Origin of the sequence: Pantoea eucalypti, from assembly GCF_009646115.1 — a bacterium.
Classification (GTDB): Bacteria; Pseudomonadota; Gammaproteobacteria; order Enterobacterales; family Enterobacteriaceae; genus Pantoea; species Pantoea eucalypti.
This window is the reverse complement of the sequence record NZ_CP045720.1, coordinates 2,646,054-2,876,739: the sequence shown is the minus strand read 5'-3', so window position 1 is coordinate 2,876,739 and position 230,686 is coordinate 2,646,054. Positions and strand designations below refer to the sequence as shown.

206 protein-coding genes, 6 tRNA genes and 5 pseudogenes (1 of these 217 running past the window's edge) are annotated in these 230,686 nt (G+C 54.7%); 137 read left to right on the top strand and 80 right to left on the bottom strand.

Annotated features, from left to right (window positions below):
• The first annotated feature begins 84 nt into the window (after positions 1 to 84).
• The 3 genes from bglX (at position 85) to dsdC (ending at position 4,698) form a co-directional block, all read left to right on the top strand.
• A complete protein-coding gene (bglX, locus tag EE896_RS13430) occupies positions 85 to 2,382 on the top strand; it encodes a beta-glucosidase BglX (protein WP_008925070.1) in 2,298 nt (765 codons plus the stop codon).
• 96 nt (positions 2,383 to 2,478) lie between these two features.
• On the top strand, positions 2,479 to 3,354 hold the full coding sequence (locus EE896_RS13425; protein ID WP_140033587.1) for an oxygenase MpaB family protein: 876 nt from the start codon (positions 2,479 to 2,481) through the stop codon (positions 3,352 to 3,354).
• Positions 3,355 to 3,765: 411 nt separating this feature from the next.
• Positions 3,766 to 4,698 carry a DNA-binding transcriptional regulator DsdC gene (gene dsdC, locus EE896_RS13420; protein WP_140033586.1) on the top strand — a complete coding sequence of 311 codons (933 nt, stop codon included), beginning with the start codon at positions 3,766 to 3,768 and terminating at the stop codon, positions 4,696 to 4,698.
• 307 nt (positions 4,699 to 5,005) lie between these two features.
• Here dsdC and EE896_RS13415 read toward each other — a convergent pair whose 3' ends face one another.
• Entirely contained in the window at positions 5,006 to 5,920 is a 915-nt protein-coding gene (locus EE896_RS13415) for a DMT family transporter (protein ID WP_078804207.1), read from the bottom strand.
• A gap of 882 nt (positions 5,921 to 6,802) precedes the next feature.
• Between EE896_RS13415 and EE896_RS13410 the strand changes: the two genes are divergently transcribed.
• From EE896_RS13410 to idi, 3 genes are all read left to right on the top strand, one after another.
• Positions 6,803 to 7,912 carry a suppressor of fused domain protein gene (locus EE896_RS13410; RefSeq protein ID WP_140915826.1) on the top strand — a complete coding sequence of 370 codons (1,110 nt, stop codon included), beginning with the start codon at positions 6,803 to 6,805 and terminating at the stop codon, positions 7,910 to 7,912.
• A 190-nt stretch (positions 7,913 to 8,102) separates the two neighbouring features.
• A complete protein-coding gene (locus EE896_RS13405; RefSeq protein ID WP_140915894.1) occupies positions 8,103 to 9,998 on the top strand; it encodes a methyl-accepting chemotaxis protein in 1,896 nt (631 codons plus the stop codon).
• Between the two features lie 146 nt (positions 9,999 to 10,144).
• Entirely contained in the window at positions 10,145 to 10,687 is a 543-nt protein-coding gene (gene idi, locus EE896_RS13400; protein ID WP_008925075.1) for an isopentenyl-diphosphate Delta-isomerase, read from the top strand.
• Between the two features lie 157 nt (positions 10,688 to 10,844).
• Here the strand turns inward: idi and EE896_RS13395 are convergent, their stop codons facing one another.
• Complete coding sequence (locus EE896_RS13395; RefSeq protein ID WP_003851786.1) at positions 10,845 to 12,320, bottom strand: MFS transporter; 1,476 nt, start codon at positions 12,318 to 12,320, stop codon at positions 10,845 to 10,847.
• Between the two features lie 310 nt (positions 12,321 to 12,630).
• On the opposite strand from EE896_RS13395, the gene osmF reads away from it, so the two are divergent.
• Genes osmF through EE896_RS13375 form a run of 4 tightly spaced genes read left to right on the top strand, consistent with a single transcriptional unit; the run spans position 12,631 to position 16,380 of the window.
• Entirely contained in the window at positions 12,631 to 13,542 is a 912-nt protein-coding gene (osmF, locus tag EE896_RS13390) for a glycine betaine ABC transporter substrate-binding protein OsmF (protein ID WP_003851785.1), read from the top strand.
• Between the two features lie 3 nt (positions 13,543 to 13,545).
• Positions 13,546 to 14,721 (top strand): ABC transporter permease, encoded by a 1,176-nt coding sequence (locus EE896_RS13385; protein ID WP_140915827.1) that lies wholly within the window; start codon positions 13,546 to 13,548, stop codon positions 14,719 to 14,721.
• Positions 14,714 to 15,661 carry an ABC transporter ATP-binding protein gene (locus EE896_RS13380; RefSeq protein WP_140915828.1) on the top strand — a complete coding sequence of 316 codons (948 nt, stop codon included), beginning with the start codon at positions 14,714 to 14,716 and terminating at the stop codon, positions 15,659 to 15,661. Before EE896_RS13385 ends, EE896_RS13380 begins: the two co-directional genes overlap by 8 nt.
• Positions 15,649 to 16,380, top strand: a complete 732-nt coding sequence (locus tag EE896_RS13375; protein WP_003851780.1) for an ABC transporter permease — start codon at positions 15,649 to 15,651, stop codon at positions 16,378 to 16,380. Before EE896_RS13380 ends, EE896_RS13375 begins: the two co-directional genes overlap by 13 nt.
• A gap of 176 nt (positions 16,381 to 16,556) precedes the next feature.
• On the opposite strand, the gene EE896_RS13370 is transcribed toward EE896_RS13375, so the two are convergent.
• Positions 16,557 to 17,291, bottom strand: coding sequence for a MerR family transcriptional regulator (locus tag EE896_RS13370; RefSeq protein ID WP_003851779.1), 735 nt, complete (start codon positions 17,289 to 17,291; stop codon positions 16,557 to 16,559).
• Positions 17,292 to 17,439: 148 nt separating this feature from the next.
• Here EE896_RS13370 and EE896_RS13365 point away from each other — a divergent pair, with 148 nt between their 5' ends.
• The 4 genes from EE896_RS13365 to ybiB all read left to right on the top strand — a co-directional run bounded on the left by EE896_RS13365 (position 17,440) and on the right by ybiB (position 21,805).
• The gene (locus EE896_RS13365) at positions 17,440 to 18,003 is read left to right on the top strand and encodes an XRE family transcriptional regulator (protein WP_003851776.1); all 564 of its coding nucleotides are present in this window, start codon (positions 17,440 to 17,442) and stop codon (positions 18,001 to 18,003) included.
• Complete coding sequence (locus tag EE896_RS13360; protein ID WP_003851775.1) at positions 18,000 to 18,518, top strand: GNAT family N-acetyltransferase; 519 nt, start codon at positions 18,000 to 18,002, stop codon at positions 18,516 to 18,518. Before EE896_RS13365 ends, EE896_RS13360 begins: the two co-directional genes overlap by 4 nt.
• A gap of 123 nt (positions 18,519 to 18,641) precedes the next feature.
• Positions 18,642 to 20,810 carry an ATP-dependent DNA helicase DinG gene (gene dinG, locus EE896_RS13355; RefSeq protein WP_140915829.1) on the top strand — a complete coding sequence of 723 codons (2,169 nt, stop codon included), beginning with the start codon at positions 18,642 to 18,644 and terminating at the stop codon, positions 20,808 to 20,810.
• Positions 20,811 to 20,836: 26 nt separating this feature from the next.
• A complete protein-coding gene (ybiB, locus tag EE896_RS13350) occupies positions 20,837 to 21,805 on the top strand; it encodes a DNA-binding protein YbiB (RefSeq protein ID WP_003851770.1) in 969 nt (322 codons plus the stop codon).
• Position 21,806: 1 nt separating this feature from the next.
• On the opposite strand, the gene EE896_RS13345 is transcribed toward ybiB, so the two are convergent.
• The 3 genes from EE896_RS13345 to hutH form a co-directional block, all read right to left on the bottom strand.
• A complete protein-coding gene (locus EE896_RS13345) occupies positions 21,807 to 22,964 on the bottom strand; it encodes a M20 aminoacylase family protein (protein ID WP_140915830.1) in 1,158 nt (385 codons plus the stop codon).
• Positions 22,965 to 23,172: 208 nt separating this feature from the next.
• Positions 23,173 to 24,858, bottom strand: a complete 1,686-nt coding sequence (gene hutU, locus EE896_RS13340; RefSeq protein WP_003851765.1) for a urocanate hydratase — start codon at positions 24,856 to 24,858, stop codon at positions 23,173 to 23,175.
• 15 nt (positions 24,859 to 24,873) lie between these two features.
• A complete protein-coding gene (gene hutH / locus EE896_RS13335; protein WP_039659252.1) occupies positions 24,874 to 26,424 on the bottom strand; it encodes a histidine ammonia-lyase in 1,551 nt (516 codons plus the stop codon).
• A 326-nt stretch (positions 26,425 to 26,750) separates the two neighbouring features.
• On the opposite strand from hutH, the gene hutC reads away from it, so the two are divergent.
• Positions 26,751 to 27,506 carry a histidine utilization repressor gene (gene hutC, locus EE896_RS13330; RefSeq protein WP_003851761.1) on the top strand — a complete coding sequence of 252 codons (756 nt, stop codon included), beginning with the start codon at positions 26,751 to 26,753 and terminating at the stop codon, positions 27,504 to 27,506.
• On the opposite strand, the gene EE896_RS13325 is transcribed toward hutC, so the two are convergent.
• Together EE896_RS13325 and EE896_RS13320 are read right to left on the bottom strand one after the other, a co-directional pair.
• Positions 27,490 to 28,032 (bottom strand): HutD/Ves family protein, encoded by a 543-nt coding sequence (locus tag EE896_RS13325; RefSeq protein ID WP_140915831.1) that lies wholly within the window; start codon positions 28,030 to 28,032, stop codon positions 27,490 to 27,492. The two genes, hutC and EE896_RS13325, sit on opposite strands and share 17 nt — an antisense overlap.
• Positions 28,029 to 29,385: pseudogene (locus EE896_RS13320) on the bottom strand (formimidoylglutamate deiminase). The gene EE896_RS13325 and the pseudogene EE896_RS13320 overlap by 4 nt, the downstream one beginning before the upstream one ends.
• Positions 29,386 to 29,465: 80 nt before the next feature.
• Between EE896_RS13320 and hutI the strand changes: the two are divergent.
• The 7 genes from hutI (at position 29,466) to EE896_RS13285 (ending at position 36,409) form a co-directional block, all read left to right on the top strand.
• The gene (gene hutI / locus EE896_RS13315) at positions 29,466 to 30,683 is read left to right on the top strand and encodes an imidazolonepropionase (RefSeq protein WP_033762558.1); all 1,218 of its coding nucleotides are present in this window, start codon (positions 29,466 to 29,468) and stop codon (positions 30,681 to 30,683) included.
• Positions 30,680 to 31,471 carry an N-formylglutamate deformylase gene (gene hutG / locus EE896_RS13310; RefSeq protein WP_140915832.1) on the top strand — a complete coding sequence of 264 codons (792 nt, stop codon included), beginning with the start codon at positions 30,680 to 30,682 and terminating at the stop codon, positions 31,469 to 31,471. Before hutI ends, hutG begins: the two co-directional genes overlap by 4 nt.
• 307 nt (positions 31,472 to 31,778) lie before the next feature.
• A complete protein-coding gene (locus EE896_RS13305; protein WP_033782427.1) occupies positions 31,779 to 32,627 on the top strand; it encodes a transporter substrate-binding domain-containing protein in 849 nt (282 codons plus the stop codon).
• A 12-nt stretch (positions 32,628 to 32,639) separates the two neighbouring features.
• Positions 32,640 to 33,359, top strand: a complete 720-nt coding sequence (locus EE896_RS13300) for an ABC transporter permease (protein ID WP_003851749.1) — start codon at positions 32,640 to 32,642, stop codon at positions 33,357 to 33,359.
• 8 nt (positions 33,360 to 33,367) lie between these two features.
• Positions 33,368 to 34,108: an ABC transporter permease gene (locus EE896_RS13295; protein WP_003851748.1), complete on the top strand. Its 741-nt coding sequence runs from the start codon at positions 33,368 to 33,370 to the stop codon at positions 34,106 to 34,108.
• Positions 34,101 to 34,895, top strand: a complete 795-nt coding sequence (locus EE896_RS13290) for an ABC transporter ATP-binding protein (protein WP_003851746.1) — start codon at positions 34,101 to 34,103, stop codon at positions 34,893 to 34,895. Before EE896_RS13295 ends, EE896_RS13290 begins: the two co-directional genes overlap by 8 nt.
• 8 nt (positions 34,896 to 34,903) lie before the next feature.
• The gene (locus EE896_RS13285) at positions 34,904 to 36,409 is read left to right on the top strand and encodes an HAL/PAL/TAL family ammonia-lyase (RefSeq protein ID WP_140915895.1); all 1,506 of its coding nucleotides are present in this window, start codon (positions 34,904 to 34,906) and stop codon (positions 36,407 to 36,409) included.
• A gap of 3 nt (positions 36,410 to 36,412) precedes the next feature.
• Here EE896_RS13285 and EE896_RS13280 read toward each other — a convergent pair whose 3' ends face one another.
• On the bottom strand, positions 36,413 to 37,045 hold the full coding sequence (locus EE896_RS13280) for a flavin reductase family protein (RefSeq protein WP_003851743.1): 633 nt from the start codon (positions 37,043 to 37,045) through the stop codon (positions 36,413 to 36,415).
• Positions 37,046 to 37,186: 141 nt separating this feature from the next.
• On the opposite strand from EE896_RS13280, the gene rlmF reads away from it, so the two are divergent.
• Positions 37,187 to 38,119: a 23S rRNA (adenine(1618)-N(6))-methyltransferase RlmF gene (rlmF, locus tag EE896_RS13275; RefSeq protein WP_140915833.1), complete on the top strand. Its 933-nt coding sequence runs from the start codon at positions 37,187 to 37,189 to the stop codon at positions 38,117 to 38,119.
• A 75-nt stretch (positions 38,120 to 38,194) separates the two neighbouring features.
• Here the strand turns inward: rlmF and glnQ are convergent, their stop codons facing one another.
• From glnQ to rhtA, 5 genes are all read right to left on the bottom strand, one after another.
• A complete protein-coding gene (gene glnQ, locus EE896_RS13270) occupies positions 38,195 to 38,917 on the bottom strand; it encodes a glutamine ABC transporter ATP-binding protein GlnQ (RefSeq protein ID WP_003851741.1) in 723 nt (240 codons plus the stop codon).
• Positions 38,914 to 39,573 (bottom strand): glutamine ABC transporter permease GlnP, encoded by a 660-nt coding sequence (gene glnP, locus EE896_RS13265; RefSeq protein WP_003851740.1) that lies wholly within the window; start codon positions 39,571 to 39,573, stop codon positions 38,914 to 38,916. Before glnP ends, glnQ begins: the two co-directional genes overlap by 4 nt.
• Before the next feature lie 78 nt (positions 39,574 to 39,651).
• Positions 39,652 to 40,398 (bottom strand): glutamine ABC transporter substrate-binding protein GlnH, encoded by a 747-nt coding sequence (gene glnH / locus EE896_RS13260; RefSeq protein ID WP_003851738.1) that lies wholly within the window; start codon positions 40,396 to 40,398, stop codon positions 39,652 to 39,654.
• 319 nt (positions 40,399 to 40,717) lie between these two features.
• Positions 40,718 to 41,221 carry a DNA starvation/stationary phase protection protein Dps gene (gene dps, locus EE896_RS13255; protein ID WP_003851735.1) on the bottom strand — a complete coding sequence of 168 codons (504 nt, stop codon included), beginning with the start codon at positions 41,219 to 41,221 and terminating at the stop codon, positions 40,718 to 40,720.
• 325 nt (positions 41,222 to 41,546) lie between these two features.
• The gene (rhtA, locus tag EE896_RS13250; protein ID WP_003851733.1) at positions 41,547 to 42,461 is read right to left on the bottom strand and encodes a threonine/homoserine exporter RhtA; all 915 of its coding nucleotides are present in this window, start codon (positions 42,459 to 42,461) and stop codon (positions 41,547 to 41,549) included.
• A 368-nt stretch (positions 42,462 to 42,829) separates the two neighbouring features.
• Between rhtA and ompX the strand changes: the two genes are divergently transcribed.
• Complete coding sequence (ompX, locus tag EE896_RS13245; RefSeq protein WP_008925816.1) at positions 42,830 to 43,342, top strand: outer membrane protein OmpX; 513 nt, start codon at positions 42,830 to 42,832, stop codon at positions 43,340 to 43,342.
• Positions 43,343 to 43,578: 236 nt separating this feature from the next.
• Here ompX and EE896_RS22655 read toward each other — a convergent pair whose 3' ends face one another.
• The gene (locus EE896_RS22655; RefSeq protein ID WP_003850513.1) at positions 43,579 to 43,770 is read right to left on the bottom strand and encodes a hypothetical protein; all 192 of its coding nucleotides are present in this window, start codon (positions 43,768 to 43,770) and stop codon (positions 43,579 to 43,581) included.
• Between the two features lie 252 nt (positions 43,771 to 44,022).
• On the opposite strand from EE896_RS22655, the gene mntR reads away from it, so the two are divergent.
• From mntR to EE896_RS13205, 7 genes are all read left to right on the top strand, one after another.
• On the top strand, positions 44,023 to 44,481 hold the full coding sequence (mntR, locus tag EE896_RS13235; protein ID WP_003850512.1) for a manganese-binding transcriptional regulator MntR: 459 nt from the start codon (positions 44,023 to 44,025) through the stop codon (positions 44,479 to 44,481).
• Between the two features lie 20 nt (positions 44,482 to 44,501).
• A complete protein-coding gene (locus EE896_RS13230) occupies positions 44,502 to 45,611 on the top strand; it encodes an SLC13 family permease (protein ID WP_003850511.1) in 1,110 nt (369 codons plus the stop codon).
• Positions 45,612 to 45,760: 149 nt separating this feature from the next.
• Complete coding sequence (locus EE896_RS13225) at positions 45,761 to 46,906, top strand: HlyD family secretion protein (protein ID WP_003850510.1); 1,146 nt, start codon at positions 45,761 to 45,763, stop codon at positions 46,904 to 46,906.
• Positions 46,903 to 48,471, top strand: coding sequence for a DHA2 family efflux MFS transporter permease subunit (locus EE896_RS13220; protein ID WP_003850509.1), 1,569 nt, complete (start codon positions 46,903 to 46,905; stop codon positions 48,469 to 48,471). Before EE896_RS13225 ends, EE896_RS13220 begins: the two co-directional genes overlap by 4 nt.
• A 1-nt stretch (position 48,472) precedes the next feature.
• Positions 48,473 to 50,002, top strand: coding sequence for an efflux transporter outer membrane subunit (locus tag EE896_RS13215; RefSeq protein ID WP_140915834.1), 1,530 nt, complete (start codon positions 48,473 to 48,475; stop codon positions 50,000 to 50,002).
• Between the two features lie 856 nt (positions 50,003 to 50,858).
• Positions 50,859 to 51,260 carry an H-NS family histone-like protein gene (locus tag EE896_RS13210; RefSeq protein WP_003850507.1) on the top strand — a complete coding sequence of 134 codons (402 nt, stop codon included), beginning with the start codon at positions 50,859 to 50,861 and terminating at the stop codon, positions 51,258 to 51,260.
• A gap of 178 nt (positions 51,261 to 51,438) precedes the next feature.
• Positions 51,439 to 53,031: an ABC-F family ATPase gene (locus EE896_RS13205; RefSeq protein ID WP_008925818.1), complete on the top strand. Its 1,593-nt coding sequence runs from the start codon at positions 51,439 to 51,441 to the stop codon at positions 53,029 to 53,031.
• A 526-nt stretch (positions 53,032 to 53,557) separates the two neighbouring features.
• Here the strand turns inward: EE896_RS13205 and moeB are convergent.
• Positions 53,558 to 54,316 carry a molybdopterin-synthase adenylyltransferase MoeB gene (gene moeB / locus EE896_RS13200; protein WP_140915835.1) on the bottom strand — a complete coding sequence of 253 codons (759 nt, stop codon included), beginning with the start codon at positions 54,314 to 54,316 and terminating at the stop codon, positions 53,558 to 53,560.
• The gene (moeA, locus tag EE896_RS13195) at positions 54,317 to 55,552 is read right to left on the bottom strand and encodes a molybdopterin molybdotransferase MoeA (RefSeq protein WP_140915836.1); all 1,236 of its coding nucleotides are present in this window, start codon (positions 55,550 to 55,552) and stop codon (positions 54,317 to 54,319) included.
• Between the two features lie 256 nt (positions 55,553 to 55,808).
• Here moeA and EE896_RS13190 point away from each other — a divergent pair, with 256 nt between their 5' ends.
• The 8 genes from EE896_RS13190 (at position 55,809) to EE896_RS13155 (ending at position 64,834) form a co-directional block, all read left to right on the top strand.
• Entirely contained in the window at positions 55,809 to 56,768 is a 960-nt protein-coding gene (locus EE896_RS13190) for an isoaspartyl peptidase/L-asparaginase family protein (RefSeq protein WP_140915837.1), read from the top strand.
• 9 nt (positions 56,769 to 56,777) lie between these two features.
• Complete coding sequence (locus EE896_RS13185; protein ID WP_105099360.1) at positions 56,778 to 58,634, top strand: dipeptide ABC transporter ATP-binding protein; 1,857 nt, start codon at positions 56,778 to 56,780, stop codon at positions 58,632 to 58,634.
• A 54-nt stretch (positions 58,635 to 58,688) separates the two neighbouring features.
• Complete coding sequence (gsiB, locus tag EE896_RS13180) at positions 58,689 to 60,224, top strand: glutathione ABC transporter substrate-binding protein GsiB (RefSeq protein ID WP_140033576.1); 1,536 nt, start codon at positions 58,689 to 58,691, stop codon at positions 60,222 to 60,224.
• A 46-nt stretch (positions 60,225 to 60,270) separates the two neighbouring features.
• Complete coding sequence (gene gsiC / locus EE896_RS13175) at positions 60,271 to 61,200, top strand: glutathione ABC transporter permease GsiC (protein ID WP_003852314.1); 930 nt, start codon at positions 60,271 to 60,273, stop codon at positions 61,198 to 61,200.
• Positions 61,197 to 62,102, top strand: coding sequence for a glutathione ABC transporter permease GsiD (gene gsiD, locus EE896_RS13170; RefSeq protein WP_003852316.1), 906 nt, complete (start codon positions 61,197 to 61,199; stop codon positions 62,100 to 62,102). Before gsiC ends, gsiD begins: the two co-directional genes overlap by 4 nt.
• Positions 62,099 to 62,548: a DUF4385 domain-containing protein gene (locus tag EE896_RS13165; protein ID WP_003852318.1), complete on the top strand. Its 450-nt coding sequence runs from the start codon at positions 62,099 to 62,101 to the stop codon at positions 62,546 to 62,548. Before gsiD ends, EE896_RS13165 begins: the two co-directional genes overlap by 4 nt.
• Positions 62,549 to 62,943: 395 nt before the next feature.
• Positions 62,944 to 63,579, top strand: coding sequence for a carbonic anhydrase (locus EE896_RS13160; protein ID WP_003852320.1), 636 nt, complete (start codon positions 62,944 to 62,946; stop codon positions 63,577 to 63,579).
• Between the two features lie 118 nt (positions 63,580 to 63,697).
• A complete protein-coding gene (locus EE896_RS13155) occupies positions 63,698 to 64,834 on the top strand; it encodes a PQQ-dependent sugar dehydrogenase (RefSeq protein ID WP_105099358.1) in 1,137 nt (378 codons plus the stop codon).
• A gap of 138 nt (positions 64,835 to 64,972) precedes the next feature.
• Here EE896_RS13155 and EE896_RS13150 read toward each other — a convergent pair whose 3' ends face one another.
• Positions 64,973 to 65,629 carry an HAD family hydrolase gene (locus EE896_RS13150; RefSeq protein ID WP_003852323.1) on the bottom strand — a complete coding sequence of 219 codons (657 nt, stop codon included), beginning with the start codon at positions 65,627 to 65,629 and terminating at the stop codon, positions 64,973 to 64,975.
• A gap of 272 nt (positions 65,630 to 65,901) precedes the next feature.
• Here EE896_RS13150 and EE896_RS13145 point away from each other — a divergent pair, with 272 nt between their 5' ends.
• Positions 65,902 to 67,104, top strand: a complete 1,203-nt coding sequence (locus EE896_RS13145) for a serine hydrolase (protein WP_140915838.1) — start codon at positions 65,902 to 65,904, stop codon at positions 67,102 to 67,104.
• A gap of 729 nt (positions 67,105 to 67,833) precedes the next feature.
• On the opposite strand, the gene ybjG is transcribed toward EE896_RS13145, so the two are convergent.
• Positions 67,834 to 68,439, bottom strand: a complete 606-nt coding sequence (ybjG, locus tag EE896_RS13140) for an undecaprenyl-diphosphate phosphatase (protein ID WP_039661079.1) — start codon at positions 68,437 to 68,439, stop codon at positions 67,834 to 67,836.
• A gap of 303 nt (positions 68,440 to 68,742) precedes the next feature.
• Positions 68,743 to 70,431 (bottom strand): aspartate:alanine antiporter, encoded by a 1,689-nt coding sequence (locus EE896_RS13135; protein WP_003849258.1) that lies wholly within the window; start codon positions 70,429 to 70,431, stop codon positions 68,743 to 68,745.
• 258 nt (positions 70,432 to 70,689) lie between these two features.
• Between EE896_RS13135 and ybjM the strand changes: the two genes are divergently transcribed.
• Positions 70,690 to 71,055: an inner membrane protein YbjM gene (gene ybjM, locus EE896_RS13130; RefSeq protein ID WP_003849260.1), complete on the top strand. Its 366-nt coding sequence runs from the start codon at positions 70,690 to 70,692 to the stop codon at positions 71,053 to 71,055.
• Positions 71,056 to 71,142: 87 nt separating this feature from the next.
• Here the strand turns inward: ybjM and EE896_RS13125 are convergent, their stop codons facing one another.
• Positions 71,143 to 71,406: a GrxA family glutaredoxin gene (locus EE896_RS13125; protein WP_003849263.1), complete on the bottom strand. Its 264-nt coding sequence runs from the start codon at positions 71,404 to 71,406 to the stop codon at positions 71,143 to 71,145.
• Positions 71,407 to 71,661: 255 nt separating this feature from the next.
• Here EE896_RS13125 and EE896_RS13120 point away from each other — a divergent pair, with 255 nt between their 5' ends.
• From EE896_RS13120 to rlmC, 10 genes are all read left to right on the top strand, one after another.
• Positions 71,662 to 71,913, top strand: coding sequence for a DUF1418 family protein (locus tag EE896_RS13120; RefSeq protein WP_003849267.1), 252 nt, complete (start codon positions 71,662 to 71,664; stop codon positions 71,911 to 71,913).
• A gap of 16 nt (positions 71,914 to 71,929) precedes the next feature.
• Positions 71,930 to 72,652, top strand: coding sequence for an oxygen-insensitive NADPH nitroreductase (gene nfsA / locus EE896_RS13115; RefSeq protein WP_003849269.1), 723 nt, complete (start codon positions 71,930 to 71,932; stop codon positions 72,650 to 72,652).
• 20 nt (positions 72,653 to 72,672) lie between these two features.
• Entirely contained in the window at positions 72,673 to 73,575 is a 903-nt protein-coding gene (rimK, locus tag EE896_RS13110; RefSeq protein WP_140915840.1) for a 30S ribosomal protein S6--L-glutamate ligase, read from the top strand.
• An 87-nt stretch (positions 73,576 to 73,662) separates the two neighbouring features.
• Positions 73,663 to 74,142 carry a YbjN domain-containing protein gene (locus tag EE896_RS13105; protein WP_003849273.1) on the top strand — a complete coding sequence of 160 codons (480 nt, stop codon included), beginning with the start codon at positions 73,663 to 73,665 and terminating at the stop codon, positions 74,140 to 74,142.
• A gap of 384 nt (positions 74,143 to 74,526) precedes the next feature.
• Positions 74,527 to 75,636, top strand: a complete 1,110-nt coding sequence (potF, locus tag EE896_RS13100; RefSeq protein WP_008925826.1) for a spermidine/putrescine ABC transporter substrate-binding protein PotF — start codon at positions 74,527 to 74,529, stop codon at positions 75,634 to 75,636.
• A gap of 123 nt (positions 75,637 to 75,759) precedes the next feature.
• Positions 75,760 to 76,893: a putrescine ABC transporter ATP-binding subunit PotG gene (gene potG, locus EE896_RS13095; RefSeq protein WP_003849280.1), complete on the top strand. Its 1,134-nt coding sequence runs from the start codon at positions 75,760 to 75,762 to the stop codon at positions 76,891 to 76,893.
• Positions 76,894 to 76,902: 9 nt separating this feature from the next.
• On the top strand, positions 76,903 to 77,865 hold the full coding sequence (gene potH / locus EE896_RS13090) for a putrescine ABC transporter permease PotH (RefSeq protein ID WP_003849283.1): 963 nt from the start codon (positions 76,903 to 76,905) through the stop codon (positions 77,863 to 77,865).
• On the top strand, positions 77,862 to 78,707 hold the full coding sequence (gene potI / locus EE896_RS13085) for a putrescine ABC transporter permease PotI (protein WP_078804216.1): 846 nt from the start codon (positions 77,862 to 77,864) through the stop codon (positions 78,705 to 78,707). The genes potH and potI overlap by 4 nt, the downstream gene beginning before the upstream one ends.
• 75 nt (positions 78,708 to 78,782) lie before the next feature.
• Complete coding sequence (locus EE896_RS13080) at positions 78,783 to 79,250, top strand: YbjO family protein (protein ID WP_039660870.1); 468 nt, start codon at positions 78,783 to 78,785, stop codon at positions 79,248 to 79,250.
• A gap of 41 nt (positions 79,251 to 79,291) precedes the next feature.
• The gene (rlmC, locus tag EE896_RS13075) at positions 79,292 to 80,422 is read left to right on the top strand and encodes a 23S rRNA (uracil(747)-C(5))-methyltransferase RlmC (protein WP_140915841.1); all 1,131 of its coding nucleotides are present in this window, start codon (positions 79,292 to 79,294) and stop codon (positions 80,420 to 80,422) included.
• A 20-nt stretch (positions 80,423 to 80,442) separates the two neighbouring features.
• Here rlmC and artJ (EE896_RS13070) read toward each other — a convergent pair whose 3' ends face one another.
• The 6 genes from artJ (EE896_RS13070) to EE896_RS13045 form a co-directional block, all read right to left on the bottom strand.
• Positions 80,443 to 81,174: an arginine ABC transporter substrate-binding protein gene (gene artJ / locus EE896_RS13070; protein WP_105099355.1), complete on the bottom strand. Its 732-nt coding sequence runs from the start codon at positions 81,172 to 81,174 to the stop codon at positions 80,443 to 80,445.
• A gap of 115 nt (positions 81,175 to 81,289) precedes the next feature.
• Positions 81,290 to 81,958, bottom strand: coding sequence for an arginine ABC transporter permease ArtM (gene artM, locus EE896_RS13065; protein WP_003849291.1), 669 nt, complete (start codon positions 81,956 to 81,958; stop codon positions 81,290 to 81,292).
• Positions 81,958 to 82,674 carry an arginine ABC transporter permease ArtQ gene (gene artQ, locus EE896_RS13060; RefSeq protein ID WP_140915842.1) on the bottom strand — a complete coding sequence of 239 codons (717 nt, stop codon included), beginning with the start codon at positions 82,672 to 82,674 and terminating at the stop codon, positions 81,958 to 81,960. Before artQ ends, artM begins: the two co-directional genes overlap by 1 nt.
• Positions 82,675 to 82,680: 6 nt before the next feature.
• A complete protein-coding gene (gene artJ / locus EE896_RS13055; RefSeq protein ID WP_003849295.1) occupies positions 82,681 to 83,412 on the bottom strand; it encodes an arginine ABC transporter substrate-binding protein in 732 nt (243 codons plus the stop codon).
• A gap of 15 nt (positions 83,413 to 83,427) precedes the next feature.
• Positions 83,428 to 84,156 (bottom strand): arginine ABC transporter ATP-binding protein ArtP, encoded by a 729-nt coding sequence (gene artP, locus EE896_RS13050; RefSeq protein WP_008925830.1) that lies wholly within the window; start codon positions 84,154 to 84,156, stop codon positions 83,428 to 83,430.
• Positions 84,157 to 84,379: 223 nt separating this feature from the next.
• A complete protein-coding gene (locus tag EE896_RS13045; RefSeq protein ID WP_003849298.1) occupies positions 84,380 to 84,919 on the bottom strand; it encodes a lipoprotein in 540 nt (179 codons plus the stop codon).
• Positions 84,920 to 85,024: 105 nt separating this feature from the next.
• Here EE896_RS13045 and EE896_RS13040 point away from each other — a divergent pair, with 105 nt between their 5' ends.
• Both EE896_RS13040 and EE896_RS13035 read left to right on the top strand, forming a co-directional pair.
• Positions 85,025 to 85,345: a heavy metal-binding domain-containing protein gene (locus EE896_RS13040; RefSeq protein WP_003849304.1), complete on the top strand. Its 321-nt coding sequence runs from the start codon at positions 85,025 to 85,027 to the stop codon at positions 85,343 to 85,345.
• The gene (locus tag EE896_RS13035) at positions 85,342 to 86,166 is read left to right on the top strand and encodes an N-acetylmuramoyl-L-alanine amidase (RefSeq protein ID WP_039660920.1); all 825 of its coding nucleotides are present in this window, start codon (positions 85,342 to 85,344) and stop codon (positions 86,164 to 86,166) included. The genes EE896_RS13040 and EE896_RS13035 overlap by 4 nt, the downstream gene beginning before the upstream one ends.
• A gap of 4 nt (positions 86,167 to 86,170) precedes the next feature.
• Here EE896_RS13035 and ltaE read toward each other — a convergent pair whose 3' ends face one another.
• The 3 genes from ltaE to EE896_RS13020 form a co-directional block, all read right to left on the bottom strand.
• On the bottom strand, positions 86,171 to 87,172 hold the full coding sequence (ltaE, locus tag EE896_RS13030; RefSeq protein ID WP_003849308.1) for a low-specificity L-threonine aldolase: 1,002 nt from the start codon (positions 87,170 to 87,172) through the stop codon (positions 86,171 to 86,173).
• Positions 87,173 to 87,243: 71 nt separating this feature from the next.
• Positions 87,244 to 88,965 carry a ubiquinone-dependent pyruvate dehydrogenase gene (gene poxB / locus EE896_RS13025; protein WP_003849309.1) on the bottom strand — a complete coding sequence of 574 codons (1,722 nt, stop codon included), beginning with the start codon at positions 88,963 to 88,965 and terminating at the stop codon, positions 87,244 to 87,246.
• 130 nt (positions 88,966 to 89,095) lie between these two features.
• Positions 89,096 to 89,995: a LysO family transporter gene (locus EE896_RS13020; RefSeq protein ID WP_003849311.1), complete on the bottom strand. Its 900-nt coding sequence runs from the start codon at positions 89,993 to 89,995 to the stop codon at positions 89,096 to 89,098.
• Positions 89,996 to 90,123: 128 nt separating this feature from the next.
• Between EE896_RS13020 and EE896_RS13015 the strand changes: the two genes are divergently transcribed.
• Positions 90,124 to 91,761: an ATP-dependent nuclease gene (locus EE896_RS13015; RefSeq protein ID WP_078804219.1), complete on the top strand. Its 1,638-nt coding sequence runs from the start codon at positions 90,124 to 90,126 to the stop codon at positions 91,759 to 91,761.
• 87 nt (positions 91,762 to 91,848) lie between these two features.
• On the opposite strand, the gene cspD is transcribed toward EE896_RS13015, so the two are convergent.
• Positions 91,849 to 92,073, bottom strand: coding sequence for a cold shock-like protein CspD (gene cspD / locus EE896_RS13010; RefSeq protein ID WP_003849316.1), 225 nt, complete (start codon positions 92,071 to 92,073; stop codon positions 91,849 to 91,851).
• A gap of 316 nt (positions 92,074 to 92,389) precedes the next feature.
• On the opposite strand from cspD, the gene clpS reads away from it, so the two are divergent.
• Both clpS and clpA read left to right on the top strand, forming a co-directional pair.
• On the top strand, positions 92,390 to 92,710 hold the full coding sequence (clpS, locus tag EE896_RS13005) for an ATP-dependent Clp protease adapter ClpS (protein ID WP_003849318.1): 321 nt from the start codon (positions 92,390 to 92,392) through the stop codon (positions 92,708 to 92,710).
• A gap of 52 nt (positions 92,711 to 92,762) precedes the next feature.
• Positions 92,763 to 95,039: an ATP-dependent Clp protease ATP-binding subunit ClpA gene (gene clpA, locus EE896_RS13000; protein WP_003849320.1), complete on the top strand. Its 2,277-nt coding sequence runs from the start codon at positions 92,763 to 92,765 to the stop codon at positions 95,037 to 95,039.
• Positions 95,040 to 95,127: 88 nt separating this feature from the next.
• Here clpA and infA read toward each other — a convergent pair whose 3' ends face one another.
• From infA to trxB, 5 genes are all read right to left on the bottom strand, one after another.
• The gene (infA, locus tag EE896_RS12995) at positions 95,128 to 95,346 is read right to left on the bottom strand and encodes a translation initiation factor IF-1 (protein ID WP_002211347.1); all 219 of its coding nucleotides are present in this window, start codon (positions 95,344 to 95,346) and stop codon (positions 95,128 to 95,130) included.
• A 345-nt stretch (positions 95,347 to 95,691) separates the two neighbouring features.
• Positions 95,692 to 96,384: a leucyl/phenylalanyl-tRNA--protein transferase gene (gene aat, locus EE896_RS12990; RefSeq protein ID WP_003849322.1), complete on the bottom strand. Its 693-nt coding sequence runs from the start codon at positions 96,382 to 96,384 to the stop codon at positions 95,692 to 95,694.
• Positions 96,385 to 96,417: 33 nt separating this feature from the next.
• Positions 96,418 to 98,148 carry a heme ABC transporter ATP-binding protein/permease CydC gene (cydC, locus tag EE896_RS12985; protein ID WP_110411579.1) on the bottom strand — a complete coding sequence of 577 codons (1,731 nt, stop codon included), beginning with the start codon at positions 98,146 to 98,148 and terminating at the stop codon, positions 96,418 to 96,420.
• A complete protein-coding gene (gene cydD / locus EE896_RS12980; RefSeq protein ID WP_140915843.1) occupies positions 98,148 to 99,917 on the bottom strand; it encodes a heme ABC transporter permease/ATP-binding protein CydD in 1,770 nt (589 codons plus the stop codon). Before cydD ends, cydC begins: the two co-directional genes overlap by 1 nt.
• A 143-nt stretch (positions 99,918 to 100,060) precedes the next feature.
• On the bottom strand, positions 100,061 to 101,029 hold the full coding sequence (gene trxB, locus EE896_RS12975; protein ID WP_003849329.1) for a thioredoxin-disulfide reductase: 969 nt from the start codon (positions 101,027 to 101,029) through the stop codon (positions 100,061 to 100,063).
• A gap of 520 nt (positions 101,030 to 101,549) precedes the next feature.
• On the opposite strand from trxB, the gene lrp reads away from it, so the two are divergent.
• The 6 genes from lrp (at position 101,550) to EE896_RS12945 (ending at position 110,737) form a co-directional block, all read left to right on the top strand.
• Positions 101,550 to 102,044: a leucine-responsive transcriptional regulator Lrp gene (gene lrp / locus EE896_RS12970; RefSeq protein WP_006118610.1), complete on the top strand. Its 495-nt coding sequence runs from the start codon at positions 101,550 to 101,552 to the stop codon at positions 102,042 to 102,044.
• Between the two features lie 118 nt (positions 102,045 to 102,162).
• Complete coding sequence (locus EE896_RS12965) at positions 102,163 to 105,741, top strand: DNA translocase FtsK 4TM domain-containing protein (protein WP_140915844.1); 3,579 nt, start codon at positions 102,163 to 102,165, stop codon at positions 105,739 to 105,741.
• A gap of 178 nt (positions 105,742 to 105,919) precedes the next feature.
• The gene (gene lolA, locus EE896_RS12960; RefSeq protein ID WP_003849334.1) at positions 105,920 to 106,531 is read left to right on the top strand and encodes an outer membrane lipoprotein periplasmic chaperone LolA; all 612 of its coding nucleotides are present in this window, start codon (positions 105,920 to 105,922) and stop codon (positions 106,529 to 106,531) included.
• 7 nt (positions 106,532 to 106,538) lie between these two features.
• The gene (locus EE896_RS12955; protein ID WP_003849336.1) at positions 106,539 to 107,882 is read left to right on the top strand and encodes a replication-associated recombination protein A; all 1,344 of its coding nucleotides are present in this window, start codon (positions 106,539 to 106,541) and stop codon (positions 107,880 to 107,882) included.
• Between the two features lie 92 nt (positions 107,883 to 107,974).
• Complete coding sequence (gene serS / locus EE896_RS12950; RefSeq protein ID WP_008925841.1) at positions 107,975 to 109,267, top strand: serine--tRNA ligase; 1,293 nt, start codon at positions 107,975 to 107,977, stop codon at positions 109,265 to 109,267.
• Between the two features lie 318 nt (positions 109,268 to 109,585).
• Positions 109,586 to 110,737 (top strand): MFS transporter, encoded by a 1,152-nt coding sequence (locus EE896_RS12945; protein ID WP_003849339.1) that lies wholly within the window; start codon positions 109,586 to 109,588, stop codon positions 110,735 to 110,737.
• Positions 110,738 to 110,788: 51 nt separating this feature from the next.
• Here EE896_RS12945 and pflA read toward each other — a convergent pair whose 3' ends face one another.
• The 4 genes from pflA to ycaO form a co-directional block, all read right to left on the bottom strand.
• Complete coding sequence (gene pflA, locus EE896_RS12940; RefSeq protein ID WP_008925842.1) at positions 110,789 to 111,529, bottom strand: pyruvate formate lyase 1-activating protein; 741 nt, start codon at positions 111,527 to 111,529, stop codon at positions 110,789 to 110,791.
• 165 nt (positions 111,530 to 111,694) lie between these two features.
• Positions 111,695 to 113,977: a formate C-acetyltransferase gene (gene pflB, locus EE896_RS12935; protein ID WP_033761664.1), complete on the bottom strand. Its 2,283-nt coding sequence runs from the start codon at positions 113,975 to 113,977 to the stop codon at positions 111,695 to 111,697.
• Between the two features lie 70 nt (positions 113,978 to 114,047).
• Positions 114,048 to 114,908, bottom strand: coding sequence for a formate transporter FocA (focA, locus tag EE896_RS12930; protein WP_003849342.1), 861 nt, complete (start codon positions 114,906 to 114,908; stop codon positions 114,048 to 114,050).
• A 370-nt stretch (positions 114,909 to 115,278) separates the two neighbouring features.
• Positions 115,279 to 117,042 carry a 30S ribosomal protein S12 methylthiotransferase accessory factor YcaO gene (gene ycaO / locus EE896_RS12925; RefSeq protein WP_140915845.1) on the bottom strand — a complete coding sequence of 588 codons (1,764 nt, stop codon included), beginning with the start codon at positions 117,040 to 117,042 and terminating at the stop codon, positions 115,279 to 115,281.
• 313 nt (positions 117,043 to 117,355) lie between these two features.
• Here ycaO and serC point away from each other — a divergent pair, with 313 nt between their 5' ends.
• The 12 genes from serC to EE896_RS12865 all read left to right on the top strand — a co-directional run bounded on the left by serC (position 117,356) and on the right by EE896_RS12865 (position 131,364).
• Entirely contained in the window at positions 117,356 to 118,441 is a 1,086-nt protein-coding gene (serC, locus tag EE896_RS12920) for a 3-phosphoserine/phosphohydroxythreonine transaminase (RefSeq protein WP_140915846.1), read from the top strand.
• 81 nt (positions 118,442 to 118,522) lie between these two features.
• A complete protein-coding gene (aroA, locus tag EE896_RS12915; RefSeq protein ID WP_039660933.1) occupies positions 118,523 to 119,809 on the top strand; it encodes a 3-phosphoshikimate 1-carboxyvinyltransferase in 1,287 nt (428 codons plus the stop codon).
• 200 nt (positions 119,810 to 120,009) lie between these two features.
• Positions 120,010 to 120,696 (top strand): (d)CMP kinase, encoded by a 687-nt coding sequence (gene cmk / locus EE896_RS12910; RefSeq protein WP_008925844.1) that lies wholly within the window; start codon positions 120,010 to 120,012, stop codon positions 120,694 to 120,696.
• A gap of 108 nt (positions 120,697 to 120,804) precedes the next feature.
• Positions 120,805 to 122,478 carry a 30S ribosomal protein S1 gene (gene rpsA, locus EE896_RS12905; RefSeq protein ID WP_003849352.1) on the top strand — a complete coding sequence of 558 codons (1,674 nt, stop codon included), beginning with the start codon at positions 120,805 to 120,807 and terminating at the stop codon, positions 122,476 to 122,478.
• A gap of 82 nt (positions 122,479 to 122,560) precedes the next feature.
• Complete coding sequence (gene ihfB, locus EE896_RS12900; RefSeq protein ID WP_003849360.1) at positions 122,561 to 122,845, top strand: integration host factor subunit beta; 285 nt, start codon at positions 122,561 to 122,563, stop codon at positions 122,843 to 122,845.
• Between the two features lie 204 nt (positions 122,846 to 123,049).
• On the top strand, positions 123,050 to 125,305 hold the full coding sequence (locus EE896_RS12895; RefSeq protein WP_140915847.1) for a DNA internalization-related competence protein ComEC/Rec2: 2,256 nt from the start codon (positions 123,050 to 123,052) through the stop codon (positions 125,303 to 125,305).
• A gap of 34 nt (positions 125,306 to 125,339) precedes the next feature.
• Entirely contained in the window at positions 125,340 to 127,088 is a 1,749-nt protein-coding gene (gene msbA / locus EE896_RS12890; RefSeq protein ID WP_003849365.1) for a lipid A ABC transporter ATP-binding protein/permease MsbA, read from the top strand.
• Entirely contained in the window at positions 127,085 to 128,071 is a 987-nt protein-coding gene (gene lpxK / locus EE896_RS12885; RefSeq protein WP_008925846.1) for a tetraacyldisaccharide 4'-kinase, read from the top strand. The genes msbA and lpxK overlap by 4 nt, the downstream gene beginning before the upstream one ends.
• Positions 128,072 to 128,110: 39 nt before the next feature.
• Complete coding sequence (locus EE896_RS12880) at positions 128,111 to 129,325, top strand: winged helix-turn-helix domain-containing protein (RefSeq protein WP_003849371.1); 1,215 nt, start codon at positions 128,111 to 128,113, stop codon at positions 129,323 to 129,325.
• 105 nt (positions 129,326 to 129,430) lie between these two features.
• A complete protein-coding gene (locus EE896_RS12875; protein WP_003849374.1) occupies positions 129,431 to 129,613 on the top strand; it encodes a Trm112 family protein in 183 nt (60 codons plus the stop codon).
• Positions 129,610 to 130,359, top strand: a complete 750-nt coding sequence (gene kdsB, locus EE896_RS12870) for a 3-deoxy-manno-octulosonate cytidylyltransferase (RefSeq protein WP_003849376.1) — start codon at positions 129,610 to 129,612, stop codon at positions 130,357 to 130,359. The genes EE896_RS12875 and kdsB overlap by 4 nt, the downstream gene beginning before the upstream one ends.
• A gap of 111 nt (positions 130,360 to 130,470) precedes the next feature.
• Positions 130,471 to 131,364 (top strand): phosphotransferase, encoded by an 894-nt coding sequence (locus EE896_RS12865; RefSeq protein WP_008925849.1) that lies wholly within the window; start codon positions 130,471 to 130,473, stop codon positions 131,362 to 131,364.
• Here EE896_RS12865 and elyC read toward each other — a convergent pair.
• Positions 131,344 to 132,126: an envelope biogenesis factor ElyC gene (gene elyC, locus EE896_RS12860; protein ID WP_003849380.1), complete on the bottom strand. Its 783-nt coding sequence runs from the start codon at positions 132,124 to 132,126 to the stop codon at positions 131,344 to 131,346. The genes EE896_RS12865 and elyC overlap by 21 nt on opposite strands.
• Before the next feature lie 125 nt (positions 132,127 to 132,251).
• On the opposite strand from elyC, the gene cmoM reads away from it, so the two are divergent.
• From cmoM to EE896_RS12825, 7 genes are all read left to right on the top strand, one after another.
• Positions 132,252 to 133,037 (top strand): tRNA uridine 5-oxyacetic acid(34) methyltransferase CmoM, encoded by a 786-nt coding sequence (cmoM, locus tag EE896_RS12855; protein ID WP_008925851.1) that lies wholly within the window; start codon positions 132,252 to 132,254, stop codon positions 133,035 to 133,037.
• Entirely contained in the window at positions 133,034 to 134,356 is a 1,323-nt protein-coding gene (gene mukF, locus EE896_RS12850) for a chromosome partition protein MukF (RefSeq protein ID WP_003849384.1), read from the top strand. The genes cmoM and mukF overlap by 4 nt, the downstream gene beginning before the upstream one ends.
• On the top strand, positions 134,337 to 135,062 hold the full coding sequence (gene mukE / locus EE896_RS12845; protein ID WP_140915848.1) for a chromosome partition protein MukE: 726 nt from the start codon (positions 134,337 to 134,339) through the stop codon (positions 135,060 to 135,062). The genes mukF and mukE overlap by 20 nt, the downstream gene beginning before the upstream one ends.
• Positions 135,059 to 139,546: a chromosome partition protein MukB gene (mukB, locus tag EE896_RS12840; protein ID WP_140915849.1), complete on the top strand. Its 4,488-nt coding sequence runs from the start codon at positions 135,059 to 135,061 to the stop codon at positions 139,544 to 139,546. The genes mukE and mukB overlap by 4 nt, the downstream gene beginning before the upstream one ends.
• Before the next feature lie 147 nt (positions 139,547 to 139,693).
• Complete coding sequence (gene ldtD / locus EE896_RS12835) at positions 139,694 to 141,505, top strand: L,D-transpeptidase (RefSeq protein WP_140033560.1); 1,812 nt, start codon at positions 139,694 to 139,696, stop codon at positions 141,503 to 141,505.
• Positions 141,506 to 141,690: 185 nt separating this feature from the next.
• Complete coding sequence (gene mepK, locus EE896_RS12830) at positions 141,691 to 142,239, top strand: peptidoglycan L,D-endopeptidase MepK (RefSeq protein WP_003849393.1); 549 nt, start codon at positions 141,691 to 141,693, stop codon at positions 142,237 to 142,239.
• Between the two features lie 39 nt (positions 142,240 to 142,278).
• Positions 142,279 to 142,908, top strand: a complete 630-nt coding sequence (locus EE896_RS12825; RefSeq protein WP_003849395.1) for an MBL fold metallo-hydrolase — start codon at positions 142,279 to 142,281, stop codon at positions 142,906 to 142,908.
• A 65-nt stretch (positions 142,909 to 142,973) separates the two neighbouring features.
• Here the strand turns inward: EE896_RS12825 and EE896_RS12820 are convergent, their stop codons facing one another.
• The 4 genes from EE896_RS12820 to pncB form a co-directional block, all read right to left on the bottom strand.
• Positions 142,974 to 144,164: an amino acid aminotransferase gene (locus EE896_RS12820; RefSeq protein ID WP_140915850.1), complete on the bottom strand. Its 1,191-nt coding sequence runs from the start codon at positions 144,162 to 144,164 to the stop codon at positions 142,974 to 142,976.
• Between the two features lie 233 nt (positions 144,165 to 144,397).
• Positions 144,398 to 145,522, bottom strand: a complete 1,125-nt coding sequence (gene ompF / locus EE896_RS12815; protein WP_105099343.1) for a porin OmpF — start codon at positions 145,520 to 145,522, stop codon at positions 144,398 to 144,400.
• A gap of 299 nt (positions 145,523 to 145,821) precedes the next feature.
• Positions 145,822 to 147,222 (bottom strand): asparagine--tRNA ligase, encoded by a 1,401-nt coding sequence (asnS, locus tag EE896_RS12810; protein ID WP_008925857.1) that lies wholly within the window; start codon positions 147,220 to 147,222, stop codon positions 145,822 to 145,824.
• 156 nt (positions 147,223 to 147,378) lie between these two features.
• Positions 147,379 to 148,584: a nicotinate phosphoribosyltransferase gene (gene pncB / locus EE896_RS12805; RefSeq protein ID WP_008925858.1), complete on the bottom strand. Its 1,206-nt coding sequence runs from the start codon at positions 148,582 to 148,584 to the stop codon at positions 147,379 to 147,381.
• Positions 148,585 to 148,827: 243 nt separating this feature from the next.
• Here pncB and pepN point away from each other — a divergent pair, with 243 nt between their 5' ends.
• The gene (gene pepN / locus EE896_RS12800) at positions 148,828 to 151,443 is read left to right on the top strand and encodes an aminopeptidase N (protein WP_008925859.1); all 2,616 of its coding nucleotides are present in this window, start codon (positions 148,828 to 148,830) and stop codon (positions 151,441 to 151,443) included.
• A 73-nt stretch (positions 151,444 to 151,516) separates the two neighbouring features.
• Here the strand turns inward: pepN and ssuB are convergent, their stop codons facing one another.
• From ssuB to ssuE, 5 genes are read right to left on the bottom strand one after another with little or no spacing between them, the layout of a single operon-like run.
• Complete coding sequence (gene ssuB / locus EE896_RS12795; RefSeq protein ID WP_140915851.1) at positions 151,517 to 152,305, bottom strand: aliphatic sulfonates ABC transporter ATP-binding protein; 789 nt, start codon at positions 152,303 to 152,305, stop codon at positions 151,517 to 151,519.
• Positions 152,302 to 153,093: an aliphatic sulfonate ABC transporter permease SsuC gene (gene ssuC / locus EE896_RS12790; protein WP_140915897.1), complete on the bottom strand. Its 792-nt coding sequence runs from the start codon at positions 153,091 to 153,093 to the stop codon at positions 152,302 to 152,304. The genes ssuB and ssuC overlap by 4 nt, the downstream gene beginning before the upstream one ends.
• 10 nt (positions 153,094 to 153,103) lie before the next feature.
• Positions 153,104 to 154,252 carry an FMNH2-dependent alkanesulfonate monooxygenase gene (ssuD, locus tag EE896_RS12785; RefSeq protein WP_039660947.1) on the bottom strand — a complete coding sequence of 383 codons (1,149 nt, stop codon included), beginning with the start codon at positions 154,250 to 154,252 and terminating at the stop codon, positions 153,104 to 153,106.
• 12 nt (positions 154,253 to 154,264) lie between these two features.
• Complete coding sequence (locus tag EE896_RS12780; protein WP_140915852.1) at positions 154,265 to 155,218, bottom strand: sulfonate ABC transporter substrate-binding protein; 954 nt, start codon at positions 155,216 to 155,218, stop codon at positions 154,265 to 154,267.
• Between the two features lie 11 nt (positions 155,219 to 155,229).
• Positions 155,230 to 155,781 carry an NADPH-dependent FMN reductase gene (gene ssuE / locus EE896_RS12775; RefSeq protein ID WP_008925864.1) on the bottom strand — a complete coding sequence of 184 codons (552 nt, stop codon included), beginning with the start codon at positions 155,779 to 155,781 and terminating at the stop codon, positions 155,230 to 155,232.
• A gap of 749 nt (positions 155,782 to 156,530) precedes the next feature.
• Here ssuE and EE896_RS12770 point away from each other — a divergent pair.
• The 4 genes from EE896_RS12770 (at position 156,531) to EE896_RS12755 (ending at position 160,754) form a co-directional block, all read left to right on the top strand.
• A complete protein-coding gene (locus EE896_RS12770) occupies positions 156,531 to 157,511 on the top strand; it encodes a glycosyltransferase family 2 protein (protein WP_008925865.1) in 981 nt (326 codons plus the stop codon).
• Positions 157,512 to 157,612: 101 nt separating this feature from the next.
• Positions 157,613 to 158,914: a flippase gene (locus EE896_RS12765; RefSeq protein ID WP_039660951.1), complete on the top strand. Its 1,302-nt coding sequence runs from the start codon at positions 157,613 to 157,615 to the stop codon at positions 158,912 to 158,914.
• Positions 158,915 to 159,048: 134 nt separating this feature from the next.
• Positions 159,049 to 160,059 (top strand): quinone-dependent dihydroorotate dehydrogenase, encoded by a 1,011-nt coding sequence (pyrD, locus tag EE896_RS12760; protein WP_008925867.1) that lies wholly within the window; start codon positions 159,049 to 159,051, stop codon positions 160,057 to 160,059.
• Between the two features lie 152 nt (positions 160,060 to 160,211).
• Complete coding sequence (locus EE896_RS12755) at positions 160,212 to 160,754, top strand: cell division protein ZapC (protein WP_008925868.1); 543 nt, start codon at positions 160,212 to 160,214, stop codon at positions 160,752 to 160,754.
• Here the strand turns inward: EE896_RS12755 and EE896_RS12750 are convergent, their stop codons facing one another.
• Positions 160,755 to 161,864, bottom strand: coding sequence for a YcbX family protein (locus EE896_RS12750; protein WP_140915853.1), 1,110 nt, complete (start codon positions 161,862 to 161,864; stop codon positions 160,755 to 160,757).
• Positions 161,865 to 161,974: 110 nt separating this feature from the next.
• On the opposite strand from EE896_RS12750, the gene rlmKL reads away from it, so the two are divergent.
• From rlmKL to rmf, 6 genes are all read left to right on the top strand, one after another.
• Positions 161,975 to 164,089 carry a bifunctional 23S rRNA (guanine(2069)-N(7))-methyltransferase RlmK/23S rRNA (guanine(2445)-N(2))-methyltransferase RlmL gene (gene rlmKL, locus EE896_RS12745; protein ID WP_008925870.1) on the top strand — a complete coding sequence of 705 codons (2,115 nt, stop codon included), beginning with the start codon at positions 161,975 to 161,977 and terminating at the stop codon, positions 164,087 to 164,089.
• Positions 164,090 to 164,095: 6 nt separating this feature from the next.
• Positions 164,096 to 166,012 carry an ABC transporter ATP-binding protein gene (locus EE896_RS12740; RefSeq protein ID WP_140915854.1) on the top strand — a complete coding sequence of 639 codons (1,917 nt, stop codon included), beginning with the start codon at positions 164,096 to 164,098 and terminating at the stop codon, positions 166,010 to 166,012.
• A gap of 14 nt (positions 166,013 to 166,026) precedes the next feature.
• Positions 166,027 to 167,295: a membrane integrity-associated transporter subunit PqiA gene (gene pqiA, locus EE896_RS12735; RefSeq protein ID WP_008925872.1), complete on the top strand. Its 1,269-nt coding sequence runs from the start codon at positions 166,027 to 166,029 to the stop codon at positions 167,293 to 167,295.
• Complete coding sequence (gene pqiB / locus EE896_RS12730) at positions 167,282 to 168,925, top strand: intermembrane transport protein PqiB (RefSeq protein WP_008925873.1); 1,644 nt, start codon at positions 167,282 to 167,284, stop codon at positions 168,923 to 168,925. The genes pqiA and pqiB overlap by 14 nt, the downstream gene beginning before the upstream one ends.
• Positions 168,922 to 169,491, top strand: a complete 570-nt coding sequence (pqiC, locus tag EE896_RS12725; RefSeq protein ID WP_008925874.1) for a membrane integrity-associated transporter subunit PqiC — start codon at positions 168,922 to 168,924, stop codon at positions 169,489 to 169,491. The genes pqiB and pqiC overlap by 4 nt, the downstream gene beginning before the upstream one ends.
• Positions 169,492 to 169,770: 279 nt before the next feature.
• The gene (rmf, locus tag EE896_RS12720; protein ID WP_008925875.1) at positions 169,771 to 169,938 is read left to right on the top strand and encodes a ribosome modulation factor; all 168 of its coding nucleotides are present in this window, start codon (positions 169,771 to 169,773) and stop codon (positions 169,936 to 169,938) included.
• A gap of 68 nt (positions 169,939 to 170,006) precedes the next feature.
• Here the strand turns inward: rmf and fabA are convergent, their stop codons facing one another.
• Together fabA and EE896_RS12710 are read right to left on the bottom strand one after the other, a co-directional pair.
• Positions 170,007 to 170,525: a bifunctional 3-hydroxydecanoyl-ACP dehydratase/trans-2-decenoyl-ACP isomerase gene (fabA, locus tag EE896_RS12715; RefSeq protein WP_008925876.1), complete on the bottom strand. Its 519-nt coding sequence runs from the start codon at positions 170,523 to 170,525 to the stop codon at positions 170,007 to 170,009.
• A gap of 68 nt (positions 170,526 to 170,593) precedes the next feature.
• Complete coding sequence (locus tag EE896_RS12710) at positions 170,594 to 172,465, bottom strand: AAA family ATPase (protein WP_050540844.1); 1,872 nt, start codon at positions 172,463 to 172,465, stop codon at positions 170,594 to 170,596.
• A 53-nt stretch (positions 172,466 to 172,518) separates the two neighbouring features.
• Between EE896_RS12710 and matP the strand changes: the two genes are divergently transcribed.
• On the top strand, positions 172,519 to 172,986 hold the full coding sequence (gene matP / locus EE896_RS12705) for a macrodomain Ter protein MatP (RefSeq protein WP_008925878.1): 468 nt from the start codon (positions 172,519 to 172,521) through the stop codon (positions 172,984 to 172,986).
• 97 nt (positions 172,987 to 173,083) lie between these two features.
• Here matP and ompA read toward each other — a convergent pair whose 3' ends face one another.
• Together ompA and sulA are read right to left on the bottom strand one after the other, a co-directional pair.
• The gene (gene ompA / locus EE896_RS12700; protein ID WP_140033554.1) at positions 173,084 to 174,154 is read right to left on the bottom strand and encodes a porin OmpA; all 1,071 of its coding nucleotides are present in this window, start codon (positions 174,152 to 174,154) and stop codon (positions 173,084 to 173,086) included.
• 350 nt (positions 174,155 to 174,504) lie between these two features.
• A complete protein-coding gene (gene sulA, locus EE896_RS12695; protein WP_003850038.1) occupies positions 174,505 to 174,996 on the bottom strand; it encodes an SOS-induced cell division inhibitor SulA in 492 nt (163 codons plus the stop codon).
• Positions 174,997 to 175,206: 210 nt separating this feature from the next.
• Here sulA and EE896_RS12690 point away from each other — a divergent pair, with 210 nt between their 5' ends.
• The gene (locus EE896_RS12690) at positions 175,207 to 175,836 is read left to right on the top strand and encodes a TfoX/Sxy family DNA transformation protein (RefSeq protein ID WP_003850036.1); all 630 of its coding nucleotides are present in this window, start codon (positions 175,207 to 175,209) and stop codon (positions 175,834 to 175,836) included.
• Here EE896_RS12690 and yccS read toward each other — a convergent pair.
• Both yccS and EE896_RS12680 read right to left on the bottom strand, forming a co-directional pair.
• A complete protein-coding gene (gene yccS, locus EE896_RS12685; RefSeq protein WP_008925881.1) occupies positions 175,833 to 177,992 on the bottom strand; it encodes a YccS family putative transporter in 2,160 nt (719 codons plus the stop codon). The two genes, EE896_RS12690 and yccS, sit on opposite strands and share 4 nt — an antisense overlap.
• Positions 177,976 to 178,416 carry a YccF domain-containing protein gene (locus EE896_RS12680; protein ID WP_003850033.1) on the bottom strand — a complete coding sequence of 147 codons (441 nt, stop codon included), beginning with the start codon at positions 178,414 to 178,416 and terminating at the stop codon, positions 177,976 to 177,978. The genes yccS and EE896_RS12680 overlap by 17 nt, the downstream gene beginning before the upstream one ends.
• Positions 178,417 to 178,539: 123 nt before the next feature.
• Here EE896_RS12680 and helD point away from each other — a divergent pair, with 123 nt between their 5' ends.
• Positions 178,540 to 180,594 (top strand): DNA helicase IV, encoded by a 2,055-nt coding sequence (helD, locus tag EE896_RS12675; protein ID WP_140915855.1) that lies wholly within the window; start codon positions 178,540 to 178,542, stop codon positions 180,592 to 180,594.
• A 1-nt stretch (position 180,595) separates the two neighbouring features.
• Here helD and mgsA read toward each other — a convergent pair whose 3' ends face one another.
• Positions 180,596 to 181,054, bottom strand: a complete 459-nt coding sequence (gene mgsA, locus EE896_RS12670) for a methylglyoxal synthase (RefSeq protein ID WP_003850029.1) — start codon at positions 181,052 to 181,054, stop codon at positions 180,596 to 180,598.
• A gap of 69 nt (positions 181,055 to 181,123) precedes the next feature.
• Positions 181,124 to 181,765 carry a YccT family protein gene (locus EE896_RS12665; protein ID WP_008925883.1) on the bottom strand — a complete coding sequence of 214 codons (642 nt, stop codon included), beginning with the start codon at positions 181,763 to 181,765 and terminating at the stop codon, positions 181,124 to 181,126.
• 176 nt (positions 181,766 to 181,941) lie between these two features.
• Here EE896_RS12665 and EE896_RS12660 point away from each other — a divergent pair, with 176 nt between their 5' ends.
• The gene (locus EE896_RS12660; RefSeq protein ID WP_140915856.1) at positions 181,942 to 182,355 is read left to right on the top strand and encodes a CoA-binding protein; all 414 of its coding nucleotides are present in this window, start codon (positions 181,942 to 181,944) and stop codon (positions 182,353 to 182,355) included.
• Positions 182,356 to 182,388: 33 nt separating this feature from the next.
• Here EE896_RS12660 and hspQ read toward each other — a convergent pair whose 3' ends face one another.
• Positions 182,389 to 182,706 (bottom strand): heat shock protein HspQ, encoded by a 318-nt coding sequence (gene hspQ, locus EE896_RS12655; RefSeq protein ID WP_010246651.1) that lies wholly within the window; start codon positions 182,704 to 182,706, stop codon positions 182,389 to 182,391.
• Between the two features lie 73 nt (positions 182,707 to 182,779).
• The gene (gene rlmI / locus EE896_RS12650) at positions 182,780 to 183,970 is read right to left on the bottom strand and encodes a 23S rRNA (cytosine(1962)-C(5))-methyltransferase RlmI (protein ID WP_140915857.1); all 1,191 of its coding nucleotides are present in this window, start codon (positions 183,968 to 183,970) and stop codon (positions 182,780 to 182,782) included.
• Positions 183,971 to 184,055: 85 nt separating this feature from the next.
• On the opposite strand from rlmI, the gene yccX reads away from it, so the two are divergent.
• Entirely contained in the window at positions 184,056 to 184,334 is a 279-nt protein-coding gene (gene yccX, locus EE896_RS12645; RefSeq protein ID WP_003850019.1) for an acylphosphatase, read from the top strand.
• On the opposite strand, the gene tusE is transcribed toward yccX, so the two are convergent.
• Both tusE and yccA read right to left on the bottom strand, forming a co-directional pair.
• Complete coding sequence (gene tusE / locus EE896_RS12640; RefSeq protein ID WP_003850016.1) at positions 184,335 to 184,661, bottom strand: sulfurtransferase TusE; 327 nt, start codon at positions 184,659 to 184,661, stop codon at positions 184,335 to 184,337.
• 105 nt (positions 184,662 to 184,766) lie between these two features.
• Complete coding sequence (yccA, locus tag EE896_RS12635; RefSeq protein ID WP_140915858.1) at positions 184,767 to 185,420, bottom strand: FtsH protease modulator YccA; 654 nt, start codon at positions 185,418 to 185,420, stop codon at positions 184,767 to 184,769.
• A 235-nt stretch (positions 185,421 to 185,655) separates the two neighbouring features.
• Between yccA and EE896_RS12630 the strand changes: the two genes are divergently transcribed.
• The 3 genes from EE896_RS12630 (at position 185,656) to agp (ending at position 187,780) form a co-directional block, all read left to right on the top strand.
• Positions 185,656 to 185,743, top strand: a tRNA-Ser gene (locus EE896_RS12630).
• Positions 185,744 to 185,811: 68 nt separating this feature from the next.
• Positions 185,812 to 185,899: transfer RNA gene (locus EE896_RS12625), tRNA-Ser, on the top strand.
• Between the two features lie 270 nt (positions 185,900 to 186,169).
• A complete protein-coding gene (gene agp, locus EE896_RS12620; protein ID WP_140915859.1) occupies positions 186,170 to 187,780 on the top strand; it encodes a bifunctional glucose-1-phosphatase/inositol phosphatase in 1,611 nt (536 codons plus the stop codon).
• A 66-nt stretch (positions 187,781 to 187,846) separates the two neighbouring features.
• Here the strand turns inward: agp and EE896_RS12615 are convergent, their stop codons facing one another.
• The 3 genes from EE896_RS12615 to wrbA are packed head-to-tail and all read right to left on the bottom strand — an operon-like array spanning position 187,847 to position 190,124.
• Complete coding sequence (locus EE896_RS12615; protein WP_140033548.1) at positions 187,847 to 189,220, bottom strand: NAD-dependent succinate-semialdehyde dehydrogenase; 1,374 nt, start codon at positions 189,218 to 189,220, stop codon at positions 187,847 to 187,849.
• A gap of 54 nt (positions 189,221 to 189,274) precedes the next feature.
• Entirely contained in the window at positions 189,275 to 189,505 is a 231-nt protein-coding gene (locus EE896_RS12610; protein ID WP_003850006.1) for a YccJ family protein, read from the bottom strand.
• A 19-nt stretch (positions 189,506 to 189,524) separates the two neighbouring features.
• Entirely contained in the window at positions 189,525 to 190,124 is a 600-nt protein-coding gene (gene wrbA, locus EE896_RS12605) for an NAD(P)H:quinone oxidoreductase (protein WP_003850004.1), read from the bottom strand.
• A gap of 293 nt (positions 190,125 to 190,417) precedes the next feature.
• On the opposite strand from wrbA, the gene EE896_RS12600 reads away from it, so the two are divergent.
• Both EE896_RS12600 and EE896_RS12595 read left to right on the top strand, forming a co-directional pair.
• Positions 190,418 to 190,591, top strand: coding sequence for a con-10 family general stress protein (locus EE896_RS12600; RefSeq protein WP_003850002.1), 174 nt, complete (start codon positions 190,418 to 190,420; stop codon positions 190,589 to 190,591).
• 97 nt (positions 190,592 to 190,688) lie between these two features.
• Positions 190,689 to 191,603: a DMT family transporter gene (locus EE896_RS12595; RefSeq protein WP_140915860.1), complete on the top strand. Its 915-nt coding sequence runs from the start codon at positions 190,689 to 190,691 to the stop codon at positions 191,601 to 191,603.
• On the opposite strand, the gene rutG is transcribed toward EE896_RS12595, so the two are convergent.
• The 6 genes from rutG to rutA are packed head-to-tail and all read right to left on the bottom strand — an operon-like array spanning position 191,604 to position 196,543.
• Complete coding sequence (rutG, locus tag EE896_RS12590; protein WP_008925887.1) at positions 191,604 to 192,932, bottom strand: pyrimidine utilization transport protein G; 1,329 nt, start codon at positions 192,930 to 192,932, stop codon at positions 191,604 to 191,606. It lies immediately after the preceding gene.
• A 46-nt stretch (positions 192,933 to 192,978) separates the two neighbouring features.
• Complete coding sequence (gene rutF / locus EE896_RS12585; protein WP_003849996.1) at positions 192,979 to 193,494, bottom strand: NADH-dependent FMN reductase RutF; 516 nt, start codon at positions 193,492 to 193,494, stop codon at positions 192,979 to 192,981.
• Positions 193,495 to 193,513: 19 nt separating this feature from the next.
• Entirely contained in the window at positions 193,514 to 194,323 is an 810-nt protein-coding gene (gene rutD, locus EE896_RS12580) for a pyrimidine utilization protein D (protein WP_140915861.1), read from the bottom strand.
• Positions 194,323 to 194,718: a pyrimidine utilization protein C gene (rutC, locus tag EE896_RS12575; protein WP_003849994.1), complete on the bottom strand. Its 396-nt coding sequence runs from the start codon at positions 194,716 to 194,718 to the stop codon at positions 194,323 to 194,325. The genes rutD and rutC overlap by 1 nt, the downstream gene beginning before the upstream one ends.
• A gap of 20 nt (positions 194,719 to 194,738) precedes the next feature.
• Positions 194,739 to 195,452 (bottom strand): pyrimidine utilization protein B, encoded by a 714-nt coding sequence (rutB, locus tag EE896_RS12570; protein ID WP_033761869.1) that lies wholly within the window; start codon positions 195,450 to 195,452, stop codon positions 194,739 to 194,741.
• Complete coding sequence (gene rutA / locus EE896_RS12565; protein ID WP_003849992.1) at positions 195,452 to 196,543, bottom strand: pyrimidine utilization protein A; 1,092 nt, start codon at positions 196,541 to 196,543, stop codon at positions 195,452 to 195,454. Before rutA ends, rutB begins: the two co-directional genes overlap by 1 nt.
• Before the next feature lie 306 nt (positions 196,544 to 196,849).
• Here rutA and rutR point away from each other — a divergent pair, with 306 nt between their 5' ends.
• Positions 196,850 to 197,485, top strand: coding sequence for an HTH-type transcriptional regulator RutR (rutR, locus tag EE896_RS12560; RefSeq protein WP_003849991.1), 636 nt, complete (start codon positions 196,850 to 196,852; stop codon positions 197,483 to 197,485).
• Positions 197,486 to 197,523: 38 nt separating this feature from the next.
• Entirely contained in the window at positions 197,524 to 198,498 is a 975-nt protein-coding gene (locus tag EE896_RS12555; RefSeq protein ID WP_140915862.1) for a metal-dependent hydrolase, read from the top strand.
• A 44-nt stretch (positions 198,499 to 198,542) separates the two neighbouring features.
• Here the strand turns inward: EE896_RS12555 and cycA are convergent, their stop codons facing one another.
• Entirely contained in the window at positions 198,543 to 199,937 is a 1,395-nt protein-coding gene (gene cycA / locus EE896_RS12550; protein ID WP_003849989.1) for a D-serine/D-alanine/glycine transporter, read from the bottom strand.
• 285 nt (positions 199,938 to 200,222) lie between these two features.
• Here cycA and EE896_RS12545 point away from each other — a divergent pair, with 285 nt between their 5' ends.
• Positions 200,223 to 200,918, top strand: a complete 696-nt coding sequence (locus EE896_RS12545) for an extensin-like domain-containing protein (RefSeq protein ID WP_105099332.1) — start codon at positions 200,223 to 200,225, stop codon at positions 200,916 to 200,918.
• Positions 200,919 to 201,282: 364 nt separating this feature from the next.
• Here the strand turns inward: EE896_RS12545 and EE896_RS12540 are convergent, their stop codons facing one another.
• Positions 201,283 to 201,609 carry a hypothetical protein gene (locus tag EE896_RS12540; protein WP_140915863.1) on the bottom strand — a complete coding sequence of 109 codons (327 nt, stop codon included), beginning with the start codon at positions 201,607 to 201,609 and terminating at the stop codon, positions 201,283 to 201,285.
• 454 nt (positions 201,610 to 202,063) lie between these two features.
• Here EE896_RS12540 and sdiA point away from each other — a divergent pair, with 454 nt between their 5' ends.
• Positions 202,064 to 202,786, top strand: coding sequence for an autoinducer binding domain-containing protein (sdiA, locus tag EE896_RS12535; protein ID WP_003849987.1), 723 nt, complete (start codon positions 202,064 to 202,066; stop codon positions 202,784 to 202,786).
• A 122-nt stretch (positions 202,787 to 202,908) separates the two neighbouring features.
• A complete protein-coding gene (locus tag EE896_RS12530; protein WP_003849985.1) occupies positions 202,909 to 203,520 on the top strand; it encodes an acyl-homoserine-lactone synthase in 612 nt (203 codons plus the stop codon).
• Between the two features lie 32 nt (positions 203,521 to 203,552).
• Here EE896_RS12530 and EE896_RS12525 read toward each other — a convergent pair whose 3' ends face one another.
• Positions 203,553 to 203,777, bottom strand: a complete 225-nt coding sequence (locus EE896_RS12525; RefSeq protein ID WP_003849983.1) for a DUF2594 family protein — start codon at positions 203,775 to 203,777, stop codon at positions 203,553 to 203,555.
• 431 nt (positions 203,778 to 204,208) lie between these two features.
• Here EE896_RS12525 and uvrY point away from each other — a divergent pair, with 431 nt between their 5' ends.
• The 13 genes and pseudogenes from uvrY (at position 204,209) to EE896_RS12465 (ending at position 213,902) form a co-directional block, all read left to right on the top strand.
• On the top strand, positions 204,209 to 204,868 hold the full coding sequence (gene uvrY, locus EE896_RS12520) for a UvrY/SirA/GacA family response regulator transcription factor (RefSeq protein ID WP_039660975.1): 660 nt from the start codon (positions 204,209 to 204,211) through the stop codon (positions 204,866 to 204,868).
• Positions 204,861 to 206,693: an excinuclease ABC subunit UvrC gene (uvrC, locus tag EE896_RS12515; protein WP_039660976.1), complete on the top strand. Its 1,833-nt coding sequence runs from the start codon at positions 204,861 to 204,863 to the stop codon at positions 206,691 to 206,693. Before uvrY ends, uvrC begins: the two co-directional genes overlap by 8 nt.
• Before the next feature lie 69 nt (positions 206,694 to 206,762).
• Positions 206,763 to 207,311: a CDP-diacylglycerol--glycerol-3-phosphate 3-phosphatidyltransferase gene (pgsA, locus tag EE896_RS12510; protein WP_008925896.1), complete on the top strand. Its 549-nt coding sequence runs from the start codon at positions 206,763 to 206,765 to the stop codon at positions 207,309 to 207,311.
• Between the two features lie 152 nt (positions 207,312 to 207,463).
• Positions 207,464 to 207,539 (top strand) — tRNA-Gly (locus EE896_RS12505).
• Between the two features lie 40 nt (positions 207,540 to 207,579).
• Positions 207,580 to 207,653: transfer RNA gene (locus tag EE896_RS12500), tRNA-Cys, on the top strand.
• Positions 207,654 to 207,663: 10 nt separating this feature from the next.
• Positions 207,664 to 207,750 (top strand) — tRNA-Leu (locus tag EE896_RS12495).
• Positions 207,751 to 208,051: 301 nt separating this feature from the next.
• Positions 208,052 to 208,897, top strand: a complete 846-nt coding sequence (locus EE896_RS12490) for a substrate-binding domain-containing protein (RefSeq protein WP_140915864.1) — start codon at positions 208,052 to 208,054, stop codon at positions 208,895 to 208,897.
• A 145-nt stretch (positions 208,898 to 209,042) separates the two neighbouring features.
• A pseudogene (locus EE896_RS22650) lies at positions 209,043 to 209,510 on the top strand (transposase family protein); the annotation flags it as partial.
• A gap of 545 nt (positions 209,511 to 210,055) precedes the next feature.
• On the top strand, positions 210,056 to 210,934 hold the full coding sequence (locus tag EE896_RS12485; RefSeq protein WP_039660980.1) for a BRCT domain-containing protein: 879 nt from the start codon (positions 210,056 to 210,058) through the stop codon (positions 210,932 to 210,934).
• Between the two features lie 92 nt (positions 210,935 to 211,026).
• Positions 211,027 to 212,068, top strand: a pseudogene (locus EE896_RS12480) (phage integrase).
• Entirely contained in the window at positions 212,065 to 212,877 is an 813-nt protein-coding gene (locus EE896_RS12475; protein ID WP_140915865.1) for a hypothetical protein, read from the top strand. The pseudogene EE896_RS12480 and the gene EE896_RS12475 overlap by 4 nt, the downstream one beginning before the upstream one ends.
• An 85-nt stretch (positions 212,878 to 212,962) precedes the next feature.
• A tRNA-OTHER gene (locus EE896_RS12470) sits at positions 212,963 to 213,054 on the top strand.
• A 425-nt stretch (positions 213,055 to 213,479) separates the two neighbouring features.
• A complete protein-coding gene (locus EE896_RS12465) occupies positions 213,480 to 213,902 on the top strand; it encodes an Ivy family c-type lysozyme inhibitor (RefSeq protein ID WP_039660985.1) in 423 nt (140 codons plus the stop codon).
• A gap of 352 nt (positions 213,903 to 214,254) precedes the next feature.
• On the opposite strand, the gene EE896_RS12460 is transcribed toward EE896_RS12465, so the two are convergent.
• Positions 214,255 to 214,449, bottom strand: a complete 195-nt coding sequence (locus tag EE896_RS12460; protein WP_003849973.1) for a hypothetical protein — start codon at positions 214,447 to 214,449, stop codon at positions 214,255 to 214,257.
• 193 nt (positions 214,450 to 214,642) lie between these two features.
• Here EE896_RS12460 and EE896_RS12455 point away from each other — a divergent pair, with 193 nt between their 5' ends.
• Positions 214,643 to 214,843 (top strand): DUF6404 family protein, encoded by a 201-nt coding sequence (locus EE896_RS12455; RefSeq protein ID WP_003849972.1) that lies wholly within the window; start codon positions 214,643 to 214,645, stop codon positions 214,841 to 214,843.
• A 35-nt stretch (positions 214,844 to 214,878) separates the two neighbouring features.
• Here the strand turns inward: EE896_RS12455 and EE896_RS12450 are convergent, their stop codons facing one another.
• The 4 genes and pseudogenes from EE896_RS12450 to EE896_RS12440 form a co-directional block, all read right to left on the bottom strand.
• Positions 214,879 to 216,384 carry a SulP family inorganic anion transporter gene (locus EE896_RS12450; protein WP_078804259.1) on the bottom strand — a complete coding sequence of 502 codons (1,506 nt, stop codon included), beginning with the start codon at positions 216,382 to 216,384 and terminating at the stop codon, positions 214,879 to 214,881.
• 137 nt (positions 216,385 to 216,521) lie between these two features.
• The gene (locus EE896_RS12445) at positions 216,522 to 216,782 is read right to left on the bottom strand and encodes a biofilm/acid-resistance regulator YmgB/AriR (protein ID WP_003849968.1); all 261 of its coding nucleotides are present in this window, start codon (positions 216,780 to 216,782) and stop codon (positions 216,522 to 216,524) included.
• 392 nt (positions 216,783 to 217,174) lie between these two features.
• Positions 217,175 to 217,258, bottom strand: a pseudogene (locus EE896_RS22845) (DUF2000 domain-containing protein); the annotation flags it as partial.
• Positions 217,247 to 217,929, bottom strand: a pseudogene (locus tag EE896_RS12440) (AraC family ligand binding domain-containing protein); the annotation flags it as partial. The pseudogenes EE896_RS22845 and EE896_RS12440, both read right to left, overlap by 12 nt.
• Positions 217,930 to 218,074: 145 nt before the next feature.
• On the opposite strand from EE896_RS12440, the gene EE896_RS12435 reads away from it, so the two are divergent.
• The 16 genes from EE896_RS12435 to EE896_RS12360 all read left to right on the top strand — a co-directional run.
• On the top strand, positions 218,075 to 218,506 hold the full coding sequence (locus EE896_RS12435) for a MarR family winged helix-turn-helix transcriptional regulator (protein WP_003849964.1): 432 nt from the start codon (positions 218,075 to 218,077) through the stop codon (positions 218,504 to 218,506).
• A 2-nt stretch (positions 218,507 to 218,508) separates the two neighbouring features.
• On the top strand, positions 218,509 to 220,194 hold the full coding sequence (locus EE896_RS12430; RefSeq protein ID WP_008925900.1) for an MFS transporter: 1,686 nt from the start codon (positions 218,509 to 218,511) through the stop codon (positions 220,192 to 220,194).
• Positions 220,191 to 221,285: an HlyD family secretion protein gene (locus EE896_RS12425; RefSeq protein ID WP_003849960.1), complete on the top strand. Its 1,095-nt coding sequence runs from the start codon at positions 220,191 to 220,193 to the stop codon at positions 221,283 to 221,285. The genes EE896_RS12430 and EE896_RS12425 overlap by 4 nt, the downstream gene beginning before the upstream one ends.
• Positions 221,285 to 222,667 (top strand): efflux transporter outer membrane subunit, encoded by a 1,383-nt coding sequence (locus EE896_RS12420; RefSeq protein WP_140915898.1) that lies wholly within the window; start codon positions 221,285 to 221,287, stop codon positions 222,665 to 222,667. Before EE896_RS12425 ends, EE896_RS12420 begins: the two co-directional genes overlap by 1 nt.
• 350 nt (positions 222,668 to 223,017) lie before the next feature.
• Complete coding sequence (locus EE896_RS12415) at positions 223,018 to 223,323, top strand: hypothetical protein (RefSeq protein WP_225613728.1); 306 nt, start codon at positions 223,018 to 223,020, stop codon at positions 223,321 to 223,323.
• Positions 223,324 to 223,551: 228 nt separating this feature from the next.
• On the top strand, positions 223,552 to 224,283 hold the full coding sequence (locus tag EE896_RS12410) for a beta-ketoacyl synthase chain length factor (RefSeq protein ID WP_003849956.1): 732 nt from the start codon (positions 223,552 to 223,554) through the stop codon (positions 224,281 to 224,283).
• Positions 224,276 to 225,076, top strand: coding sequence for a lysophospholipid acyltransferase family protein (locus EE896_RS12405; RefSeq protein WP_003849954.1), 801 nt, complete (start codon positions 224,276 to 224,278; stop codon positions 225,074 to 225,076). Before EE896_RS12410 ends, EE896_RS12405 begins: the two co-directional genes overlap by 8 nt.
• Positions 225,077 to 225,089: 13 nt before the next feature.
• Complete coding sequence (locus EE896_RS12400; protein ID WP_140915867.1) at positions 225,090 to 225,347, top strand: phosphopantetheine-binding protein; 258 nt, start codon at positions 225,090 to 225,092, stop codon at positions 225,345 to 225,347.
• A gap of 16 nt (positions 225,348 to 225,363) precedes the next feature.
• The gene (locus EE896_RS12395) at positions 225,364 to 225,618 is read left to right on the top strand and encodes an acyl carrier protein (RefSeq protein WP_003849951.1); all 255 of its coding nucleotides are present in this window, start codon (positions 225,364 to 225,366) and stop codon (positions 225,616 to 225,618) included.
• Between the two features lie 6 nt (positions 225,619 to 225,624).
• Positions 225,625 to 226,188: a COG4648 family protein gene (locus tag EE896_RS12390; RefSeq protein ID WP_003849950.1), complete on the top strand. Its 564-nt coding sequence runs from the start codon at positions 225,625 to 225,627 to the stop codon at positions 226,186 to 226,188.
• Positions 226,185 to 227,504: an AMP-binding protein gene (locus EE896_RS12385; RefSeq protein WP_105099326.1), complete on the top strand. Its 1,320-nt coding sequence runs from the start codon at positions 226,185 to 226,187 to the stop codon at positions 227,502 to 227,504. The genes EE896_RS12390 and EE896_RS12385 overlap by 4 nt, the downstream gene beginning before the upstream one ends.
• Positions 227,491 to 227,838 carry an ApeI family dehydratase gene (locus EE896_RS12380; protein WP_140915868.1) on the top strand — a complete coding sequence of 116 codons (348 nt, stop codon included), beginning with the start codon at positions 227,491 to 227,493 and terminating at the stop codon, positions 227,836 to 227,838. Before EE896_RS12385 ends, EE896_RS12380 begins: the two co-directional genes overlap by 14 nt.
• Before the next feature lie 53 nt (positions 227,839 to 227,891).
• Positions 227,892 to 229,541 (top strand): glycosyltransferase family 2 protein, encoded by a 1,650-nt coding sequence (locus EE896_RS12375; RefSeq protein ID WP_420372166.1) that lies wholly within the window; start codon positions 227,892 to 227,894, stop codon positions 229,539 to 229,541.
• Entirely contained in the window at positions 229,534 to 229,947 is a 414-nt protein-coding gene (locus tag EE896_RS12370) for an acyl-CoA thioesterase (RefSeq protein WP_003849946.1), read from the top strand. Before EE896_RS12375 ends, EE896_RS12370 begins: the two co-directional genes overlap by 8 nt.
• Positions 229,941 to 230,549 (top strand): LolA family protein, encoded by a 609-nt coding sequence (locus EE896_RS12365; protein WP_140915870.1) that lies wholly within the window; start codon positions 229,941 to 229,943, stop codon positions 230,547 to 230,549. The genes EE896_RS12370 and EE896_RS12365 overlap by 7 nt, the downstream gene beginning before the upstream one ends.
• Positions 230,536 to 230,686, top strand: the beginning of a protein-coding gene (locus EE896_RS12360; protein WP_181405306.1) for an MMPL family transporter. The gene runs 2,156 nt beyond the window's last position; only the first 151 of its 2,307 coding nucleotides appear in the window; it begins with the start codon at positions 230,536 to 230,538; its stop codon lies off the right edge, out of view. The genes EE896_RS12365 and EE896_RS12360 overlap by 14 nt, the downstream gene beginning before the upstream one ends.

Here is a 230,686-nt window from a genome sequence, read left to right as displayed (position 1 = left end):
GACCGCTACCTGCTATTCTCATCTTGTGGCACACTGCCGCCTGTTAATTCGATATTGCGCAGTTACTTAAGAGAACCCAACCTGATGAAATGGATTTGCTCTGTTAGTCTCGCTGTCTCCCTCGCGATGCAACCCGCTTTAGCTGAGACAGTGCAAGGTAACCACCCGATGACCGAACAGGCGCGGGATGCCTTCGTTAACCAACTGCTTAAAAAAATGACGCTGGACGAGAAAATCGGCCAGCTGCGTTTAATCAGCGTCGGACCTGATAATCCGAAAGAAGTGATTCGCGACATGATTCAGAAGAGTCAGGTTGGCGCGATCTTTAATACTGTGACCCGTCAGGATATCCGCGCGATGCAGGATCAGGCGATGCAGCTCAGCCGCCTGAAAATCCCGCTGTTTTTCGCCTACGACGTTATTCATGGCCAGCGCACCATTTTCCCGATTCCTTTAGCCCTGGCGTCGAGCTGGGATCTGGATGCGGTGAAAGAGGTGGGGCGCGTCTCCGCCTATGAAGCGGCCGACGATGGGCTGAATATGACATGGGCACCGATGGTCGATGTCAGCCGTGAACCGCGCTGGGGCCGCGGCTCAGAAGGATTCGGTGAGGATACCTACCTTACCAGCGAAATGGGTCGCAGCATGGTGCAGTCGATGCAGGGCAAAAGCGCGGCCGATCGCTACAGCGTCATGACCAGCGTGAAGCATTTCGCACTCTATGGCGCAGTGGAAGGGGGACGCGACTACAACACCGTGGACATGAGTCCGCAGCGTATGTTTCAGGACTATCTGCCGCCCTACAAAGCCTCACTGGATGCGGGCAGCGGCGGCGTGATGGTGGCGCTCAACTCCATCAATGGCGTACCGGCCACGGCAGACAGCTGGCTGCTGAAAGATCTGCTGCGTGATAAGTGGAAATTCAAAGGCATCACCATCAGCGATCACGGTGCGATTAAAGAGCTGATCAAACATGGCGTCGCCAGCGATCCGCAGGAAGCGGTGCGCATCGCTCTGAAGTCGGGCGTCGATATGAGCATGAGCGACGAATATTACAGCAAGTATCTGCCTGCGCTGGTGAAGAGCGGCGACGTTACCATGGCTGAAATTGATGATGCGGCACGGCATGTGCTTAACGTCAAATATGACATGGGACTGTTTAACGATCCCTACAGCCATTTAGGTCCGAAAGAGAGTGACCCGCAGGATACCAATGCGGAAAGCCGTCTGCATCGGGCTGAAGCGCGCGACGTCGCGCGTAAAAGCATCGTGTTGCTGAAAAACCGTCTGGAAACGCTGCCGCTGAAAAAATCGGGCACCATTGCCCTGATTGGTCCGCTGGCAGACAGTCAGCGCGACATTATGGGCAGCTGGTCTGCGGCGGGCGTGGCGAAGCAATCCGTTTCGCTGCTGCAGGGCATGCGCAATGCCACCGAAGGCAAAGCGACGCTGCTGTATGAGAAGGGCGCGAACGTCACCGACAACAAAGGGATTCAGGACTTCCTGAACCTCTATGAGCAGGCTGTTTCTGTTGATACGCGTTCACCGCAACAGATGATTGATGATGCAGTCGCCAAAGCGAAGCAGGCCGATGTGGTGGTCGCCGCCGTGGGTGAAGCGCAGGGTATGGCGCACGAAGCCTCCAGCCGCAGCGATCTGGTGATCCCGCCGAGCCAGCAGAAGCTGTTAGCCGCGCTCAAAGCTACCGGTAAGCCGCTGGTGATTGTGCTGATGAACGGCCGCCCGCTGTCGATAGTGAACGAAGATCGCATGGCTGATGCCGTGCTGGAAACCTGGTTCAGTGGCACCGAAGGTGGCAACGCCATCGCCGATGTGCTGTTCGGTGACTATAACCCATCGGGCAAACTGCCGGTCTCCTTCCCGCGTTCAGTGGGTCAGATTCCGATCTACTACAACCATCTGCCAACTGGCCGGCCTTACAACTTTGCGAAGCCGAACAAGTACACCTCGCACTACTATGATGCGGTTAACGGCCCGCTCTATCCGTTTGGTTACGGCCTGAGCTATACCACGTTCACCGTGTCGCCGGTAAAAATGTCTTCACCGACCATGCCGCGTAATGGCAGCATTAAGGCCAGCGTAACGGTAACTAACAGCGGTAAGCGTGATGGTGCGACGGTGGTCCAGATGTATCTGAACGATCCGGTCGCCTCTATCAGCCGTCCGGTGCAGGAGCTGCGTGGTTTCAAACGCATCATGCTGAAAGCAGGCGAGTCGCAAACCGTGACCTTTAAGATCGACGTCGATGCGCTGAAATTCTGGAACCAGCAGATGCAGCATGTTGCCGAGCCAGGCAAATTCAACGTGATGATTGGACTCGACTCCGTGCGTACTCAGGATGCGCAGTTCAACTACCAATAACCGTCAGCCTTTCCCCTGAATGCAGGGGAAGGTGATGCGGCGCGTCGTGAGCGTCCTGCTATCGCGCGTCGCATCATATCCACTATCAGAGCCGCTATGATTAATCTGCGTGACCGCATTCAGCAGCAGGTCTTCCGCCTTAATGGTCTGTCGATGAATGAATTTGACCTCTCTCAACCGCCAGGCGATCCCGGCCTGTATGGCCCGGACAGCGTGATCTGGCGCGTCCACGGTGATTTCACCTCCATGATGTGCGGCGGGATCAGCGCGCTGCTGTTGCAGATGCTGCATCCAGCGGCGCTGGCGGGCGTCTGGGATCACTCCAATTTCCGCGAAGATATGATGGGCCGCCTGCGGCGCACCAGTCAGTTTATCGCCGTGACCACCTACGGGAATTCGCAGGATGCCCGGACGCTGATTGAGCGGGTGAAACGCATCCATCTGAAAGTCAGCGGCGTCGACAGCGAAGGCAAACCTTATGCCGCCAGCGATCCACATCTGCTGACCTGGGTGCATGTGGCGGAGACCAGCCGTTTTCTGGCGGCCCATCTGCGCTATAAAAATCCGCAGCTCAGCCGCGCCGAACAGGATCAGTACTATCAGGAAGCGGCGCAGATTGCCGAGGCGCTGGGCGCGGAGAAGGTGCCGAAAAGCGTTGTTGATGTGGCGGATTACCTGCAACAGATGCGAGCAGAGCTGCGCTTTGATGAGCGTACCGCCGAAGTGACGCGATTGCTGATGAACGCCCCTGCACCGAGCTGGCAGGCGAAACCAGTGATGAAGATCATGCTGAAATCAGGCTTCGGGCTAATGCCAGCCTGGGCGCAGGCGATGTCCGGTAGAGAAATCGGCCGCTTTGAGCAGGCGATCATTGACCAGAAGATTAATGTCATCGCGTTGGGGTTGAGATGGTCGATTCAGCGCGGAGCGTGGTATCGGGCGATGGTAAGGATGGGGAGAGATCCGCACTGAGGTGACTGGTATCTTTTTTACTCGTTTTTTAAGTAAGTCAGATGGTTAAGTTTTATCAGCATAACGACGCGGGTTCAGTGCTTTAAAAGTAACCCTACAGGCGCTTTTATGGCTTCCCGCAGAACCGAAAATGTCACGCGAGAGCAAGCAGCGTTTCCTGAAGCTATGACCACGAAAAAGCAGGTTATGCTCTGACGTTTATAGTCTGTTCAGGCTTCTGCATGTCTTACACTGATAATCTTTTGTACAGCAGTTTCAACAATTGATCGTTCCGGGCCAGCCATAAAGCTTACAGGCTGAGACAGATTATGGCTGTTTCTCCAGGCCTGGTTTCCAGCAAAGGATAAGTTGGGCATATCCGTGAGCGTTTATAATAAGTATTTTCTTTTGACTAACGACTCTGGGGGAAAAGTGTTTTCTGACAGCAAGAACATTCCGATACTTAATTCTCTGACCGGCTATCAGCTCTCCCGCTTGCATACTTTTGAGTGTGTTGCACGGCGATTATCATTTGCGCTTGCTGCCGAGGAGTTATTCGTTAGCCCAAGCGCGGTGAGCCATCGTATCAGCCAGCTTGAAAAAGAACTGGGTTTCAGCTTGTTTTACAGGCTCCATCGTAAAATAGCTCTCACGCCTGAAGGAGAACGGATGCAATGGGCACTAAAAAATTCTTTTAATCTTTTAAATCAAGAGGTTAATTACATAAGGAATAGCGGGCTTACAGGTGATCTGACTGTTTATTCACATCCGTCTATCGTTCAGTGCCTTCTTCTTCCTCATCTTAATAAGTTTATAGAACAGAATCCTGCCGTTCAGCTGAAGATTCTGACCGGACTTGAAGCTATTAATCTGGCTAATCGGGGAGTAGACCTGGCAATATACTTCGGAAAACCTTCGTTTTCTGAAAGCTATACCGAAGAGATCTTCATGAAAGAAGCCATAACGCCGGTCTGTACTCCGCGGTATGCCAGAAATCATGGTCTTTATAACAATCCCGAAAAACTGTCAGATTGTATCTTTCTGCACGATCGTTTTAACTCAGGTGAAAATGAATGGGCAAATTGGACAAGTTTTTTTCAGCTGGATATTGATACTGATCTAAAAGGAATATCCTTTGACCGTTCTGATTTGGCTCTGATTGCAGCTTCCCGGCATCTTGGTATTGCGATGGGAAGAATTAATCTTGTCCAGGAATGGACGGAAAGAGGAGAATTAATTTTTCCTTTCCCGGGCATGCTGATGCCCGTAGAGCACTGTTACTTCAACTGCATAATATCCGACAGGCAGTGGCCAAAAATCATGGCTTTTAAGCGATTCCTGAGTTGTCTGCCTGATGTATATTAATATTTTTTTTTAGCCCAGGTGTCGGGGCTATACCAGGAAATAAGATTGAACCTGAAGATTTTTCCATGTTTAAAATAATCGATATGTGACCTGGTTTCGTTCCATGCTATTGCTGTATCGTCGCCAAATCGAAGTATCTCAATACGTTGATTTTTTGCAAGACTAAACCATTTTCTATTTCTCATGATTTCAAAGCTGGCCTTGTCACTCAATGTGATGAGAGGCGCACCGTGAGAGTAATTTGTTACCTGAATCATAATGTTATTACCTCCAGTGCAGTTTATATTATAACTTAAAATATCGTAATTCATTCTACTGACTTATTTTTTGAATGCTGTTGATGCGTTTTTACTGTAATAAAAAGCAGGCCAATAATAAGCAGCACTGTGCCAGCAATAAAGTTGGCCTGAACTTTTTCATGCAATATTATTATGCCCGAAAGTATTCCGAAAAAAGGTGTCATAAATGTCAACATTGAAAGTGAGGCTACCTGATAATTTCGCAGCAGGCTGAACCACACAAGATAACTGATTACTGAAACAATTAATGTCTGGAATATCAGGCTTCCATATGCCACTGTACCTGGCTTGAAATGATAACCATCATTAAAGAGCGATATGGTCATTAGAATGATAAATGCACCTGAAAGCTGATACAGCAGGGTCTGTTTTGCTGAGCACACAGAAAGTGGCGTTGTACGTATAACTACGGTAGTGCATCCCCAGGCCAGGCCAGCAAGTAGTCCGCACAAATCGCCATAATTAATGCTGTCAAAGCCAGCATGAGCGACTGTATTGATCATGCTTACCACCAGCCCAAAAAATGCAATCATCACACCAAACCACTGTCGGGCAGTAAGTTTTTCTTCGGCAGAAAAAATATGCAAGCCTACAGCAGAATAGAGTGGAGCAGTATAAAGAAGTACCGCCATATGCGATGCGCTGGAGTAGCGTAGTCCTTCAGAAAGAAAAAAAAATTCCAGCGCAAAGAGGACTCCTGCACAAACGCCTGCGAAGAGTGTCATTTTCTCCATTGAAAATTTTTCTCCTTTAATCTTTGCATAAACGTATATTACTAATGCCGCGAGACCGGATCGCATAGCAATCTGCAGAGTGAGTGAAACCTCTTTTTCGGCAGCCTTGATTGCAACCTGCTGTAGTCCCCATACAAAGCAGATGAGCGTCATGATCATGATCGCTTTGCTGTTTAAAGGTAAACGCATAATATTTTCTTTAACTCCAGGCTATAGACGATATCAGGCGTGTCCGGATATCATAATTCGTTTGTATGAACGAAAAATTGTGAGTTTTTTATTTTTAGCGCTGATTCAGGATGGTGCATTATATTTTTAACATCTTTCCGGTATGGATATTCGCGTTTCTTTGTCCGCTTTCGGGTTATTTAATTTTTCCTGCAGTGTTACGGGGGAATAGGGTAATTTTTAATGGTATTATTATTGAAAATATTAGCGTTCAGGATGCGCAGAATGACATTCTGCAATACAGGTCGGGGATTGCAAAACTACTATAATCAGATGTGCCGGATTCAACCTTCCGATTTGGTTACATGGATTTAGTTCGATAGGGATATTTAACGTTTTTTTGCCTTAAGCTTCAAATGATATATATCATGCTTTACATGATATGAATTCATCTCAAGGGTAATATCATTTCTTTGAGGATTTCCGAGCTATTTGAAAAAAAGATGCAGTTAGCCACAGCTGATTTTTTATGATTGATATTTGCTCAGTTTCTGCATAGGAACATCAGGCAGTCGGATTTACGCATAGGGCCGGTCATTATCGATGCAAACAGACGCTATTCTTTTAGAAAGCCCTGTATGGTTTTATGATTAGCATGAGGCGATGATCGTCTCATCCTGTGTTAAAACCTTAGTCTTTTTTTAATCGCATCGCTCTGGAATTTCACACTGTTTATCCGGGTCGTGTAAAAGTGTTTTTGGTACAAGAATCCTTCATCAGCTCCTCGCTCTACATCATCCTGAGATGCACTTTGAGACTATTACCCTTGTCTCATATCGCCGTAGCCAGGATCCTGCTCTATTCTCGGGGAAAATGGATTCCTCCAGGCTTTGTCGAGGCACTATGACGTACAAATCCCTGATTGCTGAAGTCCACAATCAGCAGCGCACACTGACCGCAATTGTCGAACAGGATGAGCGCACCGCCTATTTTTACATCTGGCCCACCGACCTGTTCCGCAGTCAGTATGCTGTGCGCGGCTGCTGGCTGCGAAACCTGCTGCCTGCGCCGGCGCAGGAAGACCGCGAGGCGATGGAGCAAGGCATAGCGCCGCTGCTCAGCGCAGAGTATTGCCGTAATCTGGAAGCGGAACCCGCACTGGACCCGGCCGGTCTGCAGATCCTGTGGGAGCCTTCTGATGATGGTGCAGCACTGTGGTATTACGGCCAGCTGCTGGCTGTCATCCCTGGCTGGAGCCTCTATCAGGAGAAACAGGTGAGTTTCTCCGCAGGCTGCATCAAAAAGAACCGGCTGACGGCCCCACTGGGGTCAGCATCAACCAATGACTACTATGCCCGTGCAGAGCATCAGCGTCAGTTCTGGCGAGAATGGCACGACGGCAGCGAGTGGGATAAGGTCCAGCAGGATCTCATGGCCTGCTATCAGGCTCGTTTCGGTGAGTCGGTGAAATATTACGCGATTGATCAGGGTAGCTGGCCGCCAATGGCAATCTCGCAGCACTGGCATCAGGGCGTCTGGTATTTCCTGACGCTTGGCATGAGTATCCGGCCCATGCCGCAGGTCGATTATCTGTTTGATGAGCTGGCACCGCAGTATCGACGTATCGAACTGGGTATGGCGGTTGACGGTGAAATCATGACGGAAGGCAATGCGGTGCAGATGGCCAGCACATTGGCGGAATTTGTACATCTGCCCTGGGCGCGTCTCACCTGGCTGGGCGAGGGCCATACGCTGGCGTCAGAAGTGGCACCGGTCGGCTTTGAAAGCTTCCTGCTGGCGAATGAACTGGCAACCGAAAAAGGGCAGTTCACGCTGCCCAAGCGTGATGGCGATCGCCCGACGCTGCTCTGGACAACGCCGATTACTGAAGCGGAGCGGCAGTTCGCGCAGGCCGATGAACACGGCGGCCAGAAGTTACGGGAGTTGTTAACAGCAGACGGTAACGATCACGTTTTCCGTCCACGCCAGCAGGTGGTCGATTCGCCAGAGTAGCTCAGCAATGACGCGCCTGTAGACACTTTCCCCGGCGGCTGTCGGGGAGGTGATAGTCCCGGAGTGAAATTAAATTTCACATAAATCATACATTTCTTAAATATGTGATCCCGCCCATCTCAAGTTCCCCTTAAGCGAGCCGTTAACCCGAATAAGGCAATCGCGCCGTACCAGGGGCAGGGGCATGAAGATGTTCAAAACAACACAATCCCGCTTTACCGCAACAATGATCGCATTCTTTGTTGCGCTTTTACTCGTTACAGTCTGGGTGATTAATCAGTTCGTCGCACCACAGCTCGTCGACAGCGAAAGCCGTCTGGTTCGCTATCAGGTTGATTCACTGGCCTCTGGTATCGTTGAACAGATGAACCGCGTGCAGGCTCAGCAGCGTGCGATTACCGAAGCGGCCTCCGTTATGGAAAGCGCGACTATCGACACCCTGTTACCGACGCTGGTAAACCAGTATCAGGACAGCAATGTGTTTGGGGGCGGTATCTGGCCACTGCCAAACCGTCGTGATCCGGCCAAAGAGAAAGACAGCAGCTTCTTTGCCCGTAATGCCAGCAATGAACTGCAGGTCAATACCTACTGGAACTCCGACGCCGCCGACAAATACTGGGAGCAACCCTGGTATAAAGATGGCATGGCTGCTGCAAAAGGGCAGTGTGCCTGGGCTAAAGCCTATCAGGATGCCGCCAGTCCGCAGCCGCGTACTAACTGTGCTATGGCCATCTACAAAAATGGCACGGCCTGGGGTGTTGCCACTATCGACGTCACGCTGGGGTTCTTTAATCAGCTGGCGAAGCAGATGGGTGAAACCATTCATGGCAACGTGCTGATTGTTGAAGCCGACGGCAAAGTCGTGGGCAATGGCGCGCTGGTGAATGCTGCACCGAAGCTGGAGAACCTGGCTGACGTGCAGATGCCGATGGCAGCACCGCTTAAAGCGCTGCTGAACGGTGTTGGCAGCCAGCCGCTGGAAACCACCTATGACAGCAGCGAAGGCGAGCAGACCCTGTTCGTTCAGGCGATTCCCGGCAGCCCGTGGTATCTCGCCAGTAGTCTGCCGACCAGCCTGCTGAAAGCGCAGTCGCATAACATGCTGACCCGACTGGGCCTGGTGCAGATTCCTCTGGCGGTAATCCTGCTGCTGGTGTCGCTGGGCTTTGTCCGCGCCATGATGAAGCGTCTTAACGTGCTGAACAGCAACATCGAAGCGCTGTCGAAAGGGGGCGCCGATCTGACGCAGCGTCTGCCAGCCAGCAACAGCCCTGAGTTCAATGCCGTCGCGCAGAGCTTTAACCAGTTCATCAGCTATCTGCAGGGGCTGCTCCAGCAGGTGGGCGATAGTGCGCTGGCGATCACCGCCGCATCGCGGGAAATTGCCAGTGGTAACGCCAATCTCTCCTCCCGTACTGAAGATCAGGCCAGCTCAATTGTAGAAACCGCCGCGTCAATGGAACAGCTGACCGGCACCGTCCGTCAGAACGCCGACAACGCGACGCATGCTAACCAGCTGGCGGCCGATGCCTCCCAGGTGGCTGCGCGTGGCACCGAAGTGGTCCGTCAGGTGGTCACCACCATGGGTGAGATTCATCACTCGTCCCGTAAAGTGGTCGATATCATCAGCGTAATCGACAGCATCGCATTCCAGACCAATATCCTGGCGCTGAACGCCGCAGTCGAAGCTGCACGTGCCGGTGAACAGGGTCGCGGTTTTGCGGTGGTGGCATCGGAAGTGCGTAACCTGGCACAGCGTTCAGCTAATTCGGCACGAGAGATTAAAAAGTTAATCGAAGAGTCAGTGGCGAACATTGATACCGGCAGCGCGCTGGTGGAACAGGCGGGTCAGACCATGGATGAGCTCATGCAGGGCGTGAGCAGTGTGACCACCCTGATGAGCGAAATCATGTCAGCCAGCCGTGAGCAGAGCATGGGTATCGAACAGGTCAACGTGGCAATTACCCAGCTGGATGGCACCACACAGCAGAACGCCGTGCTGGTGGAGCAGGTTTCCGCTGCCGCGCAGGCGATGGAATCACAGAGTACCCAGCTTGAGCGGGTTGTTCAGAGCTTCCGACTGTAATTCTCTTCCAGGCCAGCCTTGCTGGCCTGATTTCCCCTCTGCTTCATCCGCTTATCTCTGACGGACCTGGGTAAAAAATCCGCGATGATCCGCCCAAACTGCGCATTCTGTGCCAGAATAGTTGGGAATAATCTCAAGGAAACGCCATGTCTGCTATTGAAGTTATCCTCGTTGACCACCTCGATCGTCCCACCGGCAAAATGGAAAAGCTGGAAGTGCATGAAAAAGGATTGCTGCACCGCGCGGTGACGGTCTACATCTTCAATTCCCGGCAGGAGCTGTTATTGCAGCGGCGCGCCAGCGATAAGTATCATTGTGGTGGTTTATGGAGTAACACCTGTTGTGGCCATCCTTATCCCCATGAATCGACCCGCGACGCCGCCGAGCGCCGTCTGCGTGAAGAGATGGGTATGACAGTGGCACTGACGCCGGTGTTTGAACTGAGCTATAACCTGAAGCTGAGCAATGGCCTGACAGAGCATGAATATGGTCATGTCTTTTTTGCGATCTGTGACAGCCTGCCGCAGCTTAATCCTCAGGAAGCGGATGCCTTTGATTATCGTCCGATGGCGATGATCGAGCAGCAGATGCAGCAGCAGCCACAGCAGTTCACGCCGTGGTTTTTGCATACCTTCCCGCGTATCCCGGATTATCTGGAGCAGTTTCCATTTCCGGCTGTCACGGCATAAAAAAACCGCACTAAGGTGCGGTCAGACGGTTTGAAATTCAAAGCGATGGGCGCAAACGTCCATCGCTAAACATCGCGGCCAGGGATGGCGTCTTTTGCATCTTTGCAGAGGACGTTTGTTCCCTGAGCCTGCGTGCGCGCCACGCCCGGAATGTTGTTTAACGCGGCAGCTCAAAATCCTCCGCATCCACATCATAGCCCGACGGCTCCCAGCGGATGGCCAGCAGCGCCAGAAGACCGGCCAGCGGCGCCAGGAAGATCACCCAGAACACGCCCGTGCCCAGCGCCGCGACCAGCACCGGAAACAGAAACAGCGAAACGGTTGAACTGCCGCGCATCAGTGTCTGGTTGAAGCCCACGCCCACGCCGCGCAGTGAAGTGGGATAGCTGAGTGAGGCAAACGTCATGGTGTGCGAGCCAGGCCCGAATCCCTGACCAAACAGGAACAACGCCAGCATGGCGATAGCCATTGCTGCCTCCTGACCGCCTTCCGGGCGACCAATCAGCGCCAGCCCAAGCAGCGCCACACACTGACAACCATATCCCGCCACTGACATCTTCCACGCACCCAGACGCGGCACCAGTCGCACCGCCAGAATCCCGCCGACAAAGGCAAACAGCAGATTCAGTGCCAGCGACACCAGAATGGTGGTGAGCATCGACTGAGCAAAGAAGCTGGAGATAATCACCGGCAGTCCAAACGCCACAGCGTTATAGGCAAACGACGAGGCGATAGAGGTAATGGTCGCCAGCAGCGTACGGCGGCGATAGACGCCCTGCAGCAGCGCACCATAGTTACGCCAGCTTGCCTTACGCACCGGCGTGGCAGCGGTCAGTGCGGCGTCGGACGCGACCTGAGCGTTGATATTCCACGCACTGCGTAAAATCGCCGCGGCCCCTTTCAGGTCGCCCTGATTAGCTGCCCACACCGGGGATTCGCTCATGTAACGGCTGCGGATAGCGATGATGACAATCGCCGGAACGGCGCCAAAACCGAGGATCAGCCGCCAGAGCCAGTCGGTGTGACTTTCGGGCAACACCGCATAGAGCAGCAGCACCAGCAGATAAGAGATGCTGATCGCCGCGTACCAGGTCGGACACCACATCGCCACGCTGGCCGCTTTATTCCCCTTACCGCGCAGCTTTGAAAACTCCGCCAGAAAGGCCATCGCCACCGGCAGATCGATCCCGACGCCCAGCCCCATTACGAAGCGCGCGCCAGCCAGCACATATTCATTGGGCGCAAATGCACAGGCGATAGCCGCCACCACGAAAAAGAACATATCGGCCATGAAGACCCGATAACGGCCAATTTTGTCGGTGAGATAGCCGCCAATCAGCGCGCCGATAATCGCCCCGAAGGTAATGGCCGAGGCGACCATGCCGGTGCCGGCTGGGGTGAGATTAAACTCGCGTGTGATGTCTTTGATGCCAAAGGCCAGCGCACCCAGGTCGTAGGCGTCGAGAAAAACGCCTCCCAGCGCAATCGCCACCACAATGCGGGCATTATTACGGGCGCTGTCGCCGCTGTTGACTAATCGGGAGACGTCAGCTGCGCTACGAATCCACTGTGTTTCGCCACCGGGCGAACTCCCTGCTGTTGCCACATGGGCGGAAGAAGTCAGATCGGACATGATGTTATGTATCTTTTATTTTAAACAGATTACCGAGAATAGCCGTTTAGACGCCCAGACGTAAATTCATTTCAGTTATATAAAATAACCTTATAATCCCAAATTGTTATTAATTTTCGATAAAGTCAGCTGCATCCCCGCTATGCCAGGCTACGCTTTTAAAGCAGATAATTTATCGCTGCACGCCTTGCCAGCAACACTCTCAGCGGCAGGAGAGCAGCCTGCACCCTCAGGCGCATGACGCCTTGTAAGTCATCACGCACTCACGAAACACAAAAACAACACGCGAAAATGCGATAAGGAAAAGGCCATGGTCAGAGTTCGGGGTTGGATGGGCGTCAGCGCGTTGCTGCTTAGCATGGGGATGGCACACGCGGCCGATCCTGTGCGGGTCGGCTCAAAAATTGATACCGAAGGATCGCTGCTGGGCAATGTGATTCTTCAGGTGCTGGAAAAGCATGGGGTAAAAACTGTCAATAAAATCCAGCTCGGCACGACCCAGGTCGTCCGTGGCGCCATTACGGCGGGCGAACTCGACATCTACCCGGAATACACCGGCAACGGCGCATTCTTCTTTAACGATGAAAAAGACAGTGCCTGGAAAAATGCCGGCGCAGGCTACGAAAAGGTGAAGAAACTGGATGCGGAGAAAAACCATCTGGTGTGGCTGACACCGGCTCCGGCCAACAACACCTGGACCATCGCCGTGCGTAAGGACCTGGCGGAGAAGAACCAGCTTACCTCGCTGGCCGATCTCAGCGCTTTCCTGAAAAAAGGAGGCACCTTCAAACTGGCGGCCTCAGCCGAATTTATCGAACGCAGCGATGCCTTACCGGCCTTTGAAAAAGCTTATGGCTTCGACCTTAAGCAGGATCAGCTGTTGTCTCTGGCGGGTGGCGATACCGCTGTCACCATCAGCGCGGCAGCACAGCAGACGTCGGGCGTGAACGCGGCGATGGCCTATGGCACCGACGGTCCGGTGGCGGCACTGGGCCTGCAGACGCTCAGCGATCCTAAAGGCGTACAGCCGATCTATGCGCCGACGCCGGTGATCCGCGAATCGGTGCTGAAAGCCTACCCACAGATTGCCGACTGGCTGAAGCCGGTCTTCAGCGCGCTTGATGAGAAGACGCTGCAACAGCTCAATGCGAAAATCGCGGTCGACGGTCAGGATGCGAGCAGTGTAGCGACTGAGTGGCTGCAGCAGAAAAAGCTGCTGTAACCGATGCTGATAGCGCGGGACGCGATACGCCGCCCGGCTCAGCAGCCGGTAGCATTGTTGCTGCTGACGCTGTTGAGTCTGGCGCTGGTGACCTTGCCGTTTCTTAACTTCGCTCCTAACCGGCTGGTGGCGGGTGAACCGCTGATGAGCTGGCAGGTCAGCAGCGCCGGGCTGTTACTGCTGCCGCTGATGATGCTGTGGTTGCTGCTGTGGCGTCAGCCTGGGCGTACTACGCTGATACTGGCCCTGCTGGCGGCAGAGCTGCTGCTGGCCGCCATGCTCTGGCTCAGCGGTCATCAGGCGACACTACTCAGTCAGCAGGGCAGCCGTCTGGCACGAACCAGCTTTGCCAGTGGCTTATGGTGCAGCGGTGCAATCATTCTGCTGCTGATTACCGATCAGGTGCGTCAACTCACTTCCCATCGGCTGGCTCAGCTGCTGCTCAATCTGCAGGTCTGGCTGTTGCCACTGTTGCTGCTGTTCAGCGGCCAGCTCAGCGATCTCTCCCTGCTGAAAGAGTATGCCAACCGTCACGCGGTGTTTGATGCGGCACTGAGCCGTCATCTCACTCTGCTGGTGGGTACAGTACTGCCAGCCTTAATGTTTGCACTGCCGCTGGGCGTCACGCTTTTCCGGCGGCCTGACTGGCAAGGCAGTGTGTTTGGCGTCCTTAATGTTATTCAGACAGTGCCGTCAGTGGCGCTGTTTGGTCTGCTGATTGCGCCACTGGCCGGGCTGGCGCAGCATTTTCCGTGGCTCAGTGACTGGGGCATTAGCGGCATCGGCATGGCTCCAGCCTTGATCGCGCTGGTGCTCTACGCCCTGTTGCCGCTGGTGCGCAGCGTGGTGGTGGGCTTGCAACAGGTGCCGCAGGAGGTGCGCGAAAGCGCGCGCGGCACGGGCATGAGTGGCTGGCAGCAGTTTGTCGCGGTGGATGTACCGCTGGCGCTACCGGTCTGGCTGGCGGGCCTGCGGGTCGTCGTGGTACAGACGCTGGGCATGGCGGTGGTGGCGGCATTAATTGGCGCGGGCGGCTTTGGCGCGATTATTTTCCAGGGGCTGTTAAGCAGCGCGCTTGATTTGGTATTGCTCGGGGTGATCCCGGTGATTGCGCTGGCGGTCGTCATCGATGCGCTGTTTCGCCTGCTGATCTCACTGCTGGAGAGAGAAGATGATTGAGTTTGATAGCGTTTCCCGCGCGTTTAACGGCAAGGCGGCGGTGAAAGATCTGTCGCTGCAGGTGGCAAAAGGGGAGTTCTGTGTACTGCTCGGCACTTCCGGCTCCGGCAAATCGACCACCCTGAAGATGATTAACCGGCTGGTGGAGTATGACAGTGGTGAAATCCGCTTTGCCGGTGAGTCGATTCGCCAGCTCGATGCCCGCTCGCTCAGGCAACGCATGGGCTATGCCATTCAGTCGATAGGGCTGTTTCCACACTGGACGGTGCGAAAGAATATTGCCACGGTGCCGGTGCTGCTGGGCTGGTCCAGAGCAAAGATCAACGAACGCATCACGACGCTGCTGGCGCTGCTCAATCTCGACGAGCACCTGCTGAATCGTTATCCGCATCAGCTCTCAGGCGGTCAGCAGCAACGTGTCGGCGTGGCGCGTGCGCTGGCGGCTGATCCGGAGGTCCTGCTGATGGATGAGCCGTTTGGTGCGCTCGATCCGGTGACGCGCGGCGTGCTGCAACAGGAGGTGCTGCGTATTCATCGCCTGTCGGGGCGAACCATCGTGCTGGTGACGCATGATATCGACGAAGCACTGACGCTGGCGGACCGCATCGTGCTAATGGATAACGGTGAGATTGTTCAGCAGGGCAGGCCGGTTGAGTTGCTGACCCAGCCGAAAAATGATTTTGTGCGCGACTTCTTTGGCCGCAGCGAAATGGGCGTACGGCTCTTGTCGCTGGAGCAGGTGGGTAATGCCGTGCGACGCGGCGAGTGGCTGGCGGGTGAACCGATTGCTGCAGGGCTGACGCTGCGCGACGCCCTGTCGCAGTTTATTGCCCGGGGCACAGACAGACTCCCGGTCATTGACGATCAGGAGCAGCCGCTGGGCGTGCTTTACTTTGGCGACCTTCTGCGACAGCGCGAGGCATTAACATGCGCAGGCTAAGGGATCCGCTGTTGTGGCTGGTACTGCTCTATGGCGCGCTGCTGACGCTCATGCCTTTGAGTGGGCCGCTGTTCCATCTCTGGTTTCCGGAGCTGGCCCGGCCACTCTATCAACAGGAGAGTTTCTGGCAGTTGACGCTGGCGCATCTGTTTCTGGTGATCACCGCCAGCCTGCTGGCGATCGTCATCGGCATTGGCAGTGGCGTGCTGGTAACCCGGCGGGCAGGGCGTGCGTTCCGGCCGCTGATAGAAACTATCGTGGCAGCGGGCCAGACTATTCCGCCGGTAGCCGTGCTGGCCATTGCGGTGCCGGTGATGGGCTTTGGTGCCTGGCCTGCCGTGGTGGCACTGCTGCTCTACGGTTTACTGCCGATTTTACAGGGAACCCTGGCGGGCATTGATAGCGTACCGTCCAGCAGCCGGGAGATCGCTATTGGCGTAGGCATGAGCAACTGGCAGCGGCTGTGGCAGATTGAGCTGGCGCTGGCTGCGCCGGTGATCATTGCCGGGATACGCACCTCGGTGATCATCAACATCGGTACCGCGGCCATCGCCTCAACGGTCGGGGCAAAGAGTCTCGGGTCGCCAGTGATTATCGGCCTAAGCGGCTTTAATACCGCCTACGTGATTCAGGGAGCGCTACTGGTGGCGCTGCTGGCGATAGTGAGCGACCGCCTCTTTGAGCGCCTGCAACGTCGGCTTAGCGTGAGTGAACGATGAGAGAGTATCCCACCAGCATGAGACCGCTGGTGCCGCCAACCGCCATAATAAAAAACAGCGTGGCGAAAAAGGCTTTTTTGACATTCATGACGGAAACCTGAACTTGTTAACAGTGAGGCGGGGATAATAGCGCGCGCAAGGCAGCAGGCAAAGCGCCCGGCGTGCGTTTTTTGTTATCAGCCGGGTTCATGTAACCGCACGGCATAGCCCTGTTCCTGCCAGTGTGACAGCTGTTCCTGCTGGCGACGGGTTAATTTTTTACCGGTAAATACAAACATATTCATGCCAGGAAAAAGTTCAGGACGCGGGACATCAAGCGGTTCAGCCAGCACATCAATCCGCCAGCCATGCTGTGAAAGACGCCAGCCTTCCAGCCAGATACGGGTACGATCGTCGGTACCCCAGCCAATGATCAGCGCATCTTTTCCCGATTTTTTGCGGCTGCCGGTCAGACAGAAAGCGACATAGTCGATCAGCAAACCATCCAGCAGGCTGCACATGGTTCGGGCAGTATTCTGGTCCAGACTCAGTTTCTGGCGTACAGGCATGAAAACGTGATCAATTAGCGCATCAATCGGATGTTCGCGACCAATCGCAGCAATTTTGTTACGCAGTTTAGCGGGTCTGACATGACGTAATACGCTGATTAGCTCATCCTGCAGTGTGGTCCAGCCATCGTGTGCATCAACATCGCCACCTTCCAGCAATGCCTTTACTTTACCGACCGGCACGCCGCTTTCAATCCAGCGCATGATCTCTTCAATACGCTGCACATCCTCTTCATCAAACTGACGATGTCCGCCTTCGGTACGTTGCGGCTTCAGTAAGCCATAACGACGCTGCCAGGCGCGCAGGGTAACTGGGTTTATGCCACAGCGCTCGGCGACGTCACCGATACTGTATAAGGTCATAAATTCCTCTTTCGATTGGTCTGAGTGTAATTACCATAACGAAGCAAACTAAGTTGTACAATACATTTCTCAATGTACAACTTGACTGATACGGCCCTTTTCAGCTATATCTCATTTGAGAGAATATTTCCCATGAGTGAGAAAAGTAATGTCTGAGCTGAATACTGAGCAACGACTGGCTGTGAGGCTGTCAGAGTTACGCCTGCAACGCGGCTGGTCGCTGGATGAACTTGCAGTGGCCACGGGCATCAGTCGTGCGACATTATCGCGCATTGAGCGAGGCGAGACCAGCCCTACTGCTGCACTGCTTAACCGTCTGTGTGTCGCCTACGGATTAACGATGTCACGCCTGCTGAGTGAGGTGGAGGAGGAGTCCAGTTTGCTGGTCACCAGCCAGCATCAGCCGGTGTGGCAGGATGAGGCCAGCGGATTTATTCGCCGCAATATATCCCCTCCTGCACTTCATTTCAGATGCGAACTGGTTGAGGGCAGGTTACGGCCTGGGGCGCGTATCGATTACGATTCACCACCCATCCAGGGACTGGAGCAGCATATCTGGCTGCGTGAGGGCGGTCTCACCGTCACGATGGGATCTCAGGCGTGGACGTTGCAGCCAGGTGACTGTTTACGTTTTCATCTGACAGGAAAATCGGCTTTTGAGGCGCACCTGACCGACGGCGCGCGCTATCTACTGGTGGTGGCGAAACCATGATTGAGTACGTAACCCTCAGCGCCACCCAGGCGCAACAGAATCTGGCCGAACTGACCCATGTTTTACAGGGCTGTGTGGCAGATGGGGCCAGCGTCGGGTTTATTGATGCTGAAGACAGTGAGGTGATGACGCGATTCTGGCAGCAGCGAATCATCAGCATCACAGGCGGCGACAGCGAGTTAATCGTGGCGCGTCAACAGGGTCGCATTGTGGCGACGGTGATGATCAATAGCAGCGGCATGCCAAACGGCCGCCACCGGGCGGAGATCAGCAAACTGCTGGTGCATCCGCAGGCACGCCGACAGGGCATCGCCCGTGAACTGATGCAGCGCGCCGAGCAGCGGGCGCGCGAGCGCGTCAAAACCCTGCTGGTGCTGGATACGCGCAGCGGCGATGTCGCCAGCGATCTCTATCGCTCGCTGGGCTGGCAGGTAGCGGGATCGATCCCGTTTTATGCGGAATCCACCGCAGGCGTGCTGGACGCCACCACCGTAATGTACAAAGTGCTGGCGTAAATCACCGCCGCCGGGCACGCACTGAAATTTACGACAGCGCACGAAAAATTCGGCGTGAAAGCTGACGCCGCCGGGATACTGTGTAAAAATACAGGCCATATTTTCAGTGTGGTAACGCAAATCATGGCCCTGACAGCCGCAGTAAAAAGCCAGATAGCGCAATGGTATAAAGCGCTTCAGGAGCAGGTGCCTGATTTCATCCCGCGAGCGCCGCAGCGCCAGATGATTGCCGAAGTGGCAAAATGCCTGGCCGGTGACGATTCGCGCCATCTGGCGGTTGAAGCGCCGACCGGCGTGGGTAAAACTCTTTCTTATCTGATCCCAGGCATTGCGGCCAGCCGCGCCCAGGAAAAGCAACTGGTCATCAGCACCGCCAATGTGGCGTTGCAGGATCAGATCTTCACCAAAGATCTGCCGCTGTTGAAGAAAATCATCCCCGACCTCACCTTTACCGCTGCTTTTGGCCGCGGGCGCTATGTCTGTCCGCGCAATCTGGCGGCGATGGCAGCCGACGCCGATCAGCAGGGCGATCTGCTGCTCTATCTGGACGATGATGCGGTCAGCAGCACCAAAGAGGAACAGACGCAGTGTGGCCGCTTACAAAAATCTCTGGACCGCTATCAGTGGGATGGCCTGCGCGATCACAGCGAAGAGAACGTCAGCGACAGCCTGTGGCAGCGCCTTTCTACCGATAAAGCAAGCTGCCTGGGCGCGCACTGCCACTGGTATCGTGAATGCCCGTTCTTTGTGGCGCGACGCGAAATCGAGCAGGTGGATGTGGTGGTGGCGAATCATGCGCTGGTGATGGCGGCGATGGAGAATGAGTCGGTGCTGCCACCGGCTAAAAACCTGATGCTGGTGTTAGATGAAGGTCACCATTTGCCCGACGTAGCCCGCGATGCGCTGGAGATGAGCGCCGACATTACGCCGGGCTGGAGCAGCCTGCAACTTGACCTGTTTATCAAGCTGGTTGACAGCATCATGACGCAGATGCGGCCAAAATCGCCGCCGCCGCTGGCTAACCCTGAGCGGCTGAAAGCACACTGTGATGAGCTGCGCGAACTGCTGACCGTGACCGCGCAGGCGCTGAATCCGCTGCTGCCACCGCATAACCAGCCGGGCGAATTTCGCTTTGTGCTGGGTGCGCTTCCGCAGGAGCTGCTGGATCTCTGTGCCCGGCTGTTCAAACTCAGCGACGCGCTGCGCGGTTTGAGCGAAGGCCTGATCAATGCACTCAGTGAGCAGACTGGCAAGGTGGACGTGGTGCGATTGCATCGCAATCTGCTGCAGCTCAATCGTCAGTTTGGCTGGTTCGAGTCGGTGAGCAAATTGTGGCGGCTGGCGGCGATGGAAAAAGCGTCTGGCGCACCGGTATCGAAATGGATCACCCGCGAGCTGCGCGAAGGTCAGGCGCATCTGCTGTTTCACTGCGCCGGTATTCGCGTCAGCGATCAGCTGGAAAAGCTGCTGTGGCGCAAAATCCCACATGTGGTGGTCACCTCTGCCACACTGCGATCGCTCAACAGTTTCAACCGCCTGCAGGAGATGTCGGGACTCAGCGAAAAAGCAGGCGATCGTTTTGTGGCGCTGGACTCGCCGTTTAACCATGTAGAGCAGGGCAGGCTGGTGATCCCGCAGATGCGCTTCGAGCCGCTGATGACGCACGAAGCGGAGCACATTGCGGAGATGGCCGGTTTCTTCCGTCAGCAGATGGCGGAGAAAAAGCACAAAGGCGTGCTGGTGCTGTTTGCCAGCAACCGGGCCATGCAGCAGTTTGTCGCCTGTCTGCCTGACCTGCGGCTCTCGATGCTGGTGCAGGGCGAACAGCCGCGCAGCCGGCTGGTCGATTTGCATCGCCAGCGCGTCACCAAAGGGGAAACCAGTATTCTGATTGGCCTGCAGTCCTTTGCCGAAGGGCTTGATCTGAAGGGCGATCTGCTGAGTCAGGTGCATATTCACAAAATCGCTTTTCCCCCGGTGGACAGTCCGGTAATTTTGACCGAAGGCGAGTGGCTTAAAAGCCTGAAGCGTTATCCGTTTGAGGTGCAGAGCTTACCCAGCGCCTCATTCACCCTGATTCAACAGGTCGGGCGCCTGATTCGCAGCCATCAATGTTATGGCGAAATCGTTATTTACGACCGTCGTCTGCTGAGCAAATCCTACGGCAGTCGGTTATTAGCCGCGTTGCCGATCTTCCCGATTGCGCAGCCGGAAACGCCAGAGCCGGAAGCGATACCGGCCACCGTGGTGCCAAAAAACACGGTGCGAAAACGACGTCCCACGCGGCGCTAAGCCGCGCACTTAACCGGAAGCGAGTGATGGAACTGAATAAAATCATTAAAGAGATTGGTCGCGGTAAAAATCATGCCCGCGACATCGATTTTGATACCGCGGTGGCGCTGTATGGCGCAATGCTGGCGGGCGAGGTGCCGGACCTGGAACTGGGCGGCATCCTGATTGCGCTGCGTATCAAGGGCGAAGGCGAAGACGAGATGCGCGGCTTTTATCAGGCGATGCAGGCACAGATGATGCAGCTGCGAGCGCCAGAAAACCGGCCGATGCCGATCGTCATCCCCAGCTACAACGGCGCGCGCCGCCAGGGCAATCTGACGCCGTTGCTGGCGTTGCTGCTGGTGAAACTCGGCTTCCCGGTGGTGGTACATGGCGTCAGCGACGACGCGACGCGTATCACCAGTGAGGCGGTGTTTGCCGCACTGGGTGTAACACCTGTCACCACCGCAGAGTTGGCGCAGGCGAAACTCGACCAGGGCGAACTCGTTTTTATCACTATCGATCACCTCTGCCCGCCAATGGCGAAACAGCTCTCACTGCGCTGGCGGATGGGCGTCCGTAACAGCGCACATACGCTGGCAAAACTGGCAACCCCGTTTGCAGAGCGTGCGGCGCTGCGGCTGTCGAGCGTGTCGCATCCGGAGTATGTGCCGCGCGTGGCGAAATTCTTCAGTGACATTGATGCGCCAGCGATACTGCTCAATGGCACCGAAGGGGAAGTCTATGCGAATCCGCAGCGCTGCCCGGCGATCAGTATGATTCAGGGCGCAGGCGTGGAAGCGGAAGTGTGGGTCGAGCGTCAGCCTGAAGTGGCGGTTGAACTGCCGGCGGACAAGACGGCAGAGGTGACGGCGCGCTGGATTGATGAGGTGCTGAATCAGCAGCGCCCGGTGCCTGCGTCACTGCGATTGCAGCTCGCCTGCTGCCTGCGCGCCAGCGGCCAGTGCGACTCGCTGGCGGCGGCCGGGCAGCAGATTGCCGCTGCCGGATACTGAGTCAGGCGGCTGGCAGCGCCTGTTCAACCAGGTTCTGCCAGAAACGGATGCCAATCGGCAGCAGCGCGTCGTTGAAATCATAGCGAGCGTTATGTAGCGGCGCGGAGGGCGTCTCGCCATCCGCGCCCAGCCAGAAGTAAGCGCCGGGACAGGCTTCCATCATGCAGGCAAAATCTTCTGACGCCATCGACGGATTGACCTGCCAGTGAACCTGTTCTGCACCCAGCGTTGCCCGCGCCACGTCGCGCACCTGCTCTGCCGGGGCCGCATGGTTAGCCGTGACCGGATAGCCCGGCAGCCAGTTAATCTCGCCGCTGACGCCAAACGGACGTGGCAGAGTCGTCACAAACTCATCAATCAGTCCGCGTACTTTTTCGCGCACGCTGGTCTGCAGGCAGCGCACTGTGCCGCGCAGCATAATCTGTTCCGGAATCACGTTGATCGCTTCACCCCCGTGGATCTGCGTTACACTGACCACCGCAGAGGCAAGGGGCGAGAGCCGACGCGAGGGAATCGTCTGCAGCGCCAGAATCAGCTCGGCCGCTACCACCATCGGATCGGCGCCGCTTTCCGGCATCGCCGCATGGCAGCTTTTACCGTGCAGGGTAATTTCGAATGAATCCAGCGACGCCATCATTGCGCCAGGATTAACAGCCAGTGACCCCAGCGGCAGCCCCGGCCAGTTGTGCATCGCGTAGATCGCATCCATCGGAAAGCGCTGGAACAATCCCTCTTCCACCATTTTGCGCGCCCCGCCCAGATTCTCTTCGGCAGGCTGAAAGATGAAATGCACCGTGCCGCTAAACTGACGCGTGGCAGCCAGCTGTCGGGCGGCGGCCAGCAGGATAGCGCTGTGACCATCGTGGCCGCAGGCGTGCATGACGCCAGGCGTCGAAGATCGCCACTCAGCGTCGCCTTTCTCTGTAATCGGCAAAGCATCCATATCCGCACGCAGCCCGATAACCGGACCGGGACCGTTTTCCAGCGTACCGATGACTCCTGTTCCCGCCAGCCCACGAAACACCTGCAGCCCCGCCCGCGCTAATTCTTCAGCAATAAACTGGCTGGTTTGCTGTTCCTGGTAACCTAATTCGGGGTGGCGATGAAACTCACGGCGCCAGTGCAGGGCGTCTTCAAGCAGGGAAGGAGAAAGGGTCATGCAGCGTCGCGCTCCATACAGAATGAGAAGATTTCACTTTAGTGATTGGGTGGCGCGGCGTCTATCGCTGTCGGGACTAAATATGGCTATAGGCTAAATCAAAATGGAATAAGTAATAAGGAAGTGATTTCAGAGAGGGGTTTCACAATGGAAAAGTCAGAAAAACGGGGCAGGCCACAGCGCGCCCCGTTTAGTGAACGATATCAGACTATTTTTGCATTGGCAGGTTCAGGCCGTGCTCTGCAGCACAGCTCTGCGCCAGCTCATAACCTGCATCGGCGTGACGCATGACACCGGTGGCCGGGTCATTCCATAACACACGACCCAGACGCGCATCGGCCTCTTTGCTGCCATCGGCAACAATCACTACGCCAGAGTGCTGCGAGAAGCCCATGCCGACACCGCCGCCATGATGCAGGCTGACCCAGGTCGCGCCGCCCGCGGTATTCAGCAGCGCGTTAAGCAGCGGCCAGTCAGAGACCGCATCCGAGCCATCTTTCATCGCTTCGGTCTCGCGGTTTGGTGAGGCAACTGAACCGCAGTCGAGATGGTCGCGGCCAATGACCACCGGCGCTTTCAGCTCGCCGTTGCGCACCATTTCATTGAACGCCAGACCGGCAAGGTGTCGCTCGCCCAGTCCCAGCCAGCAGATACGTGCCGGCAGGCCCTGAAAAGCGATGCGCTCCTGCGCCATATCAAGCCAGCGATGCAGCGTTTTGTGGTGCGGGAACAGCTCCTTGAGTTTGGCATCGGTCTTGTAGATATCCTCCGGGTCGCCTGACAACGCCACCCAGCGGAACGGGCCTTTGCCTTCACAGAACAGCGGACGGATATAGGCCGGGACAAAGCCAGGGAAGTCGAAGGCGTTGCTGACACCCTCATCCAGCGCTACCTGACGGATGTTGTTGCCGTAATCCACGGTCGGAATACCCATATGACAGAAGTCGAGCATCGCCTGGACGTGAACCGCCATAGAGGCACGCGCGGCTTTCTCAACCGCTTTCGGCTGTGAAACGCGCGCCTGTTGCCAGCGCGCCAGATCCCAGCCAATCGGCAGATAACCATTTATTGGGTCATGTGCCGACGTCTGGTCGGTCACGATGTCCGGCTTCGGCCCGCCCGCCCGGGCGCGTTTCACCAGCTCTGGCAGGATTTCAGCGGCATTGCCCAGCAGCCCGACTGAAATCGCTTTTTTCGCAGCAGTGGCTTCGCTGATGATGGCCAGCGCTTCGTCCAGCGTGGTGGCTTTGTAGTCTACGTAGCGGGTACGCAGACGGAAATCGATGCGTGACTCCTGGCACTCAATCGCCAGTACGCAGGCACCGGCCAGCACACCCGCCAGCGGTTGCGCGCCGCCCATGCCGCCCAGCCCGGCGGTGAGAATCCAGCGTCCGCTGAGGTCGTTGTTATAGTGCTGACGTCCCGCTTCCACAAAGGTTTCATAGGTGCCCTGCACGATGCCCTGTGCACCGATATAGATCCAGGAACCGGCGGTCATCTGGCCGTACATCATCAGGCCCGCTTTATCCAGCTCGTGGAAGTGATCCCAGGTCGCCCAGTGTGGCACCAGATTAGAGTTCGCCAGCAGGACGCGCGGCGCATCCGCGTGGGTGCGGAAGATGCCGACCGGTTTGCCGCTCTGGATCAGCAGCGTCTCATCCGGTTGCAGCGCCCGCAGCGAACGCAGGATCTGCTCGAAGCATGCCCAGTTTCGCGCCGCTTTACCGATGCCGCCGTAAACCACCAGATCTTCCGGCCGCTCGGCCACATCGGGATCGAGGTTGTTCTGAATCATGCGGTAAGCCGCTTCAATCAGCCAGTTAGCGCAGTGCAGTGTGGTGCCATGTGGCGCACGAATTTCACGTGCCACAGCCTGAGAAAGAGTTTCGCTCATAAGAGATTCCTTAATTCAAGAAGTTGGGCGCATGCTCGGCAGCAGCGCGGTCAATGCCTGAGGCCAGTCAGCGCGACTTGCCCACTGACGCATGGCCTCGATATCGGGTGCCAGCAGGCGATCTTCCTCAAGGAAAGCGACCTGCTCGCGAATGGTGTCGATGGCCTGCTCAATCAGCACAGAGCTTTTCAGCGGCCGGTTAAATTCAATACCCTGCGCGGCGGCCATCGCTTCAATACCGACCACCGCGGCGCTGTTAAAGCACATGCTGCCGAGACGGCGGGCGGCATAGGTCGCCATTGAGACGTGATCCTCCTGGTTAGCGGAGGTCGGCAGACTGTCTACGCTGCCCGGATGGGCCAGCGATTTGTTCTCAGAGGCGAGCGCGGCGGCGGTGACCTGGGCGATCATAAAGCCAGAGTTCACGCCACCGTCACGCACCAGGAAAGGCGGCAGGCCAGATAAGCCGCTGTCCAGCAGCAGCGCCAGGCGCCGCTCGGAGATGGCGCCGACTTCAGCAATGGCCAGCGCCAGGATATCTGCGGCAAAGGCCACGGGTTCGGCGTGGAAGTTGCCGCCGGAGATCACATCGCCGCTGTCGCTGAACACCAGCGGGTTGTCCGAGGCTGCGTTTGCTTCGATTTCCAGAATCCGCGCCGCGTGGCTGAAATTGTCCAGGCAGGCACCCATCACCTGCGGCACGCAGCGGATGGAGTAGGGGTCCTGCACGCGGCCGCAATGGGTATGCGACTGCAGAATTTCACTGCCCTCTATCAGAGCGCTGACGGCGGCGGCGACCGCAATCTGGCCCTGCTGACCACGCGCTTTATGAATACGGGCGTCGAACGGTTTCAGCGAGCCTTTGATCGCCTCCAGCGAAAGCGCACCCGCCATCAGACCGGCAGCAAACAGATTTTCACCTTCAAACAGGCCACGCAGCGCCAGCGCAGTCGAAACCTGGGTGCCATTGAGCAGCGCCAGTCCTTCTTTTGGACCGAGCACAAACGGCGACAGGCCGACGCTTGCCAGTCCTTCTGTGGCCGGGATCAGCTTACCAGCGAGCCGTACCTGACCTTCACCCAGCAGCATCAGCGACATGTGCGCCAGCGGCGCCAAATCGCCAGAAGCCCCGACAGAGCCTTTTTCCGGGATGCAGGGCATCACACCCGCGTTAAACAGGGCAAGCAGCGCCTCAACGAGTTCGATTCGCACGCCAGAGTGACCGCGCGCCAGACTGATGATTTTGGTTGCGACCACCAGCCGGGTGACATTGTCGGGCAGCAGATCGCCCAGTCCGACGCTGTGTGACAACACCAGATTACGCTGCAGATCCGCCAGCCGGCTGGCCGGAATTTGGGTCTGCGCCAGTTTGCCGAAGCCGGTATTAATGCCATACACCACGTTACCGGAGGCGACAATGGCATCTACGGTTTGCTGCGCCGCTGCAATCGCCTGACGCGCACGCTCATCGAGACTTAATGTGACATTACCCTGATAGATAGCGCGTAATGTGGCGAGGTCCACCTCGCCTGGCACCAGGCGCAATGCCTGAAACGAACCTGACATAGCCTACTCCTGTCGATACAAGTGTGCTGGTGTGGCGAAGCTGCTTCCCTTGCCCTGAACCAGCGGGATAATTCGAGTGAAACATAAGCATTAAATCTTGTCTATGCTTGTCTATACAATCAAGCAAAGGAAGCAAAGGACGTGCCAGGCCGATCACAAAAATCGAATCTCCATGTGCTGCGGGTCGGGTGTTTAGCATTTGGGAGAAGCTGCACCATCAGGATGCGGAGGCTGCACCATCGGAGCATCGCGTGCTCTGCTGGATGTATATACATTCACGCAGTGAGACAGTAAACTCAGGGGACTTTCAGCATAAGGAACAGCAAATGGTTGAGCATACGGCACTGGCACAACTGGCGGCGGCAATGAGCGATGAACCTGCACCGATCTATCAGCGGGTGAAACAGGCCATTGTCAGCCAGATTCGTGAAGGGTTGTGGAAAGCGAATCAGCGTGTGCCATCAGAAAGTGAACTGGTCAATGAACTGGGCGTCAGTCGCATGACCATTAACCGGGCGCTGCGTGAGCTCACCAGTGAGGGATTTCTGGTGCGGATGCAGGGTGTCGGGACCTTTGTGGCGGAGATGAAAGGCTACACCGCCATGCTGGAGGTGCATAACATCGCCGATGAGATTGCCCAGCGCGGTCATCAGCACAGCGCAAAAATCCTTACCCTCGGTCAGAACAAAGCCGATCCCGAGCAGGCGGCCGTACTGGGTCTCACTACCGGGCAGACGCTCTTCCATTCGCTGATTGTGCACTACGAAAACGATCTGCCGGTGCAGCTGGAGGATCGTCTGGTCAATCCCCTGGTCGCGCCCGACTACCTGACGCAGGATTATGAGAAGATGACGCCGTACACCTATCTCATGCGGGTCGCGCCGCTGACGGCGGGTGAGCACATCGTTGAAGCGGTGCTGCCCGATGCGCGTCAGCGTAAGCATTTGTCGCTGGATGAGCACGAACCCTGCCTGCTGATTCGCCGTCAGACCTGGAGCGACACGAAAATCGTGACCTATGCGCGATTGCTCTATCCTGGCTCACGTTACAAACTGCTGGGCCGCTTCAGAGGACACGGTTAAGTCGGGTAAACAGCAGCCGGGCATCCGTGTCACACGGGCTGAGTTGTGTCTCATCATCGACCCACCACGTCCCCTGTTGCGCGCTCAGCTTTTCCCCGTCAGCCGTCTGCCATGCGCCAGCCAGCACCCAGGCGACGCCATGCAGCGCGCTGACCTCTGTGGTAACCACCTCCACCGTTGCCTGCCATTCACCACGTCGCGTCATGATATTAAAATCTTCGCTGACGCTGCCCTGCAGTTGTGCCGTTAAGGCGAGTTCGCCGGCAAACGCCCACGGCTTTTGCGGCGTCAACAGATGCTGCACGCCGGGCGCGGTTAACAACACCGGATCGCCGTGCAGCAGGGTGATAACCCGATCAATCTCCGGAAAGGGAGAGAAGGGGCCATTCTGCGCCAGGGTCGCAATACTGGCGCGCCAGCCAAAGCGATCTGCGCCGGGCGGGAAACTGATAATCTCACGGGTCTCACCGCCACCGTTGCGCCAGCGGCTGACTGCCAGATCGGCATATGCGAACCGGGCGATCATCGCAGCGCCGCCATTGCCTGAGCAAAGCGTGCGGCACACGCTGCCTGGTGCGGATGCACGCCATCTTTCACCACGGCTTTACCTGCAACATAGACGTCGCGAATCTGATCGCGCTGTCCGGCAAACAGCCAGCGGTTCATTACGGCGTGTGATTCCACGCTGCCGAGCCATGCCTCATCACGCAGCACCAGCCAGTCAGCACGTTGTCCCACCGCCAGCGTACCCTGCTGAATGCCGCACGCCTGCGCACCCCCTGCTGCAGCCTGTTGCCAAAGCAGATCGCCTACCGAGGGCTGGTCAGGCAGGGTGATTCGGTTGCGGCGCTGGTCGCGCAGGCGCTGCGCATACTCCAGCCAGCGCAGCTCTTCCTGGGGGCTCAGCGAGACGTGACTGTCGGAGCCAATGCCCCAGCGTCCGCCCTGCGCGATATACTCCACCGCCGGAAAAATGCCGTCACCGAGGTTGGCTTCGGTGGTCGGGCAGAGACCCGCCACCGCACCGCTGCGGGCAAGGCGTGACAGTTCGCTCTCATCCAGATGCGTGGCGTGGATCAGACACCAGCGCGTATCTACCTTAAAGCGGTTGAGCAGCCAGGCAACCGGCCGTTCGCCGCTCCACGCCAGCGAATCATTGACCTCTTTCTGCTGTTCAGCCACATGGATATGGACCGGCAGCCCAGGATCGCTGGCCGCCAGCACGTCGTGCATCTGACTTTCACTTACTGCCCGCAGTGAATGGAAACAGAGGCCACGATTCAGCAGTGGCCGCTGCTGCTGCCACTCCTCCAGCCGCGCCTGCTGTTGCAGATACTGGTCGGTCTGCTGGATAAAACGTTTCTGACCCGCCGTTGCAGGCTGACTGCCAAAGCCGCTGTAGCTGTAGAGCACCGGCAGCAGGGTCTCGACCGATACCGGCGATCTCCGCCGCCTCGATCAGCTGTTGCAGCATCGCATCATCACCATAGGGTGCGCCGCTGGGGTCGTGATGCAGATAGTGAAACTCCGCCACCTGGGTGTAGCCGCCCTTCAGCATTTCGATGTAGAGCAGGGCGGCAATATCGCCCACCTGCCGGGGTGTCAGGCGCTGCACCATGCGGTACATCAAATCCCGCCAGGTCCAGAAGCTGTCCTGAGGATCGCCCGCGACTTCTGCCAGCCCCGCCATGGCACGCTGAAAGGCGTGCGAGTGCAGGTTGGCGATCGCCGGAATTACCTCGCCGTTGAGCTGGACAGCATTCTCCGCATGGCTATCCGGAGCAATGGCATCGATAAAACCCGCCTGATTAACTGTGATACGAACCTGCTGCTGCCAGCCCTCTGCCAGCAGTGCACGCGGGGCAAAAAAAGTTACCATGGTTGATCCTCTCCGGATGTGGTTGTATATACATATACATACTTTGAGGCACAGTGTAAACGGTGGAGGCTTAGGCAGCGATGGCAGAAGAGATGCGTGTAGATACGGTATGGACCGGGGCCGACCTGGTTACCATGCGTGACGGAAAGTACCATCTGATTCCGCAAGGCGCGCTGGTGGTGCGGGCAGGTAAACTGGTATGGGTGGGCCCGCAGGCGGAGATGCCCGCGTTCGTCGCCGATCAGCATCATCAACTGCCAGGCGGCATCGTGACGCCTGGGCTGGTGGATTGTCATACCCATCTGGTGTTTGGCGGCGACCGCAGCCAGGAGTTTGAACAGCGCCTGAATGGCGTCAGCTACGCAGAGATCGCCGCGCAGGGCGGCGGCATTCTCTCCACCGTGCGCGCCACCCGCGCGGCCACGGAAGAGGAGCTGGTGGCGTCGGCTCGCTGGCGGCTCGATCGGCTGCTGGCCGAAGGCGTCACCACCGTGGAGATTAAGTCCGGCTATGGTCTGGATGAAGAGAGCGAACTGCGGATGCTGCGGGCGATTCGCCAGCTGGGAGAGAGCGTGTCCGCCGATGTGCGTTCCACCTGTCTGGCAGCACATGCCTTTCCGCCGGAGTTTAAGCACGACCCGGATAGCTGGGTCGATATCATCTGCGATCGACTCCTGCCGCAGGTGAAGGCGTTGGGGCTGGCGGATGCGGTGGATGCGTTCTGTGAGCATCTCGCCTTTTCCCCTGCGCAGGTAGCGCGGGTGTTTGACCGGGCGGTGGCGCTGGGTATGCCGGTGAAACTGCATGCCGAACAGCTTTCGGCACTGGGGGGCGCAGCACTGGCGGCGCGCTACGGCGCACTCTCTGCGGACCATCTTGAATACGCCACGGAAGAGGATGCCAGGGTGATGGCAGAGCATGGCACCGTCGCGGTGCTGCTGCCTGGTGCGTTTTACCTGCTGCGTGAGACCCAGCGCCCGCCGGTGGAAAGCTTCCGGCGACATGGGGTGCCGATGGCACTGGCCAGCGATGCGAATCCTGGCACCTCGCCTGCGCTGTCGCTGCGTCTGATGCTGAATATGGGTTGCACGCTGTTTGGCATGACACCGGAAGAGGCGCTGGCGGGCGTCACCCTGTGGGGAGCAAAAGCGCTGGGGCTGGCTGACAGTCACGGCTCGCTGGAGGCGGGAAAAGTAGCAAACTTCGTGCACTGGCCGCTGGCTCGTCCCGCGGAACTGGTTTACTGGCTGGGTGGTGAGCTGCCCTGTACCGTTATTTATCGTGGAGAACCACAATGAACCCTTTCTATTTCACCCAGGGCAGCCTGCCGCTGCTGGTCAGCATTCCTCACGCCGGGACCGACCTGACACCCGACGTGGAGGCTGGATTAAGTGAGGCCGCGCGCGGCCTGCCTGACACCGACTGGCATATCCCGCTGCTGTATGATTTTGTGCGTGGCCTCGGGGCCAGCGTGTTAATTGGCCGCTACTCCCGTTTTGTGGTTGATCTTAACCGTCCGCCGGATAACCAGCCGCTCTACACGACGGCCACCACTGGCCTGTTCCCGGAAACGCTGTTCGACGGCACGCCGACCTTTGCGCCAGGTAAAACGCCTGATGCCACGGCGCGTCAGGGCTACATCGATCAGATCTGGCAGCCTTATCATCAGCAGATTCAGCAGGAGCTGGCGCGGCTTAAAGCGCTGCATGGTTATGCGCTGCTGTTTGATGCTCACTCCATCGCCAGCGAAATTCCCCGCCTGTTTGAGGGCCGTCTGCCCGATATCAATGTTGGCACCAACGACGGTGCAAGCTGTACACCTGCCATGAGCGCGGCGATTGAAGCAGTATGCGCGGCACAGAACGACTACAGCTGGGTGATTAACGGACGCTTTAAAGGCGGCTACATCACCCGCGCTTATGGACAGCCGCAGCAGCAGATTGAGGCAGTTCAGCTGGAGCTGGCGCAGCTGAACTACATGGATGAAACCCCGCCTTATGCCTGGCAGCAGGCGCGTGCCGCAGGGTTACAAAAAGTGTTAAAGGCGATGATCCACGCCATGCTGGCACAGGCCAGACCGCAATAAATCTGCGATGCGCCGCCCTGGTGCAGCGCTGCGCTAATCGGGTGCAGGTGAGAGCAGCCTGTCTGGCTGCTCCCTTGCTTCCGCCTCCATTCGTCGCTTTTGCAGAGCTGGCATAACCTTTGCTTGGTTGTATGTACAAGTGCTGCAGTGCGTGCTCAATCTGAATAAATCCCGTCTGGCTCACAAAATGATAAAGCCGGCAATGAACTGCACTGCGTTAACTTGTATATACATGACATATCATCCTGTGAAATTTATGTTAAATCTCGCAGGGCGATCACCAGGCCGCTACTTTCAGGAGAACCGTATGATGCACCCTCTGACCCTTCGTCGTTTATGTCTCACTACGCTGGTTTCCAGTCTGCTGCTCTGTGGCGTCAGCGCCCAGGCTAAAGAGTGGAAGTCCATCACCATTGCCACTGAAGGCAGTTATGAACCCTGGAACCTCACCCTGCCGGGCGGCAAGCTGGGCGGTTTCGAACCAGAGCTGATGGCGGATCTCTGCCAGCGCATGGCGATTCAGTGCAAGCTGGTGGTACAGAACTGGGATGGCATGATCGCCGGACTGAATGCCGGAAAATATGACGTGATCATGGATGCGATTGTGATTACGCCCGACCGCAAAAAAGTGGTGAATTTCACCGTCCCTTACGCCTCCACGCCCGCCACCTTTATCACGGTAAAAGGGTCACTGCTGCCCGCCGACAGTAAGATCATCAAACTTACCGACGATGAAAAAACCATAGCGCCTGCCATTGCACCCCTGAAAGCCGCGCTGAAGGGCAAAACGATCGGTATCGCCTCCGGCACGGTCTACACGCCGTTTATCGACAAATACTTCAAAGATGTGGCGGATGTGCGCGAATACACCAGTTCAGCCGATGCGATCCTCGATTTGCAGGCCGGACGCATTGATGCGGTGTTTGACGATGTGACCTTTGCGCAGTCGATGCTGGCACGACCGGATAACCGTAACCTCAGCTTCAGCGGTCCGCAGCTGGGCGGCCCGATCTGGGGTGAGGGCGAGGCGTTGGGCGTGCGCATGGCAGACAACGATCTGAAAGCCCGACTGGATCAGGCGATCAAAGCCGCGCTGGCCGATGGCACAGTGAAAAAGCTGAGCGAGAAGTGGTTCAAAACTGACGTCACACCCTGAGAGAGGTAACGGATGATAAGCCTGCTGAGTTTTGGCCCGGACGGCTGGGGACGGTTGATTCTGAGTGCCACGCTGACCACGTTGCTGCTGTCGTTTTGCGCGCTGCTGGTCGGCGCGGTGGTGGGATCGGGCGTGGCCGCCGCAAAGTTATCCCCGCACCGGGCGGTACGCTGGCTGGGTGAAAGCTACTCGGTGATCTTTCGGGGTATCCCTGAATTGCTGGTGATCTACCTGTTCTACTTCGGTGGATCGGGACTGATCACGCAGATCGGACAACTGTTTGGCGCAGACGGTTTTATCGAAGCGCCGCCGTTTCTGATCGGGGCATTGGCGATCGGGCTTATCTCCGGCTCTTACCAGGCGGAAGTCTATCGTGCCGCGCGGCTGGCTCTGGCGAAAGGGGAGATCGAAGCCGCCGTCGCTATTGGCATGCCGCGCTGGCGCATCCGGCAACGTATCCTGTTGCCGCAGGTGGCGCGCTATGCGCTGCCCGGCCTGTCTAACGTCTGGCAGATGAGCCTGAAAGATTCCGCGCTGGTATCGGTGACCGGCATTGTCGAGCTCATGCGGGCCAGCCAGATAGCAGCCGGTTCTACCCGGGACTACTTCTCCTTTTACCTGGTGGGCGGTGCCTGTTATCTGCTGCTGACGCTGCTGTCGAATCGCGCCTTTCTGCGCGCCGAATCCCGTCTGGGTCGCGCCTGGCAAAGCCGCACCGCTGCACAGCATTAAGGAGAGTTATGATTGATTTTGCGTTCCTTACTGACACCTTCCTGAAACTCAGCGCGGCGCTGCCGGTCACGCTCGGCCTGTTTATCAGCGCCTTTCTCTGCGGGGGCGTGCTGGCGGTCGGTATTCTGGCGCTGCGCATGAGCCGCTGGCGGCTGCTGAGTGCATTCGCCCGCGGCTACATTCTGGTGTTTCGCGGCTCGCCGCTGATGATTCAGTTGTTCCTGATCTACTACGGGCTGGGACAGTTTGGGGTGATCCGCCACAGCGTCTTCTGGCCGTTTCTGCGTGAGCCTTTTACCTGCGCGGTGCTGGCCCTGTCCCTCTGTACCGCCGCCTACACGGCGGAGATCCTGCGCGGCGCGCTGCTGGCGGTCCCGCCCGGTCAGGTGGAAGCGGGGATGGCATGCGGCATGTCGCGCGGCCTGCTGCTGCGGCGCATTATCGCACCGGTGATGCTGCGCTATGCGCTGCCTGCGTACTCCACCGAAGCGATTCTGCTGGTGAAATCAACCGCGCTGGCGAGTCTGGTGACGGTGTGGGATGTCACCGGGGTCGCGCAGCAGATTATCCAGCGTACTTACCGCACCATGGAGGTGTTTCTCTGTGCAGCGGCGATCTATCTAATCCTCAACTTCATCATTGTTCAACTGTATGCCCTGCTGGAGCGGCGTCTGACACCGGTTCATCAACCGGAAAAAAAGCCGTTACCGGCCGCTAAGCCGATCCCCGGAGGAGAAAAAAATGTCTGAACTGCCACCCGTCACGCTGTCGGCCAGCGATATCCATAAATCCTTTGGCGCGATGGAGGTGCTGAAGGGCATCTCGCTGCAGGCGCATCAGGGCGATGTCATCTCTATTCTCGGTGCCAGCGGCTCCGGTAAAAGTACGCTGCTGCGCTGTATCAACCTGCTGGAGACGCCTGATTCTGGCGTCGTCAGCGTGGGCGGTGAAACCATTGAGATGAAGCGTCATGCACGCGGGCACCAGCTGGCGGCTAACCCGCGTCAGATTGAACGGCTGCGTTCCCGGCTGGGGATGGTGTTTCAGAGCTTTAATCTCTGGTCGCATCTCACCGTACTGCAAAACGTTATTGAAGGGCCGCACTACGTGCTGAAGCGCGATAAAAAAGCCTGCATCGCTCAGGCAGAACAGCTGCTGGATCGGGTTGGCCTGCTGAATCGCAAAGACTTCTATCCCGCTCAGCTTTCGGGCGGCCAGCAGCAGCGGGTGGCGATCGCCCGCGCGCTGGCGATGGACCCGGAGGTGATGCTGTTTGATGAACCGACATCGGCACTGGATCCGGAACTGGTGGGTGAGGTGCTGAAGGTGATGCGCAGCCTGGCCGAAGAGGGGCGCACCATGCTGGTGGTCACGCACGAGATGGGCTTTGCCCGCAACGTCTCAAACCGGGTCGTGTTTATGCATCAGGGCACGATTGATTGTCAGGGCACGCCAGAGGCGATGTTCGGCGAGGCGGGATCGGCGCGCTTTAAGCAGTTTATTTCCAGCCATCATCAGGTGGAGCCGGTGGTATGAGCGACGTCATGAGTCAGACGCGGGTCTGGGGCGATGGTCCGCTTAAATGGCAGGAGCTGGTGAAGGTCGCCCGGCATGGCGCGACTCTGACGCTGAGCGACAGCGCCTGGCAGCGAATTGCCCGGAGCCGTGAAATCGTCGGCAACATCGTCGCGGCGGGGCAGGTAGCCTACGGCATTAATACCGGATTAGGGGCGTTGTGCAACATTACTCTTTCCGAAGATGAACTGAGCCAGCTGTCGCGCAATACCTTACTGAGCCATGCCTGTGGTGTCGGGCCGGTGCTTAAAAAAGCGGAGGTCCGCGCCATTCTGTGTGCCGCGATTGCCAACTACAGTCATGGCAAATCGGGTGTGTCAGTGGCGCTGGTGCAGCAGCTGCTGGCGCTACTGAATCTGCAGATTACCCCTCAGGTGCCGTCCCAGGGATCGGTAGGCTATCTGACCCACATGGCGCATATCGGTCTGGCCCTGATCGGCATCGGCGAGGTGGAGTGGCACGGCGAAATCATGCCCGCGCAGCAGGCGCTGGCCCAGGCGGGCTTAGCGCCTTACCGGCCAGGTGCCAAAGAGGGACTGAGCCTGGTCAATGGCACGCCTTGCATGACCGGCTTAGCCTGCCTGGCGCTGGACGATGCCGGGCGTCTGCTGGACTGGGCGGATGTGACAGGCGCAATGAGTTTTGAAGCGCTGCGCGGTCAGCTGGTGGCGTTTGATCCAGAGGTGCTGGCACTCAAGGCCAGCCCGGGAATACAGCGCAGTGGTGAACGTCTGCGCCAGTTGCTGAGAGACAGCCCGCTGCTGAACGCGAGTGTCGGCATCCGCACTCAGGATGCGATGAGTCTGCGGTCGATGCCGCAGGTGCACGGCGCCTGCCGCGATCAGTTTGATCACGCCGCACGTCAGGTGGAGACTGAACTCAACGCCTGTACCGACAATCCGCTGATTCTGGGCACGCCGCAGGAGTGGCGCGTGGTGTCACAGTCACATCCGCACGGTGAATCGGTGGCGATGGCCTGTGACCTGCTGGCGATTGCGCTGGCGGAGCTCGGGAGTATTGCCGAACGACGGCTGGATCGGCTGGTAAACCCGCTGGTCAGTGGCCTGCCGCCGTTTCTGGTGGCCGAGCCTGGCGTCAATTCTGGCATGATGATTGCGCAGTACGTCGCGGCCTCACTCTGCGCGGAAAACCGTCAGCTGGCCCAGCCTGCGGTACTCGACAACTATGTCACCTCAGGATTACAGGAGGATCACATCAGTCTTGGCACCGGGTCGGCGCTGAAGCTGCTGAAGCTGGTCAGCAACGTCGATCACATCATTGCGATTGAGTATCTGCTGGCGGCGCAGGCGCTGGAGTTTCACGGTGAATCACAGCTGGCAGCCGGCACGCGGCGCGCCTGGCAGCATCTGCGGCAGGTGGTTGAGCGCTGGCAGCAGGATCGCTGGCTGGCACCCGACATCGACCGTGCGGTGGCGCAGATAAGGGCGCACCGGACCGATGCGCTTGTGGAGTGAGGATTATTTGCGGCGTGCGTCCGGACGGACTAAATCAAAGCGCTGCGCTTCACTGATGCCGTAATAGGCGCTGGGACCACCTGCACGAAGTATCGGTTCGGCTTTTGCGGTCTGATAAATGCCCGCTTCCAGCAGCGATTCATCGATGTGGATCGCGACCGCTTCACCCAGCACCAGCCAGCTGTCGACCAGATTGCCACTGGCATCCTGCAACTGAATCAGCTGGGTCAGACGACACTCAAAGTTGACCGGGCTTTCCGCCACCAGACTGGCACCTACCTGTGATGCCGCCAGTGGTGTTAACCCTGCAAAGGCAAACTCATCCTGATCGGCAGGCAGTGAAGCGGAACTTTCGTTCATCGCTTCGGCCAGCGGGCGGGTAGCCAGGTTCCAGACAAACTCTTTGGTGTCCGCAATGTTCTGCACGCTGTCTTTCCAGCCGCTGCTGGCGAAACCGATAATTGGCGGATGATAGTTGAAGCAGTTAAAGAAGCTGTAAGGGGCCAGATTGCGCTGGCCGCTGGCGCTGACAGAGCTAATCCAGCCGATTGGTCGTGGTCCGATAATGGCGTTGAGCGGATCGTGGGGCAGACCGTGACCAGCACGGGGTTCATAGGAATAGCGTTTCCGGGTCATAACGTCTCCAGCAGGTGATTTTATTTATCTTAGCCCGACAGCATCACCCGACGGAATCGGAAAGCGGTAAGCGGATGGTGCGGGTTTATTTTCCGCCGCCTACAGCGTATTGTACGCGCGCCTGAATAATTGAGAGAACGTATGAAAAAGTCAGCCAGCACGTCGCCCTTCCACGCCCGCAATCGCCATCAGGGCGAATACGATTTTGCCGCGTTAACCGCTGCTCATCCGCCGCTGAAGGCTAAAGTCCGGCCTAATGGTTATGGCGTGAAGTCTGTGGATTTTGCGGACCCGGAGGCGGTGATGCTGCTGAACCAGGCGCTGATCAAACTCTTTTACGACATCGACTGGCAGCTTTCTCCCGGCTCACTCTGCCCGCCAGTACCGGGACGCGCCGATTATCTGCACTACCTGGCCGATCTGCTGGCGCTGGATAACAACGGCGTTATCCCGATGGCGGACATTCTCGATGTTGGCTGCGGCGCAAACTGCATCTATCCACTGATTGGTGCGGCAGAATATGGCTGGCGCTTTACCGGCACCGAAATTGATGAAGCCGCCATCAAAGCCGCTAACCGCATCGTTGCGGCCAACCCACGCCTGACGCGCCAGATCCGTCTGCGTCGTCAGAAAAACAACGATGCGGTGCTGGCGGGTGTGGTCAGCAAAACGGAATTCTTCAGCGCGGTGATGTGTAATCCGCCGTTCCACGCGTCGCCGGATGAGGCAGTGGCCGGTTCACAGCGCAAGGTCCGCAATCTCGGACTGGACAAGAGTGCGCCACTTAACTTTGGCGGGCAGCACAATGAGCTGTGGTATCCCGGTGGCGAAAAGGCGTTTATCGGCAAGATGATCGCCGAGAGCGTGGCGCTGGGTCGTCAGATCGGCTGGTTTACCTCGCTGGTGTCGCGCAAAGAGAACTTGCCGGCACTGGAAAAACAGCTGCAGGCGCTCGACGTTGCTGAAGTGCGGGTGGTGAACATGGCCCAGGGTCAGAAACAGAGCCGCTTTCTGGCGTGGAGTTTTATGCCTGCCGCACAGCGCAGCAAACTGCTGAGTCGTCTGGGAAGTTAGGGTTTTCCCGGTGCAGGCACGGTATTAGTGCGGGCAGGGGCATAAAAAAAAGGGCCGCTTAGCGGCCCGTTTTTATCAGGAGACGTGCTGCAGGAATTCGCGCAGACGGTCACTGGGTGGATTACTGATCAGGCTGTCAGGATCGCCATCTTCTGCAATCCGGCCTTTATCAATAAAGATCAGGCGTGAGGCGACCTTCTGTGCAAAGCCCACTTCATGCGTCACAATCACCATCGTCATGCCTTCTTCCGCCAGATCCTGCATCACTTTAAGGACTTCATGACGCAGTTCCGGGTCCAGTGCTGAGGTTGGCTCATCGAACAGCATCATCTTTGGCTTAACCGCCAGCGCACGGGCAATCGCCACGCGCTGCTGCTGGCCGCCGGACAGCTCAGACGGAAAATGATGTGCACGCTCTGCCAGGCCCACTTTGCCCAGCAACTCACGCGCCAGCTGGCGTGCCGCTTCTTTACTGGCGCCACGCACCCGGATAGGACCAAAGGCAACGTTGTCCAGCGCACTCATCTGTGGGAACAGATGAAACTGCTGAAATACCATGCCCGCTTCCTGACGAATCAGGCGGTCATCAACTTTCGGGTCATTCACGCGCAGGCCATCAACAATCAGCTCGCCGCTGGTGATCTCTTCCAGCTTGTTAATGCAGCGTAAAAGGGTGGATTTACCGGAACCGGATGGGCCGATAATCACCACCACTTCGCCCTGGTTAATCTTCAGATCAATATTGTGCAGCACCTGGGTCTGGCCAAAATGCTTGGAGACATCTTTAAATTCAATCACAGGATTTTCACCCTTTTCTCAATGCGGCGCAGCACAAAGCTCAGCACCAGCGTAATCACCAGATAGATGATCGCGACGGCGCTCCAGATTTCCAGAGCGCGGAAGTTACCGGCAATAATCTCCTGACCCTGACGCGTCAGTTCAGCCACACCAATAACGATAAACAGCGAGGTATCTTTGATGCTGACAATCCACTGGTTGCCCAGCGGTGGCAGCATACGGCGCAGCGCCAGCGGCATAATCACGTAGCGCAGCGTCTCACGGCTCGACAGGCCAAGCGCCAGTCCGGCTTCGCGGAAGCCCTTATTAATCGACAGCACGGCACCACGCGTAATCTCCGCGATATAAGCGCCAGAGTTAATCATGATGGTCACTACCGCTGCGCTGAAGGGATCAATGCGCAGGTCGGGGAACGCCATCGGCAGAGCAAAGTAGATGAACATCACCTGCACCACGATAGGGGTGCCGCGGATAATTTCGATAAACACCAGTGCGATGTTATTGGTGATCCAGCCGCCGTAAGCGCGGGCAAAACCGGCAATCAGCCCGATAAACAGGCCGCCAACCAGTCCAATAACAGAGATTATTAAAGTCAGTTTAGCGCCTTCAAGCAGCGCTGGCATGGCGGGCCAGATGACGCTCCAGTCAAACTCCATGGTGTCACTCCAGATATGTTGCGATGGAAAAAAGCAGGGAAAAAGTTTCCCTGCTGAAATCAGATAACGGGCAAATTATTATTTAGGTTCGGTGCCGAACCATTTTTTATAGAGCGTGTTATAGGTGCCGTTCTCTTTCAGGGTTTTCAGTGCGCCGTTTACTTTTTCACGTAAATCGTCGCTGCCTTTCGGGAAGGCGATACCATACTGCTGCGCTTCAATCGAATCGCCTACCGCTTTAAAACGGCCTTTACCGGCGGTGTGGATGAAGTAAAGAATGTTTGGCGTGTCATGCAGCACGGCGTCCGCACGGTTGGTGCCCAGCTCCATATAGGCGCTGTCGATGTTCGGGAACTGACGCAGGTCTTTAGATTTGATGTGGGCTTTTGCGTATTCCACAGAGCCGGTGCCGCTTTTCACTGCGACGACTTTACCGTTCAGATCGCTGATGCCTTTGATGTCGTTTTCATTGTTACGCACCATTACCTGCAAACCGCTTTTGTAATAGCCATCAGAAAACTCGATCGCTTTTTTACGTTCTTCGGTAATGGTGATGCCCGCAAGGGCCAGATCGACATTGCGCGTTTGCAGTGCAGGGATGATGCCGCTGAAGTCCATTGGCTTCAGGGTATAATCCAGCTTCAGCTCTTTCGCAATGGCATCCCACAGATCCACATCAAAGCCGACATATTTGTCACCCTGTTTGAATTCGAACGGAACAAAGGCGGTATCGGTAGCGACAACCAGCTTCTTATCTGCTGCAGTGGAAGAGAGGGAGAAGGCCAGCGCCAGCGCGGCCACAGAAACTTTTAACAGTGACTTCATCATTTTTCCTTTTTTTACTACCAGGCGGCAGGGCCTGCGTTTGCGGCTTGTCATATGAAATAATTATGCCAACTTTGCAAGTTTCGCGAAATCAGAGAGTTAAATAACATAGCTGACACGATTTTGCAGTTAATTCTGCCTTTGCACCATTTAGGTGCTCAGTTTTGGTGCATATGGCTGTTTTGGTGCAAGCGGTAGTGTGCCTCAGATGTTAAGGCTGTGAAGCGAAGGAAGGAAGAACTGTTAACAGGGTCATAAAAATGCGGTAACGCAGACGTAAAAAAGGCGGGTTTCCCCGCCTGATTGACTGCATTGAGTTTTATTCAATGTTGGCTTCGATGAACCACAGGAATTTGTCCAGGTCACGTGATGCCGCAGTAAAGATATCAGCGGTATCTTCATCTTTCACTTCAGTAATGGCTTTACGGGTATCATTAGCCACGACGCTGTAACGGTCTGCGAGCGCTTTCAGATGATCCTGAACGCTGTGAATATTCAGCGGATAGCTTTTCAGCGGCGTCGTATCGTTAACAACCTGCGTGGTGCCCAGTGCAACGCCGCCCAGCTGTACCACACGCTCAGCAATGGTGTCCTGATGCTCGGTGATTGCAGTACGGAAGCCGTCCAGCATTTCATGTACACCGATGAAGTTAGCACCGCGCATGTTCCAGTGCGCCTGCTTAGTAATCAATGACAGGTCAATAAACTCGACTACCAGACGGTTCAACACCGCGATGGTGGCTTTCTTCTCATCTTCGGCCACGTCATTACGGGTATAAATCAGGTCAGCAGATTTAGTTTTAACCAGTTTAGCGGTACTCATCGTTTCAGTCCTCTCTTTGATGGTTGTCCTAATCAAGTACCGGATAAGTATAGCAGCGCTTTTCAGCTTTGCAGAAACGACTTTATCGATAGATGAAATAGTACAGGTCTTTATTAAAAGCGGGAAGGCACAGACGAGGTTAACGCAATGTTAAAATAAAAGCGCTTGTATTTAATCAATTAAATCAATACTTTAATTTTGTATGTAAATAACAGGTAAGCGTCTGTTTCAAAATAGTCAGAGCATGGACAGGGGATGGTTAAGAATAATTCTCATGATGAGCATGATTGTTATTTAGCCCACCACAAAGGCAGGCTAAAGGCGTTTATTTCTGACCAGAATCTGATAATTCCACGCTGCTTAACTGGCTCTTTTTCGGTCGCATGGTCAGCGTTGACCCTGCCGAAGCGATGATGATTGCCAGTAGCGCCAGCCACTGTAGCCCGGTCAGCGTTTCACCCAAAAACAGCATGCCAGAAAAAGCGGCCATGGCGGGTTCCAGACTCATCAGCGTGCCGAAGATGCGCGCCGGTAAACGGGTAAGGGCGATCATCTCCAGTGAGTAGGGTATCGCGCTGGAGAGCAGGGCAACCAGCAATGCGATCGGCATTACGGCCCATGTCCAGATGCCACTTTCTGCAAACGTCAGCCCCAGCGGTACAAAAATCACCGAAGCAATCAGCGAACCAATAGCCACTGTCGCAGGACCATGTTCTGCGCCTGCCCGCTGCCCCGCCAGGATATAGATTGCCCAGCAGGCACCCGCACTCACGGCCAGTGCTGCGCCCAATGGATCAATCGCGGTCATCCCTGTCCCAAACGGCAGCAGGAACCACAAACCAATCACCGCCAGCAGCACCCAGACAAAATCCAGTGGTCTGCGCGATCCAAACAGCGCCAGCGCCAGTGGACCGGTAAACTCCAGTCCCACCGCCACGCCCAGCGGCACAGTGCGAATCGCCAGATAGAATGTGAAGTTCATGGTGCCCAACGCCAGACCATACATCAGCAAAGGCAGACGTTGTTCCCGGCTAAAGCGTAAACGCCAGGGTTTAAAAATGACACAGAGTATCAGGGTGCCAAAGCCCAGACGCAGCGCGGTGATTCCCGTCGCACCAACAGAAGGAAACAGGCTTTTTGCCAGAGAAGCACCGCCCTGCAGCGACAGCATCGCAATCAGCAGTACGGCAATTGGCAACACGATTGGCGCAAGATTTTTAGAAGCGGGAGAGGCAGACATCCTGTGTACTTTTCCTGGTCATCAACGTAACGAGTGGGCCAGTGTAAAGGAAATGTCAGGCAAAAAATCATGAGTCAGCGTTTTTAATTTGCCTTAACTGCGCAAATTTTGGCCAAAATCAGTGCCATTTAGGTAAAGAAATGTCAGGTTTTTTTAGGAATTAACTTAAAGGGCAAATTGAGCACAAAAAGATTATTGCAGGAAGATGACGGATTTTATAAGAAAAATGAATGACATAGTATGTCGCATTAACGTCCTGTTACACCAAACTTTCTGTTAGACAACAAAATCCGGGCAGAGTTTCTCGCTATTTTTTGTTATATTTTCAGCGTTGTCAGGAGAGAAGTATTTTCACATTTGAGGTGGTTATGAAAAAAATTGCATGTCTTTCAGCATTAGCCTGTGTACTGGCAGTATCTGCAGGTTCAGCAATGGCACAGAGCACCGTAACTGGTGGCTATGCTCAGAGCGATTATCAGGGCGTAGCGAACAAAGCTAACGGCTTCAACCTGAAATACCGCTACGAAGACGGTTCTAACCCACTGGGTTGGATCGGTTCATTCACCTACACTGAAAAAGATCGTACCGAAGATGGCGTTTACAACAAAGGCCAGTACTACGGTGTGACCGGTGGTCCAGCTTTCCGTCTGAACGACTGGGCTAGCATCTATGGTGTTGTCGGTATCGGCTATGGTAAATACCAGGGCAACGAAACTGCATCACGTGATAAAACTGACACCAGCGACGTAGGTTTCTCTTACGGCGCAGGCATGCAGTTTAACCCAATGCAGGACATCGCACTTGACGTTGGTTACGAGCAGAGCCGTATCCGTAGCGTTGACGTCGGTACCTGGATTGCTGGCGTAGGTTACAGCTTCTAAGTTTAGCTTAGCTGACCTGCAAAAAAACGGCCCCTTGTGGGCCGTTTTTTATTGTGCTGATTTTACCCGCCACCCCGACTTACCTGTCGGTCTCCCGTCTCATTCTCTGACAGACGCTGATCTGCAGGCATTCCCCTTCAAGCCTCAGGGCAGTTTCTTATGAGGGGAAAAAACAAAGAGAACAAACAGTGGGGCGTGAGCCTTTCAACCGCAGGCAAAAAGGCTCTGAATCAGGATTAGCCGCGCCAGATAAGATTCGGACAGCGAGGTTCGGCAGGCTTATGGCCCAGCAGTTTTTCAATCAGCATCAGACGCAGTGTGAAAGGGGAACGCGTCAGCAGGCACAGCCAGGATTTAAACTCCGTGGTTGTTTTCTTCTCTGTCTGGAAGCATTTGCTGCAATCTAAGCAACATTTCAGAGTGCTCATAGAATTACCTCCCAATCCTGATCGACGCGGTAATCAGCAGCGTGAGGTGAGAGCGTCATCATCACCAGAGCAACAGAAGATCACTAGGGATCATGCGTTGGCTGCTTACATTATCAACAAATATAGCACTGGCTATATCGTTTAGCCAAGGCTAATGACGAAAAATTTGAGCTTCTTTGTGGCTGGTTTACAATGAGCGCAGCTAAATCCGTACAGCAGCGTCAGTACGGGAAATAATAATGAGGAAGCTGAATGAGTCGTCGTGCTAAAAGCGTGGTTTCTGCGCCGAAAGGACCACTGAAAGATATTGAAGAGCATGTCGAAGGTTTTCGGCAGGTGCGTGAAGCGCATCGTCGGGAGTTAATTGATGACTACGTTGAGTTAATCTCTGATTTAATTGGTGAATTTGGCGAAGCACGTCAGGTCGATATGGCAGCCCGTCTGGGCGTTTCGCAACCGACAGTGGCTAAAATGCTGAAACGACTTGGCAGTGCCGGGCTGGTTGAGCAGGTCCCTTACCGCGGTGTCTTCCTGACCAGCGAAGGGGAGAAGCTGGCAGAGGAGAGTCGCGCCCGTCATCATATTGTTGAAAGTTTTCTGCTGGCGTTAGGCATCAGTCCCGAAACGGCCCGACGCGATTCAGAAGGAATTGAACATCACGTCAGTGATGAAACTCTGGCTGTATTTAAGAAGTTCTCCGAAACCCGTTAACGCTAAGGCGTACCCTCACCATGCCACAACTGCTTCGATCTTTTTTGCATGACTCAATTTTGCATTTATTAATCGTGATTGGTGTAGTTCTGGCATTCCTGGCGGATTTTCGCTGGGCCGATCTGCCCGGAGCCGTAGACTGGCACACCATTATCACACTCACCGGGTTATTGATTCTGACCAAAGGGCTGGAAACCAGCGGCTACTTTGACGTGCTGGGAGGACGCCTGATTGCGCGTTTCCGGCACGAACGTGCGCTGGCGCTATTTATGGTGCTGGCTGCCGCGTTGCTCTCCACGTTTTTAACCAACGATGTTGCGCTGTTTATTCTGGTGCCGCTGACATTAACGCTGCGGAAGTTCTCTCATTTACCTATCTCGCGACTGATCATTTTCGAGGCGCTGGCAGTGAATGCCGGGTCGCTGCTGACGCCGGTCGGCAATCCGCAAAACATTCTGCTGTGGAGTCACGGCAAGCTCAGCGTTATTGCATTCATTGTGCAGATGCTGCCGCTGGCCGCCTGGCTGCTGCTGAGCCTGGTCGTGCTGACCTGGTTTAGCTTTTCAAAGCGGACGATTGATAAACATGACAACCCGGAGCAGCCGGAGTGGCAGAAGCCGCTGTTTATTGTCAGCGTGGTGTTATACCTGCTGTTTATCGCCGGTCTGGAGCTGGAAATCACCGGCTGGATACTGCTGGTTATCCTCGCCACCTTTATGGTAATGGCACGTCCGGTGCTGCAACGTATCGACTGGAGCCTGCTGGCGGTGTTTATCGCCATGTTTATTGACGTCTTCCTGCTGACACGTCTGCCGGTGATGCAGGCTCACTTTGATGCGGTGGCGCATTTCGGCCAGGGGCAGCTCTATCTGCTGGCGATTGGTCTGTCACAGGTGATCAGCAATGTCCCGGCGACGATTCTGCTGCTGCAAAAAGTCCCGCCAACCGATGTGCTCGCCTGGGCGGTCAACATCGGTGGATTCGGTCTGCTGCCAGGTTCACTGGCTAACCTGATTGCTCTGCGTATGGCGAAAGATCGTGCCGTATGGTGGCAATTTCATCTCTTTTCCCTTCCTTTGCTGGCCTGGTCAATGGCCAGCGGCTGGCTACTGCTGCGGTTGCTCAATTAGGCCCGATACATCCTGCTATCGCTGTCAGGTGGCAGGATGTGCGGCATTCCTCAAGTTTCGTAAAGTTGCACTGGATTTTGTCAATTTCCGATATAAGGTTAACAGGACCTTTATGCCCGGAATCAGGGCCTTAGCCAGTGATGGGAACTATGAGCGAGAACAATCAACGCGATCCACATCAGCAGGACGCAGAAAACACGACGGATCAAAACCGTCAGTCAGAGGAAAATCAGGACAACGACCAGCAGCCTGAGCGTAAACGCCCCGGTAAAAAGCCGCTGATTATTCTGGCGGTGGTGGTGGTGATTATGCTGATTGTCGGTCTCTGGTTCTGGTTATCTACCCGCAATATTGAAACCACCGACGACGCCTTTACCGAAGGCGATGCCGTTACTATTGCGCCTAAAGCATCCGGCTATGTCGTGAAGTTGCTGGTGAAAGATAACCAGCGGGTGAAGAAGGGCGATCTGCTGGTGGAGATTGATCCCAGCGATAACCGTGCCCAGCGTGAACAGGCTAACGCGCAGCTCGGTTTAGCCGTTGCACAACTGCATCAGGCGCAGGCCCAGCTGGCGCTGTCAAAAGTACAGTATCCGGCTCAGCGCGATCAGGCTCTGGCCGATCAGGCGAAAGCAGAAGCCAATATGCTGAATGCGCAGGCGGATTATCGTCGCCAGCGTGGCGTCGATCCACGTGCGACCAGCCAGCGTAATATCGACAGCGCGTCTGCGCAGCTACGTTCGGCGCAGGCACAGTTACAGAGTGCGAAAGCCCAGGTTGAAGTCGCTTCACAGGTTGCCCTGCAGATTCGTCAGCAGGAGACCAATGTTGAAGCGCGTCAGCAACAGGTTGAGCAGGCGAAAGCACAGTTAAGCACGGCCGATCTTAACCTCTCCTATACCCAGGTTCGCGCGCCCTATGACGGGTTTATCACCAAGCGTAACGTTCAGCTGGGCACGCTGGTGCAGGCGGGTTCCTCTCTGTTCTCGCTGGTTTCGCCTGACATCTGGGTTACTGCAAATTTCAAAGAGTCTCAGCTGGAACGCATGAATCCTGGCGATAAAGTGAAAATCAGCGTTGATGCCTGGCCGGACATGAAGCTGGAAGGACACGTCGACAGCATTCAGATGGGTTCCGGCTCACGCTTCTCGACCTTCCCGTCAGAAAACGCCACCGGTAACTACGTGAAAATTGTTCAGCGTGTGCCAGTGAAAATCGTTATCGACAAGGGCCTGGATCCGAACCATCCGCTGCCGCTGGGTCTCTCCGTTGAACCCGAGGTAACAGTGGAATGAGTACGGCGCAGAGCTGGAAACCGGCCAGTAATCCGTGGTTAGTGGCAATCACGGTGACGCTGGCGGTGTTTATGGAGATCCTCGACACCACCATCGTTAACGTGGCGCTGCCGCACATCGCCGGTTCGCTCTCCTCCAGTTATGATGAGTCAACCTGGGTGCTGACCTCCTATCTGGTGGCGAACGGCATTGTGCTGCCTATCTCTGCGTTCTTCAGCCGGCTGTTTGGCCGTAAACAGTTTTTCCTGATTTGCATTGTGATGTTCACCATTTGCTCGTTCCTGTGCGGCATCGCCACTGAACTCTGGCAAATCATTCTGTTCCGCGTGCTGCAGGGCTTTTTTGGTGGCGGATTGCAGCCCGTTCAGCAGTCCGTGCTGCTGGACTACTTCAAGGCAGAAGATCGCGGCAAGGCATTTGGTCTCTCCTCCATCGCTATTATCGTCGCGCCGGTGATTGGCCCGACATTGGGTGGCTGGATCACTGACAACTACAGCTGGCGCTGGGTATTCTTTATTAACATCCCGGTGGGCGTGCTGACTGTGCTGGCAATCTATCAGCTGCTGGAAGATCCACCGTGGGAGCGTAAGTGGGCCAAAGGTAAGCTGAAGATCGATTACATCGGGATCAGCCTCATTACCTTAGGCCTGGGGTGTCTGCAGGTGATGCTGGATCGCGGAGAAGATGAGGACTGGTTCGCTTCGCACTTTATCGTACTGTTCGCTGTTCTGGCGCTGGTTGGCATCGTTGGCGCCATTTACTGGCTGATGTATGCGCGTAAGCCGGTGGTCGATATTCTGGTAATGAAAGACCGCAACTTCTGGGTGGCCGGGCTGTTGATGGCGGGAATGGCAATGATTCTGTATGGCAGTTCTGTGGTGTTGCCACAGCTGGCGCAGCAGGATCTGGGTTATACCGCCACCTGGTCAGGGCTGGTGTTGTCGCCCGGCGCGGTGCTTATTGTGCTGACCATTCCACTGGTGCTGAAACTGATGCCGATTGTGCAGACGCGATACATCATCGCCTTTGGTTTCAGCTGTCTGGCCATGGCGTTTTTCTATTCAGCTACCCTGACGCCGAATGTCGATTTCAAAACGCTGGTGATGATGCGTAGCGCACAGTCGATCGGGCTGGGTTTCCTGTTTGTTCCGCTGACTACGATTGCTTTTGTCACCATTCCTCAGCGACTTAACGCGGACGCCTCCGCGCTCTTTACCATGTTCCGTAACGTGGCCGGATCCATTGGGATCTCGCTTTCGACCGCGGCCATTACCGAGCGCGCACAGGCGCGGTCTGCGCATATGGTGCACAACATGACGCCGCTTAACGAGCCGTTCAACATTACGCTTGAGCACTGGGCGCAGGCGATACGCGACTTCACGTCGGCGGTGGGCGATCCCATTACGCTGGCAACCGGTCAGCTCTATCAGGAGATGATTGCGCAGTCGCGTATTCTCGCATACATCGATGTCTTCTCAGGCCTGAGTATTGTCGCCCTGATTTTGATTCCATTTTGTTGGCTGCTGTCGCCGATCAAGAGCGAAGGCAGTGCAGGAGCACACTAACATGAAGGTTTTTTATACTCATCGCCTGAAACCCCTGAGCTTACTGCTGGCCCTGGGGCTGGCGGGCTGCGCTGTCGGACCTGACTATCAGGCACCGAAACCTGCCGTGCCAGGTAGCTACAACACGCTGGATTCGCAGGAGGCGTCAAAGCCACAAAACGCCGCGATTAATTCCCGCTGGTGGCGGAGCTTTAACGATCCGCAGCTCGACAGCCTGATTGAGCGGGCGATAGCGGGGAACCTGAGCCTGCAGCAGACAGTGCTGCGGATTGCGGGTGCGCGTGAACAGCTGACGCAGGCCCAGGGCAGCCTGTTCCCCAGTCTGAGCGGTTCGGCCAAAGTCACCCGTCAGCAGCTCGGCCTGAAAGGCTTGCTTGAGTCCAATGGCGTCACCGATCAACTCGACAGCAGCGTGGCCAGCCAGCTCAATGGCCTGACCCAGCCGGTTAACCTCTATCAGGGCAGCTTCGATGCCAGCTGGGAGCTTGACCTGTGGGGCAAAGTTCGCCGTCAGGTTGAGGCCGCCAATGCCCAGCAGCAGGCAGCGATAGAGCAGCGTAACGATGCGCTGGTCTCACTTGAGGCTGAAGTTGCGCGAGCCTGGCTGCAGCTGCGAGGCGCGCAGAGCACCGTTCAGACTCTGCAGGAGCAGATTAATGTGGCGCAGCAGACGACCGAGCTGACGCAAAGTCAGCAGCGTAATGGTCTGGCTCCGTTAACTGATGTAGAAAATGCCCGTGCCCAGCTCAGCACGCTTCAGGCCCAGCTGCCGCAGTATCAATCGCAGGCACGGCAGGCGATGAACGGATTAGCGGTGCTGCTCGGCAAAACACCGGGTGCACTGGATGCTGAACTCAGCACACCTAAAGCCTTACCGCCGTTGCCGCAGTTTGTACCGGTTGGTATTCCCTCCACGCTGGCACGTCGTCGTCCTGATATTCGCCAGGCTGAAGCGACGCTGCATGCACAAACCGCGGAGATTGGCGTGTCTGTTGCGCAGCTCTTCCCAAGCCTGTCGCTGACCGGACAGCTGGGCGTCCGCAACACTGACGCCAGTTATCTGGATAACTGGAGCAGCCATTTCTACAGTTATGGCCCCTCGCTTTCGATCCCGATTTTCCAGGGTGGACAACTGGTATCGAGCGTCAAGTTAGCGCGGGCGCAGCAGGCCAGCGCCGCGCTGGATTACCGTCAAACTGTGCTGACGGCGTTACAGGATGTCGAGAATGCGCTGGTCAGCTACCGCGCCGACCAGCAGCGCGTGACTGCGCTGGATGAGACGACCGGCGCCCTGCAGCGGGCCTTTAACCTCGCCAGCGACAGTTACCGCCAGGGGCTTTCGACCTTCCTTGACGTGCTGGATGCGCAGCGCCAGCTGGCACAGGCTCAGGAGCAGGCGACTCAGGCGAGAATGCAGAGCGCTCTGGATTTAGTGGCGCTTTATAAAGCGCTGGGCGGCGGATGGGAAACGTATCAGAACGTTGAGATGCCGCAATATCCGGTATTTGGTCCGGCCACACAGGCGAATTAATCCTTTCGCGGTCGCTGCCTGTGCGCAGTGACCGCTTTATCTCTCCCTTTTAACCGCGTTAAGTTAAGGGTTCTCACCCACTCAATGTAAATCTCAATGGTCTAAGCCATTGAATTAGCATACATCGCAGCCCCAACGCGTCCGGTCCGGACTGCAGAAAATAAACAGCCAGTCTTAGCCGGAATATTATCAGCGCTTTTGACCGGCAATTATTTTTACGTTACCGGCCATCCTGGATTCTGAGCCGTGTCACCTTTCTGAATTTATTTCTTTGACGATTCTTTAATGCAACTTACGACTGTTAAGGTGAGAGCACGTGATCATTCACCAGGCGGAGCCAGACCCTACAGTTATTGCACAGCCGGTCGGGCTGCGAATAATCTGACGCTGCTGGAAATCTCACCGTTAAAAAAGGGCTGGCTGCACGCTGAGGGATAATTAAAAAAACACGCGAGCGGTAATAATTTTGCACTATTTAAGGTGGGGGAGGCGGTTTTTCAGGCATGATCTGTAAGCTGGTGTGACAGAGATCTCAATCAGGGCACGCGTTTAATCAGCTATCAACGAACCTTTAATTGCAATTAATGACGCGCTGTAGTGCGCGTTTAGCCAAAATCGTTAACGCCTGTTGCCGGTATAACAAGGCTGAAATCGTTTTCATCGGTTGAGTAAAAGGGCGATTTGTTGTTAATTCAGCGTTAATAAATTACCAGCCACTGCCGATTTAATAGTAAGATTTTAACTGAAATTAAAACTTAGGAATTATCTGTAGCGTAAAAATAATTTATTTTTTTATTTGAATTAGGTAGTCTTGGCGCTACAGTTTTATTAACCCCCCTTAATCAAGGACATTGTGATGAGTGACGCATTTAAGGTACTGAACAATATTCGCACATTACGTGCCCAGGCTCGTGAACTGCCACTGACCGATCTTGAAGAGATCCTGGAAAAATTAACGGTAGTCGTTACTGAGCGCCGCGAAGAAGCAGAAGCGGAAGAGACACAGAATCGCGAAAAAGAAGAAAAGCTGTCTAAATATCGCGAAATGCTCCTGGCTGACGGCATCGATCCTAATGAATTATTAGGTGCGCTGGAGAGCGGAAAAAAACGCACCAAGCGTGCGCCGCGTCCGGCTAAATATTCTTACACCGACGAAAATGGTGAGCAGAAATCCTGGACTGGCCAGGGCCGTACCCCGGCAGCGATTAAAAAAGCGCTGGATTCCGGTAAAAGCCTGGACAGTTTCCTGATCGATTGATCAACACAATCCTTGTAAGTGGGAGCCGGGGGGCCAATATGGCCCTCCGGCTTTTTTATTTCTGCCGGGATATCAATCACCCCGCCAGGAATCCACGCCTGACGCTGGCGTGCGCTGCGTCACATCTGGCATAATAGCCGCCGTTTTTTCATCCATTCTCTTCACAAAGGTCAATGCCGTGTTAGTTAGCAGCAATATCACCATGCAGTTTGGCAGCAAGCCACTGTTCGAAAATATCTCCGTTAAATTTGGCGGCGGTAATCGTTACGGTTTAATCGGTGCGAACGGCAGCGGAAAATCCACCTTCATGAAGATTTTGGGTGGCGATCTGGTGCCTTCAGGCGGCAACGTCTCTTACGATCCTAATGAGCGTATCGGTAAGCTGCGTCAGGATCAGTTTGCCTTTGAAGAATTCAGCGTACTGGACACCGTAATCATGGGTCACCATGAATTATGGGAAGTGAAGCAGGAGCGCGACCGTATTTATTCTTTGCCCGAGATGAGCGAAGAAGAGGGGTATAAAGTCGGCGATCTTGAAGCGCTCTACGGTGAGATGGACGGCTATAGCGCCGAGTCCCGTGCCGGTGAGTTATTGCTCGGCGTGGGTATTCCGGTTGAGCAACATTACGGCCCGATGAGCGAAATTGCGCCGGGCTTTAAATTGCGTGTGTTGCTGGCACAGGCGCTGTTTTCAAATCCCGATATTTTGTTACTCGACGAACCGACGAACAACCTGGACATCGACACTATTCGCTGGCTGGAGCAGGTGCTGAACGAGCGTGACAGCACCATGATTATCATTTCGCATGACCGTCATTTCCTTAATATGGTCTGCACTCACATGGCCGATCTGGATTATGGCGAGCTGCGGGTTTATTCCGGTAATTATGACGAATATATGACCGCTGCAACGCAGGCACGTGAACGTCTGTTATCAGATAACGCGAAGAAGAAAGCGCAGATTGCTGACTTACAATCGTTCGTCAGTCGTTTTAGTGCTAACGCCTCTAAATCGCGTCAGGCGACATCACGCGCCAAGCAGATGGATAAAATTAAACTGGATGAAGTGAAAGCTTCCAGTCGTCAGAACCCATTTATCCGCTTTGAGCAGGACAAGAAGTTGTTCCGTAATGCGCTGGAAGTGGAAGGTTTAACGAAAGGCTTTGATAACGGTCCGCTGTTTAAGAATTTAAATCTGCTGCTGGAAGTCGGTGAGAAACTGGCGGTCATCGGTGCCAACGGTATTGGTAAGTCGACGCTGTTGAAATCGCTGGTGGGTCAGCTTACGCCAGATAATGGCACTGTTAAATGGTCAGAGAACGCACGCATTGGTTATTACGCTCAGGATCATGCCGATGATTTTGCCAATGACCTGACAGTATTTGACTGGATGAGTCAGTGGAAACAGCCTGGCGATGATGAGCAGACCATTCGCGGTATTCTGGGTCGTCTGCTGTTTTCGCAGGATGATATTAAGAAGCCGGCGAAAGTGCTTTCGGGTGGTGAGAAGGGTCGTATGCTGTTCGGTAAGCTGATGATGGAAAAACCGAACATTCTGATTATGGATGAGCCGACCAACCACCTGGATATGGAGTCGATTGAATCACTCAATATGGCGCTGGAGATGTATGAAGGCACGCTGGTGTTTGTTTCACATGACCGCGAATTTGTCAGCTCGCTGGCAACCCGCGTGATTGAGCTGAAAGCAGACAAGGTGGTGGACTTCACCGGTAATTATGAAGATTACCTGCGCAGTCAGGGTATCGTCTGATAAAAACGGGGTGGCGCAGGCCACCCCGTTTTTTTGGTGCTGATGAGAGAGCTGAATGCTTATTGATTGTCAGAGGGTGTGGGTTGGGCTGAATGCCACGCTCATAGGTTATCTGACAGCAACGCAAATGCTCAAGGCGCAGGGAACACGGTCAGAGGAGGAAAGCGTCCCGCGCCAGGGACGGCGTGGGCCGAGCATCCATGGATGGTTTAAGCGACTTTCCGATCTGCCCGTGTTTCTGAAGCAGATCTCAATCTGATCGCTAAGCATTCACACTCTTATCAGCTGAGCGGGCTTCAGGGAGCATACGTGTTTCGCAAAGACATAAAAGACCCCATCCCTGGCATGCTCAGCGCAGGCGATTACGCACTTCATCCCTGAGGTGCGCTCGTAACCCGGCCAACGCATTGCGTTGTTCAAAAAACGCTCCCGGCGTTTTTATCCGGGCGGCGCGATGCTTTGCTACAGGCGTATGCTCCCTTCGCTTTAAGTTTTGAGCTGTCTGCGAACGGATATCTGCAGAAGGTTAATCTCCACCGCCACACACTTCACAGTGCGCGTCCTGAGCGACTTTCATGCTGCGGAACTCCGCGCTCATCGCATCGTACATCAGCAACCGGCTGGTGGCGGGTGTGCCAAAGGCGGTCAGTACTTTAATCGCTTCCATCGCCTGCATTGCACCAATGACGCCAACCAGCGGGGCCATGACGCCCGCTTCCACGCAACTCAGGGTCTGTTCGCCAAACAGGCGGCTGATGCAGCGATAGCAGGGCGTGCCGGGCTGCCAGTTAAATACGCTGATCTGACCTTCCATCCGAATTGCGGCGCCCGAGACCAGTGGCACCCGCTGCTGCCGACAGAGCCGGTTAAGCTGCTCACGCACCGCAACATTGTCGGTGCAGTCCAGCACCACCTGCTGCCGGGCAATCAACGCCAGCAGCGCTGCGTCGTCCAGCTGTCCATTAACCGGATGCAGCTGGCAGTGCGGATTGATAGCGGCCAGGCTTTGCGCGGCAGAGTCCACTTTGGCGCGGCCAATATCCACGTCATGGTGCAGAATCTGCCGTTGCAGATTAGAGTGCGACACGGTATCGAAGTCGAGCAGTGTCAGGTTGCCGACGCCCGCAGACGCCAGATAGGGCGCGGCGGCGCAGCCGAGTCCGCCCAGCCCGACAACCAGCGCATGACTCGCTTTAAGCCGCTCCTGACCGTCGAAATCAAAGCCGCGCAGGACAATCTGCCGGTTGTAGCGCAGTATCTCCTCATCGCTTAATTCAGGCAGCATTTATGCCTCCAGCAAGGCGTTGAACGGTTCTACCTCGACCCATTCGCCCGGCTCAACGTTTCCGCGTTCACGTTCCAGCACGATGAAACAGTTCGCCTGGGCAAAAGAGCTGAAGACGTGTGAACCCTGCATTCCGGTCGTCTCCACCTCCAGATCACCCTGTGCGTTCTGGCGCAGGATGCCGCGCTGGAAGTCGAGGCGGCCCGGCGACTTTTTCAGTCGCGAGGCGCTGCGCACTTTCTGACGGGGCGGCAAGGCGGATTTTTGCTGGCCGGTAAGGGTGGCAAGCAGCGGCTGTACCAGCTGATAGAAGGTCACGGCGGCGGAGACCGGATTGCCGGGCAGACCGCAGAACCAGCTGCTGTTAAGACGACCAAAGGCAAATGGCTTGCCAGGCTTAATCGCCAGTTTCCAGAAACTAATCGCGCCCAGCTCTTCCAGCATATTTTTAGTGAAGTCCGCTTCGCCGACCGAGACGCCGCCGGTGCTGATCACCACATCCGCCTGCCGATCGGCTTCCTCAAATGCGGCGCGAAGGGCAGCAGGATCATCTTTGATGATGCCAAGGTCGATGACTTCACAGTTGAGCTTATGCAGCATCAGCGAGACCGCAAAACGGTTAGTGTCGTAAATCTGGCCCTCTGCCAGCGGCTCACCGACCGGCTGAAGCTCATCACCGGTGGAGAAGATAGCGACCCGCAGTTTACGTAGCACGTTCACCTGCGCGATACCCAGCGAAGCCAGCAGCGGCAGCTCGGCGGCACCCAGACGTGTTCCCGCTTCCAGCACCACATGACCTGGCTGAATGTCGTCGCCGGTCAGGCGGATGTTTTGTCCTGGACGCACGGGCGCGGTAATCACAATCGCATCGCCCTGAGATTCGGTCTGTTCCTGCATCACCACCGCTTCACAGCCTGCGGGCACTGGGGCACCGGTCATGATGCGAATCACGCTGCCTTGCGGCCACTCACCGCTGAACGGCGCGCCCGCAAAGGCTTTGCCCGCGACGGGTAACGGCTGGCCGCTGCTGACATCGGCCAGCCTGACGGCGTAGCCATCCATCGCAGAGTTATCAAAGGGCGGCACGGCGATCGGGGAGGTGACGGCTTTTGCCGTGATGCGGCCGACCGCGTCGGCCAGCGACACGCTCAGTGAGTCGGTAACGGGCGTCACCTGTGACAGCATTTTTTGTTGCGCCTCCTCAAGGGAGATCAAACCTGCAGTAAAACTTTCCATAAACAGTCCAGCCTGGTTAACTCAGATGCTGCCTATTATGAGTCGGATTAGCCGCTGAGTCACATCGGTGTCGGTCAGACGCGCCGGTTGTTATGGCAAAAATGAATCAGGGTGGTAAGAAAAGGTTATAACCACAGGAACAGTTTCCGCTTTACAACACTTAGCAGGCTTTCTATAGTCAAAAATCACCCAAAATGGGTGAAAACCATTTTAAATCAGTGTTTTTCGTCCTGATGCAACCACAGGGTAAAGCGTTATGGTCAATGCAGTGATCGCCATTCACGGCGGCGCGGGTGCAATTTCGCGCGCAGCAATGAGCGCTGAAAAAGAACAACACTATCGTCAGGCGCTACACGATATTGTTACTCAGGGTCAGCAGATACTGGCTCAGGGTGGCAGCGCACTGGATGCGGTGACGGAGACCGTGCGACTGCTGGAGGAGTGTCCACTGTTCAACGCCGGTAAAGGCGCGGTGTTCACCCATCAGGGCACTCATGAACTTGATGCCTGCATCATGGATGGGCGTACGCTGGATGTGGGCGCGGTCGCGGGCGTGACGCGGGTGCGTAATCCGGTGCTGGCGGCACGTGCCGTGCTGGAAAAAAGCGAGCATGTGCTGTTTATCGGCGAGGGTGCAGAGCAGTTTGCCGTAGCGAACGGGCTGGAAATGGTTGCACAAGATTACTTCTCAACGCCGGAACGCTGGGAGCAGTTGCAGCGCGCGCTGAACAGCGATACCGCGGTGCTGGACCACGATGGTGCCGCGCACAGCGACGACCCGCTCGATCCGGACCGCAAGTTCGGTACGGTAGGCGCCGTCGCGCTGGATCTGGCAGGCAACCTGGCTGCAGCTACCTCAACGGGCGGTATGACCAATAAACAGGCCGGGCGGGTCGGCGACTCACCGCTACCGGGTGCGGGCTGCTACGCCAGCAACGACAGCGTGGCCGTCTCCTGTACCGGCACCGGTGAAGTCTTTATGCGCACGCTGGCGGCCTACGATGTGGCTGCGCAGATGCGCTACGCCGGACGTTCGCTGCAGCAGGCTACGGTTAATGTCATTCATGACAGCGTGCTGGAACTGGGCGGCAGCGGCGGGCTGATTGCGGTGGATCGTGCAGGTAACGTGGCGCTGCCGTTTAACAGCGAAGGCATGTATCGGGGTGTAGGGCGCGTCGGCGAAGCGGCGGACGTCGCGATATATCGCGAAAGTTAAGGAGCAGTGATGAGCGACAGGCAAACGTTACCGCCGCTGGCCCCTGAACAGGTACTCGCGGTGCGCGATCTCAATGTGCGTTTTCAGCACGAAGACACCGTCACGGATGCGGTGCGTCATTTGTCACTCGATCTGTTTCGGGGCGAAACGCTGGCGCTGGTGGGGGAGTCAGGTTCGGGGAAATCGGTCACCTCGCTGGCGCTGATGAGACTGATTGAGCAGGCGGGCGGAATCGTCAGCGGAGAAGTGCAATTGCGCCGTCGCAACGGCGACGTGCTGGATCTGATGCGCGCCTCAAAAGGTCAGATGCGCCGGGTGCGCGGCGCGGATATGGCGATGATCTTTCAGGAGCCGATGACCTCACTGAATCCGGTCTTCTCCGTGGGCGAGCAGATTGCCGAATCCATTCGTCTGCACCAGGGTCTGAGCCACGCCGGGGCGCTGGCAGAGGCGCGCCGGATGCTGGATCTGGTGCGCATTCCCGATGCGCAGAATGTCTTATCCCGCTTTCCGCATCAGTTGTCGGGTGGGATGCGCCAGCGCGTGATGATTGCGATGGCGCTCTGCTGCAAGCCGGCGTTACTGATTGCCGATGAACCGACCACCGCGCTCGACGTCACCATTCAGGCGCAGATTCTGCAGCTCATCCGCGTGCTGCAAAAAGAGATGCAGATGGGAGTGATTTTTATCACTCACGATATGGGCGTGGTCGCCGAAATGGCCGACCGGGTGCAGGTGATGTATCGCGGCGAAGTAGTGGAAAATGCTCCGGTCGCCGAGCTGTTCAGCGCACCACAGCAGCCCTATACACAGGCGCTGCTGGCGGCGGTGCCAAAACTCGGCTCGATGCAGGGGCAGCCTTTGCCCGCCAAATTCCCCTTGCTGCACAGTGATGCCGTTGATGACGTGCCGCAGGATACGGTACGCCGCCTGCAGCCGCCGATTTTGCAGGTGCGCGATCTGGTCACCCGCTTTGATATTCGCGGTGGTCTGCTGAATCGGGTTAAAAGCCGGGTTCATGCCGTCGAAAAAGTCAGTTTTGATCTCTATGCCGGTGAGACGCTTGCACTGGTGGGGGAGTCTGGCTGTGGTAAATCGACCACCGGCCGCTCGCTGCTGAAGCTGGTGGCCAGTCAGGGCGGCACGCTGACGTTTGACGGCCAGCGAATAGATCATCTCTCCGGTGCCGCGCTGGCCCATCTGCGGCGTGATATTCAGTTTATCTTCCAGGATCCCTACGCCTCGCTGGATCCCCGGCTGACGGTCGGCTTCTCCATTATGGAGCCGCTGCTGGTCCACAAGGCGATGCCGCGTCGCGAGGCGGAGCAGCGCGTTGCCTGGTTGCTGGATAAAGTGGGACTGCTGCCGGAACATGCTCAGCGTTATCCGCATGAATTTTCTGGCGGGCAGCGTCAGCGCATCTGTATAGCCCGCGCGCTGGCGCTGAACCCCAAAGTGGTGATTGCCGACGAGTCCGTCTCGGCGCTGGATGTGTCGATTCAGGCGCAGATTATTAATCTGATGCTCGACCTGCAGCGCGAGTTTGGCATCGCCTTCCTGTTTATTTCCCACGATATGGCGGTGGTGGAGCGTATCAGCCACCGCGTGGCGGTGATGTATCTCGGTCAGATTGTCGAGATGGGGCCGCGTCAGGCGGTGTTTGAACAGCCTCAGCATCCATACACCCGAAAACTCATGGCAGCGGTGCCGGTCGCCGATCCGGCTCACCGGCGTCGTGAACGCGCCTTACTGGTCGATGAGATCCCCAGCCCGATCCATGCGTTAGGGGATGAACCTGAAGTGGCGCCGCTGATGGAGGTGGCTCCGGGCCATTTCGTCGCCCGCCACATTATCAGCGCGACCTGAACAGTGACAATGTCGCCCCGGCGACCAACCCGACAGGGATTACAGGAGAACAAGATGCAGATGACGATGCGTAAAGGGTTACTGGCAGCTGGCGTGTTAAGCAGCGCAATGACATTGCCCGCCTGGGCAGCACAGGATGCGGTGATTGCCGTCGCGTCCAACTTCACCACGCTCGATCCCTATGACGCCAATGACACACTGTCGCAGGCGGTCGCGAAATCCTTCTATCAGGGTCTGTTTGGCTTCGATAAGGATATGAAACTGACTAACGTGCTGGCAGAGAGCTATCAGGCTAGCGCCGACGGCCTGACGTATACCATCAAGCTGCGTCCTGGCGTGAAGTTCCAGGATGGCACGGATTTCAATGCGGAAGCGGTAAAGGTCAACCTCGATCGTGCCAGCAACCCGGATAACCATCTCAAGCGCTACAACCTGTTTAAACGCATCGCCAGTACGGAAGTCGTGGATCCGACGACGGTAAAAGTGACGCTGAAAGAGCCGTTCTCTGCCTTTATCAACAACCTGGCCCATCCGGCGGCGGCGATGATTTCGCCAGCCGCGCTGAAAAAATATGGCAAAGAGATCGGTTTCCATCCGGTAGGAACCGGACCGTTTGTGTTTGAAACCTGGAACCAGACCGATTTTGTGAAAGTGAAGAAGTGGGACGGTTACTGGAAGCCGGGCTATCCGAAGCTGGACAGCATCACCTGGCGTCCGGTGGTGGACAACAACACCCGTGCGGCGATGCTGCAGACCGGCGAAGCAAACTTTGCTTTCCCGGTGCCTTATGAGCAGGTGAAACTGCTGGAAAAGAACAGCAAGCTGGATGTGGTGACCTCACCTTCCATTATGCAGCGTTATATCAGCCTCAACGTCACTCAGAAGCCGTTCGACAACCCGAAGGTACGTGAGGCGCTGGAATATGCCATCAACCGTCAGGCGCTGGCGAAAGTGGCTTTCTCCGGTTACGCCACACCCGCGACCGGCATCGTGCCGTCCGCTGTCGACTTTGCACAGACCTATCCGGCCATCAGCTACGATCCAGCCAAAGCCCGTGCGTTGCTGAAAGAGGCGGGTTATCCGAACGGGTTTGAAACTACGCTTTGGTCATCACATAACCACAGCACCGCGCAGAAAGTGTTGCAGTTCACTCAGCAGCAGCTGGCGCAGGTTGGCGTGAAGGTGAAAGTCACGGCGATGGATGCGGGCCAGCGTGCCGCAGAAGTGGAGGGCAAGGGCCAGAAAGAGAGCGGCGTGCGGATGTTCTACACCGGCTGGTCTGCTTCAACGGGCGAAGCAGACTGGGCGCTGACGCCACTGTTTGCTACCGCAGCCTGGCCACCGGCGATCTTTAACACGGCGTTTTACAGTAATCCTAAGGTGGATAAAGATCTGGCCGATGCGCTGAAAACCACTGACCGTGCAGAGAAAGCGCGCTTGTATAAAGATGCGCAGGACACCATCTGGCAGGACCATCCGTGGATCCCGCTGGTGGTGGAGCAGCTGGTTTCTGCCAACAGCAAAAACCTCAGCGGTTTTTATGTGATGCCCGATACCTCATTCAATTTTGATGAGGCCACTCTGAAGTAACGGAGCCGGCCAGCCTGCGTGGCTGGCCGCAGCTGCAGGATGTTGCATGTTTAACTATTTTCTTAAACGACTGTTGGGGCTGATTCCAACGCTGCTGATAGTGGCAGTGCTGGTGTTCCTGTTTGTTCATATGCTGCCGGGCGATCCGGCACGCCTGATTGCCGGGCCGGAAGCTGATGCCTCCGTGGTGGCGCTGGTGCGTCAGGAACTGGGGTTGGATCAGCCGCTGCCGCAACAGTTCTGGCACTTTATGCTGAATGCGCTGCAGGGTGATTTCGGCCAGTCGATGGTCTCAAAGCGGCCGGTTGCGGATGAGATCGCCTCGCGCTTTATGCCGACCCTGTGGCTGACGCTGGCCAGCATGATCTGGGCGGTGATTTTTGGCATGACCATCGGCATTGTTTCGGCTGTCTGGCGCAACCGCTGGCCTGACAGGCTGGGGATGACGCTGGCGGTATCGGGCATCTCGTTTCCCGCCTTTGCGCTGGGCATGCTGCTGATGCAGGTCTTCTCAGTGGAGCTGGGCTGGCTGCCAACCGTCGGTGCTGACAGCTGGAAACATTACATTCTGCCCTCGATCACCTTAGGTGCGGCGGTGGCGGCGGTAATGGCACGCTTTACCCGCGCGTCGTTCGTGGAGGTGATGCAGGAAGATTACATGCGCACCGCCAGGGCTAAAGGGGTACGCGAGTCGCTGGTGGTGGTGAAACACGGCCTTCGCAACGCGATGATCCCGGTGGTGACAATGATGGGGCTGCAGTTTGGTTTTCTGCTGGGGGGATCGATCGTCGTCGAAGTGGTGTTTAACTGGCCGGGACTGGGCCGTCTGCTGGTCGACTCGGTGGCGATGCGCGACTATCCGGTTATTCAGGCAGAGGTGCTGCTGTTTTCACTGGAGTTTATTCTGATCAATCTGTTTGTCGACATGCTCTATGCGGTGATCAATCCCGCTATTCGCTTTAAGGAGTCGCGATGAAAAACTGGCGACGTGAAGCGGCCCTGAAAACAATGCCGCTGATTGCGGAGAACCGGGTTCGTACGCCATGGCGAGAGTTCTGGCGGCGCTTCCGGCAGCAGCCGGTGGCGCTGCTGGCCGGCGCGTTTGTACTGCTGCTGATTGTGCTGGCGGTTATCGCTCCGTGGATTGCGCCGTTCGACGCAGAGAACTACTTCGATTATGACCGGCTCAATGAGGGCCCGTCCCTGATTCACCTGTTTGGTGTCGATTCGCTGGGTCGTGATATTTTCAGCCGGGTGCTGGTCGGGACGCGTATTTCCCTGATTGCCGGTTTCTTTTCGGTGGTGATCGGCGCATTGATTGGCACGCTGTTTGGGCTGCTTGCCGGGTATTACGAAGGCTGGTGGGACCGCATTACCATGCGCATCTGTGACGTGCTGTTCGCGTTTCCCGGCATCCTGCTGGCAATTGCGGTGGTGGCGATCATGGGCAGCGGCATGAGCAACGTGATTGTGGCGGTGGCTATCTTCAGTATTCCCGCCTTTGCCCGCCTGGTGCGCGGCAATACGCTGGTGCTGAAGCATCAGACCTATATTGAGTCAGCACGCAGTATTGGCGCGTCTGACTGGACCATTCTGATGCGGCATATCCTGCCCGGTACGGTATCGCCGATTGTGGTCTATTTCACCATGCGGGTCGGCACTTCGATCATCACCGCTGCCAGCCTGTCGTTTCTGGGGCTGGGTGCACAACCGCCCACACCGGAGTGGGGCGCGATGCTGAATGAGGCGCGTGCCGACATGGTGATTGCGCCTCATGTAGCGATTTTCCCCAGTCTGGCCATTTTCTTCACGGTTCTGGCATTTAATTTACTGGGAGACGGGCTGCGTGACGCACTTGATCCTAAACTAAAGAGATGAAACCTTTCGATTATGATCAGGACTTCAGCACGATTGATTTCCGCCAGCATCCCGAGCGTTATCAGGTCGGGCGAGGCGAGCAGGGTGTGCTGATGGTCGAGCCTTATAAGAGCGAAATTCTGCCGCACTGGCGTTTTCGCACTGTCCCCATTGCTGAAGAGTCGGCTGAGAAAATCATGGCGCTGTTTGAGGATTACCGGCGTCAGGATGATTTTGTCGGTATGGATATGGCGCGCAAATTTATCCAGATGGGGTATACCCGAGCGCGTCGCTACAGCAATCATAAAGGCGGACGCAAGTATGACGCAGACGGCAAAGAGCTGCCGCGCGGCGTCAACGAAGAGAAAGCCGCAGCGGCGGCCATTTTCAAAGCGTACTGGGATAAACTTCGGGAAGATGAGGACTATCTGAAACGTAAAAAAGCGCATCAGCAACAGTATGGCTGAGTGCTGATTCCCCCCGGCGGCCTGTCGCGCAGCATTGCGGTTCAGGCGGCCCTCCAGCGTGTGCCACATCCGCTGACGTAAAAGTGAAAGTACGTCCACCTGCTATGTCGTGCGTAAAGTAGTGAAAAAACGCGTAAAAGCGGAGCGCGATCTCAGGTAAAAAAAGCAGACGGATCAAACGTTACCTTTTCCAGTAACTTCCCGTGCTATAAAAAGAAATCAACCAGGATGCTTCTGGCTGACCGATAAGCGAAACGCTGACAGTGGCGATGGTCCAGGGCTGACTGCAAAACTCGGGTTGATATTCACTTGTTTTCATTAATAATAAACCAGCAAACCCCACTGAGGAGGCTATGCTCCTCAGGTAATGAAATGGATAATGTGAGAGCTAAATAATGAAAGAGATCATCAACGGATTTCTGAATTTCCAGCAGAATGTGTTTCCTGAAAGGAAGGATCTTTTCAAAAGCCTGGCGTCAAATCAAAATCCGAAAGCGCTGTTCATCTCCTGTTCAGACAGCCGTCTGGTGCCTGAACTGGTAACACAGCAGGAGCCAGGAGAGCTGTTCGTTATCCGCAATGCGGGCAACATCGTTCCCTCATTCGGCCCGGAGCCAGGCGGTGTCTCTGCCACTATCGAATATGCGGTTGTCGCACTGGGTGTCTCCGACATCATCATCTGTGGTCACTCTAACTGTGGTGCCATGAATGCCATCGCCTCCTGCGCCTGCATGGATACCATGCCAGCGGTTGAGCACTGGCTGCGTTATGCCGATGCGGCAAAAGCGGTGGTTGAGCAGCGTCAGTATGACTCGCCAGAGAAGAAGCTGAACGAAATGGTCAAAGAGAACGTTATCGCCCAGCTCAACAACATGAAAACCCATCCGTCGGTCTCCGTTGCCCTGCGTAATGGCAAGCTGCGTCTGCACGGCTGGGTCTACGATATCGAAAGCGGCACCATTATGGCGCTGACCCAGGGTGGCAAGCAGTTCATCACCCTGTCGGATAATCCGGATACCTGTTTCGAGTAATGCCTTTCACCCGCTGCGTCCTGCAGCGGGTTTCCTGTTTAATCTTTTGTAAATCCTCAGGTTCACCCCGCGACGGATGACTACGCTTAAGGTCAAGCCATCCTGTCAGGAGATCCCTATGTCCCGTTTTTCGACCGCTCTGCTGCTGAGTAGCGCGCTATTCTGCGCTTCGCCGCTGTTTGCCGCTGACGTGAAAGTTGAGGTATTACAGGATAAGTTACAACATCCATGGTCCGTTGCCTTTCTGCCCGACAACAAAACCCTGCTGATTACCGAACGTAGCGGACAGTTGCGCAGCTGGAGCCCGGAGAGCGGTCTGTCGCAGCCAATCAAAGGGGTGCCGACAGTCTGGGCACAACGGCAGAGTGGTTTGCTGGACGTGGTGCTGGCACCCGATTTTGCGACCAGCCGTCGCGTCTGGCTGAGCTACACCGAGGCGAACAGCAGCGGCAAAGCGGGCGCGGTAGTGGGCGTCGGGACGCTGAGCCAGGATAACCGGCAGCTCAGCGATTTTCGTGAGGTGATTCGGCAGACGCCGATGCTCTCCAGCGGCAACAATATCGGCACCCGGCTGGCCTTTGATACCCAGGGTTATCTCTGGATTGCATTCGGCGATAATTTTGTCAGCAGTGCGGCGCAGGATCTCGATAAGCTTCAGGGCAAGCTGCTGCGGCTGAATGCTGATGGCAGCGTGCCTGACGATAACCCGTTTGTGAAAAAGGCCGGCGCACGGCCAGAAATCTGGGCCTATGGTCTGCGTAATCCGCAGGGACTGGCGCTTAACCCCTGGACCGGCATGATATGGGAAAACGAGCATGGCCCGCGAGGCGGCGATGAAGTGAATATCATGGCCCGGGGCAAGAATTACGGCTGGCCGCTGGCGACGTACGGCATTGACTACAATGGCGACAACGTGCCGGAGTCAAAAGGCACTCATGTCGCGGGCACCGAACAGCCGCTGTATCACTGGAAAGTTTCTCCGGCTATCAGCGGCATGGCGTTTTATAACAGCGCCCGTTTTCCCCAGTGGAAAAACTCGCTATTCATCGGTGCACTGAAAGAGAAAAACCTGATTCGTCTGAGTATTAACGGCGAAAAAGTGGTGGAGGAGCAGCGGCTGCTGGGGGATCAGAATGTGCGGATTCGTGATGTGCGACAGGGGCCGGATGGCTATCTCTATGTGCTGACCGATGAGGCCAATGGCAAGCTGTTGAGAGTGGGATTAGCGCAGGACGCTGGCGCATCCCGCGGCTAAAAACCTTGTCCATCAGGTGAGTTAATTTTTCAGTCTGCACCTGGCTCTGCTTGCAACCCTCGCGTACTCCATGTGCGTTCCGATTGTTCAGCGCCCGGGCTGTCTGCAAAAATTACGCCCGATGGACACGACGCTGAATCAGCGAGCCCAGTGATAAACCTGCCATCCACGGTTTAACGCTTCCTGGTGTAGCTGCGCATCCGGGTTGATGACATGGGCATGATCGGCCTGCTCCAGGAGCGGCAGGTCGTTCATTGAATCACTGTAGGCCCAGGTGCGCTCAAAGTGCTCCTGCTGCTGCAGCGCTTTCCAGTCACCCAGTCGGGTCACTTTGCCCTCTTTATAGGTCATGGTGCCGTAGGTGTTGCCGCTGTAACGCTCGTCCACGATTTCAACACCAATCGCCAGCGCGCCGCAGGCTCCGAGTTTCTCAGCAATCGGCACCACCAGATGCTCGCCGCTGGCAGAGATGATCATCACCCGGTCGCCGCGCGCCCGATGCCATTCGATCCGCTCGCGGGCGGCCGGATAGACACGAGGCAGGATGTCGCGCTGAATGAAGCGACGCACCCAGCCTTCAACGGTCAGCGTCGCCATGCCCGCCAGCGGTGAGAGCGTCTTATTCATATACTCTTCAATCGAAAGCGTACCGGCATAATACTGATTCATTAATGCCTGTTCCTGATCAATCAGTTCGCTGGGAGCAAATCCCTGTGATACCAGCCAGCGCAGCCACAGGCTGGTGCTGTCTTCACAAATGAGTGTTTCATCAAGATCAAAAAGGGCTAAGTCCATGGTCGGTCTCCTCGGCTGACTGGCGTTCAGGTTAGCTGATATTTGTGACGGGCTTAACTCTTCTGCGAAAAATCGGAATTTCACGCAGTTTTGGTGGCGACAGAATCGGAAAAAAGGGGCACGCGCGCGGCGTTTATGCCAGGGTTACTCTACTAAACTCTAAAAAACTTTACGATTCGACGGTTTTTTTCAATGCCGTCAGGGGGTAGCGTTTGAGTGAGAATTTTCTGCCCCTGGAATTTCGATTTAACAAGGACAATCCGGCCAAGCTCATGACAAACACTCGCTTCTCATCTCGCCTGCGGCACTTTGCTGCCACCTCATTACTGATTCTTGCCCCCATCAGCGTTTTTGCTGAGCAGGCTCCCGCCGCGCCCGGCATTGATGCTAAAGCGTGGATTCTGATCGACTACGCCAGCGGTAAAGTGCTGACTGAATCCAGTGCCGATCAGCGTCTCGATCCCGCCAGTCTGACTAAGATGATGACGAGCTACGTAGTGGGTCAGGCAATTAAAGCAGGCAAAATCAAACCGGATGATCTGGTCACCGTCGGACAGGATGCCTGGGCGACTGGCAATCCTAAGCTGCGCGGCTCTTCGCTGATGTTCCTCAAGCCTGGCGACCGCATTCCGGTGCATGAGCTGAATAAAGGAATTGTGATTCAGTCCGGTAATGATGCCTGTATCGCGCTGGCGGATTATGTGGCAGGCAGTCAGGATTCGTTCATTGGCCTGATGAATAACTATGTGAAGGCGCTGGGACTGCAGAACACCCACTTTATGACGGTGCATGGTCTCGATGCAGAAGGGCAGTACAGCACTGCGCGGGATATGGCGCTGATTGCTCAGGCGCTGATCCGCGATGTGCCTGAAGAGTACGCCCTGAATAAAGAGAAAGAGTTCACCTTTAACAATATTCGTCAGATCAACCGCAACCGTCTGTTGTGGAGCACCAACCTCAAAGTGGATGGCGTTAAAACCGGCCATACCTCAGGCGCAGGCAATAACCTGGTGGCCTCCGCGACGGAAGGCGATATGCGTCTGATCTCGGTGGTACTCGGCACCGCCAGCGATGCGATTCGTTTCCGCGAAAGTGAAAAGCTGCTGACGTGGGGCTTCCGATTCTATGAAACAGTGACGCCAATTAAAGCGGATGCACCATTTGCGCAGCAGCGGGTCTGGTTCGGTGACAAGAGTCAGGTGAATCTGGGCGTGGCGAAAGATGCCGCGCTGACCATCCCGAAAGGGCAGATGAAGAATCTGAAGGCGAGTTTCAAACTCAATGCGCCGCAGCTTGAAGCGCCGCTGAAGAAGAATCAGGTGGTCGGCACCATCGACTTCCAGCTGGATGGCAAAACGATTGAGCAGCGTCCGCTGGTGGTGCTGCAGGACGTGCCGGAAGGCGGCTTCTTCAGCCGGATGATTGATTTCGTGATGATGAAGTTCAACGGCTGGTTCGGGAAGTGGTTTTCATAAGTCTGAGGGACGCTGAGGCGTCCCTGCTGACTGCTGGCAAACCCAAATCAGGATGCATCTGGCAGCAATGAATTAGCTTACCGTGCAGGGAACACGGTCAAAGGAGGCAAGCGTCCCGCGCCATGGACAAAAACGCCGGGAGCGTTTTTGAACAACGCAACGCATTGGCCCGTTTACGGGCGCCCCTCAGGGATGAGGGGCGTACTAAAAACGCCGGGAGCGTTTTTGAACAACGCAACGCGTTGGCCCCTTTACGGGCGCCCCTCAGGGATGAGGTGCGTACTAAAAACGCCGGGAGCGTTTTTGAACAACGCAACGCGTTGGCCTGTTTACGGGCGCCCCTCAGGGATGAGGGGCGTACTAAAAACGGCGGGAGCGTTTTTGAACAACGCAACGCGTTGGCCCCTTTACGGGCGCCCCTCAGGGATGAGGTGCGTACTAAAAACGCCGGGAGCGTTTTTGAACAACGCAACGCGTTGGCCCCTTTACGGGCGCCCCTCAGGGATGAGGGGCGTACTAAAAACGGCGGGAGCGTTTTTGAACAACGCAACGCGTTGGCCCCTTTACGGGCGCCCCTCAGGGATGAGGGGCGTAATCGCGCGGGCCGAGCGAGCCATGGATGGCAGTTTTGCGTCTTTCCGATCCGAGCGTGTTTCCTGTGCAGGCTCAGTCTTACAGCAACCAGTCCAGACTTTGTCAGCAATCTCAGTAACGCTAACATGTCCCTTTTTAATCCTGCGTCCAGCCTTTACGAATCGGTACGGCAAACAGCGCCCGATAGAGCGGGTTGATCACTGCCAGCATCCGCTCGCCATAGAACTGCCACGCCAGATGAGACGCCAGACAACTCAGCAGACCCACCAGGAACCCACCCAGCATATCCATTGGCCAGTGAACGCCCAGGTAGACCCGCGACCAGGCGATAGCGCAACCCGCTATCATCAGCACTACGCCCGACCAGAGGCGATGCCAGAAGATAAAGGCCAGCGCAAAGGTGAAAATCGTGGTGCCGTGATCGCTGGGATAGGAGTCATCGGCGGCGTGGTGCAGGAACTGATAGCCGTAACCAATGGCAAAAGGGCGGGGATGCGGCAGCAGATGGCCGACACACCACGAGATTGCCAGCGCATAAATCAGCGCCATACCGGTTTTCAGAACCAGCGCCCGTTGTGAAGAAACCTGATCGCGCGGTCCCCAGAGCCACATCGCCACAATTAACAGCGGCACAATGGCAATCAGGTCTTTGGCAATAAAGGTCGCGAGGTGTATTAACCAGGCGGGTGACGCCGGCGTGGCATTGATGGCAGTAAACAGTGAGTGGTTCAGCTCTTCCATTTCGGGATACATTCCTCAGCACAAATAGCTAACTTAACAGCGCACCATCCTGCTTTTTAAGACGCAATTCGTCTACGGAAAGGCTCCGAATCTGATAATGAGTTGCACAACTGTTTAAGTTTTATGACCGTTTCGGGTCAGTTTGTGGTGCTAGTGAGTGGCGCAGGGAGGAAAAAAGGGCATAAAAAAACCCGCCAGGAAAAAGACCAGCGGGCTCCACAATTTGGGGATTTCAAAGAAAAGCAGTGGCACTTATTATGACTATCGCTTAACTATAAAGTTCTGGACGCAGGCAAAAAAATTTTATAAAGGCAAAATTGGCCAGATGATCACAATCAGTGTCCCCGCCAGCGTGAGCAATACGTTGGCAATGGCATAGGTTCCGGCATACCCCAGCGCCGGAATATTGCTGCGTGCGGTATCACTGATAATCTCCATGGCCGGTGCACAGGTTCGCGCACCCATGATGGCACCAAACAGCAGGGCGCGGTTCATCCGCAACACATAGGCACCAAACAGATAGCAGATGATCACCGGAATCAGGCTCACCAGCAGGCCGCAAAGTAGCATCAGGGCACCGTCACTGCTCAGGCCGTGATTAATGCCGCTGCCAGCGCTTAATCCTACTCCCGCCATAAACACCATCAGCCCGAACTCTTTCACCATCGTCAGCGCGCCCTGCGGAATATAACCAAAGGTCGGATGGTTGGCACGGAGGAAGCCGAGCATGATACCGGCGAACAGCAGACCCGCTGCGTTACCAATACCAAAACTGAAATTGCTGAACTGGAAAGTAATCAGGCCAATCATCAGACCCACGATAAAGAAGGCGCAGAAAGCTAAAAGATCGGTCATCTGACTGTGAATCGCGATGAAACCAATGCGATCGGCCACACTTTTGACCCGTCGTGCCTCACCGCTGACCTGCAGCACATCACCTTTGTTCAGTATGATGCTGTCATCGATCGGCATCTCAATCTGACTGCGTATCACACGGTTCAGGAAGCAGCCGTGATCGGTGAGGTTTAACTTGCTCAGGCGCTTGTTTACCGCATTATGGTTCTTCACCACGATCTCTTCGGTAACGATGCGCATATCCAGCAGATCGCGGTCAAACACCTCTTTACCATTACGAAAGCTGGGGTCGAGCCGGGCATGGGCATCAGGATAGCCCACCAGTGAGATATCATCACCCAGCTGCAGTACCGCATCCCCATCGGGACTGGCGAGAATACCGTTGCGGCGAATACGCTCAATGTAGCAACCGGTCTGACGATAGATGCCCAGTTCACGCAGGTTTTTGCCCCCGCTCCACGCCACCAGTTCCGCGCCCACGCGATAGGCGCGAATGACGGGAAGAAAGACTTTGCGCTGGCTGTCCGCATCCAGACCGCGTTCCCGGGCAATTTGCTGGGCACAGGTGGGCAGATCCTGATGTTGCAGACGGGGCAGGTAGCGTGCGCCAAAAATCAGACTCACCAGGCCAATCAGATAGGTTACGGCATAGCCGAGGCTCAGCTGATCCTGCATGAGTGCGAGCTGCTTTGGATCGGTGATGCTTTGCCGCAGGGTATCACCCGCGCCGACCAGTACCGGCGTTGAGGTCATCGAACCGGCCAGCATGCCAGCGGTGAGGCCAATATCCCAGCCAAAGAGTTTGCCCAGTCCCAGCGCCAGCAGCAGTGCGCTGACCACCATGACGATGGCGAGCATGAAATAATTTTTGCCGTCGCGGAAGAAAATGGAAAAAAAGTTGGGACCGGCTTCAACGCCGACACAAAAAATAAACAGCATAAAGCCCAGGCTCAATGCATCGGTATTGATCGTGAAGTGTTGCTGGCCTAATAAGAGCGAAACGACTAATACGCCAATCGAATTTCCCAGCTGAACGGAGCCAAGACGCAACTTACCCAGACAAAGGCCAAGCGCTAAAACGACAAATAATAACAAAATGTCATTTCCGCTTAACAATCCTGCGACGTTAATATTCACTGTTTAACTTCTTGTTTACATGTAAGCTATTGAAGAGTAGCCTGTTTTTCGTTATCGTGAGCAGGCCGTTGAGGTTCTGTTGTATCAATGCTGTAAATAGAACCTTTACCGCGGCGCTATTCTAATCACAATTATCTTTCTCAGCCATTGGCTGTTTTCATTCGTTGCCACAACGAACTGTTTCTTTTTATTTCCATCTGAACGCATCAGGGATATCAGCAGGTTATTGTCGGGGTTATTTTTAATCAGTGGGGTAGTATGCCGCAGCGCTCTTATCTCTGGACAACCCGCCTGTGCGGCGTGGTGTTGTATAGTCTGGTGTTTGTTTTTACCTGTCGTTTCTGGCAAGTCGGTCCCGGCCCGCTTCGTGGTCAGCCCGAATTACTGCTCTTTATGTTGCCCGGTATTGTGATGGCGTTGATGCAGGTGGAAAGCCCGCTAAAAAGCACGCTGCTGATGGGACTCTGGGGAACGTTACTGGCAGCACTGCTGTTAAACAACAGCCTGTTTATTCACAGTAGCGGATTCTTTTTAGTGGCCTGGAGCCTGAGCGCCCTGTTCTGGGCAGGTTGCGGGGCATTGCTGGTGCGATTGATGCAGATTGTCATGGCGTCACTCAACTGAAGGGTGCCGTTTGATTTCCCACAGCCAGAGAGCAAAAAAGCGAGACAGAATTTTCTGCCTCGCCTTTTTTATTCCGGCCCTTTGCGCTTACGCGACAAATCCCAGATTCTCTTTAGTCCATGCAGCGAACTCGGTGTAGCCACCGATATGTTTTTCGTCCACGAAAATCTGTGGGACGGTGCTGACCGGTTTACCGGCGCTGGCTTCCAGATCGGCTTTTGTAATGCCTTCTGCGTTAATATCAACGTACTGGTAGCTAAAATCATCGCGCTCAGCGGTCAGTTTATCGGCCAGTTCGTGGGCACGCACACAGTAAGGACAGCCCGGACGACCAAAAATAACAGCAATCATAAAGAACTCCTTGCAGCGACTATTGTGTGATGACTATCACATAACGAAACAGAGAATGGGCACCATCATGCCCGCTCGTATCGCTTAAGGAAAGCAGGATTTGCCTGTTAGTCTGATGCCCGCACGCTATTGCCGCGCGTTCAGGAAGCATCTGAAACAGGGGCTTTTTCGCAGCAGCGGCCTCTATATCCCGCGCAATTTTTGGGTTGTTGACCATAATTGACGCTCAGTAAGCCGCTAAGGCAGGAGGATGTGATGCAGAGTGTAGCCAGATTGCCCCGGTTTGTGGTGGTGATGGAGGCGGCAGGTGGCCTGTTGATTTTAGGCGCGCTGCTGCTGATCAACCACTGGCTTCCGCTGCCAGACATGGCTGACGTGAAAACGCTGGCCACTGTGCTGTTCATCGCCGGCGTGGTTCTGATGCTGCCTGCTGCCTGGCTGTTAATGTGGCGCACCGCGAAAGCGATAGCACCACAGCTGTTCAATCAGATTGATAAAAAAAGATAATTTTGCTGGAGACTTTATGACACCGACCATTGATTTACTGTGCAGCCACCGTTCGATCCGCGCCTTTACTGACCAGCCGGTCAGCGAAGAGCAGCGTGAAGCGATTATTAATTCGGCGCAATCGGCGTCCACATCCAGCTTTTTACAGTGCTCTTCTATTATCCGTATCACCGACAAAGCGCTGCGTGACAAGCTGGTAACGCTGACCGGCGGGCAGACGTGGGTCGCAGATGCGCCTGAGTTCTGGATTTTCTGCGCGGACTTTAATCGCCACCTGCAGATTTGCCCGGATGCACAACTGGGCCGTGCCGAGCAATTGCTGCTGGGCTGTGTCGACACCGCGCTGATGGGGCAGAATGCCATGGTCGCAGCGGAATCACTGGATCTGGGCGGCGTCTTTATCGGCGGGATTCGTAACAGCATTGCGGAAGTGACAGAACTGCTGGGCCTGCCGAAGTTTGTGCTGCCGCTGTTTGGTTTCTGCCTGGGTCATCCGGAATCGAAGCCGGACGTCAAACCGCGTATGCCACATGCGATGCTGGTACATGAGAATCGCTATCAGCCACTGGATCCGGCGGTGCTGGCAGAATACGATAGCCGCACAGAACTCTATTATCAGCAGCGCGACAGTAACCAGCGTAGTGAAACCTGGAGCGAGCTAATCCAGCGGCTGATCATTAAAGAGACGCGTCCGTTTATGCTCGATTATCTGCATCAACAGGGCTGGGCCACGCGTTAATTCAGAAAGGGAGAGCAGCGATGAAGATAGCCATCCTGTCACGTGACGAAACGCTCTATTCCAGCCGACGATTGCGTGATGAGGCCGCTGCGCGCGACCACGAAGTACAGGTCATCGATCCGCTCTCCTGCTATATGAATATCAATCCTGCCTCGCCAGCGGTTCACTATTGTGGTGAACCGCTGGGTCATTTCGATGCCGTTATCCCGCGCATTGGTAACGCCATCACTTTTTATGGCGCGGCGGTACTGCGGCAGTTTGAAATGTGTGGCAGCTATCCGCTGAATGAGTCCGCCGCCATTACCCGCACCCGTGACAAATTGCGCTCGCTGCAGCTGCTGGCACGAGAAGGCATCGACATGCCGGTGACCGGCTTTGCCTCTTCGCCCGATGATACCGATGATTTGATTGCCATGGTGGGTGGCGCACCGCTGGTGGTCAAGCTGGTAGAAGGAACCCAGGGCATTGGTGTCGTACTGGCCGAAACACGTCAGGCGGCAGAAAGTGTTATTGATGCCTTTCGCGGCCTGAATGCCCATATTCTGGTGCAGGAGTTTATTAAAGAAGCGCAGGGACGTGACATTCGCTGTCTGGTAATCGGCAATCAGGTCGTGGCCGCGATTGAGCGTGTCGCGAAAGAGGGCGATTTCCGTTCCAACCTGCATCGTGGTGGCAAAGCGTATCCCGTCGAGATCACGTCACTGGAGCGGCAGATGGCCGTGAAAGCGGCAGCCACACTGGGACTGGAAGTGGCGGGCGTCGATATTCTGCGCGCTCATCGTGGCCCACTGGTGATGGAAGTTAACGCCTCGCCAGGTCTGGAGGGCATCGAAACCAGCAGCGACCTTAACATCGCCGCGTTAATGATCCAGCGGATCGAGCAGCAGGCTATCCCCGGGCTCCGTCCTAAAACCGCTGGCTGACGCGCGCTTTTCAGCAGTTTTCGTGGCATCGCCGCGCATTTTTCCGTAAGCTAAGTCGCCTGTTTATCACCCCACTGGGATTTTACGATGGATTCTCTTGTCGTTCCGGATATCGACCTGCTGCGTCGCTGGCTGGATCAGCAAAATATCACCTGGTTCGAATGCGATGCCTGTCAGGCACTTCATCTGCCTCACATGCAAAACTTTGATGGGGTGTTTGACGCCAAAATCGATCTGGTCGACAACGTCATTCTGTTTTCGGCGCTGGCTGAAGTGAAGCCAACGGCGCTGATTCCGCTGGTCGGCGATTTGTCGCAAATCAATGCCAGTTCACTGACGGTGAAAGCATTTATCGACATTCAGGATGATAATCTGCCGAAGCTCATTGTCTGTCAGTCAATGACCACCACGGCAGGATTAACGTTTGGTCAGTTCTCACACTTTATGAAGCAGAGTGAAGAGCAGATCTCCATGGTCATTCTGGAAGCCTTTGCCAACAATTTGCTGATTGTGGGCGAAGAAGAAGAGCACGTTCCGGTGACCAGCGTCCATTCTGTGCTGCACTAAGCCCGACAGGGTCGCCCACTAAGCCGTCCCTGAGACGGCTTTTTTATGCCCGCTATCCGCCGCCGCCTTTTTTTATTCTGCACTTTGCCCTTTAACGCCAGATATTTGTCGTGGTTTATGCCATCAAAGCCGAACCTCATAGCTTAAACATGCATAAAATATCGGTTTCAGGCGTTTTTTACGCTGAGGTCTGGTACAGCATGACGGGTGGGGCTATGCTTGCGGGGCTGTAACAGGCGCGTAACTGCGTCTCAGCTATAGGTTTTTGCTATTAAACTCCCGCTGAATAATGATTCATTGTGTCACTGACGTTTTGTCCGGAACGCAATGCAGGGATCTCTGATTTGCAGCGTTGTAATGACCCGCTCAGGAGGATGGAAAAATATGTTCAACTCACGTCAGAAATGGCTGTCAGCTGTGGTAGCTGCTGCGCTGATGGCCGCGTCGGCCAGCAGCATGGCGGAAGATAAAACGCTGCACGTCTACAACTGGTCCGATTATATTTCGCCAGATACCGTGCCGAACTTTGAAAAGCAGTCCGGCATCAAAGTGGTCTACGATGTGTTTGACTCCAACGAAGTGCTGGAAGGCAAACTGATGGCGGGCAGTACCGGCTACGATGTTGTGGTGCCATCTTCCAGTTTCCTGGCGCGTCAGCTGCAGTCCGGGGTATTCCAGCCGCTGGATAAGAGCAAACTGCCTAACTATAAAAACCTCGATCCGGCACTAATGGAAAAAGTGGCGCAACACGATCCGGGTAACAAATATGCCATTCCATATCTGTGGGGCACCACGGGTATTGGCTATAACATCGATAAAGTTAAAGCCGCACTGGGCGCCGATGCGCCAGTCAACAGCTGGGATCTGGTGCTGAAGCCAGAAAACCTGGAGAAACTGAAAAGCTGTGGCGTTTCCTTCCTGGATGCACCAGAAGAGATTTTTGCCACGGTACTGAACTATCTGGGCAAAGATCCGAACTCCTCTGATGCTAAAGACTATTCCGGCGCGGCTACTGACCTGCTGCTGAAACTGCGTCCGAATATCCGCTACTTCCATTCGTCGCAGTACATCAACGATCTGGCTAACGGTAACATCTGTGTCGCCATCGGCTGGTCGGGCGATATTCTGCAGGCGAAAAACCGTGCTGATGCCGCGAAAAACGGGGTGCACCTGGGCTACAGCGTACCGAAAGAGGGCGCACTGGCCTTCTTCGATATGATGGCGATCCCGAAAGATGCGAAAAACCTCGACGGTGCTTACGCCTGGCTGAACTACATCATGGATCCGAAAGTGATCGCCGATGTCTCTAACAAAATGAACTACGCCAACGGCAACAAAGCGTCGCTGCCGCTGATCAATGCTGATGTCCGTAACAATCCAGGTATCTTCCCGACACCTGAAGCGATGTCGAAATTGTTCGTGCTGAAAGTCCAGGATCCGAAACTGGATCGTGTGCGTACGCGTGCATGGACTAAAGTAAAAAGTGGTAAGTAGTTCGTCCTTAACGGATTGACCTGTCACGCATCAGCAACAGAGGCGCAATCCCGGCCTCTGTTGTGCCATTTTTAGCGGCAAATTTTGCCGCAATGTTCCGCCTGGCTCCGGAGAGAACCCTTTGTGAACGATGCCATTCCCCGTCCTCAAAATAAAACCGCAAAAGCGTTAACGCCGCTGCTGGAAATTCGCAATCTGACCAAATCCTTTGACGGCCAGCACGCCGTGGATGATGTCAGCCTGACTATCTATAAAGGTGAGATCTTTGCCCTGCTGGGTGCATCGGGCTGTGGCAAATCCACGCTGCTGCGCATGCTGGCCGGTTTCGAGCCGCCCACCAGCGGCCAGATTGTGCTGGATGGACAGGATCTGTCGCACGTTGCTCCCTATCAGCGCCCGATTAACATGATGTTCCAGTCCTACGCGCTGTTTCCGCACATGACGGTGGAGCAGAATATTGCCTTTGGTCTGAAGCAGGACCGGCTGCCGAAAGGGGAGATAAACAGTCGGGTGGCCGAAATGCTGGCGCTGGTGCACATGCAGGAGTTTGCGAAACGCAAACCGCATCAGCTCTCTGGTGGCCAGCGTCAGCGCGTGGCACTGGCCCGCAGCCTGGCGAAACGCCCAAAACTGCTGCTGCTGGATGAGCCAATGGGTGCTCTGGACAAGAAACTGCGCGACAGGATGCAGCTGGAAGTTGTCGATATTCTGGAGCGCGTTGGCGCGACCTGCGTGATGGTGACGCACGACCAGGAAGAGGCGATGACCATGGCGGGGCGCATTGCGATTATGAATCGCGGTAAATTCGTGCAGATTGGCGAGCCGGAAGAGATCTATGAGCATCCGACCAGCCGTTACAGCGCGGAGTTTATCGGTTCGGTTAACGTCTTCGAAGGGTTACTGCGTGAACGTCAGGCGGATGGCCTGGTGATCGACAGTCCCGGCCTGATGCATCCGCTGAAAGTCGATTCCGATGTCTCGGTGGTCGATAACGTGCCGGTGCATGTGGCGCTGCGTCCTGAAAAAGTCATGCTGTGCGATGAAGTACCCGCCGATGGCTATAACTTTGCGGTGGGAGAAGTGGTTCACATCGCTTATCTCGGCGACCTCTCTATTTTCCATGTCCGTCTGCACAGTGGACAGATGATTAGCGCACAGTTGCAAAACGCGCATCGCTACCGCAAAGGGTTGCCAACCTGGGGCGATGAAGTCCGCCTCTGCTGGGAAAGCGACAGCTGCGTGGTGTTGACGGTTTAAGGAGCGGCTATGAGCCAGATTTTCCAACGCGCCAAAGCGCCTGCCCGACTGGTCGGCACGCCGCTGCAACGCTGGGCCACGCGGGTAAAAATGCAGCATGGCCGCAAGCTGGTGATCGCACTGCCTTATGTCTGGCTGGTGCTGTTATTCCTGCTGCCGTTTCTGACGGTGCTGAAGATTAGCTTCGCAGACATAGCGCGAGCGATTCCCCCTTACACCGAGCTGGTGAGCTGGGCAGATGACCAGTTCAGCATTGTGCTCAATTTCGGCAACTACCTGACGCTGACTGACGATCCGCTCTACATCGACGCCTATCTGCAGTCATTGAAAGTAGCGGCGATCTCCACGGTCATCTGTCTGCTGATTGGCTATCCACTCGCCTGGGCCGTGGCGCACAGTAAGCCATCGATGCGCACCATTCTGTTGCTGCTGGTCATTCTGCCGTCGTGGACCTCGTTTCTGGTTCGCGTTTACGCCTGGATGGGCTTGCTGAACAACAACGGCATTCTGAACCGCTTCCTGCTGTGGCTGGGCGTAATCGATCATCCGCTGGTGATCCTCTACACCAATACCGCGGTCTATATCGGTATCGTTTACTGCTATCTGCCGTTTATGGTGCTGCCGATCTACACCGCGCTGACCCGTATCGACTACTCGCTGGTGGAAGCCTCACTGGACCTGGGTGCGCGTCCGCTGAAGACCTTTTTCAGCGTGATTGTGCCGCTGACCAAAGGCGGCATCATCGCCGGATCGATGCTGGTCTTTATCCCGGCGGTAGGGGAGTACGTGATTCCTGAACTGCTGGGTGGCCCGGACAGCATCATGATCGGCCGTATCCTGTGGCAGGAATTCTTTAACAACCGCGACTGGCCGGTGGCTTCCGCGCTGGCGGTGATCATTCTGCTGATCCTGATTCTGCCGATCATCTGGTTCCATAAGCATCAAAACCGTGAAATGGGAGAGAAGGCATGAATAATTTGCCAACTATTCGCTCGCCATGGCGTACCGCTATTCTGGCCTGCTGCTTCCTGTTCCTTTATGCGCCGATGCTGCTGCTGGTGGTTTACTCCTTCAACCGCTCCCCGCTCGTGACGGTGTGGGAGAGCTTTTCGTTCCACTGGTACAGGGTACTGTTCCAGGACAGCGCGATGATCGACGCGGTGGTGCTGAGTCTGAGCATCGCCGGACTTTCTGCCACGATGGCGGTGGTGTTGGGCACGCTGGCAGCAGTGATTATCGTTCGCTTTGGTCGCTTCCGTGGACACAACGGTTTTGCGTTTATGCTGACCGCGCCGCTGGTGATGCCCGATGTGATCACCGGGCTGTCGCTGCTGCTGCTGTTCGTCGCAATGGGTAACGCGTTTGGCTGGCCGAGCGAACGCGGTATGCTGACCATCTGGCTGGCACACGTCACCTTCTGTACCGCCTATGTGGCGGTGGTGATTAACTCGCGTCTGCGTGAGCTGGACCGCTCAATTGAAGAGGCGGCAATGGATTTAGGTGCCACGCCACTGAAGGTCTTTTTCGTGATTACCGTGCCAATGATTGCGCCGGCGATTGTCACCGGCTGGCTGCTGGCGTTTACCCTGTCGCTCGACGATCTGGTGATTGCCAGCTTCGTGACCGGACCGGGCGCGACGACATTGCCGATGGCGATTTTCGCCACCGTACGACGCGGCGTTAACCCGGAAATCAATGCGCTGGCTTCATTGATCCTGTTTGTGGTCGGTTTAGTCGGTTTTATCGCCTGGCGATTTATGGCGCACGAAGAAAAACAGCGTTTAAGCGATATTCAGAAAGCTAAACGTGGCTGAAATCCCTGAGTTTTGCCACTATATAAACGGGCCGGTTTAACCGGCCCGTTTTTCGATCAGGTGGAGTCACGGACTATGTCAGACATCTTCAAAAGCAGCGCTACGCTCTCAGGCGCACCGGTTCCGGTGACGGTTGCGGGCATTGCTATTATCGCGACCCGCTGCCTGAGCGTTCTGATGCTGGCAAACGAGCTGGGTTACAGCGAACTCGCCAACTTTGTGCACCGCAGCGCCCAGTCCTGGGACTCGACACTCATCTTTATCGCCAGCCAGCTGATCTTCCTGTTCGAACTGCGCTGCGCCTTTATTCTGATGCGCGGCAGTAACCGTGGACGCTGGGGCTATGTGGCGACACAGGGGGTTGTGCTGATCTATATGCTGTTCGCTTCGCTGGGGGGAATCTACCCGGAAATTTTCAGCATTGATGGCGACAATAATGTCCAGATAATCCACCATACGCTGTCGCAGAAAATTCCCGACCTGCTGGTGTTGATGCTGCTGTTTCTGCCTGCCAGCAGCCGCGCTTTTTTCAGGAAGCGATGATACAATCGCGCTCCGCCCGACCCCATCGTTAAGGCTTTACCATGCACTGCGCGCTTTATGACGCTAATCGTTGCCGCTCCTGTCAGTGGCTGGAAAAACCCTATCCCATTCAGCTGAGCGACAAGCAGTCGATGCTGGAGCAGTTACTGGCTGAGCAGCCGGTTGCAGCCTGGCTGCCGCCGGTAACCTCACCACAACAGGCATTCCGTAACAAAGCCAAAATGGTGGTCAGCGGCAGTGTTGAGCGTCCGGTGCTGGGTCTTATCCATCGTGATGGTGAGGCTGTCGATCTGTGCGACTGTCCGCTCTATCCCGCCAGCTTCCAGCCGGTGTTTACGGCACTGAAGCCCTTTATTGCCCGTGCCGGGCTGACGCCTTATAACGTGGCACGTAAACGCGGCGAACTGAAATTCCTGCTGATCACTAAGAGCCAGCAGGGCGGCATCATGCTCCGTTTTGTCCTGCGCTCAACCGCTAAACTGGAACAGCTGCGTGCGGCATTGCCCTGGCTGCAACAGCAGTTGCCGCAGCTGGCGGTGATCTCTGCCAATATTCAGCCGGTGCATATGGCGATTCTGGAAGGGGATGAGGAGATTGCGCTGACGCCCGCGCAGTCGCTGGCAGAGAACTTCAACGGCGTGCCGCTGTGGATCCGCCCGCAGAGCTTCTTCCAGACCAATCCGCAGGTTGCCAGTGCACTCTATGCCACCGCACGCGACTGGGTGCGTGCGCTGCCGGTTAACAGTATGTGGGATCTCTTCTGTGGCGTAGGCGGTTTTGGCCTGCATTGCGCGACACCAGAGATGGAACTGACCGGCATTGAGATTAGCGCTGAGGCGATTAAATGCGCCCAACGTTCCGCTGAGATGCTGGGGCTGGAGAAAGTGCAGTTTGCGGCGCTGGACTCTACGTCGTTTGCGACCGGACGCGATGCCGTACCGCAGCTGGTGCTGGTGAATCCGCCGCGTCGTGGGATTGGAGAGGCGTTGTGTGATTATCTCAGCCAGATGGCCCCGGATTATCTGCTCTATTCAAGCTGTAATCCGCAGACCATGGCGCAGGACATTGCCCGGCTGAGCGCGTATGAGGTCACGAAGGTTCAGCTGTTCGATATGTTCCCTCACACCGCCCATTTTGAAGTGCTGACGCTGTTAACCCGCCGTCACCACTGAGTCCGGTGAAATTCCCGGAGTTACTCCGGGAACCACTTCTGATTAAGCTGCTGCCAGCTGCCGTTGGCTTTCAGTTCGGTCAGCGCCTGATTGAACTGATCGCGCAGCGCGGTATTGCCTTTCCGCACCGCAATGCCGAGGCCGGTGCCAAAGTAGTCTGCATCCGTCACATGTTCACCGACCGTAGCGAGATCGGGATTGGTTTTCAGCCACTGATTCACCACCGCGCTGTCGCCAAACACGCCATCCAGTCGGCCATTCTTCATATCCAGAATCGCATTCTGATAGCTGTCATACGCCACTACTTTCACTTCCGGATGCTTATCCTGCAGGAACTTCTGGTGAGTGGTGCCGTTTTCAACGCCGATGCGTTTGTCTTTCAGATCGCTGAAGCTACTGAACTTGCCCTTCTGCGCGATCACAATGGCGGAGTTAGCGTAATAAGGCTGGGTAAAATCGACCTGCTTGCTACGTTCAGCGGTGATATCCATGCCGGAAATGACCGCGTCATAGCGGCGAAACTTCAGTGACGGAATCAGGCTGTCGAAGGCGTTGTTGGTAAAAGTGCACTCTGCTTTCATCTGCTGACACAGCGCTTTGGCCAGATCGATATCAAACCCCACCAGATTATTTTCCCGATCCAGCGTTTCAAACGGTGGATAGGTTGCTGAGGCGGCGAAGCGGATCTTTTCCGCGGCCTGCGCGTTGATCGTAAGCGTTGCCAGCGCAGCGGCAATAATCCATTTTTTCATTTTATGATTCCTGTGATGTGGTCAGCCAGAGAGGGCAATACCCTGCCATAAAATGAATTTTTATGCAATTAGGGTGATTTTTCAGGCGGAAAGGGCGAGAGGCCTCGCCCGGAATTCAGTTACGCCGCTCAAATGCCAGCGCGCGTCTTTCGATCAGTCGCATCATCAGCGTCAGTAAACCGTTAACGCAGAGATAAATCAGACCTGCCGCGGCATAGACTGTGATGTCGTAGGTGCGGCCATAGAGCAACTGGCCGTGGCCCATGACTTCCATCAGAGTGATGGTGTAGGCCAGCGAGGTGCCTTTAAACACCAGCACCACTTCATTGGAGTAAGAGGAGAGGGCGCGTTTAAATGCATAGGGCAGCAGGATGCGCAGGGTGTCTTTGCGACCCATGCCAAGTGCCGCGCACGATTGCCACTGTCCGGAAGGAATCGCCCGGACCGCACCGTAAAACAGTTGCGTGGTGTAAGCCGCGCTGTTCAGCGACAGCGCCAGCATCGCGCACAGCCACGGCTGCGACAGGAGATGCCACAGCCAGGGGATCTGCTGGATCGACGGAAACTGTCCCGGACCGTAGTAGATCAGGAAGATCTGTACCAGCAGCGGCGTGCCGGTAAACAGTGTGATAAAGCCCTTCACCAGCGGATTAAACACCGGCGTTTTCAGCGACAGCACCACGGTGAAGATCAGTGCAAGCAGCAGTGCCACCACCAGCGAGGCCGCCGTCAGCGTCAGGCTGGTGTGCAGCCCTTTCAGAAGTTCAGGCAGATAGGCCAGCATCAGCTGTTCCCCCGTTCAAAGCGGGTCGTGCGCAGTTCAATGCGGCGTAACACCGCCTGGCTGAACAGCGTAATCACCAGGTAGATCGCGGCCGCCACCAGGAACCAGGTAAAGGGCTCCTGCGTTCGGGTAGCAATACTTTTGGTTTGCAGCATCAGATCGTTGACGCTGATCAGCGAGACCAGTGCGGTATCTTTTAGCAGCACCAGCCACTGATTGCCCAGACCGGGCAGGGCGTGACGCCACATCTGGGGCATAATCAGCCGCAAAAATATGGCCGATTTTTTCATGCCCAGCGCCTGTCCCGATTCCCACTGACCGACAGGCACCGCTTTAAGTGCGCCGCGCAGCGTCTGTGAGGCGTAGGAGGCATAGAGCATCGCCAGCGCAATCACACCACACAGGAAAGGACTGACATCAAAGTTCTCAATCTGCATCTGAACCGGCAGCGTAAACAGTCCGAAGTTCAGCGTGAAACCATCAGAGAGAGTGAGCAGCAGCTGTGATGCGCCAAAATAGATAAACAGCACCACCAGAATTTCCGGCAGGCCACGGATCAGCGTCACCAGGCCGGTGCCAATCCACGCCAGTGGTCTCAGGCGCAGTGACTCCCAGCCAGCGAAAATCATCGCCAGCACCAGGCCAGCGATGAGAGCACAAACAGCAAGGCCGACGGTCATCCCGGCGGCGCTTGCGAGGGTCATCATTTCATTCATCGGAGATTACTGCTGGAACCATTTGCTGTAGATGGTCTTGTAGGTACCATCCGCTTTGATTTTATCCAGCGCGCCATTGAATTTGGTCTGCAGCTCGGTGTTACCGGTGCGTACCGCAATGCCCAGGCCAGTACCAAAGTAGGCTTTATCTGTAACTTTATCGCCGACGGCAGCCAGCGCAGCATTCTGCTTCAGCCACTCGTTAACCACGGCGGTGTCACCAAATACGGCATCAATGCGGCCATTTTTCAGATCCAGCACCGCGTTCTGATAGCTGTCGTAAGGAACGATGGTGATGTCGCTGTGTTTATCCGTCAGGTATTTCTGATGTGTGGTGCCATTCTGGACGCCAACGCGCTTGCCTTTCAACGCTTCAACACTGGCGACTTTACCTTTCTGGGCCACAAACAGCGCCGAGTTGTCGTAGTAAGGCTTGGTGAACAGGACCTGCTTTTCACGATCCGGCGTGATATCCATGCCCGCCATCACCGCATCAAAGCGACGGAATTTCAGGCTTGGGATCAGGCTGTCGAACGCCTGGTTAGTGAAGGTGCAGGTCGCGTCGATCTCTTTACACAGTGCGTTAGCCAGATCAACATCAAAGCCCTGAATCTTGTTATCTGCATCCACATACTCAAAAGGAGGATAAGAGGCTTCGGTCGCAAAACGAATTGTCTGTGCCGCGGTAGCGCTCAGGCTAAAACCGGCAAGCAGTGCAGCAAGTACCATTTTTTTCATTTTTAGCATCCTGACTTAGTGCGAAAGATAGTGAGCAAACGCGTCGGTTTGCGGCTGTGTAAAGCGGCTGGCGTCGCCCTGTTCCACAATGCGACCGTTCTCCATGTAAACAACGCGGCTGGCCGTTTTACGTGCCACTTCGACTTCATGGGTCACAATCACCTGGGTAATGCGGGTCTGCGCCAGTTCGCGAATGATACTGACAATCTGTGCGGTAATTTCAGGGTCCAGCGCGGCCGTTGGCTCATCGAACAGCAGCACCTGCGGTTCCATCATCAGGGCGCGGGCAATCGCCACACGCTGCTGCTGACCACCAGAGAGGTGCAGCGGGAAGCGATCGCTGTAAGGCGTGAGGCGCAGACGATCAAGCAGCTTGTCGGCGCGGGCACGCGCTTCACTTTTGCTGAGGCCCAGCACCCGGCAGGGCGCTTCAATCAGATTCTGCAGCACGGTGAGATGCGGCCAGAGATTATATTGCTGGAACACCATACCGACGTTCTGGCGCAGTTCGCGAATCGCGGCGTCAGAGGGTTTCTGAGTGAAGTCGAACTGATTGCCGGCAATCTGCAACTGACCTGAACGAGGCTGCTCCAGCAGGTTAAGGACCCGCAGCAGCGAACTCTTGCCCGCCCCGCTTGGGCCAAGCAGTACCAGGGTTTCGCCTTGCGGACACTCAAGGTTGATGTCGAACAGCGCCTGATGAGCACCGTAGAAGCAGTTTATTGCGTTTAGTTGAATACTCATGCGCCAGATTTGAATAGCTATTAGTGTCGCGGATTTTAACGTCACCAGAATAGTTATGCAAATAAGGTGGGTTAAAATTTGTAAAACAACAGGTAAACAGCAAAAGCTTAGCACAATATCATGCAGTGTCTGGTGCCAGCCCGATGCCGTGGGGCAGGCTGCGGCAATAAAAAAGCGCAGTCACCTGAGGTGGCTGCGCTTTTCATACCGCTAAAATATCAGGTTATTTTTTTGACTTTTCAAGCATCTGGCTCAGGCTTCCACCCTCGGCATGCACAGGGTTAGCCATGTAGCGCACGTCGTCAACGACCCAGCAAGTGCCCTGATGAATCATCAGCACTTCATCCTGCCACTCCTTTCCGTCGCGGCTCAGTTTTACTCGTAGCGGGATGTTGCGTGCATCACGGTTTGGAATAGTAGATGCATCAGCGACGCTGGCGGCTGTCGGGCCCTGTGACAGGCTGGAGAAGAGATCACCGTTCCGCCACTGTGCGCCGGCATTGCTGCCGCTGGCCGCCTGCAGGGAGTGGTAAAGCGCATCACTCAGGTAAGGGCGATATTTTGCCAGTGTGTTGCTGTCAGGCAGACCCTGCGTGGGCTGTTCAACACGCAGGTCATAAAACTGTTGGGCAACCTGATCAGGACCGCCTTCAATGCAGGGGGCGGTTCGCGGGCCATTATCCTTAATGACTGGCTCAACGGTGGTACAGGCGCTAAGCAGCAGAGCCGCCGGGATCATTAGCGCAAACGCGTTGTTTCTCATCTCGATTTCCTTATGGTTCTCTGGCAAGGTGCCCTTTTTAGCATAGAGTATAGCTGTGCTTTTTAGTCGAAAGAGCCTTAGCCTGATTTCAACAAGGAGAATGCGATGAAATTTTCAACAACCCCGACGCTGGAAGGCCACAGCATCAGTGAATATTGTGGTGTGGTCACTGGCGAAGCGATTCTTGGTGCGAACATTTTCCGTGATTTTTTTGCGGGCATCCGTGATGTGGTCGGCGGCCGTTCCGGCGCGTATGAGAAAGAGCTGCGTAAAGCACGCGAGATTGCGTTTGAAGAGCTGGAAGAACAGGCAAAAGCGCTGGGTGCCAACGCGGTGGTCGGTATTGATATCGATTACGAAACGGTCGGCAAAGATGGCAGTATGCTGATGGTCAGCGTCAGCGGCACGGCAGTGATTATTCGTTGAAACGCGGGCTGTTGCTGATACTGGCACTGCTGCTGGCGGGCTGCCACTCCGGGATAGAATCCCGTGACGGCTACTGGGCCGATCTGCGGCATCCCGCTCAGGGGGCGCGACCGCGGGTTAAGGTGATTGTCATCCACTATACCGCCGAAGATTTTTCTTCGTCGCTGGCGACCCTCACCGATCGGGAGGTCAGCGTCCATTATCTGATCCCCCGTCAGCCGCCTCAGCGCGCCGGCAAAGGCATTGTCTGGCAGCTGGTGCCGGAGCAGCAACTTGCCTGGCATGCCGGGCCCAGTTTCTGGCGCGGAGCCAGTCGCATCAACGACACCTCGATTGGCATTGAGCTGGTGAACCGGGGATATCGCCGGACGCTGACCGGTCTTGAATGGCAGCCCTTTACCGCCGCGCAGATCATCACGCTGGAGGCCCTGGTGCGTGATATTGCACAGCGCTACGGCATCCCACCGGAAAATATTGTCGGTCACAGCGATATCGCGCCGCAGCGCAAGCAGGATCCGGGTCCACTTTTCCCGTGGCACCAGCTGGCGCAGCGCGGACTGGGCGCATGGCCTGATGCCGGACGGGTGCAGTTTTATTTAGCGGGTCAGGATCCACACGCACAGGTGCCGGTGCAGCCACTCATGGAAAACCTGCAGCGCTTCGGTTATGCGGCGACGGCGGAGATGAGTAAGCGTGAGCAGCAGAAAGTGATTGCCGCGTTTCAGATGCACTTCCGGCCTGCGGATTATCGCGGTCAGCCCGATGCCGAAACCGCCGCGATAGCGGCCGCGCTACTGGAGAAGTATGGCGCGGCGGAATAGCGGATTACTGTTGCAGAAACGCTTTCCAGTGGGCGACAACCTGCTCCAGTGCCGCACGATCAGCATCCAGATGGGTGACCAGCCGGGTACGTGTCCCCACGCTGATTAACACGCCGCGCGCTTTCATCCACTCACCTAATGGTTTGACCTGTGCTTCCGGCACCGCCACAAACAGCATGTTGGTCTGTTGATCGATAACGCTGACGCCCAGCTCATGCAGCTGCTGTCCCAGCCAGGCAGCATTGTCATGATCCTCCTGGAGTCGCGTCACGTTGTGTTCCAATGCGTAGAGACCCGCCGCCGCCAGAATACCGGTCTGACGCATGCCGCCACCGGTCATTTTACGCCAGCGACGGGCGCGCTCAATCAGCGCTGTATCGCCACACAGCAGTGAACCCACCGGCGTGCCCAGGCCTTTTGAGAGACAGATGGTCAGGGTGTCGCAATAGCGGGCCATCGCAGCCAGCGTGGTTTTTTGCGCCACCACCGCATTGAAAATACGTGCGCCATCAATGTGCAGCGCCAGCTTATGCTCACGGGTAAAAGTCCACGCCTGTTCCAGATACGCCAGCGGCAGGACTTTACCATGATGGGTGTTTTCCAGACTCAGCAGGCGGGTGCGGGCGAAGTGAATATCGTCCGGCTTGATGGCAGCCGCCACCACGTCGAGCGGCAGAGTGCCATCGTCGGCGGCCAGCACCGGTTGAGGCTGAATGCTCCCCAGCACCGCCGCGCCACCTGCTTCATACTTGTAGTTGTGCGCCTGCTGACCGACGATATATTCATCGCCGCGTTCGCAGTGGCTGAGCAATGCCACCAGATTAGCCTGAGTGCCGGTAGGGAAAAACAGCGCTGCTGCTTTGCCGCTTAATCGTGCGGCTTCTGCTTCCAGCGCATTGACGGTAGGATCGTCACGGTAGACATCATCGCCTGTTTCGGCAGACATCATCGCGTTTAGCATGGCGGCGCTGGGCCGGGTCACGGTATCACTGCGTAAATCGATCACCTTATGCTCCTGGATGTGGCGGAAGAGAAAAAAAAGGCGGGCATCGCGCCCGCCTGGATGGAACCTCTGTTTTACCGTAGCCAGTTGGTTTTCGCCAGTTCTACCACCTCGTCACCACGACCATTCATGATGGCGCGCAGCATGTAGAGACTGAAGCCTTTGGCCTGCTCCATTTTGATCTGCGGCGGCATTGCCAGCTCCTCTTTGGCGGTAATCACATCCACCAGAACCGGGCCATCGTGGGCAAATGCCTGCTCCAGCGCACCATTGAGTTCAGAGGCCTTTTCCACCCGGATACCCCGGATGCCACAGGCCTGGGCGATAGCGGCAAAGTCAGGATTTTCCAGCTCGGTGCCGTCGGTAAGATAGCCGCCCGCTTTCATCTCCATCGCCACAAAGCCCAGCACGCTGTTGTTGAAAATCACCAGTTTCACCGGCATTTTCAGCTGCGCCAGCGAGATAAAATCACCCATCAGCATGCTGAAGCCGCCGTCGCCGCACAGCGCGACAACCTGACGATTGCGATCGATCGACTGCGCACCCAGCGCCTGTGGCATCGCATTCGCCATCGAGCCGTGGTTAAACGAACCCAGCAGGCGACGTCGGCCGTTCATCTTCAGATAGCGCGCCGCCCACACGGTTGGGGTGCCGACATCGCAGGTAAAAATAGCGTCATCGCTGGCGTAGTGACTGATCTGCTGTGCCAGATATTGCGGATGAATTGGCTGTTTGTCGTTGGGCTGCGCCAGTTCGTCGAGACTTTTGCGCGCCTCGCCATAGTGTTTAACCGCACTGTCGAGATGTTTGCGATCGCTTTTGGTCGTCAGTTGCGGTAGCAGCGCCTGCAGCGTGCTTTTCACATCGCCGACATACGCTTCATCGACATGACAATGCGATCCCAGGCTGCCCGGGTTGATGTCAATCTGAATGATCTTCGCGTTTTCCGGATAGAATGCGCGATAGGGGAACTGGGTGCCCAGCAATATCAGCGTCCCGGCATTCATCATGGCGTGGAAGCCGGATGAGAAACCGATCAGACCGGTCATGCCAACATCATAAGGGTTGTCATATTCGATGTGTTCTTTGCCACGCAGCGCATGCACAATTGGCGCTTTAAGCGCTTCTGCCAGCGCCACCACCTCCTGATGCGCACCGGCACAGCCACTGCCGCACAGCAGCGTGATGTCAGAGGCGTCGTTGAGCGTCTGTGCCAGCCGGGTCAGTTCGGCTGGCTGAGGCAGGACCTGCGGCAACTGCGGTGGATACCACTCAGTGCGGGCGCTTTCTGGCGCCAGTTTCAGGGCGATATCACCCGGCAGCACCACGACTGAGACACCGCGATTGAGAATGGCTTTGCGCATCGCGATGCCCAGCACCTGCGGTAACTGCTCAGGATTCGAGACCAGCTCGCAGTAGTGGCTGCATTCGCGGAACAGCTCCTGGGGATGAGTTTCCTGGAAATAACCGCTGCCGATTTCGCTGGAGGGAATGTGTGCCGCAATCGCCAGCACCGGGACGCGGTTACGATGGCAGTCGAACAAGCCGTTGATGAGGTGTAAGTTGCCTGGTCCGCAGGAGCCGGCGCAGACCGCCAGTTCGCCGCTGATGTGCGCTTCCGCACCCGCCGCAAAGGCGGCGACCTCTTCATGGCGTGTCGGCATCCATTCAATAGTGCCCATGCGATTCAGGCTATCGCTCAGGCCGTTAAGGGAATCTCCGGTGACGCCCCAGATGCGTTTTACGCCCGCGCTTTCCAGCGTTTTGGCGACCAGCGCCGCCACGGTTTGTTTCATGATCTTCTCCTTTGTCGGCCCGCCATGAAGAGTGACGTGACCAGAATCGAAAAAAGAAGCGTAGACGACACGGCAGAAAAGCAGGCGTGAAAAAATGCGCTGGCAGAGCTCAGCACATCTCAGACCGAATTCAGGCAGAGAAGAGGGCGATCAGAATCGGGGCCAGCAGGCTCATCACAAAACCGTGCACAATAGCGGCAGGGACAATCTCGTTGCCGCCCGCCCGCTGCAGTACCGGCAGGGTAAAGTCCATTGAGGTGGCACCGCACAGCCCCAGCGCGCTGGAACGATGACGGCCAATCAGCGCGGGGATCAGCATGATTGCGACCAGTTCACGCACCAGATCGTTGAAGAAGGCGGCGCTGCCAATGACCGGGCCAAAAGCTTCGGTCATCAATATGCCAGAGAGAGAGTACCAGCCAAAGCCGCTGGCTAGCGCCAGACCGGTTTTTAGCGGAACACCCAGCAGTAATGCCGCGATCATGCCACCTGCCAGCGCGCTGACCAGCACCACACTGGCAACCAGCAGACCGCGACGGTTCAGGATAATCTGACGCAGAGTCATTCCACTGCCGCGCAGCTGAATCCCCACGAGGAACAGCAGGAAGATCAGCGCATATTCACTGGCCGTCGAGGCGTGGTGCAGCAGTGACCACTGGGTCAGACCTAGCAGAAAACCGATGACAACCACGCCACATAGCTTCAGCGAGTCCAGTGCCATATGCAGCCGCGAGGGAAGCTTCTCCTGCCGGTGCGCATGCTGCCACGGTGCATATTTCTCCAGCCCGCGCAACGCCAGTACATTGCACAGCAGAATGCAGAACGCCGCCACCAGAGCCGTATGAAAAACGGCCAGCAGATTGCTGCTCAGGTTGTCGAGAAAGGCCAGGCTGATGCCCATAAAGAACAGAATGACGTAAACCATCCAGCCCAGCAGTTGATTTACCCGACGCAGGGTGGCGGTTTTACGGAAGGGTAACAGCCAGCCTGCGATAAGCGGCAGCAGAATAATCAGAAGTCCGGAGTACATATCATTGCCATCCCTGGGAGAAGAGGTCACACGCTAGCGAAAAAGCATAACGGAGTAAACCCTGATAAAGCGGCTTGACCGGCGCGCGGGCGACAACCATGCTGTCTATAAACTGAGGATGGACGCCTATGATTCTGGAACATATCGACATTCGCGGCTTCCGCGGTATCAATAAGCTCTCACTGCCTTTAACGCACACCACTCTGCTGATTGGTGAGAATGCCTGGGGTAAATCCAGCCTGCTGGATGTCATGAGCCTGCTGCTCTCTCCTCATGAACCGGCCTATGTTTTTACTGGGGCGGATTTCCATTTTACACCGGGTGATGTGACCGATCCGATGCGCCGTATTTCAGTGGTGTTCCACTTTCGGGATGACGGAAGCGATCCGGACGCGGTGCTCTCGACCTTCTGGCAGCGTGATGCGCAGGGCCAGCGTCGGCTTTATTACAGCGTCAGCGCCACCTGGCGTGACGGCGGCATCGACACCCGTCGCCGTTTCGTTGACGTAAATGCCCAGCTGTTGCCTGAGCAGAATTGTGCGGACGCAATCGACCTGTTGCTGACGCGTTATCCGGTATTGCGGTTGCGCGACGCGCGTTTCAGCAAGCGAACGCGGAACCGTGCGCCCGTGACCGGTCCCCATCCTGAGCTGCTGGCGGGCATGGAGACGCTGGCGCGCGATCTGGAGCAACATCCTCAGCAACTCAGCGATGAGGTGCTGAGACAGGGCCTCAAGACGATGCAGCAATTGATGCAGCACTATTTTCTGGTGCAACCGCCTGGTGCAGGCAGTGAGGCCCGGTCACGGGATCCGCAGATGCGCGATGGGGTGCAGGGATGGCGGGCGCTGGATCATCTGAATCAGCTGATTGCCGGAACTGACTCCCGCAGCCGTCAGCTGATTTTGCTGCAGATGTTTACCCTGTTGATCGAAGCACGAGGCGACGTTCCGCTAGCTGCCGGTGCGCGGCCGCTGCTGCTGATTGAAGATCCGGAAACCCGCCTGCATCCGATTATGCTGTCCGTGGCCTGGAACCTGCTGAAGCTGCTGCCGCTACAGAAAATCGTCACGACCAATTCAGCTGAACTGCTGTCGCAGGTGCCGGTAGAAAACGTCTGCCGTCTGGTGCGTCAGTCCTCACGCGTAGCAGCCTGGCGCATCGGTCCGGAAGGTCTGAGTGCCGAAGAGAGTCGGCGTATCGGCTTTCATATTCGCGTCAATCGACCGGCGGCCCTGTTTGCCCGTTGCTGGCTGCTGGTCGAAGGTGAAACCGAGGTCTGGATTATGAATGAGCTGGCGCAGCAGTGTGGTTACAACTTCGCGGCGGAAGGGGTGAAAGTGATTGAGTTTGCGCAATCGGGCCTGAAGCCGCTGCTGAAATTTGCCCGACGCATGGGGATCGCCTGGCACGTGCTGACAGATGGCGATCAGGCGGGTAATAAATATGCCAGCACGGCGCGCACGCAGTTACAGCCGGGTGATCCTGAGCCGCGTTTTCTGACGCAGTTACCCGCGCTGGATATGGAAAACTTTCTCTATCACCAGGGGTTTCAGGATGTTTATCATCAAATGGCGCACCTGCCGTTAAACGCGCCGATGAGTTCCAGGCGTATTATTACCAAAGCGATTCACCAGAGCTCCAAGCCGGAACTGGCGATCGCAGTGGCGACATCGGCGGCGGAACGCGGGCCGGAAGCCATCCCGCCGTTAATGCGGCAGATGTTTGCCCGGGTGATTGGGCTGGCGCAGGGTCAGGCGGACTAAGCCTGTCAAACATGGCCTGTCAAAAATGAAAAATGCCAGCGGCACTGGCTGGCATTTTTAGGGCTCTGTACAGAGGTGGGTTCAGTATCAGGCCACGGCCTGTACCTCAACAACCGGCACGATGAGGCTGGCGTGATTGCCTTTCGGACCTTCATGCACATCGAACTGAACCTGCTGGCCTGCCTTTAGCGTTCGGTAGCCTTCCATCTGAATGGTGGAGTAGTGCGCAAAAATATCTTCGCCACCACCAACCGGACAGATAAAGCCAAAGCCTTTGGAATTATTGAACCATTTAACGGTGCCCGTCTCCATGCTTTTACTTCCCTCGCAAGACATTTTATAAGTAGGTGAGGTCTTTGAAGCTGTGAGTCGGATTTGATTAAAACTCAATCAGCCTGTGCAGGTAGAATGTAGAGAAAGCGCCGCTGGCGTCAAGCAAACCACCGGGCCGGATGGGGAAAAAATCATCAAAATTTGAGGCAGTTAACGCTATTGCAAATTTTGTGATGCAGGTCGCGCAAGGTTATTTCTGAATAAATTTTCAGCAGCGGCCCGCAGCTTGACAGGCATGTTAAACTCTCAACATGTAGCCACTTAAAGGCTAAAAGCAAAATCTCAACGGAACACTATGGCAAACACAAACGACTGGCTTAACTTTGAACATCTGGCCGAAGACAAAGTACGTGAAGGGTTAAAGCCGCCTTCTATGTATAAAGTCATTCTGAATAATGACGATTATACACCTATGGAATTTGTTATTGACGTCGTGCAAAAGTTCTTTTCTTATGATGTTGAACGTGCAACGCAGCTGATGTTGAAAGTTCACTATCACGGCAAGGCGATCTGTGGTGTATTTACTGCAGAAGTCGCCGAAACAAAAGCGGCCCAGGTGAACAATTATGCGCGGGAAAACCATCATCCGTTGCTGTGTACGCTGGAAAAAGCCTGAGCCCGTCTCCATATAGGAAACAGGTAAGGGCGATAATTGGGGGAGGTGCCTAATGCTCAATCAAGAACTGGAACTCAGTTTAAATATGGCTTTCGCCAGAGCGCGTGAGCACCGTCATGAGTTTATGACCGTCGAGCATCTGTTACTGGCATTGCTCAGTAACCCGTCGGCCAGAGAGGCACTGGAAGCCTGTACGGTGGACATGGTGGCTCTGCGGCAGGAACTCGAAGCCTTCATCGAACAAACCACACCGGTGCTGCCTGCCAGTGAGGAGGAGCGTGATACTCAACCAACGCTCAGCTTCCAGCGCGTTCTGCAGCGCGCGGTTTTCCATGTCCAGTCATCCGGTCGCAGTGAAGTCACCGGGGCGAATGTGCTGGTCGCCATCTTCAGCGAGCAGGAGTCGCAAGCGGCCTATCTGTTACGCAAACATGAAGTCAGCCGCCTTGATGTGGTGAATTTCATCTCTCACGGTACGCGCAAAGACGAACCGGGCCAGGCGCCAGGCGCTGAAAACCCGGTTAACGAAGAGCAAGCAGGCGGGGAGGATCGTATGGAAAACTTCACCACCAATCTTAATCAGCTTGCTCGCGTCGGTGGGATTGATCCACTGATTGGTCGCGACAGAGAGCTGGAACGTACTATTCAGGTGCTGTGCCGTCGCCGTAAAAACAACCCGCTGCTGGTGGGCGAATCCGGTGTCGGTAAAACGGCTATCGCAGAAGGTCTCGCCTGGCGTATCGAGCAGGGCGATGTACCGGAAGTGATGAAAGATTGCACTATCTACTCGCTGGATATTGGTTCACTGCTGGCAGGCACCAAATATCGTGGTGACTTTGAGAAACGCTTCAAAGCGCTACTGAAACAGCTGGAGCAGGACGAACACAGCATTCTGTTTATTGATGAGATCCATACCATCATTGGTGCGGGTGCGGCATCAGGTGGCCAGGTAGACGCAGCGAACCTGATTAAACCGTTACTTTCTGGCGGTAAGATTCGGGTAATGGGGTCTACCACGTATCAGGAATTCAGCAACATCTTCGAAAAAGATCGTGCTCTGGCGCGTCGTTTCCAGAAGATCGATATCACTGAGCCTTCTGTTGAAGAAACCGTGCAGATCCTGAGCGGCCTGAAGACCAAGTATGAAGCCCACCATGATGTGCGGTATACCGCGAAAGCGGTGCGTGCAGCGGTGGAACTGGCAGTGAAATATATCAACGACCGTCATCTGCCTGACAAGGCGATTGACGTGATTGATGAAGCGGGTGCGCGTGCGCGCCTGATGCCTGCCAGCAAACGTAAGAAAACCATCAATGTTTCTGACATTGAAACTGTGGTGGCCCGCATTGCCCGTATTCCTGAACAAAGTGTGTCAGCAACCGATCGCGATACACTGAGAAATCTGGGCGAACGGCTCAAGATGCTGGTGTTTGGACAGGACAAAGCCATTGAGGTGCTGACGGAAGCGATCAAAATGAGCCGCGCCGGTCTGGGTCAGGATCGCAAGCCAGTTGGTTCCTTCCTGTTTGCCGGGCCAACCGGTGTGGGTAAAACGGAAGTGACTGTGCAGCTGGCGAAAGCGCTGGGTATTGAGCTGCTGCGTTTTGATATGTCCGAGTACATGGAGCGTCACACCGTCAGTCGTCTGATTGGTGCACCTCCGGGCTACGTCGGTTTTGATCAGGGCGGTCTGCTGACGGATGCGGTGATCAAGCATCCACATGCGGTGGTGTTACTGGATGAGATCGAGAAAGCGCACCCGGATGTCTTCAACCTGCTGCTGCAGGTGATGGATAACGGCATGCTGACAGATAACAACGGTCGCAAAGCGGACTTCCGCAACGTGGTGCTGGTGATGACCACCAACGCCGGTGTGCGTGAGACGGAACGTAAGTCGATTGGCCTGATTCATCAGGACAACAGCACCGATGCGATGGAAGAGATCAAAAAGATCTTTACGCCAGAGTTCCGTAACCGTCTCGACAACATCATCTGGTTCAGTCACCTGTCACCAGCGGTGATCCATCAGGTGGTCGACAAGTTTATTGTCGAGTTGCAGGCGCAGCTGGATGCGAAAGGTGTGTCGCTGGAAGTCAGTGATGAAGCGCGCGACTGGCTGGCTGAGAAGGGCTATGACAAAGCGATGGGTGCACGTCCGATGGCGCGCACCGTGCAGGACAGCCTGAAGAAACCGTTAGCCAATGAACTGCTGTTTGGTTCGCTGGTGGATGGTGGCTCAGTATCTGTTGCGCTGGATCGTGAGAAAGGTGAACTGACCTATCACTTCCTGAGTGCTGAGAAACGCAAAACCGAAGGCACTGTGCACTAATCACTTGCTGCAGATGTGAAAAAGGCCGGATATGAATATCCGGCCTTTTTTATCGCTTCAACATGCAGAGCGATGAAGTTACTGCAAATTAGCGACTACGGAAGACAATGCGGCCTTTGCTCAGGTCGTACGGGGTCAACTCAACGGTCACTTTGTCACCCGTCAGGATGCGGATGTAGTTTTTGCGCATTTTACCGGAGATGTGAGCAGTGACCACGTGTCCGTTCTCAAGTTCTACGCGGAACATGGTGTTAGGTAACGTATCCAGTACGGTACCTTGCATTTCAATATTGTCTTCTTTGGCCATCGAATCCTCTGGGTGTACTACCTTTCAGTTGAACCGGCAAGATAATGCCCAATTCAACGATTTATGTAAAGAACCGTCGGCGATTTTGCCAACGCTTTGCCGGGGTGCACGTCAGTTACGTGCATCCGGTAAAATTAGGGTGTTTATGGTGGCGTCTGCAGGGGATTAGCGGGCTAAGAATCTGTATCAACCGGTAACACGCGCACGATTGAAAACAGTTCCGAGAGTGCGTTGAGATTCCCAGCCTGGCAATTCCGGCTCGTTATTGCGAAGCGCGGACGACATACCAAACTCGACTATTATACCACTTATGCGCCTTTATGTGTGCAAAACATCTCAGTAGCACTAAAAAAGCGTTTGTGTCTGCCAGCATCCATCGCTGACCGGCTGACTGGCAAGGCTTTGTACATATTGCAGATAATCAGCGCGCGGGATCTCCTGCGCGCCTAATGACGCGGTATGGGGATTAAGCACCTGGCAATCCACCAGACGGCCCTGATGTCGGATAAAATGCTGGCAAAATACCCAAAGTGCGGTTTTAGAGGCATTCTGCTGACGGCTGAACATCGATTCGCCGCAGAAGATTTGCCCCATCGCCAGCCCGTACATGCCACCCACCAGCTGATGTTCATCCCACACTTCAATGGAGTGGGCATGGCCCAGCTCATACAATCGCAACCAGGCGCGCTTCATTTCAAAAGTAATCCAGGTGCCTTCTTCGCGACCGGTAGCGCAGCCCTCGATCACCTCGTCGAATGACTCGTTCATCGTTACCCGATAAGGTGAACGGCTGTGAAAGCGTTTCATGCTACGACTCAGGTGAAACTGCTCGGGCAACAGGACTGCTCGGGGATCGGGTGACCACCAGAGGATGGGATCGCCGGGGGAAAACCATGGAAAAATGCCGCACTGATAAGCATTTAGCAGCCGGGCAGGGGAGAGATCCCCACCCATAGCCAGTAAGCCATTTGGCTCACGAAGTGCCATTTCAGGTGGGGGAAATTGCAGAGATTCCCGTGACAGTTGTACCAGTCTCATCGCGTTGCGTTACTCATCAGCATTTCGCTATGACTATAACGCAATCCGCTGCCGGAAACGCCAGTAGCGGCCCGCTTTTGAGATTAATTCCGCATGGCTACCCTGTTCAACAATGGCACCATTATCCATTACGCAGATGCGATCCATCAGCTCCAGGCCGCTGAGACGATGCGTGACCATGATCATCGTCTTCCCGGCGGTCAACTGCTGGAGCAGCGTCAGAATATGCTGCTCGGTAGTGGCATCCAGCCCTTCAGTAGGTTCATCCAGCAGCCAGAGATCGCCATCGTGTAATAATGCGCGCGCCAGCGCCAGCCGGCGCAGTTCGCCGCCTGACAGCGGGCGACCGCCTTCCCCCATCCAGGCGTTCAGGCCTTCCTGATTTTCAAGCAGGCGCTGCAGGCCGACGTCGTTGAGTGCGCGAGTTAACTGCTCATCACTGGCATCAGGGCAAGCCAGCAGTAAATTATCGCGCAGGCTCTGGCTGAAGAGGTGAACCCGCTGCGTTACCACGCTGATGCGCTGGCGCAACGCGGGTTCTGACCAGTCGCGAATCGGCCGATCATTTAAACGGATAACGCCATGCTGGCTCTCCCAGCCACGGGTTAACAGCGCCAGCAATGTTGATTTTCCGCAGCCGGTCGGCCCCAGCAGCGCAATATGCTCACCGGCTGCTACCGAGAGAGTACAACGGTTTAGCACCTTATCCCGACGGTCGGGATAGCTGAAGTCGAGCTGATCGATCCCGATCGAAAGAGGTCCCGGTCGGGCCTCGGAATGTGCCGGGAAAGTGATCGCAGGAGACTGGTCGATAATGTCATTGACTCTCTGAGCGGCGCTTATCACCTGTGACATAGGCAGGAAGGCGCCTGCTACCGGTGCCAGCGCCTCAAAGGCGGCCAGGGCGCAAAACACCACCAGCGCAATCAGCGAACCGGGTAACTGCTGTTCGCTGATGGTGGCGGCACTCAGCCAGAGCAGAAGAGTGACCGTTACACCGCTGATCAGCAGCAGCAGACTCTGTGCGGCGGCCTGTAAGCGTTGTTGTTGACTTTGTGCCTGCTGCCAGCGCTGTTCATCTTCATCGAGCTGCTGTCGCCATCCCTGCGAGGCACCGTACAATGTCAGTTCAGCCTGAGCCGCCAGCCACTGCATCAGTTGTAAACGCCAGCGGGCACGGCCCTGGGCAATGGCAACACCTGCCGGCGATCCCAGACGATAAAACAGGGCTGGCATCAGTACCAGCGTACTCAACATGATGCCGCCCAGCGTCAGTGCCAGATGAAAATTGATAAAACTCATCCCGAAGGTCACCACGACACTCACGATAAAAGCGCCAAGCAGTGGCGAGATGACGCGCAGATAGAGATGATCCAGCGTATCGACATCAGCCACAAAGCGGTTGAGCAGGTCCGCCTGCCGGAATCGCGAGAGCTGGCCGGGAGAAAGGGCCATCAGACGGCTGAACGTATGGACACGCAGATGCTGAAGCACCCTGAACGTTGCATCGTGGCTGACCAGCCGTTCAGCATAGCGTGCGGCGGTGCGAATGATGGCTGCGCCACGGACGCCCGCCGCAGGCAGCATGTAGTTGAAGGTATAGAGACCCGCGACACCGGCCACTGAGGAGGCGGCCAGAAACCAGCCAGAGAGCGTCAGCAGGCCAATGCTGGCCAGCAGGGTAACAATCGCCAGCACGATGCCCAGCGTCAGGCGAAAAGGGTGGCGCAACCAGAGACGAAGAAAAGGACGCAAGGCGGACATCAGCGGATCTCCTGTTGGCGATGCTTCAGCATCTCGCTAAAGGCACCTGGCTGTTGTGACAGCTGCTGCCAGTTACCCTTCTGGACCAGCTTACCCGCTTCCATCACCCAGAGGGTCTGCCAGCGGCTTAGCGTATCGATCTGATGAGTAATCATCAGTGTGGTCTGCCGATCTGCCGCCTCGTTCAGCGCCAGCATCACATGGCGTTCGCTGAGTGCATCCAGGCTGGCTGCCGGTTCATCAAGCAGCAAAAAATGTGAGGTTTTATAGAGTGCACGTGCAACCGCGACCCGTTGCGCCTGGCCCACCGACAGCTGATGACCGCCATCGCCAGGCGGGGTCTCAATGCCTAAGGGCAGACGCGGCAGGAACTCATTGATGCCGCACGCTTCCAGCAGTGCTGCAAAGCGCTCGCTGTCCCAGGCGGCATTCATCAGGATGTTGTCGCGCAAGGTGCTGGCCGGTAATTGAGGATTCTGTCCTACCCAACTCAGTTGCTGATGCCAGTCGCTCCGTCGTATATCGCGCAGTTCGACGCCATTGGCTTTCAGCGAGCCCTGATAGGGCAGAAACCCGAGCAGAGCGTTCATCAGTGCCGTTTTACCCGCCCCGCTTTGACCGACGAGCGCAATCTGCTCACCCGCAGCAATGGTAAAAGTTAGAGGGCCACACAGCACCTGGCCATCAGGTGCGCAGACACAGAAATCGTCAGCGCTTAGCGCGATGGCGTGATCGGTAGTGAAAGGGCGCTGGCCTCTCTGCGGCGCGGCGTCGGGCGTCGCCTGCATAAAGGCTTCAAGCGCATCGGCACCACCCACCGCCTGCGCTTTGGCGTGATAGAACGCACCGAGATCGCGCAGTGGCTGGAAAAACTCCGGAGCGAGGATCAGCACCAGGAAGCCGGCAAACAGCGTCACGCCCTGGCCATACGCACCGAAATGCGATTCGCCCAGATAGGAGAAACCAAAATAGACGGCCACCACGGCAATCGCTAACGAGGCAAAAAACTCAAGTACGGCGGAGGAGAGAAAGGCGAGGCGCAGCACTTCCATGGTGCGCTGGCGAAAATCGGTGGTAGTGGCGGCAACGGCCTGCTGCTCTGCTTCACCACGATGAAACAGTCGCAGCGTCTCTCTGCCGCGCAGGCGGTCCAGAAAATTCCCGCTCAGGCGAGCCAGTACCAGGAAGTTTCGGCGGTTGGCCTCGGCAGCACCCATTCCAGCCAGCGCCATAAACAGCGGTATCAACGGCGCGGTGGCAAAAAGAATCAGACCTGCCGTCCAGTTCAACGGGAAAATGGTCAGCAGAATGCAGCAGGGGATCACGACTGCCAGTGTCATCTGCGGCAGATAGCGGGCGTAATACTCCTGCATCTCTTCGATCTGTTCCAGCAACAGCGTTGCCCAGCTACCGGCTGGCCTTCCCTGAATCCACGCCGGGCCGAGATCAGATAACCGGTCAAGAACCTGCTGTCGTAAAGCCTGGCGTATAGCCTGCCCGGCACGGTAACCGGTCAGTTCGCGGGCGTAGTTAATCAGGGCACGGAGCACAAAGCAGAGCAGTAACAGCAGGATGCTGACCGTCAGCGTTTCGCGCGGCTGTTGATCAATAATCAGCGCCTGAAGCAGCGAGGCCAGTAAACCGGCCTGGGCAATGATCAGCAGTGCACTCGCCGTGCCGAGCAGCGTGTTGAGTCGCAACCAGCGACCGGCGAAACGACGTTGCTGACGAAGCCAGCGGGTAAGATGCTGCTGCCGCGATTTGTCCATGCGAGACCATGATAAATATCGATGATGGGGGAAAATGGAAAGACATTTCCATCTCTTCAGGCGCAAGAATCTAGCATGAGAGCAATAAAAAAGGCGACGGAAAAACCGTCGCCTGGAACATTTGAGATCAGAGGGTTAACAACTTACTGATCGTTTTTAACTAACCCGTCAAGAAAACGCTCAGCGTCTAACGCAGCCATGCAGCCAGTGCCCGCAGAGGTAATCGCCTGACGATAGATATGGTCCATCACATCACCTGCTGCAAAAACGCCAGGGATGCTGGTCTGGGTGGCGTTGCCGTGTAAACCGGACTGAACTTTGATGTATCCGTTCTCCAGCGCCAGCTGACCTTCAAAGATGGCCGTATTCGGGCTGTGCCCGATAGCAACAAACAGACCCGCCACTTCCAGTGCTTCCGTCTCATCACTGTTCTGGGTAGAACGCAGCGTCAGACCTGTCACGCCCATCTGATCGCCTACCACTTCTTCAAGCGTGCGATGAGTGTGCAGCACGATATTGCCGTTACGCACTTTTTCCATCAGGCGGTCAATCAGGATCTTCTCAGCGCGGAAGCTGTCACGACGGTGAATCAGGTGCACTTCAGCCGCAATGTTTGCCAGATAAAGTGCTTCTTCAACGGCCGTGTTGCCACCGCCAATCACCGCGACTTTCTGATTGCGATAGAAAAAGCCGTCACAGGTTGCGCAGGCAGAAACGCCTTTGCCTTTGAACGCCTCTTCAGATGGCAGGCCCAGATAACGTGCCGACGCACCCGTTGCGATGATAAGCGCATCTGCTGTGTATTCGCCGCTATCGCCAGTGAGGCGGAACGGACGATTCTGCAGATCCACCGTGTGGATGTGATCAAAAATGATCTCAGTATTGAATTTTTCGGCATGCTCGTGCATGCGCTCCATCAGCGATGGACCTGTCAGATCGTGCGGGTCGCCCGGCCAGTTTTCCACTTCAGTGGTCGTGGTCAGCTGTCCGCCTTTTTCCAGACCCGTGATCAATACGGGGTTCAGGTTGGCGCGTGCAGCATAAACGGCTGCGGTATAACCCGCTGGGCCAGAGCCCAGAATGAGTAACTTACTGTGTTTGGCCGTACTCATGCGTTCCTCAGTTTCATTCGGCTGACATAGCCTGCGATTGTAGGGAATATCCGGCGACAATGACAAGGCTTAGCCAATTTTGTTAACGATAGCTGCAAATGGCGTAGACGATGAACGGCAGTTTTGCCTGGCGAATGCGCCAAAAGGGGGCAAAACTCGGGCTGAATGGGTGCAAAAGTGCAAAAATACTCATTTAAAAACAGATACCCAGCTAACTGTCTGGCATCTTGTCCTGAATTTGGTGATTTTACTTTGACAATCGCCTGCGCTTTTGCGAAAACATTATCAGAAGCGAATAACATTTATCGGAACAAAACAGGTTTTCCTCGCCTGTTTTGCACTTAACGCCGAATAAAAGCAGCCTGATATGGATAATGACGCATGATGTGGACAGACAATATGCGTCATGTCGATAGATTTCAGAACACAGGCTCTGTTAGCTCACTTCAGAAATGCCCCGAACAATGAGCGTTTTCAGGGCGTGGCAGGTAAAGGGAAGGAATTAAGAGAGACAATAATAATGGTAGACAATAAGAAACGCCCCGGAAAAGATCTCGACAGAATTGACAGGAACATTCTGAATGAACTTCAGAAAGATGGTCGCATTTCAAACGTAGAGCTTTCCAAACGCGTAGGCTTATCGCCTACGCCATGTCTTGAACGCGTGCGTCGTCTTGAACGTCAGGGATTTATTCTTGGCTATACCGCGCAGTTGAACCCGCACTACCTTGATGCATCGCTACTGGTATTCGTTGAGATTACTCTGAATCGTGGTGCGCCGGATGTGTTTGAGCAATTTAACGCCGCTGTGCAAAAACTTGAGGAAACTCAAGAGTGTCACCTCGTTTCCGGCGATTTCGACTACCTGCTGAAAACGCGCGTACCTGATATGTCTGCCTACCGTAAGTTGCTGGGTGAAACCCTGTTGCGCCTGCCCGGCGTAAACGACACGCGAACTTACGTGGTGATGGAAGAGGTCAAACAGAGCAATCGACTGGTGATCAAAACCCGCTGATGCGGGGCAGGTGCAAAACCTGTTAGATTTCGGTACACTCCTGTGAATTCATACAGGATCAGCGTCGGGCTCGCCCGGCGCTGTTGCTTCTTACTTTACAGGCACCTGGAGAGTCCTCTTGAGCCAGGAATATACAGAAGATAAAGACGTTTCGTTACAATCGCTGAGCAGTGGACGTCGTCTGCTGGAAGCGTTGCTTATTCTGGTGGCGCTGTTTGCCATCTACCTGATGGTTTCTTTAGTCAGTTTTAACCCTTCCGACCCGAGCTGGTCGCAAACGGCCTGGCATGAACCTATCCACAATATCGGCGGCAGCGTCGGTGCCTGGCTGGCTGACACCTTACTCTTCATCTTTGGTGTGATGGCGTACGCCATTCCGCCCGTCATCCTGGGTCTGTGCTGGATTGCTTTCCGTCAGCGCGACAGCCAGGACTACTTTGACTACTTTGCTGTCGGGCTGCGCTTAATTGGCGTCCTGGCACTGGTGGTGACGACCTGTGGTATGGCGGCGCTAAATGCCGATGATATCTGGTACTTCGCCTCAGGCGGCGTGATTGGTAGCCTGGTGAGTAATGCGATTGCCCCCTGGTTCAGTCCAGCGGGTGGCACGCTTATGCTGCTTTGCGTCTGGGCGGCGGGCATTACCCTTTACACCGGCTGGTCATGGCTCACCATCGCAGAAAGAATTGGTGGCGTGGTGATGGGCGTGCTGACGTTTGCCAGCAACCGTTCACGTCACGATGAACCCTGGCAGGAAGAGGATGACGAGCAGGACGCGCATGAATACGCGGATGTGCCTGAACTGCATGCTGCCAATCAGGAGGAAGATGTGCTGCTTTCTGCTCCACGCGCAGCCGCCCAGCCTGCGGCGTCACAGCCGGATCCTCTGCTGGCTAAAGCGGCAGCAGCAACCAGCGCGGCGGTAGCGGCAACGGCGGAAGCCGCAGAGGTGACGCTCGCGCCGGCCGCTCCGGTAACACCTGCGCCTGCCGCTGTTGCAGCGCCTTCTGCGGCGGCATCTGCGCCTGCCGCTGTTGCAGCGCCTTCTGCGGCGGCATCTGCGCCTGCAGCTATGCCAGCATCGCCGACGGCACAACCTGCGCCTGCGGCAGTGCAGAGCGCGCCAGCATCCTATGGTGCAGCAACGGCTCCGACTCCGGCGCAGAGTGCTTCTGCACCTGCGACCTCACCACCGCTTTATCACTTTGAAATGCCGGACGAGGCCCCGGCTGCGCCGTCGTTCAGTGCTTACGACGACGATGAACCTAAAATGGGGAACTGGCGCGACACACCAGCAATGCCTGCGGCTCCTGCAGCTGCGGCCGCCGTCGCTGCCACTGCGGCCCAGGCGACCACGCGTACTGCCCCTGTTTTCGATTTAGCCCCTGAAACCAATCCCAACCCGCAGGTTAAGCAGGGCATCGGACCGGCGCTACCGCGTCCTAACCCGGTAAAACTGCCAACCCGTCGTGAGCTGGCCTCTTATGGCATTAAATTGCCTTCTCAGCGCATGGCTGAAGAGAAAGCAAAAACGGAAGAGAGCGAAACGGCCCCGGCTGGATCAGTTTCTGCTGCACCTGATGCTGAAGAGGCGCTGCAGCAGGCTGAACTGCGTCAGGCCTTCCAGTCTGAACAGCAGCAGCGTTATGGCACCAGCTGGCAGCAGGACGAGGAAGATGAGCAGGATGCTCAGCATCAGGATGCACTGGCACGTCAGTTCGCCGAGCAGCAGCAACAGCGCTATGAACCTGAAGTGAAAAAAGAGCCGGTATTTAATATTGATACCGCCTCAGCGTTTGATTTTTCACCGATGAAAGATCTGGTGGATGACGGCCCGTCTGAACCGCTGTTTACGATTGCCGCGACGCCAGAACCGGAAGCTCCTGCGGTTTCACACGAACCATGGCAGCAGGTGAGTGAGGTTTCACAACCTCAGGCTCCGGCTCAGGTTCCTGCACCTGACCGCTTTATCCCGGCAGAATCAGATTACAGTACGCCAGCAGCCTCGTCTGAGCCTGTGTATGCAGCGCCTGCAGCACCCTCTGCGCCCGCTTATGGTGCGCCAGTGGCTTCTCAGGCTCCGGCTTATTCTGCTCCAGCTTATGGTTCGCCAGCCGCCGTGCCGGCTCAGCCGGTTGAAGAAGCGAAACCTTCGCTGCATGACAGCCTGATTCATCCGTTCCTGATGCGCCATGAACAGCCTCTGGAGAAACCGTCTACACCACTGCCTTCACTGGATCTGCTGACTGCGCCACCTGAAGAAGAAGAGCCGGTGGACATGTTTTCGCTGGAGCAGACCGCCCGTCTGGTTGAGTCGCGCCTGGGTGATTATCGTGTGAAAGCGGAAGTGGTTGGCATCTCGCCTGGCCCGGTTATTACCCGTTTTGAACTCGACCTGGCACCTGGCGTGAAAGCGGCGCGTATTTCAAACCTGTCGCGTGATTTAGCACGTTCGCTGTCCACGGTTGCGGTTCGTGTGGTGGAAGTGATTCCAGGCAAGCCTTACGTGGGTCTGGAACTCCCTAACAAGCATCGTCAGACAGTCTATCTGCGTGAAGTACTGGATTGCCCTAAATTCCGCGACAATCCGTCACCGCTGGCTGTTGTGCTGGGTAAAGATATTGCGGGTCAGCCTGTCGTCGCCGATCTGGCGAAAATGCCGCACTTACTGGTAGCCGGTACCACCGGTTCCGGTAAATCTGTGGGTGTGAACGCCATGATTATCAGCATGCTTTATAAGGCGACGCCGGAAGAAGTTCGCTTCATCATGATCGACCCGAAAATGCTGGAGCTGTCGGTCTACGAAGGCATCCCACACCTGCTGACCGAAGTCGTCACAGACATGAAAGATGCCGCCAATGCGCTGCGCTGGAGTGTTGGCGAAATGGAGCGTCGCTATAAGCTGATGTCGGCGCTGGGCGTGCGTAACCTGGCAGGTTACAACGAGAAAGTGGAACAGGCTGAAGCGATGGGCCGTCCGATTCCCGATCCGTTCTGGAAGCCGGGCGACAGTATGGATATGACGCCGCCGGTCCTGGAAAAACTGCCTTACATCGTGGTAATGGTCGATGAGTTTGCCGACCTGATCATGGCAGTGGGTAAAAAAGTTGAAGAGTTGATTGCGCGTCTGGCACAGAAAGCCCGAGCCGCAGGTATCCACCTGGTGCTGGCAACACAGCGCCCATCCGTGGATGTGATTACTGGCCTGATCAAAGCGAACATCCCGACGCGTATCGCCTTTACCGTGTCGAGCAAGATTGACTCACGTACCATTCTCGATCAGGGCGGCGCGGAGTCACTGCTGGGGATGGGTGACATGCTCTATATGCCGCCAAACTCCTCCCTGCCTATTCGTGTGCACGGTGCCTTTGTTCGTGACCAGGAAGTGCATGCCGTGGTTCAGGACTGGAAAGCGCGTGGACGTCCGCAATATATCGACAGCATTACCGCGGGCGAAGAGAGCGAAAGTGCCGGTGGCATCGACAGTGATGAAGAGCTCGATCCGCTGTTCGACCAGGCAGTCGGCTTTGTGGTTGATAAACGTCGAGCATCGATTTCAGGCGTTCAGCGTCAGTTCCGCATTGGTTATAACCGTGCGGCACGTATCATTGAGCAGATGGAAGCGCAGGGCATTGTCTCTGCACCAGGTCACAATGGTAACCGTGAAGTCCTGTCTCCGCCGCCACACGACATGTAGCAGTTAAATGTTTTGAAACACTACTCACTGAGCCAGTTCCGACTGGCTCATTGTTTTTTATACGGTTAAGCCCCATATCTGAATCAGCTTTCGGTTTTTTCTTCTGTTCTGATGGCGGAACGGCGACCAGGCTTAATGCAGTTATCGATGGGAACGTTTAAATAAGGAATTGAAGCAGATGAAATTACGCGTAATCGCTCTGGGCCTGTTGGCCACCTTTTCTTCAGCCAGCGTATTGGCTGATGCTTCCAGTGATCTGCAGCAGCGCCTGAATAAGGTCAGCAGCTTCCACGCCAGCTTCACGCAAAAAGTGACCGACAGCAGCGGCGCCAATGTGCAGGACGGCGAAGGTGAGTTGTGGGTAAAACGTCCCAGCCTGTTTAACTGGCACATGACCGCACCGGACGAAAGTATCATCATCTCCGACGGCAAATCGCTTTGGTTCTACAACCCGTTTGTTGAGCAGGCTACTGTCAGCCTGCTGCAGAATGCCACCAGCAACACGCCGTTTATGCTGATTGCCCGTAACCAGTCAAACGACTGGAAGCAATACAACATCAAACAGCAGGGTGACAATTTCGAACTGACGCCGAAAAACAGCGACGGCAACCTGAAACAGTTCACTATTCAGGTGACGTCCAGCGGCACCATTAACCGCTTCAGCGCGATTGAGCAGGATGGTCAGCGCAGCGATTACCAGCTGAAAAGCCAGCAGAATGGCGCGATCAGCCCGGATAAATTCACGTTCACACCGCCAAAAGGCGTGACGGTGGACGACCAACGTCAGTGAGGTCACGGTGAGTAACCTGTCCCTGGATTTTTCCACCGAGAATTTCAAACCTCTGGCCGCACGTATGCGGCCAGAAACGTTGAAACAGTACATTGGTCAGCAGCATCTGCTGGGCGCGGGTAAACCGCTGCCGCGTGCGATTGAAGCCGGGCATCTGCATTCAATGATCTTATGGGGACCGCCCGGGACCGGCAAAACCACGCTGGCTGAGATCATCGCGCATTACGGTAATGCCGATGTAGAGCGTATCTCTGCAGTGACCTCCGGCGTGAAAGAGATCCGTGAAGCCATTGAGCGTGCCCGACAGAACAAACACGCCGGACGGCGCACTATTCTGTTTGTGGACGAGGTCCATCGGTTCAACAAGAGCCAGCAGGATGCTTTTTTGCCCCATATTGAAGATGGCACCATCACCTTTATTGGTGCCACCACCGAAAATCCCTCTTTCGAACTTAACTCCGCATTGCTGTCACGCGCCCGCGTTTACCTGCTGAAATCACTGACGCTCGAAGATATTGAGCAGGTGCTGGATCAGGCGATGCAGGATAAAGCGCGAGGTTATGGCGAGAGTGACATCGTGCTGCCGGATAATACCCGCAGGATGATTGCTGAACTGGTTAATGGTGATGCACGCCGGGCATTGAATACGCTGGAAATGATGGCAGATATGGCCGAAACCACCGCCTCAGGTCAGCGTGAACTGACGCCTCAGTTGCTTAACGAAGTCTCGGGTGAGCGATCCGCGCGTTTTGATAACAAAGGCGATCGTTTTTACGATCTGATTTCGGCGCTGCACAAATCGGTTCGCGGCTCCGCGCCAGATGCAGCGCTCTACTGGTATGCGCGCATCATCACTGCAGGCGGCGATCCGCTCTATGTGGCACGCCGGCTGCTGGCTATCGCCTCCGAAGATGTCGGCAATGCCGATCCACGCGGTATGCAGGTGGCGATTGCAGCCTGGGATTGCTTCACGCGCGTGGGTCCGGCAGAAGGGGAGCGCGCCATCGCTCAGGCCATTGTTTATCTGGCCTGTGCGCCGAAAAGTAACGCGGTCTATAACGCCTTTAAAGCCGCGATGCGTGATGCGCGTGATAATCCTGATTACGATGTGCCGGAACATCTGCGCAACGCGCCGACTAAGCTGATGAAAGAGATGGGGCTGGGCAAAGAGTACCGTTATGCTCATGATGAAACCAACGCCTATGCTGCCGGTGAAGTCTATTTTCCAAAGGAACTGGCCAGCACGCGCTATTACACGCCAACCCAGCGCGGGCTTGAGGGTAAGATTGGTGAAAAGCTAAGCTGGCTGGCTGAGCAGGATCAAAATAGCCCGACAAAACGCTACCGCTGAAACAGACCTTACGGTAATGTGGGCAATGTTTTCAACGCATTCCACAGGAATGCGTCCCTTCTTTCAACCAACTTTTTATACACAGGATAAGCATGCTCGATCCCAATCTGCTGCGTAACGAGCCAGACGCAGTCGCAGAAAAACTGGCACGCCGGGGATACAAACTGGATGTGGAAACGCTGCGTTCGCTTGAAGAGCGTCGCAAAGTACTGCAGGTGGAAACAGAAAATTTGCAGGCAGAGCGTAACTCCCGATCCAAATCCATCGGTCAGGCCAAAGCACGTGGGGAAGACATCGAGCCGCTGCGCCAGGAAGTGAATGCGCTGGGCGAACGCCTGGATGCCGCTAAAGCAGAACTGGACGAACTGCAGAATCAAATTCGTGACTTCGCGCTGGCAATGCCGAACATTCCGGCAGACGAAGTGCCGCTGGGCAAAGATGACAGCGAAAACCAGGAAGTGAGCCGCTGGGGTACGCCGCGCGAGTTCAGTTTCCAGGTTAAAGATCACGTTGAGCTGGGTGAAGCGGCTAAAGGCCTGGATTTTGCGGCTGCCGTGAAACTGACCGGTTCGCGCTTTGTTGTCATGCAGGGGCAGATTGCCCGCCTGCACCGTGCACTGAGTCAGTTTATGATTGACCTGCACACTGAGCAGCATGGCTACCTTGAAACCTCCGTGCCTTACCTGGTTAACCACGCAACCCTTTACGGTACCGGACAGTTGCCTAAGTTTGGCGAAGACCTGTTCCACACCCGTCCGCTGGAAGAGGAGTCAGACAGCAGCAACTATGCACTGATTCCTACCGCGGAAGTGCCGCTGACCAACCTGGTGCGTGACGAGATCCTCGAAGAAGATACCCTGCCGGTTAAACTCACCGCACATACACCGTGCTTCCGTTCCGAAGCGGGTTCTTACGGTCGTGACACACGCGGTCTGATCCGTATGCACCAGTTCGACAAAGTTGAGATGGTGCAGATCGTTACCCCGGAACAGTCTATGGAGGCGCTTGAAGAGCTGACCGGCCACGCTGAAAAAGTTCTGCAACTGCTGAACCTGCCATACCGCAAGGTTTTACTCTGTACCGGCGATATGGGCTTCGGAGCGACTAAAACCTACGATCTGGAAGTCTGGTTACCGGCGCAGAACACCTACCGCGAGATTTCATCCTGTTCCAACATGGGTGATTTCCAGGCGCGTCGTATGCAGGCGCGTTGCCGTAACAAACAGGATAAGAAGCCGCGTCTGGTTCATACCCTGAATGGTTCAGGTCTGGCCGTCGGCCGTACCCTGGTGGCAGTGCTGGAAAACTATCAGCAGGAAGATGGTCGCATCGCCGTACCGGAAGTTTTACGCCCTTACATGAAGGGCGTCGAAATTATCGGCTAAGCAATCAGGCATCTTAAGACCCGGCCATGGCCGGGTTTTTTTATGTCCTGCATCTGAAAAATAGGATTTATATCTCGCTGATTTAATCACAAATAAACGTTATCGATAACAGATGTGCTGGAGTGCTTAAAAACCTAATTTTTCATAGAGATAGCATTTAGCCCTATGTCGCTTAAGACGATTGTAACCCACTGAAGATTTGTAAATTAAATTGTCGGGCAGCAAAATGTGCTGCCGTTAAATTCCTTCCGTTGACTTTAAAAAAGCTAATGGCAAACTGCGCGCAATTTCCTTCATTTGCTCTGGTTTCTATCCACTATGTCAACCTGGTCACGCCCCGTGATACTGCTGCTTTGCGGCCTGATGTTAATGACTGTCGCAATTGCCGTGCTGAATACGCTCGTTCCACTGTGGCTGACGCATGACTTACTGACAACCTGGCAGGTGGGTATAGTAAGTTCGTCTTATTACACCGGTAATCTCGCAGGCACGCTGCTGGCTGGCTGGTTAATCAGACAGTACGGCTTCAATCGCAGCTATTACCTGGCTACCGTGATGTTTGCCGTCGCGACCCTGTGCCTGGCGATGATGTCGGGCTTCTGGGCCTGGAGTTCAATGCGATTCATCGCGGGTGTCGGCTGTGCGCTGATGTGGGTGGTGGTTGAGAGCGCACTTCTGTGCAGCGGCACGGTGCGTAATCGCGGACAACTGCTGGCGGCCTACATGGTTGTCTATTACATCGGTACTGTGACCGGCCAGTTACTGGTCAGCAAACTCTCTACGGAATTACTCAGCGTGATCCCGTGGGTAACCTCGCTGGTCTTCTGCGCCGTGCTGCCGCTGGTCTTTACCCGCGTTTCCAGTAATGGTGAAGCGACAGAGGCGGCTCCGGCCCGCATCTGGCCGATGCTGCGTCGTCGTAGTTCCCGCCTGGGTATTAATGGCTGCATCATCTCTGGCATCCTTCTGGGCTCGCTTTATGGCCTGATGCCGCTTTACCTGTCACATCAGGGAATGAGTGACGCAAATGTCGGTTACTGGATGGCGTTGCTGGTCAGCGCAGGTATTGTGGGCCAGTGGCCCGTTGGCCGCCTGGCTGATCGTTTTGGTCGCATGCTGGTGCTACGGGTTCAGGTTTTTGTCGTTATCCTGGGCGCGATGGCCATGTTGACCAATGCCGCGATGGCGCCTGCGCTGTTTGTGCTGGGCCTGGCAGGCTTCACACTCTATCCGGTGGCGATGTCCTGGGCTTGTGAGACGGTCGCCCACCATGAGCTAGTTGCAATGAACCAGGCGTTGCTGATGAGTTATACCGTAGGCAGTCTGGCTGGACCGGCAATGACCTCTGTTCTGATGCAGAATTATTCTGACCAGCTATTGTTCGTGATGATCGCGGCTGTGGCGCTGATTTATCTGGTTATGCTGCTGCGCAAAACGAATCATCAGGCTACGCCAGTGGCACATGCCTGATCGCCATTTGGCCAAAAGGGAGCATTAAGCTCCCTTTTTTGTGGCCGATTGTTAGTACATCACTTCGTGGCCGTAACTGGCGAGAATGTTTTTCACGCGCTCCATCGTCTCTTTACCCGGCGGCTTTACGCCATCCAGCTTGTACTCTTCACCCATCGCAATCCATTTATGCTTACCCAGTTCGTGATAGGGCAGCAATTCAATCTTCTCAACGTTCTGCATATCACGGGTGAATTCGCCCAAGCGATGCGCGGTGTCATCGTCATCGGAATAGCCCGGTACGACAACGAAACGGATCCAGGTTCTCTTGCCTTTTTTCTGCAGATAACGGGCAAAGTCCAGGGTACGGTGATTAGAGACCCCCACCAGAATCTGATGCACATCGTCATTCATCTGTTTCAGGTCGAGCATCACTAAGTCAGTAACATCAAGCAGTTCATCGATCACCGGATCATAGCGGCGTACGAAACCGTTCGTGTCGAGACAGGTATGAATGCCTTCCGCTTTACAGGCGCGAAACCAGTCGCGCACAAATTCAGCCTGAAGAATCGCTTCACCACCAGAGGCCGTAACACCGCCGCCAGAGGCGTTCATAAAATGGCGATAGGAAAGCACATCCGCCATCAGCGCTTCAACGCTGATCTCTTTGCCGCCGTGGGTATCCCAGGTGTCGCGGTTGTGGCAGTAGAGGCAGCGCATCAGGCAGCCCTGAAAGAAGGTGATAAAACGGATGCCGGGACCATCGACGGTGCCGCAGGATTCAAATGAGTGGATACGACCGTTAACTGACATTGCGATGTGTTCTCCAGTGAGTCTGCCGGGACAGACGGCGCAATCTCTGTTGCGCTCAGGGCAGGAAATCGATTCTGGTGGGAACCTTGATAAAGATGACCAACAAAACAGACTTTTAAGGAAAAGGCTCCGCGAGGAGCCTTTTTATATCGGGTTGAGCCGTGATTACAGTGACTGTGTGAAGGTACGGGTAATCACATCCTGCTGCTGCTCTTTAGTCAGGGAGTTAAAGCGCACAGCATAACCGGAAACGCGGATGGTCAGCTGCGGATACTTCTCTGGATGCTCCATCGCGTCCAGCAGCATTTCACGGTTCATGACATTGACGTTAAGGTGCTGACCGCCTTCGATGCTCGCTTCATGATGGAAGTAACCATCCATCAGACCGGCAAGGTTAGTTTTACGCACGTTATCATCTTTACCCAGCGCGTTTGGCACGATTGAGAAGGTATAAGAGATGCCATCTTTCGCATAGGCAAACGGCAGTTTCGCGACGGAAGTCAGTGAAGCCACCGCACCTTTCTGGTCACGGCCATGCATTGGGTTAGCACCGGGTCCAAACGGTGCACCAGCACGACGTCCATCCGGTGTGTTACCGGTTTTCTTACCATACACCACGTTTGAGGTGATGGTCAGAACAGACTGTGTCGGCACGGCATTACGATAGGTGGTCAGCTGCTGAATTTTCTTCATGAAGCGTTCAACCAGATCGCAGGCCAGGTCATCAACGCGGGAGTCGTTGTTACCGAACTGTGGATATTCACCTTCGATGTCGAAGTCGATCGCCAGACCATCTTCATCACGAATCGGTTTCACTTTGGCATATTTAATCGCAGACAGTGAATCCGCAGCAACGGAGAGACCAGCGATGCCACACGCCATGGTGCGATAGACGTCACGGTCATGCAGGGCCATCAGCGCTGCTTCGTAGCTGTACTTATCATGCATGTAGTGAATGATGTTCAGCGAAGTCACATACTGTTTTGCCAGCCAGTCCATGAAGTGATCCATACGCTCCATGACGGTGTCGAAGTCCAGCACATCATCGCTGATTTTGTCGCCTTTCGGTCCAACCTGCATTTTCAGTTTTTCATCCACGCCGCCGTTGATTGCGTAGAGCAGGGTTTTCGCCAGGTTTGCACGTGCACCAAAGAACTGCATTTGTTTGCCGACAATCATCGGGCTGACGCAACAGGCGATGGCGTAGTCATCATTGTCGAAATCAGGACGCATCAGGTCATCGTTCTCATACTGCAGAGATGAGGTGTCGATTGAGACTTTAGCGGCATATTTTTTGAAATTAATTGGCAGTTTTTCTGACCACAGAATGGTCATGTTCGGCTCAGGTGAAGGACCCATGGTGTACAGGGTATTCAGGAAGCGGAAGGTACTTTTTGAAACCAGAGTACGGCCATCAACGCCCATACCTGCCAGTGATTCGGTTGCCCAGATTGGGTCACCTGAGAACAGCTCATCATATTCAGGAGTACGCAGGAAGCGAACCATACGCAGTTTCATGACCAGATGGTCAATCAGTTCCTGTGCCTGTTCTTCAGTCAGTTTACCGGCTTTAAGGTCACGCTCGATGTAAACATCCAGGAAGGTTGAGACGCGGCCAAAGGACATGGCAGCACCGTTTTGTGATTTAACGGCAGCAAGGTAGCCATAATAAGTCCACTGTACGGCTTCAACGGCATTGGTTGCCGGGCCCGAAATGTCGTGGCCATATTTTGCGGCCATCTCTTTAATCTGCGCCAGCGCACGATGCTGATCCGAGATCTCTTCACGCAGACGAATGGTCGCTTCCAGATTCACGCCATTCTCTAAATCGTTCTGCAGAGAGGCGAACTGGGAGAATTTATCCGCCATCAGGAAATCGATGCCGTAGAGAGCCACGCGACGATAGTCACCGATGATGCGGCCACGTCCATAGGCATCGGGTAAACCGGTCAGGATACCTGATTTACGGCAGCGCATGATGTCCGGGGTGTAAACGTCGAACACGCCCTGATTATGCGTTTTACGGTATTCGGTGAAGATTTTTTTCAGTGAAGGATCGAGTTCACGGCCATAGACTTTGCATGAACCTTCGACCATTTTGATGCCGCCAAAAGGAATCAGCGCGCGTTTTAATGGTGCCTCAGTCTGCAGACCAACGATTTTTTCCAGCGACTTATTGATGTAGCCTGCGTCGTGCGAGGTAATCGTTGAGGCGAGGTCGGTGTCGAAGTCAACTGGCGCGTGGGTGCGGTTTTCAATTTTGATGCCTTCCAGCACGCTTTCCCACAGTTTAGTGGTCGCTTCAGTTGCGCCCGCCAGGAACGACTCATCACCTTCATAAGGAGTGTAGTTTTTCTGAATGAAGTCGCGCACATTGACGCTATTCTGCCATTCGCCTTCAGCAAATCCTTCCCATGCTGAAGCCAGTTTTGCATTAAGTTCGGTCATAATATACCTGCCTTATATGAAGAGACTTTACGGTCGGGCACAGTCAACGTCCTGTGCCGTCAAAATGTGTTTAATGGACCTGGTCACCTTTACGGAGATAGATAACCCAGTAGGTCAACCCAACCAGAATGCCGCCGCCAATGATGTTGCCAATGGTCACAGGAATCAGGTTGTCGAGAATAAAGTTGCTCACGGTAAGCGAGTGAAACTGTGCCGCCGTGGTGCCAGCAGCCTGCCAGAATTCAGGTGCCGCGAAGTCGCGAATGACAATGGCATAAGGAATCAGAAACATATTGGCGATGCTGTGCTCGAAACCGCTGGCGACAAACATGCCAACAGGCAAAATCATTACCACCAGCTTATCGGTCAGGGTACGGCCGGAGTAACTCATCCAGACGGCGAGGCAGACCAGCAAATTCGCCAGCGTACCCAGACAAACCGCTTCGATGAATGTGTGATGCATTTTGTGATCGGCGGTTTCCAGGACATTCAATCCCCAGGCGCCATTCGCGACCATATGCTGTCCGGCAAACCACATCAGGGCGACAAAGAAGAGGGCACCTGCAAGGTTACCGGCGTAAACGTTAATCCAGTTGCGGGCCAGCTGTCCCCAGCTGATGCGGCCACTGGCTTTGGCGACGACGATTAAGACAGTAGAAGTAAAGAGGTCAGCGCCACACACGACGACCAGCATCAGGCCGAGTGAGAAACAGACACCGCCAATCAGTTTGGCTATGCCATAGGGCATCGTGCCGCTGCCGGTGGTCGCTGTAATATAAAAAACGAATGCGATGGAGATAAATACGCCAGCGTTTATCGCCAGAAAGAAGGTGGTGAAGGGATGTTTGGTTGCTTTATAGATACCGGCGTCTTCGGCCACTTTCGCCATTGCGGCTGGTAATAAAAGATTAAAAGGGTTGTCAGTTTTCACACTAACTTACTCCAGAAGTTGTCTGGAAAAATACTAACAAAGGAATATAGGTCAGGAATTGATATGGATCATGTTTGCCGACGTGGCAGCCTGTAAATCGCAGAGGAAAAGCGAAATAAATCTCTAACTTTTTGAATTTATTTAGTTAAATAAATTTTAAAAATGCAAAATTTTTTTAATGTAAAAAGACTTACCCTTTTTGAAGGGCCTGCCTGATGAGTAATTAATGGCTGATATGTTATTTAAAATGATTTGATGTAATTGAATGGATTTTAATACAGCTAATGTTCCACAAGGAAGGCAGAAAATTATGGCACCAGAAAACGCCGGTGCCATGTTAATCCTCTTTTTGGATCAGTCGCGTTATAACTTACGCATTTTTCCAGTAGAGACGCTTAGCCGCCTGCAGTTTTTCGTAAGCAGCAAGCAGGGACTGATGGGCCGGGAATGCCTGCAGTTCATCATCAACGGCCTGCAGACCGTTAAATGGATGTTCACCACTGATGGCGGCTGAGGCTGCTTCCATCGCGCTTTCACCGTACATACGCAGGAAGGCGTGATGATACTGCAGCGGATCACGCTCATCTTCCATTGCCAGTAACAGCAGAGTCTGCAGACAACGATAGTAGTTAGCCCGCTCTGGCGTAAAGATGGAGCTGTTAAACTCCATTGTCCACTCTGTCCAGATCAGTGCCTGATCCAGATCGCCGCCCGCCAGCGCCAGCATCGCTTTTAATTCGCCAACACGCAGTGTGTACCAGCCGTTGTCTTTACCGGTTGCCAGACCCAGCAGTTCGCGAACGCGAGTGAAGTCGTCAAAACCTTCATCATCAAGCTGTCCAATCAGATCCAGATACTCTTCCGGATTCCAGTTGCTGTCAGGCAGGGCCAGCAGGGTTTCACGAATGCCAGCGCCCATGCTGTTATTCGCCAGGAAGAGATCTTCGGCAGGGTAGATATCAGACATCCCCGGTACGATGATGCGGCAGGCATAGACACCCAGATGCTCGTAGTCAGCAATATAGACTTCCTGATCTTCCGAGGCAAAGATGGCCATCAGTGTGGAGAATTCCTGCTCGGTGCTGCCTGCAAATGACCAGTCAACAAAGGGATAGTCCGCTGTTTCTTTAAACAGATCCCATGAGATCAGACCGCTTGAATCAATGAAATGGGTCTCCAGATTGGCATGTTCAGCGACTTCTTCATCATCAAAAGTCGGTGGCGTGAACACATCAAGATCTTTCAGGCTTCGGCCCTGCAGCAGCTCAGTGACAGTTCGTTCCAGTGCCACACCAAAATCGGGATGGGCACCAAAGGAGGCAAAACAGGTTCCGTTGATCGGGTTAAACAGCACCACACAAATCACCGGATATTTACCGCCCAGCGAGGCGTCATAAGCGAAAATCGGGAAGCCTTCCGCTTCAAGGCGGGCAATCGCTTCGATCACCTCCGGATAACGCTGCATCACCTCATCAGGAATCGCAGGCAGGCTGATTGCTTCCGCGATGATGCGGTTCTTGATGTAGCGCTCAAACACTTCAGACAGGCCCTGAACACGTGCTTCATTCGCGGTGTTACCTGCGGACATGCCATTTGAGACATAGAGGTTGCCGATGATATTCATCGGGATGTAAACCGTTTGCTGATCCGACTGGCGGGTAAACGGCAGGGCGCAGATACCGCGCTCAGCATTGCCAGACTGCAGATCAATCAGGCCGGAAGCCGTCAGAGCATTGTCGGGATCGTAAAACGCGTTCAGGCGCGCATCCAGAATGCCTTCAGGTAAGGAATCATCCTCAGGTAACGCGAACCATTTTTCATTGGGATAGTGAACAAAGTCGCCGTTCGCGATCTTTTTGCCCAGCCAGAAGTCAGCAAAAAAGTAGTTAGTTGAGAGACGCTCAAAATATTCGCCCAGTGCAGAGGCCAGCGCAGCTTTTTTACTGGCGCCCTTGCCGTTGGTAAAGCAGAGCGGGCAATCGCGGTCGCGGATATGCACTGACCAGACATGGGGAACAGGATTCAGCCAGGAAGCTTCTTCAATGTTAAAGCCGAGATCCTGCAGCTTGTTCTGGAAACGCGCAATGGAGTCTTCCAGTGCGGCATCTTTGCCCGGGATAAATGTTTGCGTCATAGTGCCGCTCTCTCTGTTGTCATGGGGTGCGTAAAGCGCGCAATGATACGGATTTTGCTTACAGACCGCTATCAGGGCGGGACATTTTTACGGGCTTAGTTTTTATCACATCGGCTCTCAGGCCAAACGTGGATTAATGGTGCTGGATGAAGCCTCACAAAATTCCGCGCTGGTTTGCATTGGTAACATAACCTCCGGCGAGGCATATTCAGAAAATGTGACCGCGCCCTGATTTATGATTGCAGCTATCAGTATGCAGTGATAAAACCGAATGGTTATTCATAACCGTTCGATATGACAGTGGTGAGGGGAAATGACGCAAGTTTATAATTTTAGCTCTGGCCCGGCGATGCTACCGGTTGAAGTCCTTCGTCGTGCAGAACAGGAACTGACGAACTGGCGCGGTCTGGGTACCTCTGTAATGGAGATCAGTCACCGCAGTAAAGAGTTTATTCAGGTAGCTGAAGAAGCAGAGCAGGACTTCCGTGATCTGCTAAAAATACCGGCCAATTACAAAGTTTTATTCTGTCATGGCGGCGCGCGCGCGCAGTTTGCTGCTGTACCCGGTAATCTGCTTGGTCAGGCGACAACTGCTGACTATGTTGATGGCGGCTACTGGGCGCATAGCGCAATAAAAGAAGCGGAAAAGTATTGTTCCCCACGCACGCTGGATGTCAAAACAACCCGCGACGGTAAACGCGCTATCCTGCCGATGAGCGAATGGGCGGTAAGTGAGGCATCCGCTTACCTGCATTTTTGCCCGAATGAAACCATTGATGGCATCGCCATTGATGAACAGCCTGACTTCGGCAGTAAAACCGTTGTTGCTGATTTCTCCTCTACCATTCTGTCTCGTCCGATCGATGTGAGTCGTTATGGCGTGATTTATGCGGGTGCGCAGAAAAATGTAGGCCCGGCCGGATTAACGCTGGTGGTTGTGCGTGAAGATCTGCTGGGCCAGGCGCATGCCTCAGTGCCTTCAATCCTCGATTACAAAGTACTGGCCGATAACGATTCGATGTTTAACACCCCACCAACGTTTGCATGGTATCTGTCGGGGCTGGTATTTAAATGGCTGAAAGAGAAGGGCGGTGTCGCTGAAATTGATCGTATTAATCAGGCAAAATCTGACCTGCTTTATGGCGTCATCGATCACAGTGGTTTTTACCGTAATGATGTGGCGACAGGAAACCGTTCACGCATGAACATTCCTTTCCAGCTGGCGGATGCGTCACTGGATGCGCTGTTCCTGGAAGAGTCATTTAAGGCGGGATTGCATGCGCTTAAAGGACATCGTGTAGTAGGCGGTATGCGCGCCTCTATCTATAATGCGATGCCGCTGGAAGGTGTGAAAGCGCTGACCGATTTCATGGTCGATTTTGAACGTCGCCACGGCTGATTATTAAAATATCAGCACTAATGCTGATGCCAGACCTCGTCACACGGCGAGGTCTCTGTATTTTTGAGGATTTCGTTTCACATGCAGGACTCCCTGACTCTCCAACCCATTTCGCGTGTCGATGGCACCGTGAACCTGCCAGGTTCTAAGAGCGTTTCTAATCGCGCATTGTTGCTGGCTGCGCTGGCTAAAGGCACTACCCGTCTCACCAACCTGCTCGACAGCGACGATGTAAAGCATATGCTGAATGCGCTGACCGCGCTGGGCGTAAGCTATACGCTTTCAGACGATCGTACCGTGTGTGAAGTCACGGGGAATGCAGGACCACTGAACGCATCTCAACCGCTGTCACTGTTTCTGGGCAACGCCGGCACCGCTATGCGTCCGCTGGCTGCCGCGCTTTGCCTGGGCGCGCACGATATCGAACTGACCGGCGAACCCCGCATGAAAGAGCGTCCAATCGGGCATCTGGTCGATGCGCTTCGTCAGGGTGGCGCAACCATTGAGTACCTGGAAAACGAAAACTATCCGCCGCTGCGTTTACGCGGTGGTTTTACCGGCGGTGATGTCAGTGTGGATGGCAGTGTTTCCAGTCAGTTCCTGACGGCGCTGCTGATGACCGCGCCGCTGGCGCAGCAGGATACCTGCATCACGATTAAAGGTGATTTGGTTTCCAAACCTTACATCGACATTACGCTCAATCTTATGCAGTGCTTTGGCGTCGACGTTGAGAATCAGAGCTATCAGCGTTTCCTGATTAAGGGACAGCAGCAGTATCAGTCACCGGGCGATTACCTGGTGGAAGGTGATGCCTCTTCCGCTTCTTATTTCCTGGCGGCTGCAGCCATAAAAGGCGGAACGGTCCGGGTCACCGGTATCGGACGCCAGAGTATGCAGGGTGACATTCGGTTTGCTGACGTGCTGGAAAAGATGGGTGCTGCGATCGAATGGGGCGATGATTACATTGCCTGTACGGCTGGAAAGCTGCAGGCCATTGATATGGACATGAACCATATCCCGGATGCTGCAATGACCATTGCCACCACGGCGCTGTTTGCAGAAGGCACCACCCAGTTACGTAATATTTATAACTGGCGGGTAAAAGAGACCGATCGATTGAGCGCAATGGCGACAGAGCTGCGTAAAGTCGGCGCGGAAGTCGAAGAGGGTCATGACTACATCCGTATTACCCCACCTGCGACGCTAAAGCATGCTGATATTGGCACCTACAATGATCACCGTATGGCAATGTGCTTTTCTCTGGTAGCACTGTCAGATACGCCAGTGACCATTCTTGATCCTGGCTGTACAGCTAAAACCTTCCCGGACTACTTCGTTCAGCTGGCTAAAATCAGCCAGAGCGCCTGATATCTCTCTCTTCCGGTGCGGTTCCGCACCGGATCTCCCCGGATTTAATCTGGCTGTAACGGCCCAGCGATCCTCTGAATTAACTAAAATTACGAACCCGGTTAGTGCGAAACAGTAACCAAGCCGCGCTATGCAGCGTATAATGCGAGTCATTAATGGTGACCGAAAGGTCAGGAAGCACGCAGCAACAGGAGGGAATAATGACAGTAACTGCCCCGGTCATAACTATTGATGGGCCAAGTGGAGCGGGAAAAGGAACACTGTGTAAAGCGATGGCAGAATCGCTGCAGTGGCATCTGCTGGACTCCGGTGCTATTTATCGCGTGCTGGCATTAGCCGCGTTGCATCATCAGGTCGACATCGAATCTGAAGAAGCGCTTGTGCCGATTGCTGCACACCTCGATGTGCGCTTTGTGTCACAAAATGGTGACATGCAGGTCATCCTTGAAGGTGAAGATGTTACCGGTGAAATCCGTACTCAGGAGGTCAGCAACACCGCGTCACGTGTTGCCGCGTTTCCACGGGTGCGCGAAGCGTTATTACGCCGCCAGCGCGGTTTCCGCGAGCTGCCGGGATTAATTGCTGATGGACGAGACATGGGCACCGTGGTTTTCCCGGAGGCGCCAGTGAAAATTTTCCTGGATGCCAGTCCGGAAGAACGTGCTCAGCGCCGTATGCTACAGTTGCAGGACAATGGCTTTAATGTTAACTTTGACCGCCTTTTAGCCGAGATAAAAGAACGCGACGACCGCGATCGCAACCGCGCAATCGCACCTTTAGTAGCCGCTGGCGATGCACTGGTTCTGGACTCTACCGAGATGTCTATCGATCAAGTCATCGAAAAAGCGCTACACTATGCCCGCGAGAAGCTGGGTATTACGGCTTAACTGAATTTATCACCCTGTACCATGGATCAGGTGCCGGGCATGTGAAACAACCCCATCCGACATGAAGTCAGATGGACGTTAAATTGAAGAATCCTGAAGATTATCAATATGACTGAATCTTTTGCTCAACTATTTGAAGAATCCTTAAAAACAATCGAAACCCGCCCGGGTTCTATCGTTCGTGGCATCGTCGTTTCTATCGACAAAGATGTCGTTCTGGTTGATGCGGGTCTGAAATCTGAATCTGCAATTCCTGCAGAGCAGTTCAAGAACGCAGCCGGCGAACTGGAAATCCAGGTAGGCGACGAAGTTGATGTTGCTCTGGATGCAGTGGAAGACGGCTTCGGTGAAACCCTGCTGTCCCGTGAGAAAGCGAAGCGCCATGAAGCATGGATCACGCTGGAGAAAGCTTACGAAGACGCTGAAACTGTTACCGGTGTTATCAACGGCAAAGTTAAAGGCGGCTTCACAGTTGAGCTCAACGGTATCCGTGCGTTCCTGCCAGGTTCACTGGTAGATGTGCGTCCGGTGCGCGATACGCTGCACCTGGAAGGCAAAGAGCTTGAATTCAAAGTGATCAAGCTGGATCAGAAACGCAACAACGTCGTGGTTTCACGTCGTGCGGTTATCGAATCCGAAAACAGCGCAGAGCGCGATCAGCTGCTGGAAAACCTGCAGGAAGGCATGGAAGTTAAAGGTATCGTTAAGAACCTCACTGACTACGGTGCATTCGTTGATCTGGGCGGCGTTGATGGCCTGCTGCACATCACTGACATGGCATGGAAACGCGTTAAGCATCCAAGCGAAATCGTTAACGTGGGCGACGAAATCACCGTTAAGGTGCTGAAGTTCGACCGCGAGCGTACCCGTGTTTCTCTGGGTCTGAAGCAGCTGGGCGAAGATCCATGGGTTGCTATCGCTAAACGCTATCCGGAAGGCACCCGCCTGACCGGTCGTGTTACCAACCTGACTGATTACGGCTGCTTCGTGGAAATCGAAGAAGGCGTTGAAGGTCTGGTACACGTGTCTGAAATGGACTGGACCAACAAAAACATCCATCCGTCTAAAGTTGTTAACGTAGGCGATGTTGTTGAAGTTATGGTTCTGGACATTGACGAAGAGCGTCGTCGTATCTCCCTGGGTCTGAAGCAGTGTAAATCTAACCCATGGCAGCTGTTCGCTGAGACGCACAACAAAGGCGATCGTGTTGAAGGTAAAATCAAGTCAATCACTGACTTCGGTATCTTCATCGGCCTGGATGGCGGCATCGACGGTCTGGTTCACCTGTCTGATATCTCCTGGAACGCGACTGGCGAAGAAGCCGTTCGTGAGTACAAAAAAGGCGACGAAATCGCTGCCGTTGTACTGCAGGTTGATGCAGAGCGCGAGCGTATCTCTCTGGGCGTTAAACAGCTGGCAGAAGATCCGTTCAACAACTACATCACTTTGAACAAGAAAGGTGCCATCGTCACCGGTAAAGTGACTGCAGTTGATGCTAAAGGTGCTACAGTTGAATTAGCAGACGGCGTTGAGGGTTACCTGCGCGCTTCTGAAGCTTCACTGGACCGCATTGAAGATGCAACTCTGGTTCTGAACGTTGGCGACGACGTTGAAGCTAAGTTCACCGGCGTTGATCGTAAAAACCGTGTCGTAAGCCTGTCTGTCCGTGCGAAAGACCAGGCTGATGAGAAAGAAGCTATCAATACTGTTAACACCAAACAGGAAGAAGGCAATTTCTCTAGCGCTATGGCTGAAGCGTTTAAAGCGGCTAAAGGCGAGTAATCGACCTGAAGCACCGGGTGGGCAACCACCCGGTTTCGGTAAAAGCTGTCATACATTCCTGTAGGGATAAACCGGAGGTTACATGACCAAGTCAGAACTGATCGAAAGACTGGCGGGACAGCATACTCATATACCGGCGAAAGTCGTTGAGGATGCAGTCAAAGAGATGCTTGAGCACATGGCCACTACGCTGGCACAGGGCGAGCGCATCGAAATCCGGGGATTCGGCAGCTTTTCTTTGCACTATCGCGCTCCTCGTACTGGACGTAACCCGAAAACGGGTGACAAAGTGGATCTGGAAGGTAAATACGTTCCCCACTTTAAGCCAGGCAAAGAGCTGCGCGATCGCGCAAACATCTACGGCTAAGCCGATACCGAACCCAATAAACGACATCTCCGGATGTCGTTTTTTTTTGCCTGCTATTCAGGCTGAGCACTGATATCCAGATTACTGTCGTCAACACTGCAAGGCCGCATTCTGTTTGTGAGGGCGCTCCAGCCTGCCTGATTGTTCCCTGTTAGTTTCACCTCAATTGCCCAGAATAATCGAACTGAAACAATGGATACGATTATGCTGACATGGACCGTTCTGGCGCGACTGGTGATCGTTGCAACATTACCGCTATTGCTAATGGCCCAACTGCCCTCAGGTAAGATGATGGTGATGCTGGTACTGATGGGCCTCGCTCTGCTCCATTGCCATTACCCATCCTTTCGCTGGACCGGTATTACGCTGCTGTTGCTGGCATGGGCTTTTAACGATGCCCGTCTGATGGTGCGGGATATTGATCAGCTCTCCGTACGTCCCGCCACCTTTACGCTTGAGATCAGTGAACTGCGGAAAGAGAGAAAGCAAATCCGGGTTCGGCTGCTGGAAGAAGAGGGCAGAATGATATTCCCTCCCCGCTATGCCTGGCTTTATTTCGATACTGATCCGGAAACTTATTGTCCGGGACAACGCTGGACGATGCGACTTCGTTTGAGACCAGTCCATGCTCGTCTCAATGAGGGCGATTTCGATGCGCAGCGTTTTGCTCTGGCTAATAATACGCCGCTCCAGGGCAGGATCCTTAATCAGGTTGCCGTTAGCGAACAGTGTAATGGACGCTGGCGATTTATTTTATGGCATCGCGACAGGACCCACTCCATGCCTGCACGTGCCACGCTGGAGGCACTCTCCTTTGGCATCAGGGATGAAATGAGCCAGCAGACTCGCCAGTTACTTCGGGATACCGGTACTGCGCATTTAATGGCGATATCGGGCATGCATATCGCCCTGGCCGCCAGCACCGGCTGGATCATTACGCGTGGGGTGCAATTTATCCTGCCAGCCCGGCGTATCGGCTATCTCCTTCCGCTTATCGTAAGCTGGCTATTTGCTGCAACCTATACCTGGCTCTCAGGAGCACAGCCTCCCGCAGCGCGTGCATTGCTGGCCCTGACGCTGTGGGCAATAACACGGTTTGCAGGTGTACAACTCAATAGCTGGCAGGTCTGGACCTTCTGTATTGCATTGCTGCTGGTGACGGATCCGCTGACCGTTTTGTCTGACAGTTTCTGGCTCTCGGTTCTGGCTGTAGGCATGCTGCTGGTCTGGTACCACTGGTTTCCCTTGCCTGCACGATTCCGTCATCAAAAGCGATGGATTCCGGTACAACTGCTGCATTTGCAGATGGGCATGATGATTTTAATGGTGCCGTTGCAGGTAGCGATATTCAACGGGATCAGCCTGACCGCACTGCTGGCAAATCTGGTGGCAATTCCGGTCATCTCGTTCATTACCATGCCATTGATAACGTTCGCGTTGCTGCTGCCGATGGCGCCTGTATCGGGCTTCTTCTGGGGGGCGGCCGATCTCTCAGTACGTGCACTGTTTCATTCTCTGGCTTTACTGCCGCCAGGATGGTGGCCGCTGAGTGGCACAACCTGGTTTACGATTATGGTATGGGGAAGTCTGATTCTCTGGCGTGCGCAGTTCTTCTTTTCTTTGCCATTGAGCAGCTGTGTGTTGGCGCTGGCGATGATATGGAGTCGCCAGTCCCATCAGGAGCCGGGCTGGCGCATTGATATGCTGGATATCGGGCACGGATTAAGCCTGGTGATCAGTCAGGGCAAGGAGGCGGTGATGTATGACACAGGGCCGCGCTGGCAGAACGACAACGCAGGGAGTCGGGTAATCATTCCATGGCTGGAGCGCAAACAGTTACGGTTAAAACAGATCATCCTGAGTCATAAACATCTCGATCATACCGGCGGGCTGGAGGCGATTACGCAACGCTGGCCAGCGGTAGAAGTCAGAAGCGCGCTGGCAGAGAAAACGCATTTACCCTGCGTACGCGGCACGCAGTGGCGCTGGCGGCAACTCCACTTTCAGGTAGTCTGGCCGCTAACGGCACCTTTGCCGGGTGACAATAACGATTCCTGTGTGGTAATCGTTGATGATGGTCAGGTCCGGCTGATGTTAACCGGCGATATTGAAGCGAAAGCGGAACGTCAGTTGGTGGCGCTGGAAAAGCAGGGGCTGAAGGTGGATATTCTGCAGGTACCGCATCACGGCAGCCGTACCTCGTCGACCTCATTGCTGCTGCGCAAAACCGGCGGACACACCGCGATTGCCTCGCTCGCACGCTACAACGCATGGCGTATGCCCGCGAAAAGTGTTCTGGAAAACTATCGAACAGCCGGTTTTAGATGGCTGGATACGGGCCAGTCCGGACAAATCAGTATCAGGATAGAGCAGGGCAGCGTGCAGGTTTACACCCTACGGGAACAATTAATGCCCCGTTGGTATCATCAGTGGTTTGGCGTCAAACGCGAATCCAGGTAGAATGGCCGGCTATTTCCAACAGCGTGAATAAATAATGCATCAAGATAAAGATCTCTCTACGTGGCAGACGTTTCGCCGACTCTGGCCGATGATCGCGCCTAATAAAGCGGGATTAATTGCGGCTTCAGTCGCCCTGATTATCAATGCTGCGGGCGACGCCTTAATGCTCTCACTGTTGAAACCATTACTGGATGATGGTTTTGGTAAAGCTGACAGGTCGGTGATGCTATGGCTGCCGTTAGTGGTCATTGGCCTGATGCTGGTACGCGGCGTGACCAGTTATATCTCCAGCTACTGCATCTCCTGGGTCTCAGGCAATGTCGTGATGAATATCCGCCGTCGGCTGTTCAGCCATATGATGGGAATGCCGGTTTCATTCTTTGACCAGCAGTCGACCGGCACCCTGTTGTCACGCATTACTTACGATTCCGAGCAGGTCGCCTCCTCTTCTTCCGGCGCGCTGGTGACGGTGGTGCGTGAAGGTGCTTCCATTATTGGCCTGTTTGTTATGATGTTCTACTACAGCTGGCAGCTGTCGTTGATCCTGATTGTTCTGGCACCCATCGTCTCATTTGCGATCCGTACTGTTTCAAAGCGTTTCCGCACTATCAGCAAAAGTATGCAGAACACCATGGGTCAGGTGACAACCAGCGCTGAGCAGATGCTGAAAGGTCACAAAGAAGTGCTGATTTTTGGCGGTCAGGAAATCGAATCGGAGCGCTTTTCCCGCGTCAGTAACCGTATGCGTCAGCAGGGAATGAAGCTGGTATCAGCATCCTCCATTTCGGATCCCATTATTCAGCTCATCGCATCGCTGGCACTGGCGTTTGTACTTTATGCCGCGAGCTTCCCAAGCGTCATGGATACGCTGACCGCCGGGACGATTACCGTGGTCTTCTCCTCGATGATTGCCCTGATGCGCCCGCTTAAGTCGCTGACCAACGTTAATGCCCAGTTCCAGCGTGGCATGGCGGCCTGTCAGACGCTGTTCTCTATTCTGGACAGTGAGCAGGAAGTGGACAATGGCACACGCGAAATGACCCGGGCGAAAGGCGATATCGAATTCCGTGATGTGACCTTTACCTATCCGGGCCGTGATATTCCGGCACTGCGTAATATCAATCTGTCACTGCCAGCAGGAAAAACGGTGGCGCTGGTGGGCCGTTCAGGTTCTGGTAAGTCGACGATGGCGAGCCTGCTGACCCGCTTTTATGACATTCAGCAGGGCGAAATCCTGCTGGACGGACATGACCTGAGAGAGTACAGCCTGCGTTCGCTGCGTAATCAGGTCGCGCTGGTGTCGCAGAATGTGCATCTCTTTAACGACACCATTGCCAATAACATCGCTTATGCGCGGAGTGAGCAATACAGCCGTGCAGAGATCGAGCAGGCAGCCACCATGGCGCATGCCATGGACTTTATCAATAAGATGGATAAAGGCCTGGATACAGTGATTGGCGAGAATGGCGTGCTGTTATCTGGCGGTCAGCGTCAGCGTATCGCTATTGCCCGCGCACTGCTGCGTGATTGTCCGATTCTGATCCTGGATGAAGCGACCTCTGCGCTGGATACTGAGTCAGAACGCGCCATTCAGTCTGCACTTGATGAGTTGCAGAAGAACCGTACCTCGCTGGTGATTGCGCACCGCCTCTCAACCATTGAGAAAGCGGATGAAATCGTGGTCATTGAAGATGGTCAGATTGTAGAACGCGGTACGCATCAGGTGTTGCTGGCAGAACGCGGTGCCTATGCACAACTGCATAAGATGCAATTCGGCCAATGATTGAACGTATCTGGAGTGGTCGCTCACCGCTATGGCTACTGCTATGGCCATTCAGCCTGCTGTATGGTGCGATCACGGCCCTGATACGTTTCAGTTACAGGCGTGGCTGGCGTAAAAGCTGGCGCGCGCCTTTGCCGGTCGTGGTGGTGGGTAACCTCACTGCCGGCGGCAACGGAAAGACGCCGGTGGTGATCTGGCTGGTTGAGGCGTTGCAGCAGCGCGGCCTGCGTGCTGGCGTCGTCTCCAGAGGGTATGGCGGCAAGGCGGATCACTATCCCTTGCTGGTCACCGCACAGACCAGCACGGAACAGGCCGGTGATGAGCCGGTTTTAATCGCTCAGCGCACCGGGGCGCCGGTCGCGGTGGCGCCCAGAAGGCGACAGGCGATTGAAGCATTACTGCAACAGGGCTCGCTGGATGTGGTCATCACTGATGACGGCCTGCAACATTACGCCCTGCAGCGCGATCGCGAGATCGTGGTGGTGGATGGCGTACGACGCTTTGGCAATGGCTGGTGGTTGCCCGCAGGTCCGATGCGCGAACGCGCTTCTCGTCTGCGGCAGGTTGATGCCGTCATCATCAACGGTGGCGACGCGCAGCCCGACGAGATTGCCATGCAGCTTCAGCCCGGGCTGGCCACCAATCTCCTGACCGGGGAAACCTGTCCAGCTGAGCAACTGGGTGCGGTAGTTGCGATGGCCGGTATAGGCCATCCTCCCCGTTTTTTCACCACGCTGAAAAAGCAGGGCATCACGCCAGTTGCAGAGATCGCCTTTGCCGATCATCATGCCTACAGCGAGGATGAGCTGACCCGATTACTCCAGACAGGCCAGCAGCTGTTGATGACCGAAAAAGACGCGGTGAAATGCCGCGACTTTGCTCAGCCTGACTGGTGGTATCTGCCGGTCGATGCTCACCTGACCGGTAAATCCGTCACGCCATTACTGGCTGATATTGAACAACTCTGTCGCCGCACGCTCTGATACCCGCACCCATTCAGGTGATGCCTGATAAGGAAGAGGATGAACAGCCCGCATTCACTTTCGTTACAGCAAGCACGTCACCTTCATCTCGCCGCGCAGGGCCTGCTGCGCGCGCCGGCAAAACGCGCGGTGTATCAGGATCTGATCAACTGCATCTCCCGCATGTCGCTGCTGCAAATCGATACCATTCATGTGGTGGCCCGCAGTCCCTATCTGGTGCTGTTCAGTCGCCTGGGTAATTATCCTCAGGCATGGCTGGAGCAGGCGCTGGCGCAGGGTGAACTCTTTGAATACTGGGCGCATGAAGCCTGTTTTATTCCCCGCGCCGATTACAGACTGCTTCGTCATCGCATGTTGTCGCCTGAACGTCTGGGCTGGAAATACAACGCGCAATGGGTTGCTGACCACCAGCAGGCGATTGCTGAACTATTGCAGCAGATCCGGGAAAATGGGCCGGTGCGCGCCGCCGATTTTACGCACGCCGATAACCCGAAGTCAGGCTGGTGGGCATGGAAACCGCACAAACGTCATCTGGAAAATCTCTTCAGCGCCGGTGAGCTGATGGTCGCAGAACGCCGCAATTTTCAGCGCGTCTACGATCTGCGCAGCCGCGTAATGCCTGACTGGCAGGATGAACTGCATGGTATCAGCGAAGCCGAAGCGACCCGTCAGATGCTGATGAACAGCGCCCGCAGCTTAGGGGTTTTCCGCGCGGCCTGGCTGGCGGATTACTATCGCCTGAAGCGGGCACCCGTAAAAGACTTTATCGCTGACGCCGAGGCTGCGGGCGATCTGGTCGCCGTCAATACAGAGGGTCTGGGCGAGATGTGGCTGCATCGTGACCTGCTGCCGTTGCTGGAGACGCCGCTGCAGGCGACGCACAGCACAGTGCTTTCTCCGTTTGATCCGGTGGTCTGGGATCGCAAACGCGCGCTTGAGCTGTTTAACTTCGACTACCGTATCGAGTGCTATACCCCCGAGGAGAAGCGCAAGTTTGGCTATTTTGTGTTGCCCATCCTCCATCGCGGGCAAATAAAAGGCCGGCTTGATGCCCGTATGCTGCGTCAGTCAAAACAGCTGGAGATTAAAAAACTCTGGCTGGAAGAGAAAACCCGTGTCACGGCGCGTTTTGCAGCAGATATCCGGCGCGCTATTGAACGCTTCGCAGCCTGGCAGGGCGCAGAAAGCGTCGCCATCCTGCAGGTACCCGATGCGCTTAAAGCGCACTGGCCAGCCCTGTGGACGCTGGATTAATCAAATTTTCGGCAGCCGCTGTGGGATGGTGTTTTACTCCATCCCGCATACGCCGCGCTATGGTATGCTTGAACCCTTACGCATTCGGTCCCTGATGGAGGACATATGGATCATCGTTTACTCGAAATCGTTGCCTGCCCGGTGTGCAATGGCAAACTCTACTTCAACAATGCACAGCAGGAGCTGATCTGCAAACCTGATGGCCTGGCCTTCCCGGTTCGTGACGGCATTCCGGTGCTGCTGGAAACGGAAGCCCGCACGCTCTCCGTCGAAGAGATTCATCCATGAGTTTTACGGCCATCATTCCTGCGCGTTATGCGTCAACCCGCTTACCGGGCAAGCCACTGCTTGATATCCATGGTAAACCGATGGTCGTGCATGTGATGGAGCGCGCCCGTGAATCGGGTGCCAGCCGTGTCATCGTTGCTACCGATCATCCTGACGTGGCAAAGGCCGTCGAGGCGGCAGGCGGCGAAGTCTGCATGACGCGCGCCGATCACCAGTCCGGCACGGAGCGGCTGGCGGAAGTGATCGAAAAATATCAGTTTGCCGATGACGAAATCATCGTCAACGTCCAGGGCGATGAGCCGATGATCCCGGCAGAGATTGTGCGTCAGGTGGCGACCAATCTGGCGGGGTCAGCAGCGGGCATGGCGACGCTGGCGGTGCCAATTACGGATGCGGAAGAAGCTTTTAATCCGAATGCGGTGAAAGTGGTCATGGATGTGAATGGCTACGCGCTCTATTTCTCACGGGCTACCATTCCGTGGGATCGTGAACGCTATGCAGCCTCGCGCGAGCAGATCGGTGACACGCTACTGCGTCACATTGGCATCTACGCTTATCGTGCCGGTTTTATTCGCCGCTATGTTGCCTGGGCGCCTTGCCCTCTGGAACAGATTGAGCTGCTCGAGCAATTGCGCGTTTTGTGGTACGGCGAGAAAATTCATGTCGCCGTGGCGAAAACCATCCCGAGCGTGGGTGTGGATACGCCAGACGATTTGCAACGTGTTCGTATTGCCATGCAGGCCTGACAAGCGGGGAGCCTGTCTCCCCGTTTCAGCACCACGTTATTGATCCGCCGCTAAACTTATAGCCAACACTTCCTTCAGGATAGGGTGATATTCATCTGAGGAGGATGCCGCATGGAACAGCTTAAATCAGAACTCACGCTGGCGCTGGGTGAAACCATCAGCCGCCTCGAAATGATCAGTGAACATCCACCCACCCGGCTCTATGCGTTATACAATCGTGACGGCCTTCCTATGCCAGTGGTGGCGAAATATTTTCGTCACCAGGGCAGGGCGGCGATGGAAGCCAGAAAACTGGCGTTGCTGGGGCAGGCCGGGCTGGTCGCCGTACCCGCGGTCTATGGTCTGGTGCTGAGCCAGCAGCCGCCAGTGCATGAAATGCTTCTGATGGCGCGACTGAATGGTGTGACGGCGGAAGCACCGGCGCGGGATGCTCAGCGCTGGCAACAGTTCTGCGAACAGGTCGTCGAGGGACTGCTGGCCTGGCACCGGCTTGATAGCCACGGCCTGGTCGGCACAGTGGACAGCACGCAGCAGAACCGCTGGCCCGCCTGGTATGCACAGCGGGTTGAAGTGTTGTGGGCGACCCTGAGCTATCTGCGTCCACCCACCTTTACCCTGGACGATCGCCAGGTGCTGTTCCGCTGCCGCGCGCGACTGGCGCATCTGTTTCGCGGCTTCGATGATCCCTGCGTGATGGTTCATGGCAACGTGCGGCTGCAGAGCATGCTGAAAAACAGCCGCAGTGACCAGTTAATCGCGATGACTCAGCCCGGCACGATTCTCTGGGCACCGCGTGAATATGACCTGATCCATCTGGATGCATCGCCAGCCGAAACGGCGCTACTGCATCATTACCTGCAACGGGCGCCGGTCTCAGAGGGTTTTATCTGGCGTCGGTGGGTTTATCAGCTGTGGGACTGCATCGACACGCTTATCCAGACCGGCACCTTTGATCGGCCGCGCTTTGACCATGCTCGCGCACAGTTACTTCCCTGGCTCGGCTGAGCCATCCTCGGTTTTCAGCCGTTGCAATAACGTGCCCAGCGTTTCATAAACGGCACGTTCGCTGTGACTTAGCCAGATCGATGACGGTATGGCCCGTTCCCAGCCATTCAGCGGTGAGGTAATCGCAAGCTGATTGGCGGGCGCGGCAATGGGCTTCAACCCGACCGCGTGGAAAAAGCGTATTGCCCGTGGCATATGATTCGCGGAGGTCACCAGCATTAGCGGGCGATTGCCTGCCACAGTTTTAACTGCCTGCGCTTCGTCTGCGGTATCGCGTGGCTGGTCAAGGATCTGAATATGTTCATGAGGAACGCCCAGACTTTCCGCCACCTGTGCCGCTACCCAGGCGCTGCTCTTCGGATTGGTGCCGCCCGCTGCACCGGTAAAAATCAGGGTCGACTGCGGATTACGCCGCCACTGGCGCACACCCTCTGCCACGCGGGGCAGGCTGTTATTCAACAGGTTCGAGCTGGGCGCCCATCCCGGATTAAAGGTGTAGCCTCCACCCAGTACCACAATATAGTCCACCTTCTCTGCGCCGTTCCAGGTCGGATAGCGGCTGTCCAGTGGCAGCAGCAGACGATCCGCCAGCGGCTGCAGACTCAGCAACAGAAGGAGCAGCCAGCTGACCGAGATCACGGTTTTGCCGCTTTTCTGCCAGCCAGTAAACCAAACCAGTAAAATACCAAGCGCCATCAACAAAAGCAGAAACGGCAGGGGTAAAAGCAGCCCGCCAATGACTTTTTTCAGGGTAAATAACATCAAAAATGCGTCCTGTTGTCCGAAAATAGAGCACCCGGAAGGGAAGATGGGGATGAAAGGTTCATTCTTCTGGTGCCTGTGACAAAATAGCATAAGTCTCACCGCAGCATACCGGAGCGCATGCCATGCAGGATCGTAACTTTGACGATCTCGCGGATAAATTTTCGCAAAATATTTACGGCACCACTAAAGGGAAAATACGGCAGGCCATTCTTTGGGACGAGCTGGAGAAGATACTGCCCGATCTGTCGTCACACCCGCTGTCGGTGCTGGACGCGGGCGGCGGTATTGGCCAGGTCTCCAGCGGGCTTGCGGCACAGGGCCATCAGGTTCTGCTGTGCGATCTCTCTGGTGAGATGCTACGCCGGGCAGAGGAAAATGCGGTGTCGCAGGGTGTGAGCCATAACATGCAATTCAGACAAATTAGCGCTCAGCAGGTGGGCGAACATTTGGATAAGCCGGTGGATCTGGTATTGTTCCACGCTGTGCTTGAATGGGTCGCTGAACCGGAGACGGTGCTGAAAGCGCTGTTCGATCTGCTGCGTCCGGGAGGCGTCATGTCGCTGATGTTTTACAATCTGCACGGCCTGACACTGCGCACCTTAACGCTGGGTAATTTCGGCTATCTGCGCACCAATCTGACCAAACGCAAAAAGCGAACGCTGTCGCCTGATTATCCGCGCGACCCTGAACAGGTTTATCGCTGGCTGGAGGCGTGTGGTTTTGTGATTGAACAGCGTGCCGGGATCCGGGTATTCAGTGATTACATGAAGCCGCCGAAGGGCGAACCAAAAAGCGACGACGAAATTATTGAGATGGAGCGGCGTTACTGCCGTCAGGAACCCTTTTTGAGCTTAGGGCGTTACATCCACGTGACCGCGCGTAAACCCGGGCAGAAGGACGAATTATGAGTGAATTTTCCCAGACGGTACCTGAACTGGTCTCCTGGGCGCGCAAAAATGACTTTTCCCTTGCGCTGCCAGTGGAACGTCTGGCCTTTTTGCTGGCTATCGCCACCCTTAATGGTGAGCGGATGGATGGCGAAATGAGTGAAGGCGATCTGATTGATGCATTCCGTCACGTCAGTAAAGCTTTCGAACAAACCCACGAAACCGTGTTGGTTCGCGCCAACAACGCCATCAATGACATGGTGCGACAGCGCCTGCTTAACCGCTTTACCAGCGAACTGACCGAAGGCAATGCTATCTATCGCCTGACGCCGCTGGCCATCGGCATCACTGACTATTACATCCGTCAGCGAGAATTTTCGACGCTGCGCCTGTCTATGCAGCTGTCGATTGTGGCCAATGAGCTTAAGCGAGCAGCCGATGCGGCGCAGGAAAACGGCGACGAGTTCCACTGGCATCGCAATGTTTTTGCGCCGCTGAAATATTCGGTGGCGGAGATCTTCGACAGCATTGATATGACCCAGCGTCTGATGGATGAACAGCAACAGGCGGTGAAAAACGATATTGCTGAACTGCTGAACAAAGACTGGCGCGCGGCTATCTCCAGCTGTGAAATGCTGCTTTCCGAAACGTCAGGGACGTTGCGTGAACTGCAGGATACGCTGGAAGCTGCGGGCGACAAACTTCAGGAAAACCTGCTGCGGATTCAGGATGCCACGCTGGACAGCCCGGACCTGGGCTTCGTCGATAAGCTGGTGTTTGATCTGCAAAGCAAACTCGACCGGATTACCAGCTGGGGCCAGCAGGCAATCGACCTGTGGATCGGCTATGACCGCCACGTCCATAAATTCATCCGTACCGCCATCGACATGGATAAGAACCGCGTCTTTGCGCAGCGCCTGCGGGTATCAGTACAGAATTACTTCGACGCGCCCTGGGCGCTGACCTACGCCAACGCCGACCGTCTGTATGACATGCGTGATGAAGCGCTGACGCTGCGGAATGACGAAGTGATGGGCGAACTGCCGCCGGAGATGGAATACGAAGAGATCAACGAAATTCGCGAACAGCTGGCAGCGATGATTGAAGAAGCGCTGCAGGTCTATAAATCGCAACAAAAACCGCTCAACCTCGCGTCAGTGATGCGCGACTACCTGGCCCAGTATCCACGCGCCCGCCATTTCGATCTGGCACGCATTGTGGTGGATCAGGCGGTGCGCCTTGGCGTAGCAGAAGCTGATTTAGCCGGTTTGCCTGTGGAATGGCAAGCCATCAATGATTACGGAGCCAAGGTGCAGGCACATGTCATCGACAAATATTGAACAAGTGATGCCGGTTAAGCTGGCACTGGCACTGGCCAACCCAATTTTTCCCGCGCTGGATAGCCAGTTACGCGCCGGACGTCATATCGGTATCGAAGAGCTGGATAATCATGCGTTTCTGATGGACTACCAGTCGTTTCTCGAAGAGTTTTACAGCCGTTATCACGTTGAGTTGATTCGTGCGCCGGAAGGCTTTTTCTATCTGCGTCCGCGTTCAACGACGTTGATTCCGCGTTCCGTGCTCTCTGAGCTGGATATGATGGTCGGGAAGATTCTTTGCTATCTCTACCTCAGCCCGGAACGTCTGGCCAATGAAGGGATTTTTACCCAGCAGGAGCTCTACGACGAGCTGCTCTCGCTGGCGGACGAGAATCGCCTGCTGAAGCTGGTTAACCAGCGTTCCACCGGTTCGGATCTGGATCGCACCAAACTGCAGGAGAAAGTGCGCGCCTCTCTGAGCCGTCTGCGCCGTCTGGGTATGGTGTGGTTTTACGGTAACGACAGCAGCAAATTCCGCATCACTGAATCCGTGTTCCGCTTTGGTGCCGACGTGCGCAGCGGTGATGACGCCCGTGAAGCGCAGCTTCGCCTGATTCGTGATGGCGAAGCGATGCTACTGGAAAACGCGACAGCACCGGTCGACACCGACGAAGGTGACGGTCAGGAAGGCGACGCGAGTGAGAACGCAGAGGAAGAACAGGCATGATTGAGCGCGGAAAGTTTCGTTCGCTTACGCTGATCAACTGGAACGGCTTTTTTGCCCGTACTTTTGATCTCGATGAATTAGTGACCACGCTGTCAGGCGGTAACGGTGCGGGTAAGTCCACCACCATGGCGGCATTTGTGACCGCGCTGATCCCCGATTTAACATTGCTGCACTTCCGTAATACCACCGAAGCGGGCGCAACGTCGGGATCACGTGACAAAGGTTTACACGGGAAGCTGCGGGCTGGCGTCTGTTACTCCATGCTGGATGTCGTGAATTCACGTCATCAGCGTGTGGTGGTCGGTGTCCGTCTGCAACAGGTCGCCGGACGCGATAAAAAGGTCGATATTAAACCTTTCAGTATCCATGGCCTGCCAACCGATACCAACCCGACCGATATGCTGACAGAAGTGCTTAACAGCCGTCAGGCACGCGTATTGCCGCTGAATGAGGTGAAAGAGCGGGTTGAGGCGCAGGAAGGCGTACAGTTCCGCGCTTATAACTCAATCACCGATTATCACGCCATGATGTTTGATCTGGGCGTGGTGCCGCGACGTCTGCGCTCTGCCAGCGATCGCAGCAAGTTTTATCGTTTGATTGAAGCCTCACTGTATGGCGGTATCTCCAGCGCCATCACCCGATCGCTGCGTGATTACCTGCTGCCTGAAAACAGCGGCGTGCGTAAAGCGTTTCAGGACATGGAAGCGGCGCTGCGCGAAAACCGCATGACGCTGGAGGCAATCCGCGTTACCCAGTCTGACCGCGATCTCTTTAAGCATCTGATCTCCGAGGCGACCAGCTACGTTTCGGCTGACTATATGCGCCACGCCAACGAGCGTCGGGGGCATCTCGACAGTGCGTTACAACTGCGCAGTGAGCTGTTCAGCAGTCGCAAGCAGCTCGCCACCGAGCAGTATCGTCATGTTGAGATGGCGCGCGAACTGGCTGAGCACAGTGGCGCAGAGAACGATCTCGAAGTCGATTACCAGGCCGCCAGCGATCACCTGAATCTGGTGCAGACGGCGATGCGTCAGCAGGAGAAGATTGAGCGTTACGATGCCGATATCGAAGATCTGACGCTGCGTCTGGAAGAGCAGACCGAAGTGGTCGCCGAAGCGCGTGAAATTCAGGAAGAGAATGAAGCGCGTGCCGAAGCCGCTGAGCTGGAAGTGGATGAGCTGAAAAGTCAGCTGGCCGATTTCCAGCAGGCACTCGACGTGCAGCAAACCCGCGCCATCCAGTATCAGCAGGCCTTGCAGGCGCTGGAACGCGCCCGCACGCTCTGCCAGCTGCCCGATCTGACCATCGACAATGCCGCTGAATGGCAGGAAAGTTTCCAGGCCAAAGAGGAAGAGGCGACAGAACGCCTGCTGCGTCTGGAACAGAAGCTGAGCGTCGCGGAAGCGGCACACAGTCAGTTCGAACAGGCGCTGGCGCTGGTGACCAGCATTGCCGGTGATGTGTCCCGTCAGGATGCCTGGCAAACCGGTCGCGAACTGCTGCGTGATGCCAGCAATCAGCGTCATCACGCTGAACAGCTCTCATCGCTGCGTCTGCGTCTCAATGAGCTGGAACAGCGCCTGCGCGAACAGCATGAGGCGGAGCGTCTGCTGGCCGAGTTCTGCAAGCGCCAGGGGCAGCATTATGAAGCCGATGCGCTGGCTGGCCTGCAGCAGGAACTGGAAGCACAGATTGAACAGCTGAACAGCAGCGTCTCGGACGCCGGTGAGCAGCGCATGATGATGCGTCAGGAGCTGGAACAGCTGCGTGAACGCATCACCAGCCTTACCGCCCGCGCGCCACACTGGCTGGCGGCGCAGGAGATTCTGACGCAGCTCAGCGAACAGACTGGCCAGGCGCTGAACAGCAGCCAGGACGTCACCGAATATATGCAGCAGCTGCTGGAGCGTGAGCGTGAGACCACCGTCGAGCGCGACGAAGTGGCCGCCCAAAAACGCGATATCGAGCAGCAGATTGAACGACTCAGCCAGCCAGGCGGAGCGGAAGATGCGCGGCTGACCCAGCTGGCGGAACGTTTTGGCGGCGTCTTACTGTCTGAAATTTATGATGATGTTACACTGGACGATGCGCCGTACTTCTCCGCACTCTACGGTCCGTCACGTCATGCGATCGTGGTGCCGGATCTGTCACGTGTTCGTGAGTTGCTGGACGGGCTCGAGGATTGCCCGGAAGATCTCTATCTGATCGAAGGTGATCCGCAGTCGTTCGATGACAGCGTCTTCAGCGTGGATGAGCTGCAGAATGCGGTGGTTGTGAAGGTAGCTGAGCGTCAGTGGCGCTACTCCCGCTTCCCGAAAATACCGCTGTTTGGCCGTGCTGCGCGTGAAAATCAGCTGGAGCTGCTGCATCTTGAACGCGACAAGCTGGCCGAACGCTACGCGACGCTGTCGTTTGACGTGCAGAAAACGCAACGTCTGCATCAGTCGTTCAGCCGTTTTATCGGCAGTCATCTGGCCGTGGCGTTTGACGCTGACCCGGAAGCACAGATCCGTCAGCTGGGCGCACGCCGGGCTGAACTGGAACGGGCGCTGAATCAGCACGAGAGCAATAATCAGCAGCAGCGCCAGCAGTATGAGCTGGCGAAAGAGGGCGTGTCACAACTTAACCGACTGCTGCCACGCGTTAACCTGCTGCTGGATGATACGCTGGGCGATCGTTGCGAAGAGATTCGTGAGCAGGTCGATGCGGCGCAGGATGCGGCGCGCTTTCTGCATCAGCACGGCGCGAAACTGGCGAAACTTGAGCCAATTATCGCCGTGTTGCAGAGCGACCCGGAACAGCACGAGCAGCTGCAGGCGGATTATCAGCAGGCACAGCAGCAACAGCGTAATGCGCGTCAGCAGGCCTTTGCCCTGACCGAAGTGGTGCAGCGTCGCGCCCACTTCAGCTATGACGACTCAGCCAGCATGCTCAACGGCAACAATGACCTCAGCGATAAGCTGCGTCAGCGTCTGGAGCAGGCTGAAGGTGAACGTAGTCGCAGTCGTGATCGCCTGCGTGAACATCAGGCGCAGCTGACACAATACTCGCAGGTGCTCGCCTCGCTGAAAAGCGCCTATGACGCGAAACGCGACATGCTGAAAGAGCTGCAGCAGGAAATGCAGGACATTGGCGTCCAGGCTGACAGCAGTGCAGAAGCGCGCGCGCGCGTTCGTCGTGACGAGCTGTACACAGCACTCAGTCACAACCGTGCCCGCCGCAATCAGCTGGAGAAACAACTCACTTTCTGCGAAGCGGAGATGGATAACCTGCAGAAGCGACTGCGTCAGCTGGAGCGTCAATATCATCTGGTGCGGGAGCAGGTGGTCAGCGCCAAAGCGGGCTGGTGTACCGTACTGCGTCTGGTGAAAGAGAATGGCGTTGAGCGTCGTCTGCATCGCCGTGAACTGGCCTACCTGAGCGGCGATGAACTGCGCTCGATGTCGGATAAAGCATTGGGTGCGCTGCGTCTGGCGGTAGCGGATAACGAACATCTGCGCGACGTGCTGCGGTTGTCGGAAGATCCAAAACGTCCGGAACGTAAGATTCAGTTCTTTATTGCGGTTTATCAGCATCTGCGTGAGCGTATCCGTCAGGATATTATTCGTACTGACGATCCGGTCGAAGCGATTGAGCAGATGGAAATCGAACTGAACCGTCTGACCGAAGAGCTGACGGCACGTGAGCAGATGCTGGCGATCAGTTCGCGCAGTGCGGCCAATATCATCCGTAAAACAATCCAGCGCGAACAGAATCGCATCCGTCAGCTCAACCAGGGCTTGCAGACCGTCAGCTTTGGTCAGGTGCACAGCGTGCGGCTCAACGTGAATGTGCGTGAAACGCATGCCATGCTGCTGGACACACTGTCGGAGGAGCACGAGCAGCATCAGGATCTGTTTAACAGTAATCGCCTGACCTTCTCCGAAGCGCTGGCGAAGCTTTATCAGCGTCTTAATCCGCACATCGACATGGGGCAGCGTACGCCGCAGACCATCGGCGAGGAGCTGCTGGACTACCGCAACTATCTGGAGATGGAAGTGGAAGTTAACCGGGGTTCTGATGGCTGGCTGCGTGCAGAGAGCGGTGCGCTCTCAACCGGTGAAGCGATTGGTACCGGTATGTCCATTCTGGTAATGGTGGTGCAAAGCTGGGAAGAGGAGTCCCGTCGTCTGCGCGGCAAAGACATTTCACCATGCCGACTGCTGTTCCTTGATGAAGCGGCCCGTCTGGATGCCCGCTCCATCGCCACGCTGTTTGAACTGTGTGAACGACTGGAGATGCAACTGGTGATTGCCGCGCCAGAGAACATCAGCCCAGAGAAAGGCACGACCTACAAACTGGTGCGTAAAGTGTTTAATAACACCGAGCATGTGCATGTGGTTGGCCTGCGTGGTTTTGCTGCGGATACTTCGCCGGTGCGTGCGGGAAGCGAAGCCGAAGCATTGCCCGATTTAACGGCTGAAAAATCACAGGCGGAAACGTAGTCAAAAACTGAACCATTCGTTAATCTGGTTACGGCATTTGTCGCATGAGGCAAATGCCGTTTTTGTTTGTATACTCACATGATGAGTCACAGCGCGGTCGCAGCGGATACAGGGAACGCTGCGAAGTTGAAAAATAAGGAGGCAGGGATGTTGCGGGTAAAAAAATTACATCATCATCGCGTTGTATCATTGCTGGCGCTGGCGCTATCCGTTGTTCCATTTACGCTACCGCAGGCTGCTGTCATCGCCGCTTTGCCTGGAACTAGCCAGGCGGCCATCTCCGTATCCGACAGTCAGCAGCGCATTCGGCAGGCGTTCTCCAGCGCCGACCAGCCATTTTATCTGGGACCGCTGGCAACGCTTTATGCATCCCGTCATATGCAACCGCTCTGGCAGGATCCTCAGGCGGTGCAAAAATTTCAGCAGCAGCTGGCAGAAGTGGCGCTGTCTGGCGTTCAGCCGCAGTTCACGCGCTGGATTGAGCGTCTGACCAACCCCGCCATTACCGGCTTTGCCCGGGATGTTGCGTTGTCTGATGCGATGCTGGGTTATCTGCAATTTGTGTCGAATGTGCCGACGCAGGGTGAAACCTGGCTCTACAGCAATGTTCCTTACAGGCTGACCCAGCCCTCCGTGGCGGTGGTCAATCAGTGGCAGAATGCGGTCAATGCCGGTTCTGACAATGCATTTATTGCCTCCTTACAGCCGCAGCATCCACAGTATCAGCCCATGCATGCTGCGCTTATCACCCTGCTTAGCGATAAGCAGCCCTGGCCGCAGCTGAAAAGCAGTGAAACACTGCGTCCGGGCCAGGTCAGTGATGACGTTCCTGCGCTGCGTGAAATTTTGCAGCGCAGCGGCATGTTAACGGCGCAGGTTAATGCGCCGGCACCCAATGACGATGCGGTACCCGTTGCCGCCTCGCCGGTAACGCACAGCGATCAGCCTGTTGCAGTCAGTCCTTCTGCCGCGCCAGTCAGCAATCTGCTTACCCCATCACCACAATCACCGGGTAACGTACAGAGTCAGACGCTCGAAGGAAATACCGCCAATATTTATGATGAGACGCTGGTGGCGGCGGTGAAGCGTTTCCAGCAGTGGCAGGGACTGGATGGCGATGGGGCTATCGGTGCCAGAACCCGTCAGTGGCTTAACGTCTCTCCGCAGATGCGGGCGTCGTTGCTGGCGCTGAACATTCAGCGTCTTCGCCTGCTGCCGGACGATATGCATAACGGCATCATGGTGAACATCGCCAACTACTCGCTGATTTATTACAACAACGGCAATAAGATCCTCTCATCGCGCGTCATCGTCGGACGTCCGGACCGTAAAACGCCGTTGATGCGCAGCGCACTCAATAATGTGGTGCTGAATCCGCCGTGGAATGTGCCAACAACACTGGTGCGAAAAGATATTATTCCAAAAGTGAAGCTGGATCCGACCTATCTTTATAAGCATGGTTATACCCTGCTGTCGGGCTGGAGTGCTGACGCTGAAGTGATTGATCCCAGCATGATCGACTGGCGTATGGTCACCGCTTCATCATTCCCTTATCGCCTGATTCAGGCACCGGGGGAGGCGAATGCGCTGGGCCGTTATAAATTTAATATGCCAAGCTCAGATGCGATCTACCTGCATGACACGCCAAACCATAATCTGTTCCAGCGTGATATCCGCGCGCTCAGCTCCGGCTGTGTCCGGGTGAATAAAGCATCTGAACTGGCGGGATTATTACTGCAGGACGCGGGCTGGAACGATGCGCGTATTTCCAGCACGTTAAAAGAGGGCGACACCCGCTATGTTCCGATTCGCCATCGCATTCCAGTGAATCTCTATTATCTTACGGCGTGGGTCGCTGATGATGGCAAACCCCAGTTCCGCACAGATATTTACAATTATGATGACACCGCCCGTTCGGGCAGTCAGGCTCTCAGTCGGGCTGAGCAGTTACTGCTCTAGTGATTGATTTTAAATCGTTAGCAGCGTCCCGGTCATTTACACTAATATTTTCAAATGGCGATCCCTCCGGGGATCGCCTCACAAACCATGGGCAGATGGGTTGACGCTTCTCTGAGAGAAAGTTATGGTTCGGCCTGTGCGCTTTTTGCACATTTCTCGGGCTTCATTCTCAGGTAAATCGTTACATGTCTACTATTGATTCTTCTCGTCGCAAACTACTGCTGTGTGGTAGTGCCGCCGCCGGACTGGCTTTATTGCCTGCTTCCGCAAGGGCCTCGCTTTCTACGTCTCGTCCGCGTGTATTGATGCTTAATAATCTTCACACCGGTGAAACCCTTAAAACTGAGTTTTTTAATGGTAAGAGTTACGACAAGGATGAGTTGTCACGATTAAATCACTTTTTCCGGGACTATCGCGCCAATAAAGTGAAAAGCATCGATCCGCACCTGTTTGATCAGATTTTTCGCCTGCAGGCGCTGCTGGGTATGCGTAAACCGATTCAGCTGGTGTCCGGCTATCGCTCACTGGCAACCAACAACATGCTACGTGAGAGTGGTCCAGGTGTGGCAAAGCACAGCTATCACACCAAGGGTCAGGCGATGGATTTTCATATCGAAGGCGTTTCGCTCGCCAATGTACGCAAAGCGGCGTTATCTCTGCGCGCAGGTGGTGTAGGATATTATCCCCGCAGTAACTTTGTACATATTGATACCGGGCCGATCAGGCACTGGTAACGACACCGGCAACGCTGCGTGAGCCGGTCATGGAGCGTTATGAATTACCACATTATTCCTGTTACAGCGTTTGCCCAGAACTGCTCAGTGATCTGGTGCGACTCCACGCGCGAAGCCGCGCTGGTCGATCCCGGCGGCGATGCCGAACTTGTCAAACAAACGCTGGAACAACTCGGACTTAAACCTGCTCAGATTCTGCTGACGCATGGACATCTTGATCACGTCGGGGCTGCCGTTGAACTGGCTGCCTTCTGGCAGATTCCGATTATCGGCCCGCAAAAGCGCGATGCTTTCTGGCTGGAAGCGCTGCCTACCCAGAGCCGGATGTTCGGCCTGGACGAGTGCGCACCTTTTACCCCCGATCGCTGGCTTGAAGAGGGGGAGAGCGTTCAGGTAGGGTTGATCACGCTCGAAGTCCTGCACTGTCCGGGACATTCACCTGGCCACGTGGTCTTCTTTGACCGTCAGGGACGATTGCTGATTTCAGGCGACGTTATCTTTAATGGCGGGGTGGGACGCACAGACTTCCCGCAGGGCGATCATCAGCAGCTTATCAATGCTATCCGCACAAAATTACTGCCGCTGGGCGATGATGTGACGTTTCTGCCCGGTCACGGTCCGATTTCTACGCTGGGACATGAGCGCGTGAGTAACCCTTTTCTGCAGTAAAAATCAGCGATCTTTCCTGCAATAAAAAATGGGCCATCAGGCCCATTTTTGTTTCGTCGTCAGCGTTACAGCACCGCGACAATCGCTTCGCACAGTGCCGACATATTGTCTGGCGTCATGCCTGCCACATTCACCCGGCCTGAGTTAACGGCATAGACACCGAACTCTTCACGCAGGCGAATTACCTGGTCTTTGGTTAAGCCACTGAACGAGAACATACCGTTTTGCTTAATAATAAAGCTGAAGTCACGCTGAGCGCCTTTCTCTGCAAGGGTGTTCACAAACAGCTGACGCATGCGCTGAATGCGCTGGCGCATATCTGACAGCTCCTGCTCCCAGATGGTTCGCAGTGTATCGTTGCCCAGAATAGTGGCGACGATAGCGGCACCATGCGCCGGCGGATTGGAGTAGTTAGCGCGGATGGTGTATTTCACCTGACTGAACGCCGTATCTGCCACGCTGGCTTCAGCCGCCACCACGGTGATGGCACCGACACGCTCGTTATACAGACCAAAGTTCTTGGAGTAGGAGCTGGCGACGATCAGTTCCTGATGCGAGGCGGCAAAAATGCGCAGGCCTTCTGCATCTTCATCCAGACCACGGGCAAAGCCCTGGTAGGCGAAGTCAAACAACGGCAGCCACCCATTGGCCTGTGACAATTCCGCCAGCTGTTGCCACTGCTCAGCGGTTGGGTCAATACCGGTCGGGTTATGGCAGCAGCCGTGGAACAGCACCACATCACCTGGCTGAACCTGCTGCAGCGACGTCAGCATGCCTTCAAAATCCAGCGTATGGTTTGCCGCGTCATAATAGTGGTATTCACAGACTTCAAGACCGGCCGCATTAAACACGTTGTTGTGGTTAGGCCAGCTCGGATTGCTGATCCAGACCCGCTTCACGGAGGTCTGCGTCGCGAGGAAATCTGCTGCCACACGTAACGCACCTGTGCCACCTGGCGTCTGCGCCGTACGGGCGCGGCCTGCCGTGATCAGCGGGCTTTGATTGCCGAACAACAGTGCCTGTGTGCAACGGGCGAAATCAGCCAGACCATCAATGCTGAGATAGTTTTTGGTGGTTTCGTTTTCCAGCAGGTATTGCTCAGCTTTTTTAACACTGGTCAGCACCGGGGTCTTGCCGGTTTCGTCTTTGTAGACGCCGATACCCAGATTGATTTTTTCAGGGCGGTCATCAGCACGAAACAGATCGGCCAGCCCAAGAATAGGATCGGCGGGTGCAGCAGAGATCGATTCAAACATGTGTCAGGTCCATTAGCGTGAACGTTAGCGGAAAGAGCTGTCAGGTTAACGTCCGGCCAGGGAAATGCCAACCGTTTGCGAGACAAAATCATCAATTTTACTGTGTTCATTTCACGACGAGGAGAAGCTGAATTTCAGGCGAAGTAAAAAGCGGAGTGTCGGGCAGATTTCAGGAATGACAGCCATAAAAAAACGGGGCTTTAGCCCCGTTTTTTAACACGTCGGAAGCAGGATTAGAACTGGTAAACCAGGCCTACTGCTACAGTGTCATCGGTGTTCAGACCCAGCGCGTTATTGTCATCCAGCTGGTTGATCTGATAATCCACGTAGGTAGACATGTTTTTGTTGAAGTAGTAAGTCGCGCCAACGTCGATGTATTTAATCAGGTCAGCATCGCCAACGCCTTCGATATCCTTGCCTTTAGACTGAACATAAGCAATGGATGGGCGCAGACCGAAGTCGAACTGATACTGTGCAACCAGTTCAATGTTCTGTGCTTTGTTAGCAGAAGCAGCGCTGGTGGTGTTGTTCAGACCAGTCACAACAGAGATTGGTGTAGAGTTACGGGTTTCACCGTACATCGCTGCCAGGTAAACATTGTTTGCATCATATTTCAGAGCAGTTGCCCAGTTTTCAGCACGTTTGCCCTGGCCAACAACGTTACCATTGATATCGGTAGTGCCGTCTGCCTGAGAGTTTGTGCGATCGCTGCTGCTGTATGCGCCAACAACACCAACACCGATTGGTGAGGTATAGCTGGTTGATGCGCCCCAGCCGTCGCCGTTAGCACGACGCGTGTCGGTACGCTCGTTTTTACCCTGATACTGAAGTGCGAAGTCCCAGCCATCTACCAGACCAAAGAAGTTGGTGTTGCGGTAGGTCAGCAGGCCGGTGCTACGACCGTTCATGAAGTTATCTGAGTATCCTGAGTCGCCACCGAACTCTGGCAGCATATCGGTCCAGCCGATTGCATCATAAACCACACCGTAGTTACGGCCGTAGTCGATTGAGCCAGCGTCGCCGAATTTCAGACCGGCAAAGCCCAGACGGGTTTTGTTGCCGTTTTGTGCGTCAGAACCTTCAGAGTTATTCGCCTGAATGTTGTATTCCCACTGGCCGTAACCGGTCAGCTGGTCATTAATCTGGGTTTCGCCTTTAAAGCCGAAACGAACGTAAGATTTGTCGCCGTTGTTGCCGTCGCCATCTGAGCCATCGTTATCAGAAAAATAATGCAGGCCAACAGCTTTACCGTACAGGTCCAGTTTGTTGCCGTCTTTGTTATAGATTTCTGCAGCATTTGCTGCGCCGGCGGCTAACAGAGCAGGGATAACCACTGCAAGAATATTGCGCTTCATCATTATTCATTACCCTCATTGGAGTTATTTGTACACCTGCCACTGCCGTCAGGAAATCTTTACAGAACCCTTAACGAAGTTTGGTGTCTTCCTGTGTCTGCACGCATCTTTCCATCCCACCCGCCGTAATTCTAGCGCTTAAATGCTACTAAACTCGTAATCTTGTTTCAGCAGGAAAATATGTATTACAAAATGTAAAAAATACGGAACTTTGTGAGTGAACTCAAAATTTACAAAAATAAAAAAAGGCCGGCAGTGCCGACCTCGTTATATATATGAATTTCTTATATTTAATGCCGAAATCAGAAACTCGCGTTGCGTGGCGTGCGCGGGAAGGGGATAACATCCCTTACATTTTGTACGCCAGTGACATAGGCGATTAAACGTTCAAAGCCCAAACCAAATCCAGAATGTGGCACGGTACCGTAGCGACGCAGATCACGATACCACCAGTAATCTTCTTTATTCAGACCCATCTCTTCGAGTCGTGCATCCAGCACATCCAGACGCTCTTCACGCTGTGAACCACCGATGATCTCACCAATGCCAGGTGCCAGGACATCCATTGCCGCCACGGTTTTGCCATCGTCGTTCAAACGCATATAGAACGCTTTAATGTCTTTCGGATAGTTTTTCACCACCACTGGCGCTTTAAAATGTTTCTCTGCCAGGTAACGCTCATGCTCAGAAGAGAGGTCGATTCCCCAGGAAACAGGGTTTTCGAAGGTCTGACCGCAATTCATCAGGATTTCAACCGCGTCGGTGTAGTCGACCTGGGCAAAATCAGTGGTAATGAAACGCTGGAGGCGTTCTACAGCTTCTTTATCGACGCGCTCAGCGAAGAAGGCCATGTCATCGGCGCGCTCTTCCAGCACCGCATTGAACACATACTTCAGCATTGACTCGGCCAGTGCGGCGGCATCATCCAGTGTCGCAAACGCAATTTCCGGCTCCAGCATCCAGAATTCTGCCAGATGACGGCTGGTGTTGGAGTTCTCTGCGCGAAACGTCGGGCCAAAGGTGTAGATCTTCGACAGGGCGCTGGCATAGGTTTCACCGTTCAGCTGACCGGAAACGGTCAGGAAAGCTTCTTTGCCAAAGAAATCTTCGCTGAAATCGACTTTGCCCTGATCGTTGCGCGGCAGGTTTTCCATATCCAGCGTAGAGACACGGAACATTTCACCTGCACCTTCGGTGTCGGAGGCGGTAATCAGCGGGGTGGAGACCCAGAAATAGCCATTTTCATGGAAGAAGCGATGCAGCGCCTGCGCCAGGGTATGGCGAACGCGGGCCACTGCGCCAATCAGGTTGGTGCGTGGACGCAGGTGCGCCACTTCACGCAGATACTCAATGCTGTGACGTTTCGCCGCCATCGGATAGCTGTCCGGATCTTCCACCCAGCCAACCACTTCCAGGCTGGTTGCCTGAATCTCAAACGCCTGGCCCTGACCCGGCGATGCCACCACTTTACCGGTGACGATAACGGAACAGCCGGTGGTCAGACGCAGCACTTCATCCTGATAATTATTCAGAGAATTATTGACGACAGCCTGAACGGGATTAAAGCAGGAGCCGTCATAGACAGCGATGAAGGAAAGACCGGCTTTGGAATCTCTTCGGGTACGCACCCAACCACGTACGGTGACTTCACTGTCAACCGCGACGCGACCGTGCAGTACGTCCGCTACAGGCACTACGCTCATAAATATCTCTCTATATAGAAGAAGTGAGTTAAAAGTTGCCCCATCCGGGGTTTTGCTATGTTACTTGCGAGTCTTCAGGAAACAAGCAAAATTCAGGGGGAATGCAGATTTATTACAGCAGAGGCGGGGCGCATCAACGCCCCGATAAGAAGAGGATTAACTCGCTTTTTTCACCAGCGGCAAATCAAAGGCTTTTCGCAGGGCTTTTACAAAGGCTTTATCCTGACAGATAGTTTTGCCGGGGCTGTCTGAGAGTTTCGCCACCGGTTTACCATTGCACTGCACCAGCTTAATAACGATATTCAGTGGCGTTACGCCCGGAATGTCGCAGGTCAGACGGGTACCGATACCGAACACGACATTCGTCCGTTGGCCAAAGTGGCGGTATAACGCCAGGGCTTTGTCGAGGTTTAAGTTGTCAGAAAAGACCAGGTGTTTGCTTTGCGGATCGATACCCAGGCTCTGATAGTGGGCAAGGGCTTTCTCGCCCCACTCAACCGGATCGCCGGAGTCATGGCGCAGTCCCTGATAGCGACGGGCAAACAACGGACCGAAATCGCGCAGGAAGGCGTCCATGGCAATACAATCGGTCAGCGCAATGCCCAGTTGATCGTCATACTCATCGAGCCACGCCTGCAGCGCCGCGCGCTGGCTATTAGCAAGGACCGGGCTGATCTGCTGGAAGGCCTGGAACCACTCATGTGCCTGCGTCCCGACCGGCGTCAGTGACAGACGGCGCGCCAGATCATAGTTACTGGTGCCAATCAGCCACGGGAAATCCTGTTTCAGCGTTGAGACGATCGACTGCTGCACATCCTGTGAGTAGCGACGACGGGTGCCGAAATCCATCAGGCGGAAGCGTGACATATCCAGGTCAGCCACCTGCGTCTTAAAGTCGCCGAGTTTCTGGTGTAAATGGTCAATCGCCTGCTGGGTGGTGACCTGCGGTGTGCGATGACGATGCACAATCTCGCTGATTAGCGCCAGCAGCGGCACCTCCCACATAATGACTTCCCGCCACGGCCCCTGAATACGGATATCCAGTTTGCCATGGTGATTGCGCACCTCAACCTGATCCGGGTTATAGCGGAACTGGCGTAACCAGCTGAGGTAATCCTGCTGGAAGAAGGGGAGGTGAGACAGCCAGGTCGCTTCATCATCAGTCAGCGCCAGGTGTTGCATAGCGGTTATCGCGTCACGAATTTCGTCAGCGTAGAGACCCAGCAGTTCGTCGCCGCGGCAGCGAAACTCCGCCGCCACCGTTACGTCATGATAGCGGTGGAAAACGGCCTGCTGCATATGGAGCTTATAGGCGTCCGTATCCAGCAGCGAGGTCAGTATCGGGGAAGCATGTCCTGTCATGGCGCGTTTCAGCATCCTGTTCGGTGGCGCAGAGCCCGGTGTTGTACACAGTCATAAAGACGCGAAAGTATAATTCACTATCTGAACCCGATCACAGCATATTTCAGTCGGGTGGGTCGAGGCCAATCTGTGCCTTTGTTAACAAACTGTAGCCATTTCACCTTTTAGGTGCATTGTGCGTGGCAAGCTTGTAGTAACAAGCTTAGACTTTGCCGGTAAACTTATAACAACGCGAGACGCAATATGACGCAACAGCCCCAAATCAAGTATCGCCACGATTATCGTGCGCCTGATTACACCATCACCGATATCGATTTAACCTTTGAACTGGATGCGTCCACCACCCGTGTTACGGCCATCAGCCAGGTTAAACGACTGGGCGACAGCCAGGCTGAGCTGCAACTGGACGGCGAAGCGTTAACGCTGATTGCGCTGGAGATCGACGGGCAACCCTGGACGGCTTACCGTGAAGAAGAGGGCGCACTGGTGATCGGCCAGCTGCCGGAAAGCTTCACCCTGAAAATCATCAATGATATTCATCCGGATCAGAACACCGCGCTGGAAGGGTTGTACAAATCGGGCGAGGCGCTCTGCACCCAATGTGAAGCTGAAGGCTTCCGCCATATTACCTGGTACCTCGATCGCCCGGATGTCCTGGCGCGCTTTACCACCACCATTTATGCCGACGGTGAACGCTATCCATTCCTGCTCTCCAACGGTAACCGCATTGACGGCGGCCGGGATGAGCAGGGTCGCAGCTGGGTGAAGTGGGAAGATCCGTTCCCGAAACCGTGTTACCTGTTTGCGCTGGTGGCAGGCGATTTCGACGTGTTGCGTGACAGTTTTACCACCCGTTCAGGCCGTGATGTGGCGCTGGAGATCTTCGTCGATCGCGGTAATCTCGACCGTGCCGACTGGGCAATGACCTCGCTGAAAAACAGCATGAAGTGGGATGAAGAGCGTTTCGGCCTGGAGTATGACCTCGACATCTTTATGATCGTGGCGGTGGACTTCTTCAATATGGGCGCAATGGAGAATAAAGGCCTGAACGTCTTCAACGCCAAATATGTACTGGCGAAAGCGGAAACGGCGACCGACAAAGATTATCTGGGTATTGAAGCCGTTATCGGCCACGAATATTTCCACAACTGGACCGGCAACCGCGTGACCTGCCGCGACTGGTTCCAGCTCAGCCTGAAAGAGGGACTGACCGTGTTCCGCGATCAGGAGTTCAGCTCTGATCTGGGTTCACGTGCCGTGAACCGCATCGATAATGTGCGTATCGTGCGTGGGGCGCAGTTCGCCGAAGATGCCAGCCCAATGGCACACCCGATCCGTCCGGATCAGGTTATTGAGATGAACAACTTCTACACCCTGACGGTGTATGAGAAAGGGTCAGAAGTGATCCGTATGATGCATACCCTGCTGGGTGAAGAGAATTTCCAGAAAGGCATGAAGCTCTACTTTGATCGTCATGACGGCAGCGCCGCCACCTGTGATGATTTTGTGCAGGCGATGGAAGATGCCTCAAACGTCGATCTGTCGCAGTTCCGCCGCTGGTACAGCCAGTCCGGTACGCCGGTACTGACGGTGCGCGACGATTACAATCCGGAACTGGAGCAGTACACGCTACACGTCACGCAGCACACGCCAGCGACCGCCGATCAGAAAGAGAAGCTGCCCCTGCATATCCCGCTGGATATTGAACTCTATGACGGTGAAGGCAAGGTGATCCCGCTACAGAACAACGGCCATCCGGTGCACCATGTGCTGAATGTCACCGAAGAGTTCCAGACCTTTATTTTCGATAACGTCTACTTCCAGCCGGTGCCGTCACTGCTGCGTGAATTCTCTGCGCCAGTGAAACTCGATTATAAATGGAGTGATGCGCAGCTCACCTTCCTGATGCGCCATGCCCGCAACGACTTCTCCCGCTGGGATGCGGCGCAGAGCCTGCTGGCGACCTACATCCGTCTGAACGTTGCACGCTATCAGCAGGGTCAGCATCTGTCGCTGCCGCTGCATGTCGCCGACGCCTTCCGTGCAGTATTACTGGATACCGACTGCGATCCGGCCCTGACGGCGCTGATCCTGACCCTGCCGTCGGAAAATGAGATTGCCGAGCTGTTCGATACCATCGATCCGCAGGCGATTGCGCTGGTGCGTGACGCTCTGCAACGCACGCTGGCCCGCGAACTGGCCGATGAGTTTTTTGCCATCTACAACGCCAATCAGCAGCCTGAATACCGCGTGGAGCATGATGCGATTGGTCAGCGCAGCCTGAAAAATACCTGCCTGACCTATCTTGCCTTTAGCGATGCGCAGCTGGCAGACAAGCTGGTACAGACGCAGTACCACCAGGCGACCAACATGACGGATGCGCTGGCGGCGCTTTCCGCGGCTGTGGCGGCTCAGTTGCCGTGCCGTGATGCGCTGCTGGCGGCCTACGATGAGCGCTGGCATCAGGATGGTCTGGTGATGGACAAATGGTTTGTTCTGCAGGCCACCAGTCCGGCTGCCAACGTGATGCGCAATGTGCGTCAGCTTCTGACTCATCGCTCCTTTACCATGAGTAACCCGAACCGCGTTCGCTCGCTGGTGGGGGCCTTTGCCTCGGCTAACCCGGCCGCGTTCCATGCGAAAGATGGCAGCGGTTATAAGTTCCTGGTGGAGATGCTTACCGACCTGAACACCCGTAATCCGCAGGTCGCGGCGCGAATGGTAGAACCGCTGATTCGTCTGAAACGTTATGACGAAGACCGTCAGGCGATGATGCGCCAGGCGCTTGAGCAGTTGCTGCAGCTGGATAAGCTCTCTGGCGATCTTTACGAGAAAATTACCCGGGCACTGAACGCCTGATGACCCGTCCTGGCATAGGTTGACACGCTATGCTGTTAAAACGCCTGATGCACTGCATCAGGCGTTTTTTATTTCAGCGCTGTTGCGCGTAACGGACGGGCTGCGGGCGTTCCGTGCGCTGCATCACCCGATCCAGTATCTCCGCTTCCAGTTCGGCCAGCCGCGCAGATCCACGACGCCGCGGACGGGGCAGGTCCACCAGCAGATCCAGACCGATCTCGCCCTCTTCAATCAACAGCACGCGATCCGCCATTGCCACCGCTTCACTGACATCATGTGTGACCAGCAACACAGTAAAATGATGCTGTTGCCACAGTGACTCAATCAATCCCTGCATTTCAATGCGCGTCAGGGCATCCAGTGCGCCCAGCGGTTCATCCAGCAGCAGCAAACCCGGTCGATGGATCAGCGCCCTGGCCAGTGCCACGCGCTGTTTCTGACCGCCAGAGAGTGCAGCCGGCCACTCACTGGCCCGATCGGCCAGTCCTACCGCCGCCAGGGCATCCATTGCCGCGCTGCGCCATTCGCGTCCGCGCAGGCCCAGACCGACGTTATCGATCACTTTTTTCCACGGCAGCAGTCGCGCATCCTGAAACATCAGGCGGGTATCTTCTCGCGCTGACTGCAGCGGCGCATTGCCCGCCAGCAGTTCACCGCTGGAACTCTGTTCAAGTCCGGCCAGCAGACGCAGCAGAGTGCTTTTGCCACAGCCGCTGCGACCCACTACCGCCACAAACTGACCTGAAGGAATATGCAGGTCGATCTTATTGAGTATGGTGCGACTGCCATACTGTTTGCTGACGCCGTTGACGCCAACCGGCGTACCGGTGTTGAGGCGGGCCGGTGAGAAAGTCTGGCTCATGCGTTCTCCTCCTTCAGTTGGTAAGCGGGATGCCAGCGCAGCCAGACACGTTCCAGTAACAACGCGGCGACATCCGCCAGTTTGCCGAGCAGGGCGTAGAGAATAATGGCCACCACCACCACATCGGTCTGCAGGAATTCACGCGCATCCATCGCCAGATAGCCGATGCCAGAACTGGCGGAGATAGTCTCGGCGACAATCAGCGTCAGCCACATCAGACCCAGCGCGAACCGTACGCCGACCATAATATTGGGCAGCGCACCGGGCAGGATCACCTGAATAAACAGGCTCCAGCCGGAGAGGCCATAGCTGCGGGCCATCTCAACCAGCCCGCGATCAATGTTGCGGATGCCATGATAAGTATTCAGGTAGATCGGGAACAGCGTGCCCAGCGCCACCAGAAAGATTTTGGCGGATTCATCAATGCCGAACCAGAGGATCACCAGCGGGATCAGTGCCAGATGCGGCACATTACGCAGCATCTGCAGCGAGGTATCCAGCAACCGCTCACCGGTTTTTGAGGTGCCCGTGATCAAGCCCAGCAGCAGGCCGAGAGATCCACCGATGCTGAAACCGATCAGCGCCCGCCAGCTGCTGATCGCCAGGTGCTGCCAGAGTTCACCGCTGGCGGTCAGCTGCCAGAAGGTGGTCACAATCTTCTCCGGTGCGGGCAGAATACGGTTCGATAACCAGCCGGTCTGTGAGGCTAGCTGCCACACCACGACCAGCAGCGTTGGCAGGAGCCAGGGTAACAACGTATCAGCAAGGCGTTTTCGGGTTCTGGCCATCATGCTCTCCTCAGCCCCGGGCGACTTTTTTCTCAGGGGTAAAATCGTTGGCGACCGCTTCACCGTGCGCCTGAACCACACGCGGCTGAGGCACCAGGGGAACCTGCAGATCCAGATGCGGGAACAGCAGTTCGCCAACGCGATACGCCTCTTCCAGATGCGGATACCCCGACAGGATAAAGGTCTCGATGCCCAGCGCTTCATACTCCCTGATACGTGCGGCAACCGTCGGACCATCGCCGACCAGCGCCGTACCGGCTCCGCTGCGCACCAGGCCCACGCCGGCCCACAGGTTCGGACTGATTTCGAGCTTGTCGCGTCGACCGCCGTGCAGGGCGGCCATCCGGCGCTGACCCACAGAATCTGCCCGCTGGAACGCTGCCTGTGCTTTCGCGATAGTGGCGTCATCGACATTGGCAATCAGCCGGTCAGCGGCCTGCCAGGCTTCTTCATTTGTTTCACGCACAATCACATGCAGACGGATGCCGAAGCGTACGGTGCGTCCCTGAGCAGCGGCTTTTGCACGCACCTGGTCAATCTTCTCTTTGACCTGTGCAGGCGGCTCACCCCAGGTGAGATAAACATCGACCTGTTCGGCCGCCAGCTCCTGGGCCGGTTCAGAAGAGCCACCGAACCAGAGGGGAGGACGAGGCTGTTGCACCGGTTTAAACATCAGACGCGCGCCGCGAACCTTCACGTGCCTGCCTTCATAATCGACGGTTTCGCCTTCCAGCACCCGACGCCAGACACGGGTAAACTCGGCAGACTCTGCGTAACGCTCACGGTGATCCAGGAACACACCGTCGCCCGCCAGCTCTTCCGGATCGCCGCCGGTCACCAGATTGAACAGCGCGCGGCCATTGGAGAGCCGATCCAGAGTGGCAGCCTGACGCGCCGCCTGAGTCGGTGAAATCACGCCGGGGCGCAGCGCCACCAGGAAGCGCAGACGCTGAGTGACCGGAATCAGCGAGGCGGCAACCAGCCAGGCATCTTCGCATGAACGGCCGGTCGGGATTAATACGCCACCGAAGCCGAGGCGGTCGGCGGCCTGTGCCACCTGTTGCAGATAGGCGTGATCAACCGGTCGCGCCCCTTCGGCAGTACCAAGATAGTGGCCGTCGCCATGCGTCGGCAGAAACCAGAAAATGGATACGCTCATTATTGTTGCTCCTTATTGCGTTACGGTATGCGGTTGCCAGATGCGATCCTGAATCGTCACTTTTACGGGCAACAGATGATTGGCATAGAACAGGTCAGCGGTGCGCTGCTGAGCCGCAGCGGTTTCAGCGCTCACCGGTGAAATCCGGGTTGGTGGCCGATGGCTGAGATAGCTGGCGATAACCGGCTCAGGCAGACCCATTGCCTGCGCCAGCAGTGTGGTGCTCTTCTGACGCTGGCTGATTGTCAGCGCATCGGCCGCGCTAAAGGTATCGAGAACCTGCTGGATAAAGGCGCCATGGGCTTCGGCATAGCTGCGGGTCGCTAAATAGAATGAGCCAGTCAGATTAAGTGCGCTGCCATCAGTCAGCAGACGCGAATGACCCTGCAACAGCACCGAGGAGTAGTAGGGGTCCCAGATTGCCCAGGCATCAACATCTCCCTGCTGGAAGGCGGCGCGCGCATCGGCGGGTGTCAGATAAACCGGTGTAATATCTTTAAAACTCAGGCCCGCCTGCTGTAAGGCGCGAAGCAGTAAATTGTGCGAGCTGGAGCCTTTTTGGAACGCGACCTTTTTCCCTTTCAGGTCTGCGACCTGTTTCAGAGGACTCTCTTTTGGGACCAGAATCACTTCTGCTTTGGGCTTTGGCGGCTCGGAGCCGACATAAAGCAGATCCGCGCCAGCGGCCTGGGCAAACAGTGGCGGAAGGTCACCGGTGCTGCCGAGGTCAATACTGTTGATGTTCAGCGCTTCCAGCATTTGTGGACCCGCCGGGAACTCGATCCACTTAATCTGAGTATGGGGAAAACGCTTCTCCAGTAACTGATGTGATTTTGCCAGCACCATGCTGACCGAACCTTTTTGATAGCCGATACGAATCTCAGCCGGATCGGATTCGGCGGCCTGAACCAGAGGGGCGATGAGTAAAAGGCCTGCCACCAGCCACTTTCCAACTATTTGCTTCATCGAACTCTTCCTTATACCGCTTGTGCAACGGGGTGGTGGTGACGGGTCAGCGCCAGCCAGAACGCAGTGACGGCTTCATCCAGACGCTGTGACAGTGAATCCTGTAAAACCGGCTGACGATCGTAGTGGGTAATCTGGCTGTCCTCGGCATAAACACCGTGCAGGATCTCCTGCGCCTTTAAGGCGTTAAGAACCGGTTTCAGGGCGTAATCCAGCGCCAGCATGTGGCCGACACTGCCGCCGCTGGCCAGCGGCAACACAACCTTGTGCTCGAGTGCACGTTCAGGTAGCAAATCGAGCAGGGTTTTCAGCGCGCCTGAAAAGGACGCCTTATAAACAGGTGTCGCCACGATCAGGCCATCAGCAGACGCGAGGTCTTCACGGAGGGCCAGGAGTGCGGGTGCATCAAAACGTGCATTGATCAGATCGTCAGGCTGAAAGTTGTGAATATTCCAGGGAATGACTTCAATGCCACGCGCTTCCAGCTTGTGCTGACACAGCGTCAGTAATGAAGTCGAGCGGGAAGGAAATCGTGGGCTGCCAGCCAGCGTAATAACGCGCATCATCACTCCTTATAACTAAAAGTTATTGATTATCTAAAGTTGAGAACTAATGGCTTCATACTGTCAGAGCTACGGAGTGGGCTTAAATGATTTATCCGGCAAAGTAAGGGTGAAAAATGCAAATAGAAGACGCCGCTGCAGAAGGGAACGCATAAGCTTCCGATAATTCTTAATTTAGGTTCCGGCAGGCGGTGAATTGATTAAGGAGTGTGATACGAGATGGTCAAAACGGGGGAGGATGCTGAAAAAAATCGTTTTCGTCTGATTGCTTAATCAATCTTCCTGAGAGTCATACAGCGTTAAAGCGAAGCGGTGAGCATAACAGCCCCTCTGAGCGGCACAGAATCTGCCTGTCTGCGGAAGCCCCTGCCTGAAGCTAAGATTAATCGCAGAAAAAAAACTGCAATGAAAATGAAGTAATGGTGAAGTTATTCACTATTACAGATGTTCTCTTACACATTCCTGAACATGGTTACGTCTGCTTTGCCGGGCTATTTTAAATCGATCATCAACGGTTTTAACATTTACGCGGACTATAGATGCACTTTCATTAACAGTGATTTTCACAGGAAACGTTAAGATAATTTTTACGACTGGTCTTTATTCGCATTACCGGTTTAAGATAATCAGGCCAAATGAAAGCTATCATAATAATAGCGCATTACTCTTTTCGACGTTTCGCCTCTGGTCAGGACCTGCATCTGGCAGGTGACGCGTATTGTCTTTTTTCTAACAGCAGAGAATTGCCTATGTCTGACACTCTATTATCTGTAATTATTCCAACTTACAATGTTGAAAAATATATTGTGGAGTGCGTCGATTCATTATTACGTCAGGTTAAAGCGCCCAATGAAATACTCATTGTGAATGATGGTTCCACCGATGGAACATTAGCCTTACTTGAACAGAATTATGCGCATCTTCCTCAGGTGAAAATAATTACCACTGAAAATGGAGGCGCCGGTCAGGCCCGGGATGTGGGCATTGCACAGGCGAAGGGACAGTTTCTCTTTTTCTGTGATCCGGACGACGTCGTGGCGGACGGCCTGGTGGCCGAGCTGGCCAGGGTGGCGGAAACGCATCCTGAAACGGACCTGTTCTGTTTTAAATCGTGTGTATTCCGCGATGGTCAGATTGACATCACTTCACCAAAAGTGAGGCACGAACTCTTTGGCCAGCAAAAGCCACAGGAGGTCCTGCTGGCGCTGCTGCGTAATGGCAGCTATACCTCGGCGGCCTGGAGTTATGTCATCAGCAAACGCGTTATTGAGCAGCATAAATTGCGCTTTGTTAAACGTGTTCATGAAGACCACAATTTTACCCTTTCCTGTTTTATGAAAAGTCAGCAGGCCTGGGTCAGTCATCAGGTCTATTATAAACAGCGTATTCGCAACGGTTCACTGACCAACAGTACTAAAAGCAATGAGTTTTTCCATCAGCGCTATGACGCTTTTATGCATGCCTACAACACGTTAACCGGATCGATGGTTAAATCAGCATGGCGTGACACCCTGGAAAAAGCCTATTTAGTTCACTCGTTTCGTCTGATGATCTATTTATCACTCTACAATCGAACACCTGTTCCTGAATATGTGCTGAATGCTATTCGCTTTTTGGGGCGTAATGTTAAAGCAGAGAGCTTTAAAGAGCGGTTATTGTTTAATCGTCCTGAACTGTTTATTGCGCTGCAGCATTACAAAGTCAAAAAAGAGTTGAAAAACGCGGCCTGATCACAAAAAACAGCCTGATTCTGAAAAATGTGAAGCGATATTGTTTATGCCTTAGCGAAATGAGAAGGTGAGACATGCAATGTGTATAAGGTTGTTGCGTCATGGCAAAAGTTCTTGATAAAAGTCTGATTATTAATATTTTCTCCCTGCTGGCCTATCGTGGTGCGTCGTTTCTTTTTCCGCTGGCGACGCTGCCCTATCTTGCCCGTGTTCTGGGTGTAGAGCAGATGGGTACGCTGGCACTGGCGATCGCCTGTGTGCTCTATTGCAGTACCATCTCTGACTGGGGATTCAATGTCTTTACCACCAAAGATATTGCTCACCATCGTGATGACAAAGAACGCGTCACTCAGCTTTTCTGGTCAACATTTAACGCCAAGCTGATGCTGCTGGTGGTGACCAGCGGCACGCTGCTGACCGCGACCTGGTTCAATCCTGCCTGGCATCCGTTGTTCTTTATCATCCTGGCGAACTGCACCACGCTGATAGGCTCGTTGTTTTCATTTGGCTGGCTGATGCAGGGCTTTGAGAAGTTGGGTAAGACGGCAATGATCGCTACCTTCGGGAACTTCTGTGCGATTCCGCTAACGTTTTTACTGGTGAAATCCCCGCAGGATACCTGGCTGGCTGCCCTGATCCCTGGCACTGTCTCGATCATCAGTGCAGCGATTACGCTGAAGTTTGTGCTGGAGATGAAGGTCATTGGCCGTTATCGCTTTGAGCCCCGTGAAATCAAACAGCGCATCACCGACAGCATGGATGTCTTTATCGCCATTGCCGGTGCCAATCTGTTCAACAGCGTCAACGTCGTGATTCTCGCCTCCTTTACCTCCACCTATATGGTGGGTATCTATAACGGTGCGGATCGTCTGCGTAAAGCCGCTAACTCTGTGCCAGAGCAAATTGGCAGCGCCTTCTTCCCGCGCGTCAGTCATCTGTTTGGCCGGGATAAACGGGCTGCCATTGCAGCGACGCGCAAAAGCCTGCTGCTGTCGTTTTCCCTGAGTCTGTCGATTGTGATCTTTACCTGGTTCTTTGCTGACCTGGTGGTTTCAATCTTACTGGGTAAGGACTTTATTCCGTCGGCGGATGTGCTGCGTGTCTTTGTACTCTGCTTCCTGTTTGGCAACATTGCTTATCCGGCCGGATTACAGATTCTGATTCCACATGGTTTAGCGCGTCAGCGTATGTGGGTGATGATGGCCGCGGGTGTGATTAACGTGCCGCTGTGCTGTTTCCTGGCGTGGAAGTTTGGTGCGATCGGGGCCGCATGGTCGATGGTCGGGGCAGAAGCGTTCGTCTGCATCGGTATTTTTGGCATCATGCAGCGTCACGGGATCCTCCGGGAATATCTGTTCCCCTCGCAGGTGGAAAATCACCCCGTAAACGATTCCGCTGCGTAAGATCAAGGGATTTTCAGTTAACTTCCCACCACCCCGCAGTTCGATTTACTTTTGCGCCAGAGCACTTTACCATTCTGGCGCACATTTTCCCGTGCACCGACTTCCACGATCGCTTCCGTCCTTCAGGAGAGTGCATGTTTTATCCTATCGTCCGACCGGCGCTGTTTAAACTCGACCCCGAACGCGCACACGAACTCACCTTTCAGCAACTACGCTTTATGAGCGGCACGCCACTTGAGATGTTCTATCGCCAGACTCTGCCGTCGCGTCCGGTTACCTGTATGGGACTGACCTTTAAGAACGCCCTGGGCCTGGCCGCCGGGCTGGATAAGAACGCAGAGTGTATTGATGCGTTTGCCGCGATGGGCTTTGGTTTTGTTGAAGTCGGTACCGTCACGCCGCGCCCTCAGGCGGGTAATGATAAGCCACGCATGTTTCGGCTGGTGGAAGCAGGCGGAATTATCAATCGGATGGGATTTAATAATCTGGGTGTCGATCATCTGGTTGAAAACGTGAAAAAAGCGCGTTTTAACGGCGTGCTGGGAATCAATATCGGTAAAAATAAAGATACGCCAGTCGAGCAGGGCAAAGATGATTATCTGATTTGCATGGAGAAGGTCTATGCCCACGCCGGTTATATCGCCATCAATATTTCCTCCCCTAACACGCCAGGTTTGCGTTCGCTGCAATATGGCGAGGCGCTGGATGATCTGCTCTCCTCAATCAAACAAAAACAAAAAGAGCTGGAACAGCGTCACCTTAAATATGTTCCGCTGGCCGTGAAAATTGCGCCCGATCTCTCGGAAGAGGAGTTAATTCAGGTCGCAGACAGTTTAATTCGTCATCAGATTGATGGTGTTATTGCCTGCAATACCACCCTCGATCGTTCGCTGGTTAGTGGACTCAAATATGCTGAGGAAGCAGGCGGATTAAGTGGCCGGCCAGTTCAGTCCCGGAGCACAGCGGTTATCCAGCGCCTCTCTCAGGAACTGCAGGGACGCCTGCCGATTATTGGCGTTGGTGGCATTGATTCTTTAACGGCCGCACGTGAAAAAATCGCCGCCGGGGCAACATTAGTTCAGATTTATTCAGGTTTTATTTATCAGGGACCGGGCTTAATTAAAGATATCGTTACCAATATCTAAGACAATTCTCACAATGACGGGCCGGGGGCTTTATTTATCCCCTCGGCTCGTTTATATTTTGTCCTGTTGCACGCTTTTTCAGCTTTTCCTTATGTTTCTTTTTCGCTGAATTCTGCGTGATTTTTGGCGCAGCGGTAAATACAGGGCACACGATGAAAATTAAACCCGATGATAACTGGCGTTGGTATTTTGACAGCAGCCACGATCGAATGATGCTCGACCTGGCCGACGGTATGCTGTTTCGTTCCCGCTATTCCCGCAAAATGCTCACGCCGGACGCTTTCGCTGAATCGGGCTTTTGTGTCGATGACGCTGCTCTTTATTACACGTTTGAAGAGACCTGCCGTCATTGCAAACTCAGTGGCAGTCACCGTGCTGAGTTGGTGTTAAACGCACTGGTCGCTGCCCGCTTTCTCAAACCCCTGATGCCTAAAAGCTGGCATTTCACCTCATATGCCCCGGCCATGCAGCCTCGTCCTGGCGAAATGGTACAGGTTACGCTGGCTGAAGAGGGAACACAGGCACGTCTGCTGGTGGTTGAAAGTGGTGATAATGCGGCGCTCTGTCTGCTGGCGCAGCAAGGTCTCACGCTGGCGGGAAAAAACATGGTGCTCGGCGATGCCATCAAAGTGATGAACGATCGCCTGCAGCCCTGGCATGAGGACGTTGCTGCACCTTTCGCACGCGCTGTCTGATCACCTCAGTTCAACATCGCCCGCCGGAATACAGCTACAGCTTAACAGTGTGCCGTCCTGACGCAGGGCACTCTGTTTCAGCGCCTTCACCTCACCTGCGACCAGATTCAGCTTGCAACTGCCACAGAGACCTGCACGACAGGAATAGGGTATGCGAAAGCCCTGCATCTCCAGTTGATCCAGTAACACCTGCTGATTATCTCCGGTGAATGTCTGACCCTGATAAGTAATGTTCACGGTTTCAGGCGCCTGTTTTTCTGGTTTCAACGTTTCAACCACTTCACCCGCCCCATACCTGCGCGATGCATGACGTTTCAGGGCAATCATTTCATCACCCGCACGCACCACGCCGCTGCTACGCGCCACTAAGTTCAGGCCGAAATCGATGTCACCACTGCCATCCTGAGCGGTACGAAAAGTCTGCAACGTCGCCAGCGGATGACCGGTGGGATGCTTAACGCCGGTCTCGGTGCTGACCGTGGTGAGCACACAGCGACTGCAGGGCTTTGGCACCTCGAATATCACGTCGCCAATCTGAATTTCTGCCCAGCTATCTTCATCCCATGCGGCAGCACCGCTGACGACCAGATTCGGACGAAACTGTTCGGCTCGGACGCTGGCCGGGCAGCGTTGTTGCAGATCATGCAGCGACGCGTTGTTGATCAGCAAAAACGGAAAGCCATCGGCAAAGCTAAGCGGAATATGATCAAACTTTTTGACCCGGCGGCTGGGTTGTGGCCCGACCCAGCGCAACTGAACGTCGCGCGGGAAGAACTGGCTCAGCCACTGATTTATCGCAAGGGGCGCTATGCGCGCGGTAAAATGATTACCCCAGACTTCGGTGGGATGATCCTGCTCATCGAAATCGCTGAAGCGGATCAGGGACTGACTCCCATCTGGCGCCGCCAACAGCAGGCCATCCGGCAGAATCGCGGGCGTAAAGCGCACCATCTCCGGGTGCTGGCGGGCGGTAATAAAGGTGCCATCAGGTTCGGTCACCATAAACAGACGATCAAACGCCAGTCCGCTGTCAGTGACCAGCGCGTGTGATAACGCTAATCCCCGCATCGACTTCACAGGATGAATAAATAAGCGGGAAAGCGTGATCATGGTGTTCTCCTTGAACCCGACGCGCGACACAAAAGAAGCTAACTTTATGACATAGGTCTCCGATTCGCTATAATGCGCGACAATTTTCTTAAGAGTTAAAAAGTGACGATATGAATTCTCTGTTTGCCAGCACGGCGCGTGGGCTCGAAGAGCTGTTAAAAAGTGAGCTGGACGCGCTGGGCGCGCAGGATTTGCAAGTGGTGCAGGGAGGCGTTCACTACGAAGCCGACGATCGCGCCATGTACCAAAGTCTGATGTGGAGTCGTTTAGCATCACGCATCCTGTTGCCGCTGGGAGAGTTTGGCGTCTACAGCGATCTTGATCTCTATCTGGGTGTACAGAGCGTGGACTGGCCGACGATGTTCGGCAGCGACAAAACGTTTGTCGTGCATTTCAGCGGCACCAACGACTCGATTCGTAATAGCCAGTTTGGCGCGCTGAAAGTGAAAGATGCCATCGTGGACAGCTTTACCCGTCAAAACCTCGAGCGGCCGAATGTCGATCGTGAGCAGGCGGATATCCGTGTCAACGTCTGGCTGAATGACGATCGTGCCAGTATTGCGCTGGATCTCAGCGGCAGCTCGCTGCATCAGCGCGGCTATCGGCAGCAAACCGGTCAGGCACCGTTGAAAGAGACGCTGGCCGCAGCGATTGTGCTGCGTTCTGGCTGGGAGCCGACCACGCCGCTGATCGATCCGATGTGTGGTTCCGGTACGCTGCTGATTGAAGCCGCACTGATCGCCTGCGATCGCGCACCAGGCCTGCTGCGCAAGCACTGGGGCTTCACCGCCTGGAGTCAGTTTAATGCTGCTCTGTGGCAGGATGTGAAAGCCGAGGCGCAGGCGCGTGCCCGTGCGGGCACCGCCGCCACCCAGGCGCGCTTCTTTGGCTATGATAATAATGGCCGTGTACTGGAGTGGGCGCAGTCGAATGCCCGTCGCGCAGGCGTTTATGAACTCTTTACCTTTGCTCAACAGGACCTGCTGAAGCTGACCAATCCGGTCGATCCGGCTGTGCATGGCACGGTGCTGAGCAATCCGCCTTACGGTGAACGTCTGGAGAGCGAACCCGCCCTCATTGCGCTGCACAGCCAGCTTGGACGTCTGATGAAGCAGCATTTTGGCGGCTGGAATCTGTCGCTGTTCAGCGCCTCGCCTGAACTGCTGAGCTGCCTGCAACTGCGTGCCGACCGCCAGTTCAAAGCGAAAAACGGTCCGCTGGATTGCGTTCAGAAAAATTATCAGCTTGCGGTCAACAGCCATGAAAGCGCCGGTCAGATTGCGGAAGATTACGCGAACCGTCTGCGTAAAAATGTGAAAAAGCTGGAGAAGTGGGCGCGTCAGGAAGGCATTGAATGCTACCGCATTTATGACGCCGATCTGCCAGACTACAACGTCGCTGTCGATCGCTATGGCGACTGGGTGATTATCCAGGAATACGCGCCACCGAAAACGATCGATCCGAACAAAGCGCGTCAGCGCCTGTTCGATGTGATCAGCGCGACCCTGAGCGTACTGGAACTGCCTGCCGACCGTCTGATTATGAAAACGCGTGAGCGTCAGAAAGGCAAAGCGCAGTATCAGAAGCTCAGCGAAAAGGGCGACTATTTCGAAGTTAAAGAGTTTAATGCGCATTTCTGGGTGAATCTGACCGACTATCTCGATACCGGCCTGTTCCTCGATCACCGCATTGCCCGTAAAATGCTCGGCCAGATGAGCCAGGGCAAAGATTTCCTGAACCTGTTTGCCTATACCGGCACCGCCAGTGTGCATGCCGGTCTGGGTGGGGCGCGTTCGACCACCACGGTAGATATGTCGCGGACCTATCTGGAGTGGGCGGAGCGCAACCTGCGTCTTAACGGACTGACCGGGCGTCAGCACCGCCTGATGCAGGCAGACTGCCTGAGCTGGCTGAATGAGAGTGACGAGAATTTTGACCTGATCTTTATCGATCCGCCAACCTTCTCCAACTCAAAACGTATGGAAGAGAGCTTTGACGTTCAGCGCGATCATATGATGCTGATGCGTAACCTGAAGCGCCTGCTGCGTCGCGGCGGCACCATCATGTTCTCCAATAACAAACGCGGTTTCAAAATGGACATGGATGGCCTGAAAGCACTGGGCCTGCAGGCGCAGGATATTACCCAGAAAACACAGTCGCAGGACTTCGCGCGTAACCGTCAAATTCACAACTGCTGGCTGATCACTCACGCCGGTAAGGAATAAGATTACATGTCATTAATCAGTATCCACGGCGCTTATCTCTCCTTCAGCGATGCGCCGCTGCTAGACAACACCGAACTGCACATTGAAGAGAACGAACGCGTCTGTCTGGTGGGCCGTAACGGTGCAGGTAAATCCACACTGATGAAAATCATCAACGGCGAACAGCCGCTGGATGATGGCCGCATTATTTATGAAACCGATCTGGTGGTTGCGCGTCTGCAACAGGATCCACCGCGTAACATCACCGGTTCGGTCTATGACTTCGTGGCTGAGGGCGTTGAAGAGCAGGCTGAGCATCTGAAAGCCTATCACGCCATTTCCCATGTGGTGATGGACGATCCAAGCGATAAAAACCTCAATGAGATGGCGCGTCTGCAGAGTATTCTCGACCATCAGAATTTGTGGCAGCTGGAAAGCCGCATCCATGACGTGCTGGAGCAGATTGGTCTGCAGCCCGATACCGAACTGTCGTCGCTCTCTGGCGGCTGGCTGCGTAAAGCGGCGCTGGGCCGTGCGCTGGTCAGTAACCCGCGCGTGCTGATGCTGGATGAGCCAACCAACCACCTCGATATTGAAACCATCGACTGGCTGGAAACGTTCCTGAAGAACTTCACCGGCAGCATCATCTTTATTTCGCATGACCGTTCGTTTATCCGCAACATGGCGACACGTATCGTCGATCTCGACCGCGGCAAGCTGGTCTCCTGGCCGGGCAACTACGATCTCTATCTGGAAGGCAAAGAAGAAGCCTTGCGCGTTGAAGAGATGCAGAACGCAGAATTCGACCGCAAGCTTGCGCAGGAAGAGGTGTGGATCCGTCAGGGCATCAAAGCCCGTCGTACACGTAACGAAGGCCGTGTGCGTGCGCTGAAAGCGCTGCGTCGTGAGCATTCGGAACGTCGCGAAGTCATGGGCAAAGCCAACATGCAGGTGGGCGAAGCGTCCCGCTCCGGCAAAATTGTGTTTGAGCTGGAACATGTCGACTACGCGGTCGACGGCAAAGTGCTGGTGAAGGATTTCTCAACCCAGGTTCAGCGTGGCGACAAAATTGCGCTGATTGGACCGAACGGTTGCGGTAAAACCACCTTACTGCGTCTGATGCTGCAGCAATTAAAAGCGGATCATGGCCGCGTGCATTCCGGCACCAAGCTGGAAGTGGCCTACTTTGACCAGCATCGCGCTGAACTGGATCCGGATCGCACCGTGATGGACAACCTGGCCGAAGGCAAGCAGGAAGTGCTGGTTAACGGCAAACCGCGCCACGTGCTGGGCTATCTGCAGGACTTCCTGTTCCATCCTAAACGTGCCATGACGCCGGTGCGCGCACTTTCGGGTGGTGAACGTAACCGCCTGTTGCTGGCGCGTCTGTTCCTGCGTCCCAGCAACCTGATGATTCTGGATGAACCAACCAACGACCTCGACGTCGAAACGCTGGAGCTGCTGGAAGAGCTGATTGATGGTTATCAGGGCACTGTCTTACTGGTCAGTCACGATCGTCAGTTCGTCGACAATACCGTCACTGAGTGCTGGATTTTTGAAGGTAACGGCGAAATCGGCACCTTTGTAGGCGGTTATCACGATGCTCAGCAGCAGCGCGCCGCCTACCGTCAGCACAGAGCTGCCACACCCGCAAAAGCGACGGCTAATACCGCTAAGCCTGCCGCAGAGAAGAGTGATGCGAAGCGTAACGTAAATAAACTCAGCTACAACCTGGCGCGAGAGCTGGAACAGTTGCCGCAAAAACTGGAGCAGCTGGAGGCGCGCATCGGCGAACTGCAGGCGAAGATGAGTCACCCGGACTTCTTCAGTCAGGCACACGATCAGACACAGCCGGTGCTGGATAATCTGGCGCAGGCTGAGCAGGAGCTGGAAACCGCTTTTGCGCGCTGGGAAGAGCTTGAGTCACTGAAAAACGGCGCGTAGGGCAGGGCTAACGGATGTGTTCAGCAGTGAAAAGTAACGCGTGGATACTTTGTCCACAATGCGATTTAATGATTAAGCTGCCGGACATTCCCGTTGGCAGCCGTGCATCATGCCCGCGCTGCCACACCTCCCTGACGGCCAACTGGCACGAGCCGCGCAAACGACCGACGGGCTATGCGCTGGCAGCACTGTTTATGCTGCTGCTGGCGAATCTGTTTCCTTTTGTCTCAATGAAAGTTGCGGGGCTGACCAGCCAGATTACACTTTCGCAGATCCCCAAGGTCATGGTGACGGAAGATTACAGCAGCCTGGCGACGCTGTTCCTGCTCTTTGTGCAGGCGGTCCCGGCTTTCTGCATGATCACCATTATACTGCTGGTCAATCCGGTTCCTTTTCCAACCCGACTTAAAATTGGTCTGGCACGCATCCTGTTTCAGCTGCGTAACTGGGGCATGGCAGAAATTTTTATGGCGGGCGTGCTGGTCAGCTTCGTCAAACTGATGGCCTACGGTGAGATTGGCCTGGAGACCAGTTTCTGGCCGTGGGTGCTGTTTTGTCTGTTACAACTTCGGGCCTTTCAGTGCGTTGACCGGCGCGAGTTGTGGGAGAGTCTCTCCCCCCGACCCGCGCTACCTCATCTGCCCGAAGTGGGCATCAGTGGTTTAGAGCAGGGCCTGCGTTCCTGCCCATGCTGTACGGCCATTCTGCCTGAAGCTGAGCATACCTGTCCGCGCTGCGGCGTAACGGCGCAGGCGCGACGAAAGCACAGCCTGCAGTGGACGCTGGCGCTGTTGTTTACCTCCATACTGCTTTATATCCCCGCCAACCTGTTGCCGATCATGGTGACGGAAACCCTCGGCACAGCGTATCCCTCTAATATTATGGCGGGGGTGATTGTGCTGTGGGATGACGGTTCTTATCCGGTAGCGCTGGTGATTTTTATCGCCAGCATTATGGTGCCTACGCTAAAAATGCTGGCGATTGGCTGGCTCTGCTGGGATGCCAGCGGGCGCGGACGGCGTGACAGCCACAGGATGCACAAAATTTATGAAGTGGTTGAATTTGTTGGCCGCTGGTCAATGATTGACGTGTTTGTGATTGCAGTGCTCTCTGCGCTGGTGCGTATGGGGCAATTAATGAATGTTTATCCCGCGTGGGGGGCAGTACTGTTTGCGATGGTGGTGATTATCACCATGATTGCTGCCATGACCTTTGACCCGCGATTAACCTGGGATCGTGTACGCGAAAACAATATGAAGGAGTCGCGCCTTGACGGAAACTAACCACGGCCATGCAAAGGTGGAACAGATTAAGCGCTGGTCGCCGGTCTGGATTGTCCCCATCGTTACGCTGTTAATTGGCGGGTGGATCCTGTTCTACCATTTCAGCCATCAGGGGCCTGAAGTCACCTTAATCACCGAAAACGCCGAAGGCATTGTTGCGGGTAAAACCACAATTAAAAGTCGCAGCGTGGATGTCGGTATCGTGGAGAGCGCGGTGTTAAGCGACGATCTCCACCATGTAGAAATTAAGGCCCGTCTTAATGCGGGTATGGGAAAACTGCTGCATAAAGACAGTGTTTTCTGGGTAGTGAAACCGCAAATAGGACGTGAAGGCATCAGCGGGCTGGGAACGCTGCTGTCAGGTGCCTACATTGAATTACAGCCCGGCACCAAAAGTGAAGCGCCAGAACAGTTTAACCTGCTCGATGCCCCTCCTTTAGCGCCGCCAGATGCGAAAGGTATCCGCATTATTCTCGACAGCAAAAAAGCGGGTCAGCTTAATCCGGGCGATCCGGTGCTGTTCCGCGGCTATCGCGTCGGTACGGTTGAGACCAGCGTTTTTGATACTGATAAACGTATGATGACCTATCAGCTGTTTGTCGCTGCGCCTTACGACCGCCTGGTGACGACCAACGTGCGTTTCTGGAAGGACAGCGGTATCGCCGTGGATATGTCTGCCTCTGGCATGCGCGTAGAAATGGGTTCGCTCACGACGCTCTTCAGTGGTGGCGTCAGTTTTGATGTGCCGGATGGCTGGGAACTGGGTGAGCCTGCGCAGAACAAATCTGATTATCATCTGTTTGACGATCAGCGCAGTATTCAGGACTCACTTTATACCAACCATATTGATTACCTGATGTTCTTCACCGACTCGATTCGTGGTCTTCAGGCAGGCGCGCCGGTTGAGTTCCGGGGTATTCGTCTGGGTACCGTTTCTGAAGCGCCATTGATGAAAGCAGGCCTGGATCAGGCGCTGAATAATGATTACCGCGTACCGGTACTGATTCGTATTGAGCCGGATCGCTTTATCAGCCGGCTGGGTGAAAATTTCGATCTTGAACAGCATCTGCAGGATGGTAAGAAACGCGGTCTGCGTGCCACGCTGAAAACGGGCAACCTGCTGTCGGGCGCACTCTATGTCGATCTCGACTTCTATGACAATGCGCCAGCCTATAAAGGACCACAGAAAGTCTCTGGCTATGAAGTGATCCCAACGGTCAGTGGTGGCCTGAGCCAGATTCAGCAGAAGCTGATGGCGGCACTGGATAAAATCAACAGTCTTCCACTGAACGGCATGGTTAACGAAGCCACAGGTACACTGAAAGAGAGCCAGAAAACGATGCGTGATCTGCAGCGCACCATCGACAACATCAACAAAGTCACTGGCAGTCCGGCGATGAAAACGCTGCCGGAAGATCTGCAGCAGACATTGCGCGAGCTGAACCGCAGCATGAAGGGCCTGCAGCCAGGTTCGCCAGCCTACACCAAAGTGGTAGGCGATATGCAGCGACTGGATCAGGTACTGCGTGAACTTCAGCCGGTACTGAGAACGCTCAACAATAAGAGCAATGCGCTGGTATTTGAGGCGAAACCGGGACAGGATCCCCAGCCGAAGAGGGCGAAACAGTGAAGAAAGGATTGATACTTTGTGCCGCGCTGGTGTTAAGTGCGTGCAGTAGCAGCGTTGACAATACCTGGTATCAGCTGCCCTCCGGGGCGGCATCCATGCAGGTCAGCAGCAGCCAGCTGAATGAAGCGCAGCCGATGTTGTGGGTGCAGCAGGTGACGGTGCCGGATTATCTGGCAGGCAATGGACTGGTTTATCAGACCAGCGATGTCAAATATGTCATCGCCACAAATAATCTCTGGGCCAGTCCGCTCGATCAGCAGTTGCAGCAGACGCTGATCACTAACCTGAGCAAGGCGTTGCCAGGCCGGCTGGTGGCCGGTTCACCGTTAGGTGCGCAACACGATACGCTTAACGTGACGGTCACCGGCTTCCAGGGACGTTACGATGGCAAAGCGATCGTCAGTGGTGAATGGACGCTGGAACATCAGGGCCGTCTGACTAAGCAGGCGTTTAATCTGGTTCTGCCGCAAACCGAAGATGGCTATGATGCTATGGTCCGCACGCTGGCGGCGGGCTGGCAACAGACTGCGCAGAAGATTGCCAACAGTGTGGTTGCGTTAAATTAAGATTAATGTGAATAAATAAGCTAAGCCCTTGTCCGGTTGTCGTGATTTTTCGACGCCGGTCAGGGGCTTTTTTATTAGCTTAATCAGAGAGATGATGTTGATGTGTGCATCACAAAACGTCGTTATTTTTACCGATTAAGGTCACATTTATGACACTGGCATGAAGATTGAGCATTGATCTTTAGATTCGCAGGAGGTAGAACATAAGGGTGGTTGAACATTAAATCACCACTTTTCTTTCCACCAGATTCCACAGACCTTACATGAGGGACACGGAGTATGAAGAGACAGAAACGAGACCGCCTCGAACGCGCCCATTCACGTGGTTATCAGGCAGGCATTACTGGACGCTCAAAAGAGATGTGTCCGTATCAGTTGATTGACGCTAAGTCTCACTGGTTGGGAGGTTGGCGACAAGCCATGGAGGACAGGTCGGTAGCTGCATAACCGGATGTCACTGAAAAGGGAATATAACCTCCGCCATGCGCGGAGGTTTTTGTTTCCGGAGGAAACGCTTAGAAAGCGGCGGTATCTTTAAACAGGCCGACTTTCAGATCGCTGGCGGTATAGATCAGATTACCGTCAACCAGCACTTCACCATCTGCCACGCCCATCACCAGTTTACGGTTGATCACGCGTTTGAAGTGAATGCGGTAAGTAACTTTCTTCGCTTCTGGCAACACCTGACCGGTGAATTTCACTTCACCCACGCCCAGTGCACGGCCTTTACCTTCGCCGCCCAGCCAGCCCAGATAGAAACCAACCAGCTGCCACATGGCATCCAGGCCCAGGCAGCCCGGCATCACCGGATCGCCAATGAAGTGGCAACCGAAGAACCAGAGATCGGGATTGATATCCAGCTCCGCTTCAACAAAGCCTTTGTCATATTTGCCGCCGTCTTCGGTCATTTTGACCACGCGGTCCATCATCAGCATGTTGCCGGATGGAAGCGGCGGACCATTTTCGCCAAACAGTTCACCACGACCTGACAGAATCAGATCTTCTTTGGTATAGGATTCGCGTTTATCTACCATGTTTTCAATAAGCCTTGTTTTAGTGAATCACGAATATTAGCGAACAGTTGTACGCTGAGCAAATCGGATTAACGGTGGTTAAACCAGTTAAGCCAGCGCAGCGCCCAGGGACGTTGCGGACCGTCCGGCTGGTTGAACAGGCTAATGCGTTCCTGGATGGTATTCAGCAGGCAATCACCCAGACCATCCTCGGTACTCCAGATTTTCCCCGTCAGCAGCGGCAGTGCTTCCTCGGCCTGGTCAATGGCCCAGATGTGGAAGCGACCCTGCTCAACCGCCGTGACAACAGCCTGGTTCAGACTAAGATGACGCACATTGCAGGCAGGAATAATCACTCCCTGCTGGCCCGTCAGTTCTCGCTGATGGCAAATATCAAAGAAGCCTTCGATCTTCTCATTCAGCCCGCCCACAGGTTGCACGTTGCCGAATTGATCGACCGAGCCGGTGACAGCAATTTGCTGATTGATGGGCTGATTTGCCAATGCGCTTATTAAGGCACAGAGTTCAGCCAGCGAGGCGCTGTCACCATCCACTTCGGAATAAGATTGTTCAAACACCATTGAGGCCGAGAAGGGCAGTTGCTGATCAAGTTCCAGCTCGGCAGTGAGGTAAGCCTGCATAATCATCATACCTTTGGCATGGATATTCCCGCCCAGCTCCGCTTTGCGTTCGATATCCATGAACTCACCATCACCAGGATGGACCACGCAGGTAATGCGAGAAGTATCGCCCCAGGCGCGCGGGTGGCCAGGAAATTCCACCACTGACAGACCATTAATCTGACCGACAACTTCACCTTCGGTTTCAATCAGAATCTGCCGCAGCAGGATCTCATCACGCATCCGTTCATTGAGATAATTCTCGCGCCATAAGCGCGCTTCCAACGCATCACGTAGCGCTTCAGCGTTGAGTTGTTCATCGCCCATCAGGGCTGACTCGCGCATCTGACGCTGGAGCCAGCGGGGACAAAGTGGCAGGGTATCCTGATCGCCGCTATAGCGAACGCCTTCTTTAATCAGCTCGGGCCAGAAGTCCTCTTCCGGCAGGGGCAGCCCCGCCTGCTGTGCCAGTTCTGCGTTCCAGCGACACCAGGCAAGCATGTCATCCTCATCCAGAATCTGAATGTTCTCTTCAAACTCAGTATAGATGGCCATTTCGTGTGCTTCAGGGTCGAGCTCCTGAAAATCTGCCAGGGTTTCACGTTCGCCACACAGGACCAGATTGAGACTGAGTGGCAGAGGCGGAATGGAAACCGGCAGTGGCTGGCGTTCGTCCTGGGATGTCCACTCGACATAGCCCTGCTCAATACACTTTTTCAGGCGCAACCAGAGAATGGGCTGCGTCATCAGGCTTTGCAACGAAAGCACCAGCGTGCCGCCGTTAGCGCGATGTATCAGGCCCGGCTCGAGCTGGATGCGATCTTTATACTGGCGCACGCAGCCAAACAACTGTTCCATCTCAATCCACTCAGCAAAGTGAATACCACCCTGACTGGTGAACGGGCGTTGTGGATCGGAGGGAGGCTGGAGCGTGACATTATCTGCCATGATATGGTAGTCACCACCATACAGCGTGGTACTGTCGGCCATAACCCGTTGTGCGGCCTGGGCAATGAATGCCAGATAATCGCGATTTTCCTGGCTACGAACCAGCAGTAATGGGAACCCTTGCGTCTGATGGTGTAAATGCGCAAGTGCATTCAGCAAACGGGGCTGTACCGTTGCCAGAGCATCAGTTTCTTCATCAGCAATTCGGGAGAAAACGGATTGGTATTGCGCGCTATCCGGCTGTAAGGTCTGCCACGTAAGTTGGGTGCTGGTCAAAATAATCGCATTTGTCTGTATTAAGAAAAGCGAGATTATACAGGAATCACCCTTGTTAAGCACTGCAGACTTCCTGTTGAAGATGTGATGATGACAGCATGTTTTTCGTTGCTGCATCCGGGAAAAAAGCTGTTATTCTTAGTTCGTTACGTGATCACGATGAGATTCCGATGAAATACCAGCAACTCGAAAATCTTGAATGTGGATGGAAGTGGAAATACCTGGTGAAAAAACATCGGGAAGGTGAACTGATCACGCGTCACCTTGAATTAAGTGCGGCGCAGGCTGCAGTCGATAAGCTTCTGGCGATGGAAAATAATCCGGTCACGGTGAATGAATGGATCGCGGAACATATCCATTCTGATCTGGATAATCGGCTGAAACAGACTATCCGTGCCCGGCGAAAACGCCATTTCAATGCTGAACATCAGCACACCCGTAAAAAATCCATCGACCTTGAATATCTGGTCTGGCAACGACTGGCGGGACTGGCACAGCGGCGCGGCTGCACGCTTTCTGAAACAATTGTTCAGTTGATAGAAGATGCAGAACGTAAAGAGAAATATGCCACTCAGATGTCCAGCCTGAAACAGGATTTGCAGGCGATCCTGGGTAATTCAGGCTCTGAAAGCGAGTAACGTAACGGGAGCAATGTCATCCCTGAACGCCTGATGCCAGCTTTATTACTGGCATAAAAAAACCCCGCCTTGGCGGGGTTTTTTATGACATGTAAACTTAAGCCTGTGGCTGAGTTACAACGTCTTTGATGCCTTTAACATCGATTTCTACGCGACGATCCGGAGACAGGCAATCGATCAGGGCATTACGGCCTTTCACGCTGTCACAGGTATTGCCGGTAACTGGGTTAGATTTACCCATGCCACGTGCAGAGATCTTGTTAGAAGGGATACCTTTAGAGACCAGGTAATCTACGACTGACTGAGCACGTTTCTCAGACAGTTTCTGGTTGTACTGCTCTGAACCGATGCGGTCGGTGAAGCCCAGTACGACAACGGAACCATCTTTAGGATCCATTGAGCTCAGCTGGCTGTACAGCTGATCCAGAGCCTGCTGGCCTTCTGGCTTCAGGGTAGATTTGTTGAAGGTGAACAGAACGTCAGACTTCAGAGTGAAACGCTTGGTTTCAACAACTGGCGCTGGTGCTGGAGCCGGAGCTGGCGCCGGAGCAGCGACGTCATCCTGACCGAAGCGGTATGAAACGCCTACGCTCAGCATGCCATTGTCTGGACGAGCACCAACGGTCTGTGCATCACCGATGTTGTTAACCCACTGGTAATCCAGACGGGTAGCCCAGTTCTGAGTCAGCGCATATTCAACACCAACTGCAGCCAGCGGAGATACGCCGGTGTCGTGGTCGCTGATGCGGCCAGTAGTTGGGTTAGTCTGCGTTGCATCTGCACGCCATACCATGCCGCCCAGACGAGTATACACGTCCAGATCGTCATTAATTGGGTAGCTCAGTTTAGCAGCCAGCTGAACGCCCTGTGCTTTGAATGCGCCGTTAGTCACATTGCCTTTATTAGGCATGCGACCCAGCCAGTCATAGCCCATCTCGAAGCCCAGGTATGGGTTTGCCTGATAACCAACGAACGCACCTGCGCCCAGCTGGCTTTCATGAGTTGGACCGTCATTGTTCTCGTAACCGTGACCGTAGTAGCCAGTGTCGTGATACTGAGACCAGCCCAGTTTAGCACCGGTGTACCAGGTGTTATCTTTCGGAGCGGCCTGCGCTACGGTAGCGAAGCCAGCCAGTGCCACTGCAATTGCGATAGCTGTCTTTTTCATTTTGCGCCTCGTTATCATCCAAATAGGCAATGAGCAAAAAGGTTGCTCTTGGTTTAAATCCTTCGCCGGGTCAAAACGCTCGCTTATGACTCTACCGCAAAAAACGGAGGTTATTGAGCACCCTGGCGAGCTAAAGTCTACAACGAGATTGGAAACTTACAAGTATGATGTGAGGCGCTACTGTAAAAAAACAGCGGTTTATACACAATTTCTAACAATTAGGATGGTCGTAACGTCGCAGCAAAAAGCCCAAAAAACCTGCTAACCCATTGTCACAGCTCGAACTAACAGAATCAGTGGTTTAGCGACAACTGATAAGAATAATAGCCTGGGAAACTTCTTATTTTTACTTAATGAAACAAATCCGACTGAATTTTTATCGCACTTTGCGGTCTCAGAGGCGCTTCCGTTGTCCCACTGGCCCGCAAAATCAAACCCAGCGCTTCACCCTCAGCTGCCGCATTTTCAAGTTGACGACGCTCATTTTCATCAAGATCGTACGGAATCCATGCCAGAACAACGCTGTAATTTCCCGTACGCAACGCTTTAACCATCGCCTCAACCGCATTCAGACGTTCAGAATCGGCGATATGCATACTTTTATCTAATGGTAAGCCTGATTCCTGCAACCAGGTGCGGTTCAGTTTATGTGCCGGTGTTAACCACAACTGCCAGCGTGACTGCTGACTCAGTTGCTGTAATAACGGCAACAGCATCATCTGCATCATACCGGGCTGCTCGCTGTAACGTAACTCAGTAATTCCACCACCCTGCGTGGACGGAACAGAAGAGGACGCATAATGATGAGCATAGCGTGCATTATTAGGATGTTGTGTTCGCATAAGTTAATCACCAGCAGTGGACTGTATGAATATACAGTACTGTCATCCTGGATAAAGATCAACCCAAATTTCTGAAAACGCCTCGCAAAAACGCGACAAGATTAGTTGAAGCACTATTTATTCATTGAACCCGCTGCCACTTTTTTTTATCTTCTAATTACCTGATACACAACGTAATTTACCAGATATTTCTTACATGGAGGTGGTGCAATGAAAAAGATTAATCCGGTTGTCGAGCGCTCCAGAGCGCACCTGGGCCCGTTGGGAACAATTGAGTCCCGGACCCAGTTTGGTGGCTATGCACTGGCTGTCGAAAGCGTGGTTTTCGCGTTAATTAATAAAGATGAACTCTACCTGCGGGCCAGTGAACCCTTGCGGGATTACATTACCGACCGTCCGCTCCAGCCCCTGATTTTTCGCAAACGGGGCAAGTCAGTGAAGCTTGATTACTTTCAGGTCGATGAAGCCTTATGGCGGGATCCTGACCATCTTCTGACGCTCTCCGCGGCCTCTTTAGAAACGGCACAGCGCGAGTTGCAGCACAGACAAGCCTCTCCGCGTTTGAAAGATCTGCCTAATCTCAGTGTACGCATGGAAGTCATGTTGTACGAGGCGGGCGTGATGAGTGTCAATCATCTTTACCAGATGGGAGCCAAACAGTGCTGGCTTAAGTTAAAAGCGATCAACCAGCACGTTGGATTTCAGACACTACTGGCGCTGCAGGGTGCGATTACGGGCCACCATGCGGCCGCACTGCCACTGGCCACCCGTGCCGAGCTGAATGCATGGTTTCAACGCACGCTTTTATCGAAACCAGACTTCAGAGGCGAAGAAGGCTAATCAGCAATAAGCGTGCGGCGCAGGCGAGCCACATCAGGCATTAAGGCTACCAGCAGTCCGAGTTGCTGAAGCACCAGCGGCGCACGCACATCCGCATCTGCGGCCAACTGGCTGATGCGATGAGCCAGTTGATGGCGCATTGTTTCAACATGCTCATCGCTGACTACGTCCGTCTGAAGCACATCCTCAACATAACAAACTGTATCATCCAGCAAGGTCAGCAGTTCTGGTGCCGTAATTTTGTCACGGTGCGCGCCGAGTGCAGAAATGTAACTCAGAAACGAGTGGTTTGAGCAAAGCAGCTGAAAAGCCGATTCGCGCAGTTTCTGACTGGTGCGACTTTCACTGCTCATGTTTGAAACCACGGATGCCAGCTCGGCATCTGCATTGTGTGCGTCACGGCGGGCAATGCGATAGGCGAGACGGTTATCCTTGCCCTGATGATACTGTTCCATGATCGCATCCAGATAGCGGCAGTTCGCTTTCAGGGTTCGTTCAGCCACCGCCGGCAACTGACGAAAGCGCCAGTCTGGCCAGATAAAAGCCACAGCCAGCCAGGCCAGGCCACAGCCGAGTAAGGTGTCCACTACGCGTGGCAGGGCGACCTCAAAGCCTTCCCCTAACAGGTTAAAGCAGAGCAGAACCAGCAATGTGATAAACAGCGTGGCCTGCGCATACTGTACCTGCCTGAAAGCGAAGAACAGCACGCCGGAAATCACAATCAGGATTAACTGCCCTTCAATTGAGGGCACCAGCCATAAAACGGGCAGACCAATAGCAATGCCCGCCAGTGTTCCGCCGATACGTAAGGCCAGTCGCCGCTGCGTTGCGTTGTAGTTGGGCTGGCAGACAAACAGGCTGGTCAGCAAAATCCAGTATCCCCGCTCGAGTCCGGTGATCTTAATGAAGCCATAGCCGATACAGAGCACGACTGACATGCGAACTGCATGCCGGAATAGCGCCGATGAGGGAGAGAGATGACGGCTAAAGCGCAGCCGGATGTCACTCCAGCCACTTAATCCTTCGCGTGACAGCAGATTATCGCTGTGCTGAGGATCTTCACCGGCCAGCGTCTGTTCAGATTCGATGGAGGCAAGGTGGGCATCAATGGCGCGCAGATTGCGCAGCAGCCAGAAAAGGGCACGGGTATGCTCGGCCTCAGGCTCGCGCTGCTCCAGACGTTCAATTGCTTTTTGTAATCGTTCAAACGCGCGCTCAAATCGACTGTCATGCACCCATCTTTCACGCATCAGAATGCAGTGTGCCAGCTGGCGACAGGCTTGTGCCTGCATGTTAAGAAGACGCTGGAAGCGAAACAGAATTTCGTTATAGCGCCAGTCACCGCGCAGCAGATGATATTGCAAATGGGACGAGCTGGCCCGTTCATGAATGTCCTGCGCCACAAAATAGTAGTGCAGACTACGGCGGGTACCGCGTGATCCGCGATCGCCACGCAGTCGACTCTGCAGCGTAGTTTTGGTCAGGTTGAGCTGCGCCACTAACTGGCTGTTGACCATCGCCGCATCGATAAACGCGGCGTCATCCTGCTCGCCAGCATCCGGATCGAAGAGATTCCCTTTGGCATCAAGGTAACGCGCCAGTTGTGAAAAGCTGCCAGCCAGCTGTTCCTGCACCGGCCGGACCGGAAACATCAGATGACCCAGCAGCGTCAGCAGGTTGTACCACAGCGCGCCGACCAGCAGCAGCATCGGCTGCATATACCACTGACTGAACAGCCCGATGCCGAGCATGGTATAGACCGCAATCAGCAGCGCACCAAACGCGATAGTGGCGTAGCGCTGGCCCAGGGCACCCAGCAGAATAAAGCCCCATGTCGAGATCGCCAGCCCGACAATAAAGGCGAACGGATAGGGAAACAGGAGTTCTACTGAAACGGAGGCGATGCAGAAGCAAAGCAGGGTAATCAGCAGATTCTTCAGACGACCGGCCAGGCGATCATCAAGATCGGCCAGCGCAGCCGCGACCACCCCCAGCGTTAAGGGAATCGTCCACTCAATCTGATGCAGCCACCAGGGGATGGCAGCGCAGCCACTCAGCGCAAACAAAATCCGCAGCAGATAGCGCCACGTACTATTAAACAGATATTTTCGCCAGCCAGGCACTGCATCCGACATCATATTAATAGCGGCGGGCATTGGCTTCGCGCGCGGCGCGCGCCTCTTCCACGGACACCACGCGGCGTCCAACCGGCCAGAGGGCGATAGCGGCAATCTTAAAGTTCGCAATCCCTGTTGGAATACCGATGATGCTGATGCATTGCACAATCCCCACCGAGATATGTGAAAGGCAGAGCCACCAGCCAAAGAAAATCAGCCAGAAAATATTCAGGAAAGTTCCGCCGGTATTCAGAATATGACTCTTACTTTCAGGACGAAGCACATCGACATGCACCGCCTCGTTGCCAAACGGCAGCAGCGAGAGCTTTGTAATTTCCCAGCAGGAGCGGGTCAGTGGCAGGGTAAAAATCAGCACGACACTGATTAACGTGGCAAACAGCCAGCTCAGCGTGGTGAAAAAGCCACCCAGGACAAAATTAAGAATATTTAAAACGGTGCGCATGATCGTCTTTTCCTTTTGCATTCCGCAAGATGTGACGCCAAGTTTAGCTTGTTTTAAGGCTGGAGCGCTAAGGGTCTGACAGGTAAACTCCCCTTAATCCTGTTATCTGACGTTGGTGTCGGCGTGGAACTGAAAGCAACCTCGATGGGCAAACGACTTGCCCAGCATCCTTATAATCGTGTCCGCCTGATGGCGGCGGGCGTCGAAGTCAGTGGCGATAAGCACGAGTATCTGATCCCCTTTAACCAGTTACTGGATATTGCCTGCAAGCGTGGGCTGGTATGGGGCGAACTGGAATTTTTGCTGGCCGATGAAAAAGTGGTTCGGCTGCACGGAACGGAATGGCAGGAGACGCAGCGCTTTCACCACTATCTGATGCAGGCCTGGCAGAGCTGGAGTCTGGAGATGAGCGCAGTCTGCCGTGAGGTACTCCAGTCGCTGCATGATGAAATCGAGACCTTTGGCGCGCAGGATCGTTGGCTCAACCGCCACGAACTGCAGGGGCTGAAAACAAAAATTCTCAAACAGTTCGATGCGTTGCCAATGCCTCTTATCCGCTTAAAAGAGTTTGCTGACTGCCGCGAGAACTGGGCGTTTTGTCAGCGCTGGCTGGATCAGGGTGACGCGGCCTTGCAGCAGCGAAACCGCGACTGGACGGCCGCTATGTTAAGCCGTCATCAGGCATTCTTTGCCAGCGTCGAGAGCACGCCACTGAATCAGTCGCAGTGTGAGGCGGTGGTCAACGGCGAAAATTCTTTGCTGGTGCTGGCTGGCGCCGGTAGCGGTAAAACGTCAGTACTGGTGGCCCGGGCAGGCTGGTTAATGCAGCGCAAGCTGGCCAGCGCCGATCAAATCCTGTTACTGGCATTTGGCCGCGAGGCTGCCAAAGAGATGAACGAGCGTATCCAGTCACGGCTCTCCGCGGGTGACATCCAGGCGCGAACCTTCCATTCTCTGGCGCTACATATTATTCGTGAAGGCAGCAATAAGCAGCCGGTTATCAGCAGGCTGGAGAGTGATGCGGATGCGCGTCGCGCGTTATTGATCCGGGAATGGCAGCAGCAGTGCTATGAGAAGAAAGCGATGGCAAACGGCTGGCGTCAGTGGCTGCGTGACGAACTGCAGTGGGAATTACCGGAGGGGCCTTTCTGGGAGGAAGACAGGCTGGCAAAGCGGCTGGCGTCACGACTGGAGCGCTGGCTCGGCCTGATGCGCATGCACGGAGGTGCACAGGCAGCTATGATCGCGGATGTGCCGGAAGAGGTCCGGGATCTCTTCAGTAAACGCATCAAACTGATGGCACCGCTGTTGAAAGCGTGGAAGAGTGCGTTAAAAGAGGAGGGCGCGGTCGACTTTTCGGGTCTGATTCATCAGGCCATAGCTGTTCTCGAAAAAGGGCGGTTTATCAGTCCGTGGAAACACATACTGGTGGATGAGTTCCAGGATATTTCACCTCAGCGTGCCGCCTTGCTCAGCGCACTCCGCCAGCAGAATAAGCGCACCGCCCTGTTTGCGGTTGGCGATGACTGGCAGGCTATCTATCGCTTCAGCGGCGCAGAGATGACGCTGACGACCGCATTCCATCACTATTTTGGTGAGGGTGATCGTTGCGTGCTCGACACCACCTACCGCTTTAACGATCGCATTGGCGATATTGCTAATCGTTTTATCCAGCAGAATCCTCTACAGCTGGCAAAACCACTGAATAGCGTCACCAAAGGCAATAAGAAATCGATTGCATTGCTGGCAGAGGATCAGCTGGACGCCCTGCTGAACAAGCTCAGTGGTTATGCGCAACCGGATGAGCGTATTCTGCTGCTGGCGCGCTATCACTATCTGCGGCCAGACATACTGGATAAAGCCCGAACCCGCTGGCCGAAACTCAATCTGGACTTTATGACGATCCACGCCAGCAAAGGCCAGCAGGCGGATTATGTCATTCTGCTGGGTTTACAGCAGGGCAAAGAGGGGTTCCCGGCGGAAGTTCGCGAGTCAGTTATTGAACAGGGCTTACTGCCGCAGCCCGAACCTTTCCCGCATGCGGAGGAGCGCCGTCTGGCCTATGTGGCACTGACGCGAGCGCGTCAGCAGGTCTTTTTACTGTTCGATAAAGCAGCGCCGTCACCGTTTGTCGATGACTTCCGCGAGCTCGGTGTGCCAGTACTGCGTAAAGCCTGAGTTATTTCAGGCGATCGGCCAGATAGCGCTGATAATCGGGAATCATAATCTCCAGGCTTTGCGCAAACAGCGGCGACTGAATAATAAAGTCCGCTGTGGAGCGATTTGTGGCAACCGGAATATTCCAGACGGTTGCCAGACGCAGCAGCGCTTTGACATCCGGATCGTGCGGCACGGCGTTAAGCGGATCCCAGAAAAAAATCAGTGCATCAATTTTTCCTTCTGAAATCAGCGCACCCACCTGCTGATCACCGCCCATCGGACCGCTCAGCATGGCTGTCACGTTCAGACCGGTATCACGATTAATCAGATTCCCGGTCGTCCCGGTCGCATAGAGGATGTGTTGTTCCAGCGCGGGCTGATTCTGTTTAACCCAGTCAAGCAGTGCGGCTTTGCAGTGGTCATGGGCGACCAGCGCGATATGTTTTATGGTGCCAAGGGTGCGAACAGTCTGTTCCATAGAGGCGTCCTGATAAGGCTCATGCGCAATGAGAGGGATCCTGAGTTTACCTCTGGCCCATTAACGCTATCAACTCGTACGTAGCATTTTGACCAGTGTCATAAATTGCTGGCGCGTCGCTTCATCGAAACGATGAAACCAGCGGTGCAGCGAGGGCAGTTCGGCCTGTGAAGTCCAGTCCAGGTCGGCGGTAAGCCTGACGGAAGAGGGGGGAGCAGAAGCGGAATTTGCAAACCGGGGCACAGAGGCGATCTGGCGGGTGCGGTTATAATTCAGCATCGCTTTTTCCATGTCGGCGGTTGTGATGGCCGGCAGGTGGTCACGCACGCTGGTAATCTCCGTGCCTTTTTCATCCACCAGCTGGAAGTTAAGGCTGCGGTCAAAATGATAACGCTCGCGTTTTGTCTCCAGCGCGGGCAGCCGAATAGTAATGGTTTTGGCTACAGCAGTGAACGTGACAATCATCGGCAGAGACTGATAGGCAATGACATTCTCTTTCAGCCCTTTGCGCTGATGCTCTACCCGGAACAGAAACTGATGCTGACCGCGATCCAGCTCCAGGCTGTCAGCTCCTTTGAGGAGCGAGCCTGAAATTTTTCGACCATCCAGCACCAGTAGCTCGATTTGCGGATCAAGCTTTAATGTGATGGCAGAACAGGACGCCGAAACGAGGAGTGTAAGTAACCCCGTTACAGCCAGCGACAGCTTCATTTCAACTCCGGTAACTGATGACACGAAAGGGGATGTGTAGCAAATTCTTACATTATGGCAGTTAATTTACATTTAAACATATTTATTCGTGCGCGGGTTCAATTAATTGTGCTCAGGACTTACCCGTTAACGAGCGCACCCATCTACACTCAACGCTGGCCTGAAAGGAGAGAAACATGAACGACCAGACAATTCGTGACGTGCTGACGCGAACCCAACGTATCGCCTTAGTTGGAGCAAGTGATCGCCCCGAACGTCCCAGTTACGGTGTGATGAAGTATCTGCTTGATCAGGGCTATGACGTGATCCCGGTCAGCCCGAAACTTGCAGGGAAAACAGTGCTGGGGCAACAGGTTTATGCCAGTCTGGCGGATGTACCCGGCGGGATTGATATGGTGGATGTCTTCCGCAATTCTGAAGCCGCATGGGGTGTCGCCCAGGAGGCTATAGCCGTCGGGGCAAAGACATTATGGCTGCAACTCGGCGTGATTAATGAACAGGCGGCTGTGCTGGCTCAGGATGCAGGCATGACGGTCATTATGGATCGTTGCCCGAAGATTGAAATTCCACGTCTGGGGATTACGCGCTAAATCAGGGGTGGCGGCAGAGCGTGCCGCCACAGATTAGTGTCGCAAATGAGGTGCCTGCAATTGCTGACGTACGGATGCAGCGAGCTCATCCATTGACGGTTGCTCAGGATGTTCAATGCTGGTTTCACCTGAAAGCTGAATCTCTGCGACATAGGTATGAACCTGATCGCCTTCCTCATCTTCCATCACCACATGATACCAGGGTGCGGTACGCATCTTTTCTTCTGCGCCAACATCTTCAATTTTAGGCTCGTCTAACGAGTACTCAGGATCGACATCAACGATAACGCCCAGTACGCCGGACAAACGATGACGAACCTGCTGACCAATACCAAATTTACTGGCAATCATTTTACTGGCAATCATAGTGACCTCCGAAAAAAAGCTCTCCTACCAATATGGGGTCAGGAGCCCATTTTTCAAGTCACATCACGCGGCAGGCAAAACCTTTCAGATAGAGGCCTTCCGGATAGCTGGCGATGACCGGATGATCCGCTGCCTGACGGAACTGTTCGATAAACTGCACTTCGCGTCCCGCATCCAGCGCGGCATCGGCAATAATCTTCTGGAACAGTTCGGTAGCCATCAGACCGGAGCAGGAGAAGGTCATCAGGACCCCGCCCGGATTCAGTAACTGAATGGCAAGCATATTAATATCTTTATAGCCGCGACAGGCACCCATTAACTGGCTTTTGTTTTCGACGAATTTGGGCGGATCCATAATGATCAGATCAAATTTCTCGCCACTGTCACGATAGCGGCGCAGTAGTTTGAACACATCATCACGCTCAAAACGGGCGCGAGAAAGGTCCAGCTCGTTCAGTTCAACGTTCTGACGGGCTATGTCCAGCGCTTCCTGAGAGGTATCCACACTGATGACTTCTTTACACCCACCCATCAGCGCAGAAACAGCGAATCCGCCTGTGTAAGAGAAGCAGTTTAGTACACGTGCATCCTGGGCATAACGACGCGTAGCAAGACGACTGTCACGCTGATCAAGGTAATAGCCCGTTTTATGGCCGCCCTGGATATCAACCAGCAGCTTCATGCCATGTTCTGTGATCGGCAGCAGGGGCGGTGGCAGTTCACCGGTGACGGGGCCTTGTGTCAGCTCCAGACATTCTTTCTTACGCACGGCCACGTCAGAACGGTCATAGATGGCGCAGCCAGGGAAACACTGCTGGAGGGCGGTGATAATCGCCGCACGCTGATATTCCGCGCCAGCCGAGAGCAGCTGCATTACTAAAAAGTTGCCAAAACGATCAATAGTGACGCCGGGCAAATTATCAGACTCACCGGCAATCAGGCGATAACTGTCCAGACCATCACGGGCCGCCAGCCATTTACGCCACTGCTGCGCCTGTTCGAAACGGCGGACAAAGAAAGCGATATCGATGGATTCATCGGCCTGCCAGCTCCAGACGCGGGCGCGAATCTGCGACTCGGGTGAATATGCGGCGCGAGCCAGCCATTTGCCGTTGCTGTCACAAACGTCAAGGGTTTCACCCCGTTGTGCTTTACCTTCCAGACGTGCAACGGCACCTGAAAAGACCCATGGATGGCGACGGAGCAGGGACTTTTCACGTCCCTTTGCGAGAATCAATCTGACTGTCATAGTTTGCTATGCTTACCTGAAAAAATGAGGCGCCATTGTCCGGTGGATAACGGGAAATTGCAACGAACAGCAGCAGGAGAGAATAATGTCAGCAGCCTGTTTTAAAGCATGGGTTCATGGCCGCGTCCAGGGCGTCGGGTTTCGTTACAGTACGCAGGCAGAAGCCAGGACGCTGGGCGTGCTGGGCTACGCGCGGAATCTGGATGACGGCAGCGTCGAGGTGCTGGCCTGGGGCGACGCGGAGAAGGTCGAAGCGCTAATCGCCTGGCTTAAAGCGGGCGGGCCCCGCAGTGCGCGCGTTGATAAGGTGCTGGTGGAACCGCACCAGCCCGCAGAGCCACCCCGCGATTTTACAACCGGTTAATCACAGACACTTTGCCGGTTTAGGCAGGCCGGCAATTTTCGTTGCCTGTTTAGCCGGCCCTTCAGGAAACAGGCGGAAGAGGTAGCGGCTGTTGCCTTTCTCTTCCCCGTATTTCTTCGCCATTGCCTTTACCAGCATCCGCACGGCGGGTGAGGTATTAAATTCCAGATAAAACGCGCGCACAAAATGGACCACTTCCCAGTGTGCTTCGGTCATGGTGAGGCCTTCCCGCTCAGCAATGTGTGCCGCCAGCGCTTCACTCCAGTCGTCGGTACTCTTCAGATAGCCTTCGGCATCGACGGCGATTTCGTTACCGTTAAAATTCACGTGATCTCCTCTCTGTAAATGACGGCGCAGTTTAGCAAACCTGGCCGGCAGTAAAAGCAAAAACCCCGCCGAAGCGGGGTTTTACAGGCCGAATGTCATTGCCGGTTAGTTGCTGCGGGCGAAACCCAGCAGGCTAAGCAGGCTGACGAAGATGTTATACAACGAAACATAGAGGCTTACCGTCGCGCGGATGTAGTTGGTTTCGCCACCATGAATGATGTTGCTGGTTTCCCACAAAATCGCACCGGCTGAAAACAGAATAAACAGGGCGCTGATAGCCAGATGCAAGGCAGGCAACTGCAGGAAGATGTTGGCGACCACCGCAACCAGCAGTACCACAAAACCTGCCATCATCATGCCACCCAGGAAGGACATATCACGACGGGTTGTCAGCACGTAGGCAGAACAGCAGAAGAACACCAGCGCCGTACCGCCCAGCGCCAGTGCGATCACGTCGCCCATGCCTGCGGTTAAGAAGGAGCTCAGAATAGGGCCCAGGCAGTATCCCAGTAAGCCGGTAAACGCAAACGCGGCAAGAATACCCATCGGGCTGTTAGCCAGGCGGTAGGTTAAAAACATCAAACCATAGAAGCCGACCAGCATCAGGATCAGGCCCGGCGCAGGCAAGGCAAGCAGGGTGCTGGCGGTAGCTGTAACCGCCGAAAAGGCCAGAGTCAGCCCAAGCAGAAAATAGGTATTGCGCAGAACTCTGTGCGTTGAAAGCAGTGAAGACTGCGATGAGGTGACAATTCTTTCCATGTTGCGCTCCTTTAAGCAGAACACTAATAAGCAGATCGTTAAATATGTGCCGAGAATACGCAGCCCATTAAAGAGGGAAAAGGCGTTTTACCCTTCTTTACGCGCTAATCTGCTAATTGTTTGAGCAGAGTGGCGATTTTGACACCAAAAAATCACAATCTGGCTGTTTTTCAGGCGAATAAACAGATAGATGCTTTACATCCCTAAACGGGGTGTTTATAGTGCGCGTCATTGCGGAGGGGTGGCCGAGCGGCTTAAGGCAGCGGTCTTGAAAACCGCCGATGGGAAACCATCCGAGAGTTCGAATCTCTCCTCCTCCGCCACTTTATCTGCCACGGGCAATAAAGCGGTAAAAATCAATAGTTTTGCCGATGCAGTACAGTTTCAAAACGGAGGGGTGGCCGAGCGGCTTAAGGCAGCGGTCTTGAAAACCGCCGATGGGAAACCATCCGAGAGTTCGAATCTCTCCTCCTCCGCCACATTTTACAGGCCAGCACTCCGTGCTGGCCTGTTTCGTTTCTGACGTTCCAGCTTCTTCCTCCAGTCCGAAAAACCACGTCTCTGCTGCTGACGCGCGGCTGCGCATTCATCTGTTCGATGCATCTCTGCTATAGTCCACTCACTGTTTTTGCAAACATCTGGCGCTTTTCCGAGGCGAGCTGAGTTACACTGTTGATTACTTCGCTCTGAGGCGAGCTAATCGGTTGATAGCCAGAGTGTTTCTTTACTGAATAAATGGAATAGGCACAATGATCAAGAAACTGAGTCTTTGCGCATTGTCAGTGCTCGCTGCATTGCCGGTCGGAACGGTAGCATTTGCTGCTGAGGGTGACATGCAGCTGCAGCAGGTGCTGATGTTGAGTCGTCACAATCTGCGTGCGCCACTGGCCGATAATGGCAGCGTGCTGGAACAGTCCACCAAAAAAAGCTGGCCGCAGTGGGATGTTCCCGGCGGACAGCTGACCACTAAAGGTGGCGTGCTGGAAGTCTACATGGGTAATTACACCCGTCAGTGGCTGGCACAGCAGGGCCTGGTGAAGAACGGCAGCTGTCCTGACAGTAATAACGTCTTTGTCTACGCTAACAGCCTGCAACGCACCGTTGCGACGGCTCAGTTCTTTGTTAATGGTGCCTTCCCAGGCTGTGACGTCGCGGTCACACACCAGGATGAAATGGGCTCCATGGATCCTATCTTTAATCCGGTCATCACCGATGGCAGCGATGCTTTCAATAAGAAAGCACTGGCCGCGATGACCGCAGCAAATGAAAAACTGTCGCTGAAACCTGCTTTCCAGCGCCTGGAAAAGATTGTCGACTATAAAGCATCGCCTGCCTGCAACAATAAAAAGCAGTGCGATCTCAGCAGCGGCCAGAACACCTTCAGCGCTGAAAACGGTAAAGAGCCAACTGTCAGTGGCCCGCTGAAAGTGGGTAACTCCCTGATGGATGCGTTTACGCTGCAGTATTATGAAGGATTCCCGCTGGATCAGGTTGCATGGGGCCAGATCAAGACGCCTGAACAGTGGAAAGAGCTGTCAGCCATTAAAAATGGTTATCAGGACGCCCTGTTCACCAGCCCGGACGTTTCCCGTGAAGTGGCGGCCCCACTGGTGGATTACATCCGCAGTCAGTTAGTGGATCAGGACAAAGCCAACGCGCCGAAAATCACGCTGATGGTGGGTCATGACTCGAATATCGCCTCGCTGCTTAGCGCGTTGCAGGTCAAACCTTATGAGCTGCCTGATACTTACGAAAAAACGCCGATTGGCGGCCAGGTTGTTTTCGAACGCTGGCATGATGCGAAAACGGATAAAGACCTGCTCAAAGTCGAGTATGTCTATCAGACGGCCGATCAGCTGCGCAACGCTGACGTGCTGAATCTGAAAAACCCACCGAAGCGCGTTACGCTGCAACTGGCGGGTTGTGAGACGGATGCAAACGGCTATTGCAGCTGGGATCAGTTCGCTCAGGCGCTGAATGCTGCGCTGCAGGGCACGCCAATGCAACCTGCGGCGGCACCACAACCTGCAGCACAGTCTGACGACGACAGCGCAAAAGCCGCAGCGACGAATGACGCTGCTGCTGATAAAGCTGAAGCGGATAAAGCGACCGCAGCCAAAGCGAAAGCTGAAGCCGACAAAGCTGCCGCTGAGAAGTCTGAAGCAGATAAAGCGGCTGCTGAGAAAGCAAAAGCGGATAAAGAAGCATCTGAGAAGGCTAAAGCGGATAAAGCCGCTGCTGAGAAAGCGAAGGAAGACAAAGCAGCCTCAGCCAGTGACGCGAAAGCTGACCAGGCTAACGCTGCGAATAAGCCTGCCACAGTGCACAACGACGAATTAAAGTCAGCGGCAACGCAGTAATTGCGCTGTAGCGACCCATAATAAAAAACCCCGTCGAAACGGGGTTTTTTTATGGCTGCAGGGCGATTAACCCGCCACAACGACCAGTTTCTGGTTAGCAAACTCTTTGATACCCAGATCAGAGAGTTCACGGCCATAGCCTGAACGTTTCACACCACCAAAAGGCAGTTCCGCTGAGGTGTCGCTCTGTGAGTTGATAAACACCATCCCGGTTTCAATGGCGGAAGCCAGTTTACGACCGCGAGCCGTATCCCGCGTCCAGACTGAGCCACCCAGACCGTAGTGCGAGTCGTTTGCCAGCGCCACAGCCGCATTATCGTCGCCGACGACATAAACCTGTGCCACAGGACCGAAGAACTCCTGATAATAAGCAGGATTATTCGGGGTGATGCCAGTGAGAATGGTTGGCTGATAGAAGCAACCCGCGCCCTCTGCCGCTTTACCGCCTGTCACCAGTGTTGCGCCATTAGCGACCGCTTCATCGACCTGTTTCACCAGGCGGTCACGTGCATCAGCAGAAGAGAGCGGGCCAAGTGTGGTTTTCTCATCCAGCGGATCGCCCAGCGTTGCAGAACTCAGCGCAGCACTGAACTGGCTGATAAAGCGATCGGCAATTTTCTCATGCAAAATAAAGCGTTTTGCGGCAGTACAAACCTGACCGCAATTGCTGAGACGTGCCTGCACGCCCTGACGCACGGCTTCGTCAAGATCCGCATCATCCAGCACCACAAACACATCATTGCCGCCCAGTTCCAGCGTCGATTTCTTAAGATACTTACCAGCCTGCTCAGCAACGGCGCTTCCTGCGCGCTCTGAACCGGTCAGGGCAACACCCTGCACGCGATCGTCAGCAATCAGATCGGCAACCTGCTCGTTTGATATAAACAGGTTAGTCCAGGCCCCTTCAGGCGCACCCGCTTCACGAACCAGTTTTTCAAACACATCGGCACAATGCGGCACAATATTGGCATGTTTCGCCAGCACAGGGTTGCCCAGCGCCAGATTAGGTGCCAGTACGCGCATCAGCTGATAGTAAGGGAAGTTCCACGGCTCGACGGCAACTAACACGCCAATCGGGTGATACTCAACCCAGGCCTCGCCCAGCTCGCTGGGATAGGCCTGCGGCTGCAGAATACGTTCGGCATGCTCTGCGTAGTAGCGGGCAATCTGTGAACAGATTTTCACTTCGCCACGACTCTGACCAATCAGCTTACCCATCTCTTTACTGGCGATGGTTGCCAGCTCTTCCGCGCGGCTATCAATCAGGTCAGCCAGTTTTTTCAATACCTGCAGACGTGGCTGAATTTCACCTTTGCTCCATGACGAGTGGAAAAGACGATCGGCCACGTCCAGCGCATGGCTGACAGCCGATTCATCATGTGAAGGCCAGCTTTTCATCAATTCATTGTTTGCGGGATTAATGCTTTGATAGGAAGACATAACGTACTCCTTGGTGAGCTAAAAAAGTGAGGGCGGGAAATTCCCGCCCCTGAATCAGACGTTCTTACGTTCTACGGGCTTATCATCCCAGGTCAGGAGATCTTTATCGGTCTTTTCAAAGGCGCGAATGAGCACATCGTCGCTGCCTTGCTGACGCCAGATCTCTTCTGCCAGTCTTTCATCGTAATTCGCCACTTCGAAAATGGCCTCGGCAATTTCAGGGGAGGTATGACGCAAACTTGCCCATTCGCCAACGTGATGTGCTTTCGATTGTTCAGTAGACATACTTTTCTCCTTGATTAAATCAGTCCTGCAGTTTCACAGTCAGTCCGGCAACATGTTCACCCTGAAAACGGGCAATATTGAGTTCCGCCTCTGTAGGCTGACGCGAGCCATCGCCGCCCGCCAGCGTGGTCGCACCATAGGGTGTGCCACCACGAACCTGAGAAATATCAAACAGCTCTTTGGTTCCGTAGCCGATAGGAACGATGACCATGCCGTGATGGGCCAGAGTGGTCCAGACTGACGTAATAGTCTGTTCCTGACCGCCGCCAGTACCGGTTGAGGTAAAGACACTGGCAACCTTGCCAAACAGTGCACCCGATGCCCAGAGACCGCCAGTGCGATCCCAGAACGTCCGCATCTGCCCGGCCATGTTGCCAAAGCGGGTCGGGGTACCGACGATAATTGCGTCATAGTGCGGCAGCATCTCAGGCGAAGCTTCTGCAGCCTGCTGATTGGTTTTGCCGCCCACCTGTGCAAAGCGATCGGCCTCCATTGTTTCTGGTACCCGCAGGATATCCACTTCCGCGCCGGGAACCCGACGAGCGCCTTCTGCAACTGCGTTCGCCATTGTTTCAATATGTCCGTACATCGAGTAGTAGAGCACCAGAATCTTGGCCATAAATCTCTCCAGGTGGTTTTGACGTCCAGAAAAAGTATAGAAGAGCTTTTGTTTTACGCAGGCGATACAGACATCGTGGCGAATGAATCGGGCAATAATCCTGCAGATAATCGGTGATAAACCGGCGTAATGTTCGTTCTTTAAGCAAATTACTGGTGATTACTCTGTTGCGAAATGTGACTGCTGGATGAGTTTATGCAGAGTCTGGCTATTATTTAAGCATGGGCTGGTTTCGGAATTCAGCCTTCTGCTTTTAGTTCTTTATTAATCGCACTACGCGAAAGGAGCAAATCATGACAGCACATCGTGGAGGTTCAGGAAATTTTGCTGAAAACCGTGAGCGTGCCGCTGAAGCGGGACGTAAAGGCGGAAAAAACAGCGGCGGTAATTTTAAAAATGATCCGCAGCGCGCAGCACGCGCCGGTGAGAAAGGGGGACGCAGCAGCCCTAAAAAAGCGGACGCATAACCTGACGTTCACCGCCGGCGCTTACCGGCGGTGAACGTCGTTGCTTTTCCTCCTCGCTCTCCCCACAATATCGTCCGGACACATCATCAGGTGAATTATGTCGGACACACCCCGCGGTTTAACCCTGCGCCTGACGCGGCAGGAGCTGGTATTACTTTTTATCACCATGATCTGGGGCGGCACCTTTCTGGTGGTGCATCGGGCGATGCAGCACTCTGGTCCATTCTTCTTTGTTGGCCTGCGTTTTGCCACCGCCGCGCTACTGCTGGCCTTTTTTTTCCGGCGGTATCTGGTGGGCATGACCTGGCTGGAGGTGAAAGCGGGCACGCTGATAGGCCTGTCGATCGCCGGTGGCTATGGCCTGCAGACCTGGGGAATGCAGACCATCTCCAGCAGTCAATCTGCTTTCCTTACCGCACTTTATGTTCCGGTGGTGCCGTTGCTACAGTGGCTGTTTTTACGCCGTCCGCTGGGCATCATGTCATGGCTGGGGATTGTGCTGGCGTTTACCGGATTACTGCTGGTGGCCGGGCCGCAGGATGGCCGTATTAGCCTGAATGCCGGTGAAATAGCGACGCTGCTCAGCACGCTGGCAATTGCCGCCGAGATCATTCTGATCAGTCGTTATGCCGGCAAGGTCGATGTGCGCCGCGTGACGTTGATCCAGCTGGCGGTGGCGTCTGTGTCTGCCTTTGTTTTGATGGTCCCCAATGGCGAGACGGTGCCCGCAATATCAACACCACTGCTGCTCAGTGCTCTGGGACTGGGTGCGGCCAGTGCGCTGATTCAGGTCACCATGAACTGGGCGCAACGCAGCGTTTCGCCAACCCGTGCCACGGTAATTTATGCCGGAGAGCCAGTATGGGCTGGTGTAGTAGGACGTATTGCGGGTGAGCGTCTGCCTGCTCTGGCGTTGCTGGGTGGGGCGCTGATCGTCTGCGGGGTGATCGTCAGTGAACTGCGGCTGAAACGAAAAAAAGCGGTGCAGCCTGTAGCCACACCGCTGGAGTAGTTAACCCTGCTGCCGCGCAAGCGGCTTTTCCTGCGATGCCCCACTGCGGCGTCGCAGAATGGCATTCAGGATAATCGCGCCAAACGTGGCGGTACCGATTCCACCAAGTGTGAAAGAGCCGATTTTCAGCGCGAAATCCCCTGCACCAAGAACCAGCGTGGTAGCGACCATAATCAGGTTGCTGTTCTGACCTAAATCAACATGGTTCTGCACCCAGATGCGTGCGCCTGCCACCGCAATCAGTCCGAACACCACAATGGATGCGCCGCCAATTACCGGGGCCGGAATGGTGTGGATCAGCGCACCAAACTTCGGCGAGAAACCGGCGAGGATAGCGATGATGGCCGCCGCAACAAATGCCAGCGTGGAGTAGACTTTAGTCACGGCCATCACGCCAATATTCTCGGCATAGGTCGTCACGCCACTTCCGCCGATCGAACCAGAGAGCATGGTGGCCAGTCCATCCCCGACAAAAGCACGTCCCATGTAAGGATCGAGGTTACGGCCGGTCATGCCCGCCACCGCTTTCAGATGCCCGAGGTTTTCAGCCACCAGAATGATCGCCACCGGCGCAATCAGCACCATCGCCTGCAGATCAAAAGTGGGTGCGGTGGTGTGCGGCAGGCCAAACCAGGCAGCCTGTGACAGCATCGTAAAATCGACCGGTTTGCCCAGTCCGAGACCGTTGGTCAGAATCGCATAGATCGCCCACGCCAGAATCAGGCCGACCAGAATCAGCAGACGCTGAATCATCCCGTGGGTAAACACCGCCACCAGACCGATACAGAGCACGGTCATCACCGCGACCCAGCTGTCGAATGAAGAGGCAGAGACGCTGTGAACCGCGATTGGAGCCAGATTCAGCCCGATCGCCATCACCACCGCGCCTGTCACTACCGGCGGCATCAGGTTTTCGATCCAGCGCGTGCCTGACTTCATTACCACCAGCCCAATCAGCGTGTAAAGAACGCCACAGGCGATGACACCGCCCAGCGCCACGCTGAGATTTGGATTCAGTCCCTGACCACTGAAGCCGGTTACCGCAATCACCACGCCAACAAAGGCGGCGCTTGACCCAAGATAACTGGGTACCCGACCGCCGGTAATAAAGAAGAACAGCAGCGTGCCAATACCCGAGACCAGAATCGCCAGATTGGGATCCAGCCCCATCAGCAGCGGCATCAGCACCGTTGCGCCAAACATCGCCACCGCATGCTGTAAACCCAGCACCAGCGTTTGTCCCAGAGGGAGTGTCTCATCCGGGGCGATAATACCGTTTTCTGTTAGTGCCGACTTCTTTTGCCATTGCGGAAACCAGGATCGTGCCATCGTCTACTCCAGAGCGTGATGAATGCCGGTGGGTTACAGGGAAGTGTTAACAGGCATCCTGCCGCATCAGGGGATGATATCCCCGGTCAAACCATGCCAGGCCGTGGGTATCATCGTTACGAACCAGGCCCACGACTTCACAGAACAGCGTGTCATGCGTACCGACGCTGACAATCTGCGTGATACGACAGTCAAAGGAGGCCACCGCGCCGCTCAGTACCGGCGATCCGGTCACGGCCGTTGACCACTCAGCCGCAATGAAACGATCAGCCATTGGCGTTTTTCCGCCGAAAAGATTGGAAAGCGTTTCGTGTCCTGCAGCCAGCGTGTTGACGCAGAGCTGCATGTTTTCGCGGAATACAGAGTAAACCGAGGCAGAGCGATTCAGGCAGACCAGCAGCGTCGGTGGCGAATCAGTGACGCTGCACACAGCAGAAGCGGTAAAGCCTGCGCGGCCAGCCGGTCCTTCAGTGGTAATGATGTTGACCGCAGCACCCAGCCGCGACATCGCATTACGAAACTCAGTTTTCTCAACGGCTGGGGTAAGGGTTTCCAGGCTCATAGTGTTCTCCGCGAAAGGGTTATCCTGCGACGCGCTGCAGCGGCTGCACGTCATCAGTCTGATCCAGCCACTGCAGCAGCAGGGCATTAAATTTTTCAGGGTCGGTGACGCTCATGGCGTGGCCGCCCCAGGCCATCATCTGTTCAGTGGCATTCGGCAGCGTCGCGGTCAGCTCGGTTGAGCAGCTCCACGGCACCAGCAGATCGTCCTGGCTGGCAATCACCAGCACCGGCTGCGGAATGGCGGCGGCCCGTACGCTGAAATCGGCGCTCATCAGGGCGTGCAGCCGACGCATCAGGTTTTCCATCCCCTGAAAATGGGTGATGTGATGGCTATCCTCCTGCTCCAGCCGCGTCTGATGCTCTGCCATCCACTCCGCAGGATAGAGAAACAGCGGCTGAGCACGAACAAAAGCCTCGACGCCGACATTGAGCAGCAGATCCTGCCGTACCTGGAAGCAGCGGCGGGTATGCGGATGCAGTGTCAGCCAGCCGTTAATTACCACGATCCTTTCAATCCGATCCGGATAATCCAGCGCCAGCTGCATCCCCACCAGACCGCCCAGCGCGTGACCGATCAGGCTGAAGCGCAGGATGCCGTGCTGCGCCAGCGCCTCGGCCAGCTCTGCGGCCATCATCGCCATACTGTAACCTTCCGGTAAACTCTCCGCGCTGCGACCGGTCCCGCGCTGGTCATAGAGCACGACCCGATAGCGTGCGGTCAGTGCCGCCAGCTGTGGCTGCCAGAAACCCGCCACCCCGCCCAGACCCGAAGAGAGCACCAGCGTCGGTGCCTCAGGGTTTTGCAGACCCAGAAAATCCAGCTGCATCAGACCTCCGGTTTGCCGATGTGCGCCACGCTGGCGATTTCAATCAGCGCGTCAGGCTTGACCAGTCCGCACTGAATGCAGAAACGTGCCGGTTTTTCACCCGGGAAGTATTCGGCGTAAACCTCATTCACCGCGGCGTAATTCGACCAGTCGGTGATGAAGATCGAGTTAAAAGTCACATCAGCCATGCTGCCACCGGCGGTCTCAATCACCTTTTTAATCGTGTCCAGCACGTGGCGGGTCTGCGCGGCGGCGTCACCCACATGGACGACATTGTTGTCACCATCAAACGGCAACGTACCTGAGACATAGACCACGCCATCCGCCAGCGTGCCGGGGACAAACGGGGCGATAGGTGTGGTGGTGCCTGGCGGAACAATGATACTTTTCGGCATAGTGACGTCCTTTTAGTGGATTAGCGGGTATTCAGGCTTTCGCAGAAGGTATCGACATCCGATACCCAGCCAAAAAAGGTTTCGATATTGAACAGGGCCGCCTGCTGTGCAAAGGGCGGACCCGCCTGGTACGTGGCGTCTTCCAGCACCACACCGAAATATTCCAGGAAGAAGCCGTCGCGTAGTGTCGATTCGACACAGACGTTGGTGGCGATGCCGGTGAAAATCAGATGCCGGATCCCGCGACTGCGCAGCGTGCTGTCCAGTGAGGTGTTATAGAAACCGCTGTAGCGCGATTTTGGCAGCACAATGTCACCCGGCTGCGGCACCAGCTCATCCACCAGCGCGTAATCCCAGCCGCCCTTCGACAGCAGCGTGCCCTGCAGTTCAGGCCGTTTGCGCATGGTTTTTAGCGCATTCGATTTGTGGAAGTTAGGGGAACCGGCATCACCCGCTTCAACATAGTCACTGTCCCAGCCGTTCTGGAACCAGATGATTTGAACGCCAGCGGCACGGGCCGCGGTCACCGCCTGATGAATTTTCGCAATCACCGGTTTCGTGGCAGACACATCGAATCCGGCCAGATCGAGGTAGCCTCCTTCAGTGGCGTAGGCATTCTGCATATCTACGACAATCAGTGCTGTCTGACCTGGCGGAAAGGCGATCGGCTCTGGACGGGCAGGCAGTTCGACCTGATGAAGCGCCTGAGTATGGGCGCAATAAACGGTACTCATCATGCCACCTCCTGCTGTGCATCAAGCAGGGCGCTGCGACAGGTCATCAGTGGCTGAATGTGCTGACCGAAGTTTTCGATACCTTCCAGGAAATCATCAAAGGTCAGCAGCACGCCGTGCGTGCCTTCTACCTGCGCCACTTCATCCAGCATCCGCGCTACGTTTGCGTATGAACCGACCAGGGTGCCCATATTGATATTGACCGCTGAGGTCGGATCCGCCATCTGACGTACATTGGTGTCACTGCCCGATTTGGTGTCCTGCTGACTCTGGGTGGTAAGCCATGAAAGCGCCTCTTCATCCGCTCCCGCTTTGTAGTGTTCCCACTTAGCCCGCGCTTCTTCGTCTGTTTCGGCAGCAATGATCATAAACAGTACATAGGAGCCGACATCGCGACCCGCTTTTTCAGCGGCCTGCTTCATGCGAATCGAGGTCGAGCTGAATGCAGAAGGGGTGTTCACACCTTTGCCGAAGCAGAAGTTGTAATCGGCGTGCTGAGCAGAGAAGGCCATGCCGGCATCGCTCTGTCCGGCGCAGATAACTTTCATCGGGCGCTGTGGCTGCGGACTGACGCGGCAGTCGTTCATGGTGAAGAACTCACCTTTAAAGTCCGATTTTCCGGTGCCCCACAGGTCACGCAGCACGGTAACGTACTCGGTCAGATAAGAATAACGGCTGCCGAAGTACTCATCGCCAGGCCACATTCCCATTTGTTCATATTCTGGTTTCTGCCAGCCGGTTACCAGGTTGACACCGAAACGACCGCCTGAAATGGAATCAATGGTGGACGCCATGCGCGCCACAATGGCCGGAGGCAGCGTCAGGGTGGCCGCAGTGGCATAGATCTCAATACGTGACGTGACAGCAGCCAGGCCTGCCATCAGCGTGAATGACTCCAGGTTATGATCCCAGAATTCTGTTTTACCGCCAAAGCCGCGCAGTTTGATCATCGAGAGCGCAAAGTCGAAATGGTAATGCTCTGCTTTCAGCACAATGGCTTTGTTCAGTTCAAACGTTGGCATGTACTGCGGCGCATTGGATGAAATCAGCCAGCCATTGTTACCAATCGGAATAAAGACGCCTATCTTCATGTGAAACCTCGTTGCGATGGGGGAAAGGTATTTCACGCGCTGCACTGCATCCTGCTACGTCCTTGTGGGCTGCGCTCAGTCACAATTCTGCAAACTGTGTGCCACATTTTTTATTGTTTTAAATAACAATGAGTTAAATTTAACCCGAAAGAGGTAAGTGGAGTCACTGGTCCATTTCGGACCATCTGGTCAAAATTCGCTGCACGTTTTACATGCAACCTGGGCAAAAAAGGTGCAGGTCGTGGATTGGGCAGCAATGAATCCCTTTGCTATGATGCGCTGACACCAGATGGATGAGGTAAACCTGTGAATACCGATGAAAAAAAACCAACGCGTCGATCGCGTGCGGTTGCAGCGAAGCGGGCCGCTATACTGGAAGCGGCGTTAACATTCTTTTCACAGTTTGGCATTCACGGCACCAGCCTTGATAAGGTGGCTGAGCTGGCCGATGTCTCTAAAACCAATCTGCTCTACTATTTTCCCTCAAAAGAAGTGCTTTATGTGGCGGTGCTTAAGCAGATTCTGGATGTCTGGCTGGCGCCGTTGCGTGCCCTGGCCCACGATCAGGATCCGCTCGTCGCTATTCGGCGCTACATCCGGCTGAAGCTGGAAGTGTCGCGCGATCATCCTCAGGCTTCGCGGCTGTTCTGTCTGGAGATGCTGCAGGGCGCACCGCTGCTGAAAGGTGAGCTGGCGGGCGATCTCAAGCAACTGGTGGATGACAAGGCGGCCATTATTGAACGCTGGATTGATGAGGGACGGCTGGCAGGCGTTCAGCCGCAGCATCTGATCTTTATGCTGTGGGCCACCACACAGCATTACGCCGATTTTGCTACCCAGGTTGAGGCTGTCACCGGTCAGACACTCAGCGATCCGGCGTTTTTCGACCAGGCTGTTGATAATGTTCAGCGCATGATCATTGAAGGAATTCGCGTACGCTAGATGGGGACACATTCATCGTTCGGTAACGGAGTGAATTAATGGATTCTGTTTCGCAGTTCGTACTGGGTGCCTCAGTCAGTGTTGCCGTGATGGGACGACGGGCGCCGATCTGGCAGGCCGCGCTGGTGGGCGGTGTCTGCGGCACCTTACCCGATCTGGATGTGTTTATTGACCACGGCGATGCGATACGCAACATGACGCTGCATCGCACAGAAACGCATGCGTTGCTCTGGCTTACGCTGGCATCGCCACTGATTGCCTGGCTCGTAGCAGCACTGTGTCGTCAGCGGGTGAAGTGGCTGGCATGGTGGCCTGCGATCTGGCTGGCTCTGATTACCCATCCGCTGCTTGATTTGATGACGGTTTATGGTACCCAGCTTGGTCTGCCACTCACCGATTATCCCTATGCCATCGGCAGTATTTATATCGTTGATCCCCTTTATACATTTGCACTGCTGACAGGGCTGGGCGTTGCGCTCTGGCGTCGCGGTGACAAAGGCATCCGCGGTAACCGTGTCGGACTGACGCTGAGTACACTGTATCTGGTCTGGAGCGTGGTGATTCAGGGCGTGGCAGGCTGGCAAATTCGGGCGTCGCTGACGACACAGGGGATTGCGGCTAATCACGTGCTGGTAACGCCCACTGCGTTTAATACGCTGGTCTGGCGCAGCGTGATTATGACGCCGGAACGCTACGGCGAAGCTTACTGGTCACTGCTCTCGCCGTCGCGTCCCCTGCAGGTGACATGGTATCCGCGGCATCCTGAGCTGTTTGACGCTTTTCGGGGCAGCTGGTATGCAGAACGTGTCGCCTGGTTCAGCCACGGTTTTTACGCCCTGCGTGAGCAGGATGGAGAGACGACAATTGCCGACCTTCGTATGGGCGAAGGCGATAGCTATACGTTCACCTTTGGTCTGGGCTCGCCTCAGCATCCCGATGCACGGCCACAGCGTTTACCTTATGAACGCCCCTCTTTATCCGCCATTTTCTCGTCACTTGGCGAGCGCCTGTAAAAAAGCCCGGTCAGATGACCGGGCTTTTTCCATGCTGTTACCGATTAGCGGCTGCGACGATTACGCAGCATCCAGCCCACACCCAGCAGGGCAAACCAGAGTGGCGTAACCATCAGCGCCTGGCGCGTATCTTCCTGTAGCGTCAGCAGCACCAGCACAAAGGCGAAGAAGGCCATGCAAACCCAGCACATGAATTTGCCGAGCGGCATCTTAAAGGCCGACTCCGCATGGCGCTGCGGATGCTTTTTACGGTAGGCCAGGTAGCTGCACAGAATGATGGTCCAGACGAACATAAACAGGATGGCGGAGACGGTCGTCACCAGCGTAAAGACCTTCATGACATCCGGGATCAAATAGATCAACGCTACGCCAATCAGCAGGCAGAGGCAGGAGAAAAACAGACCCGTGGTAGGGACCGCGCGGGCGGAAAGCCGGCCAAACGCGCGACTGGCGACACCCTGCTGCGACAGGCCATAGAGCATACGGCTGGTGGAGAAGATACCGCTGTTGGCTGAAGAGGCGGCAGAGGTCAGCACCACAAAGTTGACGATACTTGCCGCAGCGGGCAGACCAATCAGGACGAACATCTCAACAAACGGACTGCGATCGGCCATGACCTGGGTCCACGGCGTTACCGCCATAATGACCATCAGCGCCAGCACGTAGAACATGATCACCCTGAGTGGAATCGCATTGATAGCACGCGGTAAGACTTTATGCGGATCGTGGGTTTCAGCTGCTGCCGTGCCCACCAGTTCAATACCGACGAAGGCAAACACCGCAATCTGAAACCCGGCAAAGAAGCCGCTGAGACCTTTCGGGAACATCCCGCCGTGATCCCAGATGTTGCTCAGTGCCGCCGTGCCGCCACCCGGTGAAGGATAGTGAACAGACACCAGCACAATCCCGGTCACGATCAGCGCCACAATGGCGACGATTTTAATGATTGCGAACCAGAACTCCATTTCGCCAAACAGCTTGACGGTGGCAATGTTCAGCGCCAGAAAAACCACTACGCAGAGCAGAGCGCTCATCCAGATTGAGAAGCCCGGAAACCAGAGCTGGAAATAGGCGCTGATGGCCACCACGTCAGCGATGCCTGTCACCACCCAACAAAACCAGTAAGTCCAGCCAGTAAAATATCCCGCCCACGGACCAAGCAGGTCAGCCGCAAAATCGCTAAAAGATTTGTACTCAAGGTTGGAGAGCAGCAATTCCCCCATGGCGCGCATCACAAAGAACAGCATAAAGCCGATAATCATGTAGACAAAAATGATCGAGGGACCGGCCAGACTGATGGTTTTACCGGAACCCATAAACAGGCCGGTGCCGATAGCGCCACCGATGGCGATTAGCTGGATGTGACGGTTGTGCAGGTTGCGCTGTAATTTATCAGGCGCATCCTGGGTGCGTGCGGTTTCTTTAGATTGATCAACCATAGAATTGTCTTTCCTGTCTTGATGTTGTGTCAGCTCTGCTGGCTGTTAGTTAAGGCATCTGCCTGAGGGCAAGTCGGATAAGATAGAGGAAGTCACCCCAAAGCCGGTAACAATTTTTTACCTGATGTGATACCGGTCAGGCGCAATGACGGTGGCAGCGGGTCATTCTGGTTATTACTGCGTCAGTCTGAGTAATGATTCATCACGTAATGTCAGGCAGACGGCGTAAAGGGTTTTTTGCCCCTACACTTTTTTTTTGCTTATCATCATGCTGCACAGGGGACTATGCGTACGCTTATCCTGTTTCTGCTGTTAATCGCGCTGGGGTGGGGCAGCTTACCCTGGCTTAAGCAGCATCTGCCGCCGCAGTTCAATCCGTTTACACCGCTCTCTGTCACCGACCCGCCGGGCTGGATGACGCAGATTAAGATGAAAAGGCTGGCCAGCGATCCGGACGAATGTCTGGACGTGATGCGTCGTGCTCAACAGGCGGGTTGGGTCAGTTTCACTGAGCGTCCGGCCGTAACAGGTAAATGCCCGCTTACTCATCCGCTGAGGATCCAGAAATTCGGTCCGATCAGCCTCAGCAGCAGTTTTCTCGCCAGTTGCCCTATGGCGGTCGCCAGTACGATGTATGCGCTTCACAGTCGTGAACAGACCGCCAGGGATATGCACAGTCCGCTGGTACGAATTACGCATGTCGGCAGCTATGCCTGTCGTAACATCTATCACCGCACACAAGGGCGGCTTAGCGAGCATGCCACCGCCGATGCGTGGGATGTCACAGGCTTTCAGCTGGCTGATGGTCAGCGGCTTGAGGTCAGTCGTCACTGGCAACAGCCAGAAGAAAAGGCGGCGATGTTACATACGTTGTGGCGTGGCGGCTGTGAGGTGTTCGGCAATGCGCTCGGCCCGGATTACAATGCCGCACATGCCTCACATTTTCATCTGGGTATGCGAGGAGCAGGGTACTGCCGATAAATCATCAGACAGGATTAATACCGTGTTTGGTTAAGAAATGTTCTGACAGCGTTTGCAAAACCCACCCAGTTTTCATCGCAGAACCCGAATCACACGGGATTTAGCCTGACGACAGATTAGGGTGCCGAAAAGCGCCTTTTTCAGGTCCATTATTTAAAATAAATCTACGCCTGCGGGATTAATGGATTGCGCGATTTTTCAGCATCGATGGTGCTAACAGGCTCCACGTTATAATGAAATTTTTTCACGATCTTACTTGTAAGAATAATCGTATTAATATGAATTTGTCTTAAGCGTGATGGGCGATTTTTATTCCGTAAATCTATTTTATGTGGTTCCGGTTTATGGCTATCGATAAAGTGATTTAATTGATTAAAAGAGAATCAGTAATTGATGTACAGATGCTATAAATAGTGTTTTGTGCTATAGCATTATTGACACCGGGAGAGGAGTGAAGCTGATTTTCCCGGCCAGGGCTTAGTGAGGGCAGATAAACAGAAAAGTCCTGCCGTGATGGGAAGGGTTCAGAAGAGAATATCGCCATGCAATGCATGAGCAGAATGTTCTTATTAACAGCGCATGGCCAGGCCTGACGAAGAGAGGCAAAAAATGAAGGTAGATGTGCCATCATGACCTGCTGAATACCTGCCGGAAGCCGGGAATCTGTCGTGAAGATGAGTAAAACAGCCACATAACTGGCTGCCAGTGCCTGGACTTAAGGCGACAATAACTAAGCCGCGCTTATTTCCTGATGAAAAATATGTCAGTCAACCAGGCCTGCCGTCTCGCTTATAATCGCTATTTAACACATTGTTTACTCATTATTTACTCAGCGATGTGACGCGTTATTGAATATCTTTATCTGAAATTACTGGCAAATGATAAAGTGATGCCCGATATTGGGGATTGAAATCCTATCAGAAAAATCTTATTCTCATAGGGTGATTGAAATTGCTGTGATCGACCTCACATTACCATTGCCAGCAAGCTTTTTCACTCCGCTCACAAGGTGAAAGGTTAATTGGCCCCGCAGGGCGACGGGTTCATCCCTGACGATGAATTAAATGACTTATGCTAATTTAATTTATCCGATGAATCCGAATGAATATTACCGCAAGAGCGAGTGAAATTAACGTTGAGGCAATATGAGTACTGAAAATTATTTCGCCTGGCGAAGTGAGGTGAAACAACAATTTCAGGCATTAATGGCATGTTCTGATTTGAAGCCATTATTGCAACAATTTACTGAGTCATTAGGTTTCGATTATTTCGCTTTTTTGATTCAGCATCCGGTGCCCTTTAGCCGGCCGCGTATTCATCTGCATAGCACCTATCCCAAATTATGGGTTAAACGTTATGAGAAGCAGAATTATTACGCTGTCGATCCGGTACTCTCGCTGTGTCAGCGACCGGGAAGAGGGTTGATGTGGACAGAAGAAATGTTCGCTGGTGCCGGCAATCTGTGGCGTGAGGCAAGAGAGTATGGGCTGCAGAGCGGATTTTCTTGCTCTGCAATGGCACCAAATCGCGCGCTTGGTATATTATCTATATCATCGCAACAGCCCATTCCTCTCAAGCTCTGCCACGAAGAGCTTGAAGTAAAACTGCACCTTTTAGCGGAACTAAGCCTGGATACGCTGGAACGCTTTAGCGATGATGCAATGATGGTACTGAAAAAAGAGTTTAGTCAGCGTGAGCTGGAAATTCTGAAATGGACGGGTGAAGGAAAAACGGCGGTCGAAATTTCTCTTATTTTATCCATCTCTGAACATACCGTTAATTTTCACCAAAAAAATATGCAAAAGCGTTTCAATGTTTCCAATAAAACGCAGATTGCCTGCTACGCAGCAGCAATCGGACTGATTTGAACATAAAACAACTGCTACATTTGGCAGTTCCTTTGTACAGGTCTGTTGTCTACCCTGCGCCGGGACTGTGTCAGGCTGGCGCAAAGAAATCATTGTAAAAATGGGGATGTCAGAGGCGCATGATGAAAATAGTGCAAACGCAATTAAAGGATATGCCATCCTCGTTGCTTGCCGAACTCGGCAGCTACCGTTACAGCGTCTTTGCGCGCGGCGAAGGGTGGTCAATACCGCCCCGTCTGAGTACGCCAGGACAGGAATATGATCGCTATGATCGTTCAGATGTGACCTGGTTAATCGCATGGAATGCGCGTGAAGGAATCAGCGGCTGTGCACGTCTGATGCCCTGGTTTGAACCTGAGCAGAGCGAAGGCATTGTGCTGCCTTTCAGCCATGAGAGAGTGTGGGAAATGTCGCGCTTCTCGGCCCGGCTGGAGGTCGACGCCGAACTGCCGCTGAATATTCTCTGGCACGCGGTGCAGATGGCAGAACTCAATGGCATGGAGTACATCATTAGTTCGGCAACGCCGATGCTGGAAAAGATGTTTGAACAGCATGGGGTGGTGTATGAACCGCTTACGCCGGGACTTATTCTGTCAGAAGATAATCTGTTTGCGATCAGGATTCCGGTGGAACAGCCAGCGCTGGCAGAGAAGTATCGGGGAACAAGGCGTTTCAGTCCGGAAGAGGTACTGCCAACGCTGGGCGTTTCCGTTAACTGGCAGGCGCACAGTTAGCGTATATGCCCCCGCCACTGGGGGCAAAAGAATTACTGACGGTAGGCAGTTTTAATCTGCTTAATGGTGTTGCTGAACACTTCCGCCTGAGGCTTGTCACCCAGCGTCTGTACATAGCGTTCCATGTTGATAATCACTTTTCCAGCATCAGCCTGGCCCATACCTTTCAGGATCAGGGTGATCATCATCTTCAGCCCCGCGATTTCATCCGCTAATTTCCGGGCTTCCTGCGAAGTTGCAAAATCTTCATCGCTCATGTGTATCTCCTTGGTGAATGACAACGTGTCGGCAATCTGTCCGAACAGCAGTGCGTGAGTATATCACAGCGTCAGTATGTTGCTGATGCAGCCGGTTCGTTTCGTCTGAAACAGCAGGTTTGTCCAGTGCAACTAATCAATCGCAGAAAGTAATCAACGAGAGCCTTCCACCTGATATTACCTGTCACTGCAGCGCTGGGTAACCGTAGTACCAGTTGTTAATGTCATGAAATAGTGAGACTTTAAGGATTGTTTGACGGTGCTTTCTGTTTCAGGAAATGTCTGAGAACTCAGGCTGGGCCAGGCTAAAAGTGAACAGGCTAAGCCAGGACTGTTTTACTTTGTTGATGTGCTTTTGAGGTAAAAGCGGGTATGATTATCGCTTGAAATCGTTAGTCGCTTCCTCTTTTTCAGCCTCTGGAGTTTCCCCGTTGATCAGTGTGCTTCTTGTTGATGACCATGAACTTGTCCGTACCGGCATCCGTCGCATCCTGGAGGATGTTAAAGGTCTGGCCGTGGTCGGAGAGGCCAACTGTGGTGAGGATGCGGCTAAGTGGTGCCGTGCTAACCAGGTTGATGTGATCCTGATGGACATGAACATGCCTGGCATCGGCGGACTGGAGGCGACGCGCAAAATCGTGCGTTACAATCCCGATATCAAAATCATTATGCTGACTATTCATACGGAAAGTCCGCTGCCTGCTAAAGTTATGCAGGCGGGGGCAGCAGGCTACCTCAGTAAAGGGGCAGCACCCCAGGAAGTGGTCAATGCAATTCGCTCGGTGAATGCCGGACAGCGATATATCGCATCAGACATCGCTCAGCAGATGGCCCTGAGTCAGATTGAGCCGCAAAAAGCGGAATCCCCCTTTAGCTGTTTGTCGGAAAGGGAATTGCAGATTATGCTGATGATCACCCGGGGACAAAAGGTGACGGAAATTTCAGAGCAGTTAAATCTCAGTCCTAAAACCGTTAACAGTTACCGCTATCGGATGTTCAGTAAGCTGAATATCAGTGGCGATGTAGAGTTAACGCATCTGGCCATTCGACATGGCCTCTATAATGCGGAGCCGTTAATCAGTAGTGAATGACGTTTTTGATTCCAAAGCCTTTTTGAGTACGGTAACCAGCAAGCCCGGTGTTTACCGCATGTATGACGCCTCAGGCACCGTCATCTATGTAGGCAAAGCCAAAGACCTGAAGAAGCGTCTGACCAGTTACTTCCGCGTTCAGGTCGGCAGCCGAAAAACCGAAGCGCTGGTCAGCAATATCCAGCACATCGATGTCACCGTCACCCACACCGAAACCGAAGCGCTGCTGCTTGAACATAACTACATCAAGCTCTACCAGCCGCGCTATAACGTTCTGCTGCGCGACGATAAATCGTATCCCTACATCTTTCTCAGCAGCGATACTCATCCGCGACTGGCGATGCACCGTGGGGCAAAGCATGCCAAAGGCGAATATTTTGGCCCGTTCCCGAACGGCTATGCGGTGCGTGAAACGCTGGGACTGTTGCAAAAAGTTTTCCCCATTCGCCAGTGCGAAAATAGCGTCTACCGCAATCGCTCCCGGCCCTGTCTGCAATATCAGATTGGTCGCTGTCTCGGCCCCTGTGTTGCCGGGCTGGTCAGTGAGGAAGAGTATGCGCAGCAGACCGACTATGTGCGCCTGTTCCTGGCCGGTAAAGATGATCAGGTGCTTAACCAGCTGGTTAAACGTATGGAAGAGGCGAGCATTGGCCTGCGTTTCGAAGAAGCGGCCCGGCTGCGCGATCAGATTCAGGCCGTGCGGCGCATCACCGAAAAACAGTTTGTCTCCAATCAGGGCGATGACCTGGATGTGATGGGTGTGGCTTATGAGGCGGGCATGGCCTGTCTTCACGTGCTGTTCATTCGTCAGGGCAAAGTGCTGGGCAGCCGCAGCTACTTCCCGAAGGTGCCTGTGGACACTGATTTGGCCGAAGTCGTGCAGACCTTCGTCGGGCAGTTCTACCTGCAGGGCAGTGAAGCACGTACGCTGCCTGGCGACATCCTGCTGGACTTTACTTTGCCAGAGCGCGAGTTGCTGGCAGAGTCCCTAAGTGAACTGGCGGGACGTCGGGTTAACATTCAAAGCAAGCCACGCGGCGATCGCGCCCGCTATCTCAAGCTGGCGCGCACCAACGCCGCGACAGCGTTAACCACGCGTCTGTCTCAGCACTCTACCATCCACCAGCGGCTGAATGCGCTGGCAGAGTTTCTTGAGCTCGACAAGATCACACGCATGGAGTGTTTTGATATCAGTCACACCATGGGTGAGCAGACCATCGCCTCCTGCGTGGTGTTTGACCAGAATGGTCCGCTGCGTGCCGACTATCGTCGCTACAACATTACCGGCATTACGCCGGGAGATGACTACGCCGCCATGAACCAGGTGTTGCGACGCCGGTATGGCAAAGCGATTGAAGAAGATAAGATCCCCGACGTGATTTTGATTGATGGCGGTAAAGGTCAGCTGTCACAGGCGATACAGGTCTTTGCCGAGCTGGATGTGCCCTGGGATAAAAACCAGCCCATTTTACTCGGCGTTGCTAAAGGCAGCGACCGTAAAGCCGGTCTGGAAACGCTGTTCTTTGAGGCTGAAGGGGAGGGCGTTTCGATGCCACCTGATGCACCTGCACTGCATGTGATTCAACACATTCGTGATGACGCTCACAATCATGCAATTTCAGGTCACCGAAAAAAACGGGCCAAAGTGAAGAACACCAGTGCACTGGAAAGCATCGAAGGCGTCGGGCCGAAACGACGTCAGCAACTGCTTAAGTACATGGGAGGCCTGCAACCGTTAATGAATGCCTCGGTGGAGGAGATCGCAAATGTACCAGGCATCTCGCATGCGCTGGCAGAAAAAATATACTATTCCTTGAAACACTAACATTGAAACGGGGGGGGCAATGTAGGAACATAGGTTAAATTCTACCTATATCCAGACAGTTACCGGCATATGCAATTAAACATCCCGACGTGTCTCACCCTGTTTCGAGTTGTGCTCATCCCGTTCTTTGTGCTGGCTTTCTATCTGCCGTTCATTTGGGCGCCGCTGGCTACTGCACTGATCTTTATTTTTGCTGCTGTTACCGACTGGTTTGATGGCTTTCTGGCGCGCCGCTGGAAGCAGACGACGCGCTTTGGCGCATTCCTCGATCCGGTTGCTGATAAAGTGCTGGTCGCGATAGCGCTGGTGCTGGTGGCAGAACATTTTCACGCATGGTGGATTACTCTGCCAGCGGCAACCATGATTGCCCGCGAGATCATTATCTCTGCGCTGCGTGAATGGATGGCGGAGATTGGCAAGCGCAGTAGTGTTTCTGTCTCCTGGATTGGTAAAGTCAAAACGACTGCGCAAATGTTGTCTCTCTTCGCACTGCTGTGGCGCCCAGATGCCACCGTTGTAGCGATTGGCGTGGTGGCGTTATACATTGCTGCAGTGCTGACTTTCTGGTCGATGTTCCAGTATTTAAGCGCGGCGCGCGGTGATTTGCTCGAACCGTGATCGATACGATTTAAAAAGCAGCAAACGGATGGTCTGTGAGGATAATTTTATTGACTCATTGCGTCATCTAAGTAGAATGCATCGCATCGAACGGCAGCCAGGCTGCCAGAAGATAAACAAAATCAGCAGGTTCGATAAGATTGCTGAAAATTGCGGGAATAGCTCAGTTGGTAGAGCACGACCTTGCCAAGGTCGGGGTCGCGAGTTCGAGTCTCGTTTCCCGCTCCAGATTCGCATGTCAGGTTAGCCTGGCGGCATCATAGTTTAAGGCGCGTTGGCAGAGTGGCTATGCAGCGGATTGCAAATCCGTGTACCTCGGTTCGACTCCGGGACGCGCCTCCAGTTACACCCAGCCCGGGTGGTGAAATCGGTAGACACAAGGGATTTAAAATCCCTCGGCTGTAAGGCTGTGCGGGTTCAAGTCCCGCCCCGGGCACCATATCGCTTTACCAATAAAATCAATGATAAGCAGTGTCGTCAAGCCGCCCCTCAGAGGCGGTTTTTTTGTGCCCGGAATCTGGCATGGCTGGCACCTCACATCCTTAGGCTTTTCAACTGGCATCACGTCTCAGTGCTGAATAACCGTTCATTATCCGTGTCACTGCTTTGCCAATTCAAACCTGATTACATCTGATTTCATCCATTTTTGCGGCCTGAGTCGAATTTCATAACCTGTTGAAACAGGTTGGTTTATCGTAAAGTGGTGGGTATTATTTGCCGTTGCAGAGACGTTAACGTCAATGACCAGACCTTTCAAACATGACTCAGCCCTTTCGGCTTTACCGCCGGTTATTGGTATTGTCGCCAGCCAGTTGCTCAATCCGTATCAACAGAAAATGCTGGACGAGGTAACGCGGCAACTTAATGTTCGCGGTGCTATCACCGTGCTGTTGAGTGCCGATAGCGAAGAAGCTCTGACAGCACTCATCCGGCAGGCGAAACCGCTTGCGACGCGGGGGTTGATACTGCTACCCGGCAACCGCATTACAGATACCTGCAATTTGCCGGTGCTTGAGATTGACGCGGAGCCTGAACTGCAAGCGGATGCGCGGCGGGCAGGGGAAGTAACATCGGAATTACTGCTCGCGGAAGGGCATCAGCGGTTTGGCTTTATGCAAAGCCAGCCTGTTGAAAGCGCGCAAAAGCAGGGCTATAGCACGGCACTACAGGCGGCGGGCAGGGTGCTGAATGCTGTGCTGACTTCAGAGGCAGATGATCGTGATGGCGCGTATCAGGCGATGATGGATTATTTGAAAAAGACCCGTGCCGCCGATCGTATTCAGGCACTCTTCTGTGAAAGCGATCTCCTGGCCTTTGGTGCGATACAGGCAATTCGTGATTTTGGTCAGGGTGCCCACATTGCGGTGGCGGGATTTGGAGACAGTGAGGAAGCCCGGAGCTCTACCTGGCATCTTACCAGCTGGTCACCTGATATCAGGCAAATTATGGGCAACGCGTTAGATCGCTGGTTGGGGCAGCACGTTGTCAGCAGTCAAGTGCAGGGGCAATTAGCGCGTCGCCACTCCCATTTTGGCAAAATTGCGCCAGGAGAAATGTCAGCCTGCGGCTGCGCCTTTCGGCATTAGCCAGCCTGCAACGCAGACTGGCTGAAACAGACTATCCCTGCGGTTGTCCTGCCGGGCCAACACCGCCTGGTGCGCCAACTGGCTGCTGCCCGCCCGGAGGGGGTGGTGGAGCCTCTTTGCCTGGCGGCGGTGGCGGTGGTGCATGCCACAGGCGTCAAACCAGAGCGGGTCAATTGATTATATGCACGATGCGCCGGTCTGCGGCAGACGTTGCCTGACCTTCATTGTGGTGGATGATTTTTAAACGCTAAACGCTAAATGCTAAATGCTAAATGCTAAATGCTATACGCTGACGATAGAAACCGACCTTAATGTCCGGCTCAACGAGTCGTCCCTGGGCTGGACAAGGGCGTGGTAAATCACGACTAATACCTGAAGATGCGGCTGGACTCCGGGCCAGAACAGATCTCATTGGCGCTGGCAGGATGGGCCGAAGAACATGGCGTGCAGCTCGAATTTATCGAGCCGGACATACTGGCTAGAAACCCTGGATTTTTAGCTGCTCATAACACTAAATGAAGCACGAGAAATTACAGAGCGCTGGCTGATAGAATATAAAAATGAGCGGCCTTATGAATCCCTGAGCATCCTGACTCCGGAATGGAGCAACTGATGGCTGAAAATTGGAACTTTTAGAGGTGTGTATGGGACCAACGCTGGGATGCTCACACATCCATCTTCGTTGAGGTAAAAACGGGTGTTTGCATTTGCTTCTTCAATATTTACACCATTGCATTTTAAATTTGAATTGATTAACGTTCATGTGATGAAAAATTCGAATAGAATTTTCAGGTAGACAAGATTTAGTTGATAAGTTATTGAAATCCTATGGTTCCCCATGCAGAGCGAATTTTTCGAAAGATTGATGCTGGTCATAGGAGTCGTTATCAATTCAGGATTCTTAGCTTTCTTCAGGTCATAAACGTTGAAGTTATTCAGGTGCTGAGAGTTAACACGTTTTATTTGGTCGCTAAAGATGTTGCCAAACCGTCTGATGGAATTTGGAAAACTCAGCGCTAGGATGTTGTGTGACGCGAAGATAAGGATAAAATACTGGTAGATCAATGGGTTATGGAGTGTTGAATTAGTCTTTTGTCAAGTGGTATTACTCATCAAGGTTATAAGCAGTATCAAACATAAAATGTAATTGGGGGTGCTATGGACAGAAAACTCAGTGTTTATAACTACACACGCAATAGAGATAAGTTACTGGCAAATCTTGTCAATATTATAGAGGGTATGACATGTGACGGAAAGGTTGATGCAAAAGAATTACTTTACCTTGATACCTGGTTATTAGAAGCAGAGGCCATCAGCGAAAATTATTGCGTACAGGTAATTAGGGATAAAATTACTGCCATTTTAGAAGATGGTATCATCGAAGAAGTTGAATTGAAGAAATTTAAAGACGACTTAATAAATATTCAACAAAATCTTCTCGACACTCCTGATATTGATTTCTATTCAACCGAATCAGATAAACACCTGCTTGAAGGTTTGTGCAAAGGCATGCTGTCGAATCATGAGCTAACGGAAGATGAGATTCGCTATCTTCGTTGGTGGTTATCCAATAATGGTTTGTTAAAGACAAACTTCCCCGGTAAAGACCTTTATCTTCTAATCGAGAAAATTTTAGCTGATGGTGTTGTTACACCTGTTGAAAGAGAAGAACTTAAAGAGGCCATGATAGCTTTTACAGGTTGCGATTTAGCCACTGGATCGGTTGATGGTCTTTCAATTCGTTCACCACTTGAACATGTGGATGAGTTAAAACTCAAGGGCGCTGTGATTTGTCTTACAGGAAAGTTTCTTTGTGGATCGCGTTCCTCATGTGCCGCTGAAATTGAATCGGCAGGCGGAATTGTAATCGATGACATTACTCAAAAATTGGATTACCTGATTATTGGAACTCTAAGCTCAAGAGACTGGCGCTATCAAAGCTATGGACGAAAAATAGAAAAAGCTATTGAGTATCGTGAAAAGGGACACTCCTTGAAGATCATCAGCGAAGAACATTGGCGCCAGCATTCTGCATGATGCTCATTATGTGGTCATGTTTATAAGCCCGAAATATAATATTGATCACTATTGTTATATACAGCAAGGTTTCCTCATTTTTTTTGAGGGACTTGTACAACTGTCAGAAAATCCTAAACTGTAAGCGGGCATGTAATTTTTACACAGCGGGTAGGGGAAATAAGCTAATTTGTAAAAGTTTTGCAACTCGAGGCGTAGCTTTACCCTTATGAGAGAGACTCATTAAAGGTAGCGATTCCAGCACAAATGCGATTGAGGCAGAAGCTCTCACGGTTCGCCTTAGTGAGTGAGTTGGTGATTGGTATGAATTACATGGATGGTCTTTGACCAATGGCGATGCAAGGCTGCAAAAAATTGAAATCACTCTGTCATAACCTTTGTGATCCAGATGCTTTCGCACTAAACCAGGAAATGTATGCGGGCTATCGTAAGCAGCGATTGGCGGGAGACTTCACCGCTAATCCAAAGCATGGTATCAAGAAACTACCGAAAGAAGCTACAGTAAACCGTGAACACGCTTACTTACGTGCAGTGTTTAATCAACTAAAAAGGCTGGGACGTTGGAAAAGTGATAATCCACTCGGTTGTTTACGGCTCTTTCGCGAGAGTGAAAACGAACTGTCATTCTTACACGATGAAGATATTAAAAGATTACTCCATGAGTGTGACGTATCATCAAATAAAGATCCTGGCATTATTGTGCGTATTTGCCTTGCAACCGGCGCTCGTTGGAGTGAAGCCGAGCAGTTGAGGCAATCTCAAGTTATGCCATTTCGAATCACCTATACCAATACGAAAAGTAAAAAGAATCGCACTATCCCAATATCGAAAGGACTTCATGCCTTAATTCCGAAAAGTCGCAGTCGTCTATTTGACAATGCTTATGATGCTTTCGGGTTTGCGATCGAAAGAGCAAATATTGAATTGCCGAACGGTAAACGCACCCATGTTTTGAGACATACGTTTGCAAGTCACTTCATGATGAATGGTGGAAATATACTGGTGTTGCAACAAATACTAGGACACTCAACCATTCAAATGACGATGCGGTATAGCCACTTTTCACCAGAACATTTAGAAGCAGCAATCAATCTTAACCCATTTGATAGATTAGGAAAGGAGGCCGTAAAGTGATTTCTCTTAGACAGTATCTTAATATGAGCACGGCAAGAAATTTTCATCTTCTCACAACTGCATTAGGCGTGATTATTTTTCTTGTTTATTGCTTGAGAATTAATTTTTTCCCAACAGGAATGTCTCTTTCCGATGTAATTTTCTTTCTTCTGGTAACATTGTCTTTTTTGCTATTAATGGGTTTTACATTCTGTGGCTGGTATTCAACAGGATGCATCATAGTATGGTTGTTTTTGAAATCATCCTTGTTAATTTGTAGAAAGATGAATAAAACCCATAGTAAGTTCTATAGAAATACAAAAGGTACATATCGAGCAGCCAGGAAATTGCATCTATTCGAGCCGATGTTTGCATTAATCTCGATATCATTTCTTATAGGTTTTGTGATTTTGAAGTTTTTACTTGATGGAAGGTTGCAAGTATTTCTTGTTATCTCTTCGATTCTTTTTGTGTCGGTAAGCATTTTAATAATTGCAAATGTAAATTATGGGAAGCAAATGACGAGGGAGAAAAAAAGATATTCAACCATTGGGATTTTATTTTTTATGGTTTTTCCTTTACTGTTTATGTCTGGTATGGGAGAAATTATAAGTGATCGCTCCATGAATATAATTGGAGTTAAGAAGGATGACGCCACATTTTTGTTAAAAGATAACGATTTAGAAATGGCAAGGCATTTGACAGGTAACAATGGGCAATCATTCTTCTATGGCGATGTGCTATTTACTGGCGTGGGAGACACATCATTACTCATCATCAACCATAAGCGATTGATCGTGAAAAACGCCAACTTAACAATCTCTTTTTAGGCGAGGTCAGGTCAATTTCTTGCGACTACCAGCAGACGGGTAAACCCCAATAAACCCATTTTTAGCGTCTGCAACCCTTTAAATTGCCGTAAGTGCATGATTTTAAAAGTCCTTAAAAAGTCTTTAAAATCCCTCGGCTGTAAGGCTGTGCGGGTTCAAGTCCCGCCCCGGGCACCATATCGCTTTACCAATAAAATCAATGATAAGCAGTGTCGTCAAGCCGCCCCTCAGAGGCGGTTTTTTGTGCCTGAATTCCTTTTCCTGATATCCATTCATAATATTATTTCCCGTTCACCTGCCATCCGGCGACGGTTAATCCCACGCGCGTGTCGCCAGTGCCACCACGCATATGCATGACGAAAATACTACCCAGCCTTCACCTACAGGGCTTGCCGGTTGGCAGGCAGAGAGCAGCTAACGCCTCAGCGCTCCTGTTCCGCCTTCCGTTTGCGTCGGCCGCTTTCAAAGCGCATTCCTTGGTTCAGGGACGTTCAGGATTTTATTTCCACTGGCGATTCAGTTGTGATTTAAGCTGACAACTGACAAAACACGAAAAAAAAGATAATTTATCGCGGATACCCACAAGGAATGAGGATAGCGATATGAAAAATATTTTGTTGGCTGCGTGCCTGACTGGCTTGCCTTTGATGGTCGGTGCAGCAGAAAAACCGTACCTTTACGACTTTGTGCAGGGAAAGGAAACGGGTAAGGCCTATCATGACCTTATTGCCAAAGAAAAACTGCCGTCCTGGGTAAAAGAGGGCGGCACCAGCACCCCGGCAAACGAGGTGACCATTAATGGCAAAAAGTATCTCGCCCTTTCGGGTTGTAAACCTCATAACTGCCCATCGCAATCAATCGCCATTCTTTATTCATTAGATAAGGGTGATATTCATGGCGTTTACTCTGAATACAATCTCTCTGATAACCGTCAGAGCTTAAAGTGGATGAATCTTGATGCGATGGATTCAGATGATATGAGGCGTGTACTTTTCAGCAGACTTAATGGCGATGTATCAAACTGAATTGCTGAGCCATTCATAAACCTCCTTCGGGAGGTTTTTTTTTGGATAAAGATGGCAGGGGCGCGTATCTGTAACCGCCTGGGGATCAGGGCGGGCTCTCATCTGAAGCCGTCGTCTTGAGATCGTTACCGGCTGCCCGGGAGAGTCAGGAAACTGCGCAAGGTTAAGCCCATTCTGTTTTCATCCGTCTCAATGCAGGGTGATTCACATCATGAAGAGCGCCGCCGAGCGCCACTATAATTTCTGAGGGACGAAGCGGCATCGTATGAAGCGCAGGCAACAGGTTAAATGTCAGCCTGCGGCTGCGCCTTTCGGCATTAGCCAGCCTGCAACGCAGACTGGCTGAAACAGACTATCCCTGCGGTTGTCCTGCCGGGCCAACACCGCCTGGTGCGCCAACCGGCTGCTGCCCGCCCGGAGGGGGTGGTGGGGCCTCTTTGCCTGGCGGTGGTGGCGGTGGTGCATCTCTGCCCGGCGGTGGTGGTGCACAGGCAGTGAGTGTCGCAAGTATAGCCAGCATCGATAACAGGTAAGCAATACGTTTCATCGTAATTCCCAGATCAGGTAAGCGGAACGTTGAGTATAGAGAATCGCCGTAAAATTACCTGGACGAGGTAACATGTCCGAGCCAGAGAGAGAGTTCGTGACGATTATATGAGACGTCTCTCAACCCGAATAAACGGGCGATGCTTTTTGGGCCGGAGCAGGTTAAGGTGGTTCATTATTTAAGAGGAGTCGTTATGAATGGCATTATGAAGTTCGTCCGCGGATGGCTGGTGTTCTCTGTACTGTGGGGCGTATTCATGTGGTTTATGTCATGGCATCAGCAGGGTAAAGAGCCAGGCCTGGCGATTCTGACAAGTCTTTATGCTGGTTTAATCTATCAGGCGCTAATTACTATGGTTGGCCGCTATCGGGCGCGGCGGCAACAGGCAGAGTAAAGTCTGCTGCCGGAGAGGCAGCAGAACGGAGCTATTTATCCGAAATTACCGGTAAGGCGCTGATGGAAATCAGTGCTGCGCGGATCCAGCCCTTCAATCGTCACGTCTGCACCATAACGCTGATAGCGATATTCAATACCATCCAGCGCTGCGACGCTGGATGCATCCCAGATCTGCGCGTGCGTTAAGTCAATCGTCACTTTTTTCGGGTCATGCGCATAATCAAAATGCTCAAACAGATCGTTGCTGCTGGCAAAGAACAGCGGACCACGTACCTCATAGCGTACTGACTCACCATCTTCACTCAGCTGACGTTCAGCATGAATGACATGTGCAATACGGCGGGCAAACAGCAGCATCGCCAGGATCACTCCAGCGAGTACGCCCAGTGCCAGATTTCCTGTCCAGACCGTTACCGCCACTGTCAGCACCATAATCAGCGTCTCTGACCACGGCATACGTTTCAGTGTGTTGGGCTGCAGGCTATGCCAGTTAACGGTTTTCACTGCCACCACCATCATGATACCGGCCAATACTACCATCGGAATTTGCGCCATTATCCGGCTCAGTCCGGTCACCAGCAGCAGCAGCACCAGACCCGCGGCCACGGTTGAAACGCGGCTGCGCGCACGGCCCAGCTCAACGTTGACGATAGTCTGACCTATCATCGCGCATCCGGCGATACCGCCATAAAATCCCGCAAGGATATTTGCCACACCCAGACCCCAGGATTCGCGGCGCTTACTGGACGGGGTATCGGTCAGGTCATCGACCAGTTTGGCGGTCAGCAGCGATTCCATCAGCCCGACAAAGGCGATACTCAGTGCGGTGGGCCAGATAATCTGCAGAGTCTGCAGGTTAAGCGGTACCAGCAGGCTGTTAAAACCGGGCAGGCCAGGACTCATCGGTCCTTCATCGCCCACGTTCGGCATGCGATAGCCCATTAATAGCGCGACGCCCGTCACCACCACAATGGCAACCAGCGGAGAAGGAACACTCTTTAACAGACGCGGTAACAACAGCACGATTGCCAGGGTCGCGGCAAAGAAGATCCACACCAGTGATGACTGGCCCCATACGTGCGGCACCTGAGCAAAGAAAATCAGCACGCCCAGCGCATTCACAAATCCCAGCATCACCGAGCGGGGGATGTAGCGCATCATGCGTGCCAGACCGGCCACGCCAAACAGAATCTGAATCACGCCGCCCATGACTACCGCGGGAAGAATATATTCAACACCGTGCAGATGAACCATCGGTCCGATAACCAGTGCGACAGAACCGGCAGCCGCCGTAACCATCGCCGGGCGTCCGCCGAGTATCGACAGGGTCAGGCAGAGCACGACCGAGGCGATGAGACTCACTTTAGGGTCTACACCGGCAATAACGGAAAAGGAGATCACTTCAGGGATTAATGCCAGCGCGGTAATTACTCCGGCAAGGCATTCGCGGGTCAGCAGCGCAGGCGAACGCAGAACGCGCCCCACACTGATATCGCCCGCCACAACGTCGGTTGCGGCAACATCATTGGTTTGAGTCATAAAGGTCTGCAGGCTCTTTAGTTGTTTTGCTCCCGCGCGAGGGGCGGGAAGATCAGGCTCATGGTGAGGGGCAGATAGTACCGGGCGATTGGCAAAGATGCCAGAAAAAGGGGGGAACTCCCTCCATGGAGTCAGTCTTACAGCGAAAAATCATCCGGGGTCTTGTGGACCACGAGGTCGAGCAGCTGGCGGTAGCTATCCAGCATTTCCCTGTCACTTTCCAGTTCAAGCCGATGAATGAGTTTGGAAATAATGGCTTTATTATTCACTGGCATGCCTGACTGCAAAATTTCTGCAATCAGGATACCCAGCATTTCCATCTCGCTGGCTGGCTTGTTGGCCGCAGGGTTAAAATAATCAGCGATTTCCTGATTGGTCCGGGGAATAATATATTGCATGTGTAAGCCCTTCAGAACAGCCCGATTCCGGTTCGGATGTCAGGACAAAAGCGATCAAAAAAACCACCGCATGGACAGATGCGATGGTACCAGTGCCACAAATTGAGCAAACAAAAATTAACCTCTGAAGGTGGAAATCCACTGACACCTTCAGAGGCGACGCAAATGCATCATTCGTTACAGAGTCGCATACAACTCGTGGCAGTAAACTTATACAATGAATAACTATCTGTAAAATCGAATTCTTTAGCAAAATGTGCCATTCACAACTTATCAAGGAGTTATAAGGATTATTCCGACACAAAAGTTGTACAAATAACCTATACAGATGGCGGGATTGGCGAACCGGGTGGAAAAAGCCGGGAAGCCGTGGCCAGCTTCCCGGGAACAAATTAGCTGAACAACACCAGTTTAGCCGTCAGCTTACGCAGGTTTTTTTTATCGCCGACGATGGCAATGCCCAGCAGCCGCCATTGCACCAGCCAGGCGTGAGGCGGCAAACCCCAGTGCGTCTGGAACAGGCGTGATAACCGGAAGCGATCCACCTGCAGCTGCTGCGCCATCTGCAGCAGGCCGGGATTTCCGCATGATGGGCAATCAGCCAGTCACGCGCCTGCAAAGCCAGCCTGGCATCTTTATCGACGGGCTGAGCGGGCAGTGACCATTGCCGGTGCGAGGTGAGCTGACTGAACATCCGATCCATCGCCGCCTCTTTGATGATCGCGGGATGGTTGTACCACAGTGCATCAAACGCGTGCCAGACAGCATAAGCCAATGGGCGGTCGTCGCGCAGTGTGGTTGCAAAGCGGAGTTCACGCGGCAAGGGGTCATCAGCCTGATTAGGCGTAAGCTGCTGCGCAATCTGTTGCGGTGAAAGATAGAGCATACGATAGGTGAAGCCGCTGTGGTTGATAGCTTCGCCATCATGTAACTCCTCAGGCTCCAGCATAAAAGCCGTGCCGGGACGGCTTTGATGCTGTTTGCGCCGCGAATGAAACTGCTGTACACCTTGCTCGGTCACGCCAATAAGATAGCTGTCGTGCCAGTGGGGATCCCAGGCGTGGCCAGTGAAATGGGCGCGCAATGCCTCAATACCGCTAACGGCGTCACGGCGCAAATCGATCCAGTTTGCTGATGCCTGATTCATGTTATCCGGCTCCTGATTGCGGCCTCTGGACATTCTGACGCGATCCACTAATTTTTAACAGACCGGACGCTTTTCAATCGCGTTTCGCTTTGCGTATAATAACGCCTCCACTCAATTAGATATCTTACTATTAGGCTGCTAACATTTGTCTGAGCATACGCGTACCTTTACCCACTTACTGCATCTGACCGCCCATGCCTGGCGCCTGGCGGTTGATCGTCACCTTAAAGATAGCGGCTTAAGCATGAGCAGCTGGATGGCCATCGGGCTGATTGCCAGTGAGCCGCAGCGCATGACGCAGACCGAACTGGCGCAACTGCTGGGGCTGGAAGATGCCAGTATGGTGCCGCTGGTGGATCGGCTGGTGAAACAGTCGCTGCTGACGCGGGTACAACCGCCAGAAGATCGCCGTAAACGTCACCTGGTGCTGACCGATAAAGGCAATGAAGCCTTCGCCAAAGTGAAAACCGAGGCTGATGCTCTCCGTACTGAAATGCTGGCTGATATTGATCCCGGGGATCTGGCCGTCACCGAGCGCGTCCTGCAACAACTGCTGAGCCGAATGGGAAGCATGTAGCAGTGGCAAAGCGAAATCCCTACGCAGCACGCGAGTGGTTACCGCACGAAAAACCGATGTTGCCGGGTTCGCCCTCGACGCCGCTGCATCCCATGCCAAAGCGTCTGGCATTTGGCCTGATCGGCTTACTGATTTCGCTGACCGGCGCGTTAAGCAACGCACTGGTCACCGCGAACCTGGTTAATCTGCAGGGCACCTTTGGAGCCTGGTCGAATGAGATTGCGTGGTTACCTGCGGTCTACGTGATGGGCAACATCTCTATAAATCTGCTGCTGGTAAAATTCCGACAGCAGTTTGGCCTGCGTGTCTTTACTGAAGCCTTTCTGGTGCTTTATGTACTGGTCGCATTCTTTCATTTATTCGCTAACGACCTGAGCTCGGCGATCATTGTGCGCACCGCCCATGGCATGGTGGCGGCGGCGCTCAGCTCACTGGGCATCTACTATCAGGTTCAGGCCTGGCCCGCAAAACATCGCCTGAAAGCGCTGGTGATTGGCCTGACGGTCTCTCAGCTGGCTATTCCGCTGGCCCGCTTATTTTCGTCAGAATTACTGCAGCTCAACGAGTGGCGTGGCCTTTATCTGTTTGAACTCGGTCTGGCACTGATCGCGCTGGGTGGGGTGCTGCTGGTGAAACTGCCACCAGGCGATCGCATTAAAACCTTTGAAAAGATGGATTTCCTGACCTTCGTTCTGCTGGCGCCTGGCATGGCGCTGCTGTGCGGCGTGCTGACGCTGGGTCGCATTGAATGGTGGTTCACCACGCCGTGGTTGGGAATCTGTACTGCAATTGCCCTGACGCTGATTGTCGCGGCGATTGTTATTGAGCATAACCGGCGTAACCCCCTGATTAACACCCGCTGGCTGAGCAGCGGCATGATGGTGCGGCTTGGCATTGTCATGGTCATGATCCGTATCGTACTGGCGGAACAGAACACCGGCGCGATCGGCTTTTTGCAGCAGATGGGTTTGCAGAACGATCAAATGCGCGGTCTGGCACTGGCGATCATGGCCGGGGTTATCGTGGGCATCGCCGCCAGCGCACTCACCATCAAACCCAATCATCTCAACTGGCCGATTGTCGCCTCGCTGGTGGTGATGATTATCGCCTCGCTGATGGATGCGCAATCCAGTCCGCTGACCCGTGGCCCCGAAATGTATCTGAGCCAGTTTTTGCTGGGCTTCAGCAGCGCCTTTTTCATGGCACCGGCGATGCTGATGGGCATTGGTAGCGTGGTGACCCAGCCAAAAAACCTGGTGAGCTTTGTGGTGCTGTTTGGCATGAGTCAGAACCTGGGTGGACTGATCGGCTCAGCGATCCTTGGCACTTTTCAGGTCTGGCGGGAAAAATATCACTCCAGCCTGCTGGGCGATCAACTCTCACTGCTCGATCCTAACGTTACCGAACGGCTAAGTCAGTACAACGCGCTATTTAATTCACTGGTGGGTGACGACGTTCTGCGCGGTGCGCAGAGCACCACCCAGTTACAGACGGTCGCCACGCTACAGGCTAATGTGCTCGCCTACAACGATACCTATCTGTTAACCGCTGCGCTGGCTCTGGTGACTCTGATGTGGGTCATCTGGCGTTTAACCCGGCGTCGTTATCTTGACTGGCGTCAGGCACAATTTAATCTGCGTGAGCAGCAACAGCTGGCTGCGTTACAGGAATCAACGGAGAAACAATGAGTCAGCAGGATGAGCTTCAGGCGGCAGAACGCGAACGTGCAAACCGTCGACGTATTCTTTCGATAGCCGCTGGCAGCGGTATTGTAGTGATTGGCGTACTGGTTATCCTGTATGCCTGGCAGCTTTGGCCTTTTACCAGCGCAATACAAAGCACCGAGAATGCCTATGTGCGCGGTCAGGTGACCTTTATCAGTCCGCAGGTGAATGGCTATCTCACCTCGGTAAAGGTCATCGATCTGCAGCCGGTGAAGAAAGGGCAGTTGCTGATGACGATTGATGATCGAATCTATCGTCAGCGGGTGCATCAGGCGCAGGCGCAACTGGCGATGAAGCAGGCGGCTCTGAAAAACAATCTGCAGCAGCGGCGCAGCGCAGAAGCGACCATCCAGAGCAATAAAGCGGCGCTGGAAAACGCGAAAGCTCAGGCACTGAAAAGCGGCTTTGATCTCAAACGCGTTGAGAATCTTGCGGCGGATGGATCGCTGTCGGTACGTGAGCGCGACGCCGCCCGCGCAGCAAACGCTCAGGCCCAGGCCCAGGTCCGCCAGGCTGCCGCGCAGATCGCCGTCGCGCAGCAGAACCTGCAAACCGTTATCGTTAATCGCGACGCGCTGGAGGGGGATGTCGAGAGCGCCCGCGCCGCGCTGGAGCTGGCGGAGATCGATCTGGCGAATACCCGGATTACCGCGCCTGATGATGGCCAGCTCGGTCAGCTGTCAGTGCGAACCGGCGCCTATGTCACGGCCGGTACGCGCCTGACCTCGGTAGTGCCCAATCACAAATGGATCATCGCGAACCTGAAAGAGACTCAACTGGCCCATATCCGGCCTGGCCTGCCGGTGACGATTCGGGTCGATGCACTGGATGGCAAACGCTTTAACGGGCAGGTGGAATTTATCTCGCCGGCAGCCGGCTCAGAGTTCAGCGCTATTTCACCTGACAATGCCACGGGTAACTTCGTTAAAATTGCGCAGCGTATTCCGGTTCGGATCCGTATCAACGAGCAGGATATGCAGCAGCTGCGCCCGGGCATGTCGGTTGAAGTCGATATCGATACCGCAGCCCAGGCCGCCGATGAGGGCGCACAATGATGCGTCGCGGCTTACTGGTAAGTGCGCTGATGCTGGCGCTGACCGGCTGCGCCACGCAGGTTGAAAAGGCACCGTCCTCTCTGCCGATCCCCGCCGCCTGGCGCAACAGTGTCGGGCCTGCTGCTGCGCCGGAAGCGGAGTGGTGGCGCGCGTTTCATGATGCGTATCTCAACCGGCTGGTCACACAGGCGCTGCGCAACAATCCTGATATTCTCACCGCGCGTTCCAGAGTGGATCAGTATCGCGCCCAGCTGCGCGCCACGCAGGGTGATGAATTTCCGACCCTCAGCGCCGGCGTAGCGGCGACCCGTGAGCGAACGCTCTCGTCAGTGACGGGCCAGCCCTATGAAACCGATGTTTTTCAGGGGTTGTTACAGGCAAATTACGAGGTTGATCTCTGGGGGGCGCGTAGCAATAGCGTCTCGGCGTCGCAGGCAAGCTTAGCGGCGCAGCAGGCCGCCGCGTCTGCTGCAGAGCTGACCATTGCCAGCTCAGTGGCATCGGGTTATCTCAACCTGTGCGCGCTGGATGAACAGCTGCGGGTCACCGATGCGACGCTGGCGACCCGCAACAATTCACTGAAGCTGGCCCAGCGTCAGTTTGAGAGCGGCTACACCTCAAGGCTGGAGTGGATGCAGGCCGCTTCTGAATATCAGTCGGCGAAAGCACAGATACCGCAGCTGCAGCATCAGATCGCGCAGCAGGAGAATGCGCTGAGCGTCCTGGTGGGCATGAACCCGCGTAGCATTGCCCGTCGTCAGCAGTTTGACCAGATTCTACCGCAGCAGATGCCGTCGCTGCTGCCGTCCGAACTGCTTAATCGCCGCCCGGATATTGTGCAGGCGCAGCGTCAGTTACTGGCCGCAGATGCCAGCCTTGCCTCATCGCGCGCTAAGCTGCTGCCAGGGCTGAACCTCACTGCCACCGGCACCCTGCAGAGTTCGGTGCTGCACCAGCTCGCAGACAATCCATTCCGGCTCTGGAGCGTGGGCGGCAGCATTCTGGCACCGTTGCTGAACCGTGAAGCGCTGACGGCACAGGTTGATGTCTCAATGGCAACGCGCAATCAGGCGCTGTACGGCTATGAAAAAGTGGTGCGCAACGCCTTCTCGGAAGTCAACGATACCCTGGACGCTATCCGACAGCGTGAGGCACAGCTTCAGGAACTGCAAAAGCAGGAAACTTACGTAACCGAGGCGCTGCGCATTGCCCGCAACCGCTATCAAAATGGCTACGCTTCCTATCTGGATGAACTGGATGCGCAGCGAACCCTGTTTTCAACTCAGCTGAATCGGGTGGCCGTTAAAAATAATCTGTTGCTGGCGCAGATCGATCTCTATCGCGCACTGGGCGGTGGCTGGGCTCCCGCCTCCACACAATGACTGCCCGGGCCGATCCAGCCGCAGTAAGAGTTTCTGCGGCCGGGATCGGCCTCTGCGCAGACGCCGCGACTGCGCATTTTACCTCGCGTTAATCCCTCAAATAACCACCCAAAACCTATACATACTTCTGCTTACCTGTCTTTACATTCGATGGTATCATGCGCGGGTTTTGAACCAGCCAGCCGGAAAAATGCACGTAATGTTAAGCTGGTGTTGGATGATTTTTACGTTTAACTCACTGATAAAAAAGATCAAAGAAGGGACTCGTTATGATCAAAAAAACAATTTTTTCGCTGGCTGTGGTCGCTGCATGATTAACCGGCTGCGCATGCACGCCGCCGATTCATAACGTGAATCAGGCCCTCACTCAGCATGACAGTGATAATCAGATGAAACTGGCGATCATTGAGGCGGGTATTGGCCGGAAACAGCTGATGACACCCGTTTCGCCTGGTGTAATCAATGGTCGTCTGGCCCAGCGTGATGTTGTGCCGACCATCCGCATTACTTACACCAGACAGAATTACCGCATTGAGTCTGTCGGCAGTGAAAACCTGAGAGCGGGACAGGGTGTGATCCTCAATAACGACAACGACTGGATGGCCAATCTCGATCAGGATATTCAGTTGCGGCTGTCGGCCCTGGCCGCCCGGTGATCGGCGTGCTGTTGCAATAATGGGTCGACAGGCTCGCTAAGCATAAAGTTCTGCGGCAGCCGGCCGACAAATCAGATGAGCTGCTATTGATGAATCCTTGAGTAAACCTCTACCGTGAGAACCTGATTAGGGTTCGGCAGGTTTTCCGGTACGCACTTTTTTTGCAGAAGGCAGGAGTGACGATCCAATGAACGCCGACTCCACACGTATGATGAAAAGAGTGTTGAGATGAAACTCGCTTACTCACTGGTCGACTGGCAGGCACTGGCTCCGGGTTTAAGCGCGCCAGAAGCCTGGCAGGACTGGGCGCAACAGAGCAGGGCCATCGACCCCTTAGCGGCGATGGCAAAGCCGCAATACTTACCGATGATGACGTCGCGTCGTCTGAGCGGCGGCAGCCGTGCGGCGGTAGAGTGTGGGCTGGCGCTTCTGGCACGGCAGAAGGCAGACGCTATCGTGTTTACCAGCCGTCACGGTGAACTGGAGCGTAATCTGCGTATTCTTAATACCCTTGCAGATCAACAGTCAATGTCACCTACAGACTTTGCCATGTCAGTTCACAATTCGGCGGTTGGCAGCCTGACCATTGCGGCAAAAGCGCCGCTGGTCTCGACCTCCATTGCGGCAGGCATGGACTCTTTTCAGCAGGGATTGATTGAAGTCAGCGCTCTGCATCAGGCGGGTTATCAGCAGGTGCTGCTGGTCGACTTCGACGGCATCGTGCCGGACTATTATCTGCCGTGGCTGGCGGATCAGCGCGTGAATTTTCCTTATGCGGTGGCACTGCTGCTGCGTGCGGGCGAACAACTGTATTGCACTGGCTGTAAAGGCGAAGAGAAGAGGGCAGAAACGCTGTTACCGCAGAGCCTGCGTTTTCTGCAGCAATGGCTGGCGGCTTCGCCCACCTTCAGCCTGGCAGGCGAACGCCTGACATGGCACTGGGAGAGAAGTCATGGCTGATTGCTCACAACCCGCTCAGCACTCAGGCAGCCGCCTTAACTACTGCTGGCGACTGGTGATGACGGCCGTCAATTTTACGCTGTTTGGGCTGGGCGGACTGCTGCTGTCACTGATTGGCTTCAACCTGCTACTCCTGATCCAGCGCGATTCTCTGCGCCGCCGGCTGCTGGCCCGACGCGCTATCGCCTTTAGCTTCCGCTGCTTTCTGCGTTTCTGCCGGATGACCGGCGTTTACGACTACCGCATTGAAGGCGCAGAGCTGTTGCAACAGGATCGCGGATGCCTGATTGTCGCTAATCATCCGTCACTGATCGACTACGTGATGATCGCGTCGGTACTGCCAGAGATGGATTGTCTGGTAAAGGCCGATCTGCAAAAAAATCCCTTTATACGTGGGGTGATTCGCGCCGCCGATTATCTGATCAACAGTGAAGCGGAGACGCTGCTGCCGGACAGTCAGCAGAGACTGGCGCGCGGCGACAATATCCTGATTTTTCCGGAAGGCACCCGTACCCGTTACGGTCAGCCGCTGACTCTGCAGCGCGGAGCCGCCAATATTGCGGTGCGCGCCGGATGCGATCTGCGCGTGGTTCACATCACCTGCAGCCAGCGTATGCTTGATAAACAGAGCCGCTGGTATCAGATTCCGCCGGTTAAACCGCTGTTTACCGTGCGAGTAAAGTCACGAATCGACAGTCAGTCGTTTTGTGAAAGCAATCCCGATGCGCAGCCACTGGCCGCGCGTCGCCTGACCCGCCACTTAGAGCAGGCGCTGGTCCCCCAGAACAGGTAAGACGAAAACCGGTATGGATTCATTAATTAACGATATCAAACAGATGATTATCGACACGCTGAACCTTGAAGATCTCAGCCCTGATGATATTGAGACTGACGCTGCCCTGTTTGGCGACGGGCTGGGGCTGGACTCAATTGATGCACTGGAACTTGGCCTGGCAGTGAAAAATCGCTACCGCGTGACGCTCTCTGCGGAAAGTGAAACCCTGCGTGCCCACTTCTTCTCTGTCGCGACGCTGGCCGCGTTCGTCAACCAACAGCGCGGCTGAAAGCGGAGACAATCTTATGATGAACAAAGAAGAGATTTATCAGGAAGTGACTTCGCTGCTCACCAGCCTGTTTGAAATTGCGCCCGAGGATATCCACCCCGAGGCGCGTCTGTATGAAGATCTCGAGCTCGACAGCATTGATGCTGTCGATATGGTCGTGCACCTGCAAAAACGCACCGGCCGTAAAATCAAACCGGAAACCTTCCGCGCGGTCCGAACTGTGCAGGATGTCGTGGATGCGGTGGAACAACTGATGCGCGAAGACGCCTGATCCGTCGTGCCTGCTGCTACGCTTCGCCTGCTCAATCTGCTTACGCTGCTGGCCTGGCCCTTGCTGGTCTGGCTGGCACTGACCCAGCCGCGCTGGCAGGGACTCTTCTGGCTGCTGGCGCTGCTGTTTGGCCTGCGCTGGCTGCAACTGCGTCGTCAGCAGAACGCGCTGGGCGCGGTCATGGGCTGGCTGGCGCTGCTCGGCGCGCTGCTCTGTATCAGCAGCCAGCTGTTACGCGCTCAGCATCTGTTGCTGTGGTATCCGGTGGCGGTCAATCTGGCGATGCTGCTGGTGTTCGGTGCTTCACTCTGGAGCGCGATGCCGCTGGTGGAGCGTATTGCCCGGCTGCGTGAGCCAGAACTTCCTGCCGCCGCAGTGCCTTACACCCGTCGCGTAACGCAGATCTGGTGCCTGTTTTTTATCGGCAATGGCAGCATGGCGTTCTATACCTGTCTGCAGGGCGATCTGCGGCTCTGGACGCTGTGGAACGGTGGCATCAGCTACCTGTTGATCGGCGTGCTGATGGGCGCTGAGTGGCTGGTTCGTCAGCGTGTGAGGCGAAAAGCATGAGCGTGGCCGAGTGGCTGACAGGCGCCGATCGTGAAGTCGCCTGGCGAGGCGATCAACCCTTGATGCTCGGCGCGATGCGTCGTCAGGTGCAGGCACTTAGCCTGCGCTTAGCGGCACAGCCGGGCACGCACTGGGGGCTCTGTTTTGACGACAGTTATCGTTTCTGTGTGGCGCTGCTGGCCTGCTGGTATGCCAGTAAAACGCCGGTGATGCCGGGTCATAGCCGCGCCGCGCTACTGAATGAGATGCAGGAGCAGCTTGATGGGGTGCTGTGCGACATGCCGCTGGCGGTCAGCCTGCCGCTGCTGACGTGGGATGAGGCAGAAGCCCAGGGCCAGCTGCCACCACTGCCTGCGAGCTCAGCGCTGATACTCTTTACCTCGGGGTCCACCGGCACACCGCGTCAGGTAATGAAGTCACTGACGGTGATGGAGCAGGAGAGCCGCTGGCTCAGCGCTCTATGGGGCGAACAGCTGCAAGGCTGCCGGGTGATTGCCTCCGTCAGCCATCAGCATCTTTACGGTTTATCGTTCCGACTTTTCCTGCCAATGACGCTCAGGCTGCCGTTTTCCGCTCAGCCGCTGTTCTACGGCGAGCAACTGGCCCAGCTCCCGCGCGACTGTCGCTATGCTTTTATCAGCAGCCCGGCTTTTTTATCGCGGCTGGACAGTACGCTTGACGCGCCCGGCTGTGAACTGATTGTCTCTGCCGGTGGCACCCTGCGCGGGCCGGATGCAGAACAGGTCTGGCAGCGCTTTGGCTGCCCGGTCAGTGAAATCTACGGTAGCACCGAAACCGGCATTCTGGCCTGGCGTCAGTGCGATCGGGCCGATGCCCCGTGGCGAAGTTTTTCTGGCGTCAGGCTTGAGCAGGTGACGCCCGAACGCTGGCAGGTCTGGTCGCCGCTGATTGCGGGTGATAACGGCCTTGCGCTGGACGACCGCCTGAATATGCAGCCCGATGGCGGATTTCAGCTGGCAGGACGTCACGATCGCATCGTGAAAATTGGAGACAAGCGCATCTCATTAAGTGAGATAGAGCGCCGACTGACCGATCTGCCGGAAATTGACGATGCCGTGGCGCTGGTGGTCACGCGTCATGATCGTCAGGCAATTGGCGTCGTGCTGTCGCTCACCAGCACGCTGGATGAAGCGGCTCTGCACCAGCACAGACAGCAATGGAAACGCCAGCTGCAGTGCTGGCTGGAACCGCTGGCGATGCCGCGCTACTGGCGGATTGTTGCCACCATTCCGGTTACCCCCCAAAGTAAACGCGCCTGGCCGCAAATAGAGGAACTTTTTCATGTTGCCGATTGAACGAAGCCGGGAGTTGCAGGCTGACAGCGCCACGCTGATTCTGCAGGTTGAAGCCGGACTGTTCTGGTTCCAGGGCCACTTTCAGACGCTGCCTATTCTGCCTGGCGTGGCTCAACTGGACTGGGTGATGCACTACAGCGTGTCACTGCTCGCGCCGGGTAAGCAGTTTGCCGCCATTGAAAACATCAAATTTCAGCAGCCGGTGCTACCTGACTCACTTCTGCAACTGCGTCTTGACTGGGATGCTGAAAAGTCGCGCCTGAGTTTCCGTTACAGCCTGCTCAGTCACGACGGCGAGCAGAGCGCCAGCATCGGGAAGATCGCGCTGTGCTAACCCTGCCGTTTACGCCTTGCGTAGTGATCCCGTGTTACAACCATGGTGCGATGATGGCATCGGTACTGGCCCGGCTGGCACCGTTCAATCTGCCGGTTATCGTCGTGGATGATGGCAGCGACACGGCGACTCAGCTTCAGCTGGCGACGCTGTACGCCCCAGAGCTCACTGTGCTGCGACTCGACAGCAATCAGGGTAAAGGTGCGGCGGTGATTCATGGTCTGCGCGCTGCGGCGGCACGCGGATTCACCCATGCCGTGCAGCTTGATGCGGACGGTCAGCATCAGGCGGAAGATCTGCCGCTGATGCTGGCGAAAGCTGAGCGCTATCCCGACGCGCTGATCTCCGGACAGCCGATTTATGACGATTCGATCCCTAAATCACGTCTTTACGGTCGCTATATCACGCACTTCTGGGTCTGGATTGAAACGCTGTCGCTGTCGATCCGCGACAGCATGTGCGGTTTTCGTGTCTATCCGCTGGCCCCCACGCTGGCGCTGTGCGATCGCCGTGCCATCGGTCAGCGCATGGATTTCGATACTGAGATCATGGTGCGGCTTTACTGGCAGGGCATACGCAGTCGCTTTATCCCGACCCGCGTCACCTATCCCGCCAGCGGGCTGTCGCACTTCGATGCGCTCTACGACAATCTGCGCATCTCCTGGATGCATACCCGTCTGTTCTTCGGCATGCTGCCGCGGATCCCGCGTCTGCTGGCGATGCGTAACGCGCCAGCACACTGGTCTGTGGAAACGGAGCGGCGCGGACAGTGGGGATTACGTTTTATGCTGGCGGTGTATCGCTATGGCGGGCGGCTGCCCTTTATGCTGCTGCTCTGGCCGGTCGTCGCGGTCTACTGGCTGAGCGGTCAGCGCGCGCGAAGCGCTTCACGGCAATGGCTGGCGCAGGTCACCGTCGCCGCACAGCAGCGGCAGGTTGCATTACCGCCGCGGCTTAACAGCTACCGCCATTTTCTGCGCTTCGCCGGGGCGATGCTGGATAAAGTCGCCAGCTGGCGCGGGGATTTGCATTGGGGACGGGATATCGATTTCGCGCCGGGCGCAGAAGCGATAATCCGCGCACCCACACCCCAGGGCAAGCTGATCCTGGCCTCCCATCTTGGCGACATTGAAGCCTGTCGCGCGATGGCGCAGCAGGTCAGCGGACTGGTGATTAATGCACTGGTGTTTACCGACAATGCCCGGCGCTTTCGGGCGGTACTGGAAACTATCGCCCCGCAGGCGGGGGTCAATCTGATGCCGGTCAGTGATATCGGGCCGGAGACAGCAATCCTGCTGCAACAGAAGCTGGATGCGGGCGAATGGGTGGCGATTGTCGGGGATCGTACGGCGGTCAATCCGCAACGCGGCGGCGAGCGTCGGGTCATCTGGAGCGATTTTCTGGGTCGGGCAGCACCGTTTCCACAGGGGCCGTTTGTGCTGGCAGCTGCGTTACGCTGTCCGGTGCTGCTCATGTTTGCCCTGCGGCAACAGGGTAAACTGCTTATCCACTGTGAGCCGTTTGCCGATCCGCTGCTGCTGCCCCGTGCACAACGTCAGCAGGCGCTGCAACAGGCGGTCGATCGCTATGCGCAACGGCTGGCGCATTATGCGCTGCTGGCCCCGCTGGACTGGTTCAACTTTTTCGATTTCTGGACGTTGCCTGATCACCAGGCGCACCACAAGGAGTCTGACCATGACTGAACATCATGCTGAAGTCGTGCTGACCGTTTCGTTCCACGACTGTGATCCCATGGGTGTGGTCTGGCACGGTAACTATTTCCGCTTCTTCGAAGTGGCACGCGAAGCCCTGCTGCGCAGCATCAATTACAGTTATGCCGAGATGGCTGCCAGTGGCTACGTCTGGCCGGTGGTCGATACCCGGGTTAAATATCGCCATCCCCTGCGCTGTGAAGAGACGATTCGCGTCAGTGCCCGAATTACAGAATATGAGAACCGCCTGCGCATCGACTATGAGGTGCGAAACGCGGCCGATCAGATCACCACTAAAGCGCATACGCTGCAGGTTGCGGTTGAGCAGGAGAGTCAGGCGCTGTGCTTTGTTTCGCCCGATATTTTACTGGAACGTTTAGGAGTAAAAGGATGCTGAAAATAGTGCTTACCGGCCTGCTATTGTGGGCCAGTGCGGCCAGCGCAGTCACACTGGATCAGCTGCAGCAGCGTTTTGCCAGCCAGCCAGTGATCCGGGCCGACTTTACCCAGACGCGCACCATTTCAGGTATGCGTCAGCCGCTGGTGTCGCACGGTCAAATGCTGATCGCCCGTGAGCAGGGGTTATGGTGGCATCAGCAGACGCCGTTTGTGATGACACTGCTGCTGGATGATAAGCGCATGGTGCAAAGCCTTAACGGCCAGAAGCCCCAGGTGATCACCGCTGACAGCAATCCGCAGATGTTCCAGTTCAATCATTTGCTGCGGGCGCTGTTCCAGGCTGACCAGAAGGTCCTTAACGAAAATTTCAGCGTGGCCTTCAGCGATCGTGGCAACGGCGCCTGGACGCTGGACCTGACGCCCAAAGCTGCGCCGCTCAACAAAATCTTCAACCGTATCTCGCTGGCGGGTAATACCTTCCTGGACAGCATCAACCTGGATGATAAGCAGGGCGATAAAACCGAGATTCAGCTCAGTAACACCCGCATTGAACCGCCGCAGTTAAGCGACGAGGAGCATGCACGTTTTGCCGGGCCGTAACGATCGGCTGCTGGCGATCCTGTGGCTGGCCATCTGTCTGCTGCTGGCGGCGGCGCTCGCTTTTCTGTTGCCGCGCAGCCAGCTCAACAGCAGCGTGCTGGCTTTGCTGCCGCAACAGAATCTGGGCGCAGCACCGC

What these genes read in the sequence shown, in the direction of transcription:
- bglX (WP_008925070.1), top strand. Translation starts at nt 85, where the DNA reads ATGAAATGGATTTGCTCTGTTAGTCTCGCTGTCTCCCTCGCGATGCAA.
- EE896_RS13425 (WP_140033587.1), top strand. Translation starts at nt 2,479, where the DNA reads ATGATTAATCTGCGTGACCGCATTCAGCAGCAGGTCTTCCGCCTTAAT.
- EE896_RS13415 (WP_078804207.1), bottom strand. Translation starts at nt 5,920, where the DNA reads ATGCGTTTACCTTTAAACAGCAAAGCGATCATGATCATGACGCTCATC.
- EE896_RS13410 (WP_140915826.1), top strand. Translation starts at nt 6,803, where the DNA reads ATGACGTACAAATCCCTGATTGCTGAAGTCCACAATCAGCAGCGCACA.
- EE896_RS13405 (WP_140915894.1), top strand. Translation starts at nt 8,103, where the DNA reads ATGTTCAAAACAACACAATCCCGCTTTACCGCAACAATGATCGCATTC.
- idi (WP_008925075.1), top strand. Translation starts at nt 10,145, where the DNA reads ATGTCTGCTATTGAAGTTATCCTCGTTGACCACCTCGATCGTCCCACC.
- EE896_RS13395 (WP_003851786.1), bottom strand. Translation starts at nt 12,320, where the DNA reads ATGTCCGATCTGACTTCTTCCGCCCATGTGGCAACAGCAGGGAGTTCG.
- osmF (WP_003851785.1), top strand. Translation starts at nt 12,631, where the DNA reads ATGGTCAGAGTTCGGGGTTGGATGGGCGTCAGCGCGTTGCTGCTTAGC.
- EE896_RS13385 (WP_140915827.1), top strand. Translation starts at nt 13,546, where the DNA reads ATGCTGATAGCGCGGGACGCGATACGCCGCCCGGCTCAGCAGCCGGTA.
- EE896_RS13380 (WP_140915828.1), top strand. Translation starts at nt 14,714, where the DNA reads ATGATTGAGTTTGATAGCGTTTCCCGCGCGTTTAACGGCAAGGCGGCG.
- EE896_RS13375 (WP_003851780.1), top strand. Translation starts at nt 15,649, where the DNA reads ATGCGCAGGCTAAGGGATCCGCTGTTGTGGCTGGTACTGCTCTATGGC.
- EE896_RS13370 (WP_003851779.1), bottom strand. Translation starts at nt 17,291, where the DNA reads ATGACCTTATACAGTATCGGTGACGTCGCCGAGCGCTGTGGCATAAAC.
- EE896_RS13365 (WP_003851776.1), top strand. Translation starts at nt 17,440, where the DNA reads ATGTCTGAGCTGAATACTGAGCAACGACTGGCTGTGAGGCTGTCAGAG.
- EE896_RS13360 (WP_003851775.1), top strand. Translation starts at nt 18,000, where the DNA reads ATGATTGAGTACGTAACCCTCAGCGCCACCCAGGCGCAACAGAATCTG.
- dinG (WP_140915829.1), top strand. Translation starts at nt 18,642, where the DNA reads ATGGCCCTGACAGCCGCAGTAAAAAGCCAGATAGCGCAATGGTATAAA.
- ybiB (WP_003851770.1), top strand. Translation starts at nt 20,837, where the DNA reads ATGGAACTGAATAAAATCATTAAAGAGATTGGTCGCGGTAAAAATCAT.
- EE896_RS13345 (WP_140915830.1), bottom strand. Translation starts at nt 22,964, where the DNA reads ATGACCCTTTCTCCTTCCCTGCTTGAAGACGCCCTGCACTGGCGCCGT.
- hutU (WP_003851765.1), bottom strand. Translation starts at nt 24,858, where the DNA reads ATGAGCGAAACTCTTTCTCAGGCTGTGGCACGTGAAATTCGTGCGCCA.
- hutH (WP_039659252.1), bottom strand. Translation starts at nt 26,424, where the DNA reads ATGTCAGGTTCGTTTCAGGCATTGCGCCTGGTGCCAGGCGAGGTGGAC.
- hutC (WP_003851761.1), top strand. Translation starts at nt 26,751, where the DNA reads ATGGTTGAGCATACGGCACTGGCACAACTGGCGGCGGCAATGAGCGAT.
- EE896_RS13325 (WP_140915831.1), bottom strand. Translation starts at nt 28,032, where the DNA reads ATGATCGCCCGGTTCGCATATGCCGATCTGGCAGTCAGCCGCTGGCGC.
- hutI (WP_033762558.1), top strand. Translation starts at nt 29,466, where the DNA reads ATGGCAGAAGAGATGCGTGTAGATACGGTATGGACCGGGGCCGACCTG.
- hutG (WP_140915832.1), top strand. Translation starts at nt 30,680, where the DNA reads ATGAACCCTTTCTATTTCACCCAGGGCAGCCTGCCGCTGCTGGTCAGC.
- EE896_RS13305 (WP_033782427.1), top strand. Translation starts at nt 31,779, where the DNA reads ATGATGCACCCTCTGACCCTTCGTCGTTTATGTCTCACTACGCTGGTT.
- EE896_RS13300 (WP_003851749.1), top strand. Translation starts at nt 32,640, where the DNA reads ATGATAAGCCTGCTGAGTTTTGGCCCGGACGGCTGGGGACGGTTGATT.
- EE896_RS13295 (WP_003851748.1), top strand. Translation starts at nt 33,368, where the DNA reads ATGATTGATTTTGCGTTCCTTACTGACACCTTCCTGAAACTCAGCGCG.
- EE896_RS13290 (WP_003851746.1), top strand. Translation starts at nt 34,101, where the DNA reads ATGTCTGAACTGCCACCCGTCACGCTGTCGGCCAGCGATATCCATAAA.
- EE896_RS13285 (WP_140915895.1), top strand. Translation starts at nt 34,904, where the DNA reads ATGAGTCAGACGCGGGTCTGGGGCGATGGTCCGCTTAAATGGCAGGAG.
- EE896_RS13280 (WP_003851743.1), bottom strand. Translation starts at nt 37,045, where the DNA reads ATGACCCGGAAACGCTATTCCTATGAACCCCGTGCTGGTCACGGTCTG.
- rlmF (WP_140915833.1), top strand. Translation starts at nt 37,187, where the DNA reads ATGAAAAAGTCAGCCAGCACGTCGCCCTTCCACGCCCGCAATCGCCAT.
- glnP (WP_003851740.1), bottom strand. Translation starts at nt 39,573, where the DNA reads ATGGAGTTTGACTGGAGCGTCATCTGGCCCGCCATGCCAGCGCTGCTT.
- glnH (WP_003851738.1), bottom strand. Translation starts at nt 40,398, where the DNA reads ATGAAGTCACTGTTAAAAGTTTCTGTGGCCGCGCTGGCGCTGGCCTTC.
- dps (WP_003851735.1), bottom strand. Translation starts at nt 41,221, where the DNA reads ATGAGTACCGCTAAACTGGTTAAAACTAAATCTGCTGACCTGATTTAT.
- rhtA (WP_003851733.1), bottom strand. Translation starts at nt 42,461, where the DNA reads ATGTCTGCCTCTCCCGCTTCTAAAAATCTTGCGCCAATCGTGTTGCCA.
- ompX (WP_008925816.1), top strand. Translation starts at nt 42,830, where the DNA reads ATGAAAAAAATTGCATGTCTTTCAGCATTAGCCTGTGTACTGGCAGTA.
- EE896_RS22655 (WP_003850513.1), bottom strand. Translation starts at nt 43,770, where the DNA reads ATGAGCACTCTGAAATGTTGCTTAGATTGCAGCAAATGCTTCCAGACA.
- mntR (WP_003850512.1), top strand. Translation starts at nt 44,023, where the DNA reads ATGAGTCGTCGTGCTAAAAGCGTGGTTTCTGCGCCGAAAGGACCACTG.
- EE896_RS13230 (WP_003850511.1), top strand. Translation starts at nt 44,502, where the DNA reads ATGCCACAACTGCTTCGATCTTTTTTGCATGACTCAATTTTGCATTTA.
- EE896_RS13225 (WP_003850510.1), top strand. Translation starts at nt 45,761, where the DNA reads ATGAGCGAGAACAATCAACGCGATCCACATCAGCAGGACGCAGAAAAC.
- EE896_RS13220 (WP_003850509.1), top strand. Translation starts at nt 46,903, where the DNA reads ATGAGTACGGCGCAGAGCTGGAAACCGGCCAGTAATCCGTGGTTAGTG.
- EE896_RS13215 (WP_140915834.1), top strand. Translation starts at nt 48,473, where the DNA reads ATGAAGGTTTTTTATACTCATCGCCTGAAACCCCTGAGCTTACTGCTG.
- EE896_RS13210 (WP_003850507.1), top strand. Translation starts at nt 50,859, where the DNA reads ATGAGTGACGCATTTAAGGTACTGAACAATATTCGCACATTACGTGCC.
- moeB (WP_140915835.1), bottom strand. Translation starts at nt 54,316, where the DNA reads ATGCTGCCTGAATTAAGCGATGAGGAGATACTGCGCTACAACCGGCAG.
- moeA (WP_140915836.1), bottom strand. Translation starts at nt 55,552, where the DNA reads ATGGAAAGTTTTACTGCAGGTTTGATCTCCCTTGAGGAGGCGCAACAA.
- EE896_RS13190 (WP_140915837.1), top strand. Translation starts at nt 55,809, where the DNA reads ATGGTCAATGCAGTGATCGCCATTCACGGCGGCGCGGGTGCAATTTCG.
- EE896_RS13185 (WP_105099360.1), top strand. Translation starts at nt 56,778, where the DNA reads ATGAGCGACAGGCAAACGTTACCGCCGCTGGCCCCTGAACAGGTACTC.
- gsiB (WP_140033576.1), top strand. Translation starts at nt 58,689, where the DNA reads ATGCAGATGACGATGCGTAAAGGGTTACTGGCAGCTGGCGTGTTAAGC.
- gsiC (WP_003852314.1), top strand. Translation starts at nt 60,271, where the DNA reads ATGTTTAACTATTTTCTTAAACGACTGTTGGGGCTGATTCCAACGCTG.
- gsiD (WP_003852316.1), top strand. Translation starts at nt 61,197, where the DNA reads ATGAAAAACTGGCGACGTGAAGCGGCCCTGAAAACAATGCCGCTGATT.
- EE896_RS13165 (WP_003852318.1), top strand. Translation starts at nt 62,099, where the DNA reads ATGAAACCTTTCGATTATGATCAGGACTTCAGCACGATTGATTTCCGC.
- EE896_RS13160 (WP_003852320.1), top strand. Translation starts at nt 62,944, where the DNA reads ATGAAAGAGATCATCAACGGATTTCTGAATTTCCAGCAGAATGTGTTT.
- EE896_RS13155 (WP_105099358.1), top strand. Translation starts at nt 63,698, where the DNA reads ATGTCCCGTTTTTCGACCGCTCTGCTGCTGAGTAGCGCGCTATTCTGC.
- EE896_RS13150 (WP_003852323.1), bottom strand. Translation starts at nt 65,629, where the DNA reads ATGGACTTAGCCCTTTTTGATCTTGATGAAACACTCATTTGTGAAGAC.
- EE896_RS13145 (WP_140915838.1), top strand. Translation starts at nt 65,902, where the DNA reads ATGACAAACACTCGCTTCTCATCTCGCCTGCGGCACTTTGCTGCCACC.
- ybjG (WP_039661079.1), bottom strand. Translation starts at nt 68,439, where the DNA reads ATGGAAGAGCTGAACCACTCACTGTTTACTGCCATCAATGCCACGCCG.
- ybjM (WP_003849260.1), top strand. Translation starts at nt 70,690, where the DNA reads ATGCCGCAGCGCTCTTATCTCTGGACAACCCGCCTGTGCGGCGTGGTG.
- EE896_RS13125 (WP_003849263.1), bottom strand. Translation starts at nt 71,406, where the DNA reads ATGATTGCTGTTATTTTTGGTCGTCCGGGCTGTCCTTACTGTGTGCGT.
- EE896_RS13120 (WP_003849267.1), top strand. Translation starts at nt 71,662, where the DNA reads ATGCAGAGTGTAGCCAGATTGCCCCGGTTTGTGGTGGTGATGGAGGCG.
- nfsA (WP_003849269.1), top strand. Translation starts at nt 71,930, where the DNA reads ATGACACCGACCATTGATTTACTGTGCAGCCACCGTTCGATCCGCGCC.
- rimK (WP_140915840.1), top strand. Translation starts at nt 72,673, where the DNA reads ATGAAGATAGCCATCCTGTCACGTGACGAAACGCTCTATTCCAGCCGA.
- EE896_RS13105 (WP_003849273.1), top strand. Translation starts at nt 73,663, where the DNA reads ATGGATTCTCTTGTCGTTCCGGATATCGACCTGCTGCGTCGCTGGCTG.
- potF (WP_008925826.1), top strand. Translation starts at nt 74,527, where the DNA reads ATGTTCAACTCACGTCAGAAATGGCTGTCAGCTGTGGTAGCTGCTGCG.
- potH (WP_003849283.1), top strand. Translation starts at nt 76,903, where the DNA reads ATGAGCCAGATTTTCCAACGCGCCAAAGCGCCTGCCCGACTGGTCGGC.
- potI (WP_078804216.1), top strand. Translation starts at nt 77,862, where the DNA reads ATGAATAATTTGCCAACTATTCGCTCGCCATGGCGTACCGCTATTCTG.
- EE896_RS13080 (WP_039660870.1), top strand. Translation starts at nt 78,783, where the DNA reads ATGTCAGACATCTTCAAAAGCAGCGCTACGCTCTCAGGCGCACCGGTT.
- rlmC (WP_140915841.1), top strand. Translation starts at nt 79,292, where the DNA reads ATGCACTGCGCGCTTTATGACGCTAATCGTTGCCGCTCCTGTCAGTGG.
- artJ (WP_105099355.1), bottom strand. Translation starts at nt 81,174, where the DNA reads ATGAAAAAATGGATTATTGCCGCTGCGCTGGCAACGCTTACGATCAAC.
- artM (WP_003849291.1), bottom strand. Translation starts at nt 81,958, where the DNA reads ATGCTGGCCTATCTGCCTGAACTTCTGAAAGGGCTGCACACCAGCCTG.
- artQ (WP_140915842.1), bottom strand. Translation starts at nt 82,674, where the DNA reads ATGAATGAAATGATGACCCTCGCAAGCGCCGCCGGGATGACCGTCGGC.
- artJ (WP_003849295.1), bottom strand. Translation starts at nt 83,412, where the DNA reads ATGAAAAAAATGGTACTTGCTGCACTGCTTGCCGGTTTTAGCCTGAGC.
- artP (WP_008925830.1), bottom strand. Translation starts at nt 84,156, where the DNA reads ATGAGTATTCAACTAAACGCAATAAACTGCTTCTACGGTGCTCATCAG.
- EE896_RS13045 (WP_003849298.1), bottom strand. Translation starts at nt 84,919, where the DNA reads ATGAGAAACAACGCGTTTGCGCTAATGATCCCGGCGGCTCTGCTGCTT.
- EE896_RS13040 (WP_003849304.1), top strand. Translation starts at nt 85,025, where the DNA reads ATGAAATTTTCAACAACCCCGACGCTGGAAGGCCACAGCATCAGTGAA.
- poxB (WP_003849309.1), bottom strand. Translation starts at nt 88,965, where the DNA reads ATGAAACAAACCGTGGCGGCGCTGGTCGCCAAAACGCTGGAAAGCGCG.
- EE896_RS13020 (WP_003849311.1), bottom strand. Translation starts at nt 89,995, where the DNA reads ATGTACTCCGGACTTCTGATTATTCTGCTGCCGCTTATCGCAGGCTGG.
- EE896_RS13015 (WP_078804219.1), top strand. Translation starts at nt 90,124, where the DNA reads ATGATTCTGGAACATATCGACATTCGCGGCTTCCGCGGTATCAATAAG.
- cspD (WP_003849316.1), bottom strand. Translation starts at nt 92,073, where the DNA reads ATGGAGACGGGCACCGTTAAATGGTTCAATAATTCCAAAGGCTTTGGC.
- clpS (WP_003849318.1), top strand. Translation starts at nt 92,390, where the DNA reads ATGGCAAACACAAACGACTGGCTTAACTTTGAACATCTGGCCGAAGAC.
- clpA (WP_003849320.1), top strand. Translation starts at nt 92,763, where the DNA reads ATGCTCAATCAAGAACTGGAACTCAGTTTAAATATGGCTTTCGCCAGA.
- infA (WP_002211347.1), bottom strand. Translation starts at nt 95,346, where the DNA reads ATGGCCAAAGAAGACAATATTGAAATGCAAGGTACCGTACTGGATACG.
- aat (WP_003849322.1), bottom strand. Translation starts at nt 96,384, where the DNA reads ATGAGACTGGTACAACTGTCACGGGAATCTCTGCAATTTCCCCCACCT.
- cydC (WP_110411579.1), bottom strand. Translation starts at nt 98,148, where the DNA reads ATGTCCGCCTTGCGTCCTTTTCTTCGTCTCTGGTTGCGCCACCCTTTT.
- cydD (WP_140915843.1), bottom strand. Translation starts at nt 99,917, where the DNA reads ATGGACAAATCGCGGCAGCAGCATCTTACCCGCTGGCTTCGTCAGCAA.
- trxB (WP_003849329.1), bottom strand. Translation starts at nt 101,029, where the DNA reads ATGAGTACGGCCAAACACAGTAAGTTACTCATTCTGGGCTCTGGCCCA.
- lrp (WP_006118610.1), top strand. Translation starts at nt 101,550, where the DNA reads ATGGTAGACAATAAGAAACGCCCCGGAAAAGATCTCGACAGAATTGAC.
- lolA (WP_003849334.1), top strand. Translation starts at nt 105,920, where the DNA reads ATGAAATTACGCGTAATCGCTCTGGGCCTGTTGGCCACCTTTTCTTCA.
- serS (WP_008925841.1), top strand. Translation starts at nt 107,975, where the DNA reads ATGCTCGATCCCAATCTGCTGCGTAACGAGCCAGACGCAGTCGCAGAA.
- EE896_RS12945 (WP_003849339.1), top strand. Translation starts at nt 109,586, where the DNA reads ATGTCAACCTGGTCACGCCCCGTGATACTGCTGCTTTGCGGCCTGATG.
- pflA (WP_008925842.1), bottom strand. Translation starts at nt 111,529, where the DNA reads ATGTCAGTTAACGGTCGTATCCACTCATTTGAATCCTGCGGCACCGTC.
- pflB (WP_033761664.1), bottom strand. Translation starts at nt 113,977, where the DNA reads ATGACCGAACTTAATGCAAAACTGGCTTCAGCATGGGAAGGATTTGCT.
- ycaO (WP_140915845.1), bottom strand. Translation starts at nt 117,042, where the DNA reads ATGACGCAAACATTTATCCCGGGCAAAGATGCCGCACTGGAAGACTCC.
- serC (WP_140915846.1), top strand. Translation starts at nt 117,356, where the DNA reads ATGACGCAAGTTTATAATTTTAGCTCTGGCCCGGCGATGCTACCGGTT.
- aroA (WP_039660933.1), top strand. Translation starts at nt 118,523, where the DNA reads ATGCAGGACTCCCTGACTCTCCAACCCATTTCGCGTGTCGATGGCACC.
- cmk (WP_008925844.1), top strand. Translation starts at nt 120,010, where the DNA reads ATGACAGTAACTGCCCCGGTCATAACTATTGATGGGCCAAGTGGAGCG.
- rpsA (WP_003849352.1), top strand. Translation starts at nt 120,805, where the DNA reads ATGACTGAATCTTTTGCTCAACTATTTGAAGAATCCTTAAAAACAATC.
- ihfB (WP_003849360.1), top strand. Translation starts at nt 122,561, where the DNA reads ATGACCAAGTCAGAACTGATCGAAAGACTGGCGGGACAGCATACTCAT.
- EE896_RS12895 (WP_140915847.1), top strand. Translation starts at nt 123,050, where the DNA reads ATGCTGACATGGACCGTTCTGGCGCGACTGGTGATCGTTGCAACATTA.
- msbA (WP_003849365.1), top strand. Translation starts at nt 125,340, where the DNA reads ATGCATCAAGATAAAGATCTCTCTACGTGGCAGACGTTTCGCCGACTC.
- lpxK (WP_008925846.1), top strand. Translation starts at nt 127,085, where the DNA reads ATGATTGAACGTATCTGGAGTGGTCGCTCACCGCTATGGCTACTGCTA.
- EE896_RS12880 (WP_003849371.1), top strand. Translation starts at nt 128,111, where the DNA reads ATGAACAGCCCGCATTCACTTTCGTTACAGCAAGCACGTCACCTTCAT.
- EE896_RS12875 (WP_003849374.1), top strand. Translation starts at nt 129,431, where the DNA reads ATGGATCATCGTTTACTCGAAATCGTTGCCTGCCCGGTGTGCAATGGC.
- kdsB (WP_003849376.1), top strand. Translation starts at nt 129,610, where the DNA reads ATGAGTTTTACGGCCATCATTCCTGCGCGTTATGCGTCAACCCGCTTA.
- EE896_RS12865 (WP_008925849.1), top strand. Translation starts at nt 130,471, where the DNA reads ATGGAACAGCTTAAATCAGAACTCACGCTGGCGCTGGGTGAAACCATC.
- elyC (WP_003849380.1), bottom strand. Translation starts at nt 132,126, where the DNA reads ATGTTATTTACCCTGAAAAAAGTCATTGGCGGGCTGCTTTTACCCCTG.
- cmoM (WP_008925851.1), top strand. Translation starts at nt 132,252, where the DNA reads ATGCAGGATCGTAACTTTGACGATCTCGCGGATAAATTTTCGCAAAAT.
- mukF (WP_003849384.1), top strand. Translation starts at nt 133,034, where the DNA reads ATGAGTGAATTTTCCCAGACGGTACCTGAACTGGTCTCCTGGGCGCGC.
- mukE (WP_140915848.1), top strand. Translation starts at nt 134,337, where the DNA reads ATGTCATCGACAAATATTGAACAAGTGATGCCGGTTAAGCTGGCACTG.
- mukB (WP_140915849.1), top strand. Translation starts at nt 135,059, where the DNA reads ATGATTGAGCGCGGAAAGTTTCGTTCGCTTACGCTGATCAACTGGAAC.
- ldtD (WP_140033560.1), top strand. Translation starts at nt 139,694, where the DNA reads ATGTTGCGGGTAAAAAAATTACATCATCATCGCGTTGTATCATTGCTG.
- mepK (WP_003849393.1), top strand. Translation starts at nt 141,691, where the DNA reads ATGTCTACTATTGATTCTTCTCGTCGCAAACTACTGCTGTGTGGTAGT.
- EE896_RS12825 (WP_003849395.1), top strand. Translation starts at nt 142,279, where the DNA reads ATGAATTACCACATTATTCCTGTTACAGCGTTTGCCCAGAACTGCTCA.
- EE896_RS12820 (WP_140915850.1), bottom strand. Translation starts at nt 144,164, where the DNA reads ATGTTTGAATCGATCTCTGCTGCACCCGCCGATCCTATTCTTGGGCTG.
- ompF (WP_105099343.1), bottom strand. Translation starts at nt 145,522, where the DNA reads ATGATGAAGCGCAATATTCTTGCAGTGGTTATCCCTGCTCTGTTAGCC.
- asnS (WP_008925857.1), bottom strand. Translation starts at nt 147,222, where the DNA reads ATGAGCGTAGTGCCTGTAGCGGACGTACTGCACGGTCGCGTCGCGGTT.
- pncB (WP_008925858.1), bottom strand. Translation starts at nt 148,584, where the DNA reads ATGACAGGACATGCTTCCCCGATACTGACCTCGCTGCTGGATACGGAC.
- pepN (WP_008925859.1), top strand. Translation starts at nt 148,828, where the DNA reads ATGACGCAACAGCCCCAAATCAAGTATCGCCACGATTATCGTGCGCCT.
- ssuB (WP_140915851.1), bottom strand. Translation starts at nt 152,305, where the DNA reads ATGAGCCAGACTTTCTCACCGGCCCGCCTCAACACCGGTACGCCGGTT.
- ssuC (WP_140915897.1), bottom strand. Translation starts at nt 153,093, where the DNA reads ATGGCCAGAACCCGAAAACGCCTTGCTGATACGTTGTTACCCTGGCTC.
- ssuD (WP_039660947.1), bottom strand. Translation starts at nt 154,252, where the DNA reads ATGAGCGTATCCATTTTCTGGTTTCTGCCGACGCATGGCGACGGCCAC.
- EE896_RS12780 (WP_140915852.1), bottom strand. Translation starts at nt 155,218, where the DNA reads ATGAAGCAAATAGTTGGAAAGTGGCTGGTGGCAGGCCTTTTACTCATC.
- ssuE (WP_008925864.1), bottom strand. Translation starts at nt 155,781, where the DNA reads ATGCGCGTTATTACGCTGGCTGGCAGCCCACGATTTCCTTCCCGCTCG.
- EE896_RS12770 (WP_008925865.1), top strand. Translation starts at nt 156,531, where the DNA reads ATGTCTGACACTCTATTATCTGTAATTATTCCAACTTACAATGTTGAA.
- EE896_RS12765 (WP_039660951.1), top strand. Translation starts at nt 157,613, where the DNA reads ATGGCAAAAGTTCTTGATAAAAGTCTGATTATTAATATTTTCTCCCTG.
- pyrD (WP_008925867.1), top strand. Translation starts at nt 159,049, where the DNA reads ATGTTTTATCCTATCGTCCGACCGGCGCTGTTTAAACTCGACCCCGAA.
- EE896_RS12755 (WP_008925868.1), top strand. Translation starts at nt 160,212, where the DNA reads ATGAAAATTAAACCCGATGATAACTGGCGTTGGTATTTTGACAGCAGC.
- EE896_RS12750 (WP_140915853.1), bottom strand. Translation starts at nt 161,864, where the DNA reads ATGATCACGCTTTCCCGCTTATTTATTCATCCTGTGAAGTCGATGCGG.
- rlmKL (WP_008925870.1), top strand. Translation starts at nt 161,975, where the DNA reads ATGAATTCTCTGTTTGCCAGCACGGCGCGTGGGCTCGAAGAGCTGTTA.
- EE896_RS12740 (WP_140915854.1), top strand. Translation starts at nt 164,096, where the DNA reads ATGTCATTAATCAGTATCCACGGCGCTTATCTCTCCTTCAGCGATGCG.
- pqiA (WP_008925872.1), top strand. Translation starts at nt 166,027, where the DNA reads ATGTGTTCAGCAGTGAAAAGTAACGCGTGGATACTTTGTCCACAATGC.
- rmf (WP_008925875.1), top strand. Translation starts at nt 169,771, where the DNA reads ATGAAGAGACAGAAACGAGACCGCCTCGAACGCGCCCATTCACGTGGT.
- fabA (WP_008925876.1), bottom strand. Translation starts at nt 170,525, where the DNA reads ATGGTAGATAAACGCGAATCCTATACCAAAGAAGATCTGATTCTGTCA.
- EE896_RS12710 (WP_050540844.1), bottom strand. Translation starts at nt 172,465, where the DNA reads ATGCAGCAACGAAAAACATGCTGTCATCATCACATCTTCAACAGGAAG.
- matP (WP_008925878.1), top strand. Translation starts at nt 172,519, where the DNA reads ATGAAATACCAGCAACTCGAAAATCTTGAATGTGGATGGAAGTGGAAA.
- ompA (WP_140033554.1), bottom strand. Translation starts at nt 174,154, where the DNA reads ATGAAAAAGACAGCTATCGCAATTGCAGTGGCACTGGCTGGCTTCGCT.
- sulA (WP_003850038.1), bottom strand. Translation starts at nt 174,996, where the DNA reads ATGCGAACACAACATCCTAATAATGCACGCTATGCTCATCATTATGCG.
- EE896_RS12690 (WP_003850036.1), top strand. Translation starts at nt 175,207, where the DNA reads ATGAAAAAGATTAATCCGGTTGTCGAGCGCTCCAGAGCGCACCTGGGC.
- yccS (WP_008925881.1), bottom strand. Translation starts at nt 177,992, where the DNA reads ATGCCCGCCGCTATTAATATGATGTCGGATGCAGTGCCTGGCTGGCGA.
- EE896_RS12680 (WP_003850033.1), bottom strand. Translation starts at nt 178,416, where the DNA reads ATGCGCACCGTTTTAAATATTCTTAATTTTGTCCTGGGTGGCTTTTTC.
- mgsA (WP_003850029.1), bottom strand. Translation starts at nt 181,054, where the DNA reads ATGGAACAGACTGTTCGCACCCTTGGCACCATAAAACATATCGCGCTG.
- EE896_RS12665 (WP_008925883.1), bottom strand. Translation starts at nt 181,765, where the DNA reads ATGAAGCTGTCGCTGGCTGTAACGGGGTTACTTACACTCCTCGTTTCG.
- EE896_RS12660 (WP_140915856.1), top strand. Translation starts at nt 181,942, where the DNA reads ATGAACGACCAGACAATTCGTGACGTGCTGACGCGAACCCAACGTATC.
- hspQ (WP_010246651.1), bottom strand. Translation starts at nt 182,706, where the DNA reads ATGATTGCCAGTAAATTTGGTATTGGTCAGCAGGTTCGTCATCGTTTG.
- rlmI (WP_140915857.1), bottom strand. Translation starts at nt 183,970, where the DNA reads ATGACAGTCAGATTGATTCTCGCAAAGGGACGTGAAAAGTCCCTGCTC.
- yccX (WP_003850019.1), top strand. Translation starts at nt 184,056, where the DNA reads ATGTCAGCAGCCTGTTTTAAAGCATGGGTTCATGGCCGCGTCCAGGGC.
- yccA (WP_140915858.1), bottom strand. Translation starts at nt 185,420, where the DNA reads ATGGAAAGAATTGTCACCTCATCGCAGTCTTCACTGCTTTCAACGCAC.
- agp (WP_140915859.1), top strand. Translation starts at nt 186,170, where the DNA reads ATGATCAAGAAACTGAGTCTTTGCGCATTGTCAGTGCTCGCTGCATTG.
- EE896_RS12615 (WP_140033548.1), bottom strand. Translation starts at nt 189,220, where the DNA reads ATGTCTTCCTATCAAAGCATTAATCCCGCAAACAATGAATTGATGAAA.
- EE896_RS12610 (WP_003850006.1), bottom strand. Translation starts at nt 189,505, where the DNA reads ATGTCTACTGAACAATCGAAAGCACATCACGTTGGCGAATGGGCAAGT.
- wrbA (WP_003850004.1), bottom strand. Translation starts at nt 190,124, where the DNA reads ATGGCCAAGATTCTGGTGCTCTACTACTCGATGTACGGACATATTGAA.
- EE896_RS12600 (WP_003850002.1), top strand. Translation starts at nt 190,418, where the DNA reads ATGACAGCACATCGTGGAGGTTCAGGAAATTTTGCTGAAAACCGTGAG.
- EE896_RS12595 (WP_140915860.1), top strand. Translation starts at nt 190,689, where the DNA reads ATGTCGGACACACCCCGCGGTTTAACCCTGCGCCTGACGCGGCAGGAG.
- rutG (WP_008925887.1), bottom strand. Translation starts at nt 192,932, where the DNA reads ATGGCACGATCCTGGTTTCCGCAATGGCAAAAGAAGTCGGCACTAACA.
- rutF (WP_003849996.1), bottom strand. Translation starts at nt 193,494, where the DNA reads ATGAGCCTGGAAACCCTTACCCCAGCCGTTGAGAAAACTGAGTTTCGT.
- rutD (WP_140915861.1), bottom strand. Translation starts at nt 194,323, where the DNA reads ATGCAGCTGGATTTTCTGGGTCTGCAAAACCCTGAGGCACCGACGCTG.
- rutC (WP_003849994.1), bottom strand. Translation starts at nt 194,718, where the DNA reads ATGCCGAAAAGTATCATTGTTCCGCCAGGCACCACCACACCTATCGCC.
- rutB (WP_033761869.1), bottom strand. Translation starts at nt 195,452, where the DNA reads ATGAGTACCGTTTATTGCGCCCATACTCAGGCGCTTCATCAGGTCGAA.
- rutA (WP_003849992.1), bottom strand. Translation starts at nt 196,543, where the DNA reads ATGAAGATAGGCGTCTTTATTCCGATTGGTAACAATGGCTGGCTGATT.
- EE896_RS12555 (WP_140915862.1), top strand. Translation starts at nt 197,524, where the DNA reads ATGGATTCTGTTTCGCAGTTCGTACTGGGTGCCTCAGTCAGTGTTGCC.
- cycA (WP_003849989.1), bottom strand. Translation starts at nt 199,937, where the DNA reads ATGGTTGATCAATCTAAAGAAACCGCACGCACCCAGGATGCGCCTGAT.
- EE896_RS12545 (WP_105099332.1), top strand. Translation starts at nt 200,223, where the DNA reads ATGCGTACGCTTATCCTGTTTCTGCTGTTAATCGCGCTGGGGTGGGGC.
- sdiA (WP_003849987.1), top strand. Translation starts at nt 202,064, where the DNA reads ATGAGTACTGAAAATTATTTCGCCTGGCGAAGTGAGGTGAAACAACAA.
- EE896_RS12530 (WP_003849985.1), top strand. Translation starts at nt 202,909, where the DNA reads ATGAAAATAGTGCAAACGCAATTAAAGGATATGCCATCCTCGTTGCTT.
- EE896_RS12525 (WP_003849983.1), bottom strand. Translation starts at nt 203,777, where the DNA reads ATGAGCGATGAAGATTTTGCAACTTCGCAGGAAGCCCGGAAATTAGCG.
- pgsA (WP_008925896.1), top strand. Translation starts at nt 206,763, where the DNA reads ATGCAATTAAACATCCCGACGTGTCTCACCCTGTTTCGAGTTGTGCTC.
- EE896_RS12490 (WP_140915864.1), top strand. Translation starts at nt 208,052, where the DNA reads ATGACCAGACCTTTCAAACATGACTCAGCCCTTTCGGCTTTACCGCCG.
- EE896_RS12485 (WP_039660980.1), top strand. Translation starts at nt 210,056, where the DNA reads ATGGACAGAAAACTCAGTGTTTATAACTACACACGCAATAGAGATAAG.
- EE896_RS12465 (WP_039660985.1), top strand. Translation starts at nt 213,480, where the DNA reads ATGAAAAATATTTTGTTGGCTGCGTGCCTGACTGGCTTGCCTTTGATG.
- EE896_RS12460 (WP_003849973.1), bottom strand. Translation starts at nt 214,449, where the DNA reads ATGAAACGTATTGCTTACCTGTTATCGATGCTGGCTATACTTGCGACA.
- EE896_RS12455 (WP_003849972.1), top strand. Translation starts at nt 214,643, where the DNA reads ATGAATGGCATTATGAAGTTCGTCCGCGGATGGCTGGTGTTCTCTGTA.
- EE896_RS12450 (WP_078804259.1), bottom strand. Translation starts at nt 216,384, where the DNA reads ATGACTCAAACCAATGATGTTGCCGCAACCGACGTTGTGGCGGGCGAT.
- EE896_RS12445 (WP_003849968.1), bottom strand. Translation starts at nt 216,782, where the DNA reads ATGCAATATATTATTCCCCGGACCAATCAGGAAATCGCTGATTATTTT.
- EE896_RS12425 (WP_003849960.1), top strand. Translation starts at nt 220,191, where the DNA reads ATGAGTCAGCAGGATGAGCTTCAGGCGGCAGAACGCGAACGTGCAAAC.
- EE896_RS12420 (WP_140915898.1), top strand. Translation starts at nt 221,285, where the DNA reads ATGCGTCGCGGCTTACTGGTAAGTGCGCTGATGCTGGCGCTGACCGGC.
- EE896_RS12410 (WP_003849956.1), top strand. Translation starts at nt 223,552, where the DNA reads ATGAAACTCGCTTACTCACTGGTCGACTGGCAGGCACTGGCTCCGGGT.
- EE896_RS12405 (WP_003849954.1), top strand. Translation starts at nt 224,276, where the DNA reads ATGGCTGATTGCTCACAACCCGCTCAGCACTCAGGCAGCCGCCTTAAC.
- EE896_RS12400 (WP_140915867.1), top strand. Translation starts at nt 225,090, where the DNA reads ATGGATTCATTAATTAACGATATCAAACAGATGATTATCGACACGCTG.
- EE896_RS12395 (WP_003849951.1), top strand. Translation starts at nt 225,364, where the DNA reads ATGATGAACAAAGAAGAGATTTATCAGGAAGTGACTTCGCTGCTCACC.
- EE896_RS12385 (WP_105099326.1), top strand. Translation starts at nt 226,185, where the DNA reads ATGAGCGTGGCCGAGTGGCTGACAGGCGCCGATCGTGAAGTCGCCTGG.
- EE896_RS12380 (WP_140915868.1), top strand. Translation starts at nt 227,491, where the DNA reads ATGTTGCCGATTGAACGAAGCCGGGAGTTGCAGGCTGACAGCGCCACG.
- EE896_RS12375 (WP_420372166.1), top strand. Translation starts at nt 227,892, where the DNA reads ATGGCATCGGTACTGGCCCGGCTGGCACCGTTCAATCTGCCGGTTATC.
- EE896_RS12370 (WP_003849946.1), top strand. Translation starts at nt 229,534, where the DNA reads ATGACTGAACATCATGCTGAAGTCGTGCTGACCGTTTCGTTCCACGAC.
- EE896_RS12365 (WP_140915870.1), top strand. Translation starts at nt 229,941, where the DNA reads ATGCTGAAAATAGTGCTTACCGGCCTGCTATTGTGGGCCAGTGCGGCC.